Below are 221,473 nucleotides of genomic sequence, written 5' to 3'. Positions count from 1 at the left end.
TGCTCGCGCCGGTCGCGGCTGCGTTGCTGCTTGAGCTTGAGTGTCGTCCCCGAAGCCACGGTGGTCTCCAAGAGCGTTTTCGCGCGAAGTGGATACCGGTTCGCGCAAGGAAGACGCGTCAAAGCAAGAATCTCGTCCCATAAAAACAGTAAGGCAGCGAGATCGGAACACAAGCGCTATTGCGACGACATACAGCGTAAGTGCCGATCAGACCGGCGCATTGCGCCGTTCGTGGCTGCGGAACGCGTTGCGGGCAATGATCTGGCGCATGATCTCTGAGGTGCCGTCCAGAATGCGGACCACCCGCGTTTCCCGCCAGATGCGCTCGATCGGCAGGTCTCTTGAATAACCGGCACCGCCGAACAGCTGCATGGTCGTGTCGGCGACGCGCTGCACCATGTCGGCGCCGGTATATTTGGAGAGCGCTGCCGCGGCGGTGCGGGCGGCGGCATCGCCCTGGTCGTAACGCCAAGCTGCCTCATAGGCGACAAGCCGCGCGGCATGCAGCGAACTCGCCATGTCGGCGATCTGCCACTCGATGCCCTGATGGTCGCGCAGCTTGCGTCCGAACGTCTCGCGCTCCGAGACATGGTCGAGAGCGTAGTCCAGCAGCTGGCTCGCCGCGCCGACGCAATAGGCGCCCCAATGGGTGCGCCCGGCATCTAGGCACCGCATCGCGATGGCGAATCCTTCGCCCTCCTGTCCCAGCAGATTCTCGCGCGGCACACGGCAATCCTCGAAGATCACTTCGGCGTGCTCCGAGCCGCGTCCGGCAGCCATCTCGACCAGGCGGCCGATGGCAAGGCCCGGCGTCTTTGCGTCGACGACAAAGGCCGCGATGCCCCTGGCGCCGGCGGAGGGATCGAGCGTGGCGAACACCGTGAAGACGCCGGCCGCGGGCGCATTGGTGATATAGGTCTTGCGGCCGTCGAGCACGTAATGATCGCCGTCCCGCCGCGCCCGGGTCTGGATCCGGGCGGCATCGGATCCGGCATTCGGTTCGGTCAGCGCGAACGCGCCGATCACCCGTCCGCTGGCGAGTTCCGGCAGCCATCGGTCGCGAACCGCCGGCTGCGCGTAGAGCTCGATTGCCTTTGAGCCGATGTGAACGTTGACCCCGCTCAGATAGTAGAAGGCGGTGTGGGCCTTCGCGAGCTCCTCGATCGCGATGCAGCTGCCCAGCATCGAGAGCCCGAGGCCGCCGAATTGCTTCGGCGTGTTGGTGCCGAACAATCCCATCCTGCGCAGGCCGGCCATGGCGCTGTCCGGCACCTTGCCGGTTGCCTCGATCGCGACATCGTGCGGCTGCAGCTCGCTGCGCACGAATTCACGCACCCGGCCTTGCAGAACGCGGAGGTCGTCGGGAAGCTCAAAATGCATGGCGCACCAAAAGTCGAATAATCTTCGAAAAATGTTGCGCCGCCTCCCGGCAGATGTCAAGGTTTTGCGGAAGTTCCGGAGAACACGGGATGCTCGCAGGCTTGATGCAGCAGGTCCCGCTCACCCTCAATCTGGTGAGAGAACGGGTCGCGGATCTCTATCCGGACAAGACGGTGATGACGCGGTATTGCGACCGCATCCATGTCATCAGCTATGCGGAGCTGCTCGGCCGCGCGGGCCAGCTCGCCAACTTCCTCGCCGAGATCTGCGTCGAGCGCGGCATGCGCGTTGCCACGCTGGCCTGGAACTCGCGCCGTCACCTCGAGCTTTATGTCGCCGTGCCCTGCATGGGCGCGGTGCTGCACACCATCAATGCGCGCCTGCACGCGCCGGACATCGCAAGACTGCTCGCCCATGCCGAGGATCGGGTGCTGTTCGTCGATCGTTCGATCTGGCGAACCGTCGGGACGGAGATCGAGTTGCGCAACGCGTTTGGAGCTCACTAAACGCTTCGATCCGGCTTCCGACCATCGCATCTTCCGCCGCAACTTTGTCCACTTGTTACGGGACAAAACCACGAGTTGTGGACTGGCGACCTGTCGCTTTGGGGAGAAGATCATGCCACGTTCGTTTCAATCCAATTATTCCGTTCGGCTCTTCCTCGGCCTCGCCGCAGCCCTCATGATCGGGCTTGCCTCGCCGGTATCAGCACAACAGGCCACCGGCGCCGCGCTGGCCCGCGTGCTCGTGCTCGGTACCGGCGGCACCATCGCGGGGCAGGCCAGCGCACGCGCCGGCAACGCCTATGACTCAGGCAAGGTCAGTGCGGCCAACCTGGTCGCGGCGATCCCGGGCATCGACAAGCTCGCCCAGATGTCGGCCGAGCAGATCTCGTCGATCGGCTCGCAGGACATGAACGACAACGTGTGGTTCGACCTCGTCAAGCGCATCCACGCGGCCATTGACAACAAGGAGGTCGACGGCGTCGTCATCACCCATGGCACCGACACGATGGAGGAGACCGCGTTCTTCCTGCAAAACGTGCTCGACACCGACGTCCCGATCGTGCTGGTCGGATCGATGCGGCCCTCGACCGCGATCGGCGCCGACGGTCCGGCCAATCTCTACGAGGCGATGCGGGTCGCCTCGGCCCCGGAATCCCGCGGCCGCGGCGTGCTCGTGGTGCTCAACGACACCATCCATGCCGCGCGCTGGGTGCAGAAGACCAACACCACCAGCGTCGAGACGTTCCGCTCGCCCGAAGCCGGCCCGGTCGGCTATGTCGACACCGGCCCGCTGCGCTTCCTGCAGCCGGCCGCTCCAGCCAGGGGTACCAAGCTGAAATTGCCGGATGCGCCGCCCTTGCCGCGGGTCGACATCATCTATTCGCACGCCAACATGGACGCCGCTGAGGTCGAGGATGCGGTCAAGCGCGGCGCCAAGGGCATCGTGCTGGCCGGCGTCGGCGACGGCAATTCATCGAAGGGCGCGATCGATGCGCTGGCCGCCGCGGCGAAGCAGGGCGTCGTGGTGGTGCGTTCGACCCGGGTCGGCTCAGGCTTCGTGAACCGCAACGTCGAGGTCGAGGACGACAAGCTCGGCTTCGCGGTCTCGCTCGATCTCAACCCGCAGAAGGCGCGGGTATTGCTCGAGCTGCTGATCGCGAACGGCATCACCGAGCCGTCGGCGGTTCAACAGGCGTTCGCGCGGTAGACCACCGGTTTTGAGGCGCCTGGCTTCACCTGCGCGGCCTTGTTCGCCGCGAGCAGCAGGGCGCGCGCCTCCGCGATGCGCGACATCACGGTGGTGACGGGAATGCTGGCGACTTCGGCGATCTCCTTGTAGGACAGATCGATCAAGTCGCGCAGCGCGATGACTTCGCGGAGCAGGGCGGGCAGATCGTCGATCAGTTGCCGGATTGTTGCGCTGTCGCGCCGTTCTGGCGCTACATTCTCGCCGCCTAGTTCTTGGCCGAGTTTCTCCTGGCAAACGGCTTTGAGGATCGCGAGCAGCCACGGCCTGATGGCCGGGCCGCGAACGCCGTCGAACCGGCGCAGTGCGCGCAGATAGCATTCCTGCACGGCCAGTTCGGCGTCCGCCTCGCTTCGCATCAGCACCTGGGCGAACGCATAGGCATCGTCGAGACACGGCAATGCCGCGTCGCGAAACTGCTGCGCCGTTTTATTCCCGGCTTTCGCACTTCGCATCATAGGGTTGCATCTCGTGAATAGCTTTACCGGCAATCGGCGGAGTGGTATCAGGCTCCGCGCCGGAGTCGTGGACCGTCGCGCCAAGCGTAGGGACAGGAACGACGTGCGCACACGACATGCGCGCGGCGGGCAGCAAGCGATCGATCGTGTCAGCCCTGATCGATCGAGCGTCGGAGCGCGGATCATGTCCGAGACACAGGTGCCCAACCGGTTCTCGATCTTCCATCATGGGCTGGCGAAAGGGCCGGCCTATGAGGCATGGCGCGAAGGGATTTGCCGCGGCTTCTGCCGGCTCGACGTCGGACCGACCGACGACAACCGCATCGATTGCCACAACGAGTTCACGTTGCTGCATACGGTCGCCATCGCGACGCCGCGCGGCGGCTCGGCCCGCTTCGCCCGCACCCGCGCGCTTTTGAATGACGGCTGCGACGATCTTGTCCTGATCTTTGCGACGCGCGGCACGGTGCAGGTCACGCAGGCAGGCAAGGCGATCGAGCTTCAGCGCGGCCAGATGTGCCTCACCGAAATGAATATCGTCGGCACCGCCGATCTCACCCGGTCGGGCAGCTTTACGACGACGCGGTTTCCGCGGCGCCTGCTGCTCCAGATCGCGCCCTCGGCGGAGACGCAGCTGGCGCGGGCACTCGGGCGCGAGCCGGCCCTGGGCGCGATGATCGAGCGCTATTCCGTGCTCTGCACCGAGCTTGCCGGCGATCTGGACGTGCCCGGCCAGCGGGCAGCGGCGCACCATCTCGCCGACCTGGTGGGTCTCGTTCTCGGCAGCAGCGCCGAGACAAAGCAGCTGTCGGCACGCGACGGCGTGGCGAAGGCGCGGCTCGATCTGATGAAGGCCGATGTTCTCAAAAATCTCGACAACGGTAAGCTCACGATCGAAGCCATAGCAAGGGCGAATGCGCTGAGCACCCGCCAGGCGCAGCGCCTGTTCGCGTCCGCAGGGACGACGTTCTCGGAGTTCGTCCTCGAGCAGCGCCTGCTGCTGGCGCGCCGGCTGCTGCTGCACGAAGAGGGCGCCGGCCGCAAGGTCAGCGACATCGCCTATACGGTCGGCTTCAACGACCTCTCTTATTTCCATCGCGCGTTCCGCCGGAAGTTCGGCGTAGCACCGGCGGAGATGCAGATGGAACTGGGGCGGCGGCATTGAATGCCGCATGTCGCTGACGTAGATCAGGAGACCAGCTTCATCGCAATGAGGGCGCTGCCAATGCCTCTGTGGACCTGCGAACAGTGCGGCGCGCAATATCCTGAAACCGCGGCGCCACCGTCGGCTTGCCTGATCTGCGAGGATGAGCGGCAATATGTGAACTGGAAAGGGCAGGCGTGGCTGACGCGCGAGGAGCTCGCAGAGCGGCACAGACTGGTCTGGCGCGACGATCTCGGCCTCGTCGGGATCGCGCTCGAGCCGTCTTTTGCGATCGGGCAGCGCGCGCTGCTGGTGCCGGACCGCGGCGGCTGCGTGATGTGGGACTGCGTGCCGCTGGCAACCGCCGAGGCGATCGCGCATGTCAGATCGCTCGGCGGGCTGAAGGCAATCGCGATCTCGCATCCGCATTATTATGGCGCGGTCGCCGACTGGAGCGCGGCGTTCGACAATGCCCCGGTCTATCTGCACGGCGACGATGCACAATGGGTGACGCGGCCTTATCCGTCGATCGTGCCGTGGCAGGGGGACAGCCATCGCATCTCCGACGACATCCTGCTGGTGCGCGGCGGCGGGCATTTTGCCGGCGCCACCATGCTGCATTGGCGCAACGGCGCCGACGGGCGCGGCGCGCTTCTGACCGGGGATATCGCGATGGTGGCGATGGACCGCCGCTCGGTCAGCTTCATGTATTCCTACCCGAACTATATCCCGCTCAATGCATCGGCGGTCCGCCGCGTCGCGCGGGTGGTCGAGCCGCTGGCCTATGATCGGATCTACGGCGCCTGGTGGGGCAAGAACATCGCCTCCGACGCCAGGGCGGCGTTCGACCGCTCGGTGCAGCGCTATATTGCGGCGATCGCGGACTGACGGTTCCGGCCGCTTTTGGCAACCTTGCCACGCGGCGCGATCGCGCTATATCAGGGCTTTCCCGCCCCTTACCGATTGTCCGAGTTTCCGCATGACCACAACTGCCGCTGCCGAATCCCAGCCGTTCCAGGCCGAGGTTGCCGAATTGCTGCACCTGATGGTGCATTCGGTCTATTCCGAGACCGATATCTTCCTGCGCGAGTTGATCTCGAACGCGTCGGATGCCTGCGACAAGCTGCGCTACGAGGCGATCGCCAATCCGTCCCTGATCACGGACGGCACGCCGCCGGAGATCAGGATCGTCCCGAACAAGGCGGCCAACACGCTTGCCGTGGTTGATACCGGCATCGGCATGGAGCGCCAGGAGCTGATCGACAATCTCGGCACCATCGCGCGCTCCGGCACCAGATCGTTCCTGTCGAAGCTCACCGAGGCCAAGGACGGCGCCAACCTGATCGGCCAGTTCGGCGTCGGCTTCTATGCCGCCTTCATGGTCGCCGAAAAGATCGTCGTCACCAGCCGCCGCGCCGGCTCGGACGAGGTGTGGGGGTGGACGTCGGAAGGCGGCAGCGGCTTCGAGATCGCACCGGCGGGCGAAGAGGCCGCCCAGCGTGTCGCGCGCGGCACCGAGATCGTGCTGCATCTGAAGAAGGACGCCGCCAAGTATCTCGAGGCCTACGAGATCGAGCGCATCGTCCGCGAATATTCCGACAACATCCAGTTTCCGATCCTGCTGGTGCCGGAAGAGGGCGAGCCGCGCCAGATCAACTCGGCGAGCGCGCTGTGGCAGCGCTCGAAATCCGAGCTCAAGCCGGAGGATTACGCCCAGGCCTACAAGCAGATCGCCGGCGCGTTCGACGAGCCGGCGATGACGCTGCATTACCGTGCCGAGGGCCGGCAGTCCTACGCCGTGCTGCTGTTCGCGCCGTCGCAAAAGCCGTTCGACCTGTTCCAGGTCGAGCGCAAGGGTAAGGTCAAGCTCTACGTCCGCCGCGTCTTCATCGCCGACGATGCCGAGCTGCTGCCGGCTTACTTGCGCTTCATCCGCGGCGTGATCGACAGTGAGGATCTGCCGCTCAACATCTCGCGCGAGATGCTGCAGAACAATCCGCAACTCGCGCAGATCCGCAAGGCCGTCACCGGCCGCGTGATCGGCGAGTTGGAGACGCTCGGCGAGAAGGAGCCGGAGACCTTCGCAAAGATCTGGGACGCGTTCGGCCCGGTGATCAAGGAAGGCCTGTGGGAGGATTTCGAGCGCCGCGACAAGCTGCTGGCACTCGCGTGCTTCACCACGACGTCGGGCGAGAACCGCTCGCTGAAGCAGGTTGTCGACGACTTCAAGCCGAACCAGACCGAGATCTATTATCTGGTCGGCGACAGCGTCGAGCGGCTGAAGTCGAACCCGAAGCTGGAATCGGCGCGCGCCCGCGGCATCGAGGTGCTGCTCCTGACCGATCCGGTCGATGCGTTCTGGACCTCGGCGCCGCTCGATTTCGGCGGCAAGCCGCTGAAGTCGCTGAGCCAGGGCGATGTCGATTTCGGCCTGATCCCGCTTGCCGACGACAAGGACGACAAGAAGGACGAACCCGCGGCCGACGCGGCGACCACGATCGCCGTGATCAAGGACGCGCTCGGCGAGCGCGTCTCCGACGTCCGGGCTTCGCAGCGGCTGACCGCGAGCGCGTCGTGCCTCGTTGCCGGCGGCGATGCGCGCGACCGCGCGCTGGAGCGGCTGCTCGCCCAGCAGAACCGCGGCGCGATCACAAAGCCGGTGCTCGAGATCAATTTGCGCCACCCGCTGGTCGCGGCGCTCGCGACCGATACCGCGCAGGCGAAGGACCTGTCGCTGCTGCTGTTCGAGCAGGCGCAGATCCTCGACGGCGAGATGCCCGACGACCCCGCCGCGTTCGCTGGGCGCATGAACCAGCTCGTGCTGCGCGGATTGGGGAAGTAGAGCGCGAACTCTGAACCCGTCATCCTGAGCCCGTAGCCCGGATGGAGCGAAGCGCAATCCGGGACAGGTCCATCCGTGGATAGCGCGGCCCCGGATTTCGCTTCGCTTCATCCGGGCTACGCATTCCTAAAACTGGCAGGCTGACTGCGCCGCCCAGGCGCTTGACAGGCCGCGCCTCATTGATGTTATGTTATAACATAACATCAAGCGAATGCCCCATGTCCCGCCGCCGCCGATCCCTCCAGCAACTGTTTGATCTCGATGCAAAAACTCCCCGTCACCATCTTGTCCGGCTTCCTCGGGGCTGGAAAGACCACTTTGCTGAACCACGTCCTGAACAACCGCCGCGGTCTGAAGGTTGCGGTGATTGTGAACGACATGAGCGAGGTGAACATCGACGCCGACCTCGTTCGCGATGGCGGTGCGAACCTGTCCCGGACTGACGAAAAACTGGTCGAGATGAGCAATGGCTGCATCTGCTGCACCCTGCGCGACGATCTGCTGAAGGAGGTGCGCGCGCTCGCCGAGAGCGGCCGTTTCGATTATCTCCTGATCGAATCGACCGGCATTTCCGAGCCGCTGCCGGTCGCCGCGACTTTCGAGTTTCGCGATGAAGATGGCCAGAGCCTCTCCGACATCGCGCGGCTCGACACCATGGTCACGGTGGTCGACGCCGCCAATCTCCTGAAAGACTACGCCTCGACCGATTTCCTCAGCCAGCGCGGCGAAGCGCTCGACGGCGACAAGCGCACGCTGGTCGATCTACTGGTCGAGCAGATCGAGTTCGCCGATGTCGTGGTGCTGAACAAGATCGATGCCGCGACGCAGGCAGAGCGCGAGGCCGCCCGCACCATCGTGCGTGCGCTCAATCCCGACGCCGACCTGGTCGAGGCGAATTTCGCAAAGGTCCCGTTCGACCGCGTGCTCGACACCGGCCGCTTCGACCACGAGCGCGCGCAGCAGCATCCGCTCTGGCACAAAGAGCTCTATGGCTTTGCCGGGCACGTGCCGGAGACCGAGGAATACGGCATCACGAGCTTCGTCTACCGCGCGCGGCGCCCGTTCGATCCGCTGCGCTTCCACGCCTTCCTGCGCGAGAGCTGGCAAGGCGTGATCCGCGCCAAGGGCCACTTCTGGATCGCGACGCGCCCGGATTGGTGCGGCGAGCTGAGCCAGGCCGGCGCCATCGTCCGCACCGAAGGGCTCGGTTCGTGGTGGGCCGCGATCCCGCGCGAGCGCTGGCCGGATCATCCGGACTGGCGGCTGATGATGCAGCGGAGCTGGAACGATCTCTACGGCGATCGCCGGCAGGAGCTGGTCTTCATCGGCTCCGGCACGAACGAGGACGACATCCGCCGCAGGCTCGATGCCTGCCTCGTCACCGGCAGACCGGGCATGGACCCGCAGGCCTGGGCCGGGCTGCGCGATCCGTTTCCGCCGTGGAGCAGGGCAGGCGAGGCGGCGTGAGACAGTCACCGTAGCCCGGATGGAGCGGAGCGCAATCCGGGGTCTCCCGCCGCTTGAGAGGTTCCCGGATTTCGCTGCGCTCCATCCGGGCTACGCTTCTAAAACCGGTCCCAACCCGGGCCGTATCTGCTAGAGAATCCCGCATCAGGGCGGAAACGGCGCGGCGTTGCGATGGCTGGCGGCAGCGATATCTTCTACGGCGGCATTCCGGTGTTTCGCGGCTTCGCACGGCTGATGGACCCCGCGCTGTATGCGCCGTTGCCGGATGACTGGACGGTCGGCGTCGCCGATATCGTGGAATCGACCAAGGCGATCGCGGCGCAGCGCTACAAGGCGGTCAACATGGCCGGCGCCGCGGTGGTCGCCGCCGTCACCAATGCGCTGGAGGGCCGCGAATTCCCCTTCGTGTTCGGCGGCGACGGTGCGAGTTTTGCGGTCGCGCCCGCCGATCTCGACAAGGCACGCGAGGCGCTGGCGGCGACCGCGCGCTGGGTGCACGACGACCTCGATCTGGTGCTGCGGGTGGCGCTGGTGCCGATGGCGGCGATCCGCGCCGCGGGCGCCGATGTCCGCGTAGCGCGCTTCGGGCCGTCGGCCAATCTGTCCTATGCGATGTTCTCAGGCGGCGGTCTTGCTTACGCCGATGCCGCGATGAAGCGCGCCGAGTTCGCGGTCGATCCGGCGCCTCAGGGCACGCAACCCGATTTGTCCGGCCTGTCCTGCCGCTTCGAGGTGATGCCGTCCGCGCGCGGCGTCATTATGTCGGTGCTGGTGCTGCCGGCGAAGAACGCCGATCCCGCGTCCTTCCGCAAGGTGATCGAGGATATCGTCGTCCGCGTCGAGAAGAGTCCCGATGCCGGACGGCCGGTGCCCGCCAGCGGACCGCCGCTGCACTGGCCGCCGCAGGGAATGGAGTACGAGGCGCGCGCACGGCGCCGCGGCCCGCTCGCGCTGCGGCGCGCCGCGGTGCTCACATTCGCGCTGTGGGCCTATACGCTGATGCGGTTCAACATCCCAGTCGGCAAGTTCGCGCCGAAACGTTATCTGCAGCAGGTCGTCGAGAATTCAGACTTCCGCAAGTTCGACGACGGCCTGCGCATGATCCTGGATTGCACGCCGGAGCTCGCTTCCGACATCGAGCAGCGCCTCGCCGCCGCCGCGGCGCAGGGCATCGTGCGTTATGGCCTGCACGAGCAGGATGCCGCGATGATGACCTGCTTCACCCCGTCGGTGATGCGCGCCGACCACGTCCACTTCATCGACGGCGCCCGCGGCGGCTACGCCTCGGCCGCGACGGTGCTGAAGGCGCGCGCGGTGTAGCAATTTTTCTCACCTCTCCCCGCTCGTTTGCGGGGAGAGGTCGGACGCCACGCCTCGCGTGGCTTCCGGGTGAGGGCAGGCAATGAGTGGCCGCAAGGAGATATTCATCCGACTCGCGAGATCGACGGTGAGCTGACTACAATTCAGATATGGCTACGCGGATAGAGCCCCTCACCCCAACCCTCTCCCCGCAAGAGCGGGGCGAGGGAGCACGGTCCCGTCGCGGTTGCCGCTCGGCTCAGAATTACCGCCCCACCCGCGTCCAGGTCTCGCCGCCGCACAGCGCGCCGACGCAGCCTTCGACGCGCAGCGTACTCTCGCCGGTCACCGAGATGCTGCTCGCATAGGTGCCGCCGTCGTCGGCGTTGTAGATCTGGCCCGACCATTTGCCCGCGGCAACCGGATGCATGCCGGAAAACAGCGGCAGCCCGATGATCGGCCGGCTGGACAGCGACGGATTCGGATTCTTGTTGTCGAGCTGGGGCTTGCCGGTCATCGGATCGATCGGGTCGCGCAGGCTCACCACCACGCCACAGATGCCGCCGCCGCATTTGCTGATCTTGACGCGGGCATCGCCGGCCTGGGTCTGCCAAACGCCGACCGGCTCAGGCGCGCCTTGCGTATGCGCGGCGGGCACGGCAAGCGCCGTCGCAATGATTGCGATCATGAATTCGAATCTGCAGGCCATGGCTCATTCCCCCAGAGCATGATCCGGAAAAGTGCGAAGCGGTTTTCCGAAAAGATCATGATCAAACAAAGAGCTAAAGCGCGATGACGATTCGACCCAATCTCATCGCGCTTTAGTGGTCGGCCTGCATAACAAGTCGAAGAATTTCTGCAATGTCATATTCGCGCGATCAGGTGAGCGCGCTCCCAAAAAAAATCTGGTGCCTGTTTCAGGAGCAGTCATGCTCAGGCAACGCTCCGGTGCGAGGGCGCTGCGTCGTATTTATTTCCAGCGGGTCAGCCGGATCGAAATGATGGTGGCCAGGCCGAACGCCACCATCGCACCGCCGACCAGCGCAAACAGCGTCCACGCCGGGGCGCTCACGGTAGCGAGCCACCAGCCACCGATGCCGACCAGCAGCAGGCGGATGGTGCCGGCCAGCACCGGTCCGCCGACCTTGGCCGCGCCCTGCGAGGAGAAATAGAGACAGACGCCGACGCCGAAGAAGCCGAAGCCCGGGCCGGCCAGCGCGAAATAGGACGAAGCCGCGGCGGTCACGCCGGGATCGGTGGTGAACAGCGCAATCCACAGCGTCGGCTTGAGCGCGACCACAAGTCCGACGAAGCCAACGACAAGTCCGGCGACGGTGCCGGCGGTCCACGCCACCTTGCGGGCGCGCGTCACGAGTCCCGCGCCGATCGCCATGCCGACCATCGGCACCGAGGCGACGCCGACCGCGAACGCGATCGGGATCAGCAAAAACTCCAACCGCGAGCCCATGCCGTAACCGGCCAGCGTCTCGGTGCCGAAGCTGGCCAGGATCTTGGTGAAGATCAGGATGGTCAGCACGCTCTGCAGCGGCGACAGGCAGGAGATCGCGCCGACCTTGAGAATGTCGAGGAACATCGCGCGCTGGAAGCTGAAGGCGGCGAAGTCGAGTTTCAACCGGCTGCGGCCAGAGGCGAGATACCAGGCGAGGAAGATCGCACCACACGTGAAGGCCGTGAGCTGTCCGGCGGCGACGCCGCGCATGCCGAGACCGGGCATGCCGAACAACCCGAGACCCAGCACGCCGCCGACCGCGATCTGGATCATCGAGACCGTGATCAGAGTCATCGAGGGAATCCGCATGTCGCCGGTGCCGCGCACCACGGAGGCGAGCGTGTTGACCAGCCAGATCGAGATCGCGCCGGAGAACAGCACCTGCGAGTAATGCATCGACTGCTCGAGCACGCCGCCATGTCCGCCGAGCAGCGCATAGAAGTTTCGGCCGAAGCCCAGCATCATCACGGTGAAGAACAGTCCGGCGCATCCGCCGATGATCGCCGCATGCAGCGCCAGATCGGCGGCGCGGTCGCGGTCGCCGGCGCCGAGCGCGCGGCTGATCGCCGACGAGACGCCGCCGCCCATCGCGCCGGCCGACATCATCTGCGTCAGCATCGCGAACGGAAACACCAGCGCAATGCCGGCCAGCGGCTCGGTGCCGAGCCGGCCGATGTAAGAGGTCTCGGCCACCGCGACCAGCGTCGAGCCGAACATGGCGATGGTGTTCGGGATCGCGAGGCGAAGCAGCGTCGGCAGGATCGGCGCGGTCAGCAGGTCATTGACCGGCGTGGCGGGCGTGGCCGGCTGCACGTCGTCGATCGAGGCATCAATGGTCATGCGTCACGGCTCACTTCGCAAGCGGGAGAGGGGCGCACTGCAATCCAACGCCAGTGAACCGGGCTCGCAATCAATAAATGATGATCGACATGTTACGATGTTGCACCGATCATCGCCACCGCCGCCGATGCAGGGGTCACCACGGCAGGCCGCATAGGTCGATCTTGCCCTGGCGCGGCGCGCGGACGATGTCGTTGACGAACGGCGCCATCGCCTCAAAGCGGATCTCCCCGGAAGGCTGTTCGCAATAGACTTCGCCGCTGAAGGGATGCCAGCCGCGCGCTTGGTAGAACGCGAAATTGTGCGGCTCGCAGAATAAGATTGCAAATTTCACCGCGTCGTTGGCACGAATGGTGTGCACGGCGGCATCTAACGCCAGTGACGCATAGCCGCGCCGCCGGCAGTCCGCACGGGTCGAGACTCCGCCGATGCCGCCGACATGCACCTTGTGGCCATTCCAGGTGATGGTCCGGAAATAGATACCGACATGGCAGGCCAGCCCGCTGTCGTCGGGCGCATCGAGCAGTACGCGCAAATCCGCGTGGGCCCATTTGATGTCCGCCCAGACCGGCTTCTCGGCGGCATCCGGGCTCCAGACCGCCTGGAGCAGCGGCTCGGCGCGCCGCCACGACGCATCTCCGTTGAGAATGTCGATTTCGATGCTCATCGTCTGGGTCCTTGGTCTTGGTTCGGGCTGTGCCGATCTGTCATGGGCGATCCGAAAATGCGGTGTTTCTCCGCCATGGAACCTTCTATAAGGGGGGCCCGTTAAGTGTAGTCTCCCACCCTCTGTTGGACATTACCCCATGACCTTCACGCTACCCGATCTGCCCTACGCCCACGACGCCCTTGCTCCCTACATGTCCAAGGAAACGCTGGAGTTTCACCACGACAAGCATCACCAAGCCTACGTCACCAACGGCAACAACGCGATCAAGGGGACCGAATTCGAAGGCAAGTCCCTCGAGGAGATCGTGAAGGGTTCGTTCGGCAAGAACGCGGCCGTCTTCAACAATGCCGGTCAGCACTACAACCACATCCATTTCTGGAAGTGGATGAAGCCGAATGGCGGCGGAAGCAAGCTGCCCGGCCGGCTCGAGAAGAAAATCAACGAGGACCTCGGCGGCTTCGACAAGTTCAAGGCCGACTTCGCCGCTGCCGGCGCCGGTCAGTTCGGCTCCGGCTGGGCCTGGCTGCAGGTCAAGGGCGGCAAGCTCGAGGTCGCCAAGACTCCGAACGGCGAGAACCCGCTGGTCCACGGCGCGGTGCCGATCCTCGGCGTCGACGTCTGGGAGCACTCCTACTACATCGACTACCGCAACCGCCGTCCGGACTATCTGAAGGCGTTCGTCGAAAACCTCGTCAACTGGGACTATGTCGACGAGCTGTTCGGCAAGGCCGGCTAAGCGCGGCTTCGACCGTCGCATATTTCTTCACCCTCCCCTGAAAGGGGAGGGTCGTTTCGCATGCAGCGAAGCGAAATGCGAAACGGGGAGGGTCATCTCTCAGCACGAGCAGTCTCTCAATGGAGAGACTGTGACCCCGCCCCGCCGCTCATTTCATTCGCGTCGACCCTCCCCTTTCAGGGGTGGGTGATTTGAGTGTGCGGCAAGATGCGCCCTCACTCGACACACACCAGCGGGGGCATTGGTGGGTAACGCGGCAAGCTATCTCCTCGTCTTCTTCGGCGGCGGTCTCGGCGCGACGTTGCGCCAGGTGATCAACGTCACCTGCGCGCGCTGCATCGGCACCGCGTTTCCTTACGGCACCTTCATCATCAACATCACGGGCTCGACCGTGATGGGCCTGATCGCCGGCTATCTCGCCTTCAAGGGCGACGCCTCGCAGCCCTGGCGGCTATTTTTGATGACCGGCATCCTCGGCGGCTACACCACCTTCTCCGCCTTCTCGCTCGACACCGCACTGCTCTATGAGCGCGGCGAGCTCGGCCTTGCGGTGCTGTATGTCGCGGGCTCGGTGGCTCTCTCGATCGCCGGCCTGTTCGTCGGGCTCGCGATCGTGCGGCATTTGACGTGAGATGCGCTCGGTCGTCATGCCTCGCGGGCGCTCTCGCGCGCGCGTGCCGCAGGCAAGGCTTTTTACCTTTTGCACGGGGCCCCATGGGTGCGATCGGGACCCGGCTTTCCCTGCGCCTTTTGATCAAGGGAGGGCGGAATGAGATGCAAAGCTCGGACAAATCATGTCGGGAGAATGTGGATGTGTAACTCATAGACCGCGCCACACACGCAATGTCGTCCCGGCGAAGGCCGGGACCCATTACCCCAAATCTCAATTGTTGCGCGCGCTGGCCACAATCCCGTTCATGATTGAGTGCGGTGGTCATGGGTCCCGGCCTTCGCCGGGACGACGTGGGGAGGGTCTCGCCACCTTCCATCCCGCGGAAACTGTTCATCTGTGGAACCCGCCAACCTCCCCGGCCGGCGGCATTTCCCGCCTCCAAATTTCCCTTTGGTAACCTCGCCTTAACCATGATTAGCGTTTGGTTAGGGTCGGAATGACGCGTGAAAAGCCCTCGTTTTGACATGTTGGCAGGGGAAGCAGGGCCCGGCTTTGGACGGGCCCCCCATGCGACAGATGTAAGAGGCTCTCGCGCAGTTTTGCCGCGCCGGGCGCGCGGCCGTGGAAGGGGTGCCGATTGGCGGCCCGCCGAATTGGGACACTTGCGTTGAGAGGATATTGCCGATGAATCCCGCCGACGTGGCTCAGTCAACTCTGCCACTGGCATCGAGCGACGTGTCGCTGATCGCGCTGTTCTGGCAGGCCCATTGGGTCGTCAAATGCGTGATGTTGGGACTTCTGTCCTGCTCGGTGTGGGTCTGGGCGATCGCAATCGACAAGATCCTGCTCTACGCCCGCACCAAGCGGGCCATGGACAAGTTCGAGCAGGCGTTCTGGTCCGGCCAGTCGATCGAGGAACTCTACCGCGCGCTGTCGGCCAAGCCGACCCAGTCGATGGCGGCCTGTTTCGTCGCGGCGATGCGGGAGTGGAAGCGCTCCTTCGAGAGCCAGTCGCGGTCCTTTGCCGGCCTGCAGGCGCGGATCGAGAAGGTCATGAACGTCTCGATCGCCCGGGAGGTGGAGCGGCTGGAACGCCGGCTGCTGGTGCTCGCCACCGTGGGCTCGGCCGGTCCCTTTGTCGGCCTGTTCGGCACCGTTTGGGGCATCATGTCGAGCTTCCAGTCGATCGCGGCCTCGAAAAACACCTCCTTGGCGGTGGTGGCGCCCGGTATCGCGGAAGCGCTGTTTGCCACCGCAATCGGCCTGATTGCCGCAATTCCGGCGACTATTTTCTACAATAAGTTCACTTCGGAGGTGAACCGGCAGGCCGCGCGCCTGGAGGGGTTCGCCGACGAGTTCTCCGCCATCCTGTCCCGTCAGATCGACGAGCGGGGTTGAGTTAGATGATGGTCACTTTTGCGGGTGTGCGATCATGGCGATGAGCATGGCAGGGTCCGGCGGTGGCAGACGCCGCCGCGGCGGGCGCAAGCCGGTCATGGCCGAGATCAACGTCACGCCGATGGTCGACGTGATGCTGGTGCTGCTGATCATCTTCATGGTGGCGGCGCCGCTGATGACGTCGAACATCGACATCGACCTGCCGGTGGCGAGCGGCGGCAAGTCGATCTCGTCGAACCAGCCGCCGCTGACCCTGTCGGTCAAGCGCACCGGTGGCGGCTGCAACTCGAATGTCGAGCTCTATCTGGGTGACGCGCCGGTCACGGCCGCCGATTTTCCGGCCAAGATCAAGGCGATCGGTGACGCCCGGTCGGATGCCGAAAAAGTGGTCTATCTGCGTGGCGACAAGGACGTCTGTTACACGGATATGATGAAACTGCTCGGGGAGGTCCGGGCCGCGGGATTCAAGGCGAATATCGTCATCATCCCGGAAGGCGGATAACCACCATGCCAAGGCACGGGGAAGCCTGATTTGAAGGTCAAGGTCGACAAGACTCTGGCGGCATCGATTGTCCTGCACGTCCTCGTGATCGGGTGGGGCCTCGTGTCGTGGTCGACCAAGGCGTACGTGATGCCCGAAGAGGAATCGGTTGCCGTCGACGTGATCTCGCCCGACCAACTCTCGCATGTCATGGCCGGTCAGAAGGACGGCAAGAAGGAGAATCCCAAGCCACTGGTCGACAAGGTCGCCGAAGCCAAGCCGGTCGACGACACCGTCGGTAAGGTCGAGGAGAAAAAGCCCCCGGTCGTGACCGACACCGCGCCGCAGCCGGCGCCGAAGGTGGAGAAACCGGAAGACAAGAAGCCGGATCCGCCGAAGAAGGTCGAGAACAAGCCGAAGGAAGAGCCGAAGCCGGTCGAGAAGAAACCCGATCCGGTGAAACCCGACCCGATCGCGGAAGCGATCAAGAAGGAAGAGAAGAAGCCGCCGCCGAAGCCGGTGCAGCAGGCCGCCAAGCCGCCGCCGGAGCAGAAGCCGAAGGATCGCGTGTTCGACCAGAGCAAGATCGCAGCCCTGCTCGACAAGCGTGACCCGACGCGGGCCGCGGCGACCGGCGATACGCTCAATGCCAATGCGGCGCTCGGCACCGCGAAGGGCAAGGCTGCCGACAATTCAGCGACCTGGGGCGCGATGTTCCGGCAGCAGGTCGAGCGCTGCTGGAAGAAGCCTTACGGTGGAATAGAGGCACAGATGGCAGAAGCCGTGTTCTCCATCCATTTGAAGCGCGACGGCACGCTGGAAGGCATGCCGGTCGTGGTAGGAAACGCGAAGACGCCTTATCTTCGGGTGTATCAGGAGAGCGGCTTGCGCGCGATCATCGAGTGCCAGCCCTATCGATTGCCTCCAGCATTCTTTGAGGAGTGGCAGTTCTTCGAGCCGGCCTTCACCGAGAGGCAGAGCTGAAATTGCACGCTACCGTTTACGAGCATGAGTTCGAACGATGATTGACAAGACCCGCTTGCCTCACACGCTATTCCGTCCGAGCCGCCGGCAGATCCTGGCCGGAATGGCGTCCGCCGGCGCGATGCTGGGCGGTCTCACTGGCCCCGCATCCGCCCAGAAGCGGATCACCATCACCGAGGGCGAGTTCGCGCCGGTGCCGATCGCGATCCCGAACTTCGCCGCCGGCACGCCTGGCGACGCCGAAGTCGGCGTCGGCGTCACGCAGGTGATCACCAACAACCTGAAGCGCAGCGGATTGTTCGCGCCGATCGATCAGGCCGCCTATCTCGAGAAGCAGATCAATATCGACGCGGCGCCGAACTTCAACAACTGGAAGAGCATCAACGCGCAGGCGCTGGTGACCGGCCGCATGACGCGCCAGGGCAACGGGCGAGTGAAGGCGGAATTCCGGCTCTGGGACGTCAACACCGGCCAGCAGCTCGCCGGTCAGCAGTACGACACCTCGGCCGAATACTGGCGGCGGATCGCGCACATCATCTCCGACCAGATCTATGAGCGCATGACCGGCGAGAAGGGTTATTTCGATACCCGCGTCGTGTTCGTCGACGAGAGTGGCTCGGCGGATCGCCGCGTCAAGCGCCTCGCGCTGATGGACCAGGACGGCGCCAATGTGCGCTACCTGACCCGCGGTTCGGACCTCGTGCTGACGCCGCGCTTCTCGCCGTCGACCCAGGAAATCACCTACATGGAATTCGGGCAGGGCGACCCGCGCGTCTATCTGCTCAACATCGAGACCGGCCAGCGCGAGATCGTCGGCAACTTCCCGGGCATGTCGTTCTCGCCGCGCTTCTCGCCCGACGGCCAGCGCGTCATCATGAGCCTGCAGCAGGGCGGCAACTCCAACCTGTTCGTGATGGATCTGCGCTCGAAGTCGATGACGCGGCTGACCGACACGCCGGCAATCGACACCTCGCCGTCCTACGCGCCCGACGGTACGCGGCTGTGCTTCGAATCCGATCGCGGCGGCAAGCCGCAGATCTACGTGATGCCGGCAACCGGCGGCGGTGCACAGCGCATCTCGTTCGGCGACGGCACCTATTCGACGCCGGTTTGGTCGCCGCGCGGCGACTACATCGCCTTCACCAAGCAGGGCGGCGGGCAGTTCGCGATCGGCATCATGAAACCCGACGGCTCGGGCGAGCGCATCCTGACCTCGGGCTTCCACAATGAAGGCCCGACGTTTGCGCCGAACGGGCGCGTCGTGATGTTCTTCCGCGATCCGGGCGGCAACAGCGGCCCGTCGCTGTTCACCATCGACGTCTCCGGCCGCAACGAGCTGCGGGTACCGACCCCGGGCTTTGCCTCCGACCCGGCCTGGTCACCGCTGTTGTCGTGAGCTGGGTGCAGAGCTGCTCCGGGAACCTCGGCGGCAGTCGCGGCTTCTCACCTAGCGCACTGAATTTCATGGTGAATTCCGGCCGTCGTCCTAGCGCGGCAAGGACTTGCTAACGATGTTCGCTCAGAAAGACTTCACCTGCGATCAGTAAGAGTGCGAGCTGAAAAGGACGCGCGCTCTCACAATGCAGTTTGCAAGTCAGACGGGTGAACCGGACCGGTCGATGTCGCCGACGATTTCCGCGGCGCTGGTCGATTCCCTGTTCATGAACCCAGCGCCCATGATCTTCGGCGCCTTCGGCCCCGCCATTGCGGGCGCCGTGATTGCGGCTGTGACGAGCAATCTGTTGTGCTGGCTGTGCGTGCCGCTGTTCATCGTGGTGGGGCTGGCGCGCGCGCTGCAGATGTACCGCTACCAGCAGCGCAATTCCCGGCTCACCGTCGAAGAGTCCGTGACCTGGGAGAAGCGCTACCGGATCGGCACCATCGCCTACGGCATCTCGCTCGGCATCTGGGGCGTCACCGTGCTCCTCACGACCAATGATGCCGCCGCGCACATGCTGTGCGTGACCACGGTGGTCGCCTACACCTCGGCGGGGGTAGGGCGGACCTTCGGCCGGCCGCAGATCTTCCACCTGCATCTGTTGATGTCGATCGGTCCCTTGATCCTGGCGCTGATGTATGTCGGCGGCCCCTATCACATCGCCCTTGCGCTGCTCAGCCTGGTGTTCTTCAGCGCCATCCGGCACCTGACCTCCAGCCTGCAGCGCATCTACGTCAACGCCTGGATCGCCAAGGAGCGCGAGGCCGCGCTGGCGGGCCAGTTCGATACCGCGCTGAACAACATGCCGCACGGCCTGTGCATGTTCAGCGCCGACGGCCGCGTTGCGGTGATGAACCACCGCTTCATCGAGATGATGCAGCTGTCGGACGATTTCGTGCAGCGCGGCGCCAGCGCGACCGATATCTGCAACGCCTGCGTCCTGTCCGGCTCGATCTCGGCCGCGGCCGCACAGCAGATCCTCTATGAGATCGAGAGCTCGCAGCGCGGCGATATCGTCACCAGCGACCCCGACCCAACCAAGAACCGCTCGCTCGACTGGACCTTCCAGCCGATGGCCGGCGGTGGCACGGTGGTGCTGGTCGAGGACATCACCGAGCGCAAGGACGCCGAGGCCCGGATCAGCCACCTCGCGCGCTACGACGAACTGACCGCGTTGCCCAACCGCGTCAATTTCCGCGACGAAATCGGCCGGCTGCTCGCCATGCAGCACGGCGATCATCGCTCCGCATTGCTGTTCGTCGACCTCGACCAGTTCAAGCAGGTCAACGATACGCTCGGCCATCCCTGCGGCGACCAGCTGCTCTGCGCGGTCGCCGAGCGGCTGCGCGAGATGCTGCGGCCGGAGGATTTCGTGGCGCGGTTCGGCGGCGACGAGTTCGTGGTGTTCCAGCAGAACATCCACTCGCACGAGGACGCTGCGGCGCTGGCTCGGCGCATCGTCGACCGCCTCAGCGAGCGCTACAAGATCGACAACCATCTGGTCGAGATCGGCGCCAGCGTCGGCATCGCGATGACCGCGCCCGGCGTCGGCGCCGACACGCTGCTGAAGAACGCCGACATGGCGCTCTACCGCGCCAAGGCCGACGGCCGCGGCACCTTCTGCTTCTTCCGCGACGAGATGGCGCAAACCGTCGAGGCCCGCCGCATCCTCGAGCTCGACCTGCGCAAGGCGCTCGCCAACGAGGAATTCGAGCTGTTCTATCAGCCGCTGATCAACCTGAAGTCCGGCAAGGTGAGCACCTGCGAGGCGCTGCTACGCTGGAACCATCCGGCGCGCGGTACGGTCTCTCCGGTCGACATCATTCCCGTTGCCGAGGACATGGGCCTGATCGTCGATCTCGGCCGCTGGATCCTTCGCAAGGCCTGCATGGAATGCATGAAGTGGCCCGAGGCGGTCAGCGTCGCGGTCAACTTCTCGCCGCAGCAGTTCCATCAGCGCGACGTGCTGAGCGAGGTTCGCTACGCGCTCGAGGTCTCCGGCCTGCCGGCGCACCGGCTCGAGATCGAGATCACCGAATCCTCGCTGCTGCACAACACCGAGCTGACCCACGACTTGCTGTCCCAGTTGCGCTCGCTCGGCGTGCGGATCTCGCTGGACGATTTCGGCACCGGCTACTCGTCGCTCAGCTACCTGCACAATTTCCCGCTGCAGAAGGTCAAGATCGACCGGTCCTTCCTCGAAGGAATCGACAGCGACCGTCCGCTGACCTTGCTGCGCGGGGTAGCGCGGCTGTCGGCGGATCTCGGTATGTCGGTCGTGGTCGAGGGCATCGAGACCAATGAGCAGCTCGAACTGATCAGCGCCGATGGCGCGGTGACCGAAGCACAGGGATACCTGTTCAGCCGGCCGGTTCCCTCCGTCCGCATCCGCCAGCTGCTCAATGCCTCGCACGGCCGGCGGACCGACGAGCAGCTGCACGTGGTTCCCTCGCGCTCGATCGCTTGAGCCCGGCGCAATACCCTCAATCGATAGTTGTGAGAGCCTTCGGCTGCACCATTCGTAGTGTACCCTTGCGGCGAGAGGTTAACTGTATTGCCTCGATTGCTTTGACGGAAATTAAGAAGCTGTTAATCTTTTGGCCGCGCGTTGAAGTTGTTGCGTTGTTCAGGGAGTACCAAATGAGGTCCGCGGCCGAAGCCATCAAGCCCGCGACAGGAAGGCTTGCGGACCCTCTGGATCAAGTCGATTACCGCCTCGCTCAGACCCCGGAACAGAAAGACGAGATCTACCGGCTTCGCTATCGCGCCTATCTGCGCGAAGGCGCGATCCGGCCCTCGGCGGACGAGCGGGTCGTCGATCAGTTCGATGATGCGCCGAATGCCTGGGTGTTCGGTGTCTATCTGCAGGGCGAACTCTGCAGCTCGATCCGCATCACCGTGGTGACGCCGGAGTGGCGAACCTCGCCGACGCTCGAGGTGTTCGGCGACGTGCTGCTGCCGAAGCTTGATCAGGGTCTGGTCTTCATCGACTCGACGCGCTTCGTCGCGGATCCCGAAAAGGCCCGGAACGTTCCGGAACTGCCCTATGTCACCGTGCGCCTCGGCTCGACCGCGGGCGTGCACTTCAACGCCGATTACGGCCTGGCGCCGGTCCGGCCCGAGCACATGGCGTTCTACCGGCGTGTGTTCCTGCACGAGACCTGGTCGGAGCCGCGGCTCTATCCCGGGCTGGTGAAGCCGGTCGGCTTGATGGCGTCGCATTTGCCGACGGTGCGGGAACGCGTGCTGGCCCGCTATCCCTTCCTGCGCTCCAGCGCCTTCGAGCGGCGCATGCTGTTCGACCGCGAAGGCCAGTTGCAGCCCGACGGCTTCGTGCAGCCGTTCGAGCGCGCTTCGATCGTGCCAAATCCCTGAGGGAATCGGCCATTCTCATCGAGTCAGTGTCGATCGACTGTTGCGCGCAGGCCAAATTGTCCTGCAAAAGCGGCCGGTTCCCGCGAACCTTGCCTTCCCTTCACCATCGCGCCACATTTGCCACCCATTAACCATCGGGGGCGCTTTTCGCCATTGCCTGGCATTTGATGGGGTTCAGCAAGGTCTCGTCAAGGTTGACGGAACGTTCGCTTAACCATCGCCCTGTAGACCGATTGGGTAGTACGAAGAGCGCGAGCGTGGAGGCTCCGGGAATGAATTATCTCCAGGGTATGAAGCTGGTTGCGGTTCTGGCGGTGGCGCTGTCGATGGGTGCCTGTGCCAACAAGAACCCGTTGGACGCCAATGGCGCGATTGGGGGCGCCGCGACCCCGGGCAGCCAGCAGGATTTCGTGGTCAATGTCGGCGACCGCGTGTTCTTTGAGAGCGATCAGACCGATCTCAGCCCGCAGGCGACGGCGACCCTCGACAAGCAGGCGCAGTGGCTGCAGACCTATAACCGTTACTCCTTCACCATCGAAGGTCATGCCGACGAGCGCGGCACGCGCGAATACAACATCGCGCTCGGTGCCCGGCGTGCCCAGTCGGTCCGCGCTTACCTCGCCTCGCGCGGCATCGATCCGAGCCGCATGCGCACCATTTCCTACGGCAAGGAGCGTCCGGTCGCGGTCTGTAACGACATCTCCTGCTGGTCGCAGAATCGTCGTGCCGTCACCGTGCTGAACGCCAGCTCCTGACGCGATCCTGAATGAGTGTTTTCAAGCCGGCGCCTTCGGGCGCCGGTTTTGTTTTTGCCGCATGAAGGCCCGGCCCGCCGTCATCAAGATGAACGAAGCTGCGCGCAATTGGCCGCTTGCTTGTTCCAGCGTCCGTACTAAACCGGTATCCCGCGACGCTGTCCCGGATTTGAAGTGCCAGTCACAATTCCGGCGTACTCCGTCTTTCAATGTCGCTCGCTTTTCACGTCGATCTCGTCGTCAGGGCAAAATGTCATCCAGGATTCATTTTCTTTCCTCCGCCGCGGCGATCGCGGCGTTGCTCGCCGTTTCCGCGCCAGTGTTTGCCCAATCCGACGATTCCGATGCTGAAATGCGGATCGAGCGGCTCGAAAACCAGCTGCGGCAGCTGACCGGCCAGAACGAGGAACTGCAATACCGTAACCGCCAGCTCGAGGAGCGGCTGCGGCAGCTTGGCGGGCAACCGCCCGGCCCAGCTGGACAGGCTCCGGCGGGCCAACCCGTTGCGGCGGCGCCACCGGCGCAGCAACCGCAGGCCTACCCGCAAGCGCAGCCGGGCTACGCCCAGCCCCAGCAAGGCTACGGCCAGCCGCAGCAAGGATATGGCAGGCCGCCGCAGGGCGGCTATGACCAGCAGCAGCAGATCGCGGCGCCTGCGCCGATCGCGCAGGAGCCGGCGCCGGCGGCTTCCGGCCGCCGCGGCCGCGGCGATGCCTTCGATCCGAACCAGAACCCGAATGCCCCAGGGGCGCCGCGCGCACTTGGCGGCGGCGGGATGCCGATGCCCAGTGAGGCGGCGGTTGGTGCGCCCGGCGGCCGTGGCGCAGGCGAGCCGCTCAATCTCGGCAACACCAGCCCGCAGCGTGCGCCCGGCGCGAGCGCAGCCCTGACCACGCTGCCGCCGTCGGCGACGTCGAAGGACGAGTTCGACCTCGGCATCGGCTATATGCAGCGCAAGGACTATGCGCTCGCCGAAGAGACGATGAAGAACTTCGGCCAGAAGTATCCGAACGATCCCCTGGTGGCGGACTCGCAATACTGGCTTGGCGAAAGCTATTTCCAGCGCCAGCAATATCGCGATGCTGCGGAGACCTTCCTCGGCGTGACCACCAAGTTCGACAAGTCCGCGAAGGCGCCCGACGCCCTGCTGCGGCTCGGCCAGTCGCTGGCGGCGCTGAAGGAGAAGGAAGCGGCCTGCGCCGCGTTCGGCGAGATCACGCGGAAGTACCCGCGCGCGTCCGGCGGGGTCAAGGCTGCGGTTGACCGCGAGCAGAAGCGCGTGAAGTGCTAAACCAGATGCGGGAAGGCCGCTTCCGGCCTCTCCGCCAGCAGCTGGTTTTGCGATGCCCGACGATCAATCCGCCATCCCGGCAAGGGACGCCAAGCGCCTGTTCGCAGGCCTTGCGGGCGCGCCGGCGCTCCTGCTTGCGGTGTCCGGCGGTCCCGATTCAGTCGCGCTGATGTGGCTCGCCGCGCGCTGGCGCCGCGCGCTCGCGCAGGGACCGCGGCTGGTGGCGGTCACGGTCGATCACGGCCTGCGTCCTGAAGCGGCTCGCGAGGCGCGCGACGTCAAGCGGCTGGCGCGAAGTCTCGAGCTGCCGCATCACACGTTGCGTTGGACTGGACCAAAGCCTGGAACCGGCGTGCCGGCAGCGGCGCGCGCGGCCCGCTATCGACTGCTCGCGCAGGCCGCACGCAAGCATGGCGCCACGCATATTTTGACCGCGCACACCCGTGACGATCAGGCCGAGACGCTGTTGATGCGGATGCTGCGCGGCAGCGGCGTTGCGGGCCTCTCGGCAATGGCGCGCGAGACCGAGCGCGACGGCGTCTTGCTGACACGGCCGCTGCTCGACATCTCCAAGGCCCAGCTGATCGCGACGCTGCAGAAGGCGCGCATCGGCTTTGCCGACGATCCGACCAACCGCGATCGGTCCTTCACGCGTCCACGGTTGCGCGCGCTGATGCCGATGCTCGCGGCGGAGGGCGGCGACGCGCGGAACCTGGCGCGGCTTGCCGCGCGGATCGCGCGCGCCAACGCCGCCCTGGAGGTGCTGGTCGACGACGCCGAGCACTATCTTGCGTTGAAGAGCGAGGATAACTCCGGCGCGGGCTTCGATTCTGCGCTGTTCGCAGTAATGCCCGAGGAAATCCGCGTCCGTCTGCTCAAGCGCGCCATCGACCGCGTCGGACATGAGGGCCCGGCCGAGCTCGGCAAGGTCGAAACCCTGCTCGCCGCGATGGACGAGGCCTTGGATGGGACTTTGGGAAAACGCGAATCCAGGCTGAAACAGACCCTTGCCGGAGCGGTCATCAGCATCGCCGCCGGCCGGATCAGGATCGGCCCGGCACCGCCCCGCCGGGGGCGCTCCCGCTGAGCCGGGTTCGATTGTTTCAATCGCTGTCATAATCGGGCAAAGAGGCTTAACCACCCCGGAAAAACACCGGATTCAGCGCCATTTTTTGACCGGGAATCGCGCTAGGATGCGGTAAATAGTCGTGCGTGGTTCCCTTGGCATCTACCCCAGCGGCACCTAAATTGTATGCCATCGACGGGATGGATTCCCTGGGGATTCCCACAGAGCCTGCCCAAGGATAGAGAGAGGCCGCGATCCGCGCGACCACGAAGGAAGACCATGAACGCCAATCTGCGGAATTTCGCCCTCTGGGTCATCATTGTCCTGCTGTTGCTGGCGTTGTTCACGCTTTTCCAGAATCCTGGCCAGCGCTCGTCGTCCTCGGACATCTCGTTCTCGCAGCTTCTCACTGAGGTCGATCAGGGCCATGTCCGCGACGTCGTGATCCAGGGGCCGGAGATTCACGGCACCTTCAACAACGGCACGAGCTTCCAGACCTACGCGCCGAGCGATCCGACGCTCGTGAAGCGCCTCTTTGACGCCAAGGTGCAGATCACCGCGAAGGCGCCCGGCGATAACGTGCCGTGGTTCGTCTCGCTGCTCGTCTCCTGGTTGCCGTTCATCGCGCTGATCGGCGTGTGGATATTCCTGTCGCGGCAGATGCAGGGCGGCGCCGGCAAGGCGATGGGCTTCGGCAAGTCGCGCGCCAAGATGCTGACCGAGGCGCATGGCCGCGTCACCTTCGAGGACGTCGCTGGTGTCGACGAGGCCAAGCAGGACCTGCAGGAGATCGTCGAATTCCTCCGCGACCCCGGCAAATTCCAGCGGCTCGGCGGACGGATTCCGCGCGGCGTGTTGCTGGTCGGCCCTCCCGGCACCGGCAAGACGCTGATTGCGCGCGCGGTCGCGGGCGAAGCCAACGTGCCGTTCTTCACCATCTCCGGTTCTGACTTCGTCGAGATGTTCGTCGGCGTCGGCGCGAGCCGCGTCCGCGACATGTTCGAGCAGGCCAAGAAGAACGCGCCCTGCATCATCTTCATCGACGAAATCGACGCGGTCGGCCGTCATCGCGGCGCCGGCCTCGGCGGCGGCAACGACGAGCGCGAGCAGACGCTGAACCAGCTGCTGGTCGAGATGGACGGCTTCGAGGCCAATGAGGGCGTGATCCTGATCGCGGCGACCAACCGTCCCGACGTGCTCGATCCCGCGCTGCTGCGTCCCGGCCGCTTCGACCGCCAGGTCGTGGTGCCGAACCCGGACGTCGTCGGCCGCGAGCAGATCCTCAAGGTTCACGTCCGCAAGGTGCCGCTGGCGCCGGATATCAACCTCAAGACCATCGCGCGCGGCACCCCGGGCTTCTCGGGCGCCGACCTGATGAACCTCGTCAACGAGGCTGCGCTGACCGCCGCCCGCCGCAACAAGCGGATGGTGACGCAGGCCGAGTTCGAAGAGGCCAAGGACAAGGTGATGATGGGCGCCGAGCGCAAGTCGCTCGTGATGACCGAGGAAGAGAAGCTGCTGACGGCCTATCACGAGGGCGGCCACGCCATCGTCGGCCTCAACGTCGTCGCGACCGATCCGATCCACAAGGCGACCATCATTCCGCGCGGCCGTGCGCTGGGCATGGTGATGCAGCTGCCGGAGCGCGACAAGCTGTCGATGTCGCTCGAGCAGATGACTTCGCGCCTTGCCATCATGATGGGTGGCCGCGTCGCCGAAGAGTTGATCTTCGGCCGCGAGAAGGTGACCTCGGGCGCCGCCTCCGACATCGAGCAGGCGACCCGCCTTGCCCGCATGATGGTGACGCGCTGGGGCCTCTCGGAAGAGCTCGGCACCGTCTCCTACGGCGAGAACCAGGACGAGGTGTTCCTCGGCATGTCGGTCTCGCGCACGCAGAATGCGTCCGAGGCTACCGTCCAGAAAATCGACTCCGAGATCAGGCGTCTGGTCGAGGAAGGCTACAACGAGGCGACCAAGATCCTCACCGAGAAGCGCGAGGATCTCGAGGCGCTCGCCAAGGGCCTGCTCGAGTTCGAGACGCTGACCGGCGACGAGATCATCGACCTCTTGAAGGGCAAGAAGCCCAACCGGGAGTCGGTGCTGGAGCCGTCGACGCCGCGCGCATCCGCCGTGCCGCCAGCCGGCAAGCCGCGCCCGCGTCCCGATCCGGACACCGGCATGGAGCCGCAGCCGCAGGCGTAAGCCTCGCCCGCGATGGCCGGCACTTCCGTCAGACCAGTTGTGCAAAAGCTCGGCCTCAAGCCGGGCTTTTGTATTTTTGTCGACGGGTTGTCCGTTCCCTACGGCGACGTTGTTGGCGAACTGCCCGCCGATGTGCTGGTGGCGAAGACCGCACGGGCACCGCTCGATGTCGTGCACCTGTTCGCCGCCAAGGCCGAGGGGCTTGCGGCCAAGCTGCGGCGTTATCGTCAGGCGATCGCCCCTGACGGCATGATCTGGGTATCGTGGCCGAAGAAGAGTTCGCGCGTCGCGACCGACCTTACGGAGAGACAGGTCCGCGAAACCGGCCTCGCGAACGGCCTGGTCGACGTCAAGGTTTGTGCGGTCGATGACGTCTGGTCGGGACTGAAATTCGTGATCCCCGCCAAGGACCGCGGCAAGCGCTGAGATCGCGCCTTTCGAATATCCGTGGCCTCCGCTGCAACACCGTGGCATCCTCGCGCCAAGCCGTCAAACGGCACGGCCGCGTTGTCTGAAGGCGCGGCAAGAAAAGGGGAGGGGAGGCCGATGCGCAAGGCATTCGGCGCGCTTGGCGCCATTTCGTTCCTGCTGCTGCCCACGTCTTCCATCGCCGCCGAGATGCGCGGCGTCACATCAACCGAAATCAGGATCGGCCAGACCATGCCCTATAGCGGGCCGGTGTCGGCGTTCGGCGCGCTCGGCAAGGGCGAGGCCGGCTATTTCAGGATGCTGAACGAGCGCGGCGGCATCAATGGCCGCAAGATCAACTTCATCTCGCTGGACGATTCCTACGCGCCGCCGAAGACGGTGGAGCAGACGCGCAGCCTCGTCGAGAGCGACGAGGTCGCGCTGATCTTCTCCTCGATCGGCACCGCGCACAATACCGCGATCGCAAAATACCTGCAGGGCAAGAACACCCCGCAGCTGTTCCTGGCCTCCGGCGCCTCGAAATTCGGCGACATCACGCAATTCCCGCAGGCAACAATGGGCGTGCAGGCGCCGTTCCGCTACGAGGCACGGCTCTATGCGCGCTATGCGCTGGCGAAGAATCCGAATGCAAGGTTCGCCGTCATCTCGCAGAACGACGACTACGGCCGCGACTATCTCGCCGGCCTCAAGGACGTGCTCGGCGAGAAGTATGAGTCTCTGGTCACGGTTGCGACCTATGAGATCACGGACCCGACGATCGACTCCCAGATCGTCAAGCTGAAGGCCACCAATGCCGACGTCTTCGTGATCGCGGCGACGCCGAAATTCGCGGCGCAGTCGATCCGCAAGGCCTTTGAGATCGGCTGGCGGCCGATGACTTTCCTGTCCAACACAGCGGTGTGGATCTCGACCGTAATGCAGCCAGCCGGCGTCGAAGCCGGCACCGGCATCATCTCCACGGCCTATGTGAAGGATCCGGACGACCCGGCATGGAGCGACGATCCCGGCATGAAGGGCTGGCGCGAGTTCATGACCAGATACGTGCCGGAAGGCGATCAGCACGACACCAATTACGTCAACGCCTACAACAGCGCGATGGCGCTGGAGGCGGTGCTCAAGGCCTGCGGCGACGATCTCTCGACCGAGAACATCCTGCGTCAGGCATTCGCGATCAAGGGCCTGGAATTGCCGATGCTGCTGCCGGGCATCAAGGTCAACACCTCGCCGGCCGACCACGTGCCGGTCGATCAGATGCAGCTGATGCGCTTCAACGGCAAGACCTGGGATCGCTTCGGCGAGCTTCAGACAGGGAATTGAGGGTGGGGCTGATCGCGCTTGAACTGTGAGCGCCGGGGATCAAACCCGTCATCCTGAGGAGCCGCGCAGCGGCGTCTCGAAGGATCGACGGCCCGACTGGTGGCCGATTCATCCTTCGAGGCTCGCCCAGCGGCGCAATTGCGCCGCAAGGCTCGCACCTCAGGATGACGGGACGACGATGCGATTTTGGACTTGTGCGGCGTCGGTTAGTTCGTGCTCTGACCCGCCGCCGCCGCGCCGGTTTTCGTCTCGTCCGAGCGCACATGGATCACGGCGATGTCGTCCTTGTACACCCGCTTCCAGCCCTTCAGATGATCCAGCGCGTTGCCGGCGGGAGAGTCCGAGCTCAGCAGCGTGGCATCGATCCGGTATTTGTCGAGCAGGCCCAGCAGCCGGCCGACGTCGCGGGCATCGAGCGCATCGTAATAGTCGAGCACGAATTGCTCGCCATAGAGCTCGGCGCGGCCGTCGATGAACACCTTCATGTCGCGGCTGACCATGTAGCCGCCGAACGGCGCGGTGCTGAACACGCGTTGCGCCTTGTGCTGCTGCAGCACGTCGACCGCGGCAACGGGCGAGAACATCGGGAGGAATTTGAACTGATGCTGCGCGACGAACATCGCCGTCGTCACCCATGCGCCGATCACCATCGCGATCACAGCCAGGATCGTGACGACGGGAAATGCGCGCGTTTCTTCGAAGCGGGCGGCGGTGGCGCCTGCCGTTCCCCATTGCTCGGCGATCGGCTTGGCGAGCACCAGCGGAGCGATGAACGCGAATACCTCGATGTTGCGGACATGGCTCAGCGCCATCCAGATCAGCCCGAGCAGCAGCAGGATCCGCGGCACCGACAGCGTCAGCCTGCGATAGCAGATCAGGCCGATCAGGCCGAGCAGCGTGGCTTCGAAGAAGCTGGGCTTGCTGAAATCCGCCGGCTTCCATTCCCCGATCAGCGTCAGCAATTTGCCGAGGCTGAGGATCTTGGTCGCGCCCAGCAGGCTGTTCCAGCCATAGGGCGTCAGGCAGCTCGCGGCCAGCGCGGCGAGGCCGAACAGGCCCCATCGCACGACAAGCTGGCGGCGGCGGCCGGGCTCCGCGTTCCACACCGCCTCCAGTCCGATCGGTCCGATCAGCGCCAGCCCGAGAACGAAGCCGCCATGCAGATTGGCCCACAGCGTCATCAGCGGCAGCAGCCACCATGACGGTGAAGTGCGGCGATCCGCGGCCGCGAGCAGGCCGCCGATGAACGCCAGCAGCACCGGCAGCGCCAGCACATGCGGCCGCGCCAAGAAGTGGATCGTCGACAACAGCAGCGCCAGCGCCGCGATCAGAAGCGCGCGCGCCGGATCGAAATACGGGCTCAACAGATGCAGGAAGATCGCGAACGTCGCGCCGATCGCCATCGACGACAGGATCACCGGCCCGGCCCAATCGCCGCCGTATACGAGCGCGTACACCACCTGCGACAGCCACGAGCTCGAGATCCAGGGCTCGCCGAAACGGGTGAACGAGAACACGTCCGATGTCGGCATCGCGCCGTGTTCGAGGATCCACTGTCCGACCCGGATCTGCCACATCGTGTCGGAATCGCGCAGCAGGATTTCGCCGGCCGAGAGATAAAACAGATAGGCGCCCACGGCGGCGCACAGCGGCACCAGTCCTCGCGCCGCGCTACGGCTGCTCACGCTGCTGGTGATGGAGAGTGACATGCGCTTTCTTGCTTGTTTCGGCCGGGGCATCCAGAGCCAACGCCACCGCGTGACGCCAGCGCGCACTCGACCACGGCTTCCGATAAATTCGGGTAAATGCCGCAGCGATATCGCGCGCGTGCGCAAGATCAGATACCTCGATTTCGAGCGATCGCCTTAGCCGGCGATTTACCATCGCGGCCCTGATCCGGCCGGGAGCGGCCGGAGCGTCGCCGGCTCAATCAGAGGTGGTACCAGAGGTTGCAAAAAATCCTTACAATTCCAGCTTGTCATTCAGTCTGAATAGTTGTTCACTTCTTCAGGCGATTGCGGGATCAATCGCTCAAAACGTTGAAGACTCGTGTGTTCTGCCGGTGGGCGCCGGCCGGGGCGCACGGCGGGGGGACGGAACGCCATGGTTTACCGGCGAACTCATCAGGTCGTGAAACGGCTGGCCGCGCGGCGCAGCGCCATCCTGTCGGCTGCGCGGGACGCGGCGGCGGCGGGCGGCATGGCGGCGGTCCAGATCGCACCCGTCGCGGTGCGGGCCAATGTCGCGGCCGGAACAGTCTACCGCTATTTCCCGTCGAAGGCCGAGCTGATCTCGGAATTGATCACTGAAGTCTCGCGCGACGAGCTCACGGCGATCCGGCGTGCCGCCGATGCCGCGCCAGGGCCGTCATCGGCGCTTGCCGCCGCGGTGACGACGATCGCGGTCCACGTGCTGTCGCAGCGCAAGCTCGCCTGGGGCATTTTGGCCGAGCCGGTCGACGTCGACGTCACCGCCTCGCGCCTCGCCAGCCGCCGCGATATTTCCGGCGAGCTGGCCATGCGCATCGATGCCGCGGTGCGCGCCGGCCACCTGCCGGCGCAGGACACGGCGCTGGCCGCCACTGCCTTGCTCGGCGCGCTGCATGAAGCGCTGGTCGGCCCGCTGGCGCCGGCCAATCTCGACGATCCGATCAAGCTGCGTGACGCGGTGCAGACCGTGACGCTGCTAGCGCTGCGCGCGGTCGGCGTGATGGACGCACGCGCGCGGGGCCTCGTGGTGCAGGCGACGACTCCGGCGAAGGCGCTGGTCGGCGCCTGAGGCCAGCGCGCGCGAAGAACAGTTCTGTCGCAATGGCGTTGTAGTTTTGCGGGCTGGGCTCAACCACCTCACGGAGCAACGCATGACGACGACCCATGGCTCGGCCAAATGGCAGGGCGGCATCAAGGACGGCAAGGGCGCGATCTCGACCAAGAGCGGCGCGCTCTCGGATTACCCCTACGGCTTCGCCAGCCGTTTCGAGGGCAAGCCCGGTTCGAACCCGGAGGAGCTGATCGGCGCGGCGCACGCCGCCTGCTTCACGATGGCGCTGTCGCTGATCCTGGGCGAAGCCAAGCTCACGGCGGAGCATATGGAGACCAAGGCCGATGTGACCCTGGAGAAGGTCGCCGACGGCTTCGCCATCACCGCGGTGCACTTGACGCTGTCGGCGAAGATCCCGGGCGCCGACAATGCGACGTTCCAGGAACTGGCCGGCAAGGCGAAGGCCGGATGTCCGGTGTCGAAGCTGCTCAACACCAAGATCACGCTCGACGCGTCGTTGCAGGGCTGATCGCGGCGCGGCGGGTTAGAGCGTTTTCGAGCGAAATAGGCACCGGTTCGTGTGAAGAAGACGCGTCAAACTGGAATCTAGAGCTGCGCGTCGCCCTTCGGGCCGACCGAGGCGATGCGCAGCATGTTGGTGGTGCCGGGCGCGCGCAGCGGAACGCCGGCAACGATGATGACGCGCTGGCCGGCCTTGGCAAAACCGTCGCGGAACGCAATCGAGCCGGCGCGGTCGACCATGTCGTCGAGATCGTGAGCGTCCTCGGCGACCACGCAATGCACCCCCCACACCACCGACAGCTTGCGGCCGGTGACGAGGTTCGGCGTGATCGCGACCACCGGCACCTTGGGGCGCTCGCGCGCCACGCGGATCGCGGTCGAACCTGATGACGTCCAGCAGATGATCGCCGACAGGTCGAGCGTCTCGGCGATCTGCCGCGCGGCGTCGGCAATGGCGTCACCCACCGTCGCTTCGGGATCGACGCGCTGCGCGTTGATCACGTTGCGATAGGTCGGGTCGCGCTCGACCTCCTCGCCGATGCGGTTCATGGTGGAGACTGCCTCCACCGGGAATTTGCCGGCGGCGGATTCCGCCGACAGCATGATGGCGTCGGCGCCTTCGTAGACGGCGGTGGCGACGTCGGAGACTTCGGCGCGCGTCGGCACCGGCGCCTGGATCATCGATTCCAGCATCTGGGTAGCGACCACCACCGGCCTGCCGGCGCGGCGCGCCATCCGGATCATCTGCTTCTGCAGGCTCGGCACCCGCTCCAGCGGCAGTTCGACGCCGAGATCGCCGCGCGCCACCATCAGCGCGTCCGACGCTTCGATGATGTCGGCAAGGCGGTCGATCGCCTGCGGCTTCTCGATCTTGGCCATCACGGCGGCGCGGCCGCGGATCATCTTCTTGGCCTCGATCACGTCCTCGGCACGTTGCACGAAGGACAGCGCGACCCAGTCGATCCCCTCCGGCAGCGCGGCTTCCAGGTCGGCGCGGTCCTTTGCGGTCATCGCCGACACCGGCAGATCGGTATCGGGCAGGCTGACGCCCTTGCGGTCCGACATCTTGCCGCCGATCACGACGCGCGTGACTGCGCGCTCGGGCGAGGTTTCCTCGGCGATCAGCCGCACCTTGCCGTCGTCGAGCAACAGCGCATGGCCCGGGCGGAGCGCCGCGAGGATCTCCGGATGCGGAAGCTGGACGCGGCTGTTGTCACCCGGCGTCTTGTCGGAATCCAGAATGAAGCTCTGGCCGTTCTTGAGCTGGGTCGAGCCTTCCGCGAACGAGCCAAGCCGCAGCTTCGGCCCTTGCAGGTCGACCAGGATGCCGATCGGCCGGCCGTAGCTCGATTCGACATTGCGGATGGTCTTGACCAGCTCCCGCATCTTGTCGTGCGGGGTATGGCTCATGTTGATGCGGAAGACGTCGGCGCCCGCCTCGAACAGCTTGCGGATCATCGCGCTGTCTGAGGAGGCCGGGCCGAGCGTTGCGAGGATCTTGATTCGACGCAGTCGTCTCATGGTTTGTTTCCGGGTGGTGCGGCTGGCGGCAGACCAGACGCGCCCGGAGGCGCTGCGCCCGGCGGCGGGTTGGGCAGGCCCGGCATCGCCCCGGGACTTCCTGGACCCACGCCGCCCGGCATTCCCGGTACTTTCTGCGGCTGTTGTTCGTTGGCTTCGGTCAGCTGGACGGTCCATGCACGCTGCTCGCCGGTGTCGACCTCGAAGAAGCCGGTGCGGTCGAACCCGCGCGCCAGGCAATTTTCGGTGCCCTTGATGGTGAATTCCTTGTCGCGCGAGCACATGAAGGCCTGGCCGGACCATTCGCCGCCGCGATCATAGTCGAGAGCGTAGATGTAGTAATAGCGCGCCACAAGGTTGCCGCGCAGCAAGGTCTCGCAGGTGCGCGACGACACGTTCCACCAGCCCTCGGTGGTCCAGCCCTCGGCGTCCTTGTAGCCGAGCGCGATGCCGACGCGGCTCGAGGTGTTGTTGCAGAGCCGGAAATCGGCCGCCGCCGGGCTCGTCCACAGGCAGGCCGCGACCAGCGCCAGCACCGGCAGGAGGCCGGCCAACGTCAGACGGATATTGCGGGGAGCTGAGGCGAGGGAATCTGTTGGGCTCATGCAGCGAAGCTATATCAAATCATGGACGATTTCGCGTGCCCGGCCGGCACTGTCAACGGGCAGGCGCCCGTCTGCGACGCTGTCGGACTATGGCCGGGGTGGCCGGACGGGTCCGTTTTGCGCGCCGATATGGCAAAATCTGTGACAATTCCCGATTGCCAAAAATATCATAGCGACATGGTCTCCTTGGGCCGCTGGCGCGCTGCCGCCTGATCCCGCCCTCTGGCGCGCGATCGCATGAAAAGGGTCAACCCCGGGCGCCCTTTCCAGTGCCGAGACCCGTAAATGTTACCAGACGGGGCGCCCCCCAAAGCCCCGCTGGGTCGCCATGCTTCCAATCCCACGACCAACGGTAGGCTCGCGCCGCGCGGACCCGCGAGGGATTGATAATTTGCCAGCCGCCGGTCACGGCGCTTTGATCGCGGCATGCCACGCCGCCGCTACACGAAATGGTCAGGTCGCTACCCGCCGGGCAGCCCGGCCGACTGGATTGCTGACGGCCATGCCACCTGTAACGTCCGGTGCCACGGGTGCAGCCGCATGGTCGATATCCGCCTCGACATGCTGCCTCAAGACCGGCCATGGACCCGCGTGGGCTGGTGCCTTGTCTGCAAGGAGTGCGGCGCTGCTGGCGCGGTGAACATCGTGCCGAACTGGCATGACATGATCGGACACGCGGTTCCGTTCTCGCCGGGGTGGAGATCATGAAATTCTGTACCCGGTGCGACAATGGCCGGTGGGTTTGTGAGACCCACCCAGATCGGCCATTCTTCGGCGATCGGGCGTGCGCTTGCGGCGGTGCTGGCGCACCTTGCCCGTCCTGCAATGGGAGCGACCTCACCGATCCGGAAGACTTGCCGGAGATGCCGGAGGACTTCGTACCCGACGCGCGGCTAAAAAAATGATAGACCGTGGCTGGGAGCGCGCCTTCGACGATCCGATCCTGCTCCCCGCCGGCACCAAGCTGATCACGCTGCGCGACGCCGCCACCTACATCACCAAGCTGCCGAAGCGCGAGCACGATGCGCCGGAATGGCAGGCCGCGATCGAGGCGCTGATGCTGGTAGCGCGCGGTGGCCCGACGATGCTGGCGCGTATCGGCGTGATGCGGGCGCTCAACCGAGGCAACGCTAACAAGGAGCCGCGCAGAAAAGTCGCGCGACGATATAGGATCGTTCGATGAAGCCAGACAGCCTTCCGGCAAAGATACTACACGGGCTGATTGCGGCGCTGCTCCTTTGGGCGATGGCCGACTTGATCTTGTCGCGCTTTCTCCGCTAACACCATGGCTGTTTCCGAGGGCATCTGCCGGCGCTGCATACGTAAGGATGCGCCAGCCCCTCGTTGATCAGAATTCGGCCGACATCGTGTCCACCGACGGCAAGTGAGCCGCACAGTCGTCCGTAGTTGCATCGCGGCGTCCCTTCGTCACCGGGTCTGCATTCGCAAGAGACGCGACGAAGATCGGCATTGCCGCTCAGGATCAACTGGCGCAATCGCTCGGTCGCCTTCTCCGCAAGTTTTCCTTCCTGCTCGCACCGCGCCAGGTCGCCCTTCTCAGGTGTGTCGAAGCCGGCCAACCGATAGAGTTGTCCCTGGTGCCTGACAGTGTCGCCATCGACCACTACGATCTCCGCGGTCACAGGCGGACGCAATGGATCGGGCGCGTGGGCGACCTGCGGACCCGTTCGCGTCATATAGAAGTACGCCATGACCGGCGCAATCGCCGCAAGGATCAGCCACACGGGCCACACCGCTGGTGGCCCTTTCTGCGGCTTCTTCTCAGGGCGGCGGAAGGGAATGACGGCCATAGTGCTGGTCACGATACCGGAGGGCTTCATTGCGCACCCGCCCGGGTTGCGGACAGATTGTCGCATCCGCCCGCAAGGGAGATCGGGCGGGCATAGGTGGTTCTCGACGTCATTTTCTCTTGCTCGCCGAAGCCTTTCGGCTGGCATCGATGATGACGATTTCGGAGGCCCGCTCGCCTGCCTGAAGGCGCTCATCACGGATGCGCCTGATCTCATTCAGCTTATTGCCCAGATCACCGTAGTCGATGACGACAAACACACCAAAATCGGTTTGTGAGGCGGTCTTGTAGAATTCCAATTGCTTCTCGTAACCGTGCACGACCGTGCCGCTCGATCGTTTCATCTCAACCAATACGCGAGCCTGATAGCCGCTTGAGAATTTGAAATCGATCGGTCCTCCGCCCATGTTGGCCTCGGGCGAGATATCCAAATCGTTCGCTTTGCAAAATGCATCTGCGATCGCGTAGTAAATAAGTTGCGACGCGCGTTCCTTCTTGGGCTTGCCACCGACCCAAAGCTCCTCCCACAAATTGCCCGCCTCAACGTGACGCTTGAACTGGGCGATTGTATCTTTGACCACGCGCATTATCTCGTTGGGGCCGAGTTTCAAATTATATGGCGTTGCCTGCTTGAGGCCCGCAAAGCCGTCCGAGACGATAGCCTTGAGCTTATAGTATCCGAGCGCATCTAGGTTCGGATCGTAATTGCTGACATTCTCCTTTACAGCCGCCAAGAAGAAGTTGAAGTCGGCCGGTGAACCCAAGGCGGCACTACGAAGTGCATGCTTTCGGTCGGCGACGGTGGGTCTAACAATTCCGCCCAGAAACCGGTTTACTCGGTCACGTATGCGCGTGTTTTCCATCGCAGCGCGCTCAATATCCGACCAATCGTTGGCGATGGGCAATTCACGGACGATATCCTCGGGAACTAGGACGATCGGCGCTGGGCGACCTCTCGCGTTAACGAACTTTGGCAACTGGTGCCTTGTGCAGACATCGAACGAAAACAGCGGAACGCCATTCGCCTGACAAAAAGCTTCCGTGATCGCCGCCAGCTCCTCGATGATGACCGTCGTTGTCATGTCGCTGATGGTGTCGGGACCCACATCCTCCTCAAAGAAGCCCATTAGCGAGATCATCTCGGGATCGCTCGCGCCCAGAGTGATGATCTCCTTGCTCGTGCGGAGGATAGCTTCACGAATATCCTCAGGCCGGGAGTTGCCTGATCGGCCGCTTCCGCCATATCCCAGCCCATTCTCAGGTGGCTCGCTCAGGTCAAGTTGGCGCCGTGCCGCCTTCCAAGCCGCGTCGTTCTCTGCCTTCGAGATGTTGAGCATGCGCACCAGTATCTCGAAGTGCTGCCGAAACCGGCCAATGGCCGTCGTATTGATCATCTCGTTGCCGGACTTCTCCAGCAGCACCGGATCAATGAACAACGGCATGTCAACGTCGAGGAAAGGGTCGATCAGCCCAGCCGCCGCCAGGGCTTGTGACGATACTCCGAAATAGGCTGAAAACAGGGTTGGGTTCTGGACGCGAGCCATGACAATGAATGTAACTCGCGTGCAGATTGAACACTAACGGTGACACTAGATTAGTGTGGATAAACACTTTGAGCTGCGCGGCATATCAGCGGGCGGCTATGTCGAGGCCGGCGGTTTCGTGACTTTGTGAGGAACGCAAAAGCCCGGCCATCAATCATGATGGCCGGGCGGGGGGGGGGGGGAATATGAACTCGATGAACACCGCGTATATGCTGCGGTGCGACGCAGACTTCCATTCCGGATGAATACGGGTGCCCGGGCTCGCCCTAATGAGGCGCGGCCCTAGCTCAGGTTGCTAGGGCCGCTGGTGAGCCCAAGGCGCGGTACACCCCCTGCGCTCGGCTTCAATAGAGCCGAAAAGCTCAAGGTTGCATAGCGTGAGTTTTTCGCGAAGGGACTTCTCGCGCTGTTGGCGCGCCGCGACTTTCGCCCTTGGCGCTAGTCCAAAGTCGTGTGAGTTGGTTACGCGCAAAGGTTGCGAGCGGTGACGTTATTCGCTTAGTAGCTTACTCTTTTTCCAAGCACCGCTGAGGCGAGCAAACGTTCCGATGTCGATTTATCTTGAAGGTTTGGCAGTTCAATTTTTTCGCGGGATCGGACCTGCAAAGCAGGAGTTGGGTCCGTTCAAGGACTTCAACTTCTTTATCGGCGCAAATAACGCTGGTAAATCCACGATTTTGGATTTGATCCACCGCTACCTGAGCAAGAAGAAGAAAGAACCTCAAATCGTCGGTACGGTTGACGCATATGCAGGGGCGAAGACAGGTACGTTCTATTTCGCTGTCGGCCTATCGGTACAGACGTTCACAGATGAGGTGATTGCTCAGTTCGGCCTGACCACTAAGTCCCGCGGTTTCAACGATCACTCGGTTCGTACTTTCCACCAATCCATCAAGCGCGTCTGCCAAGCAATGGCTGACGATGAACTCATCTGGGTGCAAAATGATCGGCGAAGTGGCGATCCCATTGAGCCTGCGATACTGGATCGGGCCAAGCGCGCTTTAGACCTTGGCCCGTGGCAATCCTTGTGGAATGCATTTACCGGGAGCGGCGGTGGTGGGATTGACCAGCATTGGGTGCCCGAGACGCTCAAGCTCTTTTTCGATGCCCAACCTCAAAGGCTTCCTGCCGTGCGGTTCATTCCAACCCATCGGCAGGTTGGTGAAGCAGCGGACGCCTTCAATGACTTTAGCGGGAGGGGGCTTATCGGCCGACTGGCCGAATTACAAAGTCCCGATCATGATAAGCGAGAGGACTTCCGGCTGTTTGAGCGGATCAATTCGTTTCTACAGACCGTCACGGGCCGAAAAGAAGCAAGAATTGAGATACCGCATCATCGAAAGCACGTGCTGGTCCACATGGACAACAAGGTGTTGCCGCTATCAAGCCTAGGAACAGGTATTCACGAGGTGGTCCTAATTGCCGCCTTCTGTACGATCAGTCAAAACGAAATCGTTTGCATTGAGGAACCGGAAAGTCATTTGCATCCGCTGCTACAGCGGAAACTCATCTCGTACCTGCAATCGAACACCTCCAATCAGTACTTCGTGGCAACACATTCGCCGAGTTTCATTGATACGCCGGGCGCGGCCATATTTCACGTCACGAACGACGGCGTTCAAACTCAGATCAAGGAAAGCATTCTGCGGAAGGAGCGGTTTGCGATCTGCTCGGACTTGGGCGTGCGCGCATCAGACATCGTACAGTCGAACTTCGTGATCTGGGTGGAGGGACCGTCTGATCGCATCTACCTAAGACACTGGATTGCCAGCGTCGCCCCTGAATTACAGGAGAGTATTCATTACTCCATCATGTTCTACGGCGGCCGGTTGCTAAGCCATCTATCGGCGACGGACGAGGAGGTCACCGAGTTCATTCGATTGCGATCTCTCAATCAGAATTTGTGCGTCATCATCGACAGCGATAAATCGAACGCCGGCTCGCCGATCAACGACACAAAGGCCAGGATTGTTGCCGAGCTTGAGGACACGCGCAGTAAGGTGTGGGTCACCAAAGGGAGAGAGATCGAGAACTATATCCCGCACGATGCCCTGCAAGCTGCTGTCGGAGAGGTCTATTCCGCCAAGTATCATTCCGCCGTGTCAGCTAGCCCATATGGACACGCTCTACACTTTAGGTCGCGCTCCTCGTCGGGCACTGGCCCCGACAAAGTAGTTAGGGACATAGACAAGGTGCGGGTTGCAAAGATCGTAGCGAGCAGGCCTGCCGAGCTAGATATTCTTGATCTTAGGGAGAACGTAACGGATTTGGTGGCCCTCATCCGCGCCGCGAACGCCTAAAAGGTACTTTGGGGCCTGCCAGAACTTTGCGGGTACGCGGCACCGCCGGCCTTCTGCGTATTTTCCGAAGCCGTCTCCGGGTTTTGCTTCATGAGCAGTCGGACCGGAAACCCACGCGGCTTCAATTGGTTCGCCGGCCCAGCCGCGTGTAGTATCCGCCCGGATGACGGAAAGGAGGCGGCGGAATGCTTGTGAATGACGATCTCGAACGATGCTGGCGGCTTTGGCTGCGGCTATCGCACAGCGACCGCATCCGGTTTGGCGCGCGGACGCGAAAAGTTCGCGGCAAGGAGCGGCTGGCGATGAAGGAGCGGGCGGCGCTGGAAGCCAAGCAGGTTACGCAAATGCGGGACTTGAGTTTGACCGAGGCGGACCTCGCCGGCGCTGTCGGATCGATCGCAGCGCGGCGGCCATAAACGGTCACTGGTGCTGTGTAAATCATAGCCCCGGTCTCCGACAGCGGCCGGCCGAGAAAACGCGGGTAAACAGGTTTACCGGGCCGGCAAAAGGCTCGCCGGGCCGAGGTCTGATCCGGATGCGCAAACGCCAGCTTTGACGGCCATGCGGAAGTCTTACGATACGCGAGGGCATTGCCGCTGGTGATTTACAGCAGACTTTGTGACGCATCGTAGCGGTGGCCGATATCAGTTACCGCAATCGATAAACTTTGATCCGCCCGGCAGGCAGCTTTTTCAGAGTTGTCCGGTATGGCAAGGCAAAGGATCATGTCCATGTACTTCCTTACTGCCTGTCTGATCGTGTTGGTCTTGAGTGCCGTGGTATCGTTTCGTCGATCCAAGTCTTTGTCGCGAAACTTTCAAGGGCGGCTCGCGGCGATTTGGCCCTCGCTCTGCGCGGGAATTTGTGCGCTGGGGCTGATCGGATTTGATCGTGTTCGGGACAAGCAAGAATTTGGCCCCGACGCAACGATATATCTCTTCATGCTTATCGGTGCCTTCGCTGCCGGTTGGTTTGTTGGGGCCTTTGCCGAAAGCTACGTGCAGAACGAGCGCGAAAATGCGTCTCCCTAAATCACTTGCGCCATTAGCTCCAATTTTCGTGTTGTGGCTGCTCCTTCTGGCTGAGGTAATGTGTGCCGTCTTCGCGGAAAGCGTCTTCTTCGCTGGGAGATTTACACCACTTCATTGGGTCAACTACCGGGACGAACCCACGCTGTTCGTCTTCGTTTTCGCGACTTCTCTTGTGGGGACCGTCTTCTTAGGTTGGCTTCTCCTTGGCCTCATACCAAAGAGCGCCTAGCGATATGCTCAAACTAAATCGCATTGTCGGTCTCGTCTTTCTAGCAGCGCTCGCTTACGGCCTGCTCCAGGCTTACGGGTTGCTGCCGGAAGGCTCACCCCGGCTGTTTCCTCAACGTAGCGACGCGCCAGCGGCTTAAGATAGATGCCCCGCATCCGAATGCCCGCTTCTGGGGGCCCAATTCAGACCTCCGCTGATGTTCGCCATCGCGTCGCTGTCAGAGGCACAGCGGACATCCTGAGCGTTTGCGCTTTGTGGTGGTGAGGCCGCTCCCGGCGGATGGGCGGCAGCATAGGATCGCCCACCCGCCGGGCCGCGCCGCCATGCCGATGCTGCGGCGGCGCATCGGGGAGGTTGGGTTCAAACGTGGCGAACGACATCGGCCTGCCCATCGTCCTCGCGCGGCGCAGGCGGCGACGCGGGCGCCCACTCGATACCGAGAAGCGCGAGCACACTGACATCGAGGCGATGATCGACTGACAAGCCCTGCTTCTGCGCGTGATCGATCAACGCGATTTCTTCGCGCGCGGTCGCCAGCATGTCCCGCTCGATTTCGGTCTCCCTCTCCCGGCGCTGCTCGGCCATCAATGCCTCGTCATCGTCGGCGCACTCGTCGATCAGCGTATCGAGCTTTTGAACGATCTCGGCCTCGAACAACCAAGCAAGCAGAGCGATGGTATTTGGCTGGGGCTCGGTAAACCCGATCGTGCCTGGCGCAGCGTTGAAAATTTGCACCTGATTGGTCTGGGTCGGAAACGAGATCGGAGCGGCGTTCTCGACGGCGCCGGACATGTCGGGCGCACCTTGCGTGGCGAGCGCCTCGATCTCACGCCGCATCGCGGCCTTCACAATCGACGACGGATGCGGTGCGCATCGCGTCCGCTGCAAGTCGGCTTCAAGCTCGCGCAGCCGGCGGCGACGCCCTTCGATCGCGTCGAGGATATTTCCCTTGAAGCTCGGCACCTCGATCTCGACCATCGCGCCGATGGTCCCGCTCGGCCGCTTGGCGATCGCCGCCTCGATGTTTTGAAGCAATCGACCGAGGAGCGTGCTCTCTGCATCTCGCGGCGCTCGCGCGGCAAGCAGCCGGTCGAGATCGGCGCTCGCCCGGTCCAGACGCTTCTGCTCGGTTTGCACGCGAATGTCTTCTGCATCGAGACCGCCGCCGCCGACTGCGCGCGGCTTTTGCAATTCCGCGATGCGAGCCTTGACCTTGAAGATTTCGATGCGCACCGCTTGCTCGCCCTCGAAGCTGCTGACGTACAGCGCTGAGAGTTCTTCGCGCCGCAGCCGCATTTGCTCGACCTTCTCGCGCGCTTCGTTCGGCAGAATATCCATCGGATCGCCGATGTTCATCGCCATCATGCCGGGCGACAATGGGCCGGCGACAATGTTGCTGGCATCGCCTGTCGGAAAGCCGGCCTCGTTCTTGAACTGCGGCCTGCCGCCAAAGCCAAAATTCTGATGCTGATTGCTGTTCGCCATGACGCGCTCTTGCTGATGATCGACGGTGTGATCGGACCACGTTTCGTTTGGAGCGAAAACGGGTAGCTCGCTCCAAAGATCGGGCGTTCTGCTGCGGGCGTCGCCGCGAACCCTGACATGTCGGATCGCGCGATAGCGGCCGACATGACGGCCGTCCGGTTCATGCAGGTAGCGGAGTTGGCCGGCAAATCTAACAAGTTGTTAGATTTGGAAATCCCGGTCAGCGGCCTCTATCTCCTCGCTGCGCCATCGACGCCCGAGGAAGCCCAGCAAGAAATCATCGCGCGTGCCGAGAGTGGCGAAACGCTCTCGGTCGCCTACGTGGGGATCATCAACGAGGCCAGCGCAGGCAACACGCCGCTCGGAAAGACCCGCAGAAACTACGGCCCTTTTTTCGCTGGCGATGTCGCCGTCGAGCATGCTCTCGCGCTCGTCGAGCAGATGGATGCACATCAACCGCGCAAGATATTATTGATCAACCACGCGCTTGGCGCACGTCCGCCGCGCATTTTCAGGGCGATCCAGATCAGTTGCCGCTTCCGATCGCGGTGCCTGCATGTTGCGTCGGCCTTCGTCCTCACCCATTCCGACGTGCTGTAGCGGCTGAGCGCGCTGGCGATCTCACCGGCCACCGCCCACCGGCTTCGGCCGTGATAGAACGCCGTCAACTCGCGGATCGCGGCGTCGCTCGCCCGGAGCGCCGCCTTCGTTTCCGGGCTGCGCTCGCCCGGCCGGGTGCGCAGCGCGTCACGAAGTTCGGCGACCTCGGTGGCCGTGAGCGAGTTGAGATCGAGCCGAACCGTCATGATCCTACAGCCCGTCGTCAGGAGCGCCGTCGTAGGCGATTTGCGCGACGCGCTGCGCAAAGTCGCCGCGCGCGAGCCGCTGGCGCACCTCCTTGACGTGATCCGGCAATCGCAGCAGCGAGCCGACGTGCCAGAGACTGGGTTCGGCGATAGCATCCAGAATTTCGGCGATCGACGGCCGGAAGCGCGCGGTGCGACGCAGGTTGCGAAATGCGATAGCCAGCCGCAGACGTGAGACAGGCGGATCAGTCGTTGCGACCTCGGCCGCTGCGATCTCGATAAAGTCCCCCAAATCGACGTCCTTCGCGCCGAAGGCCAGCAGCAGCACGCCGATTTGCTGTTTGATCTCGGTGACCGTCGCAACAGCGACGGTCGGTTTCAGCGCGGCGTACAGGCGCCGGAATTCTTCGTTCGCGAGCATGACCTCGGCCTCGGCAAGCTGATCCCGCACGTAGCTTTCCCGGTTGCGATCCGCCGGCTCTGTCAGGATGCTCCCCAGCCGATCGCTGACCCAATGCGGCTTCTGCCGCGCGAACGTGCCTTGCGCCATGGCGATCACCTCGACGCTGACCGCCGTGTTGCGATCGCGCGTGCTCGCGCCGGATTTAACGATCTCGTTCATTGTCCGTCTCCTTCGTCAAAATTGCCGAGCAGGCCGCTTTGCCGTTTGATCCGCTCGGCGGGTGTCTCGGGACGCGCTGCCGGCTCGTCGAGCCAGCATTGTTTGCTGAGCCACGTGGCCGGATGCTTGGTGAATTTGGGTTCTTGCCCGTTGCGCTCGTCGGCGTATCGCCGGGCGGCGACCAGCAGTTCGTCTGGCGTCGCTTCGCCGGCACGAATGATCCGCGCATAGGCTTTCTCGGCGGCGCCTCTCGCGACGTGTCGCGGATAGGCGGCATAGAATTCCTCGAAGCCTTCGCCGTGCTGGTGACCGTTTGCGGGACGTTGACGCGGTTTCCGTGCTGAGCGATCACCATGATCAACATGGCGGAGACGATCACTCTCGCGCGCGTGCGCGCGTTGGGTAGTTCCCTTGGGTAGTTCTATGGGTAGTTCATTGGGTAGTTCTGTAGGACGCTGGCGTCCGGGTTTTTGGACGCGCGCGTCCGGGTTTCTGCCACGCGCGTCCGGGTTTTCTTGCCGCGTGCGTCCGGGTTTTTGATCGGATAACCGGACGCTGGCATCCGGGTTTTCGCACCCATTACCGGACGCTGGCGTCCGGGTTTTCAGGATCGGACGATAAACGTTCGGCCGGTGCCGACCGCCTGAGACGGCGACATCGAGATGACCTCGGGCGGCAAGCTCGGTCACGTTCCGGCGCACCGCGCGGTCGGTGATCCCAAGCGCGTTTGCGATGGTCTCTTGCGTCGGCCAAGCGTCACCGCTGCGCTGGTTGACGTGCTGCGCCACGATAGTGGCGACGTGAAGCGCCATCGGAGGCAACGAGCGATCGACGGCAACCTGCCGGAGCCAGAGGAACAGGCCACGCGCGTATCCGGGCTTCTCGGCGCCGCTCTCGAATGCTTCGGCGGTGGTGTGCGTCATTGCGGCGGTCCCCTTCTTGCGAAGGTGGGACCGGCGCGCTATTTTCGGGGTCTCGATGATTGCCCCGACCTGCGCCGGTCGGTTTTGGACGCCGCCCTTCGCCGGGGTGGCGTCCCTTCCCCAAGCAGCACCGCCGCCGGTCCCGCCTGAGTTTCGGCCTCATGGACGAGGCCTGTCGCGCCGCCCGTAGGCGACGGGTCTTCTATGCATTCACCTCGGCGGCCGCAGGCCGGCGCGGCTTCGGGCGCGGTCCGCGCAGCAGGCGCTTGACCTCGGCGTCCCATTTCCTTTTCGGCACCAGCAGAAACCGCCCGTGCTTCTCGACCGGTATCTGCTTGGTTTCCGTCGCGGCGCGGTAGCTTTGCGCGCGGCTAAGACCGATGTGCGCTCCGGCGTCCTCGATCCTGTAGAAGAACTTTTGGCGGATCAGGCGGCTGACGACTTTGGTCGGCATTCGAGACCTCCTCAAACGAATTCGGACTACCCTAGAAATAGGATATCAACTACCCTATACTAGAGGCCTAGGATCGTCTCGCGTCATATCGTTCGATCTCAGGAAGCTTCAAGCCCGATGGCACCTCGATCAAAAAAGCAGAAAGCTATCCCGGCGTTCAAACGCGGGCGCGAGTTCAAGGTGATACTCCCGCCGGATATTTCGGAGCGGATCGAGAAGCAGGCGAAGGACGAAGGCAAGCCGCAGAGCCGGATCATCATCAACGATTTGGCCCGAATTCCTGACCTTGAGCACCAGCGCGCTCTCGCGGAGAGCGTCGAGGATATGCGGGTGCTGCTCGCGCGCTATTCCGAGGAGATCATCGCGACCCAACTCACCGAGCCTTTGCTGAGCGCCGTCGATGACATTCTCGAGGTCAACAGCCAGGCCGAACTGCGGGTGAAGCTCGACAAGCTGCGCGTTTTGCGCGCCAACATGAAACTCCTGATGAAGGGAAGGAAGTGATGAAGGATCGCATCAACCGCCCGCCACCACGATAGGGGCGCTTGCCACTGCGACTGTTGCGGTGACGGGCGCCCCGGAAACGCAAGCATCGGGAAATCAGTCATGGCGATCTCCAATGTAGTAGCCCTGAAAGAGGTGGTCTCGCGGCACGAAACCGAGCCGCTCGATACGGTCGCGAACGCAATCAACATCAAGCTGCGGCTTGCCGACAAATCGGACATCGTCGCCGAAGATCACCGGCTTGCCGCCGGCCAGATGTTGGTCTCGTTGCGTAAGCGCGTCGAGGACGAGGGGCTGAACTGGTGGAAATGGGCCAACGGTCGGATCGACCGTAGCCGCCGCGATATCGAGAAGCTCATGCGGATCGCGAAGGCCGACGACCCGGAGGCTGCCGCCGAGGAAGCGGCGCAGAAAAATCGCGCACATCAAGCAAAGCACAGAGCAAAAAAATCGACCGGGGCAACTGCGGCTTACGTAAGCCGCACCGAACCCAGGGCCGGGACCGCGACGATCTGTCAGAACAACCGCAAACTATGGCGCTTCATCGACGACTATTGCGAGCGCACCGAGGCGTGGTTCACCGAGCATCAATCGGCCATCTCGGCCGAGGGCAAGACATGGCTGTTGCGCGGTCTGCATTCCGGCGCCGACAGGCTCATGCGGTTGGCCCAATCGCTGGATGGCCGCTAACTGCCAGCGCCGGCAAATCAGCGGGCAAATCGGAGCGAACAGGCCCCGGAGGGGCCGACCCCGACGCAAAAAGCGTCGGTTTTACCGTAAGATGCTGGGATCATTGCACTTTTTACGATTTCCCGGCATGTCCGACGAGTTTAGTAATGCGTCGCCGCCGCCTATCTTCCCGAAAATCCGAAGGGGAAAAGCGGCCGGGCACCATCCGGCCTCTTGATCCCGACGACCCGCGCAACCCGAACCACCCGAGCCAAGAAAAGCGATGGCTCGAACTGGCGGCAGAGCTAGGGCGGGCGGCAGCGGACCAAGATTGGGATCGATTGCACAACCGAACGGACGGGCGAGAAGATGGGAAAGCAAAAGACGGCGGTCATCTACGCAAGGTTTAGCAGCGACTTGCAACGAGACCGCTCGATCGACGATCAGGTGACGCTTTGCGAGCAAATTGCGCGGCGAGAGGGATACAAGGTCATCGAGGTATTCAGTGATCGCGCCAAGTCCGGCGCGAGTATGTTTGAGCGCGACGGCCTGCTGGCGCTGATGACCGCCGCGAAGAAGCGCGCGTTTGATGTTGTGATTTCCGAAAGTCTCAGCCGCCTGTCGCGCGATCCGGAAGATACCGCCGCGATCTTCAAGCGCCTTCGCTTCAACGACATCACGATCTTTGACCAGAACGGCGCGGTCACTGACATCCACGCCAGCATCGGCGGCATCGTCAATTCGATGTTTCTCAAAAATCTGGCCGACAATGTTCGCCGCCATCACAGTGGCCGCGCCCGCGAAGGAAAATTCCCGGGCGCGCTAACCTATGGTTATCGGTGCATCCCCGGCAAGCCGGGAGAGCGCGAGATCGACGCGGCGCAGGCCGCGATCGTGCGGCGCATTTTCGCCGAGTATGCGGATGGCAAACCCGCGCGCCAGATTGCGGCCGATCTAACCCGTGAGGGCGTCCCATCACCGAGCGGCGGCAAGCACTGGAACCACCAAACTTTCGTCGGCGGAATGAGGGGGCGGCGCGGGATGCTCGGCAACCGTCTCTACGCTGGCGAGATCGTTTGGAATTCGAACCGGACCATCCGCAATCCGGAAACCGGAAAGCGGACGCAGCGGAAGGCAAATCCGGACGATCAAATCGTCACGGCCGCCCCGCATTTGAGGATCATCGACGAAGCGACATGGGATCGCGTTCACGCGCTTTGCGATCAGCGCGCCAGCAAGTTTGGACATGACCGGCGGGCAGGGGTGCGGCGCGGCCAATACAAGGACCATCTCCTGTCCGGCATGCTTTGCTGCGGCGCTTGCGGCGGCAACATGCGGGTCTATCAGGTTACGGCCAAGAGCGGCGGCCGGGTGGCTTGCGCCGCCGCAATCCAGAAGGGCACCTGCACGCACCGCAAAAGCTACTACCTTTCCGGCTTGGAGGCGGCAGTGCTGGACGGCATGAAGGCCAATCTCGCAAATCCGAAGGTCCTGATCGAATATGTCCGGGCCTATCACGCGCGGTGGGCCGAGCGACAGCGGGAGATTTCGACGGACCGGGCAGCAGCCCAAAAACAGCTTAGCAAGCTGACGGTACAGATTGACCGTTACGTGACCGCAATCGGCGAAAGCGACGAGCCCGTCAAGGCGATGATGGAGCGGCTTAACAAACTGGAAGCGGAGCGGGCGGCGTTGGAGGCAAGGCTTGAGGCGGCGGCGGCCGAGGGCAACGTCATTGCCCTGCATCCGACTGCCATCGACAGGCTCGCTTCAAATGTCGAGGTCATGCATGCCGCCCTGAGCAAGGCGGCTGGGATCGGCGCCGACGCGACCAAATCGGCCCGGTATCGGGGCGCCTTCCGTAACCTGTTTGATCGGTTCATGGTCAATCCCACCCCGCGCCGGCATGCCTATGAGGTGACGCCAATAGCTAGGTTGGGGGTGATTTTGGGTGTCGATCTATTCCCCAAGGTCCGGAGCGCCAAAGAAATGTTGGCTGAGCAAGGGGTTAATATGCCGCTTGTGGCAAATGAGACAATTCCCACCTGATATCAATATGGTGAGCGCGACACACGGGATCACGATCATGAGCATTGACGACAAAACCAGAACGGAACTCGAGGCCGCGGTCTTCCGGCGTCTCGTCAGTCACCTGCGCAACCGCACCGATGTGCAAAACATCGACCTGATGAACCTCGCCGGCTTCTGCCGCAACTGCCTGTCCAACTGGATGAAGGAAGAGGCCGACGCCAAGGGCCTTGCGGTGAGCAAGGACGAGAGCCGTGAGGCGGTCTACGGCATGCCGTATGAGGAATGGAAGGCGAAGTATCAGGGCAGCGCGACGCCGGAGCAGCTCGCGGCGATGAAGAAAGCCCAAAGCGGGCATTAAGCCGAGCAACGTCATTCCGGGATGGTGCGTTAGCACCAGACCCGGAATCTCGAGATTCCGGGTTCGATGCTGCCGCATCGCCCCGGAATGACGTTTATACCTGAAAGACCAGCATCTCCTGTGGGCGCGCTGTGGATGAGCGCGATGTTTCCTTGACGGAACGCGCGCCAAAATCGAGGGTCGCCCGCAGCAAGCGGTGCGCAAGGCGCGTATTCGCGTAACATTTTGATACCTGTTCAGGAGTGCGCGATGGCCACCACGTCTGCCGCCGTCAAGGAAGAGCCCGCAACGCGATTTGCCAAGGACCAGCTCAAGTCCATCATCGAGCGCATCGAGCGGCTGGAAGAAGAGAAGAAGACGATCTCGGACGACATCCGCGACGTCTATGCCGAGAGCAAGGGCAACGGCTTCGACGTCAAGGCGCTGCGCGCCATCATCCGTCTGCGCAAGCAGGATCCGAACGAGCGCCAGGAGCAGGAGACCATCCTGGAGACCTACATGCAGGCTTTGGGGATGCTCTGAGGCGGCCGGCGGCCCACTCTCTGCCGGGCGTTCGCCAAGGGCGCCCCCAAAGGCGTCCTCCAAGGCGCGCCCCTCAAAGGCTCAGGTCAAAGCTGCTGGAAGGCCTCCTGTCGAGGCTTGGGTGAAATCCCGGGATTTGCTACACTGCCGGCGAGGCAACCGGGCAGATCGTTCAGATGGACGTGCCAGGACCAGAGCGCCGGCTCGCTGCGGTCCTCGCCGCCGACATGGTCGGCTATAGCCGCCTGATGGAGGCTGACGAGACGGGCACCCTTGCGCGCCTCAAAACCCATCGCATCGAGCTGATCGATCCGGCCATCGCCAAGAATCGCGGCCGCATCATCAAGACCACTGGCGACGGCCTGCTGGTTGAATTTCATAGCGTCGTCGATGCGGTGCTGTGCGCGGCCGAGGTCCAGAGCCGGATGGCGAAGCGCAACGCCGACGTCGCACCGGCGCGGTGGATGCAGTTTCGCATCGGCATCAATCTTGGCGACGTGATCGTTGACGGTGCCGATATCTTCGGCGACGGCGTCAACGTCGCGTCCCGCCTGGAGACGCTGGCCGAGCCCGGCGGCATCTGCATTTCCGGCGCGGTCCGCGATCAGGTCGGCGATCGCCTGGAAGATCTGAGCTTCGAGGATCTCGGCGACCAGACCGTCAAGAACATCGCGCGCCCGATCCGGGTTTTTCGCGTTCATCTCGAATCCGGTGCCAGGCCCGTTCCGGAGCACCCGAGCGCGGTGGCCGCCCCTGTCGTCGCCAAGAAGCCCTCCATCGCCGTGCTGCCGCTCGTCAACATGAGCGGCGATCCCGAGCAGGAATTCTTCGCCGACGGGCTCACCGAGGACATCATCACCGAGCTGTCGCGCTTCCACGATCTGCTGGTGATCTCGCGCAACTCGAGCTTCGTGTACAAGGGCAAGGCCGTGAAGGTGCAGGACGTCGCGAAGGAATTCGCCGTCGACTATGTGCTGGAAGGCAGCGTGCGGAAGGCGGGCGGCCGGATCCGCGTCACCGTGCAGCTGATCGACGCCGTGGCCGACCGGCACGTCTGGGCCGAACGCTACGACCGCGAGCTTGCCGACATCTTCGCGATCCAGGACGAGATGACGCGCGCGATCGTGGCGACCTTGCCGGGGCGCGTCGAGGCTGCCGCGCATGACCGCGTCAAGCGCAAGCCGACCGACAACATGGCGGCCTATGAATGCGTGCTTGCCGCCAAGGTGCTGCATCATCGCTCGGCACGGGACGACAACGCGGAGGCGCAGCGCTTGCTCGAGCGGGCCATCGTGCTTGACCCAAACTATGCCCATGCCCACGCCTGGCGGGCCTGCGTGCTCGGCCAGACCTGGGTCTACAACTGGTGCACCGACCGCGACGCGACCATGGCGCAGGTCGCCGCAGAGCTCGAGATCGCGCTCAAGCTCGACGACAATGACAGTGACGTGCACCGGATCCTCGCCGCGCTGAACCTTAACCGCGACGACCACGACAAGGCGGCCTTCCACCAGGAGCGCGCGCTCGCGCTGAACCCGAACTACGACCTCGTGGTCGTGCAGCAGGGCGAGCTCCTGACCTGGCTCGGGCGGCCCGAGGAGGGCATCGACTGGATCAAGCGGGCGATGCGCCTCAATCCGTTCCATCCGGAGCGCTTCTGGAGCCATCTCGGCCGGGCCTGCTATTGCGCCGAGAAATACGCCGACGCCGTCGAGGCGTTCTCGCGCATCACGCGCCCCGACCACACCCATCATGCCTTCCTCGCGGCGACCTTCGCGCAGATGGGCAACACGGTGGCGGCCTCTGCCCACGCCGCCGAGGTGCTGAAGCGCGAGCCGAGCTTCTCGGTTGCCACGCATCTGACAACGCAGCGCTACAAGTGCGAGCCCGATCGGTCGCGTTACGAGGCCGGCCTGCTCAAGGCAGGGCTGCCGGCCTGAAGGGGCGGAAAGCTATCTTGTCGGCAGAAGCGCGGCTCAGCGCAGCGAGGCGGTGCGGAGCACGAAGGACTGGGTCGTCAGGAGGGCGGTCGCCGAGCCCGAGAAGCGGTCGCAGGTCATGCCCATCATCGGATCTTCCGAGAAGGTCATGACGACGGCGGCCTGCGGCTTCACGAAATGAGCCCGCATCATGGTCATGTCGGTGTCGCCAAGCACCGTGGTCAGCATGGCATTGCTGGCGCTCGGCGCCAGCATCACCACGCGCATCCAGATATCGTTGCCCTTGGCGGCCGAGATCCGCGCGGAGGTGGTGATCACGCCCTGGCTCGGTGCGCCCTTGGCAACGACGGTGTTGATTTCGGTGCTAGGACCCGCGGCATTGCGCGTCGGGCGCACGTTGCGCGGGATCGGCGCGGTCGCTGCGACGATGTTGGCGCGATCGACCGGTGACGCCGCGGGCGCATAGGCCAGCGCCTTGTTGAAGTTTTCGGTCGTCGTGCTGGCTGTGGTCTGCGGATCGCTACCGCCGACCGCCTCACGGGCCTTCAGCGCGGCTATCTGCGCCGCCGACGCCTGCTTCGGCGCCTCACCCTCGTCACCCCAGAAGCCGCGGGCATTGATGATGTCGGCAGGCGATTGCGGCGCGGTGTTCTCGGCCACCTGCACCACTTGCACCGCGGGCTTCGCCTTCGGCATCGGAACGAGTTGGGCGTCGGCGGCGGCGAGCTGGATGGCGGCGGCGAACTGCGGCTTGGCGCGCGGCAGCGGAACCGGATCGGCGGCTTTGGCGGGCGCGGCGGCGGCCACCACGGTGTTGGCGGCGGGCTTGTCGTTCACGCTGGCCGCGCCTTCGTCTTCATCGTCACTCGACTTGCCGCCACCGAACAGCTTCGCGAACAGGCTCGGCTTGCCGATGGTCGCGGCATCGTCACCATTGCCGCGGCGCTCGATATCGGCCTTGGCAAGCTCATAGCCCTTGAGCGGCGTGCCGTCGGTCGGGACATGGACGGTGCGGCCGTCGGGGAACACCCTGACCAGCTGATCGCGGGTCATGCGCGGCCAGTGGCGGATGCTGCCGGTGTCGAGATGGACGAACGGCGAGCCCGAGGTCGGATAGAAGCCGACGCCGCCGCGCTGCAGGCGGAGGCCGGCGTAGCGGATCTGCTCCAGCGGCACGCCCGGGATGAAGAAGTCCATCGCATGCCCCAGCATGTGCTGGCTGTGGCGCGCAACGCCCGAGGAGCGGCGGCGGAGCATGGCGTTGGTGGCAGGGGCGCGATAGGCGGAGATGATCTGGATCGGCTGCTTGCCGCCGACGTCGTTATAGACGTCCCACAGGATGTCGAAGAGGTGACGGTCCATCACCGTTTCATCCTGGGAACGCCAGTCGCGCAGGAAGTGGTTGAGCTGCTTCAGCGCGCCTTCGTCGTAGCGGCCCTCGCGCTTGAAGGTGACGGTGAGGTCTTCGCCGGAATGGGTGTGGTGGAAGGAGAGGGTGCGGGTCTGGTTCAGCGCGGTGGCATCGTGCACCGATCCTGCGCCCGCCAACAGCAATAGCGCAGTCAGGCCGACTTGGTATCCGGCCTTAGGCAACGACAGCGGATTGCAGCGGCGTGCGAAGACAGCCAGCACTATGAGCCCACCCAGTCGACGAGCGTTCGGTCGGCATCTTTCGCAGACCCCCTGCGGAAGACGGTGAACGCTTTCTTAAAGCGGGAGGGTTAACCGAGGTTTACCGACCCGCCCCCAAGTTAGGCTTAACTAACTGGGCGACTGTGGCAAAAGATAGCCCTGCTCCCCGGCCGAGACCCGAAATGGTTAACGTAAACGATCTCGCCTTTTGAGCGAGATCGTTGATTTTGCTTCAAAATTTATCCCAATCGGGCCGAAATGCAGATCAGCGGGTGATCACCCGGCGCTGCTGCTGGGCCTGCCCACGACGGATCGGCTGCGGCTCCGGCTGTCCGAATCCCCCGAACAGGCGCTCGAAGAAGTTTGGTCCGGAGGAGCCAAAGCCGTTGTCGCCGGCGACATTGACGCCGGCGGGCAGGCTGCTGCTCGGCGGACGCGAGTAGCTCGGCTGGGCGTGCGCCACTACCGTCTCGAGATCCTTGCCGCGGCCGTTCCTGAGCAGCGACAGCATGGCGGCGTCGCGGCCGTAAACGTCCCTGCGCAATTGCAGCTTGCCGGCATCGTCCACGAACGCGGTCTGGTAGGTGATGTTTACCGGGATCGGCGTCGGGAATTTCAGGTCGACCTCGCTCGAACCGTACATGCTGCGGATCCGCTCCGGCGTGTAGTGCTGGTTCGGCTCGGTAATGTTGAGCAGGACGGCGGCGTACTGATCGGGATTCTGCACGCGCATGCAGCCGTGGCTGAAAGCGCGCTCGTCCTTCGCGAACAGGTACTTGTCCGGCGTGTCGTGCTGATAGACCAGGAACTTGTTCGGGAAGTTGAAGCGAATGCGGCCGAGCGCGTTGGCTTCACCCGGCGGCTGCGAAATGTGGATCGAGCCGTCGCGGTTGCGCTCGAGCCTGAGGCCCATGCGCTGCAGCACCGTCGGATCCTGCTGCAGGGCCGGCAGATATTCGTTGTAGATGATCGACGGCGGCACGTTCCAGGTCGGATTGACCGTGATGTACTTCATCGTCTCGGTCAGAAGCGGCGTGGCATGCTGGCCGGGCTTCCCGGTGACGACGCGGGTGGTCCAGACCGGCGCGCCGTTCTGCATCACCTTCAGCGTGTAGTCCGGGATGTTGAGGATCACATAGGCATTGCCGACACTGGCGGCGCCGAGCTGGCGCGGCAGCCAGCGCCAGCGCTCCATGTTGACGATCACGGTGTCGATCTGCCGGTCGCGCTTCGGATTGTTCAGCGCCTTGACCGTGCGCTCGTCGAGAACGCCGGTCGGCTTGAGGTCGACGCTGCTCTGGAATTTCTCCACCGCCCGCGCGACCGTCGCGTCATACTTGGTGCTGTCGGCATCCTCGGTGATGCCGAGCTTGTTGCGCAGGTCCGGCACGCGCGGATCGTCCATCTCGACCGCAGCCTGCTTCTTGCGCGCCGGCAAATATTTCAGCGTCGGACCGTCCGCGATCGTGATGACCGGACCGTCGCCCTGGCCGCGCAGCTCGGCGAGCTTCTTCTTCAGCTCCTTGTAGAGCTTCTGCGGCGGGTTGTAGCCGTCGAGCGCGGCGGAGGCGTCCTTGGCGGAGGTCACATTGGCGAACACTTCCGCCGGATCGATCGGGTGTTCCGGATAGAGAATGTCCGCCGACACCTGCGACCAGTGCATGCGGCCGCTCTGGGCCTGGCGGGCGTAGTCCAGCATGCTGGCGGCGAGCTTCAGCTCGGCGTCGGCCAGCGCGTCCGGCGAGGTCGCCGCGGCGAAATCCGGCACCGGATAGTCTGATGCATCGAGGCCGTCGGCGGCCGCATCCTTCAGGCGGGCGATGACGCCCTTGCCGGCGTCGGTCAGCTTGCCGGCCTTGGTGAACACCGGCGCGTATTCGCGAGCCGAATAGAACTTCTCGGCCGCTGCGCGCTCGTTCTTGCGGTCAAAGCTACGCAGCGACTTGCTGGCGAGCAGTTCGCGCAGCTTGTCGGCAACCGGCTGATCCTCGGCAGCAACGTTGCTTGCCGCCTTCGCCGGTTCGCCCGCCGGCGCTGCGGCGGTCGCGGGAGCAGGAGCTGTGGCCGGCGCCGCTGCCGTTGCAGGCGCGGGGCTTGCGACAGGCGCGGTGGCCGTTGCAGGGGCGGGGGTGGCCGCCGCCGGCGCGACGGCGGTATCGGTCTTTGGCGCGTCGGCGGGCTTGGTCGCCGGCGCGGTTACGGCATCGGCAGGCTTCGGCTCGACGGCCTTTGCAGTCGCGCTCGGCTCTGCCGGCTTGGCGTCGACCGGTTTTGTCTCAGCAGGCTTGGCTTCGGTGGCATGCACATCCGCTGGCTTCACGTCGGCCGGCTTGGCTGCATCGGGCAGCGCGGCGGTGGTGTCGGCCTTGAAATCGCTTGCGGTGGGGGGCGGCACGTTGGCCGGTTCGGGGCGCGGGATCGCCGCGTCGATCGCGAGTTCCGAGGCGCTGGAGTGCGGCGTGTCCTGCGCGAAGGCCGCGGTCGCGGACACCGTGAGGAAGGTTGCCGCGACGGCCATCAATACGCGGTCAAATCCTCGACGGTTGTTCGAACAGTCACGCATCGTCACACCCCCTGGGTGAAACTGCCCCTCATCAAACTGGAACAGTTCAAATCAGAATTTGGTTTCATAGCTTGCGCGAAGCGCCGGCCTCTCGATCGACTCGCACGCCTGCACACAACGAACGCAGACGATACCTTTGCCCCTCTCATGCAGCCAGCGCCATGCGGGGCAACTCACGACAAACTGACCTCGAAGCAGCTGATTTCACTCCGGGCTGTGCGTTTTTGCCACGCGGCACAGCCTTTGTCTGTCACCGCCACGACACGGTTCAAAAGGTTCCCTGGTGCGGCCCTGTCGGCCTCGAGGGCTAAGTGGCGTCGCTTGCGCGCGCGCCGGCCGCAGCTTCGTCGAGCTTGCGGTAGAGCGTCGAGCGGCCGATCTTGAGGCGGCGCGCGACCTCCGACATCTGTCCGCGATAATGCGAAATCGCGAAGCGGATGATCTCGTTCTCGAGATCTTCCAGGGGGCGCACCTCGCCCGCGGCATTGAGCATGGAAAGGCCGCCGGCGGTGGGCAGGGAGGTGACAACCGGTATTTCATTACCGGAGATCATGGCGGGGGCCGTGGAAGGCGACACCACCAGCGGCTCGCCCTGCAGCGATTTGCCGTCCGGCGCCGGATGCGCCGTTCCTTGCGGGAAATCGGCGAGCCCGAGCTGGTTGCCATCGCTCATCACCACGGCGCGATACACCGTGTTCTCGAGCTGGCGGATGTTGCCCGGCCAATCGAGCTGCGAGAGGTGGGCCATCGCCTCGCCGCTGATGCCGGTGAGGTTGCGGTTCTCCTCGGCGCAGAATCGCGCCAGGAAATGCCGCAGCAGATGCGGGATGTCTTCGCGCCGCTGTCGCAGCGCCGGAATGGTCAGCGGCAGCACGTGCAGGCGATAGAACAGGTCCTCACGGAACTGGCCGCCTTTCACGAGATCGAGCAGCTTGCGGTTGGTCGCCGAGATGATGCGAACATCGACCTTGACCGGCTTGCGGCCGCCGACCGCCTCGACGGTGCCTTCCTGCAGGGCGCGCAGCAATTTCACCTGCGTGGCCAGCGGCAATTCACCGACCTCGTCGAGGAACAGCGTGCCGCCATGCGCTTCGACGAACTTGCCCTGATGGCGCTCGGTGGCGCCGGTGAAGGCGCCCTTCTCGTGGCCGAACAGGATCGATTCGACGAGATTGTCCGGGATCGCGCCGCAATTCACCGCAACGAACGGCCTGGCCTTGCGCTCGCTGCTGCCGTGAATGGCGCGCGCGAACAGTTCCTTGCCGACGCCGGATTCGCCCTCGATCAGCACCGGGATCGTCGAGGACGCGGCCTTTTGCGCGGTGCGCAGCACCCCGGCCATCGCCTCGCTGCGGGTGATGATGTCGGAGAAGGTCAGCCGGCCCTCGCGGCTGTGGCGGATCCGCTGCAATTCGCCCTTAAGCGCCGAGGCGTTGAGGGCGTTGCGCAGGGAAACCTGCAGTCGCTCGAAGCCGACCGGCTTGACGACGAAATCCTGGGCACCGGCGCGCATCGCCGACACGACATTGTCGATGCCGCCATGCGCGGTCTGCACGATGACCGGGACGGTCAAACCAGCTTCACGAATTTTTGCGAGGACTCCGAGACCGTCGAGGCCCGGCATCACGAGGTCGAGCACGACGGCGTCAATCGCCTGCGTCTCGGATGCGGTCAGGGCCGCGATCGCCGCGTCGCCACTGTCCACGACGAGGGGCTCATAGCCGCACTTCTGCACCATGTTTTCAACCAAACGGCGCTGTACTGCGTCGTCATCGGCGATCAAAATGGTGGCAGCCATGGTTTTCCCCGCACGCTACGTTTATTTGTCTCGAATCGGGGCAATGTCGCCGATGCCGATTAACGCACTCTTAAATGTTGCAAACCCGCATTCATTCCGCCGCCGCCGACATCTTTCCGACTGAACTAAGGTTACGAACAAGATGACCTCGCGCTCCAAAACTGCATCCAACAAGTCTGCCCTCGGCAAGGCCGCTCTCCGCAAGGAAGCCGCGTTGCGCAAGACGGCCGCGCAACGCAAATCGTCCGCGGGCGGCCCGGCCGCGAAAAAGGCAGCCAGCAAGACCGGCAAGCTTCCGGAATGGAATCTGGCAGATCTCTACTCCGGTATCGATGCGCCTGAGGTCGCACGCGACTTGCAGAAAATGGACGCAGATTGCGTCGCGTTTGAGACCGACTACAAGGGCAAGCTTGCCGAAAATACCGCCAAGGAAGGCGGCGGAAGGTGGCTGGCCGAGGCGATCAGGCGCTATGAGGCGATCGACGATTTGGCTGGCCGTCTCGGCTCTTACGCCGGCCTGGTCCATGCCGGCGACAGCGTCGATCCCGCGATCTCGAAATTCTACGGCGATGTCTCCGAGCGGCTGACCGCCGCGTCGGTGCATCTGTTGTTCTTCTCGCTCGAGCTCAATCGCGTCGACGATGATGTGATCGAGCGCGCGATGGCCGAACCCGAGCTCGGCCATTACCGGCCATGGATCGAGGATCTGCGCAAGGACAAGCCGTACCAGCTCGAGGATCGCGTCGAGCAGCTGTTCCACGAAAAGGCGCAAAGCGGCTACGCGGCCTGGAACCGGCTGTTCGACCAGACCATCTCCGGTCTGCGTTTCAAGATTGGCGGCAAGGAGCTCGCGATCGAGCCGACGCTGAACCTGCTGCAGGACAAGGCGGGGGACAAGCGCAAGGCTGCCGCGCAGGCGCTCGCCAAGACCTTCAAGGACAATGAGCGCAGCTTCGCGCTGATCACCAACACGCTCGCCAAGGACAAGGAAATCTCCGACCGCTGGCGCGGCTTCCAGGATGTCGCGGACTCCCGCCATCTCAACAACCGCGTCGAGCGCGAGGTGGTCGATGCGCTGGTCGCCTCGGTGCGCGCGGCCTATCCGAAGCTGTCGCACCGCTATTACGCGCTGAAGGCCGGCTGGTTCAAAAAGAAGAAGCTGCCGCACTGGGACCGTAACGCCCCGCTGCCGTTCGCGGCGACCGGCACCATCGCCTGGCCCGAGGCGCGCAACATGGTGCTGTCGGCCTATAGCGGCTTCTCGCCCAGGATGGCCGAGATCGCGGAGCGCTTCTTCAGCGATCGCTGGATCGATGCGCCGGTCCGTCCCGGCAAGGCGCCCGGTGCGTTCTCGCATCCGACCACGCCGTCGGCGCATCCCTATGTGCTGATGAACTATCAGGGCAAGCCGCGCGACGTGATGACGCTGGCGCACGAGCTCGGTCATGGCGTCCATCAGGTGCTGGCGGCGAAGAACGGCGCGCTGATGGCGCCGACGCCGCTGACGCTGGCGGAAACCGCAAGCGTGTTCGGCGAGATGCTGACCTTCAAGCGGCTATTGTCCCAGACCAGGAACGCCAAGCAGCGCCAGGCGCTGCTCGCGGGCAAGGTCGAGGACATGATCAATACCGTGGTGCGGCAGATCGCGTTCTATTCATTCGAGCGCGCGGTTCATACCGAGCGCAAGAACGGCGAACTCACCGCCGAGCGGATCGGCCAGATCTGGCTCAGCGTGCAGGGCGAGAGCCTGGGGCCGGCGATCGAGATCAAGCCGGGCTACGAGACGTTCTGGATGTACATTCCGCACTTCATCCACTCGCCGTTCTACGTCTATGCCTATGCGTTCGGCGATTGCCTCGTGAACTCGCTCTATGCGGTTTACGAGCACGCGTCCGAAGGGTTTGCCGAGCGCTATCTCGACATGCTCGCCGCCGGCGGCACCAAGCACTATTCCGAGCTGCTGCGGCCGTTCGGGCTCGATGCCAAGGACCCCAAATTCTGGGACGGCGGCCTGTCCGTCATCGCCGGCATGATCGACGAGCTGGAGGCGATGGGCTGAGGCCCATCGGCGTTCCGGCCGGGCCGGGCGGCAGCCGGTCCCGTGCCAGTTTCGTTCGGCGTTTTTTTGCGCCTGACGGCATGATCGTTCCATGATGCCTGCGTTTGGGAGGCCAATCCTGCCGAGGGGCTGCCGCGGCGTCGTCGCTCGAACGTGGATCGGGGACGATTTGCGCTTCAAATCGCCCGATCGGGACCGCGCCGTTGCCCTGCCTATCCGTTTGCGGTAATGGCTCGCGGAGGAACGCGAATTTCTGACTGGGGACAGCGATGGCAGACCATAGCGAAGTGGCCTACACGACCGCCGACGGCAACGATTACGTGGCGCATGAGCAGACCTATGAAGGGTTTCTCATGCTGGTCAAATGGGGCACCATCAGCGTCGCCATCATTCTCGCCTTGATGGCCTATTTCCTGGTCTGATCCTTAGATCGGCTAGCGGCGCCGCCGTCCCGCGGCGGTGCCGGAATTTCCTGTCGAAACCCGGATGTAAAAACCGGGTATCCAAATCTGGCGAAAATAACGCTAGTTTGAAGACGCGTGCGCCGCTCGCGCCGCCGGAGGGCCCATGAAGATTGCCGTTGCCAAGGAAATTGATCCGTCCGAGCCGCGGGTTGCGGCCTCGCCCGATACCGTGAAGAAGTTCAAGGCACTCGGCGCCGAGGTCGCGGTCGAGCCGGGCGCGGGCATCAAGTCGGGCCTTCCCGATTCGGAGTTCACCGCGGTTGGCGCCACCGTCAGCGCGGACGCGCTCAAGGACGCCGACATCATCATCAAGGTGAAGCGGCCGGAAGCCTCCGAACTTTCCAAATACAAGCGCGGCGCGCTGGTCATCGCGATCATGGATCCCTACGGCAACGAGGCCGCCCTGAAGGCGATGGCCGATGCCGGCGTGTCCGCCTTCGCGATGGAATTGATGCCGCGCATCACCCGCGCGCAGGTGATGGACGTCTTGTCCTCGCAGGCTAACCTCGCCGGCTACCGCGCCGTGATCGAGGGCGCCGAGGCCTTTGGCCGCGCCTTCCCGATGATGATGACCGCCGCCGGCACCGTTCCGGCCGCCAAGGTGTTCGTGATGGGCGTCGGCGTCGCCGGCCTGCAGGCGATCGCGACCGCGCGGCGGCTCGGCGCCGTCGTCACCGCGACCGACGTGCGCCCGGCCACCAAGGAACAGGTCGAATCGCTCGGCGCGAAATTCCTCGCCGTCGAGGATGAGGAATTCAAGAACGCGCAGACCGCCGGCGGCTACGCCAAGGAAATGTCCAAGGAGTACCAGGCCAAGCAGGCCGCGCTGACCGCCGAGCACATCAAGAAGCAGGACATCGTGATCACGACCGCGCTGATCCCGGGCCGTCCGGCACCAATGCTCGTCACCGGCGAGATGGTGAAATCGATGAAGCCCGGCTCGGTGCTGGTCGATCTCGCGGTCGAGCGCGGCGGCAATGTCGAGGGCGCGAGGCCCGGCGAAGTGGTCGAGACCGATGGCATCAAGATCGTCGGCTACACCAACGTTGCCGGCCGCGTCGCGGCGTCGGCCTCGAGCCTCTACGCGCGCAATTTGTTCTCGTTCATCGAGACGATGGTCGACAAGGCCAACAAGGCGCTCGCGGTCAATTGGGACGACGAACTGGTGAAGGCCACCGCGCTGACCAAGGACGGCGCCGTCATCCATCCCAACTTCCAGCCGAAGTAAGGAGAGAAGCCATGGAGCATCTCGCGCAGGCCGTCGATCCGTTCGTGTTCCGGCTGTCGATTTTCGTCCTCGCCGTGTTTGTCGGCTATTTCGTGGTTTGGTCGGTGACCCCGGCGCTGCATACGCCGCTGATGAGCGTGACCAACGCGATCTCCTCGGTGATCGTGGTCGGCGCGCTGCTCGCGGTCGGTGTCGGCATGGTCTCGAGCGGTTCGGGCTGGGCCCGCGGCTTCGGCTTCGTCGCGCTGATCTTCGCCTGCGTGAACATCTTCGGCGGCTTCCTGGTCACCCAGCGCATGCTCGCGATGTACAAGAAGAAAGCCAAGTGAGCGGCAATCACCTCGGGGTGATGAGGATTTTGGGGGACCTGAGATGAGCGCCAATCTCTCTGCACTGTTGTACCTCGTGGCGGGGGTGCTGTTCATCCTGTCGCTGCGCGGCCTGTCGAGCCCGGCGTCGTCGCGCCAGGGCAACATGTTCGGCATGATCGGCATGGCGATCGCCGTCGGCACGACGCTGGCGAGCCATCCGCCGGCCGACGGCGTGGCCTGGGTGCTGGTCATCCTCGCGGTCGCGATCGGCGGCGGCATCGGCGCCGTCATCGCGCGCCGGGTGCCGATGACCTCGATGCCCGAGCTCGTCGCCGCATTCCACTCGCTGGTCGGCATGGCCGCGGTGCTGGTCGCCGCCGGTGCGTTCTATGCGCCCGAGGCGTTCGACATCGGCACGCCCGGCCACATTCATCCGCAGAGCCTGGTCGAGATGTCGCTCGGCGTCGCGATCGGCGCGCTGACCTTCACCGGTTCGGTGATCGCGTTCCTGAAGCTGTCGGCACGGATGAGCGGCGCGCCGATCATCCTGCCGTTCCGCCACGTCATCAACATCGTGCTGGCGCTGGCGCTGGTGTTCTTCATCGTCGGCCTCGTGATGAGCGGCAGCGCGCTCGACTTCTGGCTGATTACCATCATCGCGCTGGCGCTCGGCGTGCTGATGATCATCCCGATCGGCGGCGCCGACATGCCGGTCGTGATCTCGATGCTGAACTCCTACTCCGGTTGGGCCGCGGCCGGCATCGGCTTCACGCTGGGCAATTCGGCGCTGATCATCACCGGTGCGCTGGTCGGCTCCTCCGGCGCGATCCTGTCCTACATCATGTGCCACGCGATGAACCGCTCGTTCATCTCGGTGATCCTCGGCGGCTTCGGCGGCGAGACTGCCGCAGCCGGCGGCGGCTCGGGAGAGCAGAAGCCCGCCAAGCTCGGCTCGGCGGATGACGCCGCCTTCATCATGAAGAACGCCTCCAAGGTCATCATTGTGCCCGGCTACGGCATGGCGGTGGCGCAGGCCCAGCACGCGCTGCGCGAGATGGCCGACATCTTGAAGAAGGAAGGCGTCGAGGTGAAATACGCCATTCACCCGGTCGCGGGCCGCATGCCCGGCCACATGAACGTGCTGCTGGCCGAGGCCAACGTGCCCTATGACGAGGTGTTCGAGCTCGAGGACATCAACTCGGAGTTCGCCCAGGCCGACATCGCCTTCGTGATCGGCGCCAACGACGTCACCAACCCGGCGGCGGAAGAGGACAAGACCTCGCCGATCTACGGCATGCCGGTGCTGCAGGTCTGGAAGGCCGGCACCGTGATGTTCATCAAGCGCTCGCTCGCCTCGGGCTATGCCGGCATCGACAACCCGCTGTTCTACCGCGACAACACCATGATGTTGCTCGGCGACGCCAAGAAGGTCACCGAGAACATCGTCAAGGCGATGTAAGGCGGTAGCGATGGCGTTGAACCGGGAGTGGCATCGAGCGCATCGCATGCCGCCCCGGGCGACGCGCGAGCAACGCATCAAGTGGCACATCGCGCATGCGGCGGCGTGCGCGTGCCGAGCGGTCCCCGACAGCGTCAAGGCGGACGTCGAGAAGCTGCTCAAGCTCCGCGGCAAGACATAGCCGCGGCCACCGCTGATGGCGCTGGCACTCGCAATCCTGAAATGGTTCCTGATCGCCGCGGTCGTCGTCTATCTCGGCGGGCTCGCGGTGCTGTACGTCAAGCAGCGCGAGCTGCTGTTTCCGATCCCGCCGGTCGGACGGACTGCGCCGGCAGCCGCGGGCCTTCCCGAAGCGGAAGAGCATGTCCTGACCACCGGCGACGGCGAGAAGGTCATCGTCTGGCACGTGCCGGCGAAGCCGGGCCGGCCGGTCGTGCTGTTCTTTCATGGCAATGGCGATTTCCTTGCCGGGCGCGTGGCGCGCTTCAAGGCCATCACGGCCGACGGCACCGGGCTGGTGGCGCTGTCCTTTCGGGGTTACGCAGGGTCGAGCGGGTCTCCGAGCGAGCAGGGACTGCTGCAGGACGCCGCGGCGGCCTACGCCTTCACCACCGCGCGCTGCCGCGCCGAGCAGATCGTGGCCTGGGGTTTCTCGCTCGGCAGCGGCGTTGCGGTCGCGCTCGCCGCCGAACATCCCCTCGGCAAGCTGATCCTGGAGGCGCCCTACACATCAACGGCTGACGTCGCCGGCGCGCATTTCTGGTATGTGCCGGTCAGCCTCCTGATGCGCGATCAATTCCACTCCGACCGGCTCATCGCGCAGGTCAAGGCGCCGCTCCTGATCATGCATGGCACCGACGATCCGGTGATCCCGATTCGCTTCGGCGAGCGCCTGTTCGATCTCGCCCATGAGCCCAAGCAATTCGTGCGACTGCCCGGTGGCGGGCACGACAATCTCGACGATTTCGGTGCGATGGCGACGGCGCGGCGGTTTATCGGCGCCGCAAGAGGCTGACGGCGGCGATTGTCTGTCGCATAATCGCGCCACCGAAGTGAGGGGACCCCACGATGAGTGCACACGGACCGATGCCGCGGTCGGCCTGGCTGTATCCCGTTCTGGCGGTGCTGTTGTTTGCCGCGGTCACGGCCACCGGTTACAGCTTCGCGCCATCGGCCGGGGGCTGGGTGTTTGCGGCGGTGCTGCTGGTCATTCTGTTCGGCACCGTGTTCGCGGCGGTCCACCATGCCGAGATGATAGCCGAGCGGATCGGCGAGCCGTTCGGCACATTGCTGCTGACGCTCGCGGTGACGATCATCGAGGTGGCGCTGATCTCGACCATCATGCTGGGCGAAACGCCGGCGCCGACCCTGGCCCGCGACACGGTGTTTGCGGTGGTGATGATCGTCTGCAACGGTCTGGTCGGGCTCTGCATCTTCATCGGCGGCCTGCGCTACAAGGAGCAGGATTTCCAGATCACCGGGGCGAACCTTTACCTCAGCGTGCTGTTCGTGCTCGCGACCATCACGCTCGATATGCCCAATTTCACGCTGACCTCTCCGGGCCCGGTGTTTTCCACGGCCCAGCTCGCCGTGGTCAGCGTCGTGACCGTGCTGCTCTATGCGGTGTTCCTCTACACCCAGACCATCCGTCACCGCGATTATTTCGTCAGCGGCGCCAATGAGGCAGCGGCGCATGGCGAGGTGATGTCGGACCGCATGACGGCGATCAGCGTTGCACTGCTGCTGGTCTCGCTGCTGGCGGTGGTGCTGCTGGCGAAGAAATTCTCGCTGGTGGTCGATGTCGTCACCGTCAAGATCGGCGCGCCGCCGGCCTTTGCCGGCCTGGTGGTGGCGGCCCTGATCCTGTTGCCGGAGAGCGTTGCCGCTGTGTCGGCGGCGCGCAAGAACGACCTGCAGAAGAGCATCAACCTCGCGCTCGGCTCGTCGATCGCCACCATCGGGCTCACGGTTCCCGCGGTGGCGGTAGCCGCCTATGCGCTCGACAAGCAATTGGTGCTCGGGCTCAGCAACCAGCATATGCTGATCCTGCTGCTCACCTTCATGGTCAGCATGCTCACCTTCGGAACCGGCCGCACCAACATCCTGTTCGGGCTGGTTCACATGGTGGTGTTCGCCGTGTTCGTGTTCATGGTTTTCGTGCCGTAGAGCATGATCCGCTTAAAAAAATTGGAGAAAATGACGATGCTCAGTGCCAAATCGGATGTGCAGGTGGATACGGCGGAAGTCCGGGTGACCGAATGGCGCCTCGCGCCGGGCAGCGCCACCGGCCACCACACCCATGAGATGGACTATGTCATCGTTCCGATCACGGCGGGCGAGATGACGATCGTGGCGCCGAACGGCGAGCGCTCGAAGGCGCAGCTCGGAGCCGGCAAATCCTATTTCCGCAAGGCCGGGGTCCAGCACGACGTGCTCAACGAGACGGCCAGCGAGATCGTGTTCCTCGAGGTCGAACTCAAGCCCTGACGCGGCGCGAGAACCAAGCAAGGAACCCTGCACCCGCCGAATGGCAGGTCCGAGCCGGCGCGGCTGTGGAAATTCATAACCCGTTAACGGCTGCGCGATGATCTAGCAGGCGGATGCGGCCTGCGCAGGGGACGCCTCCGGCTGAAACCAAAGCGACACCAAAGGTGACGTCGGAACGGGGGTTTGCCACCGATCCGACGCAGTTGATCCCTGAATGTGCCTCAAAGTTCCAGCATGTAGTAGCGGGGTGGGGAGTGGCAGGTCATGCTGAGTTACCTGAAGAAATTCGTGATGGACATCTTACCCTCGGTGGCAGCGACCATCATCGGGGCGTACATCGTTAATCACTACATCGTGGCCAAGCCGGAAGCACCGGCAGCCGCAGCCGTGACCGCCGCAGTCAATCCCAAGGCAGATCCGAAAGCCGCCGCCAAGCCCGCCACCGTCGTCAGCAGCCTCCCCGAAGCCGGCGTGAAGGCCAAGGGCATGTCCGAGCGTACGCTGATCGAGCGGTCGGCGTCCGAGAAGGCCACCGTCACCGAGAAGCCTGCCGAGAAATCGGCCGACCCCAAATCGGCCGACGCAAAGCCTGACGTGCCGGCCGATACCGCCAGCATCCCGGCCGACACCCGCCATCATCCGGCGGCGCCGAAGGCCGTCGCGAAGGTCGCGCCCGCCGCGCCGCAGCCGGCCGCGCCCGCGACGTCAGCCGCACCGGTCGAGGCTGCTGTGACGCCTGAGGAAAGCCGCGACGCCAACGACCTCGCGCGCGCCGCCATCGAGCGGCTGCGCAAGGAGCGTCCGCAGGAGGCAGCGCGGTCCCAGGATGCCATGCGCACCGATCTCGCTCGCCTGCCTGAGGCGCAGCGTCAGGCAGCCACATCGGCGATCCGGCCGTTGCCGCCGCCGATCATGGTGTCGAGCCCGTCCACTGACAATGTCGATCAATCCTCGCAGCCGCGTCCGCCCTATGCCGGCGGCGGCCAGGACTCCAACCGGCTGACGCCGCCGGCCGACATTCCGGTCCCGGTGGTGCAGGCCCCGCTCGACCTGCGCGCCGAGGCGATCATGCCGGCGCAGAAGAACGAGCGCACGTCGGTGACCGACGACATGTTCTCCGGCATGAAGTCGATGTTCCACGCCGTCCTGCCGAAGTAGCCGCAGCGCCGCTCGATCGTTCCTGACGGGTTGTCTTCACGCCAATCGCTAGCCGCCGGTGCGCGCCAGCCCGCTGCGCGCATTGCCGTCGCCTGGCCGCAGCGCGAGCGCGCGGTTGTAGGACGCCGCCGCCTTGGCCTTGTCGCCGAGCCGCTCATAGACCTGGCCGCGCGTGCTCCACGCCGCAACATTGCCGGGATCGGCCTGCACCGCCTCGTCGAGATCGCTGGCGGCCTGCTTGGCCTTGTCGAGCGCGAGGTAGCTGGTGGCACGGCCGACCAGGGGCTCGGCCTTCTGCGGCGACAGCCCGCTGGCTGCCGTGAAATCGTCGATCGCCTGCTGATGCTGTCCGCGGACCTGATAGATCAGGGCGCGGCCGTAGAGCGCCTGGATGTTGTAAGGGTCGGCCGCCAGCGCCTGTTCGAACTCCGCCATCGCCTCGTCGAGCTTGCCGGAGCGCGCCAGCACCTGAGCACGCGTGGTGTGATCCTTGGCGCTGTTGACGTCTTGCGGGGTGATGGTGTCGGCGGCGGGCTTGTCGGCGGTGGCAGCGGGCTTCGGCTTGTCGTCCGAGGAGCCCCATGAACCGAGGTCGAAGGAGCAGCCGCCGAGCGGCAGGCCGAGAACCACTGCAATGATGACGAGATGCGGCGCGCAACGGCGGTGCGCGGGTCCTGGAAAGAGCGGGCGGGATACCGGATCAGCCGTCATGCAAAATGCTCTTGCCGGTCGCTTTGCATGGGTACCCCGGAACGCGGCGTGCTTCAAAACGACAACGCGGGCCCGTGGCCCGCGCTGTTAGACTTCCATACAGGCAAAACGGTTCAGCGAGGGCCGCGACCGGCGCCTGCACCGCCCGGACGGCCGCCGCGGTCGCCACCGGGGCCAGCGCCGAACACTGGCTTCGGCTTCATCGGCAGCAGGCCTTCGCGCTGCAGCTTCTTGCGCGCCAGCTTGCGTGCGCGGCGCACGGCTTCGGCCTTTTCGCGGGCCTTCTTCTCAGACGGCTTTTCGTAATGACCGCGGAGCTTCATCTCGCGGAAAATGCCCTCGCGCTGCATCTTCTTCTTCAGCGCCTTCAGGGCTTGGTCGACATTGTTATCGCGGACGAGAACCTGCACGCGGCATCCTCTTTTGAATTGATCGGTTCGGAATTCTGGCGAGGTGAAGGGGCGGCAAAAGGCCTGCCTCTTAACCCTAGGCGCGCGCATGTATCAGACAAACGCGCAGATGTCCACCGGTCGAGTGACTTTCGGGCCTAGTAAAGCCACGAAATAGGGCGAAAATGCCATTGTGCGGCCCCGATTTGGGTGGTTTGGCGCCCAGATGAGGGCCGCTCCCGGCGTTTTGGATAACCCGGACATTGGAAATAGGGGAGATGCGAGATGGAGATGAAGAAATACGCTGCCGAGGCCATCGGTACGTTCTGGCTCACATTCGCTGGTTGCGGCAGCGCGGTGATCGCGGCCGGCTTTCCGCAGGTCGGGATCGGCCTGGTCGGCGTGTCACTGGCCTTCGGGCTGAGCGTGGTGACCATGGCCTATGCGATCGGCCATATCTCGGGTTGCCACCTCAACCCGGCGGTGACCGTCGGGCTCGCCGCGGGTGGGCGTTTCCCGGGCGGCCAGGTGCTGCCCTACATCATCGCGCAGGTTGTGGGCGCGATCATCGCGGCCTGGCTGCTCTATGTGATCGCGAGCGGCGCGCCCGGCTTCGATGTCAGCAAGGGCTTTGCCTCCAACGGCTATGACGCGCATTCACCCGGCCAGTACAACATGGTGGTGTGCTTCATCACCGAGGTGGTGATGACCATGATGTTCCTGTTCATCATCATGGGATCGACCCATGGCAAGGCGCCCGCCGGCTTCGCACCGCTCGCCATCGGCCTCGCGCTGGTGATGATCCACCTCGTCAGCATTCCCGTCACCAACACTTCGGTGAATCCGGCGCGCAGCACCGGGCCGGCGCTGTTCGTCGGCGGCTGGGCGCTGGGACAGCTCTGGCTGTTCTGGGTCGCACCGCTGATCGGCGCCGCGCTCGGCGGCGTGATCTATCGCTGGCTCAGCGACGAACCGACCGGCATCGTCGCCGGCGCGAAGACGGCGTGATCGGCGAGAGCGTTTTCGAGCGAAGTGGACGCCGGTTCGCGTGAAGAAAACGCGTAAGCAAAAATCCAGAATATCGGTTCTGATTGAATCAGAACCGATGCTCTAATGGATCGTGGTTGCCACGATCCCATTTCCATCGATGCGACGAAGGCGGCTATGGGCCGCGTGTGGAATTATCCCTTGCGGGCCGGCGTCACTTCGGTGACGTGCCCCATCTTGCGGCCGGGGCGCGGCGTGCCCTTGCCGTACAGATGCACCGTGGCGCCGGGAACGGTGAGCCACTGCTCGTAGCTCAGGATGTCGTCGCCGATCAGGTTGGTCATGACGACCTCGCCGTGGCGCACCGGCTTGCCCAGCGGCCAGCCGGCGATCGCGCGGATGTGCTGCTCGAACTGTGAGATCGAGGCGCCGTCGAGCGTCCAGTGACCGGAATTGTGCACGCGCGGCGCGATCTCATTGACCAGCACCGTCGCCTTGCTGCCGTTGCCGGGCACCGCGAACATCTCCACCGCGAGCACGCCGACATAATCGAGCGCCGAGGCGATCTTTTCGGCGATCGCGCGCGCCTGTATGGCAAGCTCATCGGGGATTGCGGCCGGCGCGCGGGAAATTTTCAGGATGTGGTCACGATGCTCGTTCTCGGTGACGTCGAAGCATTCGACTTCGCCTGAAGCGGAGCGGGCCGCGATCACCGAGATCTCGCGCTCGAACGGCACGAAGGCCTCGAGGATGGCCGACTTGGTGCCGAGGTCCTCCCAGACCTGCTCGAGATCGTCGCCGTCGCGGATGATGGCCTGGCCCTTGCCGTCATAGCCGAAGCGGCGGGTCTTGATCACCGCTGGCAGGCCGATGCGTTCGATTGCCGTGCGCAGCGTGTCGACCGAGGACACGTCGGCGTAGTCGGCGGTGCCGATGCCGAGCTTGCTGATGAAATCCTTCTCGATCAGCCGGTCCTGCGTGGTCTCCAGGATTTTGTAGGCCGGCAGCACCGGGCGCCGCGCGGCGAGCACCATCGCGGTCGCGGCCGGGACATTCTCGAATTCATAGGTGACGACGTCGACGTCGTTGGCGAACAGTTCGAGCGCCTCGACGTCGGCATATTCCGCGCAGGTCGCGTTCTGCACCACGTCGAACGCCGGGGAGTCCGGATCCGGCGAAAACACCTGGCAGCGGAGCCCGAGGCGCGCCGCGGCCATCGCCAGCATCCGGCCCAATTGTCCGCCGCCGAGGATTCCAATGGTGTCGCCCGGCTTCAGCTTCACTGCGTTCGAAGCCGTCACGCCGCGCCCTCCGGATGCTCGTTGACCGCGTCGGTCTGCTGCTTGCGCCAGGCCGCAAGGCGGGCCGACAGAGCCGGATCGTTGAGTGCGAGCACGCTCGCCGCGAGCAATGCGGCATTGATCGCGCCGGCCTTGCCGATCGCCAGCGTCCCGACCGGGACGCCGGCCGGCATCTGCACGATCGAATAGAGCGAATCGACGCCCGACAGCGCCTTCGACTCGACGGGAACCCCGAACACCGGAAGCTCGGTCAGCGCGGCCGTCATGCCCGGCAAATGGGCGGCGCCGCCGGCGCCGGCAATGATCACCTTGTGGCCGGCTGCCTTGGCGCCCTTGGCAAAGGCATAGAGCCGATCCGGGGTGCGGTGGGCCGAAACGATGCGCGTTTCGCAGGCCACACCGAGCGCAGCCAGCGTCTCGGCGGCATGGCGCATGGTTTCCCAGTCGGACTGACTTCCCATGATGATGGCGATCGGAGCGGTCATCTCTTCAATTCTGTGCAGGAATCCAAAAGCATAGGCCGATTATAGGGACGGCCCGGGCGTCATCCAAGGCGTGGCAAGGGAGTTAGAATGGACTATCCTGTCTTGGTGAATCCCGGCAAGCCTTCATAAGCAGGCCTCAACAAGGATGCGCATGAAGAAGAAGACGACGTCGGCCGCCTCCGGGGCCGCGAAACGACGGAAAGGCGCGCCCGCCGCGCGCAAATCCAGGCCGGGCAAGACTGCAGCCAAGCGGGCTGGCACCAAACGGGCTGGAACCGGAGCTTCCACGCGAGGCGCGGTCGCATCCGGCGACAAATCGACCATCCGCAGCTTGCGGGCGCAGCTGGCGCGGGCGCAGGCCCGGATCGAGGAGCTGCAGGCCTCCGCCGAGACCGACTTCCTGCTCGACATCTTCAACCGGCGCGGATTCGAGCGCGAGCTCGCCCGTTCGCTCTCCTTCATCAAGCGCTATCAGGCCTCCGGTGCGCTGATCGTGCTCGACGTCGATCGCCTCAAGCCGATCAACGATGCCTTCGGCCACGCGGCGGGCGACGAGGTGCTGAAGGCGATCGTTGCCGCGATATCGGATCAGGTGCGCGCTTCCGATGTGATCGGCCGTCTCGGCGGTGACGAGTTCGCCGTGCTGCTGTGGAATCTCAGCGAGATCGATGCCCGCGCCAAGGCGGCTGCGCTGGAAGAGGCGATCGATCGGTTGACCTTCATGTTTCGTAACAGCCAGGTCACCGCAGGCGCCTCCGCGGGCGTTGCTATCCTCACCGCGCACTCGGATATCGATCGCGTGCTCGATGAGGCCGACCGTGCGATGTATGTGCGCAAGGCCCAGCGGCGCCACGAATCCCGAGAATTATAGCGCGCTCAAATCCTCCGGCACATTGCCGTAGGCACGCAACAGTTTGGCATCGCCGAATTCGCCGATCGCAGGATCGCCGGTGCGGCTGAACGCGACGGCGCCGATGCTGCCGGGCATCCGCGACATGGTCTCCGCGCGGCGCAGCGCGACCGCCGAGCTCTGGCATTCCTCGGCATTGCCGGCGACCGGCGTGCCGTCGTCATCCTGCATGAAGGGCAGTGCCACGTAATAGGTTACATCGGCCATCGCTGTGCTCCCTGAAGATCAGGCCAAGGATCAGGCCAAGGATCAGGCGGCGTCGCTCGCCGCCCGGGTCTGCGCCGGCACGCAGCCGGCGGTGATCGCGGCCTGCAATTCCTCAAGCTCGGCTTCCAGATATTCGTTGGCCATGATCAGCGCCTTGATGGTGCTGCGCAGGTTGCCGTCGCACATCGCGATCGCCTGATCGCAGGCCTTCTCGTAGCGGCTGTTGTCGGGCAGGGAAGGCGGTGCGGACATGGCGAAACTCCCTCTGATGGCTGGCGGCTGGGCTGGCATGTTCTCTTTTTGTTCATGCGGAGTCAAGCGCCGGGAAACCGCCTTCCGTCCGTTGCCGCGAACGTGAAGCCGGCGAGGCGCTGTGGATGACGGGGAAAACCGTCGCCCGGTCTGAACCGGAAGCGCCGAAGCGCGAAGGCCCGCGCCGCGGCACGCGTCAGGCAATGATGTCGGGCGTGATCTGGTCTTCGATAAAGGCGATGCGATCGCGCAGTTGCAGCTTCCGCTTCTTCAAGCGCTGCAGCATCAAGAGATCCGGCGCCGGCGACTGATGCAGCGCGTCGATCGCGGCATCGAGGTCGCGGTGCTCTTGTTGCAGCCGCGCGAGTTCGGCGATTAGTTCGCGCTCATCCTGATCGTTCATGGTTGTGTATTAACTGATAAGCACGATAAGGTTGTTGCGGCTGAAGTCGCCGCTCGCCGGAATATCCTCCTTGAACGCGCGCCGCGCAAGCCGGACCGGTTCCATAGTCACGATTGGTTACAGATAAACCGAAATGAGTGCGTGCGGCATTTCGCGTCCCCCATCGACAGCGCCGTCCACTCGTGTACACTCGGCGGTCCGGATCGAACCTGAGGTTTAACGCACCGAGGAGTGTTCGCAATGGCAATACAGGCCCATCTCATTGAGCTGGAGCGTAAACACAAAATACTCGAGAACGAACTGCACGAAGCGCTCGTTCACCCCTCTGTAGACGACCTGCATATTTGCGAGCTGAAGCGCCGCAAGTTGATGGTCAAGGATCAAATCGAGCGGTTGAGACTGTCCGCCGACGACACGGTCCACTAGACCGCCCCCCTGCAAATTAGCAAATAGCCTGGCCTTTCACCGAGGGATGAACGCCCAAGCGCGCGCGCATCCCCCGGGAGGCCTTACTGTATTTGCTCAGAGTTCCGCCAACGCGCCGACATGGTCGGCGACCGCGAGCGATGACGTCAGTCCGGGCGATTCGATGCCGAACAGGTTGATCAGGCCCGCGACGCCGTGATCGGCCGGCCCCTGGATCAGGAAGTCCTGGGTCGCCACCGCCGGCGGCACGATCTTGGGGCGGATTCCCGAATAGCTCGGCATCAGCGCGCCGTCCGGCAGGGCCGGCCAGTATTTCCGGATCGCCGGATAGAACCGCTCGGCCCGATCGGGGTCGACGGCGTAATCGATGTGATCGATCCATTGGACGTCGGGCCCGAACCTCGCCTGACCGGCCATGTCGAGCGTCAGGTGCACGCCGAGCCCGCCGGGTTCCGGCACCGGATAGATCAGCCGCGAGAACGGCGCCTTGGCGCTGCAACTGAAATAATTGCCCTTGGCCAAATAGGCCGTTGGAATCAATTCGATCGGCATGCCCTCGACGTTGCGCGCGACTGCCGTCGCGCCGAGTCCGGCGGCATTGACCAGGATATCGCAGGCCAGTGTCATCGGCGCCGCGCCGCCGGCCTCGATCTCGAAGCCGTCGGCGGTGGCCCTGGCGTGGAGCAGCGGCGTATGGAAGGCGAACGCCGCCCCGGCCGCCTCGGCGTCACCGCGCAGCGCCAGCATGTAAGCATGGCTGTCGATGATCCCGGTCGAGGGAGACAGCAGCGCCGCGTCGCAATTCAGCGCCGGCTCCAGGGCGCGTGCCGCCTCGCCGGACAACAGCTGCATGTCGTCGACGCCGTTGGCCTCGGCATGCGCGCGGATCGACTGCAGCTTCTCGGTCTCCGCAGGGGTGGTGGCCACGATCAGCTTGCCGCAATTCTTGTGCGGGATGCCGTGCTCGGCGCAGTAGCGGTAGAGCGCCCGCTTGCCGCTGACGCACATCCGCGCCATCAGGCTGCCGGCGCGGTAGTAGATGCCGGCGTGGATCACCTCGCTGTTTCGCGACGAGGTCACCGTGCCGATTCCCTCGGCCTCCTCGAGCACAATCACTTCGCGGCCGGCCTGTGCCAGCCGCCGCGCCACGGCGAGGCCGATCACCCCCGCACCGACGATCACGCAATCAACCCTGTCCATCTCGTCCTTCAGGTCCGAAAATTTCCGCCCGGCCACGCCATGACCGTTGCCGCCAACATCGTTCAGCCCGATCCGGTCGCTTTGGGCAAGTGCTTATTAGGCAAGTGCTTGGGCCATCTCAAAAAGTTGGGAAGCCATGCCCTGTTAGTGGAGCATTAATCATGTCAGGGCAATTGCCATAAATTAAGTCAGCATTTTCCGGTTGCATCAGTACGCGTTTACCCGATCCAAACCGCCGGAGCCGGACACTCGCCCCCGGAAATCCGCGGGTGATCGATGGCTGGCAGGAAGGTGCAGGCGGGCGGGAAGAATTCGATTCCGGCAAGGGCCGTGCTCTGCCTGATCGCCGCCGTCGCGCCGTGCGCTGCAGCCCGGGCCGGCACCGGTGCGTTCGCGCCGTCGAGCTATCTGGGCAGCCTCGATCCCGGCCTGGTCTGGGAGCTCCTGATCGGCAGCGTGGTGGTCGCGTCCTTTTTCGGCGCGGTCGGGCTGTGGATCCTCTCGGCGCTGCGCAAGGCCAAGCGCGCGCAATTGCGGCGCAACGCCTTCGTCTCGTCGGCACTCAACCATTTGAACCAGGGCGTGGTGATGACCGATGCGCAGGAGCGCATCGTGTTCTGCAACGACCGCTATCTCGACATCTACGGCCTGTCGCGCGCCGACATCAGGCGCAACATGACCGGCGTCGAGCTGCTGGAACTGCGCCGCGACCGCGGCGTGCTCGACCTCAGCGCCGAGGATTTCTTCGCCAGGGCCGCGGCGCCCGAGGGACTGGTTACCGAGCTGCCCGGGGGCAGGTCGGTGCTGGTGAAGTATTTTCCGCTGCCGAACGGCGGCTCGGTCGCGACCCATCTCGATTGCACCGACCAGCGCAAGCTGTCGCGCAAGCTCGCCTCGACCACACAATTCCTGGAATCGGTGCTCGACAACGTTCCGGTCTGCGTCGCGGCCAAGAACATCGAGGACGGCCGCTACATCTTCGCCAACCGCGCATTCGAGCGCTTCTCGCGCTTCTCGCGCGATCACATCGTGGGCAAGCGCGCCGACGAGATCTTCCGCCCCGAGACCGCCGCCAGCATCGACACCGCCGACCGCGCGGCGCTGAACGCGGCGGAAGGCTATCACCGCAGCGAATTCTTCGTCGAACGTGGTTCGGACAAGAGGATCCTCGCCTCCAACCGCGTGATCGCCCGCAACGAGGCCGGCGAGCCGGAATTCCTGATCGCGCTGTTTGAGGACGTCACCGATCGCCGCTCGCTGTCGCGCGAGCTCGAGAACAACAAGAAATTCCTCGAGCTCGTGGTCGACAACATCCCGGTCTCGCTGATCGTGCAGCGGGTCAGCGACGGCCGCTACCTCCTGGCCAACCGCAGCGCCGAGACGATCCTCAATCGCCGCCGCGAGGACGCCGCCGGCCTGACCGCGTCCGACATCTTCAATGCGCGTGAAGCCAAGCTGATTATCGCCCGCGACGAGGCCGCGATCAGGAAGCGCAGTATGATCGCCGAGGAGCATCCGATCTCGACCAAGGACGGCCTGCGGCTGTTCCTGACCCGCCGCATGACCGTGCTCGACGATGTCGGCGAGCCGCAATATCTGATCAAGACCCACGAGGACGTCACCGACCGGCGCCAGACCGAGTCGCGCATGGCGCACATGGCCTATCATGACGGCCTGACCGATCTGCCGAACCGCGCCGCCTTCCTGCAGGCGCTGACCCAGATGATCGAGGCCTGCGACGGCACCGACGAGGAGTTCGCCGTGCTCTGCGTCGACCTCGACGGGTTGAAGGAGATCAACGACGTCTACGGCCATGCGATGGGCGACAAGGTGCTGGTCGAGGTCGCGCAGCGTCTGCAGGCCGTGGCGCGCGGCGGCGTGGTCGCGCGGCTCTCTGGCGACGAATTCGGCCTCATCATCGACGGCAAGCAGCCGGTCGCCGGCATCGCGCTGGCCGAGCAGGCCGCCGAGGCGCTCGGGCAGGATTTCCTGATCGACGGCAAGTCGGTGCGAACCGGCCTCACCACAGGGATCGCGGTGTTCCCGGACAACGGATCCGACGCGGCCTCGCTGCTGGCCAATTCCGGCGCGGCGCTGTTTCGCGCCAAGGCGAAGTCGCGCGGCACGATCTCGATCTTCGAACCGGAGATGGACCAGCAGATCCGCGATCGCCGCGTGCTGCACCAGGAGCTGTCGGTCGCGATCAAGAATGGCGAATTGTCGCTCTACTACCAGCCGCAGGCCGCCGCGGGCGGCAGCGTAGCGGCCAGCCAGATCATCGGCTTCGAGGCGCTGGCGCGGTGGCACCATCCGGTGCGCGGCTTCGTGCCGCCCGGCGACTTCATTCCGCTCGCGGAAGAAAGCGGCCTGATCGTTGAAATGGGCGAATGGATCCTGCGCGAAGCCTGCCGGGAGGCGGCCTCCTGGGCGATCCCGCTGCAGGTCGCGGTGAACCTGTCGCCGGCGCAATTCACCCATGGCGACCTCGTCGGCCTCGTGCATTCGATCCTGCTCGAGACCGGGCTCACGCCGGACCGGCTCGAGCTCGAAATCACCGAGGGCGTGCTGATCGAGGATTTCGACCGCGGCCTGTCGCTGCTGCGGCGGCTGAAGGCGCTCGGTGTCCGCATCTCGATGGACGATTTCGGCAGCGGCTATTCCTCGCTGAGCTATCTGCAGGCGTTTCCGTTCGACAAGATCAAGATCGACCGCGCCTTCGTCATCAATCTCGGCCGCAACCCGCAATCGGCCGCGATCGTGCGCGCGGTGATCGATCTCGGCCACGGCCTTGAAATGTCGATCGTCGCCGAAGGCGTCGAGACCGAGGCGCAGCTCGACTTCCTCGCCGAAGAGGGCTGCGACGCGGTGCAGGGCTATCTGATCGGCAGGCCGGCTCCGATCGGTCAATTCGCCGCGCTGGTCGGTGGCGACCAGCTTGCCGAAACCGTGCGCAGAGCCGGGTAATTTGGCCTGAATGGTCGGGCTGGCACGGCCGGCTGTGCTTGCCATCCGCTGCATGCCCGGCTACATCTCGGCCCACCACTTCATTTCAGCCGAGAAAGGAGGGCCGCGTCGTGGCGAGATACACCGATCCCCACCTCAAGCGTGGCCCCGTCAACGCCCTGCAGATGCGTTTGCAGGGCTGACCGGAAACTCGCGCTAAATCCTTCCTGGTCTGCCCTTCGTGGCCGTGCAGCGTCGAACGTTTGAGCGTTCGCGCCTGCACATCAATCCCTCGCCGCGCTTCGACATGCACATCCGATGATGGCTGGACGCCTCGGGATGTTGCGATTGCCGGCAAGACCAGAGAATTGATCGTGACCCTCATCAATGTCCGTAATCTCGGCGTGACGCTGAACGCGCCGCTGTTTTCCGAACTGAATTTTGTCGTTAATGCCGGCGACCGGATCGGCCTCGTGGCCGCCAACGGCCGTGGCAAGTCCACGCTGCTGCGCTGTATCGCAGATGCGATGGAGCCTAACGAAGGCGATATCACCCGCGCGCGGGGACTGACCGTTGGCCATGTCGAGCAGGATGCGCCGCCAAGACTGCTGGATACGCCGTTCCATGCCGCCGTGCTCGAGGCGCTTCCCGGCGAGCAGCGCGCCAGCGAGGGCTGGCGGGTCGACGTCGCCTTGCAGTCGCTCGAGGTGCCGGAGGAGCTGTGGACGAGACCGCTGAAGCAGCTGAGCGGCGGATGGCTGCGGCTTGCGGTGCTCGCCCGCGTGCTGGTGACCGAGCCCGATGTGCTGCTGCTCGATGAGCCGACCAACCATCTCGACCTCGCCAAGATCGGCCGGCTTGAGGCCTGGCTGAACGCACTGCCGCGCGAGATGCCGGTGGTGATCGCAAGCCATGATCGCGCCTTCCTCGATGCGACGACCAACCGGACGCTGTTCCTGCGCCCGGAGCGGTCGCAGCTGTTCTCGCTGCCCTATACCGCGGCGCGCACCGCGCTCGACGAATTCGATGCCTCGGACGAGCGGCGCTATCAGCGCGACATGAAGGCCGCGCGGCAGCTCCGGCAGCAGGCCGCGAAGCTCAACAACCTCGGCATCAATTCCGGCAGCGACCTTCTGCTGTCGAAGACCAGGCAGTTGAAGCAGCGCGCCGAGAAGCTCGAGGAGACGGCGAAGCCCGCGCATCTGGAACGCTCGGCCGGAACGATCCGGCTCGCCAACCGCGACACCCATGCCAAGGTCCTGATCATGCTGGACAATGCCGGGATCGCCACACCTGACGGCCGGCTGTTGTTCAGGACCGGCCAGCAGTTCATCTGCAAGGGCGACCGGATTGCGCTGCTCGGGCCGAATGGCGCCGGCAAGACCCGCTTCGTCGCGGCGCTGCGGCTGGCGATCGAGAATGCCGCAGCGGCACCGGCCGAGATCCGGGCCACCGAGTCATTGGTGCTTGGCTATTGCGACCAGGCGCTGGCCGATCTCGCCGATAGCGACACGCCGATGCGCATGCTGACGCGGCGCTTCGAGGTCGGCGATCAGCGGGCGCGCGGCCTGCTCGCCGGCGCCGGGCTCTCGATCGAGATGCAGGGCCGTCCGATCGGGCGGCTGTCGGGCGGGCAGAAGGCCCGCCTCGGCATGCTGGTGCTGCGGTTCACCCAGCCGAACTTCTATCTGCTCGACGAGCCGACCAACCACCTCGACATCGAGGGCCAGGAGGCGCTGGAGGACGAGTTGATGGAACGGCAGGCCAGCTGCCTCCTGGTGTCGCACGACCGCCAGTTCGTGCGCACGGTGGCCAACCGGTTCTGGGTGATCGAAGGCAGGAAGCTGATCGAGGTCGACGGACCGGAACAGTTCTTTGCCGCGGCCGGTACGGACTAGCGCGTGATGGAGTCAGATTGGATAGCCGTCGCGAAGACGGTGTGCCTCTCCCGCTTGCGGGGCCGTCGCAGGAGGAGCGCTGCCAAAATATCGAAAACAACCCCATGCAAAGTAGCCGGGGCGGCCGGCGTTCGAGCAGGCTACTTGACACGTCGGGCAACTCAGGGGCATTATTCCAATATTCCGAAATCATGCAAGCGTGCGCTCGCCCCCAGCAAGCGGGAAGGTGAGTGTGTCGTGATTCACCCAGACATCATGCAGTTCAGCGCCGCGCCTTGACGCATTTTTCGTGCGAACCCGTCTTTTGTTCGCATGAAAATGCGATAGGCGTTGCGCATGGCGGACTACGACGTCGCGATCATCGGCGGTGGCCTGAACGGCACGAGCATTGCCCGTGATGCCGCCGGCCGCGGCCTGCGCGTGATCCTGCTGGAGCAGGGCGATCTCGGTTCCGGCGCATCGCAGGCTTCGCCGCGGTTGGTCCATGGCGATCTGGCCGGACTGGAACGGCGGGAGTTCTTCCGCGTCCGCAGGGCGCTGAGGGAACGCGACGTGTTGCTGCGCATCGCGCCGCATCTGGTGCGGCCGGTGCGCTTTGTGATCCCTGCTCATGCCGAGGAGCGGCCGCCGTGGCAGCTGCGGTCGTTGCTGCTGCTCTATGAGCGGCTGACTTCGCGCAGCGGTCTGCCGCGCTCGGCGACGCTCGATGTCACCCACCATCCCGTCGGCAATGCGCTGAAGCGGCCGTTCGGAACCGCGTTCGAATATTCCGACTGCGTCGTCGACGATTCCCGGCTCGTCGTGCTCACCGCCGTCGACGCCGCGGCGCGCGGCGCCGATATCCGCACCGGCGCGCGCGTGACTCGGGCCGAGCGCGGCGAGACCTGGCGGCTAGTCGCGATCGACCGCGGCTACCGGCGGGTGATCACGGCGCGGGCGCTGGTCAGCGCGACCGGCGCGTGGACCGCCTCGGTCGCCGACATCGTGCTGCGGGTGCCCGCGCCGCAGCTTGCGACCGTGCAGATCAGCCAGATCGTGGTGCGCCGCCTGTTCGACTGCGACAACGTCTATGTGTTTCAGAACCCTGACGGCCGGTTGATCTTCGCCAGTTCCTACGAGCGCGACTTCACCCTGATCGGCAGCGTCAGTCATCCCTTCAAGGGTGATCCGGCGGTTGTCGCAATTGGTGTGCGCGAGGAGGCCTATCTCTGCGACGCCGCCAATCGCTACTTTCGCGAGCAGATCGCTCCGGTCGATGTGCTGCGGACCGTCTCCGGTGCCAATTCCGTGCTCGTGCCCGCGCGCCGGCACATGAGCGATGGCGCAGCGCTGCTCGATGTCAGGCGCGGCAAGGCGCCGCTGCTCACGATCTTCGGCGGCGACGTCACCACCGCGCGGCGCCGCGCCGAGCGGGCAGTGTCGGAGTTCACGCGGTTCTATCCGATGACGCCGCGCTGGACCGCAACGGCGCCGCTGCCGGGCGGCGAGTTCGCCTGGCAGCGCTTCGAGACCGAGGTCGACATCGCCCGCGACCGCTGGCGCTTCCTCGGCGAGGCGCCGGCGCGGCGGCTGGTGGCTGCCTATGGGCTGAATGTGAAGGACATTTTGGGAGACGCCAAAGAGAAGGCCGATCTCGGCCCGGCCTTCGGTCCCGAACTGACCGGCGCCGAGGTGGGTTACCTCATGCGCAAGGAATGGGCGCGCTTTGCTGACGATATCCTGTGGCGCCGCTCCAAGCTCGGGCTGACCATGCCGCAAGCCGCTCGCGACGCGCTTGCGGCATTCATGGCGAAGATGGATTGAGCTCGCTTCAAACCTCCCCTTGAAAAGGGGAGGTCGCTTTGCTCGTAGAGCAAAGCGGGTGGGGATTCTGCCTCCATGACAACCGGTGTCGTTCGTGGCCGACCCCCATCCCGACCTTCCCCCTTTCAGGCAGGGGTGTCCGGGGAATGATTCACTGTGTCGCGGTGCATGCTCGGCAGGACCGAGGCAAATCGGTCTTTTCTGGTTGTCGAGACACAGAGGGCCGAGCATGCGATATCGCGGTAGCATTTTTGGAAGGCTGCTTGAACCGATCAATCGACGGCAGTTTCAGACGGTTGTGGATCGTCTGGACGGGGATGCCTACGACAAGTCGTTCAGGAGCTGGGATCATCTGGTGGCGCTGATCTATGCCCAGCTTAGCGGCAACAGCAGTCTGCGCGGGGTGGTGACTGGCTTCAACGCCAATTCGCAGCATCACTATCACTTGGGAACCGGCAAGCTGTCGCGCTCGACGTTGTCCGATGCCAATGCCCGCCGTCCGATCGGCATTTTCGCGCAAACCTTTGCGGCGCTGTCGGCGATGGCGCGTCGCCAGCTGCGGAGTGAAGGCATGGAGATGGTGCGTCTGATCGACGCCAGTCCGATCCCGCTCGGCAAGGTCTGCAGTTGGGCGACGTGGAACGGCCGCATCCGCGGCATGAAGCTGCATGTCGTCTACGACCCAAGGAGCGATGTCCCGACCTGCGTCGAGATGACGGCCGCGAACGTCAATGACATCGAGATCGGCCGACAGACCCCAATCCAGCCCGCCACCACCTATGTGTTTGACAAGGGCTATTGCCGTTTCGACTGGTGGCAGAAGATCAATGATAGCAAGGCTTTCTTCGTTACCCGGGCGAAGACGAGCATCCGTCTTCGCTCGCTCAGGCATCGCGCCATCCGCAAGCGTAACGGGGATGGCTTCGAAATCCTTGCCGATGACGAGGTGAAGCTCACCAGCAAGGGCGATTCGCGCCTTCCAATCCCGCTCCGCCGCATCAAGATCAGACGCGAGAAAGGCGGCAAGATCACACTCCTGACCAACGACCTTGCCCGTAGCGCCGTCGAGATCGCCGCCCTCTACAAGAGCCGATGGCAAATCGAGCTGCTGTTCCGCTGGATCAAGCAGCATCTCGATATTCGCAAGTTCCTCGGCGCCAACGACAACGCGATCCGCCTTCAGGTGCTCGCTGCGATGATTGCCTACCTGCTGCTGCGCATCGCCGCTCACACCAACTGCATCAAAATGCTCCCGCTCAGGTTCGCCGAACTCGTCGGCCAGCTCCTGCTCACGCGTCGATCCCTCGCTGCCATCGACAAACCTCCGCCCATCAACCCCAGCCGTCGGAAATCAACCATCTCACCTGACCAGATGGAGCTCCGCTATGCCTGAATTTCCCCGGACACCCCTGCCTTTCAGGGGGAAGGAGGAGAGCTCCAGCAGCGGCTATTGCCGGGCCGCCTCCTGTGACCAGGCGAGGTCGCGCCGGGACGGACGGCGATGCAGCCGCTCCGAGATCAGGCTCGTTGCCTGCCGGCCCTGGCCGGCGCGCAGGCACGCGACGATGAAGGTATCCTCCCACAATTCGCGTTGCGCATGGCTGCCGCCGATCCGCACCAGTTCGGGCATCAGCGGCGCAAGGATCCGCACGGCGTCGTGGTGATCGCCGGCGGCGAAGGCCGCGATCCCGCGGCCGAGCCCGATCGCCGCGGGGCCGGGCGCCAATCTGCCGTCGGCGTCGCGCGTGGCCATCTCGACCAGCCGCGCCTCGAGCGCGTCGTTGTTCGTCGTCGCTGCGACCAGCGCGTGGTGCACGTCGGCGAAATGTGCGCCGGCCTTCGGGAAGTAGCCGTTGCCATAGGCGGCGACATCCTTCCAGTGCTGCTCGAGACCGGTCTTGCCGGCGACCGTCAGCCGCCAGAGCAGCGAGGCCGTGTCGGTGAAGATATTGAGCGGCGGATAGGGGCGGCCCGCCGGCTTGATGTGCTGCTCGTAAATGTCGAGCGCGCTGTCGGCGTCGCCTTCCTCGATCGCGATCAAGGCGAGGTGCCAGGCGAGATGGCCCTGCAGGAAGCTGGTGCGATCATTCGCCGGCAGCCAGGCGGAGAGGAAGCTGCGGCCTTCCGCCGCGTCGCCCTGCTCGAACAACGCATGCGCGATGGCGTGCGCGGCGCCGGCGTTCTCCGGCTTCAGCGCATAGCCGCGCTCGGTGATGGCGCGGCCGGACACGACATCGCCGGCCTCGGTCTTCGACCAGCCGAGATAGGTGAGGAACCACCAATCGTCGCCATAGACGCCGGCGTAACGTTCGCAGACGGCAAGCCGTGCGGGTCATGATCGGGCCGGCCGGAGAACGCATAGAGGCCGAAGGCGCCGAGCAACAGCGACAGCACCTGCGCATCACGCGGATATTCGGTGAGATGCCGTTCGGCTTCCGTCACCGCCTTCCTGGGCTGGCTCTCGATCACGGACGCCAAGATCTCGATGTGCTGGCGCTCGCGCGGGCTTGCGGCCGCGGCCAGCTGCCGTGCATCGGCCGCCTTGGCGCGGGCCTTGGCGCCTTCCATGTTGAGCTGGTGCACGCGGGCACGGCCGATATGGGCCAATGCGAAATCGGGGTCCTCGGCGATCGCCGCCTCGAACGCCGCATCGGCGCCGTGCAGCGCCGCCAGCATGCGATCGACGCCGTCGACATAGTAGGCGGCGGCGCGGTCCGAGCTCGTCGTCAGCGGCAGGCCGTAGCGGTCGTGAATCATCGGTTGCCCCTCGAATTGGCTGCGAAGTCTAGCAGAGGCGTGGACGCCGACAATATTGCGGGAGATGTCCGTGAGGCGGTTGAGCCGGTGGCGATCCGCCGCTAGCTTGCCGCCAGAATCGGACCTTACGGGAAATCGGGGCTGACGGACGTGACATCGGGCGAAGCGAGTGCGGAGGCGGCAAGGCCGTTGCCTGAACCGGCCGTCTCGGACATGCCGCTGCTGCGGATCGAGGGTGTCGCCAAGTCGTTCGGCAATTTCCGCGCGGTCGACAAGCTCTCGCTCGATATCCGCGCCGGCGAGTTCTTCGCGCTGCTCGGCCCGAGCGGCTGCGGCAAGACCACGCTGCTGCGCATGCTCGCCGGCTTCGAGACGCCGGACGAGGGCCGCATCCTGCTTGGCGGCAGCGACATTGCCCAGGTGCTGCCGCATGAGCGGCCCGTCAACATGATGTTCCAGAACTACGCGCTGTTCCCGCATCTGTCGGTGCGCGACAACATTGCCTTCGGTCTGAAGCGTGCCGGCATGGCGCGCGGCGATATCGCGGCCCGCGTCGCCGAGATGGTGGCGCTCGTCAAGCTTGAGGGGATGGAGAAGCGCAAGCCCGACCAGCTCTCCGGCGGACAGCGGCAGCGCGTCGCGCTGGCGCGCTCGCTGGCGCGGCGCCCGCAGGTGCTGCTGCTCGACGAGCCGCTCGCCGCGCTCGACAAGAAGCTGCGCGAGAGCACGCAGGCCGAATTGATGGAGCTGCAGCGCCGGCTCGGCATGACCTTCATCATCGTCACCCACGACCAGGAGGAGGCGATGACGATGGCCGGCCGCATCGGGGTGATGGATGCCGGCCGTCTGGTTCAGGTCGCAACCCCGCGCAATCTCTACGAGGCGCCGGCCTCGCGCTGGATCGCCGAGTTCGTCGGCGATATCAATCTGTTCAACGGCGAGGTCACGTCCCGCGAGAATGGGCGCCTGACGGTCGCGACCGCTGATGCAGGTAGGCTGGCGGTCAGCGAGCTGTGGCCGCCGGTGACCAAGCAGGTCGTCGCCGTCGCGATCCGCCCCGAGAAGGTGAAGCTGTCGCGCCGCGCGCCGGCAATGGACGGAGGCGCGTCGCAGGCGATCAACCGGCTGGAGGGCGTCGTCACCGACGTCAACTATCTCGGCGGCGTGACCAGCTATCGGGTGAAGCTGGAGACGGGCGCGGTGGTGCGCGCGTCGATGGCCAATACCGCGCGGCTCGACGTCGATGCCTATCTCGCCGGCCAGCGCGTGGTGGCATGGTTCACCGCCGACGATTGCCTGGTGCTCGAGCAATGAGCGCGCGCCGCATCTTCGCCCGGCCGGCGCGGCTCGCCGCGATCGCGCCCTATCTGTGGATGGTGCTGTTCTTCCTGGTGCCGTTCGGCTTCGTGCTGAAGATCAGCCTGTCGCAGACCGCGATCGCGCAGCCGCCCTATACGCCGGTGTTCGATATCACCGAGGGCCGCGCCGCGCTGGCCGCGGCGTTCGCGCAATTGTCGTTCGACAATTTCCGCCTGCTGATATCGGACAATCTCTACATCCTGTCCTATCTGCGCAGCCTCGTCGTCGCGGTGACCGCGACGCTGATCCTGCTCCTGATCGGCTATCCCATAGCCTACGGCATGGCGCGATTGCCGCAGCGTTGGCAGGGCGTGGCGATGATGCTGGTCATCGTGCCGTTCTGGACCTCGTTCCTGATCCGCATCTATGCCTGGATCAATATCCTGCAGCATGACGGCCTGCTCAACCAGGTTCTGCTGGCGCTGCACATCGTGTCCGCGCCGGTGGTCTGGCTGTCGACGGACAGCGCGATGTATCTCGGCATCGTCTATTCCTATCTGCCGTTCATGATCCTGCCGCTCTATGCGACGCTCTCCAGGATGGACGCGTCGCTGCTGGAGGCCGCGGGCGATCTCGGCGCCTCGCCGTTGCAGGCGTTCTGGCTGGTGACATTCCCGCTGTCGCTGCCCGGCGTCGGCGCCGGCGCGCTGCTCTGCTTCATTCCTGTTGTCGGCGAGTTTGTGATCCCCGACCTGCTCGCCGGCTCCAACTCGCTGATGATCGGGCAGACGCTGTGGCTAGAGTTCTTCACCAACAAGGACTGGCCGGTCGCATCGGCCGCCGCGGTCGCCTTGTTGCTGCTGCTGGTGCCGCCGCTCGTGCTCTACGACCGCCTGCAGCGGCGTCAGCTCGAGGCGAACCGCTGATGGCGCGCACCATCACCAGGCTCACCCGCTTCAACATGACGTCGCTGGCGCTCGGGCTGGCCTTCCTCTATCTGCCGATCGTCATCCTCGTGATCTACTCGTTCAACGCCTCGCGGCTGGTGACGGTGTGGGGCGGCTGGTCGCTGCGCTGGTACCGCGAGTTCTTTGGCGACCGCGCCATGCTGGAGGCGGCGTGGATGAGCCTGTCGGTCGCCGCGGTGTCGGCGACGCTGGCGACACTGCTGGGCACGCTGGCGGCGGTCGGGCTGGCGCGCGGCGAGCGGTTCCGGGGGCGGGCGCTGTTCTCCGGCATGCTGTATTCGCCGCTGGTCATGCCGGAGGTGATCTCCGGCCTGTCGCTGCTGCTCCTGTTCGTGGCGCTCAATGCCGAGCGCGGCTTCTGGACCGTGACGATCGCCCACACCACGCTGACGATGTGCTTCGTCACGGTCGTGGTGCAGTCGCGCCTCGCCACGCTCGACCGCAGCCTGGAGGAGGCCGCGATGGACCTCGGCTGCGATCCGGTGCGAGCGTTCCTCCTGGTGACGCTGCCGCTGATCGTGCCGGCGATCGTCGCCGGCTGGATGCTGGCCTTTACGCTGTCGCTCGACGACGTCGTGATCGCGAGCTTCACCACCGGCCCGGGCTCGGCGACGCTGCCGATCCGGATCTATTCCGAGGTCCGGCTCGGCGTGAAACCCGAGATCAACGCGATCTGCACGCTGGTGATCGCGCTGATCGCCGTGATCATCGTGATCGCCTCGTTCGCCTCGAAACTGTCGAGCGCGCGCGGCGAGAGCGCCGCGCCGCTGTAATTTCCGTCATTCCGGGGCGATGTGAAACATCGAACCCGGAATCTCGAGATTCCGGGTCTGGTGCTAGCGCACCATCCCGGAATGACAGCGCGTCACGACTTGACGGCGCCGGCGGTCAATCCGCCCACCATGTAGCGCTTGAAGGCGTAATAGACCGCGGCCGGCGGCAGCGCGTAGATGAAGCCGGTGGTCATCAGGAGCTCCCACGGCGAGTCGTCCGCGGCGAGGAAGTTGCCGAGCGCGACCGGCAGCGTGATGTCGGTGTCCTTCGACAACAGCAGGAAGGCGTAGAGATATTCGTTCCACGCGAGCAGTATCGCATAGGTCCCGACCGCGACCAGCGACGGCATCATCAAGGGCACATAGACCAGGCGGAACAGCTGCAGCGTGGTGGCGCCGTCCATCGTCGCGGCTTCATCCAGCTCGACCGGCAGCTTGTCGGAGGCCTGCTTCAGGACCCAGATCGCGTAGGGCGCCGCGATCGTCACCATCGCCAGGATCAGCGACCAGTGATTGTTCAAGAGGCCATAGGTGCCCATGGTGCGGTACATCGGCACGGCGAGGAACGCGGCCGGGATGAAATAGGTGAACAGCGCCAGATTCATGACGGCGCGGCCGCCCGGCACGCGCAGCCGCGAGATCGAGAACGCGGCGGCGGTGGCGACGAACAGCGTCAGCGCGCCGACCGCGAGCGCGATCACGGTCGAATTCCAGAACTGGATCCAGAAGTCGCGCAGGAAGTAGTGCTGCTGATTGAACACGATCTCGAAATTGTGCAGCGTCGGATGCGTCGGCCACAGCTTGCCGGAGAACGCGTCCTCCTTGGGCGAGATCGCGAACACGAACATGTGGTAGATCGGGATCATGGTCCAGATGAAGACCGGGATGCCGATCAGGAGCAGCTTGGCTTCGGTGCCGACTTCGCGGAGGGTGGGCAGCTTCATCGCGACAACCGTTTCATCATGTAATAGACCAGCGGCAGCACGAACGGCATCGCGCAGACGATCGAGGCCATCGCCAGCGAGAGCTGGTCGAGGCGCAGATAGCGGATGCCGAGGGTCGACAGCACGTGGGTGAGGTCGGCGGGCCCGCCGCCGGTGAGCAAATAGACGCTGTTGAAGTCGCCGAGCGTCCAGATCATCGAGAGCAGCGTGCACGTGACGTAGAGCGTCTGCATCGACGGCCAGGTGATGTAGCGGAATTTCTGCCACCAATTGGCGCCGTCGACGTCGGAGGCCTCGTACAGATCGTGCGAGATGGCGAGCCGCCCGGTCAAAAGGATCAGCGTCCAGAACGGCAGCGACTTCCAGATGTGGACACCGATCGCCATTGCGAGCGCGACCGCCGGATCGTTCAGCCAGTTCGGGCCGTCATCGCCGGTGAACTTGAAGATCAGCTGGTTGACCACGCCCCATTCCGGATTGAGCATGAAGCGCACCGACAGGATGGTCGGGATCGACGGCACCGCCCAGGGCAGGATGAAGATGACGGACAGCCATCTGATCCAGGGCCGCTGCTGGGCGAAGAAGCCGGACAGGAACAGCGCGATCAGCATCTTGATGTTGATGCCGATGACCAGGAAGATCAGCGTGTTGATCGCCGCGCGCGCGAAGATCGGGTCGTGATAGAGCGCGACATAGCTCGCCGGATGGCGCGCCAGCCACAGGCCGTAGCCAACCGGATAGACCACGAAGGCGAGGAAGACGAGCAGATAGGGCGCGAGCAGCACGATGCCCCAGACCTGCGGCGGCGACAGCCGCGCCGACAACGGCGGCGAGGGAGCATCGGATGCGGAGAGTGTGATCGCCATTCGGTTACTCTAAGATGTCGCCTACGTCGTCGATGTCGCCTACGTCGTCGTCCCGGCGAAGGCCGGGACCCATAACCACAGGGCCCGGCCGTTGCCAGAAAGCCGTCGACCGGCCTGCTCCCAAATTACTGCCTCGGCGTATGGGTCCCGGCTTTCGCCGGGACGACGCGGAGCAAGTGTCGGCAGTGCCGGTCATCGTCGATGTTACCCCGCGACCTGCTTGATGCGGGCGATCAGTTCGTCGACGGCCTTGTCCACCGGCACCTTCTCGCTGACGACGCGGTTCATGGCCTTGGCCCAGACGTTCTCGTTGTTGAGGATGGTGAACTTCCAGTTCTTGGTAAAGTCGAACGGCGCAGTGCCGCCGGTGAACTGGGTCCAGACCGCCTTGCGATGCCGGTCGGCCTGCCAGAACGGGCTCGCCTGGCTGGCCTTGGTCACCGGGAACCAGCGGCCGAGCGCACCCTCGATATAGGGCCGCACGTTGTCTTCCTCGAGCAGGAAACTGATGAACTGCTTGGCCTCGGCCTTGTTCTTGGCATTGGCGAAGATCAGCCCGGTCTTGACGTCGGAGCGGTAGCGGATGGTCGATCCGTCCGGCGCCTTCGGGAAGGACGCCGTGATGATGTCCTGTTCATAGGCCTGCTTGCCGGCGGCGCGCTGCGCATCGGTCAGCGCCGGGTTGGTGGAATCCTCGAACCACTTCGCCGCGATCGAGATCGTGAAATTGTGGGTCATCACGATCGTCTTGTTGTGGAAGGCGACGTTGTTGTCCGGGTCCTTCCAGGTCGTCGAGGAGGGCGGCGTGCAGCCCTTGATGTAGGTGTCGGTGTAATCCTTCAGCGCGTGGATCAGGCCGTCGCGCACCTTGGGATCGTCGACCAGGAGCTTGCCGTCGTCGTCGACCAGCTTGATGTGGTAGGCGTCCATGAAGGTGTAGAACGACTGGAACGAGTCGGTGGATTCCACGCCCATCGGCTGGCCGACTGCATAGATGCGCTGGCCGGTGGCCTTGCGGATCGCGGGCTGCACCTTGTCGCACCAGAACGTCCAGTAACCGTTCCAGTCGTTCGGGATGTCACTCTGCTTGAAGCCGGCCTTCTCCAGCATGTCCTTCCAGATCTGGACGTGCATGCTCTGCTGCTTCAGCGGGAAGCCGTAATAGGACCGCTTCTTGGCGACATCGTCATAGAGCTTCGACGCTTCCAGCGTGTTCGGCGCAAACCGATCCTGGATCGGTGTCATGACGTCCGAGAGGTCCTCGAGCTTGCCCTCGTAGGCCCACTTGCCCTGGGCCTGCACGTCGTAGGTGTCGGAATAGGCGACGTCGGGCACGGTGCCGGAATCGAGCGCGGCGACCGTCTTCGGAATCATGTCCTGGATCGCGTATTGCGACAATTCGACCTTGATGCCGGTCTTGGCCTCGAATTTCTTGATCGTCTCGAGCAGCGCGTCGTCTTCGGATTTGTAAAATCCCTTGCCCCACCAGACGGTAATCGTTTTGCCCTGGGCCAGAGCGGGTGCAGTTGCGGCGAACAGGCCGACCGCGGCGACCGCAATTGATAGCGCACCGATAACCTTGGATCTCACGTTGTTCTCCCTCATGAGGCCGGCTTTTTAACCGGTTGGAGAAAACACTAGCGCATGCCCGTGACCCGATAAAGATGTCGCGCCGCCGACTTGTGTAGGGGTTTGCGGCGAGCGCGTGGATCGGTCCCGGTGCATCGATGCGCAAAGTGAATGGATTCAGTTCGACTTCGCATTCTCGGCCGACGCCGCCGGTGCGCCGCCGGGCGCGCCTGCCGCAGCATCGGGCGCCGCCGCGGGCCGTGCGGCTCCTCCGCCGGTGAAGCGCTCGATCACCGAGCGCACCGCGTCGCGGGTCTTGCGATCCTTCACCGCATCGAGCAGCGGGGCGGAGGCCGGCGAGCGGCGGATCAGGCTTTCCGGATCGGGGAAGATCAGCGGATCGTCCCACGGCCCCTGGATCACGAAGGGCAGATCGAAACCGTTGCCGCCGGCCGATGCCGAGGTCAGGCTGGCGACGCCCTTGAGATCGTATTCGCGCGACGGCACCGAGGCCGTGCCGGTCAGCGTGATCTTCGCGGTGGGGCTTTCGACATGAATGTCGTCAGCGGTCGCGACGCCGTCGGCGAATTTCACCGAGATGCTGAGATTGTCGTAGGGCGTCGAGCCGGAGCGGAAATTGCCGCCGCCGGACAGCGGCCGCTTCTCCAGCCGCTTCAACAGCTGCTCGACATTGAAGCCCGCGATCGCGCCGTCATGCCCGTTCAGCGTCGCGGTGCCGTCGAGCGACGACGCGAGCCCGAACGGGCTCGAGCCCGAGGCGGTCAGCGAGACGTTGAGGTTGCCGCGGCCGGACAGCTTGTTGATGCCGAACAATTCGCCGGCGCAGGCCTGCAGATCGACATCGGTGAACTGGAATTGCGCCCTGACGTCGGCGACCGCATCCGAGCGCGCGATCGCGAACGAGCCCTTGGCGATGCCGCCATACATCTGCGCCTCGCCGACGCTGAGCGCCAGCGCGCCGCCGCGCAGATTGGCGCCGAACGCGGTGCGGCCGAGCTTGGACGGGCCGACCGTCACCTTGGCCGCCGACAGGCGCATGTCGAGATCGGTCGACGACAGCGAGGACAGGTCGAACAGCTGCCTGTTCCAGTCGCGCTGGCCGCTGGCCAGCAGGCGGAACGTCGAGATGTAAGGCGTGAAATCGAGATTGCCGGCGGCAAGCGTCGCCTGCAGCGTCTGCCGGCCGTTATTGGCGTAGGTCATCACGCCCTCGGCGACGTTGCCGTCGAGCTCGACATTGACATTGGTGAGCGCGACCGAGCCGCCGACCACATTGGCGCGGGCCTTCAGCGCGAAGCGGCCGAAGCCGCCACCGCCGCCGGGCGGGGCCTGTCCCATCCAGCGCAACGCGTTGCGCAGCGACGGTGAGTCCATGGTGGCGACGCCTTCCATCATCAGGCTGGTGCGGTTGGCGACGGTTCCGTCGAAAGCAACTTTCAGCGGCGCGCTGGCGAGCCGTGCCTTCAGGCCGGAGCGGTCGCCCGACAGCAACGCGACGAAGTCGCTGGCGCTGATCGAGCCGTCGACGCGTTCGCCGCGCCAGTCGAACTGGCCGGTTGCGGCAAAGGAACGCGAGATCGAGGGCCAGGCCAGCGACAGGTCGATATCGCCGAGCTGCTCGGAGATGTTGTTGGTGCCGTCCTGGTAGTTCAGCTCGCCGTCCTGGATCCGGATTTCGGAGAACGACACCTGGTTCTCGGCGCCGGGCGTCATCGCCTTGGCGATGGTCTCGACGAACGGCGTCCAGTTGCTCTCGCCGGCGCCGTCGCGGACCACATGGATATGGGGACGGAGCATCATGACGTCGGCAATCTCGAACCGCCGCAGCAACAGCGGCAGCAGGCGCAGATTGGCGGTCAGCACGTCGACCTGCAGGGCGGGACCGATGGTATCGGCGCCCTTCAGCCCGACATTATGAAAGGAGACGTAGCTGCCCGGAAAAACCGAGACGTCGATCGGGCCGTTGACGACGAGTTCGAGCCCGGTCACGGCGCGGATCTGCGCCTCCACCGCGCGCTGCAGCGCGTCCCGGTTGAGGAACCACGACGTTCCGACCAGCCCGACCAGCGCCAGGCCGAAAAGCGCCGCGATCGGCATCCCCAGGCGCTTAATTCCTTGGGCCATCGTCAATGACATATCCGGGTCGGGTTGAATTTTGTCGGGTCGTCGTCGAACACAGCGGGCTCTCGCCGGAGGCCCCTGCCAACCCACGCAACTTGAAGGGTTTTCTTGTCGCTTTCAAGGCCATGTTGCTGCCGCGGGCCGCCGCCCGTCGCCGCACCGGGCCGTGATTGACGCATTGCGAAGATTTCGCCTAATAATCCGGTTTGCCACAGCCGTTCCGCGCCCTCCATCAGGTATTCGCTGCATGAACAAAGTTTATCCCGACGCCAAATCGGCACTCGATGGTCTCCTCAAGGACGGCATGATGATCATGTCGGGCGGCTTCGGCCTCTGCGGCATCGCCGAGACCCTGTCCGACGCGATCCGCGAGTCCGGCGTCAAGGGCCTCACCGTCGTCTCCAACAATGCCGGCGTCGACGGCATCGGCCTCAGCCGGCTGCTGGAGACCCGCCAGATCAAGAAGATGATCTCGTCCTATGTCGGCGAGAACAAGCTGTTCGCTCAGCAGTATCTCGCCGGCGAGCTCGAGCTCGAGTTCAACCCGCAGGGCACGCTGGCCGAGCGCATCCGCGCCGGCGGCGCCGGAATCCCGGCCTTCTACACCAAGACCGGCGTCGGCACGCTGATCGCCGAGGGCAAGGAAGTGAAGGAATTCGACGGCGAGAAGTACATCATGGAGCGCGGCCTGTTCGCCGACGTCGCCATCGTCCATGCCTGGAAGGGCGATACCGCCGGCAACCTGGTCTACCGCAAGACCGCGCGCAACTTTAACCCGATGATGGCCACCGCGGCGAAGGTCACCGTCGCCGAGGTCGAGCACCTGGTGCCGGCCGGCGAGATCGATCCGGACCACATCCACACCCCCGGCATCTTCGTCAAGCGCATCATCGAGGTCGGGACCGGCACGAAGCGGATCGAGTTCCGCAACACCCGACCGCGCCCCGCTGCCTAAAACCCATTTCTTCAGGAGAGCCTCATGGCCTGGACCCGTGAACAGATGGCCGCCCGCGCCGCCAAGGAGTTGCGCGACGGCTATTACGTCAATCTCGGCATCGGCATTCCGACGCTGGTTTCGAACTACATTCCCGACGGTATCGACGTCAGCCTGCAGAGCGAGAACGGCATGCTCGGCATGGGCCCGTTCCCCTATGAGGACGAGGTGGACGCCGACCTCATCAATGCCGGGAAGCAGACGGTGAGCGAGCTGCCCTCGACCAGCTATTTCTCGTCGGCCGATTCCTTCGGCATGGTGCGCGGCGGCCATATCGATCTGTCGATCCTCGGCGCCATGCAGGTGGCGCAGAACGGCGACCTCGCCAACTGGATGATCCCCGGCAAGATGGTGAAGGGCATGGGCGGCGCCATGGACCTCGTCGCCGGCGTCAAGCGCGTCGTGGTCGTGATGGAGCATTCCGCCAAGGACGGCCCGAAGCTGCTCAAGCAGTGCAACCTGCCGCTGACCGGCGAGCGCGTGGTCGACATGGTCGTCACGGATTTGGCGGTGTTCACCATCGACAAGCACGGCAAGGACGGCATGGCGCTGATCGAGCTCGCCGACGGCGTCACGCTCGACGAGGTCAAGGCCAAGACCGAGGCCGAATTCCGCGTCGCGCTGAAGAATACCTGAGATGATCGGCGCGGGACGATCCTCGATCCGTCCCGCACGATCCGACGACGCCGGCTTCATCGCCCGCACTGTTCTGGCCGCGCAGCGCGGCCAGTTGCCGCGCGGCTGGTTCGACATCGCGCTCGACCGGGGCGAGGCGGAATGCCTGGCGTTCATGACACGGCTCGCCGTGGCGCGGGTGCGGTCATGGTATCACGTCGCCCATTTCCTGATTGCTGAAGTCGATGGCGTGCCGGCTGCCGCGCTCTGCGCGATGCCGGCATCCGGAACCGTCGTCGCGGCACGTGCGGCGATCGAGGAAGTCGCAGCAGAGACCGGCATGGATGCCGATGCCATCGTCGCGCGCGGCGCCTATGCCCGCAACTGCTGGGTGCAAGGCGGCGAGGGCGACTGGCTGATCGAGCATGTCGCCCGACAAGCGTCCCATCGCAGCGGCGGCCTGGTGCAGGACTTGATCCGCCGCGCACTCGCCGACGGCAAGGCGGCCGGTTACACGCAGGCATCGATCTCGTTCCTGATCGGCAACGACGCGGCCGAACGCTGCTACGCCAGGGCCGGCTTCGCCTTCGCCGAAGAGAAGCGCGACGCCGCCTTCGAGGCGATGACCGGCGCGCCTGGCTTTCGCAGATTTGCGCGGGCGATGTGAGTGGGGCGCACGGCGACCGGCCCGCATATACATCTGTCGTCCCGGCCTAGTGCGCAATTGCGCACGGGGGCCGGGACCCATACGCCGCGGCGGATGTTGCAGGCGGGACTCGTCGTTGCAATCGCGCATGACAATTCGCATCGGTGGTTATGGGTCCCGGCCTTCGCCGGGACGACGGTGAGTGTGCGGCACGGTCCGTAAGTCAACGCCCGCATTCTCGCGACATGGTTTGTCCGAGTTGACAGGTTTTTGCCGAGTTGCCCGTCGGGCAGCCACACAGCGCGTCACATTCGGCGCCCGCCGCCCGCTTGTCCGGTCGTCCATGCAATGGCAGAATTGCACCATGTTGTGCAAAATCGGACACGGCCATGCCACTCATCCGGATCTGGGTCTATGACGGCATCCTCGCTTCGGGCGTGGCGGGGATTGTCGACGTGTTCACCGCCGCCAACTCGGTGACGGCACGGCGGCCGCGACGTCGCAACGGCATGCCGTCACAGCTGCGGTGGCGCGTCGAATCATTGAATGGCCGGCCGGTCCAGACGGCGTCAGGCCAGGTCATCGGCGTCGATGGGCCGATCGGCGCGCGGTCTTCGGCAGACGCGGTGGTGATCCCGGGACCGTTCGTCGGCGATATCGAACGTTTCTTCGCGCGGCTCGATACCGTCGAGCCGCTGCTCGCGGCGCTGCGGCGGCAGCATGAGCGCGGCACCCTGCTCGCGTCCTATTGCACCGGCAGCTTCATCCTCGCCGAGGCCGGCCTGCTCGACGGCAGGGTTGCGACCACCCATTGGGCGAAGGGGCGGACATTCGCGATGCGCTACCCGGCGGTGGATCTGCGCGTCGCCGAGATCCTCACCGAGCAGAACCGCATTGTCTGCTCCGGCGCGGTGACCACCTCGCTCAATCTCGCGCTTCGGCTGGTCGAGAAGTTCGCCGGTGCCGATGTCGCCGCCGAGACCGGCAAGCTGATGCTGATCGACAGCAATCGCATCTCGCAGGCCCCCTATGTCAGCCGCACGTCCGACACGCAGCACTCCGATGCGCTGGTGGCGCGGGCGCAGAGTATGATGGAGAAGTCGCTGCAGCAGGGCTTCAGCCTTGCCAGGCTGGCCCGCGACCTTTCGGTCAGCGAGCGGACGTTGAACCGCCGCTTCAAGCTGGCGGTCGGCGAGGCGCCCTTGCAATATCTGCAAGCGCTGCGGGTGGACGTGGCCAAGCGCCTGATCGAAACCACGCGGCTGAAGCTCGACGCGGTCAGCGCGCGCGTCGGCTACAACGATCTGTCGACCTTCCGTCGGCTGTTCAAGCGTGAAACCGGGCTCTCGCCCCGCGAATACCAGCGCCGGTTCGTGCGCAAGGCTCCCGCCGCCTGAGAAGGCCGTGTCCGAATTTGCCCTGAAAATGGCGATACTGCCACTGCTGCCGGGAGTGCGCCGCGCATAGACCTCCTGCTGTCAACAACAGGAGGTCGCCTCAATGCCGATGATCGACGTGACAATTCCCGAAGGAGCCCTGAAGCCGGAGGCGGAAGCGCGGCTCATCAAGGAGCTCGGCGATATCCTGATCGGCCACGAGGGGTTCGATCCGGCGAACAAGGTTGCGCAAGGCGTCACCGTTGTCTTCCTGCATCGGCCGGCCGCCGTTTATGTGGCGGGCCGGCCGTCGCCATCGCCACGATTTCGCATCGTCCCGACGGTCCCCGAGGGCCAGTACACCGAAGCCTCGCGCGCGGCCTTGGTGAAGGACGTGACCGATGCCGTGGTGCGCGCTGCCGGCGGTTCGTTCGACGATGTGGCGCCGCAGGTCTGGGTGTTTCCGACCGAGATCCCCGACGGCCAGTGGGGCAGCCGTGGCGTCATTCGTCCGCTGCCGGACATCCAGGCCTTCATCGCCGGCGAGCACGAGCGCAAGGTCGGCGAGGCGCGTCTGGCGCGACGGCGGCGCGTCAAGGCGCTGGAGTTGCTTGCGGGCGCGCTCGACGCTGCCCGCAAGGGCGTCGACTGACGCGGGCACAACCATGACATCCGACACGCATTTCAGGCTCGCGGCGGTCCAGGCCGCCGCGGTGCCATTCGATCGCGACGCCTCGCTGGAGAAGGCCTGCCGCCTGATCGGCGAGGCCGGCGCCATGGGCGCGACGATCGCCGCCTTCGGCGAGACCTGGCTGCCCGGCTATCCCTTCTTCTGTCACGCGCCGACCGGGCCGAACACGTTTCGCGCGATGGCCGAATATCTCGACAACGCGGTCGAGATTCCCTCGCCCACGACCGATCGGCTCTGCGCCGCCGCCGAGGCCGCGGGACTGGATGTCGTGATCGGCGTCGCCGAACGTGATGCAGTGACCAAGGGCACGGTCTACTGCACGCTGCTGTTCATCGGCCGCGAGGGACGGCTGCTCGGCCGCCATCGCAAGCTGAAGCCCACCTTCAACGAGCGCTCGGTGTGGGCCGATGGCGACGCGGCGGGCCTGCGCGTGCATGAGCGGCCCTATGGCCGGATCAGCGGCCTCAATTGCTGGGAGCACAACACGATGCTGCCCGGCTATGCGCTGGCCGCGCAGGGAACGCAGATCCACGTCGCGGCGTGGCCGGGGCGGGAGCCCGCGGTGGCGCCACCGTCGCCGACGCCGCTCTGGCCGCGGCAGTTGTTGCTGTCGCGAGCGTTCGCCTCGCAAGCCGGCTGCTACGTCATCGCGGTCGGCGGCATGCGCTCGCACGAAATCACGCCGGAACGTTACCGCGAACTATCGACGATCGAGTACAGCGGTGACAGCGTCATCATCGATCCGCGCGGCGAGGTCATCGCCGGTCCGGCGCAGGGCGAGACCATCCTGATCGCGGACGGCTCGCGGGAGGCCGTGCTCGCCGCCAAGGCACTGTGCGATATCGGCGGCCATTATTCGCGCCCCGACCTGCTGCGGCTGATCGTGGATCGCAATCCGCAGGAGCGGGTCATCGACTGCGGCTTCGCCGGGCGGGTCACGCCGGAGATGTGGGAGTGACGCGACGGCGCGGGTAGCCCGCGCCGTCAAGCTTGTCGCGAGAAAGGTCGCTCCGCCTCACGAAGCTTCCTGCGGAATTGCGGATGGTGATTCCTCGCCCTTGAGCTCCTCGAGGCTGCGGTGCCGCGGCTCGATGCCGAGCGCCCATACGGTGATGATCTGCACGACGAGCAGTCCGATCATCAGGGCCATCACGCCGGCGACGCCGCGCGCTTCGAACAGCATCACGACCAGGAATGGTGTCACGATGGTGGCACCTCGACCGAGTGTGTTGACGATGCCGGATGCCCGCAGCCGCACCTCGGTCGGGAACAGTTCGGGAATATAGATGCCGAACAACAGCGCGACCAAGACATAGATCGGCACGGTCAGCGCGAAGCCGACGGCCGGCAGCAGGAACGGATCCGAGATCATCGGATAGATGACGCCGAGGATGATCGAGATCAGCGATGCGCCGATGATCGTGGGCTTGCGGCCCCAGCGGTCGGCGGTCAGGGCGCCGATCGCCGAGCCGATCGGCGCGCCAAGCGCCATCAGCAGCGAGTAGCCGAACGAGGTCGCGACGGACAGGCCCTGCTTGATGAAGAACACCGGCAGCCAGGTCACGAAACCGTAGAGCAGCGTATTGATGGTAATCAGGCATACCGCGCCGACGATCATGCGGGAGAGCAGCGGCGCGGTGAACAGCGTGGCGAGATCGGGCGACACCGGTGCCGGTGTTGCAGCCGCGGGGGCCGGCAAGGGTTGGCCCTGGGAAGCTTCCTTCTCGATCGCCTGCATCAGCGCCTCGGCCTCGGTGGTGCGTCCCACCGCCTCCAGCCAGCGCGGCGACTCCGGCAGCGACTTGCGCAGGTACCAGACGATCAAGGCGCCGACGCCGCCCAGCACGAACATCGCGCGCCAGCCGAATTGCGGGACGACGACCGATGCGACCAGCAGCGCGATGGGCAGGCCGGTCACGACGCAGACGGCGGTGAAGCCGAGCCACTTGCCGCGGCTCCGGGCCGGCACGAACTCGGTCATGGTGGAATAGCCGACAACATTTTCGGCGCCGAGACCGACGCCCATCACGAAACGGCAGGCAATCAGAAAGGCCATGTTTGGCGCAAACGCCGCCGCCAGGGACGCGATGCCGAACAGCAGCAGATTGAACTGGTAGGTGAAACGCCGTCCGTAACGGTCGCCGAGGAAGCCGGTGCCGAAAGATCCGAGCATCATGCCGACGAAGGTTGCGGAGATGAACGCGGCGTTTTGGGCGAGCGTCGAGAATCCGGTTTTCAGCGTCACGCCGAGCACGGTGCCGGCGATATAGATGTCGAAGCCGTCGAAGAACATTCCGATCCCGATCAGGATCATGATCCGGCGATGGAATGGTCCGATCGGTAGCCGATCGAGGCGGCTCCCGGCATTGACCGATGTCGACATATGCGCTCTCCCCTTGACTGTTTCCTCGGTGATGCGGCCCGCCATCTGTGGGCGATTTGCCGCTTTGCTCGACTGCGGCTAGTTCAACCGGCGCTGGCTGGCCGTGTCGCGGTACCAATCGAACGGCTGTTCGTGGGTCGCGACCATCACGCTCTTGGTGTTGAAATGGTCGTCGAAGCTCTCAGTGCCGCATTCCCGGCCGATGCCGGAATCGTCAACGCCGCCCCAGGGCGAGGCCGGATCGAGCCGGTGGTGGTCGTTGATCCAGACGATCCCGGCCTTGACCGCGGCGGCCACGCGATGCGCGCGCGCGACGTCGCGGGTGCGAATGGCGGCGGCGAGGCCAAAGGGCGAATCGTTGGCGAGCCGGAGCGCGTCGGCCTCGTCCTTGAAGGGGGTCACCGAGGTGAAGGGGCCGAACACCTCCTCCTGGAAGATCCGCATGTCGGATTTGACGTCGGCGAACACGGTCGGTTCGACGAAAAAGCCGTTGTCGTGGCCCGCGACCTTTGCGGCCACGCCGCCGGTGAGCAGCCGCGCGCCGTCTTCATGACCGTAGCGCGCATAGCTGAGAACGCGGTCGCGCTGGCGCGCCGAGATCACCGGCCCAAGCTGCGTGTTCGGATCGAACGGATCGCCAATGCGGATGGTGCGGGTCTTGGCCTGCAGCTTTTCGACGAACTCGTCGTAGATCGAGGCCTGCACGATATGGCGCGACGCGCAAACGCAGGTTTGGCCGGCGCCGATGAAAGCGCCGAACGCGGCGTAGTTGACGGCGCGGTCGACGTCGAAATCGTCGAATATCATCACCGGCGTCTTGCCGCCGAGCTCCATGGTCTGGTGCGCGAACACCTTCGCCGCGGCGCTGCCCGCGATGCGGCCGGCTTCGGTCCCGCCGGTCAGCACAAGCTTGTTGATGTCGCCATGCTCGGCGAGCATCTTGCCGGCGCTCTGGCCGAGGCCAAGCACGATGTTGAAGACGCCGGGAGGCAGTCCGGCCTCGCTGAATATCTGGGCGAGCTTCAGTGTCGTCAGCGGCGTGTATTCCGATGGCTTGACCACGGTGACGCACCCGGTCGCCAGCACGACGGCAAGCGACTTGCACAGGATCATGAGCGGGTGATTGAAGGGCGTGCAGTTGGCGACGATTCCGATCGGCGTGCGCAGGGTGTAGTTCAGATACGCGCCTTCGACCGGGATGACGGAATCGCGGCGCGACAGCGCCAGTCCGGCGAAGTAGCGGAAGAAATCCGGCAGGCGCGACAGCTGCGCGCGGGTTTCGTTGACCGGACGGCCGTTGTTCAACGTCTCCAGCCGGTACAGCGTGTCGAGATTGGCCTCGAACGCGTCGGCGAGCCTGTTGACGAGCCGGGCGCGCGCCCTCGTGTCCATCCCGCCCCACGCCTTGCCTTCGAATGCAGCGCGAGCGCTCTTCATCGCACGGTCGATATCCGCGGCGGTCGAATTCGGAATCCGGGCGATGACGTCGCCGGTCGCGGGATTGCGGACGTCGAGCATCTCGCCGTCTCCGGCCTCGACCTCGCGTCCGTCGATGAAGTTGCCGTGGATCTCGACGTCGATCGTCGCGGGCTTCGACGGAATGTTCATGATGACCTCTCTTCGACGATGACGGCGTTGCGCTTGAGTGCCGGCAGCACGCGCTTCTCGGTCGCCGCGATGTGAGCCTTGATGATGCGGGCCGCGGTGCGCGCCTCGCGCTGCTGCATGGCGTCGATCAATGCGACATGCTCGGCCACGAGCTTCGCCGGGTCGTGGCCTTTCAGATTGGAGACGCTGACGCGCACCAGCCGATCGGCCTGGCCGATCAGGTCGCAGAGCGTGGTCGCCATGCGGCGGTTGCCCGACGCGTGCGCCAGCGCCGAGTGGAAGCCGCGATTGTAGGTGATGAAGTCCTCATGGCTGCCGGAGAAGCGACGGAATTCATCGAGTGATTTCAGGATGCTGTCGGGCGCGCTCTCGATTGCTTCGGCGACGCAGGCCGGCTCGAGCGCAAGGCGGAAGCGCAGCAGATCGCGGGCGTCGGACAGCGAGATCGGATTGACCCGGTAACCCTGGCGGGGCTGCACCGTCACGAGGTGCTCGCGCTCGAGCCGCAGCAGGGCGTCCCGGACCGGCTGGCGGCTGACGGCGTAACGCTCCGCCAGATCCTGCTCTCGTATTTCATCACCGGGAGCAAACTGGCACGATAAAATATCAGATCGCAGGTTTTCGTAGATATTCTCGCGGAGAAGGATCATTTTTATTGGGCCTCCTGCCCAGTAAAATGCAGTTCGTGAAATATCACGTCAAGCTGAAATCCTTGAAATCCGAGTGATTTGATTTATCAATCGTCCGCAGGGGCGCTTCGGAGCCCAAATGCGCGAATTTCGGGCGCGATTTGAAAGAGAGCCACGATGGACAGGCTTTTGGCCAACCGCACAGTCAACGCAGCGCAGTCGGGCGAGGGGCCGCCGCTGGTCCTGTTTCACTCGCTGCTGTCGGATCGCGCGAGCTTCGATGCGATCGTGCCGGAACTTGCCCGGTCGTTTCGGACCATCGTGCCGGAACTGCCGGGATTCGGTCGGTCGAGCGCGGTCGAGGGTGGCCTTGCCGCGATTGCCGACCGGATGGCGGACGCGGTGCATGATGCGGCTGATGGCACGCCGGCCATCGTGCTCGGCAATGGTTATGGCGGGTTCGTCGCGCTGCAGATGGCGATCCGCCACCCGACGATCGCGAGCCGGCTGATCCTCGCCGACAGCGGTGCGGCGTTCTCCGAGCCGGGCCGCGAGGTGTTTCGCAACATGGCCAGGGTTTCACGCGAGAAGGGGCTCGCCGCGATCACCGATATTGCAATGCGCCGGCTGTTCGCACAGGATTTCCAGGCACAGCATCCCGCGCTGATGCAGGATCGCCGCGACGCATTCCTGCGCACCGATCTCAACGTGTTCTGCGCGGCCTGTGACGCGCTGGCGAGCCTCGATCTTCGTGCCGAACTACGCAGCGTGACGGTACCGACACTCGTTGTGGTCGGCGAATATGACGAGGCGACGCCGCCGCCGATGTCATACGAATTGGCAGGCGGCCTGCCGAGAGCGAAGCTCAGGGTCATTCCGGGATGTGCGCATGTCCCGCAACTGCAATCGCCAAAACTGTTCCTCGATACGATCGGCGATTTCCTGGCGATCAAGCATAACGCGCCCGCCTGAGGCACGCGCAAACGGCTGGATCGCGCCGCGGGTCACGCGGCGGCGTGCCGACAATTTGGGCAGAACGCCCAGCTAATGCCGTTTGACGCGACAGCATCTCTGCCTAGTCTGACCGGAGACGGAGATGAAACATGCGAGCGATCCTTGATCACTGCACCGGCGGTCGCAGGCGCAGCCTGCCGGCGGGCACGGATTTCATCGAGGAGGGAGGCAAGACCGGTCATCTGTTCGTGCTGCTCGAGGGCAAGGTGGAAGTCGTCAAGGGCGACAGCCTGGTCGCCGTCATCGACGAGCCCGGCGCGGTGTTCGGCGAGATGAGTGTGCTGCTCGACCGGGCGCACAGCGCCAAGGTGCGCACGGCCACTGATTGCGTCCTGTACGAGTTCGACGATGCGGCGTCGTTCCTGCGCCAGCAGCCGGCGGTGGCGCTGCTGATCGCGCAGCTGCTGGCGCAACGGCTTCATGTCGCCACGACCTATCTTGCCGACCTGATGCACCAATATGCCGATCACGGCACCCACCTGGCGATGGTCGGCGAGGTGCTGCAGAGCATGATCAACCTGCCGCCGATGCAGGTCGCGCCAGGCTCGGATCGGCAATCCGATCCAAGGATATGAGCCAGTCCGGCGCCTCGCGCACGGGAGCCGCCGGCCGCGACAGCGGCGCCTTGAGATCGATCATCTGCGCGTCGCCGGCGGCGAGCCAGAACGCCTTGTCCTGCGCGAGATCGAGCACGATGTAGACCGGAGGCCGGCCGGGCTGCAGGCCGGTGTTGAACACCCAGCTCGCTCCGATCCGGTCGAACCACGAGCCCATCTGGATGAACGGCGACTGATGCACATGGCCCGAGATCACCAGCGCCGGATGGTGGCGCTCGATCCAGCCGAGCAGCTCGGCGTCGCCGAAAAAGCGCTTGCCGCCCCAGCTGGTCGGCGAATCCGCCGGCGGGGCGTGATGGACCCAGACCCAGCGGCGGTGCGGCATCGCGGCCGCCGCGCGAAGCTGATCGTCGATCCGCGCCTTGACCAGCGGGCCGTCCCACCACGGGCACACCGTGAACAGCGTGTCGCCGATGGCCAGATTGTCGCCGTCGCAGGCGACGCCGAACTCCCTGATGCCGGCGACCCAGCGCGCGATCTTCTCGCCCTCCGGGTTGCGCTCGTCGAGGTCGTGATTGCCTGAACAGAAGATCACCCGCGTGAGATCGGCGAGCCGCGACAGGTATTTCGTGACGACGACGATCTGGGCGCGGAAATCGACCGCCGAGCCGAGGTTGAGCGCATCGCCGGCGAAGATCACGAGATCGAATTGCGGTGCCGCCGCCAGCAGCCAGTCGAACTGCGGCAACGAGTAATGCAGATCGGCGACGACAAGACAGCGCATCGGTGAAATCCGAATGCCCGGAAAACGGGCGGGGCCGCACGGCAATGAATTCAAACAAGCCAAATCGCAGCAAGATCTATGCCGCGCCGCGCGGATCCGACGCGACAGATGTTCGCAGTGTCCTGGAATCGGCCGGATCGCCGCTCACGCCCTTGCTGCGGCGTGGGCGAAGGTCACCTCGATCAGCGTGCCGGTGCGGCCGCCGGTCCTGATGTGGAATTTGGCGCGATTGGCTTCGACCAGCGCCTTGGTCAGCGACAGGCTGACGCCGCCGGAGCCGGCCTGATCGGAAGGCGTCGGGGCGCGGAACGGCTCCAGCGCCGCGGCGACCTCGTTGTCGTTGAGGCTCTGCCCGGTGTCGCGCACGCGGAGCATCACCTCGCCGAAATCCGACAGCGCGGTCGAGACGATCACCTGGCCGCCGGCATTGGCGAGATGGATCGAGTTGCCGATCAGGTTCAGCGTGATCTGGCGCAGCGCGCGGGCGTCGGCGACCACAGGCGGCAGCGTGTGGGCGAGCGAGGTGCGGATGATGATGCGCTCGCGGTTGGCCTGCGGCTGCATCACAGCGACGCAGCTCTCCACCATCTCGTTGAGATTCTGGCTGGCGAAGGCGAGGTCGAGCTTGCCGGTCTCGATCCGCGACAGGTCGAGCAAATCGTTGACGATCGCGATCACCCGCTCGCCGGAAGCGCGGATGTCCTTCATGTATTCGACATAGCGCTCATTGCCGAGCGCGCCGAAGCGTTCGCCGATCATCACCTCGGCGAAGCCGATGATGGCGTTGAGCGGCGTGCGCAGCTCGTGGCTGATCCGCGCCAGCATGTCGGACTTGGCGTTGGCGGCGCGTTCGGCGAGCCGCCGCGCCTCGCGCAATTCGCCCTCGCTCTTCTTGGTCTGCGAGAGATCACGGAATACCGCGAAGAAGTTCGGTCCGTCGGCGCGGGTGCGGCCCATCGTCACCGACAGCGGGATGATGCCGCCCTGGCGGACGCGGCCGAGCGTCTCGCGGCCATGGTCGAGCAGGCTGGCGACGCCGGCCGATTTCAGGCTGGCGAGATAGTCGAAGATGCCGTGCTGGCTTTCCGGCGCGAACAGATCGGCGAGCTTGCGGGTGACGAACTCGTCGCCGTCATAGCCGAACAGCGCCTCGGCGCTGCGGTTGCAGGAATGGATGTTGCCGTCGGCATCGAACATGATGATGCCTTCGGCCGCGGTGTCGAGGATCGCGCCGAGCTCTTCGGCGTCGGCCTGGCCGGCTTGCGGCTCAGCCGGCGCAAGCAGCGGCTCGGCGGCCGCCGCAGGCTCCGGCTCGGACAGCGCGGCGGCGATCGCGGCATCCTCGTCCAGCGTGCGCGAGAAGATCAGCGCCAGCGCGGAATCGTCGTCCCAGGTGATGGTGTGCAGCCGCGCCTCGGCGGACACCGACTGCGCGCCGTCCTCGGTGCTCTGGTTCGCGGAGATCGTCACCGGCGTGCCGGTGCCCGACGTGCTGCTCGCCTGCGAGACGCCGGGCTCGACAAAGAGCGCGTCGAGGCCGCCGGCGGCTTCCAGCGCGTGCAGGCTGTCATGGCCCATGCGCGAGAGGAAGGCGTGGTTGGCATAGAGCAGGCGGTCGAGCCGGTAGATCAGGATGCCGACCGGCAACAGATCGAGCAGCGCGCGGTCGCGGCGGGAATCTGCGCGCGGCGCCGGCTCCGCCGCAGCCAGCCAGCTGGCCTTTGGTGTTTCCGCCGCCGTCTCCAGCTGCGCGACCGTCTCCTGCGGCGCCGCCTCTGCTTGCTGCGGCGGTTCGCTTGCGGGCGGCGCGTCGGCGACCGGCTCGGCCGGCACGCTGTCGTCCGTTGTCGCGGCGAGGCCGGCCTCGTTCTCGAGCCGCGCCGACAATTGGCGGGCGAGCTCGTTGAAGGCGTTGTTCTCGACCGGCGTCAGCGACGGCGGCCGGGTGTCGCTGGCGGGACGGAACGGCACCACATTCGGTGGCGGGTCGTGACGCACTTCGTGCGTTTCCTCGTGCGTTTCCACGGCGTGATCCGGATCGGCTCGGTGTGAAGTCTCTGCGGCTGTCGGCTCGGTCAATTCCTCGGGTGGTGGTGCTGCGGTCGTGTCGGGCGGCGGCTCCGCGTGCGGCGGAGGATTGTCCTGTGGCGCGGCGGGCCCGGGCGGCGCAACGGTGCGCGGCACCGGTGCGACATCGGCCGACAGCGATTGTGGCGCGACCGTGCCGCTGAAGAACTCATAGCGGCGCAATGCGGCGAGTCGCGCAAGCCCGTCGAGGTCGCGACACACACCAAAGCCGCGATAGCCGGCGAAATTCCTGGCACGATCGAACACCGGCAGGCCGGACAGTTCGACCGGCAGCCGGCCGCCGCCGTCGACCGGCCAGTGCTGCGTGATGCCGCTCCAGGTGTCATGGCTGGCGAACGCCTGCATCACGCGGCCTTCGGGATCGAGGCCAAAACTCTCGGCGATATCGCTCCACAGCCGGCCGAAGCCCGCCGCGGTGTGCAGGCCGATCAGGCGGGTGAATTCATCGGAGCCGAGCGAGAAGCGGGCCTCATGGTCCATCTGCCACATGAAGCGCAGCGGATGGCGCCGCACCGGCAACGGCTCGTCGAGCCAGGATGGTGGTGGCACCGGCGCCAATGTCGCGGGCTCCGGCTCGGCGGCAGGCGGCGGCGCGGGCGCATCCGCGATCGCATAAGGCGAGGGGGCGGGATCGGCCGGGGGCGCCGATATTTCCGGCGCGTGCGTGCGTGCCGTCTCTGCGAGATCAGGCACGGACTCTTCGGCGTGCGTCTCCGTGGGCACTTCGATCAGCGCTTCCGACAGCGGCTCCTCGACGGCGGGGCTTTCGTCAGGCGTGGTGCCGAGAGGCGCAGGCTCGGCGGGCGTCGGCTCTGAATGCGTGAGTTCTGCCGACGCAAGCGGCGAGGCAAGAGGCGTAGGCTCCTCGATCTGCGCGCCGTCCGGCACTTCGATCAGTGCTTCCGACAGAGGTTCCTCGGCGGCAGCTGTTTCGTCTTGCGTGGTGTCGAGAGCTGCGGTCTCTACGTGCGCCGCCTCTGCTGCCGCGGCAGATGGAGCAGCATTCTCAGGTTCGGATTTGGCCGCGCTGACGATCGGCTCGATCGTGACGCGCTCTTCCATCTGCGGATCCAGCGCGTCGAACAGTGTGAAGGCGATCGGTGCTGCGCAGGCCGTCGCGGGCGCTTCGTCATGCGCAACGGCTTGTTCGATAACTGCAGGTGCTGGCGGCGGCTCTACGGCCATGGCCTCTTGCTGCGCTGGCGCTGGGGGAGCCTGTGCTTCGCGCGCCGGCGTCTCCGGCTCAACTGGCTCGGGCACGATCGGCGCCGCCGGCTTTGCGGCGAGATGCGGCGCCGGCTTGATCAACGCGACCAGCGCGCGATCGGCGGCGCGGCCGATCCGCTGCAGCACGACGCGGCCGATCGCAACGCTCGCCGCCGCGCGGCCCTGCGCCAGCGCCTCACCGCGCGCGGCATCGAGACCAGCTTCGGTGAGGTCGTGCAGGCCGGGCAGCGTACGCGCCGCCTCATTGGTTGCGACCAAAAGTCCGTCGCTGGTGAAGGCGGCGGCCGGACGCGGCAAGCCCTGCAGCAGCCGCTGCAGGCGTTCCGCGAGCGGCATGCCGCGGCCGGTCGCATTGAGCGCCGTCATCAGGATGCCGTGGCTGCCGTCCGGCAGGTCGATCCGGGCGCAGCCGCAGGTCGCGAGCATGCCGGGCGCAGCGCCGAAGCCGCGCAGCCGCTCCAGCCGGACCGCGCCATTGGCGTTCAGGCTGTGGCCGAGCCGCGCGACCTGGCGGCGGTGCGGATCGGCCGGGCCGAAGCCGCGCTTCGCCAGCTCGGCGCCGTTGGCGGCACCGAATACCTGCGCGCCGACCGGATTGGCCCAGAGAATCCGCGCGCCGTCGGCCGCCCACAGCCATGCCGGCAGGGCGCCCGTCGCATGATCCGCCAGCCTGACATCGCCGAGCGCCTGGATCTGGAATTCCGCGTCACTCATCACGCAAGATTTGACCGCATGGGTTTGGCTTTCTTCCTTAAGCTCAGCCGAAGGCCCGGCAGCCGCAGGACGACAGCCTTAACAGAAGGTTAGTATCGCAACTGGGGGGCGGCAGGTCCATGTCCGCAGCGAAACTGCCCCCGCCAAAGCCGGGATAACGTTAACTCGGCTGAACGATCCACAGCCGTTTGGCGTTGTCGGGTTAAAGAGAGGTTGCTGCGAGCCGCGCGATGCGGAACCAGGCGGCGCCGCGTCACACCTGCGATTGCAGTGCCACGATATATATTCTGCCGTCTATCTTGCCCTGGGCCCGCAGGGCCAAGCGGCGGGCCGATCAGCAAGCGAGGGAGAGCGACCATGAGCGACAACGGGCGTGACCATTTCGAGATCCCCAAGTTCGAGATTCCCAAGGATATGCGGTCGATGGCGGAGGCGAGTTTTGAGCAGGCGCGCAAGGCGTTCGAGCAATTCGTGACCAACGCCAAGGACACCGCCGGCAAGATCGAGGAGCGCAACGCCACGGTGCGCGCCGGCGCCAAGGATCTTTCGACCAAGGCGCTGTCCTATGCCGAAAAGAACGTGCAGTCGTCGCTGGACTACGCCGAGGCGCTGCTCAAGGCCAAGGACCTCAGCGACGTCATGCGGCTGCACAGCGAATATGTGCAGGGCCAGATGCGCTCGCTCGGCGAGCAGGCCAGCGAGATGGGCCAGGCCGTCAGCCGGGCCGCGATGGACGCGGTCAAGCCGAAGAACTGACGAGGCGCATTGGCCGCGGCCGACCCTGGCGCATTCAGCCTCGGTCGGCCGCGGTAATCTTTTGTTCCGTCAGATAAAAAATGTGGCGTCGCACGCGATCTTACGTTGCGTTGCACAAAATTGACATGATATGGGTGTTTATTAGGCGCGCCCGACGAAGGGCACTCCCGTGAATCAAGGCAGCGTGATCCATTTCAGCGCTCCCGGCCTGATGGGCTCCGGGACGTCCGCAATGGTCACATCTACTCACCCGTTGCGAAGGATTACACGTATGACCAACCCGTCCGATCCGTTTTCCGCCTCGATCATTCCGTTTGAAGTTCCCGAGCAGATGCGCGCGTTCGCCGAGAAGGGCGTTCTGCAGGCCCGCGACAGCTACGCCAAGTTCAAGGACGCTGCCGAGACCCACAACTCGACGGTCGAGGCCGTGTTCACCTCGGTGAGCAAGGGCGCCAGCGAGTATTCGGCCAAGCTGATCGAGTTCTTCAAGGCCAACACCACCTCCTCGCTCGACTTCGCCCAGGAGCTGTTCAGCGTGAAGTCGCCGACCGAAGCGGTCGAGCTGTGGACGTCGCACGCCCGCAAGCAGTTCGAGACCTACACTGCGCAGGCCAAGGAACTGGCCGAGCTCGGCCAGAAGGTCGCCAGCGAGACCGCCGAGCCGATCAAGGCCAGCGCCTCGAAGTTCTACAAGCCGGCCGCCTGATCGCTGCCGTTTGGGAGACCAGCGAAAGGCCCGGGCCGAAGCGGTCCGGGCCTTTTTGCTGGCCAGGGCCCCGTCAAGCGGCCCGACATAACAGCGGAAATCGGCGCGTTACGGCCTTGCCAAAGCGCGGCGTTGCACCTAGTTTCCGCCCGAAATCGCCGCCCCGCTTGAGCGGGCCGCGCGTCAGGATGCAGTTGTAGCTCAGTTGGTTAGAGCGCCTGTCTGTGGAACAGGAGGTCGGTGGTTCGAGCCCACCCAACTGTACCACCAAAATCAACTACTTAGCGGTTCCCGGTTCGTACAATCGCAGTTTAGGTAGCGATTTAGGTATCGAGCGGAGCAAGCCCTATTTCAGTAGATTCCAGTTGTTGCGATAGGCTGCAAATTTCTGATGGTAGCCGTATCCGCGATTGTCCTCGCGCGGCTCGCCCGAGAAACGAAGAACCCGAAACGTTGTGTCTGCATTGCGTGGCCGTCCGTTACGGCCAGGCTGCGCCACGTAGTGCGCGTGGTTTCCGGTTAAATGTTCGTGGACGATCGGCGTGGGCACGATATAGAACTCCGCACCCGTGATGCCCTTGGTCAGATCGCAGACGACGACCATATCGTCCTTTGACTGCATGTCACCGAACAGAATTCCGGTCTTCTTTTTGGCGGTCCATACAGCGTTGCCATCCGAGGCAGTCTTAACGCGAAGCCGGGTAGAGCGCCCTGTGCCATTCCAATAGCAGGCGACGTCGTAGTTCGGGTTTCCGCGGTCGGCCCAGTAGGCTTCGAAATCCTGTAGGAGCAAGGCGGCCATCACGAGATGTTCGCCCGCATTTCCTTTGCTTGAACTCACTCGGCTCCTCCAAAGCTATGCGCCCAGCCTCCCCGCTCAAGCGTCTCAGTTGAATCTGGACAGGGCGTCCGTCGTCTTCTCCGCATCGGACTAAACTCGTCTGCCGCGCGTCGAGTGATTCTGTTTTTTGGCGCTCGCAAGTACTCGTTGTCGTTCGGCTTCGAAGGTCTTAAGGCATTTGTATGTAAACATCTCGGTTTCAGGCATGCCGAGAGAATGCGTCTCGCGCTCGCGCAGCTCTTCCTTATGGAGATAGTCGATGAGATGTTGAACGCGCTCCAATCGAATCTTCACGCGCTCAACGCGTTCACCTCTCGTGAAGAAGTTGTATTCCTCCTTCGCTGCCTCGACCAAATAGTTGCTGACGCCTTCATCGTAGATTCCGCAGTCAGTGCAGATCAGGTCCAGATAGCTGAAATGAAATGCGAGCTCGTTCAACGTATACATGCCATAGTTTGTAACCTTGATCTGATCCACGGCTTCCGAGTACGAATCCATACGATTGTTCGCCTCCACAAAACCGTGCTTTAGGAGCAGGTCCAGATTCTTGACGAAGTCCTCCGCCATGTTGAAGGTTTCTGCAAAATAGCTGAGCAACTCGGCCACGGACACGTAGGCCGCATTAGACGCGTCCATGCTTTTCGCAAGCTTTCGAAGAATCCTTAACGCAGTGAAGTGAGACCCGTAGCGGTTATTTCTGATCTGATAAATATTTGGAATGTCACTGAGGCCCTCGTCATAGAAATAACGAGTCGGGATCATCACGGGCTTAATCACCTGGTGTATTTGTAGGGTCCAACTCCCCTTAGCGACCATCTCCTCCACATTTGTGTAGCCAGATAGGAGAAAGCTTCTGAACAAATCCAAAGAAAGACGAATGTTCCCGTGCGCGCATGCGCTCAAGAAGCTGTTGAGAGGTGACCTTTCCATCGAAAAGTCTTTGATGAGGATTCCAAGATAGGTCTGACTGTCTTTTAGTAGCCTTTCGTCTACCTCCCCCATTAGATTGACGCGTTGTCGATCGTTCGCCAGCAGTCCAATCACATATTGCAATCGTTTCTTGAAGACGTCGGCTGGCTTAGGGGAGCTTATGTGGAATCCAGAATTCTGAAAGGCATCCAGTAGCCCATGAATTTTGGAGTTGTGAAAGCGCTCCTCGCGCATAGATATCAGGGTGATGCAGCCGAGCTTCTTGGAGATCTCTTGGGCTGAGGAAAAGCAGAAGTCCTGAAGTGCTGAAGGGAATTGGTCAGTATTGTCGACGACTACGATGATGCCCTTGTCCTTCTTTGTCCAGTAGTCGACTAATCGAACAGCGCAGTAGGCGAGGTCTTGCTTCCAATCCGAAATCAGATCGTTGAGTTTGAGATTGTAAGCTTCGGACGATGGTGAAAGACCGTACAGTTCTTGCCGCTTTGCAATTGTGAAGCGGTCTGAAAAGAGACCTTCCAAAATTATAGAACGGTCGGCGGTAAGCAGCTTTTCGACGTCTAGTTGATCAACGAGGGTGCCCCAAATGGTATTGTGCACCACCGTCTGATCTTGAGGTGTGTTAAGCAAATCCACGATGGCGATGACTGAGTGCTCTTGTAGCCACCGAGGAGGCTTATGATACAAGAGTCGCTTTATGAAAGTGGACTTGCCGGACCCGGTCCCACCAAACAGAACAAGAACCTCCCCCTTCTTTCCCTTCTTGAGATTCTTGGTGAGCCTGCCGCCTAGCTGTCCCCCTTTACCCGTGACCTCTAATTGCTGAATTCCATACTCTTGGAAATAGGGGGAAAGAGAGTCTTGAATGAGCGAGCGCATGTCGTCAGACGTACTCAGATAGTCACGTTGTTGTACGTAGCACCTGTCCATGAATTCGGCGTCATCGTCACCAATAACGCCGAAGTAGTAGTTGACGATTGGCCTGAGAGCAGCGGCCAAGCGATTTGCTGTGATGGTGTGCGAATACGAAGGGATCTTGTCTTTGGGATAATAGATGCCGCGATCCTTCGGCGGCGCGCTGGTCAGCAGCGTGGGAAGCGAGGATCGTTCGGTGATTGCCACATATGAAAAATGGTTTACGGCCTTAGTATACTCGCTGTCGAAGAAAGAGAGGCTCCGTACGACGAAGGCTTGCAGGCTTTCCCAACGTTTGTGCTTTTCAAATGTCTTGAAGAAGATCCACTCGTGCCCGTTTGTTACGCAAGCATATTCGCACCCGGTATCAAAACAATACGTGCGGACCTGACTGATTGCTGTTCGAATGTTGGAATCGGAGAGAAGCTTCCCTAAAGAAATAAAGGTTGAAGTCTCGCTTGCCTTGTTGGGAATCGGCAAGTCAAAGTAGACACCTTCCTTCTTCGCTTCAACGAAGAGTAGATCCTCGCCGTTTGCCTTCTTTAGGATGTAGTCCGCGAACCCTGGATGGACGTATTCTTCCAACGCTACCCGATTCTTTGGCCACGCAAGCAGAGTGAAAAGAACGAAGTCTATAATCTTGAAGCGAGTTTCCGCTTCATTCTTTTCACGTAGGCCGGCTTCTGAAACAATACTCCGCAGGTTTTCAATCAAATCGATGCCTTCGGTTGCGCCTTCGCCGCTCGTACTCATAGCTATCCCCGTTCAGTGTAGGGATCAGTTTATCCGATTCTCCGCATAGTTGCTTCGGAGGCCTTATGCGCGCGGTAGAGGTCAGCCAATACCTTTTGCCCTTGGCGGAAATTAGCGGGTCGGATACGGCTCACTTGGTTAACGTGTCGCCAACTAAAAAAGAGGCGAACGGAAAATTGCAAGCGGTCTATGAATGCATTGGTGTTCTGAACAGCGTCAGCGCGAACCCCGATAAGGCGCCCAGAGGCATCTGAGCTCTAACGCCGATTGATCTTGTAAATGCCCGCCGTCGTCCAATGCTGGGGACATGGAGAACGACGGCGGGCCTACCTGCCGCGCCGGGCGGAAACCGGCCTCAGGCTGACGGGGTTGTTTCAATGAAGGTCGGACACTCGCCGTCTTGTCCGCCCCCGACCGCCGCTGTCGATAAAACGGCCGGGCGACTCCTCCGCGCGGTGGACTCAATGCGCGCGGAGGGAACGGTCATGCTGCATTTGCCTTGGATCGCGACGTCACGAGCCCAAGCAGCGCTCGAACGTCCACGTTTGCCCTGTGCTCGATCACGGTGCCTTCGCGAGCAGCAGCATCGATGTGCGCGCACTCGTATCTCTCGGCTTCAAAAAGCTCCGTTTTGATCTCGGCGAGACGTTGCTTCCGTTCGTCGGCATCCATCTGCCGACCTGACAGCGGCATCTCGTCAATCAACGCTTCAAGCCGATCCTGCAGCAGTTCGGGATTGACCCATGCCAAGATTGCTTCGGGAGGTATCAGCTTGTTCTCTCCGAAGGAGAGCTTGAATTTGTCGTGCTCGCTGACGAAGAGCGGCGTTCCATCCAAAGCAAGCTTTTGAACATAGAGCGCGGCCTGTCGCTTCATTTCCGCTTTCGTCGGAGATGCACGCTCCACGCGACCACGCTCCGAGATCAGTTCCATGATCCTGCTGCGCAGACGTTGCACGGCTTGCAGATGGCTCTCGTCCGTCTTCGCTTTGGACCGGATCGGCCGGGCATCTTCAAGATCGACGTTGGCGGGCAGTTGTTCCAGAAATCGCGCGACCTTGGCGTTGAGGTCCGCGAGTGCCCTGTGGCGATCCTGATAGTTGGGTTGCAATGCACGGAGCCGGACGATCTCGCGTTCGAGGACGGCTATTCTGTCCTGTGGCGCCGTGGCCAGCGAGCGATTAGTGTCATCAATCGCCTTTTGATTGTATGTCTTGATGGTCAAGGCCTGCTGCTCGGCATCTTTGAGCGTTGCGAGCTTGGTCTGCACTCGTGGGGGTAATACGTTCGGCATTGGTCACCTTCCTATGTAGTGAGGCCCGCCAAAACGACGGGCCTCGTTGTTCACTGCTTCCAGCTTTCCTCTAGGCGGTTATCTCGGCGGTCCAGTAGTTCATCGTGCGTAAGAGTGCACGGACGCGTGTCGTGTGACTGAGGTAGCTGACGCGCGTCGTGCGGCTGGGATCGCTGCTGGTCGATGATCAGAGGCGGCTTCCGCCAGGCATTGGTCAAATCAACATCACGCTGTTCACGGAGCCGTTCTCGTTCAGTGTTCGCGGAAGCATCAATGAAGCGGTAACCCGGTTGGTGGGCCGCAGCCTGCGGCGCGGAGCCTCTGGCTAGCGCCATTGCCTCGTCAAAGGTCAGCTGCTTGTCGTGATGCCCATAGAAGGCATCCTCGAAAGCCCTGCGCTGATCCGGGGGGAGCCTATCGACCTGGGCCTGTAGCTGCGGATCAGCCAGAGCGTAGCCCACCGTTGAGTCGGTACGATTGATGCTGACGACGTTCCTCTTCGCGAGATCGAGTGCTTGCCTGAAACCCTTTCGAGTCAGGTGGTCCTTGAATAATGTCAGCTGACTCGGAGTGAGTTTCGCGGCATCGAGCAACGCCGCTTGCTTGTGGTCCAGTTCCAAGCCGGGGAAGGCAATCTTGGCGTCGAACTGCTCGATCCTCCTCGCGGACTGTGCGGCTGCCATGGCGGTCATCAAGGCCGGATCGCCGTGATCCATAAATCTCATGTGGGTCCGAATGCTGTCGCCGTCTTGGAGAATATCGTTCGGACGTCGTACAGTCCGGCCATTGCGGTCGATGATCTCGTGGTCGTGAGTGGTAATCATGTTCAAAGGCCTCTCATTGCCATAAGGGTGCTTAATCTCTCTGCAGCGTAGCTGCGTTCCGATGGTCCTCCGACCCAAGAGAGGTCAGCGACATACCGATATTTGCGGACGCCCATCGATGTGAGCACACCCGCGCAGACGTTCGCGATATCGTCGTGCCCCCCGGGTCCGTGATCCACGGAGGGTTTTCCGGATCGAGCTGTCCGACGTTCAAGCCCGCACAGCTGCGTCATGAGTCTAGGATGGTCGAGGAGATCGCATTTCTTCGACATCATGAGCGGTAGAAATTCGGAGTAGATGGTGCTCTTAGGCTTGGCTGATGGTTCGTATTTGATCCCGTGCTCGAGGAACTGCTCTCGGGGCCACTCGCCAGCGTAACGGTCACCTTGGACTTCGCTGATACCGTAGGATTTGAGCAGGGCCGAATAGGTCTCGGTGACGGCTTTTGGCGAGAAGGGCGGCTTTGTCTCCCTAATCACATCTAAAACGGAAATTCCGTTTTCGACGTGCCCTACCGCAATAGCGTAGCTATCGGTGCCGCCGCCACCAGAGCAGTCGACGAATGCGTGATACTTGAATTGAGCGAGATAGGGCCGCTCCCGCTCGTCGCTGGTCACGGCATCAACGGCTTCGCGGGTAATGAAGGTCTCGACGTCGGAGCGAAACTCAGCGCCATACTCCGCCTGTGCGGAGATTGGGTCGTTCTCGTACTCTTTCGCGATCTCTTCCTCAGGCACGTTAGGGTTCATCACGAGCGTGGGGGCTTTCCACACCAGCGATGGATCGTGTTCCTTGCCGTAGTGCTCTCGATAGGCGTTGAACAAAACGCCCTTCTTCGCATATGGGCTGGAAGCCGCGAGAATCATGCTGTTGGGTATGGTGAGAAGGCCGGGTCGAAGTGCTCGGAGGATTTCTTCGTCCGGGGATGACGAGTCCTCAGTCGCAAAAAATGCCACCTCGTCGAGGAGAACAGCGACCAGCGTGAAGCCCCGGGTTGATTTGAACGACGCGGTCGCAACTTCGATGGTCACTGAATTGTTGAGATCAAAGCCTTCCTGCCATTCACGCTCTACCATCTGGGAGAGCAGCTTGACGCGCGTCAGCAGCGCTCGGATGTATCGGAGGATCGTGCGCGCCTGCTTGCGGTCTGTCGCGATCACGAACACCGTGCCGCGTTCGCCCGGCGTGAGATACTGTCGATATTCGTGGAAGCACGCCAAGAAGACTGCGCAGAGAGCGAGCACGAACGATTTGCCCGCCCGTCGTCCACAAATCAACCAGCCTTCCTTCGCTGGATCAGATGGAGGTTCGTTCCGGCCAGTACATTGCCGATAGATCGCCAGCTGCTCTGCCGTCATCGGCAAGGAAAAGAGTGCAGCTATGAAGGCAAACCAAGCCGTCCAAGTGCTTTGATCCTCGAACCACGGCTTGAATAGATGAGAATCGTTGACGCAGTCTAGTAGCGTTGGATGTGCATGGGCTGATCGTTTTCGAGGTGTGGCGGTGGTCTGGTTGTCGTCAAGCCGTTCGCGATGACGACGAGTGCCCATCAATCGTCATCCTCGTGATCTATAGTGAGCGCTTCACGCCGAGGCTTGGATTTGGAAGCCAGGTATTCATGCAAGCTCGGCGTTACATCGCGGGGGCGACGCTTCAAGCCGACGCTCTCTAGGAGCCTGCGCATGCTGTTCGCGAGCCGCTGATATGTTTCGAGCGCCGTTGGGCTCGCTTCCTCGACGGCGAACTTCGCTTCCATCTGTTCAAGCTGTACGATGATCGTGGCGGCTCGTCGCACGATGGCAAGTTCGGCCTCGGATGCAGTGGGGCCTAGTTCATCGGTGTGAATGCGCAGGACATCCCGGAAACGCAGCGCATAGCTTCTGCGCATGTCGAGCCCATCTGTCTTCAAGAACAGCTTGCGGCCGGACGTCACCGCCGAGCGTCTGACGCCGTTCTTCTTGAGGGCTGTCTTCGGTCTTGTTCCGTGCATGTGATCGCGCCGTATCGAATGCTTGCCTCTATTTGTTGTTCGATTAATGCCCAATGGGCTACCCAAGACTAGCCCGAAGTGGCGGGCCTTGTATTTCCTCCGGTTTTCGCCGGTGATTTCCAGTTCTGACCACCTGTTGCATCAGCAGGTGTTTGCAAATCAGCGACGATCGACGCGCGAACAAACAAAATAGATCAGGCGCTGCGTGCGCGGTTCTCCCCAAAAATCGGATGTATTCGATCTCGATCCTGTCGCGCGCAGACCGCTACATTGAGACTTCGCGCCGGACTTCATCTTGAACGCCTGCGACGATATCTTTTCAAGGCTGCAGGATCGACGAGGCGAATGTCGTCCCGCATGAGCATGCGGAGCACTCCCAACATGTGCGAACGTATGGTCGAAACTGTAACGGCTGTAACCGAGTAGCCTTCTCGTTTTAGAGTCTCGCAGATGTCGGCGTGTGACATCCCGTAATCGAGAACAAGGCGGCGTACTTTTTCCTTGATGTCGGCCTCGCTAAAATCTTCCTGAAATGTCCGTTTAATTACTGGTAAACCGAAATTAGACCGCGAGTGTGATTTAGGTCTCGCAATGCGTCGTGGAATTTCGGCCAGCGTTAGTTTTTCGCGCCGCTTTCGGCCTGGGCCCGCAAACTGATAGAGGCCTTCGTCGTCACGTGCTCCCATTTTCATCTTCCTTCCCATTGTCTGTCATGTATTCCGAGGCGATTTCCCGGGCAGCGGAGCGCCCCTGAGCGGCGCTCCGGCGTCTGGACGAGGTGCTGCCCCCTTTTGCGCGAGATTGCTTCATGCTGGGTCTCGTTCTTCATGGCCGAATTCGATGGAGCGTCCTTCAATCCGGATGTTTAGCGGTCTAGCCCCTTAAGCCGCTAAACAGCTAAACGTGTTCAGAGGCCTCTTTTCCCCCCTTTAGGGGGGAACGGGCCTAAACAATGGCTCACTCCTCGCGCTCTCGTGGCTCGTTCAGGATTTGCGAAACGCGCCCCCGAGTGATGTTGAGCTCTCTCGCGATGTCTGCTGCCTGCATTCCTTGATCTCTCAGTTCGAAGACACGGTCTCGGTTGCTCTTGGGGCCGGTTGCGGCTGACCAGACAGCCCGCTTTGTTTCCGTCGATAGCTGCAGGACGCGCGGAGCGGTTTCAGCACCGAAGAATCCGCGATGCTTCGTGAACTCAAGCTGTATGGTCGTGCAGTCATTGGAATCGGCGTTAGGTAGCGGGCTCAGGCCGATCATGGTGTCGAGCGTGTCCTCTCGCTTGGACGTGCCGCGAGGCTTATTATTTCGTCCTTCGTGATGCACGAAGATGATTGATCGCCCTTGGCTACGTAGCTTGAGTGCCCAGTTTTGAATGTTGATCCAAGACTCGGCTGCATTTTCCTCACCGCCGGAGCGCTGAAGGGTAGACAATGAGTCCAAGATGATCAGATCAATCCCTTGTTGACCGACGATTGCATCGATCTGGTCGCGACCTTCAGGGTCTCCCAAGTCAGGCATGAAGCGGCCACGCTGGTGGAAGATGTCCGGTGTGAGGATCAATAGGTCATCTTCGCAGCCGTCCCATTCAAAGTGTCGGAGCCTGTTTTGCAAAACTGAGGCAGGAAGTTCGCCGTCAACATAGAGCACGCGGCCTCTGGCATTAACTTTCCATTCGAGGAACATCTTGCCGGTCACGACCGCATGGGCAGCCGAGAGACAAAACCACGTCTTTGCGGCCCCGCGAGGGGCGTGAACCATGGCAAGCCCAGCCGTCGGTAGCCAAGGATGAAGCATGTTCGGACGCGGGGGAAAATCCATCTGGAGGAACTGCGACGTTGATACAGCGCCGATGATGTCGTACTGGCGTGCCTCTCGGATTTGCCTATTTAGAGCGTCGACGTCGGCGTCTGGCTCGCAAAGCTCATCGTTCCAGTCTCGCTTTTGGTCGCCGCGAGGATAGGGCAATGCCACACGCACAAGCCGTCCTTCGACCGATAGTCGGCGCGCAAGATCGTTGGCACCTTTGATTCCTGCTCGGCTTGGATCATTGTCAGCCGCGATGATGACCTCTGAACACTTTGGAACGCTGATTTTCCCAAGGTTGGTAGCATTGCAAGCGACAATCGCCCTAAGGCCGGTTATCCGCTCTACAGACAGAGCGGTCTCGATTCCTTCAGCGACGACGATTGGGTCACGTCGGTCGTATCGTTTGTGCAGACGAATGTTGCCACCCTTCACGCCGCCATAGGTCCGTTTAGGGTCATCAACGTCCAGTTTGGAATGGCCGTCCGAGGACAGCCATGTGACGTGAGCGCCGATAGCTTCGTCCTCTCGGACGATCTCGAAGACCATCGCCGGAAATCGTCGCCCAACTAACCGGCTGGATTTCAATTTCGGCAGGAACATCGTCGTTACGGGCAGCTCGATCTGACGACTGCGCGCATAGTTCTGCACGATTTGGCGTTGCTCGTCATCGAGATCAGGCCACGGAATGCTAGCGTCCAATATTTCTCGGAAGCTTACCTTTACTTCATCGCCAAGCCGCTCTCTTGTTTGGTGACCCGGCGAGCCGCGTGACGTGGTTGCGGCCGACCAGAGTCCATCGGCCACTAGGCGGTCTCTAACTGCTTCTTGCGTGCATCCAGCATGGCAACGCCATAACAGTTTCCCGTCCTTTATCGTCACCTGGAGGCTAGCGTTTGTGTCGTCATGAGCAGGGCAGTGAACGAGACCGTTCTTTTCGGGTCCGTACCGCTCGATAATGCGTAGTTTGCATTCATTCACGTTCTGGAATATATTGCGCACCTTAGGCAGCTCCCAGTTGCATAGGAAAATTGAACACAACAGCCTCGTGCGCTGACCCGCGCGGGGCTGTTTCTTTTCAGAGGCTTGATCTGTTGGCGTACTTTTCGACCAATGCTTCGAGGTCGTTGACGCGGAAGAAAAGCTTGCCGCTCCGCTGAGGGGCTTTGCTTGGGTTGAGGAAGACGGGCCGCAGCTCGCCGGCCTTAATCAGTCGGCGCAGGTGAGAAACGCTGATCCCACCAAGCATCGCTTGAGCTTGAGCCCGTGACACGAGAAGTTGCCCTTGAAGCGCAACAGGCTTGGTAGCGTTGATAGAGACGACGTGTGCTGACATAGCCCGATCCAAATCGCTGTGGGCTCGCCGTTCAGCGAACCTCATTGCGATGTGGATCAGAACCGGGCTTGTCTGATCGGACGGCAGAGTGCCCACGACGAGGCCTCTGACTCATTCCCCGGGACTACATCCTGCCCGGTGACGACGCGGTCCTCTAACCAACGAGAACACGGTCTCGCGGACGCCGCAGAGAAAGGATTGCAAATCGCTTCATTGCCGTCAATGGATTCTATTGAAGGCCCATTCGGGATGAATATCCGTCATTTCCCGCTGGGAGACAGCATGAGCGCTGTGCCCGTCACTTCCCCACATCCCCTAGGGAAGACATCCAAATCGCACAGGAACTGCTCCGCTGGGTTCCTACGCGCGTCGTGATCGTCCTATGGGGACGACGTTCGATGGGGCCGGGCTGGATGGCGTCCCTCGATCCGGGGAGAGGCCCACGACGTGCGCGATGTGCTCGGACAGACGGAGGAGAGCATCCGCGCGTTTTTCCATGAACGTCGAACGGATGTACGTTCGCTTGACGCCGGGGAGGGCATGTCCGATGACGACCTCTCCGGTCTGCATGTCCACGCCGATATCTTCTAATCGGGTTCGCGCTGTGCGTCGGAGATCGTGCAACGTCCAGCGTGGGATCGGACGCGGGAGGAGAGCAAGCAGTTCCTCTTTCCGCTGAGAGAACGAATTGAACGGCTTGAACTCGCCGTCATGCTCCACGCCGAAGACAAAGGGACAGCCCTTAATGCGGGGGAGGCCCTTGAGGATGTCCAGGGCGAGGGGAGGGAGGCGCAGGACCTGTCCGGTGCCCTTGGCTCCGTCCTCTTCGCGGATGGACCACGTGTCCCCGGTGATCTCAGACCACAGGGCAGTCGTCAGACATTGACGACGCTGCGCCGTAAGCAGGAGGAGCCGGACGATTGCGCCATACTGGCCGCCCATCTTCGTCGCTGCGTCCCAGACCATGCGGAGTTCAGCGTCATCAAGGACGCGTTCCCGGCCTCCGCGATCACTCTTGCGCCGTCGTTTCGGTCGATAGCGGACTGGGCTCGCGTAGTTCTTGATGACCCCCTCGTCTTCGACCCAAGCCATGACGGCACGAATTAGGCCGAACACGGTGTCAGCCTGTCGTGGCCCGTTTTCCTTCCGCATGTTGCGTCGGAGCTGCCCAGCGTCGTCTTGCTCCAGTTCCACGAACCGCTTTTGGCCGAGCACAGGGATGACGTAGCGCCTGTAGCAGCGTTCCACCTCTTTCCGAGTCCGGAACCCAGAAACGACCTCGGCGATGTATTTCTCGAGCACGTCAGCAAATGTGGCCGTGACCCACCACGCCTTGTCCTCTGACATGCCCTCGGTGGGGGATCGCTTCGCTGCAAGGTGGGCGTCACGGTCGAAGTCTCTGACGGCTTGGCGGGCGGCTTCGACATTGAACTTCTTCGCGTCCCATCGGCCGAGCTTGAGGGTCCGTGAATTGTCGTCGGCGTCCCTGTAACGGACTCGGAACGTCCGGGCTCCGCCATAACTGATGCGCAGGATGAGATCGGTGCAGCCCTGATCGAACCAATCCTCTTGAGGGAGCGCGGGCTTGTAACGGCTGATCCACGTGTCGCTGAGACGATGTTTCCGGCTCTCCTTCGGCTTCCGGCCGTCCGATGTCCTTTCGCTCAAAACGCGCTCCCCTGAGATCGATTTGGGTACCGTTTAGGTTGTGATCGACAGAAAAATCGATCTCCCCGATGATGCCCGATGATATCAGTTGAGTTGGTTTAGTTGAATATAAGTATATGAAAATGCTGTAGATTTTAGCGTTGACATCCCCGATGGTCGCCAATGATCCCTAATGGTCGAAAAGCAAGCCTCCCTGTGGAACAGGAGGTCGGTGGTTCGAGCCCACCCAACTGTACCATCCGCAAGATCACTCAGCGCGAAATCGCAAGATCAGACCATCGCAAGGTCGCTCGCCCTTATCGCCCGGCGTGTCATCGCGTCCGCTTGCACTTCTCTGTCCCGTCACCCAAACTGGCTGACACGACGCCTTAACGACGCCTAGTGACACCTTTGGGGGGATGCATGGGGATCGCCGGTTCAAGGAGTTTTTCGTTTGCGTTGATATCATCCGTCGCCCTTGCGGCGCTGCTGCTGCCGGGCCGAAGTGAGGCCTACACGCCGGATCAGCAGCAGGCCTGTACGCCGGATGCGTTCCGGCTTTGCAGCCCCGAGATTCCCGACGTCGATCGCATCACGGCCTGCATGATCAGGAACAAGGCGCAGCTCTCGCCGGCCTGCCGCGTATTCTTCCGCGCAGGTCCCGAGGCGAGCGAGCGCGTGGAGCGGCGGCCTGCCAAGCGGAAGGTCTCCAAATCGCACAAGGCGAAGAAGCCGGCCCACTGACCTGGCTCTCATCGCGCGCAGGCGAGGGTCTCTGATCGGGCGCGTTATCGTCACGCGAACCGGTGTCCGCCTTCACCTCGCCCCGCGTGCGGGGAGAGGCGTAGGCCGCCCTTGGCGGCCGTTCTCAAGAACGCCGAAGCGGAGCTTCGGCTATGACGCATCGCCAGATGCGTTCCGGGTGAGGGGGAGTCTCCGCAAACGCAGCTATCGCCGGATACGCGGAGGCCGCCCCTCACCCCAACCCTCTCCCCGTAAGAACGGGGAGAGGGAGCACAGCGCCGTCGCGGTCAATCCAATCGCTTCGCGCGAAAATGCGCGATAGATCGTTTGGCCGCGATTTCAAGTCGGTCATGCGCGACAGACTGACGCCTTGTGACGCTGTCACGCAGCATCATCTGTGGGGCTTGTGTGGTTTGCCAAATCTGTTCCGCCTGTGGAACGGATGGAGTAGGACGAGTGAGCGAATACTACAAGCAAGAGATCGATCGGCACTTCGCCTGGTTCGAAGCCAAGCTGCCGGATAAGCCGGCGCGCTTCGTCGCGTGGCTGCGCAAGCCGTCGTCGCGCTACGTGCGGATTCCGCTCGCGATCCTCCTGATCATCGGCGGCATCTTCAGCTTCCTGCCGGTGCTCGGACTCTGGATGCTGCCGCTCGGACTCCTTTTGTTCGCGCAAGACGTTCCGTTCCTGCAGAAACCCACTGCGCAATTGCTCGGCTGGATCGAGCGCAAGTGGATCGAGCGCGAGCGCGCGAAGGCTGCCGGAAAACGCTAGGCACCGAGTCAAATCAAACGCTTAGCGCTTCCATTTGCGGTTGCGTTATAAGTTCGGTGTGACTCAAAAAGCAAAACGCACCGGTAATCTTGGCCACTTTGCGGATTGCAAGAAATTTTTTCTTTCGCGAATCAGCGTGCTGATTCATTTTCGCCTCCTGGGGTCAATCTGGAGGCCAACGTATGAACGTGATTGTTTTCGCTTCGCGTAAGGGGGGCTCGGGAAAAAGTACCCTGGCTGCTCACCTCGCCGCGCAAGTGCACAAGGCAACGAAGCCCTGTCTGCTGATCGACGCCGATCCGCAGGGCTCGCTGACTCTCTGGCACAAGCTGCGCGGCACCAACGAGCCGGCGATCAAGACGGCAGTGAACTCGGTCAGCGGGATCATTGCCCAGGCCAAGCGTGACGGCATCGAGTGGGTGTTCATCGACACGCCGCCGAACCTCTCGGCCGTGGTCGACGACTCCATCAAGAACGCCACGATGGTGATCATTCCGGCGCGGCCCGGCGTGTTCGACGTCAACGCCGTGCAGGAAACCATCCAGACCTGCCGCTCGATGCGCAAGCCCTATGCCGTCGTGATCAACGGCGCGCCCGCGCAGCGTGACGGCGCCGAAAGCCGCATCGTCGCGATCGCGCGCGAGGCGCTGGCGAAATTCCGCGCACCGGTGTGGAGCGGCCAGATCACCAACCGCGCCGATCTTCTGATGGCGCTCGGCCAGGGCGAAGGCGCCCGCGAATATTATGCCGAAGGCCGCGCTGCCGCCGAGATCAATCGGCTGTGGGCCGCAATCGAACGCTCGATCAGGGCGATCCGCGGCACGGCGTCGGCGTCCGGTACGATGCACAAGCAGGCGGCGTAACAACGCCGTTTTGGTTTGAAATGGAAAGAACGCGCGGCTCCCGCGCGTTTTTTGTCGTCGAGAATATTGGAGTCATTCCGGGGCATGCGAAGCATGAGCCCGGAATCTCGAGATTCCGGATTCGATGCTCACGCATCGCTCCGGAATGACGGAGGGGATGCCCTCACGCCACCATCAGCAAATAAAACACGATCACCGGCGCCAGGGTCAGGATCACCGACCAGATGCCGACAGCCCATAAAATATCCTCGGTCGTAAAGCCCGGCTCGGCACCCGGCCTCACGGCAACAAAATTCCTGGAATTCACGACGCCCCCGCGTTGGTCTTGGCAATGCGGAAGGCTGTACGCGAGTGGTTTTAAAATCCCGGTTGGAATTTCGCGGGCATTTGCGCGCGGGTGCTACTTCGGATTAACCACAGCCCCGCGGTCGGTCGCGTTCGGCCGGGTGCCGTTCGCCTCAGTGCATTGCCCCGTCCCGATCGCGGATCGCGCCGAGATGCTCGTTGATCCGGAATACGATCAGGATGAACTCGGCGGCGATGCGCGAGAACACGATGCCGACGAAGACGCTCGCGATCGACGCGAGCAGCTGGATGAATCCGACGAACGGGCTGATCGCCATCGCCGTGAGGCTCCACAGGATGCCGGAGATCCCGAACAGCACGATGACCGCGATCACCAGCCAGTAGAACGTCTTGATGATCGTGGGCGTGATGAAGCGGTCCCACTGAAACAGATCCTGGAAATCGAACATCATGGTTCTCCCGGCCAGCCGAAATATGATTCGCGTCTCGTTCATCCTACTGCGTGACCGCCGGCGTGATCACTTCATCCCGGAAGCCTGCGCCGCAGGCGTCCGTCAGGACGAGGCCTTTTGCCGGGCCAATGGTTCGGGCGGCGCCAAAGCGCCTCCGCGACCAGAGGGATCGATAACGCAGAACCCCAAACCATCTCGCCTGCGCGAGCCCCGGACCGGGCGCCGGCAGTCCAGGGGCGAGCTATGCGAGTGGGCCGGTTGTGATTGCCGCAAATAACGGCCACAATCGGGCTTCCCTCCGGCATATCCTCACCCAATGACCACGCTGACCTTCGAAGACTTCAAGCCCGGCCGCTTCGGCACGTTCGGCCCGCGCCATGTTTCACGCGAGGAGATCCTCGCCTTTGCCGCCGAATTCGACCCGCAGCCGATGCATCTCGACGAGGAGGCGGCGAAGAAATCCATGCTCCGCGGCCTGTCGGGCTCGGGCTGGCATCTCGGCTCGCTGATGATGCGGATGCTGTTCGACGGCTTCATCGGCCGCACCGCCTCGCTCGGTTCGCCCGGGGTCAACGAGATGCGTTGGGTGGCGCCGCTGCGTCCGGGCGACGATTTGACGCTGGATGTCGACGTCGTCGAGGCGCGCGTCTCGAAGAGCCGGCCCGAGACCGGCATCGTCACTTTCAAGGGCACCATCCGCAACGCGCGCGGCGAGATGCTGTGCGAGATGGAGTCGCCGATCATCGTCAGCCGCCGCGACGGCGCGAGCGCATAGGAGAGGCCATGCGCTTTTTTGAAGATATCGAGATCGGCGCGCGGCGCGAGTTCGGCTCCTTCACCTTCACGCCCGAGGACATCAAGCGGTTCGCCGCGCAGTTCGATCCGCAGCGCTTCCATCTCGACGAGGAGGAGGGGCGCAACTCGCTGTTCGGCGGGCTCGCCGCATCGGGCTGGCATGTCGCCAGCGTCTGCATGAAGCTGCTCGTCGCCGACGGCAAGCGGCTCGCCGCGGGAGCCGCCGCGCGCGGTGAGGAGGTCGCGGTCTGGGGGCCCTCGCCGGGCTTTCGCGAACTGCGCTGGATCCGCCCGGTGCTGGCGGGCGATACCATCAGCTTCACCAACCAGGTCGAGACCAAGCGCACGTCCGAAAAGCGGCCCGAATGGGGCATCCTTCAGGCCCGCAACACCGGCGTCAATCAGCGCAATGAAGTGGTGTTCTCGTTCCTCGCCACCGCTTTCGTGCCGCGGCGGAATCCCGGTTCCTGATGTTGCCCGCGCGCCTCTGATGTTGCCCGGACGCCATGGTTAGCGAATGACTTCTGCTGCCGACGCAGTTGTGCGTTGCGTGGAACTCAGTTTTTGCTAACGCATTCTGAACCTTTGTCCCTGCCTTATGGTTTGAGGGCACGGACATCTGGCAAGAATGACTGGGGATACCATGGCAGATCGCAGCGCGCTGAAACTCGTCGGCATTATCTTCGCGACGGTAACGGTTGTGGTGATGCTGGCCACCGGAATGGTCGTGAAGGGCTTTGCCGACGGCAATTATTCCTTCGAGACCACCGCGAGCATCGACCGCTGATTGACCGTCTGTAACTCCCGGCGCTCGAGGGAGCGCAGGTGGCGTGCATTTGCGCTTTTCAATGTGATCTGTCGGCAGGCTGCGTCACATTTCTTCCAAGCTTCAGTCTAACGATTCCAGATCAGCACCATCACAACCGTCGCGGCTGCCAATATGCCGATGAAGCGGATCATGATCGTGCCGATGCCCTGCTGCGGCTGGCGCAGCGGAATCGGATCGGCGGCGTTGTCCGGCCGGACGCTCTGCATGACTGCATCTCCAAATGGATGCCGGCAGGGCGCGGTCCGGACGCGAATTCCGGATCGGACGCGGGCTCGACATCCGACGTTCAAATCGGCTTCTGCAAAAAATTGACGTCGCGGAGTTTTACACCGCGCTGAATAACGAATCGTTCCGCGCTGAATCAGGCCGCAAAGCGAAGCCGCCGCCCCCCGTTCAGGAGGCGGCGGCGGTCAGTTTGGGAAACTGAGCTGTATCAGCTGTTGCGCAGGCCGTCCGCGGCGCGCTTCCACTGCGAAACGTTGTCGGCGATCATGCGCGTCGACTTCATCGCGGCCTGGCTGAGCTGGGCATAGCCGGAAATCTCGCGCTGGACGCGCTGGCCCTCGGCATGCAGCAGGTCACGCAGGCTCTCGAGCTCGCCGATCAGCTTCTCGATCTCGGCGAGCGAGGTGCCGGCGACGCGCTGGATCAGCGAGTTGACGTTGCTGACGGTGGCATCGGTGTTGGTGTCGGTCGGCGCGGTCTCCGGGCTCGCCACCGGCCGGGCGCAGATAGGCGATATCGTTGCGCACGAAGTCGCGGATGCCGGCTTCGACTTCCGAGACGGCGGCGAGGTTGGTGTCGACCTCGGACGTCGTTTCGACTTCGGCTTCCTCGGTACGGTTGGTGGCGTTCATCGGCTTTCCCCTTGTTCGCAATGGCGAAGCGCGGCTTGTCCCCCGCACGACGAATTGATGAAGTTACGGACCTATCAGTGCCGCCGAATTTGACCGCATCTGGGCCAAGTTGCGGCAATGCCTGATCATTTAGCGCGATAGAGCTAACAGACCGTTCACCATGAGCGCTTGTAGCCGGCGCTGATGCTCTTGTTGGTGGTGCCTTGGGAGGTCTCGCCGACCGAGCCGGAGACGGTGACGCCGTCGAACAGCTTCTGCTCGGCGCCGATCCGGCGCAGCCATCGGTCGTCGGAGGTCGACAGCGTCTGGCCTGCCGTGATGCTGGTGCCGGTGTCGTTAACCGACAGGCTCGCCGACTGGTCGGTGTCGTAGCTGCGCGAGGGGTGGCTGATGATGCCGGGCACCGGGACCACGCCCTGCTGGATGAGGTTGTAGCCGTTCTGCAGCGTCAGCGAATATTGCTCCGACAGCGGCACCGACTTGCTCAAGGAGGTGCCGACCTTGCTCTGGTCGGCGGCGGGATCGACCCGCGCCTCGACCGAGGTCTTGTCCCAGATCGAGGCCACCCCGCCGGTCGAGATCGCGGCCCAGGCCGAGCCACCGGACTGCGGCAGGCTGCCGCCATTGGCGAGCCGCTCCGACAATTGCTCCGACGTCGTCATGGTGCCTTGCCTCGCGACCGTCATGTCGGCGCCGATGCGGGTGTCGAGGAATGGCGAGATCGACTGCTTGACCGACACCGCCGACGAGCCGTTGGCGTTGTTGTTGGTCGACCAGGATGGATCCTTGCCGGCGACGCTGGCGGGCCTCGCCGCACGCTTCGGCGCCAGCGTGGGCAGGCTCGTAGAATCGGTGTCGAGCTGGCTCCAGTCGAGCTTGCTCTCGTCGATGTCCTTCAGGATGTCGGCGTCATTGGCATTGGCCGCCGGCGGCTCCTCGTCGGCCGCAGCCTCGGCGTTCTCAGCTGCGCTATCCTGGGCGGCGGGAGCGATCTGCCACGGCGGGGTTTGCGCGCCGGCCGACAGCGCCATCGCCAGGCTGAAGCCGGCCGCCAGCACCGGCAGCTTTGCCCAGCCAAATCGTAATGTGAAAGTCATTCCCAGCCCGCAAATTCCAGAGCCGCAGCATGCATTGCCGTGGCGCAAAATTGTGGCATCGGCGCTCTGAAAGCAAGTGATCAACGCGTGATCGTCATGTCCGGGACAAACGCGCCGCGCGTTAGCGCGGCGCGTCCCGAGCGCGGCCGTTCGGGGCTGGCAAAACAGGCCGCCGCTGCCGGGGCGCCTGAACGCGAAGACGCGCTTCGCGCTTTAGCGCCCCGGACGTAACGAAGGCGTGAAATCGAAAAGCCGTCAGACCGCGATGCGCGGCAGATGGATCGGGTAGCCGACGGTCTGCTCGACGAGGTCGAAACTGTCGACCAGCATACGGAAGCTCGTCAGCTTGCCGGCCCTGAATTGCGCGAAATGCGCGATCCGGAGCGAGATCGGCTTGTTGGAGTCGAGTGCCGTCAGCGAATAGCGCAGCATCGAGGCTGCGGAATCCACGCCGAGCATGATCTGTTCCCGGTCGAAGCGGTGAACCCTGAGGTTCTCGCCGATCTGCCGGATCACCTCGAGCACGGCGGCCTTGCCGCGGCGCGCGCCGAAAAAGGAAAACAGGTCGATCGGCCCATAGATGGACCATTCGACCTCGTCGTCGAGCAGCGGCTCGATATCTGCAAGCTGGCGTTCGTTGATCGCGCGATGCAATGCGCGCGAAAAACGCCAGAGACTATGCTCTGTCATTTTGGCCTTGTCCTGAAACTGGATTTTCAAACGCAAGCGGATGGCAGGGGTCAGCGCCGACGCCTTGCCAGGTTGCTGCACATCGCTATTGCGGCCTGAAATAGTGCCGAACGGCAAAAACGCAAATGACTTTTTTGCAATGCACAATTGCGCCGAATTTTACCCGAATGTGACCGCCGACCTCTGGATTCCGGTTCTGACGCGTTTTCTTGAGGCGAACCGGCATCCACCCCGCATCACGTGCGGGGCAGGCTTCGCGCGAAAACGCTCCGGTCGCCGCAATTCAGCGGTCGCGCTGCCGCACCGGTTGCCGCTCGATCACGATCTCGGCGTCGCGGATCGCCACCACCGCGAACAGCAGCGCGCCGCCGATGCCGCCGATCGCGGCGCCGAGCGGCATGAAGGTGAAAAACACCAGCGTTCCGCTGTCGATACCCGAGGTTCTGGCCAATCCGATCCAGCTAAGGCCGGCTCCGATGCCGAAGGCGGCGCCGCCAAGGGCGCCCAGCGCCAGGCCAAGCACAGCGAGCAATGCGACTTTCATGGTGATTTCAGCCCCGACCGCAACAAGCCCGGTAATAAGTCAGCGCCGGGCTGTCGAGGTTCAACGCCGGCGTTGCGAATTTGCCTGCACGATGTCGTCGTGCCCGGTCAGCGCCGCCGCGACGTCGCGCTCCAGCACCTGCTGGACGAGGTCGAAGGTGTCGATGATCTCGCGGATCTCGGTGATCTTGCCGTCGCGCAGCGTGTAGAACACCGCCACATCGAACTGCACCACGCGGGCGTTGTTGCGCTTGCGGAAGAACACGCGCAGCTGCGCGGCGACTTTGTCGCCCTGGGTCACCACGATCGGCGCCTCGTAGCGCATGTCCGAATAGCGCTCGTGGATCGTGGTCCACATCTGGCGCAGCGCGGCCTTGCCGCGGTGCTGGCCCATATGCGGAAGAATGTCGATCGGGGCGTTGGCGAGAAAGGCGACGTCGTCGCTGCAGCGATCGAGCGCGCCCTCGATGCCGCCGGCATAGTAGACGTCGAGGAAGTTCAAGACGCGCTGCCGGTTCAAATCCTCGCCCATGATCGACTCCGCCGGTCCGACTCGCTCTGGCCCGGCATTGTGAACCGGAGCATTCCACAATCAAACAACATATGTTTGACGCGCGAGACGCGATTAGGTTCGGCAACCAGGGCGTGCATTGTGGCACAAAATGCATGCGGCGCGCCGGTTCGCGCAATGCGACGACGGGCGGCTGTCGCGGTGCAGGCGGCGGCTTATTCCGCGCTTGCGCCGTTTAAATCTTCGCGCCCGCGGCCTTGCCGCGGTGCCGCCGGCCCGTATGCTTCGCGGCGGAAGGCGACCGAACAGAGCCGCCCGATGGGGAGAGACCAATGAAGCGCATCACCCACTTCGCCGCGATCCTGTCGCTGCTGGCATGCCCGGCGATCCCGCCCGCCTTCGCACACACGCCGCAGCAGCCTGCCCACCAACTCTACAATGAAGGCGACCTCAAGCTCGAGAGCGGCGAGGCGATCAAGGATTTCTCGATCTCCTACGTCACCCACGGCACGCTGAACGCGAAGAGATCGAACGCCATCCTGATGGTGACCGCGATCTCGGGCAATCATCACCGGCTCGATTTCATGATCGGCCCCGGCAAGGCGCTCGACCCCGACAAGTATTTCATCGTCTGCACCGATGCGATCGGCAACGGGCTGACCACGTCGCCGAGCAATTCGAAGGCGCAGCCGCGGATGCAGTTCCCGAAATTCGCGATCCGCGACATGGTGGAATCGCAGTACCGGCTGATGAAGGAGAAGCTCGGTATCGACCATGTCGTCGCCGTGGTCGGCCCCTCGATGGGCGGCATGCAGGCGCTGCAATGGGGCGTCAGCCATCCGGACTTCATGGACGCGCTGGTTGCGATGGTGCCGCTTGCGAAGACGCCGGCCTGGTCGGTCGCGGTGATGGAGGCCTCGCGCAAGGCGATCATGAACGATCCGGCGTGGAAGGACGGCAATTACGAGGCGCCGCCGGAGAAGGGCCTCAAGCTGTTCCGCGATATCGTCGCGCTGCTCGCGGCGCGCACGCCCGACATGTATGCGGCGCAGTTCAAGTCCGGCCCCGACGTGCTGCCCTGGATGGCCGAGCAGGAGACTGCGCTGTGGAAGCTGTTCGACGCCAACGACTGGATCTACCAGAGCTGGGCCTATGACCGGCACGATGTCGGCACCACGGCCGGGTTCGGCGGCGAGACCGCGAAGGCGCTGGCTTCGATCAAGGCGAAGACGCTGATCCTCACCGGCACCAAGGACCTGCTCAATCCCGAATTCGAGCCGAACCAGATGGGCCAGAACATCGGAGGCGTGACCATCAAGACGATCAGCCCGGGCACCGTGACCGGCCACGCTTCGGCCGGCGGCTTCTTCCCGGCGGATGTCGAGTTTCTCAACCGCGAAACCGGGGTGTTCCTCGACGGCGTGACCGACGGCGGCAAGAAACTGGAGTGATCGGCTGAACCGGCCGCGCCTCGCAGACGTGGAGGCATGCGGCGGGCAGCTGTCCGCGAGTTAATGAAACCTCCGCCCGCGCCCCCGGTTGGTTCGGCGTGGGCGACGCATCCGCGATCAGGAGTTCCGTATGAGAAACACCATGCCGCTTGCCGTCGCCGCCCTGGTTGTCTCCAAATAAATCATGCGAGCGCGCACCGCGCGACGGTGAGCCGGCGTCGACGCCGGCCACGAGGCCTTGAGCTCCTCCGGGGCCGGCCGGTGAAATCGCGCCGGCTCGCTGTCGCGGTGCGTTCGACAACAGCTAATCCGACGGCGCCGCCTTGCCGGCGGCGCGGTCGATGGTGAACCGCTCGTCTTCCCGGAACCGGCGGTGCCGCTGCGCCGTTGATGCGGCAGCATTGCATTGGAGCCGCATCATGAAATCGATTGTTCTCGCGTCCGTCATTGCCGTCAGCGCGCTCGCCTTGGCGTCGCCTGCCGACGCCAAGGGTTGCATCAAGGGCGCGATCGTCGGCGGCGTCGCCGGTCATTATGCCGGCCATCACGGCATGCTCGGCGCCGCCGCCGGTTGCCTCTACGGCCGCCATCACGCCAAACAGCAGCGCCAGCAGCAACCGCAGTCACAGCCCGCGCAGCAGGAGAAGCTGTAGGGTCAGTTGTGAAGCCACGTTCCGGGAACGTGAAGCACGTTTCGGGAACGAAGTCTCGTTCCGGGAACGCCGTCCGCACCGGCCGCGTTGTCTCCATGCGTAACGGAGACGATGATGACGAAACCAAAGACAAAGACCATCCAGCCCGTTCCCGATGACAACAAGAGCCACAAGGGCCCCGGCAGCACCCCCAGCGTTCCCATCGACACCACCAAGGGCCATCGCGACGACGAGAAGCACAACATCCGCGAGCAGGCCGCGCACGGCAATCTGACCCAGAACACCAGCAACAAGCGATCGGGTTAGGGGGCCACACTCTCGGTGTCGTCCTGGCGAAAGCCAGGACCCATAGCCACCCAATTCAGTAATGAGCGGGATCGCGGCGCAATGTCGCGCAGCAATAGAGATATGGGGTAATGGGTCCTGGCTTTCGCCAGGACGACGATGAAAATCCGATTCACGGTCAAACAGCTTGTTCGGTGTCATCACCTTGCCTGCGGGTGATCCAGTATTCCAGAGACATCCGTGCGTGAGCCGAGAGGCCGCGGCTTCTTCCGGACGTCGTCCCTGCGAAAGCAGGGACCCATACCCCGCGGCAATTGTAGTGAACGGGACTCGTCGTTCCACCGTCGTTCACGATGATCGTCCGTGGTTATGGGTCCCTGCTTTCGCAGGGACGACACCGAATATGTGGTTCGGCCGGTGAGTCATACCTCCGCATTCTCGCGACATGATCTGCCCGAGCTTTGCGCTTCCCTTGCGCGCCGTTCCCGATCGGCCTTATCTGCGAGCATGCAGATCAAGGACGAACGCCCCGAAGACGCCGCCGCGATCAGCCGCATCACGGCGGCAGCATTCGCAACAGCGCCGCACAGCAGCGGCACCGAAGCCCGCATCGTCGAGGCGCTGCGCCAGGCTGACGCGCTGACGATTTCTCTGGTCGCTGTATCCGACGACGGCAGCATCTTCGGCCACGTCGCGTTCTCGCCGGTCCGGATCGAAGGTGTAGTAGGACGTTGGTATGGGCTTGGCCCGGCCTCGGTCGCACCCGACCTGCAACGGCAGGGCACCGGCGGCGCGCTGATCCGCGCGGGACTTGCTCGCCTCGCGGCGATGAATGCTGACGGCTGCGTCCTGCTCGGCGATCCCGCCTATTACAGCCGCTTCGGCTTTGTCAGCGATCCCGCGCTGACCTATGGCGGCGAGCCCAGCCCGTACTTTCAGCGGCTGGTGCTGAAGGGCGATCCGCCGAAGGGGGATGTGAAGTACCATGCGGCGTTCGATGTGACGTGATCAGGTACCGCCTCAAGACGACGTGGCTTACGGCAGAGTCATTTCCTCGATCCGTGCCGGCACCGCGCCAAAATCGCTGAACCGGGCCCAGTTCGGCCGTATCCGCACATAGCCGATGTTCGGCCATGTCTCGCGCTCCGGCCCGTCGGGCCACGCCGCGAAATACACCTGCTTGCAGGCGATGAGCTCCGCGCCGCTCGGGAAGTCTGCGACGCCCTCGACCTGCGCGGTCTGCTCGGCGTCCCAGCCGATCACCAGCGCCGCGCGCGGATCGGCGCGGAGGTTCTGGTATTTGCGCGAGGTGGTAAGCGTGTCGAAGATGATCTCAAGATCGTCGCTGACCGCGATCCCGACGACCGCCGCCTGGGGCGCGCCATTGTGAACCGTGCTGACCACCGCGAGCCGATGCATCCGCAGGAAGGCGAGCAGCTCGGCGCGCGTCATGATCTACCTTTTCTTCCACCCGCCCCGCTTGCCCGGCGCGCCGCCGCTCGACCGCGGCGACGGGCCGAACTCCGGCCCCGACTGCCGCGAGTCGGTCGGCTGGATGATGCGGCTCGTGGTGCCGAACGGCTTTGCGGGCAGCGCGCCGCTGGGGCGGAAGGGCAGCGATTCCGGGCCGTGCATCTCGTCGAGATCGGGCTTGTGGATGCGTGAGCCGGACTTGCCGCCGCGGCTCGCCTTGAGCGAGGTCTGCGCCGACTTGTTCTTCAATGCGCTGACCGGCAGGTTGGCGGCATCGCCGTATTTTCTTGTGCCGGCATAGGCGCCGGCCTGCTTCTGCACGTTGCGCTGCTTGGCGGTGGGGTCGTCGACCACGGCCATCTCGGTGGCGCGCAGCCGCTTGACCTCGTCGCGCAGTCGCGCGGCCTCCTCGAAGTTCAAATCGGCCGCGGCCTCGCGCATCCGCGTTTCGAGATCGCTCAGCACGGCCTCGAAATTATGCCCGATACTGATGACGTCGTCGGCGATGCCGCCGTCGCCGATCTCGACCAGCACGTGGTCGCGCTCGTAGACGGAGTTGAGGATGTCGCCGATCGACTTCTTCACGCTCTCCGGCGTGATGCCGTTGGCCTCGTTGTACTCGACCTGCTTCTCGCGGCGCCGCGTGGTCTCGGCCATCGCGCGCTCCATCGAGCCGGTCATGCTGTCGGCATAGAGGATCACCTTGCCGTCGACGTTGCGCGCGGCACGGCCGATGGTCTGGATCAGCGAGGTTTCGCTGCGCAGAAAGCCTTCCTTGTCGGCATCGAGGATCGCGACCAGCGCGCATTCGGGAATGTCGAGGCCCTCGCGCAACAGGTTGATGCCGACCAGCGCGTCGAACGCACCAAGGCGAAGATCCCGGATGATCTCGATGCGCTCGATGGTGTCGATATCCGAGTGCATGTAGCGGACGCGGATGCCCTGCTCATGCAGATATTCGGTGAGGTCCTCCGCCATGCGCTTGGTGAGCACCGTGATCAGCGAGCGATAGCCGGCCGCCGCGGTGGCGCGCACCTCGCCGACGAGATCGTCGACCTGGGTGCGGGCAGGGCGGATGTCGACCGGCGGGTCGATGAGGCCGGTCGGACGGATCACCTGCTCGACGAACACGCCGCCGCTTTCGTTCAGCTCCCAGCCGCTCGGCGTCGCCGACACCGCCACCGTCTGCGGTCGCATCATGTCCCACTCCTCGAAGCGGAGCGGCCGGTTGTCCATGCAGGAGGGCAGGCGGAAGCCGTATTCGGCGAGCGTCGCCTTGCGGCGGAAGTCGCCGCGGAACATGGCGCCGATCTGCGGCACGGTGACGTGGCTCTCGTCGGCGAAGATCAGCGCGTTGTCCGGTACATATTCGAACAGCGTCGGCGGCGGTTCGCCGGGGCGGCGCCCGGTGAGATAGCGCGAATAGTTCTCGATGCCGGCGCAGCTTCCGGTCGCCTCCATCATCTCGAGATCGAAGGTGGTGCGCTGCTCGAGTCGCTGTGCCTCCAAGAGGCGGCCCTGGTCGTTGAGCTGGTCGAGGCGCTGCTTCAACTCCGATTTGATCGACTTGATCGCCTGCACCAGCGTCGGGCGCGGCGTCACATAGTGCGAGTTGGCGTACATCTTGATGAATTCGAGCTCGTCCTGCTTGTGGCCGGTGAGCGGATCGAACTCCTCGATGGTTTCGATGGTGTCGCCGAACAGGTTCACCCGCCAGGCGCGGTCCTCATAGTGCGCCGGGAAGATGTCGATGACGTCGCCGCGGACGCGGAAGGTGCCGCGGGTGAAGTCGGCCTGGGTGCGCTTGTACTGGAGAGCAACGAGGTCGGCGATGAGCTGCCGCTGATCGATGCGCTCGCCCTTCTTCAAGGCGAAGGTCATCGCGGTGTAGGTCTCGACCGAGCCGATACCGTAGATGCAGGACACGGAAGCGACGATGATGACGTCGTCGCGCTCGAGCAGCGCGCGCGTCGCCGAGTGGCGCATGCGGTCGATCTGCTCGTTGATCGAGGAATCCTTCTCGATATAGGTGTCGGTGCGCGGGACGTAGGCTTCCGGCTGGTAGTAGTCGTAATAGCTGACGAAATACTCGACGGCGTTGTCGGGGAAGAAGTTCTTGAACTCGCCATAGAGCTGGGCGGCCAGTGTCTTGTTCGGCGCCAGGATCAGCGCCGGGCGCTGCGTCGCCTCGATCACCTTGGCCATGGTGTAGGTCTTGCCCGACCCGGTGACGCCGAGCAGCACCTGGGTGCGGTCGTTGCGGTCGATGCCCTCGACCAACTCGGCGATCGCGGTCGGCTGGTCGCCCTTCGGCTGATAGTCGGACTTGATCTCGAAGCGCACGCCGCCTTCGGATTTCTCCGGGCGCGGCGGGCGGTGCGGGGTCCACACCCGCATCGAGCCGTCGTCCTTGCGGAACTCCGGGCGGCCGTCGCGGATCAGGTTCTCCAGCGCGTCGGCGGTCGCCTTGACGCCGAGCGCCTCCATCTTGCTGCGCGGCGGCCGCGCCAGGGCCTCGTCGTCGTCCTCGGCGGTCGGCAGACCGAGCTGCCGCGCCAGTTCCGGATCGAGCGTCGGAATGGTGGCCGAGGTTCCGTAATTGGCCTGCGGGGCCTCCTCGAGCCCGGAAGCATCGCGCTTCGCGACGCCCTCGCTGGTCTCTCGCGTCGACGCCCGCGCGCGATGCGCAGCGGCCTCGCCGCCGGCGCGGCGGTCCCAGGAATTGTCCGGCGGCGGCTGCAGGCCGGTGCCCGAACCCATGCCGGCATCGCCGCGGTTGATCGCCGGATTGAGCAATTCGGCAAGCGCGGGCCCGATCGGGAGGACCTCGGGCCGGTGTGCTTTGGATTTGGGGGTTTTGCCGGGCTTTTTCGGAGTGTTCGGTGTCTTCGCCATGCCCCGAATATGGGACGAGTCCGGCAGCGAGAAAAGGGTAAACGACGGCTAGATAGCTGCACGGGCGAGGCTGCTGACAGCAGGGTGTCAGCAGGGGGCGCCGTCGCGGAGTTCAGGCCCGCGGCAGGTCGACGATGTCGAGATGGATCCCGCCGCAGCCGTCGCAGCGCATGGTCCAGTATTCGGCGGCGCGGCCGGGGATCACGCGCAGCAGCGAAAGCGATGCGGCGCATTCCGGGCAGCTGGTGCGGACCTGCGCCGGCCAGACCGGATCCGGCTCGCATTGCGGGACGGCAACCACGACGTTACCGGTCACGCCGACGCTTCGGCCGCCGGCATTGTCATGCCATAGCGTTGCGGGAACCGGTCGATAGCCCGCTTCGCGTCGGCGATCGCCGCATCCGGATCGGACCACGCAAAGCCGATGTCGAGCGTCGGAAACAGCATGCCATCGATGACGACCGGCCTTTGATCGACCCGTTGAACCCTGGCGTGCCATTGCCCCTTCCCCACTTCGAACGACTTGATCTCAAAACCGCTGTAAATCATGTGCGACCTCGAAACGCCCTTCTCATAGGAAGCACGAGCGCGTTGCGCCAAATGTGAAGCAGTTCACAACTCGCCGGGTTTATTTCCGCGCAGCAAAGGAACCCGGAGCCTTGAGCGCGTGGAGATGGTCGAATAGCGGCTGCGACGGCGGTGCGCTCCCTCTCCCGCTTGCGGGGGAGGGTTGGGGTGGGGGCTCTCTCCACGAGTCACAGTGTGGAGAGAGCCCCCACCCGTATCGCATCTTCGATACGATACGACCTCCCCCGCAAGCGGGAGAGGTGCAGCGACGTACAACGAGCACACCGCTCATCCGGAGAAGCATGAACCGAGCGGGACCAATCTGTTCGACGCCCAACAGGCGACTGCCATGTTGCGCCACATGATCGAGGGAATGCCGCCAGCCGGCAATCTTTAGCGTTTGTGCCTGCGGCGTCGCCATGCCCGGCGGCGCGGCCATCCTGCTAAGCCCGCGACGCTTCGGCGTTCGCGGGCTTTCTTGTGTCGCACCGACAGCAGGCCGGCCGCGCGACCGGCCGAACCCGCGCAAACCGGCGTTTCGCGTAGTCGATGAGCGGGGATTCGATCGCGCGCCAGCTGATCTCGGCAAGGACGCAGACGATCGGAAGCGCGATGAGACCCGACCATGCACCAAAATCGAGGGACAGGAAGATGTTCAGCACGATCAGGTGGAAGAGATAGAGCGCATAGCAGCGGCGCCCGGGCCAGATGAACGGCTTGAGCAACACCGTCTTCTGTACGTTGATCCCGGCCCACACGATGACGCCGCAGGCGAACGCCGATATCCCGAGGAAGGAGAACGGTCCAAACGCCGCCGCATAGGTCAAATCGCAAAGCATCGGCACGCAGGCGAGCGCTGCCCACACTAGAGGGGAGCGGCAGTAGCCGCGCACAAAGCACGCCAGCAGAACGCCGCCGAACAGCTCGTCGAGCCGGCAGGGCAGCAAGAACTCCCAGGAGAGGTCGGGCAGGTGCGCGTGGAACAGCCAGCGACAGACCGGGGCGATCAGCACGCCGCACCAGAGGACGCGGACCAGCCATTCCCGCGGCAGCGACCAGATCAGGAGCGGCAGGATCAGGTAAAACTGCTCCTCGATCGCGAGTGTCCAGCTGACGAATGTCGGCTCGGTCATGGGATAACCGAACTGCAACCACGGCACGGCCTGCAGGAAGAACAGGTAATAGCCCCAGTGATCGGGCGTCGCGATCAACAGCAGCAGCCAGTACAGCGGCAGGATCCGGAACGCGCGCCGGCCATAGAACGACGAGAAGTAACCGCGCTGTTCGCGGCTATCGAGCAGGATGCCGCCGATCAAAAAGCCGCTGACGACGAAGAACAGGTCGACGCCCAGCATGCCGTACTTGAATTCGAAGTAGTGGCGGGCAATGACCGCCGAGATCGCGAGGCCCCTTAGCGCATCGAGCGATTCGGAGCGTGGCCCGGCAGAATCCTCCTCCGGGCGCGGACCAGCAATTGGACCCATGCTCAACCTGATATCAATTTCAATATGCGGCCACCCGTTGAGGTGGTTTGCAATCCTTACAGTCGTCCGGTTTCGTTGACAACTGAAGCGAGCAACGACCTTTCGTCTAGGGTTACCGGCCGCGGCAGCCTCGGGCTGCTCGATATTGCCCGGTCTTCCGCCTCCCGCTAGCCGCGGCCGGCGATGTGGTCGGCGAGCACCGCGGCATCGTCGCCGACGACGCCTGACAGGAACGAGGATTTCATCTTCGACAGCCATTGCAGGCCGAGGAAATAGAGGCCCGGCACGTCGGAGACGCCGTGGCGATGTCGCGGCGCCCCGTCGGCATCCAGCACCGGTATGTCGATCCAGTTCAGATCGAGACCGTAGCCGGTGGCCCAGATCACGCTCCTGATCCGCGCGGCGCGGAGGTCGATCGCATTGAGCGGCGCGGTGAGGCACGGCGGATCGGGCAAACGGAGGCGCGCCAAGGGATCTTCGGGATGATCGAGGCCGCGCGCCGCGACGAAGTCGTCGACGATCCCGAGGAACGTCGCGTAATAGGCGTCGCCATTGGCGATGTTGGCGGCGAGATCGGGCGCGATCTCGAGCACGCCGTCGCGCGCCGCCGTCACGCGGCCGAGCAGGGTCACGCCGCCGGCGGCGAAGCGGCGGAAATCGACGGTGTGGCCGCCATGGGCGCCGGAAATCACCGGCAGCAGCCGCGACGGGCCGCGCTGCTCGACCGGCGTCCGGTCGATGCCCATCTCGGCCAGCCACCAGATCAGGTCGCGGCCGCGATAGCGGCGCGGCAGGCGGTTGTGACGTCCGACCGAGAGGAAGACATCACGGCCGGCGCGCATCAGCTCTTCGGCGATCTGCGCGCCCGAGGCGCCGGCACCGACCACCAGCACTGCGCCGTCAGGCAATTGCGCCGGATTCTTGTAGCCGGCGGCATCGACCTGGAACAGGCCGGGGTGATCGCGCAGGAGGTCCGGCCGCAGCGGCCGTTGATAGGGGCCCGTGGCGATGACAACACTGCGGGCGACGATGCTGCCGCCGGCAAATTCGGCGAGGAAACCGCCGGCGTCGCGGCGCAACTTCGTGACCGCGACGCCGCAGCGGATCGGCGGCGCGATGAACGCGGCGTAGTCCTCGATGAAGGCGATGATGGCAGCGGTGTCCGAGAAGCCGTCGGGATCGCTGTGCGGAAACGCAAATTCCGGTAGCCGCACCGACCAGTTCGGAAACTGGAACATGAGGCCGTCCCAGCGTTCGCTGCGCCAGCGCTCGGCGATGCGACCCCGCTCCAGCACCAGATGGGCGATGCCGCGCTGCTTCAGCCGATGGCTCATGGTGAGCCCGGCCTGGCCGCCGCCGATCACCAGCGTATCGACGGTCTCGTCAGGCACTGCGCGATCCCTTGCGGCGGGCCGCGGGCTCCGCCGCGGCGCGGATGATCCAGCGCCGGAACGCGGCGAAATCGCGCTGTTCGGCGTGGAAGCCGCGATAGACCAGATACCAGCGCATGCCCTTCGGCACGCTGAGCGCAAACGGCGCCACCAGCCGGCCGGCGGCGAGATCGTCGTCGATATAGGGCCGGATGCCCATCGCGATGCCGAGCCCGTCGCTAGCTGCCTGCAGCGCCTGGCCGTAAAACTGGAATTCCGGCCCGCGCGCGGTCAGGCGCGGCACGCCCGCGGCCTTCAGCCAGGACGGCCAGTCGTCGGGCGAATGCGCGACGCGGATCAGGCTCGGGCCCTTGAGGTCGGCGGGGCGCTTCAGGGTGTTGGCGAGCCGCGCCGTGCACACCGGCATCAGGTCGGCGGCAAACAGCGGCTCGGCGACGAGGCCCGGCCACTGGCCGTCGCCGAGCTGGATGCCGCAGCTCCAGTCGTCGGCGAAAGGCACCGCCATGCCGCCGGTCGTGATCCGCACCTCGATGTCGGGCTCCGCTTTGCGGAACTCGGCAAGGTGCGGGATCATCCATTTCAGCGCAAAGGTCGGTCCGACGCCGACGGTCAGCACCCGCGCGCTCGCGGATGCCGTGACCTGCGCGGTGAGGCTCGCCAGCGCGTCGAAGATCGGCGTCAGCCCGCCCTGATAGGCGCGGCCCGCCGGAGTGGTGACGAGGCGGTTGGCCTTGCGCTCGAACAGCGCGACGCCGAGCCGCTCCTCGAGCAGATGCACCATCCGGCTGATCGCGGCGGCCGAGACATTGAGCTCGCTGCCCGCCGCCGCGAAGCTGCCGGTCCGCGCCGCCGCTTCGAACGCCTTGATGCCGTTGAGGAAGAGCAGTCGCCGCATGAACCCTCAGGAAAACTGATGCAAGGTCAAGATAACTCAGTTTGCCGGAAGAGGCCAAGCGGCGCAGAAATACCGGAGACAGTGAATCCCTGCTGACCCCGGCGAGGACCACATGACAGAGACCACAGACGCCCTGGTGCTCGATCTTGTCGAGTGGCTGGCGCGCGAGCCGCGGCCTTATGCCGAGGTGCTCGAGGTCTGGCGCACCTCATGCCCGCGGCTGACGATCTGGGAGGACGCCGTCGATCGCGGCTACGTCGCGCGCCGACCTTCGGTCGAGGGCATGCGGGTAATGGTGACGGAAAGCGGCGAGACATTCTTGCGCGCGCACGGGCGGATGCTTTGAGGCCGTGATTGGTCCGATCCGCCTGTCGAACTGCTTTCTTCACCTCCCCCGCAAGCGGGAGAGGGAGGGCACTGCCGTTGCGGCACTAGCGTCCCGGTTCGGCGAGCCGTGGCCGGATGATCTCGACCATCCGGTCGGCCGACGTCCCCGGCGGAAAGAAGCCAAGATAATTGCCCTCGCGGTCCATCAGATAGATGTAGGCAGTGTGATCGACGGTGTAGTCGCCGGCATCCTTCAGCGGCACCCGCGCGAAGTAGACCTTGTAGGCATCAGCGAGCTTGCGGATCGCATCCAGCTTGCCGGTCAGTCCGATCAGGCGCGGGTGGAACATCGGCACGTAGTCTGCGAGATGCGCCGCGGTGTCACGCTCGGGATCGACCGTGATGAAGATCGGTTGCACCTGATCGCTGTCGCGGCCGAGCTTGTCGAGCGCCAGGGCGATCGCCTGCAGATCGGTAGGGCAGATGTCGGGGCAGGTGGTGAAGCCGAAATAGATCAGCATCAGCTTGCCGCGAAACTCCTTGTCGGTGCGTTCATGGCCGGCCTGATCGGTCAGCGCGAACGGGCCGCCGACCGGCTCCCTGTTCCACATCAGGATGTCCATGATCTCGGCGGCCGAGCGCGCCGATTGCGGCGGCGCATCGGCGGCCAGCACCGGCGCCAGCGTCAGCCACAGGCCGGCGCCGGCGAATGCCAGGCCCGCGCCAGCGAATGCAATGACGCGCTGGATCGGCGCGATCATATGCCGAAGGAGAGGCGGCTGCCCGTCGTCGTGACCAGCACCTTGTCGCCCATCTGCGCGGTCGCCTCCTGCACGAAGTTGAGCCCGGAGCAATGCATCGGGATCAGCACGTCGGGGTCGAGCTTCTTGATCTCGGCGACGACCTCGGTGAGGTAGTCCTTCGGCGCCGGTCCGAGATGGAAGCCGCCGACGATGGCGTGCACCTTCTGGATGCCGGAGACCTCCTGTGCCTGCTTCACCGAATTGACGATGCCGACATGGCCGCAGGACGAGATCACGACGAGGCCGAAGTCCCGCACGTTGAAGCAGGTGGCGTGCTCATGGATGTGCTCGTCGGGCACGATCTTGCCGTCCATCTCGGCCGGCAGATAGTGACTGTCATTGCAGCCGAGCCCGTCCTTGATGCCGAACTCGACCCAGGTCTGCGGCAGCACACGCTCGATGCTGCGGCGGGTGATCTTGCCGGTGGTGAAGGCATGGCCCGCGATCACGGTCGGGGTCTCGCACAGCACCGTGGTGACGCGCTGCGCCGCGAGCTGGCGGCGGTCGAGCGTGCCGAAATCGTTGAACTGGCCCTTGGTCGGCGTTGCGCTGACGCGGTGGCAGAAATTGTCCTCGCCGCCAGCATAGAGCTTCACGTCGGCCGGTAGCTTGTCGCGGAACTTGTCGAGGAAGCCGTTGAGGCCGCCGAAATGATCGTAATGCCCGTGGCTCACGATCAGGCCGTCGAGCTTCGCCGGATCGACGCCGACCAGCGCCATGTTGTTGAGCAGCACCTCCGGCGTGTAGCCGTAGTCGAGCATCAGCGTGCGCTGTGCGCCCTTGGCTTCCGACTCCAGCCACAGCGACAGGCCCCATTCATTGTGCAGCGACTTCTGGTAGTCGGCGGAACGCGGCGGCGGCGCGATGGTGACGCCACCCGACTGCTTCGGCTTGAAGAACAAATCGAAGCTGGAATCGACCAGCACGCGGATCGAGAGCTTGTCGACGGTCGGCACCTCGATCGGTGCGGCGCTCGCGATCTCGACGCAGGAGAAGGCGCCCGCGGCTGCTGCGCCGGCGATCGCCGCCGAGCCTTTCAGGAAATCACGTCGTGCCAAATCCCGTGTCATCGCAATCCCCCGTGTTCTGAAAACTTTTCAATACCAAACACGTTGAGCCTAGGAGCAATCGGGACGCGGCTCAATCGGGCACTTGCGCTGGCCGCAGATCACATTCGCGCGCGGTGCAATGCGCGCGCCATTGACTTGGGTGCGGTTATGCGCCCAAGTCAATGCATTCGCATCTTTCTCGCCGATGCGCGGCATCGGCAGTCCCTGGCAATGCAGGATCACGCCCATGATCGACCTTCACTACTGGTCCACGCCGAACGGTCACAAGGTAACGATGTTCCTTGAGGAGACCGGATTGGAGTACAGGATTTTCCCGGTGAACATCGGCAAAGGCGATCAGTTCAAGCCGGAGTTTTTGCAGATCGCGCCGAACAACCGCATCCCCGCAATTCTCGATCACGCGCCGAAGGGCGGCGGCAAGCCGCTACAGCTGTTCGAGTCCGGCGCGATCCTGCTCTATCTCGCCGAGAAGACCGGACAATTCCTGCCGGCCGATATCCATGGCCGCTATGACGCGATCCAGTGGACGTTCTGGCAGATGGGCGGGCTCGGGCCGATGGCCGGGCAGAACCACCATTTCCGCAACTACGCCGTCGAGAAGCTGCCTTACGCGATCGACCGCTACGTCAACGAGACCAACCGGCTCTACGGCGTGCTCAACAAGCGGCTCGCCGACCGCGAATTCGTCGCCGGCGACTACTCGATCGCCGACATGGCGAGCTATCCGTGGGTCGTGCCCTACAAGAACCAGGGCCAGGAGATCGACGATTTCCCGCATCTGAAGCGCTGGTTGGAGACGATCGGCAAGCGCCCGGCGACCGTGCGCGCCTATGCCAAGGCGAAGGAGGTCAATCCGAATTTCGGCCAGCCCGCGATCCGCACCGAGGAAGAGCGCAAGCTCTTGTTCGGGCAGACCGCGGCCGTGGTGCGGTAGGGCGAACTCCTCCGTCATTGCGAGGAGCGAAGCGACGAAGCAATCCATCTTTCCGCGTATGCGGGTCGATGGATTGCTTCGCTTCGCTCGCAATGACGGATGTAGCACTCGCGGGTTTTTAAGCCCCGACATACCTCGCCGGCCGCCGTTCCTTCCACGCCGCGAGCCCCTCGGCGAGATCGCGGCCCGGCACCAGCGCGGCGAACTGCTCGCTCTCGACCAAAAGGCCCTCGGCAATCGGCATGTTGAGCCCGCGCGTCACCGCGGTGATGGTGCCGGCGACGGATCCGGGCGAATGCCTGGTGATCCGGCCGGCGAGTTCGCGCGCGGCCGTCTGCAGCTGATCATGCGGCACGACCTGATTGACCAGCCCGATCTCGCGCGCGTGCTCGGGCGGGAACGGATCGCCCGCCAGCAGCAATTCAAGTCCGCGCTTGCGTCCCGCTAGTCGCGGCAGCCGCTGCGTGCCGCCGAAGGTCGGGGGCATGCCGAGCTTGATCTCGGGCTTTGCAAATAGCGCACGGTCGCTGGCGATCGCGAGGTGCACCGCCTCGGTGATCTCGCAGCCGCCGCCGAAGGCGAGCCCGTTGATTGCGGCGATCACGGGCTTCTTGAATGCCTCGAGCCGCGCGGTCATGGCCTGGCCGCGGCGGACGAAGTCGCGCACCGCGACGGCGGAGCCCTGCTTGACGCTCTCGGAAAACTCCTTGATGTCGGCGCCGGCCGAGAAGGCGCGCTCGCCGGCCCCGGTCAAAATCACGGCGCGCACCTCAGCGTCGCCCTCGATGCGGTCGAGCGCGGCCATCAGCTGATCGATCAGTGCATAATTCAGCGCGTTGAGTTGCTCCGGACGATTCAGGGTGATCAGGGCGATCCCGTCGGTGATATCGAGCAGGATGGGTTCGGGCATGATGCAGTCTCCAGCAATTGTGTGTCGAGCCGAATGTAGGGCCAGACGCAATTTGTGTATATTCACTGGTTAGTATACATACGCAGAATGCCCAGACCTTCCGAGCCCACCCGCGAGCGCATCGTCCAGGCGGCAAGCGCGCTGTTCTACAATGAAGGGATCCGCCGCGTCAGCGTCGACGAGGTCGCGGCCAAGGCCGGCCTGACCAAGCGCACGCTGTACTATCACTTCAAGAGCAAGGACGATCTGGTCGCCGCCTATCTCGCCGCGCGCGACCAGCCCAATCTCGCGCTGTTCCGAAAGTGGTTCGCGGAGGCCGAGGGCGGCCTGGCGGTGAAGGTCGAGGCGATCTTCAAGAACCTCGCGCGCTCGGCGCGGCATCCGAAGTGGAAGGGCTGCGGCTTCCTGCGCACCTCCGCGGAGCTCGCCAACATGCCCGGGCATCCCGCGATCCGGATCGGTGCCGCGCACAAGAAGAAGTTCGAGGATTGGCTGCGCGCGACCTTCGCGGAGCAGGGCATCGCCGATCCGCTCAAACTGGCGCGGCAGATCCTCTTGCTGCTGGACGGATCGTTCGCCGTGGTGCTGCTGCATCGCGACCCGAGCTACATGGAGACCGCCGGCGAGGCCGCGCGCACACTGATCGAGACGGCGCTGGGGAAGCAGGGCGTAAGCGGGGTTAGGACATGACGAGAGTAGGTTGAATGGTAGTCGCGAAGGCGGTGCGCTCCCTGCCCCGCAAGCGGGAGAGGTGCAGCAGCCTGCGGCGAGACCGTCTCGCAATGACGGCTAAAGCGCGCCGCGCTCCTGCAGCAGCGCCAGCACGGCGTTGAGGTCCGGCAACACGGCTGCGCATTTCGCGCGGGTCTCGTCGGTCGGCGGCGCCATGTCCGGCACCATCAGCGTGATCGCGCCGGCGGCGTGGGCGGCCGCCACGCCGTGGTTGGAGTCTTCCACCGCAATGCAGGCTGCCGGCGTCACGCCGAGCCGCGCGGCGGCCTTGAGATAGAGCTCGGGATCCGGCTTGCCCTGCGCGACATCGTCAAGCGTCAGCAGCGTGTCGAAGCGCGCGCGGATGCCGGCGAGGGTGAGGTTGCGTTCGGCCGAACGGCGCGATGACGAGGTGACGATCGCCATCGGGCGCTCCGCAAGCGCGAGCGCATCGAGCAGAGCGAGCGTGCCTGATTTGAGCGGCAGGCCCGACCGCATCATCCGATCGCGATGTTCGAGGAAGGCCAGGTTGACCGCCTCCAGCGGAAACGTCGCGCCGTAATGATCGCGCAGCATCGCCTCGCAGACCGGGCCGGGAAGGCCGACCATGGAATGGCACAGCGCGACGACGTCGTCGGTGTAGCCGCACACGTTCAGCGCCGCGACCAGGCTGTCGAAGTAGACCTTCTCGGTGTCGAGCAGCGTGCCGTCCATGTCGAGCAGGACGGCGTCGACGGTCCAGCGTGCCTTCACGTGGCGCTCACCGCTGCTTGCTGTTCCGCGAGCTTCCGCAAGCATGCGGGGCACAGGCAGTCGCCGCCGTCGGTCGGCATCGGCAGGCGGAAGCTCTCGTCGGAACACCAGCACGACCCCGTGAGCGAGCAGGAAAATTCGCTGCCGCATGCCGTGCAGGCAAGCCGGCGCGGAGATGCTGGTTGGGAACGATCGTTTGACGAGAGGTCCATTCTAACCGCGATTTAATGCGCGAATTAATCTCGGGTTCATCCCGGACCGCGCTATGATGCCAGGCAACTGATATAGCCGGGATAGGCCGCCAAGGAAATCGTCAAGGGAATTCTGATGGCCCGTGATTCGCAAGCCGCGCTGGTTGCCCTCAACCGGTTTGGATTCGGCGCCCGCGGCGGGGCGTCCGGCGACTTCATCAACGCGGCCTCCGATCCGCGCGGTTTCGTGCTGGCGGAACTGGCGCGTCCGAACGGCGCGCTGCTCGAAGTGCCGGGCCTGCTCTCGACACCCGAACTCGGCAAGCAGGTGTTCGATTATCAGTTCGAGATCCAGCAGGCGCGCAATGCTGCGAAGGCCGCGCAGCAGGGCGCGAGCGAGACATCGCCGCAGGGGCCGGACACGAAGTCGCCGCAGCGGCGCAATCTGTCGCTGTCCACTGCCGCCAAGGAGATCGCCGGAAAAGATCCGACAATGCAGGCGCAGGGCGCCGATGGCGCCAACGCGGCGATGACGCCGTCGGCTCCGATGCAGCCTCCGACGATGCAGACGGTGCCCGGTCCCCCCAAGCCGCCGGCGGAACCGCTCAACATCATCCAGAAGACGTTCCGCGCCGAGGCGCTGGCGCGCCTGCAGCGCGGCGTGGTCGCCGATTGCGGCTTCGTCGAGCGGCTCGTGGTGTTCTGGTCCAACCACTTCTGCATCTCCGCCAACAAGGGCGCGCTGGCGCGGATGTGGGCCGGCTCGTTCGAGCGCGAGGCGATCCGTCCGCATGTGCTCGGCCGTTTCCCGGACATGCTGAAGGCCGTCGAGCAGCATCCGGCGATGCTGTTCTTTCTCGACAATCAGCAATCGCTCGGCCCGGAGTCGCGCGCTGGCATCAACCGCAATCGCGGCCTGAACGAGAACCTCGCGCGCGAGATCATGGAGCTGCATACGCTCGGCGTCGGCGGCGGCTACACCCAGGACGACGTGACGTCGCTGGCGCGCGTCATCACCGGCTGGACCTTTGCCGGCCGCCGTGGCCAGCTCGGCACCCCCGGCAGCTTCGTGTTCAATGCCAATGCGCACCAGCCCGGACCGCAGCGGGTGCTCGGCAAGACCTACGCGCAGGCCGGCGTCGCGCAGGGCGAGGCGGTGCTGTCGGACATCGCGCGGCATCCCTCGACCGCAAAATTCATTGCGACCAAACTCGCGCGCCACTTCGTCGCCGACGATCCGCCGCCGGCGCTGGTGGCGAGGCTGCAGGATATGTTCACGAAAACGGACGGCGATCTCCGGGCGCTGGCCACCGCGCTCGTTCAGTCCAGCGAGGCCTGGCAGGCGCCACTGACAAAGATGCGTTCGCCTTACGAGTTCCTGGTCGCTTCCGGCCGCCTGCTGGCGCGCAATCCCGAGGATCCGGGCCGCTATCTCAACGGCCTCAACGTACTCGGCCAGCCCTTGTGGTCGCCGGCCGGGCCGAACGGTTTTCCGGACACCGCCGCGGCCTGGGCGGCACCTGAAGGCGTCAAGCTCAGGCTCGACATCTCGGCGCAAGTCGCCTCCCAGCTCGCCGACCGGTTCGACCCGCGCGACCTGCTCGAGCTCATTGCCGCCGATGCCGCCTCGCTCGAGACGCGGCGCACCATCGAGCGCGCGGAATCGCGGCAGCAGGCGCTGGCGCTGCTGTTGATGTCGCCCGAGTTCCAGAGGAGATGACGATGGGATGCTCCGAGAGCCTGATGCTGCAGGCGACGTCGCGGCGCGCGCTGCTGCTCGGCGGCGCCTCGTTTGCGGCCTGGGCCTATTTGCCGAAATTCGCGCGCGCCGCCGATGGCCGCGACCCGCGCTTCGTCACCATCATCCTGCGCGGCGCGCTCGACGGCCTTGCCACGGTCGCCCCGGTCGGCGACCCCGACTATGCCGGCCTGCACGGCGCGATCGCGCTGCGCCCCGATGGCCCGAACGCGGCGGTGATGCTGGATCAGTTCTTCGGCCTGCATCCGGCGATGCCGGAATTTTCGCGGATGTATCGCGCCAAGCAGGCCGCGGTGGTTCATGCGGTGGCGACCTCGTATCGCGATCGCTCGCATTTCGATGGCCAGGATGTGCTGGAGAGCGGCTTCCCCGGTCCGGGCCGCGTGCAGTCCGGCTGGCTCAACCGCGCGCTCGAAGCCTTGCCGAAAGGCGAGCGGGTGACGAGCGCGCTCGCGGTCGGCCCGACCACGCCGCTGGTGCTGCGCGGCGCGGCGCCAACCGTGGGGTGGGCCCCGACCGCGCTGCCGCAAGCCGCCGACGACACCGCGATGCGCCTGCTCGATCTCTATCAGCACCGCGATCCGGCGCTGGCGAGCGCGCTGACGCAAGGCGTGCAGCTCGAGAAGCAGGCGCAGGGCGATGAGATGAAGCCGAAGCCCGGGGCGGGCGGCGTGGCGGCGATGCGCCTCGTGGCGCGCGGCGCCGCGAAACTGATGGCGGCCGATGACGGCCCGCGGATCGGCGCGCTCGCCTTCGACGGCTGGGACACCCACGCCAATGAAGGCGGGCCGGTCGGCCGCCTCGCGCAGCTGCTCGGCGGCCTCGACGGCGCGCTGGCGGAATTCCAGAGCGGCCTCGGCGCGCGCTGGCGCGACACCGTGATCGTGGTCGCGACCGAGTTCGGCCGCACCGCGCGCATCAACGGCACCGAGGGCACCGACCACGGCACCGGCACCATCGCGCTGCTCGCCGGCGGCGCGGTGAATGGCGGCCGCATGATCACCGACTGGCCCGGCCTCAAGCCCGCCAATCTCTACCAGGCCCGCGACCTCGCCCCGACCACCGACCTGCGCGCTGTGATCAAGGGCGTGCTGCACGACCTGTTCGGCCTCGGCGAGCGCGTGCTGGCCGATGCCGTGTTTCCGGACAGCGCCCCGGTAAAGCCGATGAAGGGGCTGGTGGCTTGACTTCCTCAACCTCTCCCCGCTCTTTGCGGGGAGAGGTCGGAAGCGACGCATCGCGTTGCTTCCGGGTGAGGGGCAGGGCAATGCGTGGCCGCAAGGAAACACCTATCCGACTCGCGAGAGGGCTGCGCGCCAATCAAACGGACGCGGAGACCGTGCTTTGGAATCGCATCCGCAATCGCCAGATTGATGGCCATAAGTTCGCACGGCAGGTGCCGGTCGGGAGTTACATTTGCGACTTCGTCTGCCGCGAGCGACGGCTCGTGATCGAAGTGGATGGCGGTCAGCACGCGGACTCAGCTGCAGACGTGGTCCGGGACCGGTATCTCACCGGGGAGGGCTATCGCGTGCTTCGCTTCTGGAACAACGATGTGCTCGGCAACGTCGAGGGTGTGTTGATTACAATTCAGACTGAGTTGCGCGGATAGATGCCCCTCACCCCAACCCTCTCCCCGTGAAGGACGGGGAGAGGGAGCGGAGAGAGTGCCGTTCGCTTCACGCCTTCGTTATCCCATCGATCTCCGCCATCTCCTCCGCGGAGAGCTTCCAGCTGATCGCCTTGACGTTCTGCTCGATCTGCTCGGGACGCGTCGCCCCGGCGATGACGCTTGCGACTTGCGGGCGGGCGGCGAGCCAGGAGAAGGCGAGCTCGAGCATGGAGTGGCCGCACTCCCTGGCAAACGCCTGCAGCTTCTCGACGATGTCCTCGTTGCGCGGCGTGACGTAGCGATCCTTCAACGCCGGCGCCTTGGCGAAGCGGGTATCGGCGGGTGCAGCGGCGCCGCGCTGGTACTTGCCGGTCAAGAGGCCGCTGGCGAGCGGGAAGAACGGCAGCAGGCCGAGATTGTATTGCTGCGTCGCCGGCAGCAGGTCCTTCTCGATGTCGCGCACCAGGAGGCTGTATTCGTCCTGGCAGGACACGAAGCGGTTCACGTTCATCTGGCGCGCGACGTACTCGGCTTCGGCGATCCGCCAGGCCGGGAAGTTGGAGTTGCCGATGTAGCGCACCTTGCCCTGGCGGACGAGATCGTCGAGCGCGCGCAGCGTCTCGTCGATCGGGGTGAGCGGATCGTAGTCGTGCTGCTGGTAGAGATCGATATAGTCGGTCTTCAGGCGAGTGAGGCTCGCTTCGACTGCGGACATGATGTAGCGCCGCGAGGCGCCCTGCTTGGTGCCGTCGGTCGCCATCGGCTTGGAGAATTTGGTGGCGAGCACGATGTCCTTGCGGCGGTCGCCCAGCACGGTGCCGAGCACGGTCTCCGAGCCGCCCATGCCGGCATAGATGTCGGCGGTGTCGAACAGCGTGATGCCGAGATCGATCGCCTTGTGGATCACCTTGCGCGAGGTCTCGAGGTCGGTGCGCTGGCCGAAATTGTTGCAGCCGAGGCCGACCGCGGACACGCGCAGCCCGGAGCCGCCGAGATTACGAATTTCCATGAGACAATCCTGTGGGATAGGCGAGGGGTGCCGCGTATTGTGACAAGCACACTAGGGCCCGGCAAGGTGCCGTCCTACCGCCGATCACGCATGACGATGTCGCAAAATGAGATGCCGCAAAAAAAGCGGTCCCGGTCAGACGCGGCGACTGACGGGGACCGCTTGGCGAAGATCTGAGACGGGGGGCCTGATCTGCGCGAGCGGAAGCCTAGCCGGGCTTTGTAACGTGCCGGTGACACCTCTGTTCAATCCACAGGCCGCGAAGATCCGCTCAGACAATCTTGCGATAGATGACGAAGCCCGGCTTGTCTGCGACCTTGTCATAAAGCTGCATCGCGGTGTGGTTGGTCTCATGCGTCTGCCAGTAGACGCGTGGCGATCCCGCGAGCTTGGCCTGCGCGTAAACCCCGTTGATCAACGCGCGGCCAACGCCCTTGCCGCGTGCGGCTTCGCTGGTGAACAGATCCTGCAAATAGCAGGTTGGCGCGATCGCCGTGGTCGAGCGGTGAAACAGATAATGCGTCAGCCCGAGCAATCTGCCGCCGGCGTCGGCGACCAGCGCGTGCACCGGCTCATAGGCATCGAAGAAGCGTTCCCACGTCATCGCGGTGATCTCGGGCGCGAGCGCGGTCGGCCCGGATCGCTCATAGAAGGCATTGTAGCCGTCCCACAGAGGAAGCCACTGGGCGTAGTCGTCGCGGGTGACGAAGCGGATGGTGACGTCGTCGGCCATGGAGGATTCCTGGATGATCCTGCGTTGCGGGCGATGTCTCCCGCACCGCTCGCAAGGTTCTACCGTCGCTATCTCGCAGGATCAATTGCGGACGAGGTCGCGCCTCACTCGGCGGCGCGCAGCAGCCGCGCCAGACGGCGCTCGCGCCCGGCGCGCTGGGCCCGATATTCATCGGCCTTGGCGGGATCGTCGGTGTGCCGCACGAGGTCGGTGACCGGCGTGTAGCTCAGCATGCGGCCGCCGTCCGGCAGTGCGGTGCAGCTGAAGCGCAGCACCTGGCCGTCGGCGAGGTTGAGATTGATCGGCGTGGAGTCGCCGGCGCGCATCATCGCGATGCGCTCGGCGATGAATGCGCTCAGCTCGTCTTCCGGCAGTTCAAAGGCGCCGGTGTCGCGGCCGTGATACATCAGCGCGACGAAGGGCGGCTTGCTCTCGGCCTGCGCATCCGACAGCGCGAAATAGTCGCGGAAGGCGCGGTTGATGAATTCGGCGCGGGTGTCGGCGTCGAGCAGCACGATGCCGATGTCGACCTGGTCGAGCGCGGCTGCGAGCCGCTCCGCGGTGGCGTGATGCTGCTGGTCCGCGGCAAAGGCGTCGATCCATTTCTGCCGTAGCATTCCGGTGATCACGGCGGTGCCGGCCGCGGTCGCCGCCAGCATCAGCATCCGCGCGACGTCGGCGGTGTCGTAACCGGGCAGCGCGCGATGATTGAGGAAGAACAGCGCCGAGGCGGCCACCGCGATCGCGGCGGAGATCAGCCCGGAGGTGATGCCGCTGATCGAGCTCGCAAGCGCCACGATGCAGACGAACAGCGGCGCGGGATTGGGGACGGCGACAACGAGGCGATCGAGCAGGAAGGCGGCGGATGCCGTGATCGCCGTCAGGGCCGGACCTGAAATTGCACGCCAGTCGAACCGCATGCGCGTTCTCGCTATCTATCAAACGAACGATAAAGCCGCAGTTTGACGACAGGGCCGCAACCGCGCCGGCATTTCCGTCCCGATCGTTAAGCGGGCGTTGCGGGGGCCGAACCAGCTTTCGCTGCTTTCAAATCAAATGATATGCAGACCGGCACGGAACCCGGTTCCGTGCCTGCGGGTTACCGCGTGCTTTGCTTGCAAGAGGACATTCGATGCCCGCCATTTCGCCGTCGCTGCTGCCGATCCTGATGCTGTTCGCCTCGAACGTCTTCATGACCTTCGCCTGGTACGGCCATCTCAAGTTCAAGGATCACTCGCTCCCCATCGTCATCATGGTGAGCTGGGGCATCGCCTTCTTCGAGTACTGGCTGGCAGTGCCGGCCAATCGCTGGGGCAGCGCGGTCTACTCGGCGGCGCAGCTCAAGACCATGCAGGAGGTGATCACACTGGTCGTGTTCGCCGCCTTCTCGGTGTTGTACCTGAAGGAGCCGCTGGGCTGGAATCACGCGCTCGGATTTGCCTTCATCGCCGCCGGCGCGTTTCTGATCTTCCACAAATGGGGCTAGAGCATCTTCGGTTCTGATTGAATCAGAACCGAAGCTCTAGATGCTTGTTTTGACGCGTTTTCTTCACGCGAACCGGTTTCCACTTCGCTCGAAAACGCTCTAACGCGCTTTGCGCCTGAGCTAGTGGTGCGGGGCCGGCTTGGCGGCCGGCGTCGTGACATGCGCGGGGCGTGCGTGGTCTTCGCCTTGCGTGCCGGTCACGATCAAGAGCGATGCCGCCAGCAGGATCGCCGCGGACAACGTCACGGTCACCAGTCCGACGGGGGTCTTCATCATGTCGCGCCGCTGTCTCTCCCGCGCCTTGCCGCGGATCAGGTGCTAACCGGAAATTGCTTGATTACGCCGGGATCGCCGTTGCCATGGTGATGTTGCTCGACAGCACCGTCACGGCGACGACCAGGCACAACGTCAGCGCGCCAAGCGCGAGCGACGCGGCGATCGCGTTCGTCAGCCGGGATGATGCCACCGGGGCAGGGCGGCTATCGAAGCCTGCCGTGCCGGACCACCGTTTCATGGTCTAAATCCCTCAGGCCGCGAGCGAATCACTCGCGACATCCGCGCGAATCTGCCGGTTGTCACCGGCAACATTGCGGCGGTGGCGCCGTCCAAAAATGGCTAAAATACGGCGGCGGCGCGGGTTTTGCCCGTTATTTGGGCAGTTTCCCCGTTATTCCCTGGATTCACACCCGGCCGTTCAGACGCCGGCCGCGAGGCGAGGCTCAGGCTCGGCCTCGGTACCAGGCTGCCAGTCCATCGAGACAAATCCGGGGGTCTGCTCGACCCGCTTGAGCCATGCGCGGATCGACGGAAAGGTCGCCAGGTCGAAGTCGCAGCGGTCGGCGACGTGGGTGTAGCCGTAGAGGGCGATGTCGGCGACGGTGAGCTGTCCGGCGGCGAAATAGGTGTGCTCCTTGAGGTGATTTTCCATCACCTGCAGCGCCGCATAGCCGCGCTCCATCCAGTCCTCCAGCGCGTGCGTCTGCAGGTCGCGTCCGCCCTTGACCAGCGACAGCCAGAAATAGGCGGCGCCGATGTTCGGCTCCAGCGCGTGCTGCTCGAAGAACATCCACTGCAGCGCCTCGGCGCGCTCGATCCGCGACTCCGGCGCCAGCGGCGTGCCGATCGCGACGTACCAGAGGATGGCATTGGACTCGGCGAGATGGCGGCCCTCGGCGACCTCGAGCAGCGGCACCTGGCCGCTCGGATTCTTGGCCAGGAATTCCGGCGTGCGGCTCTCGCCGCGCAGGATGTCGATCTCGATCGCCTCGTACGGCGTGTTCAGCACGGCAAGCGCCAGCCGGACCTTGTAGCTGTTGCCGGAGCGCTGCATCGAATAGAGCTTGTACATTGCGTCGTGGTTCACTCGGTCAGGGAGACGGTACGCTTAAAAATTGCGCGGCCTGTCACACCGCAACGCCGCTAAACAATGATGCTGACGGGGGTGCGTCGCAAGCCCTGCAGTGTGGAAAAAGTCGAAACGTCTACTGCACTGCACACGTGCAGAACGATTCCATCCACACGGCAGAACAACTCGGATCACGCCTGCGCGACGCTCTGCACGGTGCCGGTCGATCGCCAAGGTCGCGACCATGGCCGGCGCGCTGAAATTCACAAACCTTAACGCGCCATCCTTGGCGGCACGACGCGCCGGTCTGCGTTGACGACCCGCCGTTAGCGCTGTCAGGCAGGTTGCCGCGCGGCATTGTCCTCGGAGCAATCCGCGCTGGCGCATGCCGCCGAAGGGCCCTCCGGCAAGACCGGAGCGGGCTTGCCGGATATGAGTCATCCGGTGCCGGAACTTGCGGAAAATTGCGCGCGCCGCGAGCCATGCGGGAAAGTTTTCGTGCTTTACCGCCAAGCTTCTTGCGGTGCAGCGGCGACAGGCCTAGGGTGCCGCGATCCCATTCAAATCAAGTCGTGGCCCTACGGCTCACGACGTTTGCCAGGAGATGATAATGGCCTTCCTGTCCGCTGCGCTCGACCGTGTGAAGCCGTCCGCGACGATCGCGGTCACGGACAAAGCACGCGCGCTGAAAGCCGCGGGCCGCAACGTCATCGGCCTCGGCGCCGGCGAGCCTGACTTCGACACGCCCGCCAACATCAAGCTCGCAGCGATCCACGCGATCGAGGCCGGCAAGACCAAGTACACCGATGTCGGCGGCATTCCGGAGCTCAAGGAAGCCATCATCAACAAATTCGCGCGCGAGAACGGCCTGACCTACAAGCCGAACCAGGTCATCGTCGGCACCGGCGGCAAGCAGGTGCTCTACAACGCGCTGATGGCGACCATCAATCCGGGCGATGAGGTGATCATCCCGGCGCCGTACTGGGTCAGCTATCCCGAGATGGTGGCGCTCGCCGGCGGCGAGTCGGTGCCGGTGGTGTGCCCGGCCTCGACCGGCTTCAAGCTGCGTCCGGAAGATCTCGAGAAGGCGATCACGCCGAAGACCAAGTGGGTGATCCTTTGCTCGCCGTCGAACCCGACCGGCTCGGCCTATACGAAGAGCGAGCTCAAGGCGATCACCGACGTGCTGGTCAAGCATCCGCATGTCTGGGTGATGACCGACGACATGTACGAGCACCTCGTCTATGACGACTTCGTCTTCACCACGGCGGCGCAGGTCGAGCCGAGCCTGTACGACCGCACGCTGACCGTGAACGGCGTGTCGAAGGCCTACTGCATGACCGGCTGGCGCATCGGCTATGCCGGCGGCCCGGCGCAGCTGATCAAGGCGATGGCGACGATCCAGTCGCAGTCGACCTCGAACCCGTCGTCGATCGCGCAATGGGCGTCGGTCGAGGCGCTCAACGGTCCGCAGGACTTCATCGCCGCGAACAACAAGGTGTTCAAGGAACGTCGCGACCTCGTGGTGTCGATGCTCAACCAGGCGAGCGGCATCGAGTGCCCGCGGCCGGAAGGTGCGTTCTACGTCTATCCGTCCTGCGCCGGCACGATCGGCAAGAAGGCGCCGTCGGGCAAGCTGATCGACAACGACGAGGCGTTCGTCACCGAATTGCTCGAGAGCGAAGGCGTCGCCGTGGTGCAGGGATCGGCATTCGGGCTCGGCCCCGCGTTCCGCATCTCCTACGCCACCAAGACTTCCGATCTCGAGGATGCCTGCAAGCGCATCCAGCGCTTCTGCGGTAATCTGCGGTAGTTCGATCCGAAATCAAGAAACGCTCCCGCACCTGGTGCGGGAGCGTTTTTGTTTGTGTGCTGAAATCGCGCCGGTAGATTCGACGAGTCAAATCACATCCTGCTCACCTCACGCGCGTGTGTGCGAACATCGATGCCACACGCGGGAAGTTTTTACGGCGTCTTTGCGCGCTGCCTTGTTTTGGACACGAGCCTTCCTTCCTGTCCGCCGCGCAAATTCAGTTCACCTTGCGGAGACAGTTCAATGCGACTTTCGACCCTCACCCTTGCAGCGCTTGCGTTGCTGGCGCCGTTCGCCACCGCCAACGCGGCGCCTCAGGTTCAAGCCGGGGTCCTGCAATGCCAGGGCGGCGAGAATGTCGGCTTCGTTGTCGGCTCTGTCGCGCGCCTCGAATGCGTGTTTCAGAGCGGCGGCCGTCGGCCGGAGCCCTATGTTGCGACCGTGAAGCGGATCGGCGTCGACCTCGGCGTCACCGCGACGACCCAGCTCGCCTGGGCCGTGAGCGCGCCGACCACCCAGCTCCCGCGCGGTGCGCTGGCCGGCAGCTACGGCGGCGTCGGCGTCAACGCCTCGGTCGGCCTCGGTGCCGGCGGTAACTTCCTGTTCGGCGGCCCGAACAATGCCTACGCACTGCAGCCGGTCAGCGTGCAGGGCCAGACCGGCCTCAACGTTGCGGCCGGCATCGCCGGGATCGATCTCGAGCCGGTCGTCTACGGCGGTCCGCGCCGTCATCATCGTCACCACCGTCATCATCACCACCACTAGATTTGTCTTAACGCGTTTTCTTCACGCGAACCGGTATCCACTTCGCTCGAAAACGCTCTAATCTGGTCGGTGTCCGATCAAAGAGGCCCGCGAAAGCGGGCCTCTTTTTTGTTGTCTGTTGTTTGCTGTCCGTTGCTCGATCAATCGGCAGACGCTGAGGAACATAGCAGCGCCGCAACATCTCCTGACAATCGGTGGCCGGGCACCGCAAATTCTGGCTGGACGTTCGATGTTGTGGCATAGGATGCGAACGGCGCCGCAGACACGGCGCCGTTCGGTTCTCTGCTCGCGTCATGCCTCTCAGCCGGAGACTTCCCAACATGCGTCGCTTCACTCGCCTCGCCGGTGCTGCCATTGCCACGCTGACCGCAATCGTTGGCGCCAGCGCCCAACAGCCGATCCAGCGCGTGCAGGTCGGCGTCCTTGAATGCCGCGGCGGCGCGAGCGTTGGCTTCATCGTCGGTTCCGTGACCCATCTCGGTTGCGTGCTGCGCGCCAATGGTCTGCCTGAGGATCGCTACATCGCGACCATCCAGAAGGTCGGCATCGATCTCGGCATCACCCAGGAATCGGCGCTGGCCTGGGGCGTCTATGCGCCGGTGGAGCGGCTCGGGCCGGGTGCGCTCTCCGGCAACTATGCCGGCGCGCAGGGCAGTGCGACGCTCGGTGTCGGCGTCGGCGGTAACGTGCTGGTCGGCGGCTCCGACAACACGATCGCCCTACAGCCGCTCAGCGTGCAGGGCCAGGTCGGCATCAACATCGCCGCCGGCCTCGAAAGCCTGGAGCTGCGTCCGGGCCGCTAACGCGCGTCCGTGCGGTTGATCAGCTTGCCGAAGAAGCCGCTTGCTTCTTCGGCAACGATCCCGGGCGCCTCGGCGTGAACATAGTGCCCGCTCTCGACGAACCTGATCGAAGGTTCGCTCCAATAGTCTCCCAACCTGTCCGACCATTCGGGCGCGATCAACGGATCGCGGCGGCCCCAGAGAAAGCGCGACGGCACGTCGATGCGCGGCTGCGCCGGCAGCTTGCCTTCCAGCCAGAGCCGACGATTGGGCGCGGACGAGAGATACCAGTCGAAGCCGCCCTGGATGTTGCCCGGCTTCATGAAGTTGTCGACATAGGCTTCCAGCAGGTCGCCGAACACCGCGGGATCGTCGCCCGACCAGTGGTCGAGGAAATGCCGGAAGTAGAGCCGGCATGACTCGCGCGAGCTTCCGACCAATTGCGCGGCCCATGGCAGTTGCTGGAAGTATTGATACCAGACCTCGATCAGGTGGCCGGGCTGGCCGTAGCGATGGCCGAGGCCCGGATAGGGCGTGCAGAGATAGAGCGTGCCGATCAGCCGTTGCGGCTGTCGATGCGACATCGCCTGCATGACATAGGCGCCGAGATCGCCGCCGATCACGCCGAAGCGGTCATGACCTAGCGCGTCCATGACGGCAAACATGTCCAGCGCGTGGCGCTCCGCGGTGGCGGACGCATCGGGCCCCGGTGTCGGCTTGCCGGTGTCGCCGCAGCCGCGCAAGTCCGGCGCGATCAGTTCAAAACTGTCGCCGAGGCGCAGCATCAGCGGGCGCCACACCAGCCAGAACTCCGGCCAGCCGTGAAGCAGGAGCAGCGGCGGCCCTTTGCCGAAGCGCGCGATGTTGACGCGCAGGCCGCCGATATCGATCTTCTGTTGCGTGATGCCTGCCGCGGCTGCTTCCGCGAAGGCTTTTTCCAGCGCCGTCATGGGGACTCCCTGTGCTTTGCCGCAGGCTGTCCGCGTTCGCGCGTCCGGTCCAATACTCGTTCGATACGGTTGCAGAGCTATTGCGTATGACTGACGGTACCCGCCGCCGTGCTATACCGACGGCATGGAATTGCGACATCTCAGATATTTCGTGGCGCTCGGCGAGGAATTGAATTTCACCCGCGCGGCCGAGCGGCTGCACATCGCGCAACCGCCGCTGAGCCAGCAGATCCGTCAGCTCGAGGACGAACTCGGCGTGACGTTGCTGCAGCGGAATAGCCGTCCTGTCAGGCTCACCGAGGCGGGCGAGTTGCTGCTTGCGCGCGCCCGCTCCCTGCTCGCAAATTTTGAGGCCACGGTTGCGGACACGCGGCGCGTCGGGCGCGGCCAAGCCGGCAAGCTCGCGATCGGATTCGTCGGCTCCGCGATGTTCGCCGGTCTGCCCGATATCATAGGCAGCTATCGCGACGCCTGTCCCGACGTCGAGCTCGTGCTTGACGAGATGCTGGCGGCCGAGATTGCCGAAGCGCTGCGGCGACGCCGGATCGATGTCGGCTTCGCACGCCCGGCGCTATTGCCGGAGGCGGGTCTTGCCCAGCGCCTGATCCTGGAGGAGCCCTATGTCGCGGCGTTGCCGCGCGCGCATCCGCTTGCCGAGAGGGACGACATTGCGCTTGCCGAATTGTCCGATGATGCCTTCGTGCTCTATCCGGCGCGGCCGGCGCCATCGGTCACCGGCCTGATCGTCGCCGCGTGCCAGGCCGCCGGATTCACGCCGCGACTCGCGCAGGAGGTACTGCATCTGCAAACTGCGATTGGCCTGATCGCCGCCGGCGTCGGTGTATCGCTCGTCCCGGAGGCCGCGGCACGCGCGCAGACCGGTCGCGGCGTGGCGTATGTCCGCTTGGCCGCGCCGGCGGTGACGGCGCCGCTCACGATTGCGTGGCGTGAAGAAGATGTCTCGCCCGCCGTGCAGCGTCTGCTCGACCTTGCGACACGCTGGCGCGAGATTTCTCCGGGACTTGCGCGAAGGAACTGACGCAGCGGATGCAATTGTCCGGACGATGGCTCGGAATTGCAAACCTCCGCGACGCCGCACCGCAGCGACGTTTTCCCGCTTGCCAAATGTCAAACGCAGGCAGAGCATAAACGGTCGCCGACCCAATCATGGGCCGAGCTCCAAAACGAGGAGGCGGCAATGGGACAAGACGTCAGAAGTCCCCGAGGTCCACGGTGCATCGCATTGGTGGGCCCTTTCCAAAGCGGTAAAACCACACTTCTGGAAGCGATCCTGGCGCGCACTGGCGCCATTAAAACTGCCGGCAGCGTCGATGCCGGAACCTCCGTCGGCGATGCCAGCCCCGAGGCGCGTCAGCACAAGATGGGCGTAGGCCTGACCGCCGCCACCACCACCTTTATGGGGGACAGCTACACCTTTATCGATTGTCCCGGCTCGATCGAATTCGCGCACGATATGCGTGCAGCGTTGCCGGCAGTCGATGCCGCGGTCGTGGTCTGCGAAGCCGACGAGAAAAAGCTGCCGCAGCTGCAGATCATCCTGCGCGAGCTCGAGGAGCTCGGAATTCCCCGTTTTCTGTTCCTGAACAAGATCGACCGCGCCAACAAGCGCGTCCGCGAGACGCTTGCGACGCTGCAGCCGGCGTCGCGCGTGCCGCTGGTGCTGCGCCAGATCCCGATCTGGAACGGCGATCTGATCGAAGGCTTTGTCGATCTCGCACTGGAGCGCGCCTTCGTCTATCGCGAGCACAAGCCGTCGGAGGTAATGGCGCTCGAGGGCGGCAATCTCGATCGCGAGAAGGAAGCGCGCTTCTCGATGCTGGAGAAGCTTGCCGACCACGACGACGCGCTGATGGAGCAGTTGCTGGAGGATATCCAGCCGCCGCGCGATGCCGTGTTCGACGATCTCGCCCGCGAACTGCGCGAAGGGCAGATCTGTCCGGTGCTGCTCGGCGCTGCGAGCCGCGAGAACGGCGTGCTGCGCCTGATGAAGGCGCTGCGCCATGAGGCGCCCGGCGTCGCCGAGAGCGCCAATCGGCTCGGCATCAAGGATCAGAAGGATGCGCTGGCCTACGTGTTCAAGACCGTGCACTTGCAGCACGGCGGCAAGCTGTCGCTGGCGCGCGTGCTTGCGGGCCGGCTCGACGACGGCGCGACGCTGCAATCCTCAAGCGGCGAGAGCGGACGCGTCTCAGGCATCCTCGCGGTCTCGGGCGGGCATGACAGCAAGCGGCCGCAGGCCGAGGCCGGCGACACCGTTGCGCTCGGCAAGCTCGATGCGATCAAGACCGGGGATACGGTCTCGGGCGGCAAGACCGCGCCGGCCTCGCTGGTCAAGGTCGAGCCGGCCGCGGCCGTGCTGTCGATCTCGATTGCCGCGACCGACCGCAAGGACGACGTCAAGCTCGGCCAGGCGCTGCTGCGGCTGAACGAGGAAGATCCCTCGCTGACGATGATCCAGAACCCGCGCACCCACGACACCGTGCTGTGGGGGCAGGGCGAGATGCATCTGCGCGTGGCGCAGGAGCGGCTGAAGGACCGCTACGGCGTCAACGTCAAATCGCATCCGCCGGCGATCGGCTACCAGGAGACCATCCGCAAGCCGATCACCCAGCGGGGCCGGCACAAGAAGCAGTCCGGCGGCCACGGCCAGTTCGGCGACGTCGTGCTCGACATCAAGCCGAAGCCGCGTGGTTCCGGCTTCGAATTCCACGAGAAAGTGGTCGGCGGCGCGGTGCCGCGCAACTATATCGGCGCGGTGGAAGAGGGCGTCGTTGACGCGCTGGCGCGCGGCCCGCTCGGCTTCCCCGTGATCGACGTCGACGTCACGCTGACCGACGGTTCTTATCACAGCGTCGACTCGTCCGATCTCGCGTTCCGTACCGCGGCGCGGATCGGGGTCAGCGAGGGGTTGCCGCAGTGCCAGCCAGTGCTACTGGAGCCGATCCACATGGTCGAGATCGTCTGCCCGACCGACGCCACCGCCAAGATCAACGCGATCCTGTCGGCGCGCCGCGGCCAGATCCTCGGCTTCGACACCCGCGACGGCTGGATCGGCTGGGATTGCGTCCGCGCCACGATGCCGGAATCCGAGATCGGCGACCTGATCGTCGAGCTGCGCTCCGCCACCGCCGGCGCCGGCACCTTCACCCGCCAGTTCGACCGCATGGCCGAAGTGACGGGCCGCGCCGCCGACCAGATCATCGCCGCGCATCGCGACGCGGCGTGATCGAATTGTCATTCCGGGATGGTCCGAAGGACCAGACCCGGAATCTCGAGATTCCGGGTTCGATGCTGTCGCATCGCCCCGGAATGACGGGCCAAGATAGCGCCCGTGATTCCCTTCCTATGACGCAGTTTCCACCGTCATGCTTGAATCCCGCCGTAACCTGGCGCTGGCCTGCGCGCTCAGCGCGATGGCCGGCTATGTCGACGGCATCGGCTATCTGCATCTCGGCGGGCTGTTCGTCTCCTTCATGAGCGGCAACTCGACGCGGCTTGGCGTGACGCTGGCCGAGGGGCATTGGCAGCATGCCCTGGAAGCGCTGGAACTGATCGTGCTGTTCGTCGCCGGCGCCGCAGCCGGCAGCCTGATCGTGCTCAGCGCGCTGGCCCATCGCCAGCCCCTGCTCCTGCTCGTCGAGGCGTGGCTGCTCACGGCGGCGGCGGTGGCCTATGCCTATGGTCTGTCGAACGCCGCGGTCGCCGCCATCGTGCTGGCGATGGGGCTCGAGAACGCCGTATTCCAGCTCGAAGGCGGCGCCGGGCTCGGCCTCACCTACGTCACCGGGGCGCTGGTGAAGGCCGGCCAGCTGATCGCCGCCGCGCTCACCGGCGGTGCGGGCTGGGCCTGGCTGCCGAACCTGCTGCTGTGGGCGGCGCTGGTCGCGGGCGCGCTCGCCGGCGCGCTGGCCTATGGCTGGATCAACCTCGCGGCGATCTGGTTTGCCGCGGCCGCCGCGTTCGCCCTCAGCGCGCTGGTTGCCGCAACCGCGAAGCGGACGGATTGACAGCGCGCCCGCCTTGGCCGATGTCACCATCATGACGTCCTCAAGCAAAACCCGCGCCGCGTGCCTGATCGGCTGGCCCGCCGCGCATTCCCGCTCGCCGTTGATCCATCATTACTGGCTGCGCACGCTCGGCATCGAGGGCGGCTATGTGATCGAGGCGGTGCCGCCGGAGGATTTCAAGGATTTCCTGTTTCGCCTGTCGCTGCGCGGCTTCGTCGGCGCCAACGTCACCATTCCGCACAAGGAGCGCGCGCTGGCGCTGTCGGCACCGGATGAGCGCGCCCGTGCCGTCGGCGCCGCCAACACGCTGTGGTTCGCCGATGGCGAGCTGCGCTCGACCAACACCGATGTCGAAGGCTTCATCAACAATCTCGACGCCTGCGCGCCCGGCTGGGACAAGACGGAGGACGCGCTGGTGCTCGGCGCCGGCGGCGCGGCCCGTGCGGTGGTGTTCGGCCTGATCGAGCGCGGCATCGCGCGCGTGCATCTGGTCAACCGCAGCATCGATCGCGCCCGCGCGCTGGCCGGGCAATTCGGCGCGCGGGTTCATCCCGCGACCTGGGACAAGGTTGATGGGCTGCTGCCGCGCGCCGGCCTGCTGGTGAATACCACCTCGCTCGGCATGCATGGTCAGCCCGCGCTCGAGGTCGATGTCGGCCTGCTGCCGCAGGGCGCGGTTGTCTCCGACCTCGTCTATGTGCCGCTGGTGACGCCGCTGCTTGCGGCGGCAGAGGCGCGTGGTCTGAAGACCGCCGATGGACTCGGCATGCTGCTGCACCAGGCGGTGCGCGGTTTCGAATTGTGGTTCGGGCGGCGTCCGCAGGTCACGCCGGAACTGCGTGCGCTTGTTGAAGCCGATCTCACAAAGACTTGAGGCCTGGAATAGCATCTCCGGAACGGGGTCTGGTGTTAGTCCCCCCGCGTTCCCTCCCGGAGATCAGTCATGCCTGCCAGCCGCTCTCATCTCATTCGGCCGTTCATCGCGCTTGCGATGGTGACGGTGTCCACGCTCTACGCGCTCGCGCAGCAGCCGCCGACGCCGACCCGGGTGCGGGGAACCGTCGAGAGCGTCGACGGCGACACGCTCGCGGTGAAGTCGCGCAGCGGCGAGGACGTCAAGCTGCACATGGCAGGCAACATGGTGGTGCTCGGTCTCACCAAGGTCGCGCTGTCCGACATCAAGGTCGGTTCCTTCATCGGCACGACCACCGTGCCCGGCCCCGACGGCACGCCGAAGGCGGTCGAGGTGCATGTCTTCCCGGAGAACATGCGCGGCACCGGCGAAGGCTCGCGGCCCTACGATCTGAAGCCGAACAGCAGCATGACCAATGCGACCGTCGCGCAATCCGTCGTGAGCAATGACGGCCACACATTGCTGGTCAAATACAAGGACGGCGAGAAAAAGGTGGAGGTCGCACCCGATACGCCGGTCGTGACCTATGTTCCCGGCGACAAGGCGGACCTGAAGGCCGGCGCCAAGGTCATCGCTTTCATGAAGAAACTGCCGGACGGCTCGCTTGAGACCGATCGCGTCAGCGTCGGCCGCGACGGGCTTACGCCGCCGATGTGACGCGCAGCGTGTAGCCCGGATGGAGCGGAGCGAAATCCGGGAATCTTCCCAGGAAGGCGGTCCCCGGATTGCACTCCGCTCCATCCGGGCTACGGCACAACATGCAAACGCATCACCTGTCCGTTATCGCAGTAACGGCCCCCTCATCCGGTCCGTAGTTGTTGAACGGTCACCTTTCCCGCGAACGGGAGGTAGCCGCACGGAATACCTTCAACTCCCCGGTGTTCCCTGATTCGCCAGCCAAACCCATGAGGGACACCATGCCGAAATCGACGCTGTTCGCCGCATTGCTTCTTGTTGCCTTTGCCTCGGCTGCATCCGCGCAGCAGCCGCCGGCGGTGCGCATCCGCGGCACCATCGAGGCCGTCGACGGCGCCATGCTGTCGATCAAGTCGCGCGACGGCGCCGACATGAAGGTGCGGACCACCGACAACGTCGCGGTGTTCGGCGTCGCCAAGACCGATCTGTCGGAGATCAAGCCCGGTTCCTATATCGGCGTCACCGCGATGCCCGAACCCGACGGAACGCAGAAGGCGATCGCGGTTCACATCTTCCCGGAGAACCAGCGCGGCGCCGCCGAGGGCTTCCGCCCGTGGGACCTGCGCGCCAACTCGACCATGACCAACGCCACCGTCGCCGAGACCGTGAAGGGCACCGACGGCCAGAACATCACGGTGAAGTACAAGGACGGCGAGAAGAAAGTCGTGGTGCCGCCGGACACCCCGGTCGTCACCTTCGTCGCCGGCGACAAGTCGGAGCTGAAGCCGGGCGCCAAGATCATCATCTTCGGTGCGCTGAAGAAGGACGACGGCACGCTGGAAGCCAACCGCGTCAATGTCGGCCGCGACGGGATTGCGCCGCCGATGTGAGGCGAAGCGCGACCTCTCTCAACACGTCGTCCCGGCGAAAGCCGGGACCCATAGCCACCGATGACGATTGTTGAGAAGAGCTGTGGCCACAGCCGTGTTCTAGTCTCGCACGGCTGTGGTTATGGGTCCCGGCTTTCGCCCATAGGCGCTAAAATAGGATTTGCGCCTTGGATTCGCTTGTGATTCCAAGATGGAATGGCACACGAATCGCTTGTGAACAAAGATTGGGCGCGCGTTGTCGCCCGACTTGGCGGAGCCGAGGCTCTGAACATTAGCGCGCGCAAGACGAAGGCGTTTGTCCGTCCGCGGGAGATCAGCAATGCGGTCGACTTGCTGCGCCTGATCTTGGCTTATTGCCTTGGTGAGAAAGGGCTGCGGTTGACGGCGGCATGGGCCACGTCGGTTGGGCTTGTCGATATCTCCAACGTGGCTCTGTTGTATCGCTTACGTCAGTGCGGAGATTGGCTGGCAATCTTGGTCGAGCAGGCGCTTGCCGCCGCGGCGCCGAAGGCGAGCCGCGGTCGTCTGATCCGTATTGTTGACGCCACGACGGTCCCCAAGGCTGGGACGAGCGGCAGGAACAAGAACGCAGTGTGGCGTATCCATAGCGCGTTCGATCTTCCGCAGGAGCGCTTTGGTCACTTCGAACTGACCGATCAGCGAGCGGGCGAGACGCTGGATCGGATACCGGCGGTTGCCGGTGAGATCCGTCTTGCCGATCGCGCCTATCTGCAACCGGAGCGCATGGCGCATCTCGTCGATGCCGATGCGGACTTCGTGATCCGGGCCGGCTGGAAGAGCGCGCGCTGGCTCGATGCCGAAGGTAATCTTGTTGACCTCACTGCCGAACTGCGCAACGCCTCGGCGCGTGGCCTGATCGATCGGCCGATTTGGATAAAGCGCAAGTCAGGTGCGCCGCCGCTCGCAGTGCGTCTGGTTGCCGCGAAGAAGCCGGCGCAAGCTGCTGCGGCTGCGCGACGCAAGGCGCGCCGGACTGCACAAAAGGGAGGTCATCAGCTCTCCAGGCAAACACTTGACGCCGCAGATTGGGTGATCCTGGTGACCTCACTCAGGCCAGAGGACTTCACGACTGCAGATATCCTCGCCCTCTATCGGCTGCGATGGCGCATTGAGCTCGGCTTCAAGCGGCTGAAAAGCCTGATTGGCCTGAAGGGACCTCCCGGAACCGACGAGCGGTCCGCCAGACCCCATATCCTCGCTCATCTGCTGATCATTCTATTGCTCGAGCCGCTCGTCGACGAACTCGAAGACTCTCCCCGCTTGGCCGACGCCGCCTGACCCACCCAGTGACGTGGCGTCTGCTGCGCCAGCTCGTAGCTTCGCTACGGCAAGCGATCATTCCACAGCCCGCAATCGCTCTACTCTGCAGAGCCAGTCACGCTCTCCGGCGACATCTACGCGAGCCACCCAGACATAAGCGCCACTATCAGACTATGATCAAACTATCTTAGCGCCTATGGGCTTGCGCCGGGACGACGACTGTGGGCCGGATGGCGATTGCCTCACACCGCCAGCACGTGATCGTCGATCTCGGCGATGGTGTTGACGCCGCACAGTCCCATCGTGGTGGTGAGCTCCTTGCCCAGGATATCGATCGCCTTGGCGACGCCTTCCTGGCCGCCGGCGCCGAGGCCATAGGCATAGGCGCGGCCGATCATGCAGGACTTCGCGCCGAGCGCCAGCGCCCGCATCACGTCCATGCCGGTGCGGATGCCGCCGTCGAACATGATCTCGAGCTTCGAGCCGACCTCATCGACGATCTCCGGCAGCACCTCGATCGAGGACGGCGCGCCGTCGAGCTGGCGGCCGCCATGGTTGGAGACCACGATCGCCTGCGCGCCGGTCTTGGCGGCAAGCTCGGCGTCCTCGACGTCGAGAATCCCTTTGAGGATCAGCTTGCCCGGCCAGATGCTGCGGATCCAGTCGATGTCCTTCCAGTTCAGCGAGGTGTCGAACTGCGAGGCGGTCCATTCCGACAGTTTCGTCAGATCCTCGGTGCCTTTGACGTGGCCGGCAATGTTGCCGAAGGTACGGCGCTTGCCTTGCAGCACGCCTGACACCCAGGCGGGCTTGGTCGCGAAGTCGATCAGCTTCGACAGCGACCATTCCGGTGGCACCGTCATGCCGTTCTTGATGTCCTGGTGGCGCTGGCCGATCACCTGCAGGTCGACGGTCAACACCAGCGCCGAGCATTTCGCGGCGATCGCGCGCTCGATCAGCGACTTGATGAAGCCGCGGTCCTTCATGACGTAGAGCTGGAACCAGAACGGCTTGTCGACGGCGGCCGCGATGTCCTCGATCGAGCAGATCGACATCGTGCTCTGGGTGAAGGGAATGCCGGCCGCCTGCGCGGCACGACAGGCATAGATCTCGCCGTCGCCATGCTGCATGCCGAGCAGGCCGACCGGCGCCAGGATCAGCGGCATCGCGGCCGGCTCGCCGAGGATCGTGGTCGCCAGGGTGCGCTTGGACACATCGACCAGGATGCGCTGGCGGAACTTGATCTGCTGCAGATCTTCCGAATTCGCGCGCAGCGTATCCTCGGTGTAGGAGCCGCGGTCCGCATAATCGAAAAACGCCTTCGGCACCCGGCGCTTGTGCAGCTGGCGCAGATCTTCGATGCAGGTAATGTGCTTCATGGACGGTCCCGGCCCTTCTTCTGTATCGCAAGTTCGATGTCGCGAGCCTTGTTTAGGCAGCAAGTCTTGCGGGTGTTCGATCTTGCCGTCATCTAGCATGGATGGGGGAGCTGCCAAATCGAAGACGGATGGGAGAGCGCGATGACCCAATCAGGCTCCAAACCGAAAGCAAAAGCAGACGAGAACACCGAGAAGCGCCGGCTCGACGAGGCCCTGGAGGAGGGGCTGGAGGAGACGTTTCCCGGTTCCGACCCCGTCAATGTCACCCAGCCGGCCCCTACCAAGGGTGACCAGCACGTCAAGCGCACCGGCAAAGGGTAGGGACGACGTTCGTTCCCTAGGTTGCCGAAAGAGTAATAATGTTATATCTTTCAGTGCCTTAATGTAGAGGCACGGGGTTTAGCCCCGGTAATGATTCATCATATTTTTTGAAGTCCTTTTAGCGCCTGGCAGTCTATAAGGCCGATGCACGCTAGACTGGTAGGCGTTCAGGACTCTCTCGCCGGGTGGTTCGAGAGGTCCGTGTTGGGGGTTACATGAGCCGCAAATATTTCGGGACCGATGGAATTCGGGGCCGCGCCAATGGACTGATCACGCCGGAGCTCGCGCTCAAGGTGGGGCAGGCCGCGGGATTGGTGTTTCAGCGTGGCGATCATCGCCATCGCGTCGTGATCGGCAAGGACACGCGGCTGTCCGGCTACATGATCGAATACGCGATGGTCGCGGGCTTCACCTCGGTCGGTATGGACGTGCTGCTGGTCGGCCCGATGCCGACCCCGGCGATCGCGATGCTCACCAAGTCGATGCGCGCCGATCTCGGCGTCATGATCTCGGCGTCGCATAATCTGTTCGAAGACAACGGCATCAAGCTGTTCGGCCCGCAGGGCTTCAAGCTGTCCGACGATGTCGAGAAGCAGATCGAGCAGCTGCTCGACGAATCGCTCGACCGCCGCCTGGCGCAGAGCGCGAGCCTCGGCCGTGCCCGCCGCATCGACGGCGTCCATGACCGCTACATCGAATTCGCCAAGCGCACGCTGCCGCGCGATCTCTCGCTCGACGGCCTGCGCGTCGTGGTCGATTGCGCCAATGGCGCCGCCTACAAGGTGGTGCCGGAAGCGCTGTGGGAGCTCGGTGCCGACGTGGTGCCGATCGGGGTCGAACCCGACGGCTTCAACATCAACAAGGAATGCGGCTCCACCTCGCCGGAAGCGCTATCGCGGAAGGTGCGCGAGATGCGCGCCGACATCGGCATAGCGCTCGACGGCGATGCCGATCGCGTCATCCTGGTCGACGAGCGCGGCCACATCGTCGACGGCGACCAGCTGCTCGCGGTGATAGCGCAGAGCTGGAAGGAGGAGGGGCGCCTCGCCAAGCCCGGCATCGTCACGACCGTGATGTCCAATCTCGGGCTGGAGCGCTTCCTGCAGGGCCTCGGGCTGCAGATGGTCCGCACGCCGGTCGGCGACCGCTATGTGCTCGAGCAGATGCTGAGCGGCGGCTACAATCTAGGCGGCGAGCCGTCGGGCCATATCATCATGTCGGACTATTCGACGACCGGCGACGGTTTCGTCGCGGCACTTCAGGTGCTGGCCGTGGTGCAGAAGCTGCGCCGCCCGGTGTCGGAGATTTGCCGGCGTTTCGACCCGTTGCCGCAAATCCTGAAGAACGTGCGCTATCGCAGCGGCAAGCCGCTCGACGACGCCGAGGTCAAGTCCGCGATCACCGACGGCGAGAAGCGCCTCAACGGCCATGGCCGTCTGTTGATCCGCCCCTCCGGCACCGAGCCGGTGATCCGCGTCATGGGCGAGGGCGACGATCGTATCCTGGTGGAAGAGGTCGTCGACAACATCGTCAGCGCACTCGGCCACGCCGCCGCGGCTTAAGCCCCGTCCGGCCTCGTCAGCTCGTGATCCTGAGGAGCGCGCCCTTGCGCGCGTCTCGAAGGATGCACGGCCCATTGTCGCAATGTGGCGAGCGCCGGGCCGTGGACCCTTCGAGACGCGCTGAGCCTGTCATCGGGCCGCGCTTTGCGCGGACCCGTTGGCGCTCCTCAGGGTGACGGGGATAGAGTTTGGCCGCCGGCTGGCCACACAGCGCATCGCTGCCATCGGCTAACGCAACTGGTTTGCCTCACCTCCGCGTCGTACGACACGGAGGTATTTTTGCGAATCTGTCCGGGAATGCTGCATTGAACAAACCCGTCGTGAGCAAACAGGCGCTGGGCGAGCCGGTGCCGGTGCCGGAGTTGACGGCCGCGAAGGTCGCCGCCGCTGCGGGACCGGCCTATGTCGTGCTTGCCGGCATCAGCTTCTCGCACTTCCTCAACGACACGATGCAGTCGCTGATCGCTTCGGTCTATCCGATCCTGAAGGACAATTACGCGCTCGACTTCGCGCAGATCGGCATGATCACGCTGGCGTTCCAGTTCACGGCGTCGCTGCTGCAGCCGCTGATCGGGCATTTCACCGACAAGAAGGCGCAGCCGTTCTCGCTTGCGATCGGCATGGGCTTCACCTTTTTCGGTCTGTTGCTGCTCAGCGTTGCGCACACCTATGCTGTCATCCTGATCGCGGCTTCGCTGGTCGGCCTCGGCTCCGCAGTGTTCCACCCGGAATCGTCGCGCATCGCGCGGCTGGCGTCAGGCGGACGTTACGGCTTCGCGCAATCGGTGTTCCAGCTCGGCGGCAGTTTCGGCACCTCGATGGGACCGGTGCTCGCAGCACTGATCGTGGTGCCGTTCGGCCAGCCCTCGATCGCCTGGTTCTCCTCGATCGCGTTCCTTGCCATCGTGATCCTCTGGCGCATCGGCGTCTGGTACAAGCCGCAGATATCGGGCAAGAAGACGGCCGCCATCGCGCGGCATCCCGACCATCCGGATCAGCGGCGCGTGAAGATCGCGCTCATCGTGCTGGTCGCGCTGCTGTTCTCCAAGCAGCTCTATGTCTCGAGCCTGTCGAGCTATTACATCTTCTATCTGATCGACCGGTTCGGCGTCTCGACGCAGGCGGCGCAGCTCTATCTGTTCGTCTTCCTTGCCGCCAATGCCGCGGGCGCATTCATCGGCGGTCCGCTCGGCGACCGCTTCGGCCGCAAATACGTGATCTGGTTCTCGATCCTCGGCGCGCTGCCGTTCACGCTGGCGCTGCCCTATGCCGGCCTGTTCGCCAGCGCCGTGCTGACGGTGGTGATCGGTTTGATCATCTCGTCGGCGACGTCGGCGATCATCGTGTTCGCGCAGGAATTGATGCCGCATCGCTTCGGCATGATCTCTGGCGTGTTCTTCGGCGTCGCCTTCGGGATCGGCGGTCTCGGCGCCGCCGTGCTCGGCAAGCTCGCCGACCACACCTCGATCGCCTTCGTCTATCAGCTGTGCGCCTTCCTGCCGGCGATCGGCCTGCTCGCGGTGTTCCTGCCGAGGATGCCGCAGGCCGTGCGCTGAACGCTCGGCCGCGGACGCGACGCCCGCGTTAAGCATTCGCTAACACACCCGGCTCGCGTGCCTTGCGAACGGCGCGGATGCGTCAACGCTTCATTAGCACTTGTGGCGGGATCGCGATGTTTCGTCGCCAACCTGCGTCATTTATGGACCCATAAGCGACAGCCGCAGAGAAAGGTGAGAGAAAATCAACCTTAAAAATTAGGGTTAAGTGCCGCTTAAACATTTCCTGCCATCGTCCGGGCCGTGAGTTTCAGACGTGGGGCTTTCGTGTCGCCTCACTTGGCCCAAAAGGACGAAGCCAATGCGTAGCGTAAAGACCCTGATTGCCGCCGGTGCGGCATCTCTGTTGTCCTCGGCGGCGTTCGCCGCCGACATGCCCATCATGCCGCCGCCTCCGATGGCGTATGCTCCTCCGCCGGTCCAGGATTTCGGCGGCTGGTATCTGCGCGGCGACATCGGCATGACCAACACCCAGGCCAAGCTGCACGTCAACGCCTACGACACACTGCCGGCCGGCACCGCCTTCAACCAGTATGGCCACGGCTTCGACGGCGGCGTGCTCTACGGCATCGGCGTCGGCTATCAGTTCAACAGCTGGTTCCGCGCCGACATCACCGGTGAGTATCGCTCGAAGGTGAGCTTCAATGGCACCGATTTCTTCACGTTCCCCGGGCCCAGCCCGCTGAGCGACGCCTATCATGGCGGCATCCAGAGCTGGGTTGGCCTCGTCAACGTCTACGCTGATCTCGGCACCTGGGGCTGTTTGACCCCGTTCATCGGTGCCGGTGTCGGTGCCGCGACGATCAAGACCTCGGCCTTCTCCGACGTCGCGACGTTCCCGAGCGGGTCGGGCCTCACCAGCTCCTTCATCGCCGATGGCGCCACCAAGACCAACTTCGCCTGGGCGCTGCATGCTGGTGTCGCCTACAAGGTCACCAACAACTTCACGGTTGAACTGGCCTATCGCTACCTCGACATGGGCACTGCCGCCCACGGCCAAGGTCACTTCTTCGACGGCACGCCGGCCGGTCCCTCGAGCTTCCAGTACCGCGACATCACCTCGCAGGACGTGAAGCTCGGCGTGCGCTTCAACTTGCCGTGCTGCGACGTGCCGCCGCCGCCTCCGCCGCCGCTGATCCGCAAGGGTTAATTTCGGGCCTTCACGGTTAACGATTGCAACGGCGCGGGACCATCCCGCGCCGTTTTTCTTTGCCGCGTCATGTCGCGAACTTGCCGCGTCATGTCGCGCACTTCTGCAACTTGCGTGCTCGAAAACGGGCGGCGACAACGATTGGTTAAGGTTAACAGGCGATGATCAAACGCGAAATCGGTGCGGTGGATGGAGCGTTGCAATGCGTAGGTTGGTGCTGGCGGCGATGATGATTGGAACGGTGACCGGCGCGCAGGCTGCCGACCTGCCGGACTTTCCGATCCTGCGCGGCTCCTATGTCGATGCACCGAGCAGGAGCGGAAACTGGGAAGGATGGTACGTCGGCGGCCAGATCGGCTATTCCTCCGGCGACATCGATTTCAGCCACGCGCCAAGCGCGATGACCTCCTTCATGCTGCGCGAGAGCGTTCTGGCCGACCCGGTTTCGGGTTGGGCCCTGCTGCCGAAGAACCATGCGCAGAGCAACGGGTTCGGCGCGTTCGTCGGCCGCAACTGGCAATGGGACGACGTCGTGCTCGGCGTCGAGGCCAACTACAATTACCTGAACGGCCTCGAAAGTTCGGCGGGCGACTCGATGACGCGGCAGATCGTGAATCCCAAGGGCGAGACTCCTCCGAGCGGGCACACCTACACCTACAACACCACGTTGTCGGGGAGCGCCGCCTTGCAGGTCAAGGATGTCACGACCTTCCGCGGACGCGCCGGATGGGCGGCAGGCAACTTCCTGCCTTACATGTTCGGCGGTGTTGCGGTGGGACGCATGTCCGTGTCGCGTTCGGCGACGGTGTCGTTTGACAAGTACGATGCCTGGGCCGAGACCCAGACGGTCGGCAACAACACCGTTACAATTCAGCATAACGACTACCTGGGCTCAGGCAGCGCCGCCCAGACGGAGCAGCGGGTGAACAACTATGCGGTCGGCTGGACCGCGGGCCTCGGGCTTGAATATTGCGTGGTCGGCGGGTTGTTTCTCCGCGGCGAGTGGGAATATGTGCGCTTCGCGGCGGTCAAGAATATCGCCGTCGACATGAACAGCTTCCGGGTCGGCGCCGGCTACAAGTTCTGATCGCCGCTGCCGTAGCCGGCGACGGTTGACAGACCGGGGAGCGACTGCTGCTCTGTCGCCACACGGTGCGGAGCGCGATCACATGAAAATCTACGGCGACGCCAATTCAGGCAACTGCCTGAAGGTGAAATGGGTGTGCGACAGGCTGGCGCTGCCGTACACATGGGTCGAGATCGACACCATGAAGGGCGGCAGCCGGACCGCGGAATTCCTCAAGCGAAACGGCTGGGGCCAAGTGCCGACGATGGAGCTGGATGACGGCCGCACGCTGGCACAATCCAACGCCATCATCCGCTATCTCGCGCGCGGCAGCGACCTGATCCCGAGCGATCCCTATCGCGCGGCGCAGATGGATGCCTGGATGTTCTGGGAGCAGAACAGCCACGAGCCTTATGTGGCCGTCTGCCGCTTTCAGGCCGTGTATCTCGGCAAGGCCATCTCGGAGATCGATCCGAATCTCATCAAGCGCGGCTATGTCGCGCTCGATCATCTGGAGCGGCATCTTGCGGGGACGCAATTTTTGGTCGGAGACGCGTTCTCGCTCGCCGACGTCTCGCTGCTCGCCTATACCCGTGTCGCGGAGGATGGCGGCCTCGAACTCGCGCGCTATCCCGTGATCCGTCGCTGGATCGCCGATGCCGAGCGCGTGCTCGCGCTGCCGCCGGTCCGCTGACCTCAGAGCCTGACTGAAAAATGGGTGAGTGATCTCAGTGGGGTGTGATTCCATCGGATTTGCAAAGATTCGAGGGAGAGCACGATGCCCTGGACCAAGATCACTCGGGAGCAATATCGGCGGGACGATCTGCGTTATGCAAGCGATATGACCGATGCGGAGTGGGCGCTGATCAGACGCCTGTTGCCGCGAGCGAACCGGCGCGGCCGGCCGCGTAAGACGGAGCTGCGTCGTGTGATCGAAGCGATCCTCTATATCGTTTCGACCGGCTGCCAGTGGCGGGCGTTGCCGCAGGAGTTCCCGCCCTATTCGACGGTGCAGGGCTATTTTTATAGATGGCGGGATACAGGCCGGTGGCAGAGGATTGTCAGCGTGCTTGTCCGACGGGCGCGAAAAAAGCTTGGACGGACACCGAAGCCGACGGCAGCCGTGATCGACAGTCAAAGTGCGCCGACCACCCAAGCTGGTGGACCGCGCGGCTACGATGCAGGCAAGCGCATCTACGGCCGCAAGCGGCACATTGTGACGGATACCAATGGCCTCCTCCTCGGGGTTCATGTTCATCCCGCCAACGTTCAGGACTGCCATGGCGCCGTACCGCTGCTGAAGAACGTGCGGATGAACTTCCCCCGGCTGCGCCACGTCTTTGCCGACCGGGTCTACCGCGGAAATCAACTCCTCGACGCGCTCTCAGACTGCGGTCCATGGACTGTCGAGATCGTCGAGCGGCCTCAAGGCGTCAAAGGCTTCCAGCTTCTGCCGAGGCGGTGGGTGGTTGAACGCACATTCGCTTGATTCGGCAGATGCCGCCGCCTCGCCAAGGACTTCGAGGCGACGGTGGCAACCGAAGCTGCCTGGCTGCTGATTGCACACATCAGGCTCCTGACCCGCAGACTCGCGGCTGCAGCTAAGGTTGGGTGATTTATGAGTCAGACTCTCAGGTGAATGCCGCCATGACTGAAGCTTCATCCATCACGATCCGCCGCGCTCGCCGCGAAGACGTCGCCGCCATCGTCGGCATGCTTGCGGACGATCCGCTCGGCAGTGCGCGCGAGCGGATCGAGGATCCGCTGCCGCAAAGCTATTACGAGGCCTTCGCGCGGGTCGAGCGCGATCCCAATTTGCAGCTCGTCGTCGCCGTCGACGGGGACGGCGTCGTCGTCGGCTGTCTGCAACTCGCGGTTCTGCCGGGCATCAGCTCGCAGGGCGGCTCGCGCGGCCTGCTCGAGGACGTTCGCGTCGCAAAGCATTGCCGCAGCCGCGGCATCGGCGAGAAGCTCGTGCAGTGGGCGGTCACGGAGGCGCGCGCGAGAGGTTGCATGCTCGTCGAGCTGCTGACGCATCAGACGCGGGTCGATGCGCAGCGCTTCTATGAACGGCTCGGGTTCGCGCGCAGCCATGTCGGGATGACGATTCGCTTTTGAATCGCGTGCAATAAGTTGTGCCATCTACCCGCCAATACCTGCAGCAGCGGATAGTCTGCGATCCGGTTAACAGCCAATAAACTAAGCCGGTCTCCGTGATTTTACGGACCGGAACGAGTCCGGTATGTCGGACGTCTCCCACGGGGCGGCGGGCAACTGGGGATTGGAATGTCGGATTATTCGATCGTGCGGGTCGGCAACGAATACATCGTGCAGGCCGGCGAGAAGCGCATTCTGAAAGTATCGAGCCGGCGCAGGGCAGTTAAGATCATGACTCTGGCGGCAGATTTGCTCGATCAGGAGACGATCCAGCAGGTCGAGGACGCCCCATCAATCAGCCGTGATGCCCGGATTGTTCCAGACGAGTCCGAACTTTCTTGACGTTTGGGTACCTTTCCACTATCCCCGACCGCGGGAAACCTCTCCCCACCGAGAGGCAGCTATCTGGAAGGGTAGATTATGACTGCAGCGAAGCCCGCTTCGCGGCCTGAAGTGCCGCATTTTTCCTCCGGCCCCTGTGCCAAGCGCCCCGGCTGGAACCCCAACAATCTCAAGGACGCCGCCCTCGGCCGCTCGCATCGCGCGAAAGTCGGCAAGGCCAAGCTCAAGCTCGCGATCGAACTGACGCGCGAGGTGCTTGAGGTGCCCGCCGATTACAAGATCGGCATCGTGCCGGCGTCGGACACCGGCGCGGTCGAGATGGCGCTGTGGTCGCTGCTCGGCGCGCGGCCCGTCACCACGCTCGCCTGGGAATCCTTCGGCGAGGGCTGGGTCAGCGATATCGTCAAGGAATTGAAGCTGAAGGACGTCACCAAGCTCAACGCGGCTTATGGTGAAATCCCCGATCTCTCCAAGGTCGATCCGAAGTCGGATATCGTCTTCACATGGAACGGCACCACCTCGGGTGTGCGCGTTCCGAACGCTGACTGGATCAGCGCGGATCGCGAAGGCCTGACGATTTGCGACGCGACCTCGGCCGCCTTCGCGCAGCCGCTCGATTTCGCCAAGCTCGATGTCGTCACCTTCTCCTGGCAGAAGGCGCTCGGCGGTGAAGCTGCGCACGGGATGCTGATCCTGTCGCCGCGCGCGGTGGAACGGCTCGAGACCTACAAGCCGGCCTGGCCGCTGCCGAAGATCTTCCGCCTCACCAAGGGCGGCAAGCTCAACCAGGGAATCTTCGAAGGCGAGACCATCAACACGCCGTCGATGCTCTGCGTCGAGGACTATCTCGATGCGTTGAACTGGGCGAAGTCGATCGGCGGCCTGAAGGCGCTGATCGCCCGCGCCGATGCCAACACCAAGGCGCTCGCCGACTGGAAGGCGAAGACGCCGTGGATCGACTTCCTGGCCAAGGATCCGGCGATCCGCTCCAACACCTCGGTGTGCCTGAAGTTCACCGATCCCGCGATCACCTCGCTTCCATCAGACGCACAGGCCGACTTCTGCAAGAAGCTGGTCGCGCTGGTGGAGAAGGAGAACGCCGGCTTCGACTTCGCGTATTACCGCGATGCGCCGGCGGGTCTGCGGATCTGGTGCGGCGCCACCGTCGAAGCCAAGGATGTCGAGCTGCTGACGCAGTGGATCGACTGGGCGTTTGCCGAGACCAAAGCAGCGTTGCCCAAGGCGGCATAAGTTTTTCTCTTGTCACCTCTTCCCGTTCTTACGGGGAGAGGTCGGATCGCTCGGCAGCGCAATTGCGCGCCTGAGCGATCCGGGTGAGGGGCCCTTTCGGCTTGTTCCTCGCTCGTGGCTGCCCTCACCCCAACCCTCTCCCCGCAAGAGCGGGGAGAGGGAGAAGTGATCAGAGACTTCACCAGATCGGTCCAGGAGACCCGCCCGCGGCAGGGCAAAGGAACAATCGAGATGACAAAACCCAAAGTTCTGATTTCCGACGCGCTGTCTCCCGCCGCCGTCCAGATCTTCAAGGATCGCGGCGTCGAGGTCGACTTCCAGCCCAACCTCGGCAAAGACAAGGAAAAGCTCGCCGAGATCATCGGCAATTACGACGGTCTCGCGATCCGCTCGGCCACCAAGGCGACCGCCAAGCTCATCGAGAAGGCGACCAGGCTCAAGGTGATCGGCCGCGCCGGCATCGGCGTCGACAATGTCGAGATTCCGGCCGCGACCGCCAAGGGCATCATCGTGATGAATACGCCGTTCGGCAATTCGATCACGACCGCCGAGCATGCCATCACCCTGATGCTGGCGCTGGCGCGCGAGATCCCGCAGGCCGACGCCTCGACCCAGGCCGGCAAGTGGGAGAAGAACCGCTTCATGGGCGTCGAGATCACCGCCAAGACCCTCGGCGTGATCGGCTGCGGCAATATCGGCACGATCGTCGCCGACCGCGCGCTCGGCCTGCGCATGAAGGTGATCGCGTTCGATCCGTTCCTGTCGCCGGAGCGCGCCAAGGACATCGGCGTCGAGAAGGTCGAGCTCGACGATCTCTTGAAGCGCGCCGATTTCATCACGCTGCACACGCCGCTGACCGAGAAGACCCGCAACGTGATCGATGCGGCCGCGATCGCCAAGATGAAGAAGGGCGTGCGCATCATCAACTGCGCGCGCGGCGGCCTGGTCGACGAGCAGGCGCTGGTCGACGCGCTGAATTCCAAGCATGTCGCGGGCGCGGCCTTCGACGTGTTCGTCGAGGAGCCGGCGACCTCGAACGTGCTGTTCGGCCATCCCAACGTGATCTGCACCCCGCATCTCGGCGCCTCCACCACCGAAGCGCAGGAAAATGTCGCGCTGCAGGTCGCCGAGCAGATGTCGGACTATCTGTTGTCGGGCGCGATTTCCAACGCGGTCAACTTCCCCTCGATCACCGCGGAAGAGGCGCCGAAGCTGAAGCCGTTCATCGAGCTTGCCGAGAAGCTCGGCTCGTTCGCCGGCCAGCTCACCGAGAGCGGCATCCTCAAGACTGAGATCACCTATGAGGGCCACGTCGCCGAGATGAAGATCAAGGCGATCACCTCGGCGGTGCTGTCGGGCCTGCTGCGGCCGATGCTGGGCGAGGTCAACGTGGTCTCGGCGCCGGTCGTCGCCAAGGAGCGCGGCATGGTGGTGGACGAGGTCGTCCGCGCCGCACAGAGCGACTATGAAAGCCTGATCACGGTCACCGTCACCACCGAGCGCCAGGAGCGTTCGGTATCCGGCACCGTTTACGCCGACGGCAAGCCGCGCCTCGTCGACATCAAGGGCATCCGCGTCGACGCCGAGTTCGGCAAGTCGATGATCTACGTGACCAACGAGGACAAGCCGGGCTTCATCGGCGCGTTCGCGAGCCTCTTGGGTGATGCGAAAATCAATATCGCGACCTTCCATCTCGGCCGCGTCAAGCAAGGCGGCGATGCCATTGCGCTGGTCGAGGTCGACGGCGCGGTGCCGGCGGAGCTGCTCGCCAAGGTACAGACACTGCCGCAGGTGAAGCAGGCCAAGGCGCTGACGTTCTGAGCCGCTGACGTTTCAAAGGCGCTGGCGTTTCAAACGCTGTTTGAGCGGTCCTCGTCATCGCCCGGAACGCCCGGCATGACGGAAGGAAGATACCGCTCAAGCAGTCCATATTCCGATCTGCGGAACATGACGCCGTCTCCGGTCCCGGAGGCGGCGTTTGTCGTTCCGGGGCGTCCGGTATTGCTGTTGCGCCCGCCGAAAAATGTGTACGAACGGGCCACGACGCGCCACAATGACCGTCATCTCAGAGGGAGAAAACAATGCGTGAAGCCGTAATCGTTTCCTACGCGCGCACCGGCCTGGCAAAGTCCGGCCGTGGCGGATTCAACATCACCCCGCCGATGTCGCTCGCCGCGCACGCCATCAAGCACGCGGTCGACCGCGCCGGCGTCGACAAGGAATATGTCGAGGATTGCTATCTCGGCAATTGCGCGCATGGCGCGCCGAACATCGGCCGCCAGGCGGCGCTGCTCGCCGGCCTGCCGAAGTCGACCGCGGGCGTCTCCGTGAACCGCTTCTGCTCGTCGGGCCTGCAGACCATCGCGATGGCCGCCAACTCGATCCGTTCCGACGGCTCCGATTGCATCGTCGCCGGCGGCGTCGAGAGCATCTCGATTCCCGGCGGCGGCTCGCCGAAGGAATCGATCGATCCCGAGCTGCTCAAGACCGCGCCCGACATCTTCATGGCGATGATCGATACCGCCGACATCGTCGCCGAGCGCTACAAGCTCAGCCGCGAATACCAGGACGAGTATTCGCTGGAGTCGCAGCGCCGCATGGCCGCCGCGCAGCAGGCCAACAAGTTCAAGGACGAAATCGTCCCGATGAAGACGAAGATGAAGGTGGTCGACAAGGCGACCAAGGCCGAGTCGATCGTCGACTACGTGGTCGATCGCGACGAGTGCAACCGCCCCGAGACCACGCTGGAGGGCCTCGCCAAGCTCGAGCCGGTCAAGGGCCCGGGCAAGTTCATCACCGCCGGCAATGCCAGCCAGCTCTCCGATGGCGCCGCCGCCGTGGTGCTGATGGAGGCCAAGGACGCCGAGAAGCGCGGCCTCAATCCGCTCGGCCGCTTCGTGGCCTGGGCCTCGGCCGGCTGCGAGCCCGACGAGATGGGCATCGGTCCGGTCTTTGCGGTGCCGAAGCTCCTGAAGCGCCACGGCCTGAAGATCGACGACATCGATCTCTGGGAGCTCAACGAGGCGTTCGCCAGCCAGTGCCTCTATTCGCGCGACCAGCTCGGTATCGATCCCGAGAAGTATAACGTCAATGGCGGCTCGATCGCGATCGGCCATCCCTTCGGCATGACCGGCGCCCGGCTCACCGGCCACCTGCTGCAGGAAGGACGTCGCCGCAAGGCCAAGTGGGGCGTCGTGACCATGTGCATCGGCGGTGGCCAGGGCGGCGCCGGCCTGTTCGAGATCTACAGCTAAGCGCGATCGACACTGATCGTGTGCGAACGAGCGGCCCGGCGGCAACGCCGGGCCGCTTTTCTGTTGGAGCCGGCTAGCTCGCCGCTGAGCCGAGCGCGCGCTCGTCAAACTCGAGCGAGGCAATCAATTCGAGCGTCTGCCGGAGATCGGCGGCCTGCCTTGCGCCGAAGGCGGACTCGAAACGCTCCTGCGCCTTGAGCCATGCGGCCTGTGAGTCCTCGAGCATGGCTTCGCCGCGCTTGGTGAGCCGCACCAGCCGGCTGCGCCGGTCGTTCTTGTCGACGGTGATGGTCAACAGACCGTCGCGCTCGAGCGGCTTGAGGTTGTGGTTGAGCGCGGTGCGGTCGAGCACCAGGGCTGCGGCAAGCTCGCCCATCGTCGGCGCTCCCGACCGCCTGACATAGACCAGAATCGCCCGTTGCGTGCCGCGCAGGCCGGATGCCGCAAGGACCTGATCGTAGAGCTGCGACACTCGCCGCGTCGCCTTACGCAACGCCGTGAGATTACACCGGCTGGGTTCCGTTTTCGCCATCGCTGCCTCCGATAGACTTGACAAATACATGCATATGCACCTAATGGCAATAGATGCATATGCACGTATTTTGGAGGGTGTGATGTCGGAGGTAGAGGCGGAGACCATCGATCTGGTCGTCGAACCTGATGCGCGGCCGCGGTCCGGCGTCGCCACCGCAAACCCGCGCCAGGTGCTTGCGATCGTGTCGGTCGGAATTTGCCTCGCCAATCTCGATTTGTTCATCGTCAATGTCGGGCTGCCGAACATCGCGCAGGAATTTCGCGGCGCCTCGCTTGAGGATCTGTCCTGGATCCTCAATGCCTATGCCATTGCCTACGCGGCGTTGCTGGTGTTCTTCGGCCGGCTCGCCGAACGCCACAGCCGCAATCTCAGCTTCCTGCTCGGCGTCGCGCTGTTCACGGCCGCGTCGGCCGCATGTGCGCTGGCGTCCAGTGTCGAGTTCCTGGTCGTCTCCCGCGTGGCGCAGGCGGCCGGTGCGGCATTGATGACGCCGACCTCGATCGGCCTGCTGCTGGCGTCTTTTCCGCCCGAGCAGCGCGCCGGCGCGGTGCGCACCTGGACGGCGATCGGCGGCCTTGCCGCCGCACTGGGCCCGCTCGCGGGAGGCGCGCTGGTCACCTTCGACTGGCGCTGGATCTTCATCGTCAATGTCCCGATCGGCGTCGTCGCGCTGATCATCGGCTGGTTGAAATTGCCCGAAGTGCCCGGTCACAACGTGCCGCGTCCGAGTTCATGGGCGGCGCTGTTGGTGACCTCCGGTATCGGTGCGCTGACATTTGCGATCGTGAAGGCGAACGATTGGGGATGGAGTTCGCGCGGCGTCGTGCTTGGCTTTGCCGTCGCGACCGTCTCGCTCGCCGCCTTCGCTTGGCATTGCCTCAGATCGAGGAATCCCTTCGTCGATCCTGCACTGTTCGCGGTCAGGCCGTTCACCGGCGCGTCGTTGGTGATGGCGCCTTATTCGGCGGCCTTCGGCGCCATGCTGCTGTCCTGCACCTTGTGGGAGCAGACGGTATGGGGCTGGTCGGCGTTGAAGACCGGCCTTGCAATCGCCCCCGGTCCGCTGATGGTGCCGATCACCTCGCTGCTGTTTGCCGGCCGGCTGATTGCGCGGTTTGGCGCCGCGGCCGTCGTCTCCGCCGGAATCCTGCTGTTCGCGGCCGGCCTCGCGATCTGGGCGACGCTGCTCGGGGCCGAACCCAATGCGCCTGCCGTCGTCGCGGGCGTGATGCTGATCGGTATCGGCGTCGGGCTGACCTTTCCGACCCTGATGGGCGTCGGCGCCGGCGCGCTGCCGCCGTCGTCGTTTGCCACCGGCTCCGGCGTCATCAACATGATCCGGCAGGCGGCGCTGGCGATCGGCGTCGCGATCTTCGTCGCGATCCTTGCAACGCCGGTCTCGATGACCGAGCGGATCGCGGCGTTTCAGCGCGGCTGGTGGATCATGATCGCGATCACCTTGGCCGGCTTCGTGCCGAATTATCTGTTCATCCGGCGCAAGGCGGAGCGCTAGCGCCGAAAGACATCGCTGCGCCATGCGGCAGCCGCGGCGGCGCCATCGTCGCGCCGCAGGGAAACCTCAATCGAACCAGTCCCTTCCTCGCTGCGTCTCACCACGAGAAACGGCGCGCAGTCGAGCCCGGCGCGCCGTTCGTCTCGCGCGCGATGCGGCGTTTTTTTCCGGAGGGATGTCATGTGTAGGATTGCGAATTATCTTGTGACCACCAGCCTGGTGCTGGCGGGTGCGCTGGTTGCCGGGCCGCTGCAAGCGGCCAATCTCGATGCGGCCTCGCAGGTCGATGCCGTGACCGTCTATCCCGATGGCGCGAGCGTCACCCGCGTCATCACGCTGGATCTGCCTGCCGGCGACAACACCCTCATCGCCAGGGATTTCCCGATCGGGCTCGATCCGTCCTCGCTGCGGGTCGAAGGCGAGGGCGAAGCGAAGCTCACGATAGGCGCGATCGACACCAAGCTGCCGGGGCCGCTGCTGCCGCAAAATCTCTCCGAGATCGACAAGCGCATCGAGGCGCTTGACGATCAGCGCGCCGATTTGCAGGGACTGATCAGCGCGGCCGAGGCGCGGCGCAAATTTGCCGAGCGGTTTGCCGAGGCGTCACCCGCGGGCCTCGGCGAAAAGGGCGAGGCGCGTCCGCTGAGCGAGTGGCGCGCGGCGTTCTCGGCGGTGGCCGACGAGGTCGCAACCGCCGACAGCGCGATCCGTGACGCCGAGCGCAAGATCCGCGTGATCGACCGCGATCTTGCGCAGATCGCAGCCGATCGCACCAGCAAGCCGCCGAGCAAGGTCGAGGTGCGGATCGATGTCGCCTCGCAAGCGGCGACCAAGGTGACCTTGCGGGTCACCTATGCGGTTCCCAACGCCCGCTGGACGGCGCTCTATGACGCCCGGCTCGACACCGGCGCCAAAGACCGCAAGCCCGCGATCGAACTGGTCCGTCGTGCCGAGATCACCCAGTCGACCGGCGAGGACTGGTCGAACGTGGCGCTCGTCGTCTCCACCGTGCGGGTCGCGCGCGGCGGCAATGCGCCCGACCTCCGCTCGCTGATCGTGCAATATCCGCAGCCGCCGCGACCGCTGGCGAAGCTTTCGGGAGAGGCCAGCATGCGGGCGCGCGAGGCGCTGGCACCCGCGCCGGCCGCCGACGCGGTTCAGCAATTCCGCTTTGGTGGGGGGCGCATGGACGAACTGGAAGCCACCGCCGAGGTCGGCGCCTTCCAGGCCACCTTCAAGATTCCCGGCCGCGTCAGCGTTGCCGCCAATGAGGGCGCCAAGAGCCTGCGCATCTCGACGGCGACGATCACCCCTGATCTCGCGGTTCGCGCCGTTCCGGTGATCGACCCGACCGCGTTCCTGGAAGCGAGCTTCGTGCAGGCCGACGATGCGCCGTTGCTGCCGGGGCAAATCTCGATCTACCGCGACGGTATCTTTGTCGGCCGCAGCCGGATGGCCACGGCCGCCAAGGACGAGACCGTGCGGCTCGGCTTCGGCGCCGACGACAAGGTCAAGATCGAACGCACGGTGGTGAAGCGCAACGAGGGCTCCGCCGGCCTGATCGTGACCACGTCGAAGACCGACGAGCGCGCCTTCAAGACCACGGTGCGCAACGGCCACGACTTCCCGATCAAGGTCGCGGTCCAGGATCAGCTCCCGGTCAGCGAGAACGACGATATCGTGGTGGAGATGCTGCCGTCGTCGACGCCGGCGACGACCACCAATCTGCGCGACAAGCGCGGCGTGCTGGAATGGGCGTTCGAGGCCAAGGCCGGCGAAGTCCGTGACATCAATTTCGCCTGGCGGATGCGCTGGCCCAAGGACAAGGGCGTCGTGATGGTGCCGGCGGGCTAGAGCCCGTGCCGGGGCTGTAGCGTTGTTGCTTGACGCGTTTTCTTCACACGAACCGGAACCCACTTCGCTTGAAAACGCTTTGAGGACCTGCGTCATCTGCCGATGACAACCCTCCCGATCTCGGGCATCACTTTGCCAAAGGCAACAAAGCCTGAGATCGGGAGGATCCATGAGCTACCAGCACATCATCGTCGATGATCCGCGTCCGCGCGTCCGCCGCATCACGCTGAACCGCCCCGAAAAGCGCAACGCGCTGAACAATCGCCTGCGCGGCGAGATCTTCGAGGTGCTGGAGCAGGCCGACCGCGATCCCGAAATTTCGATCTCGATCCTGCGTGGCGCGGGACCCTGCTTCTCGGCGGGCTACGATCTCTCCGCCGACAACCGCGTCGACCAGCCCTATCACTCGGCATCCGGGCCCGGCCAGTGGTCGCGCCATGTCGTCGAGGGCTGGTTCTCGATCTGGGATCTCGCAAAGCCCGTGATCGCGCAGGTGCACGGCTATTGCCTCGCCGGCGGCACCGAGCTCGCGACCGCCTGCGACGTGGTCTACGTCGCCGACGACGCCCAGATCGGCTATCCGCCGGTGCGGCTGATGAGCCCGCCCGACATGCAGTATCACCCGTGGCTGGTCGGCATGCGTCGCGCGATGGAATTGATGTTGACGGGCGACGCGATGTCGGGCCGCGAGGCCGCCGAATGGGGCTATGCGACCCGGTCGTTTCCGCTCGCCGAGTTGGAGGCGAAGACGCTGGATTTCGCCGAGCGCGCGGCCAAGGTGCCGATCGAGCTGCAGCAGCTCAACAAGCGCAGCGTCCACCGCGCGATGGAAATCATGGGCGCCCGCGCCGCGATGCGGGCCGGCACCGAGATCCAGGCGCTGGCCTTCACGACCGAGGCCAGCAAGGCCTACATGGCGGGCTTCCGCCGCGACGGCGGCAGCGTGAAGGCCCAGCTCGACCAGCGCGACACGACGTTCGGAGATTACCGGACGAAGAAGGAGTGACGATCACGCAAGCCGCGCGCTGAGCTGTATCGCCGTCAGCCTGAGGAGGCCGCAAAGCGGCCGTCTCGAAGGGCGGCGGCCCGGCTGTCTCCATGCGGCTGCATCGGGGCCGTGCATCCTTCGAGGCTCGCCCAGCGGCGCGATTGCGCCGCTGGCTCGCACCTCCAGCGACAAAGGCGAAGCCTTTGCGCGGGGATGACGGAATGGCCGTCGTGCCGGGATGAGCATCACGCTATCCGCATATTCGCTGTCATGTCCCGCCTTGAGCGGGGCATCCAGTACGCCGCGGCCTGTCCGTTGAGCTCGGGCGCCTCTGGAATACTAGGTCGCCCGGTCGAGCCGGGCGACGACACTGTTGTGGGTGGCGAGCACCGCCTCACTTCGCCTTCAGGAAGTCGCCGACCTCGAGCAGTACGAACTCGTCGTCATCGGCCTTGTTCGGGTCGCGGCTCGAGGAGAACGGCAGGTTGTTGTCGTTGCCGACGATGATGTGGGTCTCGTCGACCCGGTCGACATTCTCGATGGTGAAGAACGGGAAGGTGTAGACGCCGTCGTTGAGCGGCTTGCGGGCCTTCTTGTTGGGATCGCGGATCTTCATCAGGTCGATATAGGCGATCTTGCGCACGGGCTTGCCGACATTGGCGTCGGACAGCTCGATCTTGTAGACGCGCTTGAACTTGGCGAGGTCAGGGAAACAGTTCTCGCCGCGCTGGCCTTGCGGGCAGGCCTTGTCGGCGGTGCCTTCGCCATTGTCGCGTTCGATGACGAGGCCCTGGGCCGGATCGATCATGTTGAAGTCGCCGATCGCATTGCCGTTCTGCTCGAACACATACAGCCAGTAGCGTCCGGTGAACTTCTCCGCCGCGACGTCGAATTCCAGGATGCGTGAGGCCTCCTTGCCGTCGACCTTCTCCCAATCCTTCTTGTCGGCATCCCACAGCGGCCCCTCGAGCAGGCCGTAAAGGAACTTGCCGTCCTTGGAGGAAGCAAAACCTTCATAGCCCTTGGAGCGGCGCAGGTTGACGTTGGTGTAGCTGGCGCCGGGCGCGCCGGGCGACTGCACCGCCCAGTGATCCGGCGAACGCACCGGCTTGCCGTCGGCGACGGTCTCGAACACGGCGAGGATCTTGCCGGTCTTGTCGGCCTTGAGGATGTAGGGCCCGAATTCATCGCCGATCCAGAAAATGTCGTTGATGATCTGGAAGCCCTCGGTGTCGAAATCGGCACCGGTCAAATAGCGCTTGGCGGTGTCCTCGTGGACGATGCGGAACGGCACCTTCCTGTCGGGATCGTGCAGGAACACGGTCTCCTGACGCTCGATCTTGCCGCTCGCCCAGTCGATCTTGTGCCGGTTCAGGTACAGCATCGAGTCCGCCGAGTTGTAGCGCGAGCCCATGCCGTTGTCGGTGATCACCCAGAACGAGCCGTCGGGCATCACCTTGATGCCGGAATGGCCCTGCAGCGGCTGGCCCTTGAACGGCAGCGACACGCCGGTCGGCCGCTCGTACGATTTGCCCATCACGGTGCCGATGGCGTCGACGCGCTTGCCGGTGGTGTATTTGCCCGAGGTCTTCAGATCATCAGGGGCGTCGGCGGGCGCGTCGATGAAGCTCTCCGCCGGCATCACGGCGTGTCCCGCCAGCGTCGCCGGGAATTCGCCCTCACCCTGCGCGAATGCCGATGTGGCGAGCAGGATCGAGGCGACGGAGCAGAGCAGGGACAGGCGCATGGTTGATCTCCCAAAGGATAAACGATGCGGTGTTCTCCGAGCCGCCTGTTACAGCCACCTGACAGTTTTGTGAACCGCGGATGTTGCGGCGGGATAAGGCTTGCGGCGTTACGTCGCCTTGCCCGCCGGCTGCATCGTCTGCGGCAGCAGGAACGGCACGCCACCTCCGGTATAGGCGATCGCAGCGTCGATCTCGAAGATCTCGCGCAGCGTCTCGGCCTTCATCGCCGCCGTACGGTCGCCGTCGACGGCAAGCCGGCCGCGGTGCAGCAGCAGGATGCGGTCGGCGAACCGCATCGCGAGGTTGAGGTCGTGCAGGATCGCGATCACCGCGGTGCCGCGGGCGGCGCGCCGCCGGGCCGTTTCGACCAGGTCGATCTGGTGCCGCAGATCGAGGCTCGAGGTCGGCTCGTCCAGCAGCAACAGTCCCGGTCCATGCAGCGCTTCGCCGCAGGCGAGCTGCACCAGCACGCGGGCGAAATGCGCCCGCTGCTGCTCGCCGCCGGACAGTGTCGGCAATTGCCTGAAACGGAAACGCGCGAGCCCGACCTCGTCGAGCGCCGCCTCAACCAGCGCCCGCGCCACGGCACGCGGGCTTTCGCCGGCGCCCATGCTGACGATTTCCTCGACGGTGAACGGGAAGGTGACGCTGACGTGCTGCGACAGCATCGCGCGGTGCTGCGCCAGCGCGCGTGGTCCGTAAGTTTGCAGGTCGCGCTGCCTCAGCCTGATCGCCCCGCGCGACGGACGCAGGTCGCCCGACAGCATCCGCAGCAGAGTCGATTTGCCGGCGCCGTTGGGACCGACGATCGCGACCATCTCGCCGGCGCCGATCTGCAGCGACACCGCATCGACCAGATCAGTGCCGCCGACCGTCATCGATACCGACTGTGCTTCGAGCAGGGCCGTCATAGCGACACCAGCCCGCGCTGCCGCAGCAGCATGGCGAGGAAGAACGGCGCGCCGATCGCTGCCGTCAGGATGCCGATCGGCATTTCCGCAGGTGCCACGATGGTGCGCGCCACGGTGTCGGCGCCGACCAGGAGGATGGCACCGAGCAGTGCGGACGCCGGCAGCAGGAGCCGATGCGCGGGCCCGATCACCAGCCGCAACAGATGCGGCACCACGATGCCGACGAAGCCGACCACGCCGCAGACCGAGACCGCGACGCCGGTCATCGCCGACACCAGCACGATCGAGATCCGCTTCAGCCGTTCGACGTCGACGCCGCTGTGGAACGCCTCGGCCTCGCCGAGCACCAGCACGTCGAGCCCGCGCGCGATCGAGAGGCAGGCGACCAGCGCGACCGCCAGCACCGGCGCCAGCGCCGTGAGCTTGCTCCAGGTCGCACCGCTGAGCGAGCCGAGCAGCCAGAAGGTGATGTCGCGAAGCTGGCGATCGTCGGCGACGAACACCAGAAGGCCGATGCCGGCATTGGCGATCGCGGCGATCGCAAGCCCGGCCAGCAGGAAGATCGCAATCGATGTCCGGCCGCCGCGGCTGGCGATGCCGTAAAGCACGATGGTCGTGATCAGCGAGCCGGCAAAGGCCGCGATCGGCAGCAGCTGGTGTTGCAGGAAGCGCAGGCTTTCGCCGAGATGGCTGTCAGTGAACACGATCGCCGCCGCCGCGGCAAACGCGCCGCCGGAGGAGACGCCGACAAGCGCGGGGTCGGCGAGGGGATTGCGGAACAGGCCCTGCATGATCGAGCCTGATAAGGCAAGGAGTCCGCCGACCATCGCCGCCGCTGCGATCCGCGGGATGCGGATCGACCACACCACGAGCTGGTCGCGTGCGAGCAGCGGGTTGGCGACACGATCAGCCCATAGCCCGAGCGCTGCCGGAAGCCGCGCCATTGGAATGCCGGCGGCCCCGACCGTCAGGGCGACCAGGGCGGTGCCTGCGAGCGCCGCAAGCAGGCAGAGCAGGGTGAGTGTCGCGGCCGGCCGCAGCGACATGCCGGCGCGCCGTCGTTTCGCACGCCGGCGGCGTTCGGCCAGCACGCTCATTGCCGGCAATTCGCGGTCAGCGCTGCCGGCCTGAAGTTATCGGCCTCCGGCGCCAGCGCCGGATAAAGCTTGACCGAGAGGTCGCGTGCCGCGGCCGCGGTCCGCGGCCCGAAGCCGAGCAGATAAAGGCCTTCCATCGAGATGAAGGCCTTGTTGGCCGCGACCGGCGTCAGCGCGAAGGCCGGATGCGCGAACACGGCCTCCGACGTCAGCGAGTCCTTGCCGCGATCGATCGACAGCACGACATCCGGTTTCGCCGCCACGATGGCCTCGTCATTGACCGGCTTGTAGCCGTCGTAACCGTCGATGGCGTTGACGCCGCCGGCAAGCCGGATGATCTCGTCGGCCGCGGTCTTGTGGCCCGCCGCCATCGCCCGGCCGTTCAACAGCGACATCACGAACATCACGCGCACCGGCTTGGTCACCCGAGCACGCAGCGCGCGCAGTTGCGCGAGATCGCTCTCCACCGCCGTGGTCAGGCAGGCGGCGCGCGGATCGGCGCCCATGGCGTGGCCTACCAGTCTGATCTTCTCGACCAGCCCGGCCTCCGAGAACGTCTCCGGCACCAGCACCAGCGGCACCTTGGCCGCCTCGAGCACGTCCATGGTCTCCTTCGGTCCTGAGCCCTGCACCGCGAGCACCAGCGACGGGTGCAGGCCAAGCACGCCCTCCGGCGACAGCTGGCGCATGTAGCCGACGTCGGGCTTCTCGCGCAGCGCAGCCGGCGGGTAGAGGCTGGTCGCATCGACGCCGGCGATGCGGTCCTCGAAGCCGAGGGCATAGAGGATCTCGGTGATCGCGCCGCCGATCGAGACGATCCGCGACGGATTGTCGATCACGACGTCGCGGTCGCGTGCGTCATGCACGGTGATGCCCTCGGCCGTCGCGGCTTCGATCGGCAGCAGACAGGAGAAGGCGAGCAAAGCGAGCGTGCGACAAATTGTCATCGGGGCCGTCACTTGGTGAGGATCAGCTTGTTCTGCGAGGTCAGCCGCAACCGGTAATGTTCTTCGCCGTGCATGATGATGATCTCGCGCTCCGCAGCGAACAGGTCGCGGCTGTCGAGACGATTACCGCGCATGATCAGTGTTTTGGCCGCGCCGGATGCAGGCTCGGTGTGGTTTCCGGCTGCGCCGATATTGTCTCCGGAAGCTGCGGACATATTGTGGTGCTGCGCCTGCGAAAATTTTCAAATGGTGTTTGCTTGTATAAGCGGGCGAAGGCGCATTCCAACGGCCGCACTTTACAATCGATATAAACAGCGCCGCCGCATTCTTGACCGTTTTGTTGCCGGCTCGTAACCAATCCTCACGCGATGCAAGCGGTGGCTTGATCGCGATGTAGCCAGCAAGCCGCTCGTCAGAGAGCGCACGCCAGCCAAACCAGAAAAGCGATGATCAGGCTGGGGCTAGAATGGCTGACGGGGCTAGGGTTTCGCGCGCCTTGATTTTGAGCGCGGCGGTGTTCTCATTTGCGGCAGCACTGCCGGAACGCGGCTTCGCGCAGACCGCCGATCCGTCGGCTGCGCGTCCGGCGACCGAACGGCCGAAGCAGGCCAAGCGGAAGCCGAAGTCGGTGGCCGAAGCTCAGGCGGCGGCCTCGCCGACGATGAATGCGCGGGCGCAGATCGGCGCGGTGCCGGTGCAATCGCTCGACACCATCACGGCGGTGGCCTCCAAGACCGAGGAGCGCGCGATCGATGCGCTGGCGCCGGTCAGCTCCGTCACGCTGGAGAAGATCCAGGGCCTGCAGCCGAACCGGCTCTCGGACATATTCTACAACGTGCCCGGTGTCTCGGTTCAGGAGCGCGGCGACGATCCGGCAACCGTCATCAACATCCGCGGCTTGCAGGATTTCGGCCGTGTCGCTGTTGTCGTCGACGGCGCGCGGCAGAACTATCAGCGCACCGGCCACAACGCCAACGGCTCGTTCTTCCTCGATCCCGAATTGATCGGCGGCGTCGACGTGGTGCGCGGCCCGACCGCGAACATCTATGGCTCCGGCGCGATCGGCGGCGTGGTCTCATTCCGCACCAAGGACATCGACGACGTGGTGCGTCCCGGCGAGCGCTGGGGTGTCGACATGTCGGGCTCCTACGGCACCAACAAGGACCGCGGCATGGGCTCGGTGTTCGGCGGCGTACGCGTCGATCCGAATGTCGATGTGTTCGGCGGCGCGGTTTATCGCACCCAGGGCAATTACAAGGACGGCGCGGGCACCGAGATCGGCAACACCGGCAACGATATCGCGGCCGGCCTGATGAAGGTGACGTTCCGCCCGGCCGAAGGCCACGAGTTCAAGATCGGCGGCATCTTCCAGGACTACCAGTACAATATCGGTCAGCCGAACCGCGGCCCGACCACGACGGCGGCGCCGCTGGCGGCAATCGCGGGCTCCTCGGTCTACGCTTCCGACGCGAAGAACTACACGGGCACCTTGAGCTGGCGATATTCCAAGCCCGACGACATGCTGTTCGACTGGAATATCTCGGTCTACGGCAACCGCACCGACAACGACCAGGTCAAGACCTACAACAACCGCATCACCACCGGCGGCGGGGTCTGCACGCTCGCCAATCCCGGCAACAACATCTCCGGCTGCGTCGGCGACAAGCGCGGCTATTTGCTGGATACGGTTGGTGTCGACGTCAACAACACCTCGCGCTTCAATTTCGGCGACTGGCGCAACGCCGTGACCTACGGCTTCGATGCCTTCCGTGACGATGTCGAGACCTTCGATTCGCGCGGCAATTCCAACATCACGACGCCGGGCGGCCAGCGCACGGTGTCCGGCGGCTTCGTGCAGCTGAAGCAGAACTATTCGACCTGGCTCGAACTGATCAGCGCTGTCCGCTACGACCATTACGAACTCAATTCGATCAACACCACGACCAGCGGCGACCGGCTGTCGCCGAAGATCACGCTCGGCGTCACGCCGGTTGCCGGCTTCACGCCCTATGCGAGCTATGCCGAAGGCTATCGCGCGCCGTCCATCACCGAGACGCTGATCGCGGGTGGCCACGCCACCGGCGGCGGGCCGGCGCTGTTCAACTGCCCTGACGGCACCAGCGGCCTGTTCTGCTTCCTGCCCAATGCAGCGCTGCGGCCGGAGGTCGGCAAGAACAAGGAAGTCGGCATCAACCTGAAATATGACGGCATCTTCACCGCGAGCGACTCGTTCCGCGGCAAGGTCAACGTGTTCCGTAACGACGTCGACGGCTATATCGACCTCGTCGCCTCGGCGCCGACCCTGACGCCGTTCGGACGGTTCAGCCAGTTCTACCAGTACCAGAACATCGCCCACGCCCGCATCGAGGGCTTCGAGCTCGAGACGATGTATGACGCGGGCGACTGGTTCGTCGGCGTCGCCGGCCATCTGATGCGCGGCCGGAACACCCAGACCAATGTCGGGCTCGCCACCATCACGCCGCGCAAGGTGACGACCACGGGCGGCGTCCGCCTGCTCGACCGCTCGCTGATCGTTGCCGCGCAATGGTCCTCGTTCGGCGCCAACAACGACCTGCCGGCGGGCTATCTGCCCTCGACCGGCTACGAGCTCGTCAACCTCTATCTGACCTGGAACGCCACCAAGGACATCACCTTCACGGCATCGGTCGACAACCTCTTGAACCAGTACTACCGGCCTTATGCGATCCCCGGCTCCTCGACCGACGGCACGACGCAGAACGACGTGCTGTTCTCGAGCCCCGGTCCGGGCACCGTTTACAAGGCCGGACTCAGGATTCACCTAGGTGGAGCGTAACGCGAGACGCCGATCATTCCATCCAGGTTGCTCCGGCCGCGCTGGTGCCCCCAGCGCGGCCTTGGCGTATTCCTTGGCGCGTTCATGTTATTAACGAGATCAACCGGCAGGATCCAGGCATCCGCCGTCAAACAGGAGAGAGCTTTCATGTTCATCGCAATGAATCGGTTCCAGGTGATCAAGGGCAAGGAGCAGGCGTTCGAGACTATCTGGAAGACGCGCGAATCCTATCTCGGCGATCTGCCTGGATTCATCGAATTTCATCTGGTGAAGGGTCCCGAGGCCGAGGATCACACGCTCTACGCGACCCACACGGTGTGGGCCAGCAAGGCGGCGTTCGAGGACTGGACCAAATCCGATGCGTTCCGCCGCGCCCATTCGCGCGCCGGCAACGAAACCGGCGGCAGCCTCTATCTCGGCCATCCCAAATTCGAGGGTTTTGAGGTGCTGATCACCGAGCGCGCGAAGAGCCCGGCGTGACGGAGGCGGCGGTGCAGAACGCGGAGCTTGCGGGATTGAAGGCCCATATGGCCGACAATCCCGGCGCTGTGATCGAGGACGTCGCGCGTGAGCGCAAGGTGACGCCGCGCGCGGTGCTCGAGGCGCTCCCCGAGAGCATGGTGCGGATCGGCGCTGGTGAATTTGCCGCCGCGATGCAGGACATCGCGGAGTGGGGCGAGGTGACGCTGATCGTGCACACCGATGACGCGATCTTCGAGTTCACCGGCGCCATTCCGAACGGCGAGGTCGGCCGCGGCTATTTCAACCTGATGCAACCGAAGGGGCTGCATGGCCACCTGAGGCACGAGCGCTGCGCGGCGATCGCCTTCGTCGAGCGGCCCTTCATGGGCAAGGTGTCGGCGTTCATCGCCTTCATCAATCGCGACGGCGGCATCATGTTCAAGGTGTTCGTCGGCCGCGACGAGACGCGCGCGCTGCGCGGCGACCAGCTGGCGCGCTTTCACGCGCTGGCGGACCGCCTCGCACCGAACGCGGGCTGAAGATTTCTTCTCCCTCTCCCCGCTTGCGGGGAGAGGGTCGGGGGTGAGGGGACCCTCCGGGCACCGTGCTCGTGGAGAGTCCCCCTCACCCGGCTCGCATCTTGCGATGCGATCCGACCTCTCCCCGCAGGCGGGGCGAGGTGAGATGCGGTTGGAGGTGAGTATGCTAATTCGCACGTTTGGCAGAAGTAGCCAGCTATCAATCGTCGTCCAGTTGATTGCCGTCGTGACTGCATCTCTCCCAAGAAGTAGCCTTGCCGCATCCGACGCCGCACTGCTGCCGCGCAACCTCTCGCCCTGGGGCATGTTCGAAAGCGCCGACATCGTCGTGAAGGCGGTGATGGTTGGGCTCGCCTTCGCCTCGCTCGTCACCTGGACGATCTGGCTCGCCAAGACCGTCGAGATCCGCCGCAAGACCGCGCTCGCCCGGCAGCGGATCGGCCTCCTTGAGCGCGACACCCAGCTTGCCGAGGTCGAGCAGGCGAGCCGCGACGGCAGCGATGCGGTAGCGCAGATCGTGCAATCGGCCTCGCGCGAGGCTGCGCTGTCCGGCGGGATGTTCGACGACGGCTTCAAGGAGCGCATCGCGCTGCGGCTGGAGCGGGTCGAGGCGGCGATGTCGCGGCAGATCGCGCGCGGCACCGGCGTATTGGCGACGATCGGCGCCACCGCGCCGTTCGTCGGCCTGTTCGGCACGGTATGGGGCATCATGAACGCCTTCATCGGCATCTCCGAGGCCCACACCACCAATCTCGCGGTGGTCGCGCCCGGCATCGCCGAGGCGCTGCTTGCGACCGCGCTCGGCCTGGTCGCCGCGATCCCGGCGGTCGTGATCTACAATCACCTGACCCGTTCGATCGCGTCCTACCGCGCATTGCTCGGCGACGCCTCCGCCATGGTGATGCTGCTGGTCAGCCGCGAGGGCGATCGCAGCCTGTTCCGGCTGGCACGCGCTGCGGAGTAGGCGATGGGCGTCAAGCTCGGATCCAGCGGCGCGTTCAGGCGTCGCGGCGATGACGATCTGGTCGAGGCGCACGAGATCAACGTCACGCCGTTCATCGACGTGATGCTGGTGCTGCTCATCATCTTCATGGTGGCGGCGCCGCTCGCGACCGTCGATCTCGGCGTCGATCTGCCGGCCTCGACCGCCGAGCCGCAGCCGCGGCCGGACAAGCCGGTGTTCGTCACCGTGAAGTCCGATCTCTCCGTCGCGGTCGGCGAGGATGTGATCGCGCGCGAGACGCTGACGTCGACGCTCGATGGCGCCACACAAGGCAGGAAGGACGAGCGCATCTTCCTGCGTGCCGACAAGGTAGTCAGCTATGGCGATCTGATGGAGGTGATGAACCTGCTGCGCAACGCCGGCTATCTCAAGATCGCGCTGGTCGGCCTCGACGGGCGTAGCTGATCCATGAATGCGTACGCGCTTCATGATGCGGGCGACGAGATCTGGCTGAAGCGCTGGGGCCTGTCGGTGGCTGCGATCCTGGCGGCGCATGCGGCAGTGCTCGCGGTTGGCATGAGCTGGGTCTCGGCGCCGCCGCCGGGCGTTGCGGTGCCGGCGGTGCTGGTCGACCTGACGCCGATCACCTCGGCGCCGGAGATTTCGGAAACCGACCTGCCGCCGGGCCCGGCGATGCAGGAGGCCGACGCGTCGCCGCCGGAGCCCGCCGCCGCGCGGCCCGTGCCGCAGGAGATTGCGCCGACGCCGATGCAGGAGAAGCCCGACGTCGTCGCGCCACCGGAACGGAAGCCGCAGATCACGCCGCCGCAACCCGAGCCCGCGAAAGTCGTTCCGGAGAGGAAGGTCGAACCGGTCAAGCCGAAGGTGGTTCGTCGGGACGAAAAGCAGCCGTCCGAGGCAACGCCGGCACCGCGCACCAGCGCGCCGAGCCGTGCCGAACGGCAGGCGCCGGCTGCGTCCGCGATCAGCGCCGGCGCGGCCGCGTCAGCCATCGCGGCCTATAACGCCCGCGTCCGCGCGCATCTGTTGCGCTTCCATTCCTATCCCGCAGGCGGCAACGGCCAGCGCGGGGTGGTCCGCCTGGTGTTCACGCTCGGCCGCGGCGGGCAGGTGCTGTCGAGCCATCTCGGCGGCTCCTCCGGCAATCCGACCTTCGACGCGCGCGCGCTGGCGATGGTGCGCCAGGCCCAGCCGTTTCCGGCGTTTCCGTCCGAGATCACGCAGGGCTCGATGGGTTTTTCCGTGCCGGTCGCGTTTGTGCCGCGGTAGTGCGCGACCTCATTGAGAGAGGCCGCACATCTATTCCCGTCATCCTGAGGTGCGAGCCTTGCGGCGCACTTGCGCCGCTGGGCGAGCCTCGAAGGATGCACGGCCCGGCTGCTGGCCGTCGATCCTTCGAGACGCGCTTCGCGCTCCTCAGGATGACGGGGATAGATTGAGTTCGCTTCAATACGCCGGAAGCTCCGTTACTCCTTCACCGCCCCCGTCAGCGACGACACGTAGTAGTCGACGAACAGCGAGTAGAACAGCGCGACCGGCAGCGAGCCGAGCAGCGAGCCGGCCATCAGCGCGCCCCACTGGTAGACGTCGCCGGTGACGAGCTCGGTCAGGATCGCGACAGGCACCGTCTTGTTGGCGCCGCTCTGGATGAAGGCGAGCGCGTAGATGAACTCGTTCCAGGACAGCGTGAAGGAGAAGATGCCGGCCGAGATCAGGCCGGGCACCGCGAGCGGCAGCGTGATCCGCCACAGGATCTGCAATCGCGTCGCGCCGTCGACCAGCGCGCATTCCTCGAGCTCGTAGGGGATCGACTTGAAATAGCCGATCAACAGCCAGGTACAGAACGGCACCAGGAAGGTCGGATAGACCAGGATCAGCGCCAGCGGCGAGTCGAACAGGCCGAACTGCACGATCACGGTGGCGAGCGGAATGAACAGGATCGACGGCGGCACCAGATAGGCGAGGTAGATGCCGAGGCCGACATAGGGACTGCCGCGGAAGCGCAGCCGCTCGATCGCGTAGGCGGCGAGCGTCGAGGCGAACAGCGACAGGAAGGTCGAGCCGATCGCGACCAGCATGGTGGTCTTCAGCCAGCGCGGATACGCCGTGTCGAACAACAGATGCTTGATATGCGCGAGCGTCGGCGAGGTGATCCAGAACGGATTGTGCTCCTTGTAGTTCAGGAGCTCGGCGTTCGGTTTGAACGAGGTGACCGCCATCCAGTAGAACGGAAACAGCAGGATCAGGATGAAGCAGGCGAGCGGCAGATAGATCATCACCACGCGCCGGGCGCGGGAGTCCCACGCCATCGTATCGGGCGTGGCGCTGGCGACGTTGGAGGATTGGGCTGCAACGTCAGTCATTGGCTTCTCCCTGCTGCCATTTGCGGCGCGCGAGGCCGAAGTAGCTGAACAATGTTGCGAACACCAGGAACGGGATCATCGAGACGGCGATCGCGGCACCCTCTCCGAGCTCGCCGCCGGCGATGCCGCGCTGGAACGCCAGTGTCGCGAGCAGATGGGTCGAGTTGACCGGGCCGCCGCGGGTGATGGCGTAGACCAGCTGGAAGTCGGTGAAGGTGAAGATGATCGAGAACGTCATCACGATCGCCAGGATCGGCATCATCATCGGGAAGGTGATGTAGCGGAAGCGCTGCCAGGAGGTGGCGCCGTCGAGCATCGCCGCCTCGTAGAGCGAGGGCGAGATGGTCTGCAGCCCCGCCAGCAGCGAGATCGCGACGAACGGGATGCCGCGCCAGATATTGGCGGCGATCAGCGAGAACCGCGCCGGCCAGGGCGAGCCGAGGAAGTCGACATTGCTGTCGCGCCAGTGCAGCACGTCGACCAGGAGATAGGAGATGATCGAGAACTGCGGATCGTAGATCCACCAGAACGCCAGCGCGGAGAGCACCGTCGGCACGATCCACGGCAGCAGCACGATGGCGCGGATCAGGCTCTTGAACGGGAAATGGTTGTTGAGCAGCAGCGCCAGCCAGAAGCCGAGCGCGAACTTTCCGAAGGTTGCAACCGCGGTGTAGAAGATCGAATAGAACACCGCGTTCCACCACAAGGGATCCTTGAGCAGATACTGGAAGTTCTCAAGTCCGATGTAGATGCCGCGCTGGCCGATCGTGGTGTCGGTGAAGGCAAGCCAGATGCCGAGGCCCAGCGGATAGGTGAGGAACACCAGCAGCAGGCCGATCGCAGGCGCAAGGCACATCACGATCAGGAACGGCTTGTAGTCGAACAGGCGCGCGAGCCAACCCGGCTGGTGCAGCGCCGCGCCGCGTGAGGGGAGGGTGGTGACAGACATCAGGTTCTTGTCTCGGTCCGACTTCCAGGGTCATTCCGGGATGGTGCGTTAGCACCAGACCCGGAATCTCGAGATTCCGGGTTCGACGCTACGCATCGCCCCGGAATGACAGCGGCTTGAGTCGATCTTACCGGCCCTGCCGCCGGAAGTACCGCTTGGCGCGCTGCTCGGCCTCCGCGGCCGCTGCCTCGGGCGTTGCGGCGTCGGTCGCGACTGAGGCGCACATCTGCACCAGCACATAGTCGGCGTTGACGGCGCCGGTCGCGGTCGAGATCGGCCCTTTGTAGCCGTTGTAATAGGGGCTCCTCATCGTGTCCTTGAAGATCGCGACCTTGGGGTCGCTCGACCACACCGCCGCGTCGGCATAGGCCGCCAGCGGCTGCGACCAGTAACCGGAGTTGGCGTTGAGCCACGGCTCGTACTGTTCGTGCTCGAGCATGAACTGCAGGAACGCCTTCGCTGCGTTGGGATACTTGCTGTGCTTGAACACCATTGCGTTCAAGGTCAGGCCGGACATCGGAGAGGTGGGGGCCAGCCCCTTGATCAGGAACTGATGCGCGGTGTCGTCGGCGATCGCCTTGGTTGCGGGATCGTTCTTCAGCGAGAAATACAGCGAGACGCCGTTTGCGGTCAGGCCGATCTCCTGCGACGAGTAGGCGCGGTTGTTGGAAACGTCGTTCCAGGACGGCGTGCCGGCGATGAAGGTCGGATAGAGCTCCTTCAGATATTTCAGCGCCGCGATGGTCTCCTTGCTGTTGATGATGATGTTGCCTTCCTCATCGAGCAGCGCGGCGTTGTGCGACCACAACAGCCAGTTGGCGAAGCCGTTGCCGTCGCCGACTGCGTTGCCGAGTGCGAAGCCCGCGGGCTTGCCGGCCGCCTTCAGCTTCTTGCAGAGTTCGAGGAAGCCGGCGTGGTCCTCCGGCACCTTGTCGAAGCCGGCGGCGTTGACCAGCGACTTGCGGTAGACCAGCGGGCCGCCCGAGGCGCCGAACGGCAGGCCGACCCAGCTCTTCGACTTCGAGCGCATGCCGTATCGGCGCGCCAGCGTGAGCCATCCGCCATAGCGCTTGTCGAGATAGTCGGCGACATCGGTCAGCTCGATCAGCTTGTCGATATAGATGTGCGGCGCGTCGCCGAAGCCGATGATGATGTCGGGCCCGGCGCCGGAGTTCGAGGTCACGGCGGTCTGCTGGTTGATGTCCTCCCAGCCGACGAAGTCGACCTTGATGTCGACACCGGTCTTGTCGGTGAATTTCTTGGCGTTGGCGCGGAACACGTCCTCGTCGGCCTGGACGAAGCGTACCGGCCGCAGCATGCGCAAGGTGGCGTCCTTTTCGATCGGCAGCGACGGCGCCGCCACGTCGGCTGCCTTCACCTTCGACGCCTCCTGCGCCGAGGCGCCGGTGACCGCCAGCGCCGCCGCGGAAGCCCCCAGCGCCAGCGCGTCGCGACGCGTGATCTCGTACTTCATGTCGTTCGCACTCCCGTTCTTATTGTTTCGTTGTTTTTTCCTTCCCGGCGTTTGGCCGCCGGTGAAGGTGTCTTGGTCTCGGCGCCTGCCGCGCAAAGGGCCCGCAAGAGACGGGCCCCGCACGAAAAACGCATTCCCGCCCTAGCTGTTCGGACCGCGATCCATGCTGACGGGCTGCCAGCGGCGCAACGCGGTGTTTTGCAGCACCGACGGGTTGACGCAGCTTACCGGCCACATGCCTTGCAGCACTAGTGACAATTCGTAGCCCACCCGGCGCTTGCGCGCCTCGTCAAAACGTGCCGACGCCGAGGCGACATGGGCGGTCAAGGTAACATTGTCCATCCCGAGCATCGGATTGTTGTGCGACGGAGGCTCCTTTTCCAGCACGTCGAGCGCGGCGTGGGCGATCCAGCCCTCCTGCAGCGCCTTGATCAGCGATTCCTCGTCGACCGTGGCGCCGCGGCCGGTGTTGATGAAGATCGCCGACTTTTTCATCTGGCGAAAATGCTTCTCGGTCAGCATGTGGTGCACTTCGGGCCGCGCCGGGGCGTGCATCGAGACGAAATCCGACTGCGACAGCACCTCCGACAGCGTCGAGGGGACCACGCCGTGGTCGTACATCAGGGTTTCATGGATGAAGGGATCGTAGGCCACCATCCTGAGGCCGAACGGCGCGGCGCGCTTGGCGACGGCGCGGGCGACCCGGCCGAACGAGATGAAGCCGAGCGTCTGGCCCATCAGCCGCGGAATCTTCAAAAGCGCCGGACGGCCCTCGGCCCAGCGGCCGGTGCGCACCATCTTGTCCTGCTCGATCAGGCGGCGGAAGCCGGCGAGCAGCAGCATCATGGCATGGTCGGCGACCTCCTCGATGAAGGTGTCGGGAATGTTGGTGACGGGGATGCCGCGCGCGGTCGCGGCCTTGACGTCGACCGAGTCGACGCCGACGCTGCCGAGCGTGATCACCTTGCAGTTCTCGAGCGCGTCGATGACCGCCTTGGTGATCGGCATGCCCTTGGCGTAGATCGCGTCCGCGGTGCGTGCCGCCGCAATGAATTCGGCCTCGTTGGCCGGCGCCTCGACGATCTCGGCGCCGATCGGATCGAGCGCCTCGCGCTCATAATCGTAGCCGCCGCCGGCGACCGTGAAGCTCGCGCCCTTCGGCGTGACCACCCTGAATTTCGACATTGTCTGCTCCCGATGTGAGTCTGCTGTTCTTGCTTCTTGCTGGTTTGCTTCTTGATCTTGATTCTTCTTGCTTCTTGGAGCGCGGCTGGGTCGCCGCCTTCCCATGCTTGTACGCGAGCCGCGCTGTTCTCTCCACAATTGCCGGTTGGTCCGCGGCCTGATTCTCCGGGCTTCTACGGGGAACCTCCGTAACCATCAGGTAAAGGGTCTCACATTACGGTGCGCGGAATCAATCCGCCAATCGCGTCGCGTTCCCCGCCTCTTCTGGAGACCCCCGTGAAGCTGTCAAATCTGAAGATCACCCCCAAGCTCGGCATTCTGGTGGGGGTGACCCTCCTTGGCCTGTGCACGGCCGGCATCCTCGCCGGTCACCTGATGCAGCGGGAGATGCTGAATGCGCGCATCGACCAGGCCAAGGCCATCGTCGAGATGGCGAAGAGCATGGCGGCGGGCCTGAAGAAGGATGTCGATGCCGGCAAGCTGACCAGGGAAGCGGCAGTGGCCGAGTTCGGCAAGCGTGCCAACACCCTGACCTACGACAACGGCGCCGGCTATCTGTTCGGCACCGACTACAGCGGCATCACGGTGCTGGCGCCCGATCCGAAGCAGGTCGGAACCAATCGCATGGACGTCGTGACCAATGGTCGCAAGCTCTCGCAGGAACTGATGGACGGCGTGAAGACCAAGGGCGAGATCCTGCTGTTCTATGATTATGTGAAGCCCGGCCAGGAGACGCCGATCCGCAAGCTCGGCTACGCCGTCTCGGTCCCCGGCTTCGATATGTATCTCGGCACCGGCGCCTATCTCGACGATATCGATGCCAAGATGCGGCCGATTGCCTGGCTGCTCGGCCTCGCGATCCTCGGCATCGGCATCGTTTCCGGCTCGGTCGCCTGGTTGATCGGCCGCAGCATCTCCCGTCCGCTCAACCTGCTCGGCGCCCGCATGCGCGACATCGCCGACGGCAAGCTCGACGGTGACATCCCCGGCGTCGGCCGCGGTGACGAGGTCGGCGGAATGGCGGCCACGGTTCAGGTCTTCAAGGACAACGCGGTTCGCATCCGCGGCCTGGAACAGGCCGAGGCTGAGACCAAAGCACGCGCGGAGGCCGAGCGCCGTGGTGCGATGGAGAATATCGCCAACGATTTCGAGCGCAGCGTGAACGGCATCGTCCGCACGGTGGCCTCCGCTGCCGCCGGCATGCAGACCACGGCGCAGTCGATGACCGCGACCGCAAGCGACGCCAGCGCGCGGGCCGCGACCGTCGGCGCTGCGTCCGACGGCGCCTCCAACAATGTCGGCACCGTCGCCGCTGCCGCCGAGGAGCTCTCCAGCTCGGTTGCGGAGATCTCCCGCCAGGTGGCGCGCTCCAGCGAGGTCGCGAGCAAGGCGGTGGCCGATGCCGAGCGCACCAACGCGACCGTGCAGGCGCTCTCCACCGGCGCCGAGAAGATCGGCGAGGTGGTCAAGCTGATTCACTCGATCGCGGCTCAAACCAACCTGCTCGCGCTCAACGCCACCATCGAGGCGGCGCGCGCCGGCGAATCCGGCCGCGGTTTCGCAGTGGTTGCCTCTGAAGTGAAGGCGCTGGCCAACCAGACCGCGAAGGCGACCGAGGAGATCTCGGCGCAGGTCGCCGCGATGCAGGCATCCACCGGCGAGGCCGTGACCTCGATCGGCGGCATCACCGCGACCATCGCGCAGATGAGCGAGATCACCGCCTCGATCTCGACCGCGATCGACCAGCAGGGCGATGCGACGCGCGAGATCGCGCGCAACATCCAGCAGGTCGCGGCCGGCTCGAGCGAGATCTCCGCCCATATCGGCGGCGTCACATCGGCGGCCGCCGCCACCGGCACCGCGGCCGGCGACGTGCTGTCGAATGCCCGCGAGCTCGACACGCAATCGGGCATGCTGCGCAACGCGGTCGACGAGTTCCTGCAGAAGGTGCGCGCGGCGTAAGGCGATCGCGTAGGGTGGGTATGCTACGCTATTCCACCCAACGTTTCCGTATCCCCGTCATCCTGAGGAGCGCGCTCCCGCGCGCGTCTCGAAGGATGCACGGCTACCAGCGGGGCCGTCGATCCTTCGAGACGGCCGCGCTGCGGCCTCCTCAGGATGACGGAATTGGCAGACGTCCGCCCAGCGTCGTTCTCGCCTACTGCTTCTCGATTCCGGCGTCGGCGATCAGCTTTTCCCACAGCACGAGCTGCTCCTTGAGGAACGCCTCGAACTCCTCGGGCGTGCCGGAGAATGCCTCCATGCCGCGCTCGGCGAGCTGGCTCTTGATGTCCGGCCGCTCGATGATCTTGCGGATCTCCGCATTCAGCCTGACGACGACGTCCTTCGGCATGTTGGCGGGGCCGAGATAGCCCTGCCAGGAGGTGATATCGAAGCCCTTCACGGTGTCGTCCATCGTCGGCAGGTCCGGCAGCAGCGCCGACTTCCGCTTGGTGGTGACGGCGAGCGGCTTCAGCACCTTGGCGTTGACGTGCGGCAGCCCGGTTGGCACGTCGATGAACATCATCGAGATGCGGCCGGCGATGACGTCGGTCAGTGCCGGCGGTGAGCTCTTGTAGGGTACATGCAGCAGGTCGATGCCGGCGAGGCGCGCGAAGGTCGCGCCGGAGACGCTCGCCGACGACGAGCCGCTGGCGTAGCTGTACTTGCCCGGCTCCTTCTTGGCGAGCGCGATCAGCTCGGCGACCGAGTTCGCCGGGATGTCCGGATGGATCACCAGCATGAAGGGCAGGTCGCCGGTGCGCGCGATCGGCGTGAAATCCTTGATCGGATCGTAGTTCATGGTCTTGAGCAGATACGGATTGGCCGAGTGCGTCGTGTTCGTGGTGACGAACAGCGTGTAGCCGTCGGGGGCGGAGCGGGCGACATAGTTCGCCGCGATCGAGCCGTTGGCGCCGGCCCGGTTGTCGATCACCATGCCGACGCCGAGCGCAACGCCGAGCTCCTTGGAGATCAGCCGCGTCGTGGTGTCGGTGCCGCTGCCGGCGGCAAACGGCAGCACCAGTGTGATGTTGCGGGTGGGATAGGTCTGTGCAAGTGCCGTTCCGGATATCGCCGCAAGCGCGGCGGCGGCTGCGGCCGCCAGGCAGCAGTATCGTCTCAATCCCATCACCATGTCGTCGTCCCCCGCGCGGACCCTGAACAGGCCCATTGCGGCCGAAGCTAGCCCGGCCGCCATGGCTGCGGAAGCCGTGCCGGGAGCAGCCTTTCGCCGCATGGCTGCTCCCGGGCCTCGCAGGGGCGCGCTGCCAAAAATATCGAAAACAACCCCATGCAAAGGGGCCGGTGGCGGCCGGCGCTCGACCAGGCAGCTTGACACGTCGGGCAAATCAGCGTCATATTTCTAATATTCCGAAAGTCGGCCGTGCGTTACGATCCCGCCGGAAAGACCTGCGCGACGTGAAACGCCTTGGTGGTGATGAGCCACCGGCCGTCGATCCGATGAAACACCAGATGATCGATGAAGCCGGTTTGGCCGGCCCTGACGCGTACCTTGGCGATGGCCAGATCGGACGCGGTCTGGTCGATGCTGATGATGGCCTCCTCGCGCGGCGATTTCATCGACGCCGGCGAGGGACGGCTGCGGATGAAGTCGCGGAATTCCGCGGCCGACCGCACCGTGTGCTTGCCGTCCCGGATGCCGTGCACGATGCAGGCATCGGAGAAGACCTCGCGGAACCGGCTATCGTCGACGTCGTACATCAGGTTGAAATATCCATCGATCGCGGACGCGATGGCCTCGATGTCGATCATAGCAAAATCTCCTTGATGGATGATGTGGCGGTGGCCGCACCGGATCGAACCGGTGATCTGCGCCGACAGTGGCCGATATGGCGGCGGAGTGCTACGACTGGGCGGTCATCTCTTGGATGACTGAGAGGCATCGGCATGGACGAAGTTGACGGCCGGCTGGTTGGCGGCCTGGTGGTCCTCGCGGCGCTGGCGGATGCGCGCAGTTTTGGCCGGGCCGCCGAACGGCTCGGCATGACGCAATCCGGGGTCAGCAAGGCGATCGCCAAGCTCGAGGCGCGCCTCGATGCCAGGCTGGTTCACCGCACGAGCCGCGCCGTCGAGCTCACCGAGGAAGGACGCGCGCTGTGCGAGCGGGTTGCTGCGCATCTGGCCGGGATCGGCGAAGCGGCGGCGGAGACCTCGAAATCGCGCGATGCGGTCCGCGGCAGGTTGCGGGTCAATGTCGACCCGCTGTTCTCCCGCATGGTGCTGTCGCCGAAGCTGAGCGAGTTCCTGCTGCAGAATCCAGGCATGGAGCTGCGTATCGAGACCCGCGACCGGATCGCGGATCTGGTCAGCGACGGTTTTGATCTGGCGGTGCGTTTCGGCGAGCCGGTGCCATCGGCGCTGATTGCGCGCCGCGTGCTCGATGCGCGCGTGCTCACCGTGGCCTCGCCGATCTATCTCGAACGACACGGCCGGCCGCTTGATCCGCGGGAGCTGGCAAGCCGCGACCATCAGTGCATCCATGCAATCGATGCGGCGACCGGGCGTCCCTTCGATTGGGAGTTTCGGCGCGGCAACGAGGTCGTGCCGGTCGCGGTCAACGGGCGGCTCACCGTAACCGATTCAGGAACCAAGCTCGGCGCTTGCCTGGCCGGCTTCGGCATCGCGCAGGTGATCGATCTCGGCCTCGACGATCACCTGAGGAGCGGCGCGCTGCTCGAGCTGTTTCCGGACTGGCCCGACGAGCGTTTTCCGCTCTACGTCTACTACGCCTCGCGCAATCACGTGCCGGCGAAGGTGAGGCGGTTCATCGACTTCATCACGGACACGCTGGCGGCAAAGTCACATTCGCCACGCAAATCCGCCGGCTTGCGCAAGGTCAGCTAGCCGTATGCTCGGCGTCAGCTAGCGTTTCGCGGATCCTTGCCGCGAGGCGATGATGACGCCGGCGAGCACCAGCGCGTAGCCGATCAGATGGAACGGCGCGAGCGTCTCGCCGAGCAGCAGGATCGCCATCGCCGAGCCGAACACCGGCACCAGATGGAAGAACGGCGCGGCGCGGTTCGGGCCGATCAGCGCGACGCCGCGGTTGAAGAACAGATAGGCGAGCGTGGACGGGAAGATCAGCACATAGGCGAGCGTTGCGCCGGTCAGCAAGTCGAACTTCAGCGTCACGCCGTTGGCGAACTCCCAGGCCGCCACCGGCAGCAGCATCAGCGCACCGCAGCAGGTGGTGAACGAGATCAGCGAGAGCTGATGGATCTTCGGTCGCCGCGGGATCAGCGCCGAATAGAGCCCGAACGACACCAGCGAGGCGCCGAACATGATGTCGCCACGGTTGAAGCTGATGCCGGCGAGCGCGGAGAAGTCGCCGCGCAGGATGATGGTCAGCACGCCGGCCAGCGAGATCGCGATGCCGGCCAGCTGCGCCGGCGTCAGCCGCACGCCGAACAGGATCAGTGACCACAGCGCCACGAACAGCGGCCCCGCCGACTGGATCAAGAGCGCGTTGAGCGCCTCGGTATACTGCATCGCCCAGTAGGAGATCGCGTTGTTGAAGGCGAAGCCGACCGCGGACAGCAGCAGCATCAGCGGCAGGGCGCCGCGCAGCTTCGGCCAGTCCTGCTTCAGATGCGGCCAGGCGAACGGCAACAGGATCAGGAAGACGCCGAACCAGCGGATCGTGGTCAGCGTGACCGGCGGCACATGGCTGCCGACATGCCGCGCCAGCACGATGTTGGCGGCCCAGAACAGCGACGTCAGGCTGAGCAGCAGATAGGGCTGGTTATTGAGCCAGTTGAGCGGCGAGCGGCGTGGCGTTGTGGCAGGTGCGGGCAAAGCGCGAAGGTCGGTCATTATTTGATGGATGTTGTGCCCGAATCCGGCACGGCGACAAGACGAAAGTGCGGATTGGAGCCATGCGTGGTCACACCGGTTGTTGTTCGCAGCGCTACGGCAGCTCAATTCCGTCATCCTGAGAGTCTGACTCATAAATCACCCAACCTTAGCTGCAGCCGCGAGTCTGCGGGTCAGGAGCCTGATGTGTGCAATCAGCAGCCAGGCAGCTTCGGTTGCCACCGTCGCCTCGAAGTCCTTGGCGAGGCGGCGGCATCTGCCGAACCAAGCGAATGTGCGTTCAACCACCCACCGCCTCGGCAGAAGCTGGAAGCCTTTGACGCCTTGAGGCCGCTCGACGATCTCGACAGTCCATGGACCGCAGTCTGAGAGCGCGTCGAGGAGTTGATTTCCGCGGTAGACCCGGTCGGCAAAGACGTGGCGCAGCCGGGGGAAGTTCATCCGCACGTTCTTCAGCAGCGGTACGGCGCCATGGCAGTCCTGAACGTTGGCCGGATGAACATGAACCCCGAGGAGGAGGCCATTGGTATCCGTCACAATGTGCCGCTTGCGGCCGTAGATGCGCTTGCCTGCATCGTAGCCGCGCGGTCCGCCAGCTTGCGTGGTTGGCGCACTTTGACTGTCGATCACGGCTGCCGTCGGCTTCGGTGTCCGTCCAAGCTTTTTTCGCGCCCGTCGGACAAGCACGCTGACAATCCTCTGCCACCGGCCTGTATCCCGCCATCTATAAAAATAGCCCTGCACCGTCGAATAGGGCGGGAACTCCTGCGGCAACGCCCGCCACTGGCAGCCGGTCGAAACGATATAGAGGATCGCTTCGATCACACGACGCAGCTCCGTCTTACGCGGCCGGCCGCGCCGGTTCGCTCGCGGCAACAGGCGTCTGATCAGCGCCCACTCCGCATCGGTCATATCGCTTGCATAACGCAGATCGTCCCGCCGATATTGCTCCCGAGTGATCTTGGTCCAGGGCATCGTGCTCTCCCTCGAATCTTTGCAAATCCGATGGAATCACACCCCACTGAGATCACTCACCCATTTTTCAGTCAGGCTCTGAGGAGCGCGGAGCGCGTCTCGAAGGATGCGCGGCCCGGCTGTGGCCGATTCATCCTTCGAGGCTCGCTCCGCTCGCACCTCAGGATGACCGGGATGGGTCTTCGTCGGCCCGCCGCCTATTTCTGCGGCCCCGACAGCGAGATGTCGCGCTCGGCGCGAAACACGTTGCTGTAGAGATTGGCGATCCATTGCCGTCCGCTCGAGGTGATGTTGAGGTAGCGGATCGCCTTCTGCACATGCGGCGCGACGCTGTCCCAGTAGAACCGCGGATAGCGCTCGACGAGATCGGCCGGCGAATCGTAGCCGAGCTGGCGGTTCAGTCCGGCCTCCTCGAATTCGATGTACAGCGCGTTGGCCTTGCGGATGTAGTGGGGGTCGCCGAGCTGGCCGATCAAATCGGCGGCCCGCAGCAGGGTGGCCTCTTCGCCGAAATCCTCATCGTCATCAGGGGCGCTCAGCGGAAAGCGGGTGCCTTCGATGGCACGCACAATGCGCTCCTTGTCGAGCAGGGTGACGCCCTTGAGCCGCTCCATCACGAAGATCTTGGAGCGGTCGACGTGGTAGGACATTAGTGCCGCATCCGACGAGCCGCGCGGCAGGATGATCTTGCGGCCGTCGGCCTCGACCAGATAGCCGTCCTGGCCGTCGGCCTCGAACAGCCCGCGCACATAGCCGATGTCATGGGTGAGGCAGGCGATGATGACATGGGCATAGTCTTCGGCGCTCATATGCGAGTGCAGCGCGCGGCCGCGCAGGATGTCGTGGCCGGCCAGCGTCACCAGCATGGTGTGCTCGACATTGTGATAGAGCGCGTCGCTGTTGCCGATGCATTCGAGCGCGATCCGGGCGATCGAGGGCACCATTTCCACCAGCTGGGTCTGCGAAGAGCCGAACCGGCGCTGCATGTACTCGCCGAGGAACTTGCCGAGCGCGTCGGCCGCTAGTTCTGGAAGGGTCATCACGGCCTTGACCTCCGAGAGCTGACCTGAGCTTACGGCTCGGCGGTATTTCAGGCTAGTCCCGCGATGTGACATAATCGTTGCGGCCGGACCGATGTGGCGGGAGTGACGGGCTTTGGGCGGGGGCGGGTGATGGGTGTCGATCTCTTGAACGTCAAAGGCTTGAACGAGCTGGACCGCGAGGCGCCGGTCGTGATGGTCAATCTGATGCGGTTTCGCGCGCGGTCGCTCGACGGCGAGGGCTCGGGCTGGGATGCCTATTTGCGCTACAGCGCGCTCACCGTCCCGATGATCAAGGCGCGCGGCGGCACGCTGCTGTGGACCGGCAGCGCCGAGACTGTCGCGCTGGGCGAGCCGGCCGGCCAGCGCTGGGATTATCTCGCGCTGGTCTACTACCCGAGCGTCGCCGCCTTCATCGACATGATGACCTCGGCCGACTACGAAGACCGCTGCGACCCGCATCGCCGCAACGGCTGCGAGGAGCACGTCATCATTGCGACGCGCGAGGCCTACAGCAAGTTCAAGCCTTCGTAGCACCGTCACCCTGAGGAGGCCGCAACGCGGCCGTCTCAAGGGTCGACGGCCCGGCTGGGGCCGATTCATCCTTCGAGACGCCGCTTCGCGGCTCCTCAGGATGACGGGTTGATTAGCGGTGCCAGCGCCGCGTGGCAGGCGCTCTGCACGACACGGCAGACATCATCGCTCGACCGCCCCCCGCTCAGCGACGCGAAGGTCGGATAGCTCGTCAGTGCGAAGATCAGGTCGACGGCGTCGCTGCGGGCCTGCTGTGATGCGCTCTTGCCCGCGATGCGGTCGATCAATGCGGTGACGCCGCGGCGGCGGCGCTCGTTGCGCTCGCGCACGGCCTCGGCGAATTCGGGATCGGTCGCCATCGCGTCATGCAGCCGGCCGACCGCGGAATCCCGGCTCCAGAATCCGCAGAAGATCTCCACCATCCGGTCGAGCGCGGCGCGCGGATCGGCCATCGTCATGGCGTCGGCGAGCTGGTGCAGCCCGCCATGGCGCGCGATCTCGTCGAACACCGCCTCGAGCAGCCCGCGCCGCGAGCCGAACTGGTTGTAGACCGTCAGCCGGGTCACGCCGGCCGCTTTCGCCACCGTATCCAGCGAGAAGCGCGCGATGCTCTCGTCGCGCAATGTGCGCGAGGCGGCCTCGATCACGCGCTCGCGCGTCTCGGCGGCGGCGGCGCTGCGCGCCGGGCTCACATAGCTGCGCGGCGGCATCGGTTTGCCTTGCTTTCGTCAGATTGACTATACATTATGTATATCTAATTTCAATGCCCATCCGGAGCGACATCATGCAGACCGCCCTCATTATAGCGCTGTCCCTTCACGTCCTGTCATCGGTGTTTTGGGCCGGCTCAAGCTTCACCCTGGCGCGCACCGGCGGCCTCGGCGGCGAAAAGCTGCTGTTTCCGCAAATCGGCGCCGCGACGGTCGCGATCGTGACCGGCGGCACGCTCTGGCGCCTGGTCCACGAAGGCTCGTTCGGGCTGTCGGAGCAGATTCTGGCGGGCGGCGCGATCGCGGCGCTGGCCGCGATCGCCGTGCAGGTCATCGTCGGCGGCGGCGCGGTCCGGCAACTGCGCAGCAGCGCGGGCGATACCTCAGCCGCGCGCTCGCGCCTGGCGGTCGCCCAGCGCATCGCCGCCGGGCTGCTCGCGATCACCGCGCTGTGCATGGGCGCGGCGCGCTATGCGTGAGCCTGGAGCCTTTCCCGTTCCGATAGAATCGCAACGGGGCTCTAAAGCGCGATGAGATTGGGTTGAATCATCATCGCGCTTTAGCTCCTTGTTTGAGCATGATCTTTTCGGAAAACCGCTTCGCACTTTTCCGGATCATGCTTTGGACTCTTGTTGTGACGCGTTTTCTTCATGCGAACCGGTATCCACTTCGCTCGAAAACGCTCTAGAACTTCCGCACCAGGTCCGGGGTGATCTCTTTCAGGCTGCGGATGCCGAGCAGCGCGAGGTCGCGGTCGATCTCGGCATGCAGCAGCGAGATCGCGCGCGCCACGCCGGCCTCGCCGGCGACCACGGCGGCATAGAGGAACGGCCGGCCGACCCAGACGAAGTCCGCGCCGAGCGCCAGCGCCTTGATCACGTCGGTGCCGCGGCGGATGCCGCCATCGACCATCACGGTCATGTTGCCCTTCTGCGCCGCGATCTCCGGCAGCGTGCGCAAGCCGGAGACGGTGTAGTCGAGCTGGCGACCGCCATGGTTGGAGACCATGACGCCGTCGCAGCCATGCTCGCGCGCCAGCCGGGCGTCTTCCGGCGCGATCAGTCCCTTCACCACGAGCTTGCCGGGCCAGCGCTTGCGGATCAGCTCGACATGCTTCCAGGCCAGCTGGTCGCGGCTGCCGATGTTGCGCATCAAATTCTTGGACAGCACCGGCGGGCCCTGCTTAGCGTCCATGTTCTCGAAATGCGGCATGCCGTGGTTGAACACGGTGCGCGCCCAGGTGTTGAGCAGCCAGTCGGGATGGGTGATGGTGTCCCAGAACACCCGCGGCGTGATCTCGAGCGGCACCTGGAAGCCGTTGCGGATATTGTTCTCGCGGTTGGGCGGCACCGGCACGTCGGCGGTGACGACGAAGGTGTCGTAGCCGGCGGCGGCGACGCGGTCGACCAGCGGCTCGATCCGCTCGGGAAGGCCGGCGAGATAGGCCTGATACCAGGCCGAAGGATTGGCGGCGCGAACGTCCTCCAGCGTGATCAGCGAGGAGGCCGACAGGATCATCGGAACGTTGGCGGCGGCCGCGGCGCGCGTCAGCACGATGTCGCCGCGATAGGCGCACAGCGCGGACGAGCCCATCGGCGGAATGCCGAACGGCGAGGCGTAGGTCTTGCCGAACAGCGTCGCGGTCTGGTCGCGGCCGGAGACGTCCTGCAGCACCCGCGGCACGAAGCCGTATTCCTCGAACGCCCGGCGATTGTCGGTGCGGGCCATATCGGTCTCGGCGCCGCCGGAGATGTAGCCGTAGAGGAATTTCGGCAGCAGCCGGCGCGCCTGCGGCTCGAAATCGTGGAGCGTGAGATAGCGCCGCAGATGCCGCGGTACGGCGGGTGCTGCGCGGTTGACGGTTACGGGAGGCGGAGAGGGGGCTGCGGTCCGGTCGTGCACGTTGAGCGTTTCCGTTGTTCTTGGTTCTTGGTCGGAAGGCCAGACTAGAGCATGATCCGGAAAAGTGGATACCGGTTTTCCCTCGCGACAAACGCGGAACGCGTTTGCGCGGAGATCATGCTCAAACAAAGAGATGAGATCATGATGCGATTCCATGCAAACGCATCATGATCTAGCGCCTGCCGGCGGGCCCGACAAATTTCTCGTTGAACTTGTTGACGGACTGGCTGACGTCGCTGAGCGTCTTGCGGGTCTCGGCGATCATGGCGCTGGATTTCTTGTCGAAGCTCTGGATCAGCTCGCGCAGCGAGATCACGGTCGGCAGCAGCTCGCCGCCATATTTGTCGCTGCCGAAGCTTTTCAGGAACTTGTCGGCCGAGTTCATCTTGGCGTCGACCGCGCTGATGCCGTCGTCGGCGGCGTCGATGAAGCCGGCGATCAGCTCGCCATTGCCGGACAGCGAATTGGTGAAGTTCTCGAGCCCGAGCAGCGAGTCCTTGATGTCGGCCTCGTTCTCGCTGATGACGCGGTCGACATTGCGCAGCGCGACCCGCAGCTTCTCCTGGATCCCCATCGTGCCTTCGGCGTCGGCCGTCAGTTCGGGAATGCCGTCGGCGCCGAGCGTCGGCGGCGGCGCATCGTCGGTGCCGCCGGTGAAGGAGATCGAGGCGATCCCGGTCAGGCCCTGGAATTCGAGGCCGGCCTGGGTATCCTTCTTGATCGGGGCGTTGCCTTCGATCCGCGTCATCGCCACCACGCGGTGCCGGTCGAGCCTGATCGAGACCACCTCGCCGATCCGCACGCCGGCGAAGTTGACGCTGCCGCCGCGGCGCAGGCCGGAGGCCGAGCCCTCGAAGATGACGCGGAACGGCACCATCCGCTTGATGCCGGCATAGCGCTGATAGCCCAGCCAGCCGCCGAGCGAGCCGGCGACCAGGGCCAGCGTCAGGGTGCCGATCAAGAGATTGCTGGCGCGCGCCATGCGTAAAACCCGTCTGCGAAGCAGACCTGAAGAGATAGCGGATTTGCCGCCGATAGTCACCGCGGGCTTTCCTTACCTCGCCCCGCTTGCGGGGTCGAGACGAGCGAAGCTCGCTCTTAGAGGTCGGATCGCATGCAGCGCAGCGGAATGCGGTCCGGGTGAGGGGAGTCTCCGCGCATTCGTCTCTCGCCGTCCTCGCGGAGCGAGCCCCTCACCCCAACCCTCTCCCCGTAAGAACGGGGAGAGGGAGAGGAGAATTACGCGCTCTGCTTCCGCGACGCCGCGAACACGCCGGCCAGCACCAGCGCGAAGCCGATGAAGTGGAAGGCCTGCGGATGCTCGCCGATGAACACGATCGACATGATGGTGCCGAACACCGGAACCATGTGGAAGAACGGCGCGGCGCGGTTGGCGCCGATCAGCTGCACACCGCGGTTAAAGCACAGATAGGCCAGTGTCGAGGGGAACACCGCGACATAGAACAGCGACAGCAGATTGTTGATCGTGAGCTGCATCACCGGGCGCGCGCCGAGTTCCCAGATGTAGAGCGGGATCAGGACCAGCGCGCCGCAGCCGAAGGTGAAGGCGGCGACCGACAGGCCGTGGATCTTGGGCCGCTTCAGGGTCAGCACCGAATACAGCGCGAAGATCACCAATGCGACGATGAAGATCAGATCGCCCTTGTTGAACTCGATCTTCGACAGCGTCGTGAGATCACCGTGCAGCAGGATCACCAGCACGCCGGCGAGCGACAGCAGCACGCCGAACAATTGCGCCAGCGTCAGCCGTGCGCCGAGCAGGATCAGCGACCACAGCGCGACCACCAGCGGTGCCGCGGATTGCAGCAGCAGCGTGTTGAGCGCCTGGGTGTGCTCCAGCGCCCAGTATTGCAGCGTATTGAAGGCGCTGATGCCGGTGATCGACATCAGCACCATGATGCCGAGATTGTTGCGGATCACGGGCCAGTCGCGGACGAGGTGCTTCCAGGCAAACGGCAGGATGATCAGGAATGCCGCCGACCAGCGCAGGAACGACAGCGTCACCGGCGGAATGTGGCCGGCGGCGAGGCGGCCGACGATCGCATTGCCGGCCCAGCATGTCGCGGTGATGCAGAGCAGCAGATAGGGCTGGTTGGCGATCCAGGAGCCGGCCGCAGGCGTTGATGTGGTGGAATCGGAGGCAGACATGAAGAGGGCCCGGGTTCACGACGCCGCGGCCTGCCCGGCTGGCACCGCCGGGCCGGTATGGATCTCCCCGGCTCGGATCACAGACACGGATTTCGTCATTCCATCAATGGGGATAGACGCATCGCGACCATGCGCGAAGTGCCCTTCCGTCATTCCGGGGCGCGACGAAGTCGCGAACCCGGAATCCAGAGGTCGTGGATCGAGATTCCGGGTTCTCGCTTCGCGAGCCCCGGAATGACACTGAGTGAATCACACGTCAGAGACATACCACCTAGCCGGTCTCCGGCGGCGTGGTCTGGCGCTTGACGATCTGCTCGGCGAGCTCGATCAGGATCCGCTTGGTGTCGGGGTCCTGCACGTCGCGAAACACCCGCAGCATGCGCAGTTCGAGCAGGGACTGCAGCGACTCCGCCGTCTGGCCGGCTTGCGTCGGCGCTGCCGTGACCGGCCGGCGATTGAGGATGTCGGCGGCGATTCCGAGCATCTCGGCTACGGTCGCCAGGCGACCGGTATCGATCTTCACCGTGCCGTCGACGCCGTTCTTTTGCAGAGAGGCGCCGGCGCACAGGATCTCGGCGAGATCCGCCTGCGACAGCCCGATGGCGCGCCAGCGCGCCTGCACCAATTGGTCGATTTGGTCGTCCTGTGATGTGCTCATGATGCGTTCAGACCATCTCCAGCTAGGTCCGTGGACAGCATTTCCGCTACAAAAGTTGGTAGCAAATGAACCGGCGGTTCGTCGCGATGGGACTTCTACGGATCATGCGGCTGGACAACGGGTCCTGCCGTACCGGGCAACGTGCAGGATGATCCGCGCCTCGACGCCGGCCGGGCAGTCGCGCCGGACGAGCACCGGAGTGGGCACCCTGGTCCGGGATGCTCGCATCAGCGTCATCCGGCCACGGCCCTTATTATCAAGACCGTGCGCGAATGCAATCAGGGCGCGACAGGGGAGATGAACCCAACCCGGATGAGTGACCGCGCCACAGATCGCGGTGCTTGGTCCTGGCAGGGCGATGCGGTCGGCATGGCGGCAGCTCCGGGAGCGCCGCCATGGCTGCGCGGCGCCGCTCACAAATCGATGATTCCGAGCGCGATGCTCTTGGCCACCCCATGGGTCTTGTTGGATGCCTCGAGCTTCCGCAGCGCCTGCTTGATGAAGCCTTCCACCGTCTCCGGCGAAATGCCGAGGATCTGCGCGGTGTCGGCCACGGTCTTGCCGCGCGCCGCCCAGGCGATCACTTCCTTTTCCCGGCCGGTGAGCTTGATGGTTTCGGCGGCGTCCGCGGGCTTGAGGATGGTCGGCGCGTTGCGCTGGTCGCGGTTGACGATGTCCATCGCCCGCTGCACCCAATAGATCATCAACAGATGCAGTTCATGGCGATGGCAGACGAACAGCTTGTCGAAGTCGCGCGGCTCGTCTTCCCAGAAGAACACCGTCGAGCTCGAATGCACCGCGCCGAGCCGGTCGCGATAGTGGAAGGGAACGACGAAGCCGTCCTTGAATCCGAACTCCCGGGCGGCATCCATCGTCTTGACCTCGGGCGGTCGCTTGCGTCCGCTTCGCTCCGGCAGCTTCAGGCTGCTCCAGCTGAACGGCGTGTTGGTGCGTCGTGACCGCGCCAGCGCCGGATCGGCATGAACGAACTCGTTCTGCACATACGCCCGCTTCCAGGCGTCGGGAAATGTGCCGATATGATAGGGCAGATCAAGGTCGGGCCGGCCGGCATCGACAAAGGCAAAGCCCGAGAAGCCGTAATTCTGGACAACGCGATGCAATGACGAGCTGAGCTCGTCGATGGTATCCGACGCCTCGATGGTCGAAATCGCGTCTACCAGGCCCATTGACGAAAACCCCCGGTTTTAGGGGGTACCACAGTTAACCCCTTTTGTTCCAGATGTTCCCGCATTTGGAGGAAGGGACAAATGCTTCATTCATTGGACGGCTACCACGCCCTCATTACCAGGGAAGAGCTTGATCCGGCGCATGTCGGGGCGATGTTGCGGCTGCGCAAGCGCCTGTTCGTCGACCATTGCGGCTGGCTCCTGACCACGGTCGGGGATGTCGAACGCGATCAGTTCGACTGCTGGTATACCGAGCACTGCCTGTTGTTCTCCGGCGTCGAGCTCGTCGGCGGCTTCCGGGCTATCCGCACCGATTATCCCTATCTCACCAAGTCGGTCTTCCCGCAGCTTGCGCTGCGTCGCTTTCCGACCAGCCGCGACGCGTGGGAGATCAGCCGTTTCGGCGTGCTGCCGAACGTCGCGAGGTCGCAGGCCGCACGCGTGAACTACGCGCTGATGTTCCGCTTCGCCGAGCTGCGCGGAGCGAAGGCGCTCGTCGCGCTGGCCGACCTCTCCTATGAGCGTTTTCTCACCCGGATGGACATCCGCACCCGCCGCTACGGCCCGCCGCAGGTGATCGGCAATGATCGCATGGGCCGCCCGCTGACGGCGCTCGCCGGAGAAATTCCGCTCGGTCTCGCCGCCAATCCCGGCCTGACCAAATTCCTCGACCTTGGACGGCAATTGGAGATCCACGATGCTTCACATGTTCTCGGACGTTCGAGCATTCCAGCGTGATCCGCTGCGTCTGCTGCTGACGCGCGGCAACGAGTCCGCGCTGGGGCTGGTGCCGTTGCAGCTCGGTCCCGCGCCGGTGTTCCTGGTGAACGATCCGGATCTGCTGCGCCCGATCCTCAAGGCGCCGGAGACCGACATCGGAAAGGGCAAGCTGATCAAGAAGCTGACGCCGGTGCTCGGCCGCAGCTCGCTGATGCTGAGCGGCGAGGAGCACAAGCGGCGCCGAGCGGTGCTGCAGAAGCACATGGCCAAGGGCAGCGTCGAGAAATTCCTGCCGCATATGTGCGCCGAGATCCGCGCGGTCGGCGCCAGCCTGGCGCGGCTCGGATCGTTCGATCCGCACCATGTCACCGCGATGCTGGCGCTGCGGACGATCTGCGTCGCGATCTTCGGCTCCCAGGTGATGTCGTCCGGCGACGAGGAAGCCCTGGTTCAGGCGGTGGGCGCGATCGAGGACGATCTGGCGGAAGAGATGTTCCGCGCGTTGCCGTTCGGTCCGGTGGCCTGGTATCGGCGGCGCAAGAACCGGGTCTGTGCCAAGCTTGCGATGTCGACGGTGGTGCAACGTCTGCGCCGCAAGGCCGGCTCGAGCAGTGCGCTGCGCGATCTCGAGGCGCTCGGCCTGACCGATCGCGATCTCGAGGATGAGATCCTGACATTGCTGCTGGCCGGCCATCACACCACGGGTTCGACTGCGGCGTGGATGTTCTACCAGATGGCCGCCGATCCCGCCCTGATGGACGAGATTGCCGACGAGGCGGCGGAGTGCCTCGGCGACGACGGCGAGCTGCGGCTCGAGGCGGTGAAGCGCGCCAATCTGAGCGCGACGTTGGTCAAGGAGGTCTGCCGGCTCTACCCCAGCGCCTGGTGGTTCTCGCGCGAGGTGATGCAGCCGGTGACGATCGGCGGGCGCGATCTCAAGGTCGGCACCTCGCTGTTGATCTGCCCCTGGCAGCTGCAGCGCGATCCCCGGCATTTCGAGGATCCGGACCGCTTCCTGCTGACGCGGCGCTACAACACCGACGCCTACATCCCGTTCGGCGCCGGTCCGCGCGCCTGCGCCGGGATGGGGGTTGCGATGCTCGAGCTGCAACTGCTCGCGCTCGAGATCGCCGCGGCCTATCGCTTCACCGGCGTCAGCCCGAATCCGGCGCCATGGCCGAAAGCCTCGGTGACGCTGATTCCCCCGCCGATGACCATCGACATCGAAATCCGCGAGATGCGCCCGCGCATCCCGCATCTCGGCGACGAAGCCGGGCATCTGCCGTACATCCCAACCGTGGGTGCGGCGTCCATCAGCACACTACAATCGGTATCCCAATGACAACTCAGCTAACAACGGCCGGCGCCGGGCAAAGGGCCATGGATCAAGTGCAAGTGCGCAGTTTGCGCGACGTCATCGCTGTCTTGATCGAGCAGCGCAGCATCGTGAGGGCGGCCGGCGCAAGCTTCGCCGCGCATCTGCTCGACCTCGCGATCATGCAGCTGCGGCTCAACGTCAACGATATTACGGCCGAGGAATTATCCGGTCTGTCCGACTTCGTCGGCGCGGAGTTCATGAGGGACAAATCCTCGCATTGATCGCGGCGGCCGGTCTTCGGATCAGTCTCGCGCAGGATCGGTCTCGCGCAGGCTCAGCCTTGCGTAGGATCAGTCCTGCGTCGCCACCAGCGCCTTCATCGTGGCGCCGGCGGCAAGCGCGGCGTCGTTCGGATCGATCTCGATCTGCAGGCCGCGCTGGCCGCCATTGACGAAGACCGTGACGTGGGTGAGGGCGGTCTCGTCGATCGCGGTCGGCACCTTCTTCTTCTGGCCGAACGGGCTGATGCCGCCGACATGATAGCCGGTCAGCCGCTCGGCATCGGCCGGGCGCATCATCCTGGCCGACTTGCCGCCGAGGGCGGCGGCAAGCTTCTTCATGCTGACCTCGCAGTCGGACGGCACCACGGCGCAGACCGGCTTGCCGTCGACCTCCGCCATCAGCGTCTTGAGCATGCGATTCGGGTCGACGCCGAGCGCCTCGGCCGCCTGCAGCCCGATGCTCTCGGCGCTGGAATCGTAGACATAGGTGTGAAGCTTGAAGGCAATGCCGAGCTTGCGCAGCGCCATCGTCGCTTGGGTGGAATTGGGCATGGACCCTGCCGGTTAATCTAGGTGAATGATCGCCGTAATAGGAGCTGCGATCAATCCACAGCAGGTCCGGCGTCACGTTGCCGTAACATTAAATTCCCGCCAGCCCGGTGCGGCCGGGCGCAGCATGGAATTTAATGGGGATATCAAAGGGTTGTAGGTCGTCTAAAAGGCGTAAACGAGCCCCTTCTTGCTTGCGCAGCCGAGCCGCTTCCTTTATCCGGTAGGCGCCTTGCGTGCGCGCGGCCGGGCGCCGCGATTTAGGCTGGGCATATCAATGCAGGTCGCTGTGGGCGGACGCGTTTTCGCCGCGATCATGGTCTGAAACACCTGAAGGGAACATCTTCGCAATGGCCAATGTTGTCGTCGTCGGCGCCCAATGGGGTGACGAAGGGAAGGGCAAGATCGTCGACTGGCTGTCGGAACAGGCCGACATCGTCGTGCGCTTCCAGGGCGGCCACAATGCCGGCCATACGCTCGTGATCAATGGCGAGACCTACAAGCTGGCGCTGCTGCCCTCCGGCGTGCTGCGCCCGAACAAGCTCGCGGTGATCGGCAATGGCGTGGTGTTCGATCCGCAGGCCTTCCTCGACGAAGTCGCCAAGCTGAAGGGGCAGGGCGTGGCGGTCGGACCGGACAATCTGCGGATCGCCGAGAACGTCACGCTGATCCTGCCGCTGCATCGCGAGCTCGACGCCTTGCGCGAATCGTCCAACGCCATCACCTCGATCGGCACGACCCGCCGCGGCATCGGCCCGGCCTATGAGGACAAGGTCGGCCGCCGCGCCATCCGCCTGATGGACCTCGCCGACCTCGACACCCTGCCGCACAAGATCGAACGCCTGCTGGCGCATCACAATGCGCTGCGCCGCGGCCTCAACCTCGCGGAGATCGACGGCAAGAGCATCCTGAGCGAGCTGTCAGCGATGGCGCCGAAGCTATTGCCCTATGCCGAGACGGTGTGGCGGCTGCTGGACCTCAAGCGCCGCGAGGGCAAGCGCATCCTGTTCGAGGGCGCGCAGGGCGCGCTGCTCGACGTCGACCACGGCACCTATCCCTATGTGACGTCGTCCAACACAGTGGCGGCGCAGGCCGCGACCGGCACCGGCCTCGGCCCGGGCGCGGTCGGCTATGTGCTGGGCATCTGCAAGGCCTACACCACCCGGGTCGGCCAGGGTCCGTTCCCGACCGAGCTGAACGACGAGGTCGGCGAGGAAATCGGCCGTCGCGGCAAGGAATTCGGCGTCAATACCGGGCGCAAGCGCCGGGTCGGCTGGTTCGATGCCATGCTGGTGCGACAGACTGTCCGCACCTGCGGAATTGCCGGGCTGGCGCTGACCAAGCTCGATATTCTGGACGGGTTCGACAGCATCAAGGTCTGCATCGGCTACAAGCTCGACGGCAAGGAGATCGACCATCTGCCGGCGGGCGAGGGCGCGCAGGCCCGGGTCGAGCCGATCTATGAGATCATCGAGGGCTGGAAACAGCCGACCGCCAATGCGCGGTCCTGGGCGGACCTGCCGGCCCAGGCCATCAAGTACGTTCGCCGGGTCGAGGAACTGGTGGGGTGTCCGATCGCCCTGCTGTCCACCAGCCCGGAGCGTGAAGATACTATTCTGGTACAGAATCCGTTCGAGGCTTAACGGGATATTACCTATATCCCTCCAATTGTGTGGAAATGGCTGACTACTACCCGCTGATCGCCCGTGCCATCGCCGGATTGGACCCCAACGCCCCCGGCGAAGCCCGCCGTGCGCTGTATGCGCGGGCGCGAACGGCGTTGATCCAGCAGCTCCGCGGCGTGCAGCCGCCGCTCTCCGAGTCCGAGATCACCCGCGAACGGCTGTCGCTGGAAGAGGCGGTTCGCAAGGTCGAGTCCGAGGCCGCGCAGCGCGCCCGCGAGGCCTCGCGCCCCGGCGGTGCTGCCGCCGCTGTCCGCGGCAGCCGCGCCAATGCCCGGCCGCCCGAGGCCAGTCCCGCCGACACTGCCGCGCGCCCGCGGCCCCCGGCCGACCCCCGTCCGCCGCGCAATCTGCGCCCCGACACACCGCTGCCGGCCCCGCCGCGGCCGCAGAACCCGCCGGTCCCGCCCGAGACCCAGGCGCCGCCGGCCCGGCCGGGCCCGCCCCGCCGCGGTCCGGAAGGTGCGCCGCCGCCGGTGCCGCCGGCCGCGCCGGGCGTGCGCGGCTTCCGCGACATCACCGCCGATGCCGACGATCTCGGCCGTGCCGCGGCGCAAGCCAGCCGCAACGCGCGCAAGACCTACGCCAACGTGCCGTCGCCCTCGCCGGAATTCGATCGGCTCGAGCCGAGCCTTGAGAATCGCGGCGGCGATCCCGAGGCGCCGTATTCCTACGACGAGTCG

General features: G+C 64.5%; 220 protein-coding genes, 1 tRNA gene and 2 pseudogenes (2 of these 223 cut by a window edge). 125 read left to right on the top strand and 98 right to left on the bottom strand.

Features of this window, described 5'->3' with window-relative positions:
* Both ACVW1B_RS30195 and ACVW1B_RS30190 read right to left on the bottom strand, forming a co-directional pair.
* On the bottom strand, positions 1 to 59 hold the beginning of the coding sequence (locus ACVW1B_RS30195) for a TetR/AcrR family transcriptional regulator (RefSeq protein WP_168858399.1). It extends 556 nt beyond the left edge of the window; the window shows 59 of its 615 coding nt (coding positions 1–59); its start codon is at positions 57 to 59; its stop codon lies beyond the left edge, outside the window.
* Positions 60 to 207: 148 nt separating this feature from the next.
* Positions 208 to 1,380 (bottom strand): acyl-CoA dehydrogenase family protein, encoded by a 1,173-nt coding sequence (locus ACVW1B_RS30190; RefSeq protein WP_253606759.1) that lies wholly within the window; start codon positions 1,378 to 1,380, stop codon positions 208 to 210.
* 89 nt (positions 1,381 to 1,469) lie between these two features.
* Between ACVW1B_RS30190 and ACVW1B_RS30185 the strand changes: the two genes are divergently transcribed.
* Positions 1,470 to 1,886 carry an AMP-binding protein gene (locus ACVW1B_RS30185; protein WP_305884494.1) on the top strand — a complete coding sequence of 139 codons (417 nt, stop codon included), beginning with the start codon at positions 1,470 to 1,472 and terminating at the stop codon, positions 1,884 to 1,886.
* A 112-nt stretch (positions 1,887 to 1,998) separates the two neighbouring features.
* Positions 1,999 to 3,093: an asparaginase gene (locus ACVW1B_RS30180; RefSeq protein WP_253606761.1), complete on the top strand. Its 1,095-nt coding sequence runs from the start codon at positions 1,999 to 2,001 to the stop codon at positions 3,091 to 3,093.
* Here ACVW1B_RS30180 and ACVW1B_RS30175 read toward each other — a convergent pair.
* Complete coding sequence (locus tag ACVW1B_RS30175) at positions 3,072 to 3,590, bottom strand: sigma factor-like helix-turn-helix DNA-binding protein (RefSeq protein ID WP_253609880.1); 519 nt, start codon at positions 3,588 to 3,590, stop codon at positions 3,072 to 3,074. The genes ACVW1B_RS30180 and ACVW1B_RS30175 overlap by 22 nt on opposite strands.
* Positions 3,591 to 3,774: 184 nt before the next feature.
* Here ACVW1B_RS30175 and ACVW1B_RS30170 point away from each other — a divergent pair, with 184 nt between their 5' ends.
* From ACVW1B_RS30170 to ACVW1B_RS30150, 5 genes are all read left to right on the top strand, one after another.
* Positions 3,775 to 4,755, top strand: a complete 981-nt coding sequence (locus ACVW1B_RS30170) for an AraC family transcriptional regulator (protein ID WP_253606763.1) — start codon at positions 3,775 to 3,777, stop codon at positions 4,753 to 4,755.
* A 60-nt stretch (positions 4,756 to 4,815) separates the two neighbouring features.
* Positions 4,816 to 5,622, top strand: a complete 807-nt coding sequence (locus ACVW1B_RS30165) for an MBL fold metallo-hydrolase (RefSeq protein ID WP_253606765.1) — start codon at positions 4,816 to 4,818, stop codon at positions 5,620 to 5,622.
* Between the two features lie 91 nt (positions 5,623 to 5,713).
* Positions 5,714 to 7,576: a molecular chaperone HtpG gene (htpG, locus tag ACVW1B_RS30160; protein WP_253606767.1), complete on the top strand. Its 1,863-nt coding sequence runs from the start codon at positions 5,714 to 5,716 to the stop codon at positions 7,574 to 7,576.
* Positions 7,577 to 7,837: 261 nt separating this feature from the next.
* Positions 7,838 to 9,043, top strand: coding sequence for a zinc metallochaperone GTPase ZigA (gene zigA / locus ACVW1B_RS30155; RefSeq protein ID WP_253606770.1), 1,206 nt, complete (start codon positions 7,838 to 7,840; stop codon positions 9,041 to 9,043).
* 171 nt (positions 9,044 to 9,214) lie between these two features.
* The gene (locus tag ACVW1B_RS30150) at positions 9,215 to 10,363 is read left to right on the top strand and encodes a DUF3095 domain-containing protein (protein WP_253606772.1); all 1,149 of its coding nucleotides are present in this window, start codon (positions 9,215 to 9,217) and stop codon (positions 10,361 to 10,363) included.
* Positions 10,364 to 10,607: 244 nt separating this feature from the next.
* Here the strand turns inward: ACVW1B_RS30150 and ACVW1B_RS30145 are convergent, their stop codons facing one another.
* From ACVW1B_RS30145 to ACVW1B_RS30135, 3 genes are all read right to left on the bottom strand, one after another.
* Positions 10,608 to 11,051 carry a DUF2147 domain-containing protein gene (locus ACVW1B_RS30145; protein ID WP_253606774.1) on the bottom strand — a complete coding sequence of 148 codons (444 nt, stop codon included), beginning with the start codon at positions 11,049 to 11,051 and terminating at the stop codon, positions 10,608 to 10,610.
* A gap of 261 nt (positions 11,052 to 11,312) precedes the next feature.
* Positions 11,313 to 12,692 carry an MATE family efflux transporter gene (locus tag ACVW1B_RS30140; RefSeq protein ID WP_253606775.1) on the bottom strand — a complete coding sequence of 460 codons (1,380 nt, stop codon included), beginning with the start codon at positions 12,690 to 12,692 and terminating at the stop codon, positions 11,313 to 11,315.
* 136 nt (positions 12,693 to 12,828) lie between these two features.
* Positions 12,829 to 13,359, bottom strand: a complete 531-nt coding sequence (locus ACVW1B_RS30135; RefSeq protein ID WP_253606777.1) for a GNAT family N-acetyltransferase — start codon at positions 13,357 to 13,359, stop codon at positions 12,829 to 12,831.
* 139 nt (positions 13,360 to 13,498) lie between these two features.
* On the opposite strand from ACVW1B_RS30135, the gene ACVW1B_RS30130 reads away from it, so the two are divergent.
* The 14 genes from ACVW1B_RS30130 (at position 13,499) to ACVW1B_RS30065 (ending at position 29,447) form a co-directional block, all read left to right on the top strand.
* Positions 13,499 to 14,098 (top strand): superoxide dismutase, encoded by a 600-nt coding sequence (locus ACVW1B_RS30130; protein WP_016846956.1) that lies wholly within the window; start codon positions 13,499 to 13,501, stop codon positions 14,096 to 14,098.
* A 244-nt stretch (positions 14,099 to 14,342) separates the two neighbouring features.
* Positions 14,343 to 14,729, top strand: coding sequence for a fluoride efflux transporter CrcB (gene crcB, locus ACVW1B_RS30125; RefSeq protein ID WP_253606780.1), 387 nt, complete (start codon positions 14,343 to 14,345; stop codon positions 14,727 to 14,729).
* Positions 14,730 to 15,395: 666 nt separating this feature from the next.
* A complete protein-coding gene (tolQ, locus tag ACVW1B_RS30120) occupies positions 15,396 to 16,109 on the top strand; it encodes a protein TolQ (RefSeq protein ID WP_016846954.1) in 714 nt (237 codons plus the stop codon).
* Positions 16,110 to 16,143: 34 nt separating this feature from the next.
* A complete protein-coding gene (locus tag ACVW1B_RS30115; protein ID WP_016846953.1) occupies positions 16,144 to 16,611 on the top strand; it encodes a biopolymer transporter ExbD in 468 nt (155 codons plus the stop codon).
* Positions 16,612 to 16,641: 30 nt separating this feature from the next.
* Positions 16,642 to 17,574, top strand: a complete 933-nt coding sequence (locus ACVW1B_RS30110) for a cell envelope integrity protein TolA (RefSeq protein ID WP_092080736.1) — start codon at positions 16,642 to 16,644, stop codon at positions 17,572 to 17,574.
* A gap of 37 nt (positions 17,575 to 17,611) precedes the next feature.
* On the top strand, positions 17,612 to 18,970 hold the full coding sequence (gene tolB / locus ACVW1B_RS30105; protein ID WP_092080739.1) for a Tol-Pal system beta propeller repeat protein TolB: 1,359 nt from the start codon (positions 17,612 to 17,614) through the stop codon (positions 18,968 to 18,970).
* A gap of 184 nt (positions 18,971 to 19,154) precedes the next feature.
* Positions 19,155 to 21,479: a putative bifunctional diguanylate cyclase/phosphodiesterase gene (locus ACVW1B_RS30100; RefSeq protein ID WP_076828017.1), complete on the top strand. Its 2,325-nt coding sequence runs from the start codon at positions 19,155 to 19,157 to the stop codon at positions 21,477 to 21,479.
* A 173-nt stretch (positions 21,480 to 21,652) separates the two neighbouring features.
* Complete coding sequence (locus ACVW1B_RS30095; protein WP_057018120.1) at positions 21,653 to 22,387, top strand: N-acyl amino acid synthase FeeM domain-containing protein; 735 nt, start codon at positions 21,653 to 21,655, stop codon at positions 22,385 to 22,387.
* A 272-nt stretch (positions 22,388 to 22,659) separates the two neighbouring features.
* Positions 22,660 to 23,142 (top strand): peptidoglycan-associated lipoprotein Pal, encoded by a 483-nt coding sequence (gene pal, locus ACVW1B_RS30090; protein ID WP_016846948.1) that lies wholly within the window; start codon positions 22,660 to 22,662, stop codon positions 23,140 to 23,142.
* Positions 23,143 to 23,392: 250 nt separating this feature from the next.
* The gene (gene ybgF / locus ACVW1B_RS30085; RefSeq protein ID WP_253606786.1) at positions 23,393 to 24,433 is read left to right on the top strand and encodes a tol-pal system protein YbgF; all 1,041 of its coding nucleotides are present in this window, start codon (positions 23,393 to 23,395) and stop codon (positions 24,431 to 24,433) included.
* Between the two features lie 52 nt (positions 24,434 to 24,485).
* Positions 24,486 to 25,520, top strand: coding sequence for a tRNA lysidine(34) synthetase TilS (gene tilS, locus ACVW1B_RS30080; RefSeq protein ID WP_456822678.1), 1,035 nt, complete (start codon positions 24,486 to 24,488; stop codon positions 25,518 to 25,520).
* 258 nt (positions 25,521 to 25,778) lie between these two features.
* Positions 25,779 to 27,701 carry an ATP-dependent zinc metalloprotease FtsH gene (gene ftsH / locus ACVW1B_RS30075; protein ID WP_057018122.1) on the top strand — a complete coding sequence of 641 codons (1,923 nt, stop codon included), beginning with the start codon at positions 25,779 to 25,781 and terminating at the stop codon, positions 27,699 to 27,701.
* A gap of 39 nt (positions 27,702 to 27,740) precedes the next feature.
* Positions 27,741 to 28,127, top strand: coding sequence for a DUF3052 domain-containing protein (locus ACVW1B_RS30070; RefSeq protein WP_456822677.1), 387 nt, complete (start codon positions 27,741 to 27,743; stop codon positions 28,125 to 28,127).
* 120 nt (positions 28,128 to 28,247) lie between these two features.
* The gene (locus ACVW1B_RS30065; RefSeq protein WP_456822676.1) at positions 28,248 to 29,447 is read left to right on the top strand and encodes an ABC transporter substrate-binding protein; all 1,200 of its coding nucleotides are present in this window, start codon (positions 28,248 to 28,250) and stop codon (positions 29,445 to 29,447) included.
* 206 nt (positions 29,448 to 29,653) lie between these two features.
* On the opposite strand, the gene ACVW1B_RS30060 is transcribed toward ACVW1B_RS30065, so the two are convergent.
* A complete protein-coding gene (locus tag ACVW1B_RS30060; RefSeq protein ID WP_253606793.1) occupies positions 29,654 to 31,156 on the bottom strand; it encodes a hypothetical protein in 1,503 nt (500 codons plus the stop codon).
* 394 nt (positions 31,157 to 31,550) lie between these two features.
* Between ACVW1B_RS30060 and ACVW1B_RS30055 the strand changes: the two genes are divergently transcribed.
* Both ACVW1B_RS30055 and ACVW1B_RS30050 read left to right on the top strand, forming a co-directional pair.
* A complete protein-coding gene (locus ACVW1B_RS30055) occupies positions 31,551 to 32,225 on the top strand; it encodes a TetR/AcrR family transcriptional regulator (protein WP_026191806.1) in 675 nt (224 codons plus the stop codon).
* An 82-nt stretch (positions 32,226 to 32,307) separates the two neighbouring features.
* A complete protein-coding gene (locus ACVW1B_RS30050) occupies positions 32,308 to 32,736 on the top strand; it encodes an OsmC family protein (protein WP_016841620.1) in 429 nt (142 codons plus the stop codon).
* A gap of 77 nt (positions 32,737 to 32,813) precedes the next feature.
* Here ACVW1B_RS30050 and pyk read toward each other — a convergent pair whose 3' ends face one another.
* Both pyk and ACVW1B_RS30040 read right to left on the bottom strand, forming a co-directional pair.
* On the bottom strand, positions 32,814 to 34,250 hold the full coding sequence (gene pyk / locus ACVW1B_RS30045) for a pyruvate kinase (protein WP_225162447.1): 1,437 nt from the start codon (positions 34,248 to 34,250) through the stop codon (positions 32,814 to 32,816).
* A complete protein-coding gene (locus ACVW1B_RS30040; RefSeq protein WP_038377731.1) occupies positions 34,247 to 34,855 on the bottom strand; it encodes a DUF1036 domain-containing protein in 609 nt (202 codons plus the stop codon). Before ACVW1B_RS30040 ends, pyk begins: the two co-directional genes overlap by 4 nt.
* A 540-nt stretch (positions 34,856 to 35,395) precedes the next feature.
* Between ACVW1B_RS30040 and ACVW1B_RS30035 the strand changes: the two genes are divergently transcribed.
* Both ACVW1B_RS30035 and ACVW1B_RS30030 read left to right on the top strand, forming a co-directional pair.
* On the top strand, positions 35,396 to 35,563 hold the full coding sequence (locus tag ACVW1B_RS30035) for a hypothetical protein (protein WP_456822675.1): 168 nt from the start codon (positions 35,396 to 35,398) through the stop codon (positions 35,561 to 35,563).
* A gap of 193 nt (positions 35,564 to 35,756) precedes the next feature.
* Positions 35,757 to 36,038 (top strand): hypothetical protein, encoded by a 282-nt coding sequence (locus ACVW1B_RS30030; RefSeq protein WP_456822674.1) that lies wholly within the window; start codon positions 35,757 to 35,759, stop codon positions 36,036 to 36,038.
* A 94-nt stretch (positions 36,039 to 36,132) separates the two neighbouring features.
* Here ACVW1B_RS30030 and ACVW1B_RS30025 read toward each other — a convergent pair whose 3' ends face one another.
* Positions 36,133 to 36,696 (bottom strand): thermonuclease family protein, encoded by a 564-nt coding sequence (locus ACVW1B_RS30025; RefSeq protein ID WP_456822673.1) that lies wholly within the window; start codon positions 36,694 to 36,696, stop codon positions 36,133 to 36,135.
* A 79-nt stretch (positions 36,697 to 36,775) separates the two neighbouring features.
* Entirely contained in the window at positions 36,776 to 38,209 is a 1,434-nt protein-coding gene (locus ACVW1B_RS30020; protein ID WP_456822672.1) for a chromosomal replication initiator DnaA, read from the bottom strand.
* Positions 38,210 to 38,757: 548 nt separating this feature from the next.
* On the opposite strand from ACVW1B_RS30020, the gene ACVW1B_RS30015 reads away from it, so the two are divergent.
* Both ACVW1B_RS30015 and ACVW1B_RS30010 read left to right on the top strand, forming a co-directional pair.
* Positions 38,758 to 40,509 carry an ATP-dependent nuclease gene (locus ACVW1B_RS30015; protein WP_456822671.1) on the top strand — a complete coding sequence of 584 codons (1,752 nt, stop codon included), beginning with the start codon at positions 38,758 to 38,760 and terminating at the stop codon, positions 40,507 to 40,509.
* A 185-nt stretch (positions 40,510 to 40,694) separates the two neighbouring features.
* Positions 40,695 to 40,925: a hypothetical protein gene (locus tag ACVW1B_RS30010; protein ID WP_456822670.1), complete on the top strand. Its 231-nt coding sequence runs from the start codon at positions 40,695 to 40,697 to the stop codon at positions 40,923 to 40,925.
* A gap of 188 nt (positions 40,926 to 41,113) precedes the next feature.
* Here the strand turns inward: ACVW1B_RS30010 and ACVW1B_RS30005 are convergent, their stop codons facing one another.
* Positions 41,114 to 41,242, bottom strand: a complete 129-nt coding sequence (locus ACVW1B_RS30005) for a hypothetical protein (RefSeq protein WP_456822669.1) — start codon at positions 41,240 to 41,242, stop codon at positions 41,114 to 41,116.
* Between ACVW1B_RS30005 and ACVW1B_RS30000 the strand changes: the two genes are divergently transcribed.
* Positions 41,235 to 41,540 carry a hypothetical protein gene (locus tag ACVW1B_RS30000; protein ID WP_456822668.1) on the top strand — a complete coding sequence of 102 codons (306 nt, stop codon included), beginning with the start codon at positions 41,235 to 41,237 and terminating at the stop codon, positions 41,538 to 41,540. The two genes, ACVW1B_RS30005 and ACVW1B_RS30000, sit on opposite strands and share 8 nt — an antisense overlap.
* 589 nt (positions 41,541 to 42,129) lie before the next feature.
* On the opposite strand, the gene ACVW1B_RS29995 is transcribed toward ACVW1B_RS30000, so the two are convergent.
* Positions 42,130 to 43,107, bottom strand: a complete 978-nt coding sequence (locus tag ACVW1B_RS29995) for a hypothetical protein (RefSeq protein ID WP_456822667.1) — start codon at positions 43,105 to 43,107, stop codon at positions 42,130 to 42,132.
* Between ACVW1B_RS29995 and ACVW1B_RS29990 the strand changes: the two genes are divergently transcribed.
* Positions 43,066 to 43,320: a hypothetical protein gene (locus tag ACVW1B_RS29990; RefSeq protein ID WP_456822666.1), complete on the top strand. Its 255-nt coding sequence runs from the start codon at positions 43,066 to 43,068 to the stop codon at positions 43,318 to 43,320. The genes ACVW1B_RS29995 and ACVW1B_RS29990 overlap by 42 nt on opposite strands.
* Before the next feature lie 51 nt (positions 43,321 to 43,371).
* A complete protein-coding gene (locus ACVW1B_RS29985) occupies positions 43,372 to 43,854 on the top strand; it encodes a hypothetical protein (RefSeq protein ID WP_456822665.1) in 483 nt (160 codons plus the stop codon).
* A gap of 210 nt (positions 43,855 to 44,064) precedes the next feature.
* Here ACVW1B_RS29985 and ACVW1B_RS29980 read toward each other — a convergent pair whose 3' ends face one another.
* The 3 genes from ACVW1B_RS29980 to ACVW1B_RS29970 all read right to left on the bottom strand — a co-directional run bounded on the left by ACVW1B_RS29980 (position 44,065) and on the right by ACVW1B_RS29970 (position 46,059).
* Positions 44,065 to 44,682 carry a hypothetical protein gene (locus ACVW1B_RS29980; RefSeq protein WP_456822664.1) on the bottom strand — a complete coding sequence of 206 codons (618 nt, stop codon included), beginning with the start codon at positions 44,680 to 44,682 and terminating at the stop codon, positions 44,065 to 44,067.
* Positions 44,679 to 45,605: a helix-turn-helix domain-containing protein gene (locus tag ACVW1B_RS29975; protein ID WP_456822663.1), complete on the bottom strand. Its 927-nt coding sequence runs from the start codon at positions 45,603 to 45,605 to the stop codon at positions 44,679 to 44,681. Before ACVW1B_RS29975 ends, ACVW1B_RS29980 begins: the two co-directional genes overlap by 4 nt.
* Before the next feature lie 202 nt (positions 45,606 to 45,807).
* Positions 45,808 to 46,059: a hypothetical protein gene (locus tag ACVW1B_RS29970; protein WP_456822662.1), complete on the bottom strand. Its 252-nt coding sequence runs from the start codon at positions 46,057 to 46,059 to the stop codon at positions 45,808 to 45,810.
* 180 nt (positions 46,060 to 46,239) lie between these two features.
* Between ACVW1B_RS29970 and ACVW1B_RS29965 the strand changes: the two genes are divergently transcribed.
* The 6 genes from ACVW1B_RS29965 (at position 46,240) to ACVW1B_RS29940 (ending at position 52,083) form a co-directional block, all read left to right on the top strand.
* Positions 46,240 to 46,563 (top strand): hypothetical protein, encoded by a 324-nt coding sequence (locus tag ACVW1B_RS29965; protein WP_456822661.1) that lies wholly within the window; start codon positions 46,240 to 46,242, stop codon positions 46,561 to 46,563.
* A gap of 102 nt (positions 46,564 to 46,665) precedes the next feature.
* Entirely contained in the window at positions 46,666 to 47,253 is a 588-nt protein-coding gene (locus ACVW1B_RS29960) for a hypothetical protein (protein ID WP_456822660.1), read from the top strand.
* Positions 47,254 to 47,601: 348 nt separating this feature from the next.
* Positions 47,602 to 49,281, top strand: coding sequence for a recombinase family protein (locus ACVW1B_RS29955; RefSeq protein WP_456822659.1), 1,680 nt, complete (start codon positions 47,602 to 47,604; stop codon positions 49,279 to 49,281).
* A gap of 37 nt (positions 49,282 to 49,318) precedes the next feature.
* Complete coding sequence (locus tag ACVW1B_RS29950) at positions 49,319 to 49,621, top strand: DUF1244 domain-containing protein (protein WP_050422684.1); 303 nt, start codon at positions 49,319 to 49,321, stop codon at positions 49,619 to 49,621.
* Between the two features lie 249 nt (positions 49,622 to 49,870).
* Positions 49,871 to 50,143: a DUF2312 domain-containing protein gene (locus ACVW1B_RS29945; protein ID WP_016841616.1), complete on the top strand. Its 273-nt coding sequence runs from the start codon at positions 49,871 to 49,873 to the stop codon at positions 50,141 to 50,143.
* Between the two features lie 176 nt (positions 50,144 to 50,319).
* Positions 50,320 to 52,083 carry an adenylate/guanylate cyclase domain-containing protein gene (locus tag ACVW1B_RS29940; protein ID WP_092080760.1) on the top strand — a complete coding sequence of 588 codons (1,764 nt, stop codon included), beginning with the start codon at positions 50,320 to 50,322 and terminating at the stop codon, positions 52,081 to 52,083.
* A gap of 36 nt (positions 52,084 to 52,119) precedes the next feature.
* Here ACVW1B_RS29940 and ACVW1B_RS29935 read toward each other — a convergent pair whose 3' ends face one another.
* The 3 genes from ACVW1B_RS29935 to ACVW1B_RS29925 form a co-directional block, all read right to left on the bottom strand.
* Positions 52,120 to 53,715, bottom strand: coding sequence for a DUF882 domain-containing protein (locus ACVW1B_RS29935; protein ID WP_253606802.1), 1,596 nt, complete (start codon positions 53,713 to 53,715; stop codon positions 52,120 to 52,122).
* A 265-nt stretch (positions 53,716 to 53,980) separates the two neighbouring features.
* Positions 53,981 to 56,278 carry a L,D-transpeptidase scaffold domain-containing protein gene (locus ACVW1B_RS29930; RefSeq protein WP_456822658.1) on the bottom strand — a complete coding sequence of 766 codons (2,298 nt, stop codon included), beginning with the start codon at positions 56,276 to 56,278 and terminating at the stop codon, positions 53,981 to 53,983.
* Positions 56,279 to 56,585: 307 nt separating this feature from the next.
* Positions 56,586 to 58,076 (bottom strand): sigma-54-dependent transcriptional regulator, encoded by a 1,491-nt coding sequence (locus tag ACVW1B_RS29925; RefSeq protein ID WP_456822657.1) that lies wholly within the window; start codon positions 58,074 to 58,076, stop codon positions 56,586 to 56,588.
* Positions 58,077 to 58,218: 142 nt separating this feature from the next.
* Between ACVW1B_RS29925 and ACVW1B_RS29920 the strand changes: the two genes are divergently transcribed.
* The 10 genes from ACVW1B_RS29920 to ACVW1B_RS29875 all read left to right on the top strand — a co-directional run bounded on the left by ACVW1B_RS29920 (position 58,219) and on the right by ACVW1B_RS29875 (position 67,242).
* The gene (locus ACVW1B_RS29920) at positions 58,219 to 60,135 is read left to right on the top strand and encodes a M3 family oligoendopeptidase (protein ID WP_456822656.1); all 1,917 of its coding nucleotides are present in this window, start codon (positions 58,219 to 58,221) and stop codon (positions 60,133 to 60,135) included.
* Positions 60,136 to 60,404: 269 nt separating this feature from the next.
* Entirely contained in the window at positions 60,405 to 60,557 is a 153-nt protein-coding gene (locus ACVW1B_RS29915; RefSeq protein ID WP_092080774.1) for an aa3-type cytochrome c oxidase subunit IV, read from the top strand.
* A gap of 145 nt (positions 60,558 to 60,702) precedes the next feature.
* Positions 60,703 to 61,827, top strand: coding sequence for a Re/Si-specific NAD(P)(+) transhydrogenase subunit alpha (locus ACVW1B_RS29910; protein ID WP_456822655.1), 1,125 nt, complete (start codon positions 60,703 to 60,705; stop codon positions 61,825 to 61,827).
* 11 nt (positions 61,828 to 61,838) lie between these two features.
* Positions 61,839 to 62,156, top strand: coding sequence for a proton-translocating transhydrogenase family protein (locus ACVW1B_RS29905; protein ID WP_016841609.1), 318 nt, complete (start codon positions 61,839 to 61,841; stop codon positions 62,154 to 62,156).
* A gap of 43 nt (positions 62,157 to 62,199) precedes the next feature.
* On the top strand, positions 62,200 to 63,597 hold the full coding sequence (locus tag ACVW1B_RS29900) for an NAD(P)(+) transhydrogenase (Re/Si-specific) subunit beta (RefSeq protein ID WP_253638613.1): 1,398 nt from the start codon (positions 62,200 to 62,202) through the stop codon (positions 63,595 to 63,597).
* Between the two features lie 10 nt (positions 63,598 to 63,607).
* On the top strand, positions 63,608 to 63,778 hold the full coding sequence (locus ACVW1B_RS29895; protein ID WP_253606817.1) for a hypothetical protein: 171 nt from the start codon (positions 63,608 to 63,610) through the stop codon (positions 63,776 to 63,778).
* A gap of 15 nt (positions 63,779 to 63,793) precedes the next feature.
* Complete coding sequence (locus tag ACVW1B_RS29890; protein WP_253606819.1) at positions 63,794 to 64,612, top strand: alpha/beta hydrolase; 819 nt, start codon at positions 63,794 to 63,796, stop codon at positions 64,610 to 64,612.
* A 53-nt stretch (positions 64,613 to 64,665) separates the two neighbouring features.
* On the top strand, positions 64,666 to 65,763 hold the full coding sequence (locus tag ACVW1B_RS29885; protein ID WP_092080788.1) for a calcium:proton antiporter: 1,098 nt from the start codon (positions 64,666 to 64,668) through the stop codon (positions 65,761 to 65,763).
* Positions 65,764 to 65,799: 36 nt separating this feature from the next.
* A complete protein-coding gene (locus ACVW1B_RS29880; protein WP_028340624.1) occupies positions 65,800 to 66,084 on the top strand; it encodes a cupin domain-containing protein in 285 nt (94 codons plus the stop codon).
* A gap of 264 nt (positions 66,085 to 66,348) precedes the next feature.
* Entirely contained in the window at positions 66,349 to 67,242 is an 894-nt protein-coding gene (locus ACVW1B_RS29875) for a hypothetical protein (protein ID WP_456822654.1), read from the top strand.
* 48 nt (positions 67,243 to 67,290) lie between these two features.
* Here the strand turns inward: ACVW1B_RS29875 and ACVW1B_RS29870 are convergent, their stop codons facing one another.
* Both ACVW1B_RS29870 and rpsU read right to left on the bottom strand, forming a co-directional pair.
* The gene (locus ACVW1B_RS29870; RefSeq protein ID WP_456822653.1) at positions 67,291 to 67,953 is read right to left on the bottom strand and encodes a tetratricopeptide repeat protein; all 663 of its coding nucleotides are present in this window, start codon (positions 67,951 to 67,953) and stop codon (positions 67,291 to 67,293) included.
* Between the two features lie 113 nt (positions 67,954 to 68,066).
* Positions 68,067 to 68,363 carry a 30S ribosomal protein S21 gene (gene rpsU / locus ACVW1B_RS29865; protein WP_021078544.1) on the bottom strand — a complete coding sequence of 99 codons (297 nt, stop codon included), beginning with the start codon at positions 68,361 to 68,363 and terminating at the stop codon, positions 68,067 to 68,069.
* 264 nt (positions 68,364 to 68,627) lie between these two features.
* Between rpsU and aqpZ the strand changes: the two genes are divergently transcribed.
* Positions 68,628 to 69,350 (top strand): aquaporin Z, encoded by a 723-nt coding sequence (gene aqpZ, locus ACVW1B_RS29860; RefSeq protein WP_456822652.1) that lies wholly within the window; start codon positions 68,628 to 68,630, stop codon positions 69,348 to 69,350.
* A 173-nt stretch (positions 69,351 to 69,523) separates the two neighbouring features.
* On the opposite strand, the gene ACVW1B_RS29855 is transcribed toward aqpZ, so the two are convergent.
* Both ACVW1B_RS29855 and purE read right to left on the bottom strand, forming a co-directional pair.
* Complete coding sequence (locus ACVW1B_RS29855; RefSeq protein ID WP_456822651.1) at positions 69,524 to 70,630, bottom strand: 5-(carboxyamino)imidazole ribonucleotide synthase; 1,107 nt, start codon at positions 70,628 to 70,630, stop codon at positions 69,524 to 69,526.
* The gene (gene purE, locus ACVW1B_RS29850; RefSeq protein ID WP_028335999.1) at positions 70,627 to 71,115 is read right to left on the bottom strand and encodes a 5-(carboxyamino)imidazole ribonucleotide mutase; all 489 of its coding nucleotides are present in this window, start codon (positions 71,113 to 71,115) and stop codon (positions 70,627 to 70,629) included. The genes ACVW1B_RS29855 and purE overlap by 4 nt, the downstream gene beginning before the upstream one ends.
* A gap of 145 nt (positions 71,116 to 71,260) precedes the next feature.
* On the opposite strand from purE, the gene ACVW1B_RS29845 reads away from it, so the two are divergent.
* Positions 71,261 to 71,986 carry a GGDEF domain-containing protein gene (locus tag ACVW1B_RS29845; RefSeq protein ID WP_057019015.1) on the top strand — a complete coding sequence of 242 codons (726 nt, stop codon included), beginning with the start codon at positions 71,261 to 71,263 and terminating at the stop codon, positions 71,984 to 71,986.
* Here the strand turns inward: ACVW1B_RS29845 and ACVW1B_RS29840 are convergent.
* The 3 genes from ACVW1B_RS29840 to ACVW1B_RS29830 form a co-directional block, all read right to left on the bottom strand.
* A complete protein-coding gene (locus ACVW1B_RS29840; RefSeq protein ID WP_018268738.1) occupies positions 71,981 to 72,232 on the bottom strand; it encodes a hypothetical protein in 252 nt (83 codons plus the stop codon). The genes ACVW1B_RS29845 and ACVW1B_RS29840 overlap by 6 nt on opposite strands.
* A gap of 42 nt (positions 72,233 to 72,274) precedes the next feature.
* Complete coding sequence (locus ACVW1B_RS29835; protein WP_028336001.1) at positions 72,275 to 72,484, bottom strand: hypothetical protein; 210 nt, start codon at positions 72,482 to 72,484, stop codon at positions 72,275 to 72,277.
* Positions 72,485 to 72,680: 196 nt separating this feature from the next.
* Positions 72,681 to 72,887, bottom strand: a complete 207-nt coding sequence (locus ACVW1B_RS29830) for a YdcH family protein (RefSeq protein ID WP_016847372.1) — start codon at positions 72,885 to 72,887, stop codon at positions 72,681 to 72,683.
* Positions 72,888 to 73,127: 240 nt separating this feature from the next.
* Between ACVW1B_RS29830 and ACVW1B_RS29825 the strand changes: the two genes are divergently transcribed.
* Positions 73,128 to 73,313, top strand: a complete 186-nt coding sequence (locus tag ACVW1B_RS29825) for a YdcH family protein (RefSeq protein WP_016847370.1) — start codon at positions 73,128 to 73,130, stop codon at positions 73,311 to 73,313.
* Positions 73,314 to 73,409: 96 nt separating this feature from the next.
* On the opposite strand, the gene ACVW1B_RS29820 is transcribed toward ACVW1B_RS29825, so the two are convergent.
* Positions 73,410 to 74,513 carry an NAD(P)/FAD-dependent oxidoreductase gene (locus tag ACVW1B_RS29820; protein WP_456822650.1) on the bottom strand — a complete coding sequence of 368 codons (1,104 nt, stop codon included), beginning with the start codon at positions 74,511 to 74,513 and terminating at the stop codon, positions 73,410 to 73,412.
* 276 nt (positions 74,514 to 74,789) lie between these two features.
* Here ACVW1B_RS29820 and ACVW1B_RS29815 point away from each other — a divergent pair, with 276 nt between their 5' ends.
* From ACVW1B_RS29815 to ACVW1B_RS29800, 4 genes are all read left to right on the top strand, one after another.
* Positions 74,790 to 77,477: a sensor domain-containing protein gene (locus ACVW1B_RS29815; RefSeq protein ID WP_456822649.1), complete on the top strand. Its 2,688-nt coding sequence runs from the start codon at positions 74,790 to 74,792 to the stop codon at positions 77,475 to 77,477.
* A gap of 353 nt (positions 77,478 to 77,830) precedes the next feature.
* A complete protein-coding gene (locus ACVW1B_RS29810; protein ID WP_456822648.1) occupies positions 77,831 to 79,354 on the top strand; it encodes an ABC-F family ATP-binding cassette domain-containing protein in 1,524 nt (507 codons plus the stop codon).
* 336 nt (positions 79,355 to 79,690) lie between these two features.
* Positions 79,691 to 81,157, top strand: a complete 1,467-nt coding sequence (locus ACVW1B_RS29805; protein ID WP_456822647.1) for a glycerol-3-phosphate dehydrogenase — start codon at positions 79,691 to 79,693, stop codon at positions 81,155 to 81,157.
* A 229-nt stretch (positions 81,158 to 81,386) separates the two neighbouring features.
* Entirely contained in the window at positions 81,387 to 82,550 is a 1,164-nt protein-coding gene (locus ACVW1B_RS29800) for an IS4 family transposase (protein ID WP_057015126.1), read from the top strand.
* Positions 82,551 to 82,604: 54 nt separating this feature from the next.
* On the opposite strand, the gene ACVW1B_RS29795 is transcribed toward ACVW1B_RS29800, so the two are convergent.
* Both ACVW1B_RS29795 and ACVW1B_RS29790 read right to left on the bottom strand, forming a co-directional pair.
* Positions 82,605 to 83,387 carry a hypothetical protein gene (locus ACVW1B_RS29795; RefSeq protein ID WP_456822646.1) on the bottom strand — a complete coding sequence of 261 codons (783 nt, stop codon included), beginning with the start codon at positions 83,385 to 83,387 and terminating at the stop codon, positions 82,605 to 82,607.
* Positions 83,348 to 83,914, bottom strand: a complete 567-nt coding sequence (locus ACVW1B_RS29790; RefSeq protein ID WP_456778917.1) for a hypothetical protein — start codon at positions 83,912 to 83,914, stop codon at positions 83,348 to 83,350. Before ACVW1B_RS29790 ends, ACVW1B_RS29795 begins: the two co-directional genes overlap by 40 nt.
* A 213-nt stretch (positions 83,915 to 84,127) precedes the next feature.
* On the opposite strand from ACVW1B_RS29790, the gene ACVW1B_RS29785 reads away from it, so the two are divergent.
* From ACVW1B_RS29785 to ACVW1B_RS29775, 3 genes are read left to right on the top strand one after another with little or no spacing between them, the layout of a single operon-like run.
* Positions 84,128 to 85,228, top strand: coding sequence for an ABC transporter ATP-binding protein (locus ACVW1B_RS29785; RefSeq protein WP_456823078.1), 1,101 nt, complete (start codon positions 84,128 to 84,130; stop codon positions 85,226 to 85,228).
* On the top strand, positions 85,225 to 86,139 hold the full coding sequence (locus tag ACVW1B_RS29780) for an ABC transporter permease (RefSeq protein ID WP_456822645.1): 915 nt from the start codon (positions 85,225 to 85,227) through the stop codon (positions 86,137 to 86,139). The genes ACVW1B_RS29785 and ACVW1B_RS29780 overlap by 4 nt, the downstream gene beginning before the upstream one ends.
* Positions 86,139 to 86,954, top strand: a complete 816-nt coding sequence (locus tag ACVW1B_RS29775; RefSeq protein ID WP_456822644.1) for an ABC transporter permease — start codon at positions 86,139 to 86,141, stop codon at positions 86,952 to 86,954. Before ACVW1B_RS29780 ends, ACVW1B_RS29775 begins: the two co-directional genes overlap by 1 nt.
* A gap of 92 nt (positions 86,955 to 87,046) precedes the next feature.
* On the opposite strand, the gene ACVW1B_RS29770 is transcribed toward ACVW1B_RS29775, so the two are convergent.
* The 4 genes from ACVW1B_RS29770 to ACVW1B_RS29755 form a co-directional block, all read right to left on the bottom strand.
* Positions 87,047 to 87,898 carry a carbohydrate ABC transporter permease gene (locus tag ACVW1B_RS29770; RefSeq protein WP_456822643.1) on the bottom strand — a complete coding sequence of 284 codons (852 nt, stop codon included), beginning with the start codon at positions 87,896 to 87,898 and terminating at the stop codon, positions 87,047 to 87,049.
* Positions 87,895 to 88,764 carry a carbohydrate ABC transporter permease gene (locus ACVW1B_RS29765; RefSeq protein ID WP_456822642.1) on the bottom strand — a complete coding sequence of 290 codons (870 nt, stop codon included), beginning with the start codon at positions 88,762 to 88,764 and terminating at the stop codon, positions 87,895 to 87,897. Before ACVW1B_RS29765 ends, ACVW1B_RS29770 begins: the two co-directional genes overlap by 4 nt.
* A gap of 204 nt (positions 88,765 to 88,968) precedes the next feature.
* A complete protein-coding gene (locus ACVW1B_RS29760; protein WP_456792970.1) occupies positions 88,969 to 90,354 on the bottom strand; it encodes an ABC transporter substrate-binding protein in 1,386 nt (461 codons plus the stop codon).
* Between the two features lie 156 nt (positions 90,355 to 90,510).
* Positions 90,511 to 92,478, bottom strand: coding sequence for an AsmA family protein (locus tag ACVW1B_RS29755; RefSeq protein ID WP_456822641.1), 1,968 nt, complete (start codon positions 92,476 to 92,478; stop codon positions 90,511 to 90,513).
* Between the two features lie 244 nt (positions 92,479 to 92,722).
* Between ACVW1B_RS29755 and ACVW1B_RS29750 the strand changes: the two genes are divergently transcribed.
* From ACVW1B_RS29750 to ACVW1B_RS29725, 6 genes are all read left to right on the top strand, one after another.
* Positions 92,723 to 93,430, top strand: coding sequence for a CoA transferase subunit A (locus tag ACVW1B_RS29750; RefSeq protein ID WP_253606839.1), 708 nt, complete (start codon positions 92,723 to 92,725; stop codon positions 93,428 to 93,430).
* A 24-nt stretch (positions 93,431 to 93,454) separates the two neighbouring features.
* Positions 93,455 to 94,105, top strand: a complete 651-nt coding sequence (locus ACVW1B_RS29745) for a 3-oxoacid CoA-transferase subunit B (protein ID WP_018268725.1) — start codon at positions 93,455 to 93,457, stop codon at positions 94,103 to 94,105.
* A 1-nt stretch (position 94,106) separates the two neighbouring features.
* Positions 94,107 to 94,751 (top strand): N-acetyltransferase, encoded by a 645-nt coding sequence (locus ACVW1B_RS29740; RefSeq protein ID WP_253606841.1) that lies wholly within the window; start codon positions 94,107 to 94,109, stop codon positions 94,749 to 94,751.
* Positions 94,752 to 95,119: 368 nt separating this feature from the next.
* Positions 95,120 to 96,127, top strand: coding sequence for a GlxA family transcriptional regulator (locus ACVW1B_RS29735; protein WP_253606843.1), 1,008 nt, complete (start codon positions 95,120 to 95,122; stop codon positions 96,125 to 96,127).
* A 103-nt stretch (positions 96,128 to 96,230) separates the two neighbouring features.
* Complete coding sequence (locus tag ACVW1B_RS29730) at positions 96,231 to 96,758, top strand: tautomerase family protein (protein WP_253606845.1); 528 nt, start codon at positions 96,231 to 96,233, stop codon at positions 96,756 to 96,758.
* 13 nt (positions 96,759 to 96,771) lie between these two features.
* Positions 96,772 to 97,755, top strand: a complete 984-nt coding sequence (locus ACVW1B_RS29725) for a carbon-nitrogen hydrolase family protein (protein ID WP_253606846.1) — start codon at positions 96,772 to 96,774, stop codon at positions 97,753 to 97,755.
* A gap of 57 nt (positions 97,756 to 97,812) precedes the next feature.
* Here ACVW1B_RS29725 and ACVW1B_RS29720 read toward each other — a convergent pair whose 3' ends face one another.
* From ACVW1B_RS29720 to ACVW1B_RS29710, 3 genes are all read right to left on the bottom strand, one after another.
* Entirely contained in the window at positions 97,813 to 99,180 is a 1,368-nt protein-coding gene (locus ACVW1B_RS29720; protein WP_253606847.1) for an MFS transporter, read from the bottom strand.
* Between the two features lie 78 nt (positions 99,181 to 99,258).
* Entirely contained in the window at positions 99,259 to 100,788 is a 1,530-nt protein-coding gene (locus ACVW1B_RS29715) for an aldehyde dehydrogenase (RefSeq protein ID WP_229160527.1), read from the bottom strand.
* Positions 100,785 to 101,438 (bottom strand): GntR family transcriptional regulator, encoded by a 654-nt coding sequence (locus ACVW1B_RS29710; protein WP_080667160.1) that lies wholly within the window; start codon positions 101,436 to 101,438, stop codon positions 100,785 to 100,787. The genes ACVW1B_RS29715 and ACVW1B_RS29710 overlap by 4 nt, the downstream gene beginning before the upstream one ends.
* 156 nt (positions 101,439 to 101,594) lie before the next feature.
* Between ACVW1B_RS29710 and ACVW1B_RS29705 the strand changes: the two genes are divergently transcribed.
* Together ACVW1B_RS29705 and ACVW1B_RS29700 are read left to right on the top strand one after the other, a co-directional pair.
* Entirely contained in the window at positions 101,595 to 102,389 is a 795-nt protein-coding gene (locus ACVW1B_RS29705) for an alpha/beta fold hydrolase (RefSeq protein ID WP_456822640.1), read from the top strand.
* 131 nt (positions 102,390 to 102,520) lie between these two features.
* Positions 102,521 to 103,006: a Crp/Fnr family transcriptional regulator gene (locus ACVW1B_RS29700; protein ID WP_456822639.1), complete on the top strand. Its 486-nt coding sequence runs from the start codon at positions 102,521 to 102,523 to the stop codon at positions 103,004 to 103,006.
* On the opposite strand, the gene ACVW1B_RS29695 is transcribed toward ACVW1B_RS29700, so the two are convergent.
* Positions 102,945 to 103,772 carry a metallophosphoesterase family protein gene (locus ACVW1B_RS29695; protein ID WP_076829651.1) on the bottom strand — a complete coding sequence of 276 codons (828 nt, stop codon included), beginning with the start codon at positions 103,770 to 103,772 and terminating at the stop codon, positions 102,945 to 102,947. The two genes, ACVW1B_RS29700 and ACVW1B_RS29695, sit on opposite strands and share 62 nt — an antisense overlap.
* A 144-nt stretch (positions 103,773 to 103,916) precedes the next feature.
* Entirely contained in the window at positions 103,917 to 107,801 is a 3,885-nt protein-coding gene (locus ACVW1B_RS29690) for a PAS domain-containing protein (protein WP_456822638.1), read from the bottom strand.
* 357 nt (positions 107,802 to 108,158) lie between these two features.
* Here ACVW1B_RS29690 and ACVW1B_RS29685 point away from each other — a divergent pair, with 357 nt between their 5' ends.
* The 3 genes from ACVW1B_RS29685 (at position 108,159) to ACVW1B_RS29675 (ending at position 109,530) form a co-directional block, all read left to right on the top strand.
* Positions 108,159 to 108,557, top strand: a complete 399-nt coding sequence (locus ACVW1B_RS29685) for a phasin family protein (protein WP_253606851.1) — start codon at positions 108,159 to 108,161, stop codon at positions 108,555 to 108,557.
* Positions 108,558 to 108,828: 271 nt separating this feature from the next.
* Entirely contained in the window at positions 108,829 to 109,263 is a 435-nt protein-coding gene (locus ACVW1B_RS29680; protein WP_028336028.1) for a phasin, read from the top strand.
* A 190-nt stretch (positions 109,264 to 109,453) separates the two neighbouring features.
* Positions 109,454 to 109,530 (top strand) — tRNA-His (locus tag ACVW1B_RS29675).
* Positions 109,531 to 109,609: 79 nt separating this feature from the next.
* Here the strand turns inward: ACVW1B_RS29675 and ACVW1B_RS29670 are convergent.
* The 10 genes from ACVW1B_RS29670 to ACVW1B_RS29625 form a co-directional block, all read right to left on the bottom strand.
* Positions 109,610 to 110,104, bottom strand: coding sequence for a hypothetical protein (locus ACVW1B_RS29670; RefSeq protein ID WP_456822637.1), 495 nt, complete (start codon positions 110,102 to 110,104; stop codon positions 109,610 to 109,612).
* 90 nt (positions 110,105 to 110,194) lie between these two features.
* Complete coding sequence (locus ACVW1B_RS29665) at positions 110,195 to 112,702, bottom strand: hypothetical protein (RefSeq protein WP_456822636.1); 2,508 nt, start codon at positions 112,700 to 112,702, stop codon at positions 110,195 to 110,197.
* Positions 112,703 to 113,185: 483 nt separating this feature from the next.
* Positions 113,186 to 113,995 carry a hypothetical protein gene (locus ACVW1B_RS29660; RefSeq protein ID WP_456822635.1) on the bottom strand — a complete coding sequence of 270 codons (810 nt, stop codon included), beginning with the start codon at positions 113,993 to 113,995 and terminating at the stop codon, positions 113,186 to 113,188.
* Positions 113,996 to 114,045: 50 nt separating this feature from the next.
* Complete coding sequence (locus ACVW1B_RS29655) at positions 114,046 to 114,825, bottom strand: hypothetical protein (RefSeq protein ID WP_456822634.1); 780 nt, start codon at positions 114,823 to 114,825, stop codon at positions 114,046 to 114,048.
* Positions 114,822 to 116,369: a hypothetical protein gene (locus ACVW1B_RS29650; RefSeq protein WP_456822633.1), complete on the bottom strand. Its 1,548-nt coding sequence runs from the start codon at positions 116,367 to 116,369 to the stop codon at positions 114,822 to 114,824. Before ACVW1B_RS29650 ends, ACVW1B_RS29655 begins: the two co-directional genes overlap by 4 nt.
* Positions 116,369 to 116,809, bottom strand: a complete 441-nt coding sequence (locus ACVW1B_RS29645; protein WP_456822632.1) for a hypothetical protein — start codon at positions 116,807 to 116,809, stop codon at positions 116,369 to 116,371. The genes ACVW1B_RS29650 and ACVW1B_RS29645 overlap by 1 nt, the downstream gene beginning before the upstream one ends.
* A gap of 290 nt (positions 116,810 to 117,099) precedes the next feature.
* Positions 117,100 to 117,495: a hypothetical protein gene (locus ACVW1B_RS29640; RefSeq protein WP_456822631.1), complete on the bottom strand. Its 396-nt coding sequence runs from the start codon at positions 117,493 to 117,495 to the stop codon at positions 117,100 to 117,102.
* Positions 117,496 to 117,766: 271 nt separating this feature from the next.
* The gene (locus ACVW1B_RS29635; protein ID WP_456822630.1) at positions 117,767 to 119,416 is read right to left on the bottom strand and encodes an AAA family ATPase; all 1,650 of its coding nucleotides are present in this window, start codon (positions 119,414 to 119,416) and stop codon (positions 117,767 to 117,769) included.
* A gap of 271 nt (positions 119,417 to 119,687) precedes the next feature.
* A complete protein-coding gene (locus tag ACVW1B_RS29630) occupies positions 119,688 to 119,945 on the bottom strand; it encodes a helix-turn-helix domain-containing protein (RefSeq protein ID WP_456822629.1) in 258 nt (85 codons plus the stop codon).
* 360 nt (positions 119,946 to 120,305) lie between these two features.
* Complete coding sequence (locus tag ACVW1B_RS29625; protein WP_456822628.1) at positions 120,306 to 121,613, bottom strand: tyrosine-type recombinase/integrase; 1,308 nt, start codon at positions 121,611 to 121,613, stop codon at positions 120,306 to 120,308.
* Between the two features lie 438 nt (positions 121,614 to 122,051).
* Between ACVW1B_RS29625 and ACVW1B_RS29620 the strand changes: the two genes are divergently transcribed.
* From ACVW1B_RS29620 to ACVW1B_RS29610, 3 genes are all read left to right on the top strand, one after another.
* Positions 122,052 to 122,336, top strand: a complete 285-nt coding sequence (locus tag ACVW1B_RS29620; RefSeq protein WP_309145011.1) for a hypothetical protein — start codon at positions 122,052 to 122,054, stop codon at positions 122,334 to 122,336.
* A 456-nt stretch (positions 122,337 to 122,792) separates the two neighbouring features.
* Positions 122,793 to 123,110, top strand: coding sequence for a hypothetical protein (locus ACVW1B_RS29615; protein ID WP_253606853.1), 318 nt, complete (start codon positions 122,793 to 122,795; stop codon positions 123,108 to 123,110).
* Between the two features lie 182 nt (positions 123,111 to 123,292).
* The gene (locus ACVW1B_RS29610; RefSeq protein ID WP_253606854.1) at positions 123,293 to 123,973 is read left to right on the top strand and encodes a ParA family protein; all 681 of its coding nucleotides are present in this window, start codon (positions 123,293 to 123,295) and stop codon (positions 123,971 to 123,973) included.
* A 163-nt stretch (positions 123,974 to 124,136) separates the two neighbouring features.
* On the opposite strand, the gene ACVW1B_RS29605 is transcribed toward ACVW1B_RS29610, so the two are convergent.
* Together ACVW1B_RS29605 and ACVW1B_RS29600 are read right to left on the bottom strand one after the other, a co-directional pair.
* Positions 124,137 to 124,280, bottom strand: a complete 144-nt coding sequence (locus ACVW1B_RS29605; RefSeq protein ID WP_225648038.1) for a hypothetical protein — start codon at positions 124,278 to 124,280, stop codon at positions 124,137 to 124,139.
* 151 nt (positions 124,281 to 124,431) lie between these two features.
* A complete protein-coding gene (locus ACVW1B_RS29600; protein WP_028340592.1) occupies positions 124,432 to 124,728 on the bottom strand; it encodes a DUF4282 domain-containing protein in 297 nt (98 codons plus the stop codon).
* Positions 124,729 to 125,047: 319 nt separating this feature from the next.
* Here ACVW1B_RS29600 and ACVW1B_RS29595 point away from each other — a divergent pair, with 319 nt between their 5' ends.
* The 3 genes from ACVW1B_RS29595 to ACVW1B_RS29585 all read left to right on the top strand — a co-directional run bounded on the left by ACVW1B_RS29595 (position 125,048) and on the right by ACVW1B_RS29585 (position 126,313).
* Positions 125,048 to 125,506 (top strand): MaoC family dehydratase, encoded by a 459-nt coding sequence (locus ACVW1B_RS29595; RefSeq protein WP_057019033.1) that lies wholly within the window; start codon positions 125,048 to 125,050, stop codon positions 125,504 to 125,506.
* A gap of 8 nt (positions 125,507 to 125,514) precedes the next feature.
* Positions 125,515 to 125,997 (top strand): MaoC family dehydratase, encoded by a 483-nt coding sequence (locus ACVW1B_RS29590; RefSeq protein WP_456822627.1) that lies wholly within the window; start codon positions 125,515 to 125,517, stop codon positions 125,995 to 125,997.
* Positions 125,998 to 126,169: 172 nt separating this feature from the next.
* The gene (locus ACVW1B_RS29585; protein WP_016841369.1) at positions 126,170 to 126,313 is read left to right on the top strand and encodes a hypothetical protein; all 144 of its coding nucleotides are present in this window, start codon (positions 126,170 to 126,172) and stop codon (positions 126,311 to 126,313) included.
* Positions 126,314 to 126,420: 107 nt separating this feature from the next.
* Here ACVW1B_RS29585 and ACVW1B_RS29580 read toward each other — a convergent pair whose 3' ends face one another.
* On the bottom strand, positions 126,421 to 126,561 hold the full coding sequence (locus tag ACVW1B_RS29580) for a hypothetical protein (RefSeq protein ID WP_167350365.1): 141 nt from the start codon (positions 126,559 to 126,561) through the stop codon (positions 126,421 to 126,423).
* Between the two features lie 14 nt (positions 126,562 to 126,575).
* Between ACVW1B_RS29580 and ACVW1B_RS29575 the strand changes: the two genes are divergently transcribed.
* Entirely contained in the window at positions 126,576 to 126,782 is a 207-nt protein-coding gene (locus ACVW1B_RS29575) for a hypothetical protein (RefSeq protein WP_456822626.1), read from the top strand.
* Positions 126,783 to 126,788: 6 nt separating this feature from the next.
* On the opposite strand, the pseudogene ACVW1B_RS29570 reads toward ACVW1B_RS29575, so the two are convergent.
* From ACVW1B_RS29570 to ACVW1B_RS29550, 5 genes and pseudogenes are all read right to left on the bottom strand, one after another.
* Positions 126,789 to 127,212, bottom strand: a pseudogene (locus ACVW1B_RS29570) (hypothetical protein).
* 155 nt (positions 127,213 to 127,367) lie between these two features.
* Entirely contained in the window at positions 127,368 to 128,309 is a 942-nt protein-coding gene (locus tag ACVW1B_RS29565) for a hypothetical protein (protein WP_456822625.1), read from the bottom strand.
* Between the two features lie 255 nt (positions 128,310 to 128,564).
* The gene (locus ACVW1B_RS29560; protein ID WP_456822624.1) at positions 128,565 to 128,999 is read right to left on the bottom strand and encodes a nuclear transport factor 2 family protein; all 435 of its coding nucleotides are present in this window, start codon (positions 128,997 to 128,999) and stop codon (positions 128,565 to 128,567) included.
* Positions 129,000 to 129,282: 283 nt separating this feature from the next.
* Positions 129,283 to 129,543 (bottom strand): hypothetical protein, encoded by a 261-nt coding sequence (locus ACVW1B_RS29555; protein WP_137479000.1) that lies wholly within the window; start codon positions 129,541 to 129,543, stop codon positions 129,283 to 129,285.
* 60 nt (positions 129,544 to 129,603) lie between these two features.
* Entirely contained in the window at positions 129,604 to 130,074 is a 471-nt protein-coding gene (locus ACVW1B_RS29550; RefSeq protein ID WP_310882585.1) for a nuclear transport factor 2 family protein, read from the bottom strand.
* A gap of 311 nt (positions 130,075 to 130,385) precedes the next feature.
* Between ACVW1B_RS29550 and ACVW1B_RS29545 the strand changes: the two genes are divergently transcribed.
* From ACVW1B_RS29545 to ACVW1B_RS29530, 4 genes are all read left to right on the top strand, one after another.
* Positions 130,386 to 131,504: an alpha/beta fold hydrolase gene (locus ACVW1B_RS29545; protein WP_456822623.1), complete on the top strand. Its 1,119-nt coding sequence runs from the start codon at positions 130,386 to 130,388 to the stop codon at positions 131,502 to 131,504.
* 419 nt (positions 131,505 to 131,923) lie between these two features.
* Positions 131,924 to 132,157, top strand: a complete 234-nt coding sequence (locus ACVW1B_RS29540; protein ID WP_229191210.1) for a hypothetical protein — start codon at positions 131,924 to 131,926, stop codon at positions 132,155 to 132,157.
* Positions 132,158 to 132,271: 114 nt separating this feature from the next.
* Entirely contained in the window at positions 132,272 to 132,463 is a 192-nt protein-coding gene (locus ACVW1B_RS29535; RefSeq protein ID WP_172646835.1) for a hypothetical protein, read from the top strand.
* Between the two features lie 486 nt (positions 132,464 to 132,949).
* Positions 132,950 to 133,450, top strand: a complete 501-nt coding sequence (locus ACVW1B_RS29530; RefSeq protein WP_456779052.1) for a GNAT family N-acetyltransferase — start codon at positions 132,950 to 132,952, stop codon at positions 133,448 to 133,450.
* Between the two features lie 27 nt (positions 133,451 to 133,477).
* On the opposite strand, the gene ACVW1B_RS29525 is transcribed toward ACVW1B_RS29530, so the two are convergent.
* The 7 genes from ACVW1B_RS29525 to ACVW1B_RS29495 all read right to left on the bottom strand — a co-directional run bounded on the left by ACVW1B_RS29525 (position 133,478) and on the right by ACVW1B_RS29495 (position 141,147).
* Positions 133,478 to 133,894 (bottom strand): pyridoxamine 5'-phosphate oxidase family protein, encoded by a 417-nt coding sequence (locus ACVW1B_RS29525; protein WP_225162408.1) that lies wholly within the window; start codon positions 133,892 to 133,894, stop codon positions 133,478 to 133,480.
* 3 nt (positions 133,895 to 133,897) lie between these two features.
* Positions 133,898 to 136,810, bottom strand: coding sequence for an excinuclease ABC subunit UvrB (uvrB, locus tag ACVW1B_RS29520; protein ID WP_076829859.1), 2,913 nt, complete (start codon positions 136,808 to 136,810; stop codon positions 133,898 to 133,900).
* 112 nt (positions 136,811 to 136,922) lie between these two features.
* On the bottom strand, positions 136,923 to 137,126 hold the full coding sequence (locus ACVW1B_RS29515) for a hypothetical protein (protein ID WP_425249136.1): 204 nt from the start codon (positions 137,124 to 137,126) through the stop codon (positions 136,923 to 136,925).
* Complete coding sequence (locus ACVW1B_RS29510) at positions 137,123 to 137,410, bottom strand: hypothetical protein (protein ID WP_253606860.1); 288 nt, start codon at positions 137,408 to 137,410, stop codon at positions 137,123 to 137,125. Before ACVW1B_RS29510 ends, ACVW1B_RS29515 begins: the two co-directional genes overlap by 4 nt.
* Before the next feature lie 410 nt (positions 137,411 to 137,820).
* On the bottom strand, positions 137,821 to 138,861 hold the full coding sequence (locus ACVW1B_RS29505; protein ID WP_456822622.1) for an acyltransferase family protein: 1,041 nt from the start codon (positions 138,859 to 138,861) through the stop codon (positions 137,821 to 137,823).
* A 167-nt stretch (positions 138,862 to 139,028) separates the two neighbouring features.
* The gene (locus ACVW1B_RS29500) at positions 139,029 to 140,252 is read right to left on the bottom strand and encodes an NAD(P)-binding domain-containing protein (RefSeq protein ID WP_456822621.1); all 1,224 of its coding nucleotides are present in this window, start codon (positions 140,250 to 140,252) and stop codon (positions 139,029 to 139,031) included.
* The gene (locus ACVW1B_RS29495; RefSeq protein ID WP_069276582.1) at positions 140,245 to 141,147 is read right to left on the bottom strand and encodes a LysR substrate-binding domain-containing protein; all 903 of its coding nucleotides are present in this window, start codon (positions 141,145 to 141,147) and stop codon (positions 140,245 to 140,247) included. The genes ACVW1B_RS29500 and ACVW1B_RS29495 overlap by 8 nt, the downstream gene beginning before the upstream one ends.
* Positions 141,148 to 141,259: 112 nt before the next feature.
* On the opposite strand from ACVW1B_RS29495, the gene ACVW1B_RS29490 reads away from it, so the two are divergent.
* The gene (locus ACVW1B_RS29490; RefSeq protein WP_253606863.1) at positions 141,260 to 141,493 is read left to right on the top strand and encodes a hypothetical protein; all 234 of its coding nucleotides are present in this window, start codon (positions 141,260 to 141,262) and stop codon (positions 141,491 to 141,493) included.
* Between the two features lie 85 nt (positions 141,494 to 141,578).
* Here ACVW1B_RS29490 and ACVW1B_RS29485 read toward each other — a convergent pair whose 3' ends face one another.
* From ACVW1B_RS29485 to ACVW1B_RS29475, 3 genes are read right to left on the bottom strand one after another with little or no spacing between them, the layout of a single operon-like run.
* Positions 141,579 to 142,235 (bottom strand): SCO family protein, encoded by a 657-nt coding sequence (locus ACVW1B_RS29485; protein ID WP_253606864.1) that lies wholly within the window; start codon positions 142,233 to 142,235, stop codon positions 141,579 to 141,581.
* Positions 142,232 to 143,347, bottom strand: coding sequence for an MBL fold metallo-hydrolase (locus ACVW1B_RS29480; protein ID WP_456822620.1), 1,116 nt, complete (start codon positions 143,345 to 143,347; stop codon positions 142,232 to 142,234). Before ACVW1B_RS29480 ends, ACVW1B_RS29485 begins: the two co-directional genes overlap by 4 nt.
* A 48-nt stretch (positions 143,348 to 143,395) precedes the next feature.
* On the bottom strand, positions 143,396 to 143,575 hold the full coding sequence (locus ACVW1B_RS29475) for a hypothetical protein (RefSeq protein WP_253606866.1): 180 nt from the start codon (positions 143,573 to 143,575) through the stop codon (positions 143,396 to 143,398).
* Here ACVW1B_RS29475 and ACVW1B_RS29470 point away from each other — a divergent pair.
* Positions 143,574 to 144,281, top strand: coding sequence for a glutathione binding-like protein (locus ACVW1B_RS29470; RefSeq protein ID WP_253606867.1), 708 nt, complete (start codon positions 143,574 to 143,576; stop codon positions 144,279 to 144,281). The two genes, ACVW1B_RS29475 and ACVW1B_RS29470, sit on opposite strands and share 2 nt — an antisense overlap.
* 118 nt (positions 144,282 to 144,399) lie before the next feature.
* Here the strand turns inward: ACVW1B_RS29470 and ACVW1B_RS29465 are convergent, their stop codons facing one another.
* A complete protein-coding gene (locus tag ACVW1B_RS29465) occupies positions 144,400 to 145,191 on the bottom strand; it encodes a crotonase/enoyl-CoA hydratase family protein (protein WP_253606868.1) in 792 nt (263 codons plus the stop codon).
* 87 nt (positions 145,192 to 145,278) lie between these two features.
* Here ACVW1B_RS29465 and ACVW1B_RS29460 point away from each other — a divergent pair, with 87 nt between their 5' ends.
* The gene (locus tag ACVW1B_RS29460; RefSeq protein ID WP_253606869.1) at positions 145,279 to 145,881 is read left to right on the top strand and encodes a TetR/AcrR family transcriptional regulator; all 603 of its coding nucleotides are present in this window, start codon (positions 145,279 to 145,281) and stop codon (positions 145,879 to 145,881) included.
* Between the two features lie 99 nt (positions 145,882 to 145,980).
* Here ACVW1B_RS29460 and ACVW1B_RS29455 read toward each other — a convergent pair whose 3' ends face one another.
* Complete coding sequence (locus tag ACVW1B_RS29455) at positions 145,981 to 146,655, bottom strand: HAD family hydrolase (protein WP_253606870.1); 675 nt, start codon at positions 146,653 to 146,655, stop codon at positions 145,981 to 145,983.
* 327 nt (positions 146,656 to 146,982) lie between these two features.
* On the opposite strand from ACVW1B_RS29455, the gene ACVW1B_RS29450 reads away from it, so the two are divergent.
* From ACVW1B_RS29450 to ACVW1B_RS29440, 3 genes are all read left to right on the top strand, one after another.
* Positions 146,983 to 148,566: a DUF1800 domain-containing protein gene (locus ACVW1B_RS29450; RefSeq protein WP_253606872.1), complete on the top strand. Its 1,584-nt coding sequence runs from the start codon at positions 146,983 to 146,985 to the stop codon at positions 148,564 to 148,566.
* Positions 148,563 to 149,792: a DUF1501 domain-containing protein gene (locus ACVW1B_RS29445; RefSeq protein ID WP_253606873.1), complete on the top strand. Its 1,230-nt coding sequence runs from the start codon at positions 148,563 to 148,565 to the stop codon at positions 149,790 to 149,792. Before ACVW1B_RS29450 ends, ACVW1B_RS29445 begins: the two co-directional genes overlap by 4 nt.
* Before the next feature lie 80 nt (positions 149,793 to 149,872).
* The gene (locus ACVW1B_RS29440) at positions 149,873 to 150,217 is read left to right on the top strand and encodes an endonuclease domain-containing protein (protein WP_253606874.1); all 345 of its coding nucleotides are present in this window, start codon (positions 149,873 to 149,875) and stop codon (positions 150,215 to 150,217) included.
* A gap of 67 nt (positions 150,218 to 150,284) precedes the next feature.
* Here ACVW1B_RS29440 and ACVW1B_RS29435 read toward each other — a convergent pair whose 3' ends face one another.
* The 3 genes from ACVW1B_RS29435 to ACVW1B_RS29425 all read right to left on the bottom strand — a co-directional run bounded on the left by ACVW1B_RS29435 (position 150,285) and on the right by ACVW1B_RS29425 (position 152,879).
* On the bottom strand, positions 150,285 to 151,226 hold the full coding sequence (locus ACVW1B_RS29435) for an aldo/keto reductase (protein WP_253606875.1): 942 nt from the start codon (positions 151,224 to 151,226) through the stop codon (positions 150,285 to 150,287).
* 271 nt (positions 151,227 to 151,497) lie between these two features.
* Positions 151,498 to 151,959: a GNAT family N-acetyltransferase gene (locus tag ACVW1B_RS29430; RefSeq protein WP_076829882.1), complete on the bottom strand. Its 462-nt coding sequence runs from the start codon at positions 151,957 to 151,959 to the stop codon at positions 151,498 to 151,500.
* Positions 151,960 to 152,063: 104 nt separating this feature from the next.
* Positions 152,064 to 152,879, bottom strand: coding sequence for a PAS domain-containing protein (locus ACVW1B_RS29425; RefSeq protein ID WP_456822619.1), 816 nt, complete (start codon positions 152,877 to 152,879; stop codon positions 152,064 to 152,066).
* Between the two features lie 212 nt (positions 152,880 to 153,091).
* Between ACVW1B_RS29425 and ACVW1B_RS29420 the strand changes: the two genes are divergently transcribed.
* The gene (locus ACVW1B_RS29420) at positions 153,092 to 153,445 is read left to right on the top strand and encodes a DMT family protein (RefSeq protein ID WP_076829887.1); all 354 of its coding nucleotides are present in this window, start codon (positions 153,092 to 153,094) and stop codon (positions 153,443 to 153,445) included.
* Between the two features lie 120 nt (positions 153,446 to 153,565).
* Here ACVW1B_RS29420 and ACVW1B_RS29415 read toward each other — a convergent pair whose 3' ends face one another.
* The 3 genes from ACVW1B_RS29415 to ACVW1B_RS29405 form a co-directional block, all read right to left on the bottom strand.
* Complete coding sequence (locus ACVW1B_RS29415) at positions 153,566 to 153,721, bottom strand: hypothetical protein (RefSeq protein ID WP_162832398.1); 156 nt, start codon at positions 153,719 to 153,721, stop codon at positions 153,566 to 153,568.
* 61 nt (positions 153,722 to 153,782) lie between these two features.
* Positions 153,783 to 153,959 (bottom strand): hypothetical protein, encoded by a 177-nt coding sequence (locus ACVW1B_RS29410; RefSeq protein WP_456822618.1) that lies wholly within the window; start codon positions 153,957 to 153,959, stop codon positions 153,783 to 153,785.
* A gap of 180 nt (positions 153,960 to 154,139) precedes the next feature.
* Positions 154,140 to 154,793: a glutathione S-transferase family protein gene (locus ACVW1B_RS29405; protein ID WP_028336064.1), complete on the bottom strand. Its 654-nt coding sequence runs from the start codon at positions 154,791 to 154,793 to the stop codon at positions 154,140 to 154,142.
* Between the two features lie 607 nt (positions 154,794 to 155,400).
* Between ACVW1B_RS29405 and ACVW1B_RS29400 the strand changes: the two genes are divergently transcribed.
* The 3 genes from ACVW1B_RS29400 (at position 155,401) to ACVW1B_RS29390 (ending at position 158,171) form a co-directional block, all read left to right on the top strand.
* Positions 155,401 to 156,603, top strand: coding sequence for a pyridoxal phosphate-dependent aminotransferase (locus tag ACVW1B_RS29400; protein ID WP_028340563.1), 1,203 nt, complete (start codon positions 155,401 to 155,403; stop codon positions 156,601 to 156,603).
* A gap of 243 nt (positions 156,604 to 156,846) precedes the next feature.
* Positions 156,847 to 157,368 (top strand): DUF992 domain-containing protein, encoded by a 522-nt coding sequence (locus tag ACVW1B_RS29395; protein ID WP_456822617.1) that lies wholly within the window; start codon positions 156,847 to 156,849, stop codon positions 157,366 to 157,368.
* Between the two features lie 320 nt (positions 157,369 to 157,688).
* On the top strand, positions 157,689 to 158,171 hold the full coding sequence (locus tag ACVW1B_RS29390; protein ID WP_168859258.1) for a DUF992 domain-containing protein: 483 nt from the start codon (positions 157,689 to 157,691) through the stop codon (positions 158,169 to 158,171).
* Here the strand turns inward: ACVW1B_RS29390 and ACVW1B_RS29385 are convergent.
* The gene (locus ACVW1B_RS29385; protein ID WP_456822616.1) at positions 158,168 to 159,100 is read right to left on the bottom strand and encodes an alpha/beta fold hydrolase; all 933 of its coding nucleotides are present in this window, start codon (positions 159,098 to 159,100) and stop codon (positions 158,168 to 158,170) included. The two genes, ACVW1B_RS29390 and ACVW1B_RS29385, sit on opposite strands and share 4 nt — an antisense overlap.
* Before the next feature lie 124 nt (positions 159,101 to 159,224).
* Between ACVW1B_RS29385 and ACVW1B_RS29380 the strand changes: the two genes are divergently transcribed.
* From ACVW1B_RS29380 to ACVW1B_RS29350, 7 genes are all read left to right on the top strand, one after another.
* Entirely contained in the window at positions 159,225 to 160,139 is a 915-nt protein-coding gene (locus ACVW1B_RS29380; protein ID WP_253606877.1) for a LysR substrate-binding domain-containing protein, read from the top strand.
* 159 nt (positions 160,140 to 160,298) lie between these two features.
* A complete protein-coding gene (locus tag ACVW1B_RS29375; RefSeq protein WP_310883281.1) occupies positions 160,299 to 162,347 on the top strand; it encodes an elongation factor G in 2,049 nt (682 codons plus the stop codon).
* Between the two features lie 139 nt (positions 162,348 to 162,486).
* On the top strand, positions 162,487 to 163,128 hold the full coding sequence (locus ACVW1B_RS29370) for a YoaK family protein (RefSeq protein ID WP_253606879.1): 642 nt from the start codon (positions 162,487 to 162,489) through the stop codon (positions 163,126 to 163,128).
* Between the two features lie 31 nt (positions 163,129 to 163,159).
* Positions 163,160 to 164,002: a shikimate dehydrogenase gene (locus ACVW1B_RS29365; protein WP_456792936.1), complete on the top strand. Its 843-nt coding sequence runs from the start codon at positions 163,160 to 163,162 to the stop codon at positions 164,000 to 164,002.
* Positions 164,003 to 164,119: 117 nt separating this feature from the next.
* On the top strand, positions 164,120 to 164,698 hold the full coding sequence (locus ACVW1B_RS29360) for a hypothetical protein (protein WP_176937008.1): 579 nt from the start codon (positions 164,120 to 164,122) through the stop codon (positions 164,696 to 164,698).
* A gap of 260 nt (positions 164,699 to 164,958) precedes the next feature.
* Positions 164,959 to 165,567 (top strand): single stranded DNA-binding domain-containing protein, encoded by a 609-nt coding sequence (locus ACVW1B_RS29355; RefSeq protein WP_092085248.1) that lies wholly within the window; start codon positions 164,959 to 164,961, stop codon positions 165,565 to 165,567.
* 195 nt (positions 165,568 to 165,762) lie between these two features.
* Positions 165,763 to 166,866 (top strand): IS4 family transposase, encoded by a 1,104-nt coding sequence (locus tag ACVW1B_RS29350; protein WP_076824845.1) that lies wholly within the window; start codon positions 165,763 to 165,765, stop codon positions 166,864 to 166,866.
* 224 nt (positions 166,867 to 167,090) lie between these two features.
* On the opposite strand, the gene ACVW1B_RS29345 is transcribed toward ACVW1B_RS29350, so the two are convergent.
* The gene (locus tag ACVW1B_RS29345) at positions 167,091 to 168,227 is read right to left on the bottom strand and encodes an alpha-hydroxy acid oxidase (RefSeq protein ID WP_016846679.1); all 1,137 of its coding nucleotides are present in this window, start codon (positions 168,225 to 168,227) and stop codon (positions 167,091 to 167,093) included.
* Positions 168,228 to 168,368: 141 nt separating this feature from the next.
* On the opposite strand from ACVW1B_RS29345, the gene ACVW1B_RS29340 reads away from it, so the two are divergent.
* The 12 genes and pseudogenes from ACVW1B_RS29340 (at position 168,369) to ACVW1B_RS29285 (ending at position 180,886) form a co-directional block, all read left to right on the top strand.
* On the top strand, positions 168,369 to 168,548 hold the full coding sequence (locus ACVW1B_RS29340) for a hypothetical protein (RefSeq protein ID WP_310883277.1): 180 nt from the start codon (positions 168,369 to 168,371) through the stop codon (positions 168,546 to 168,548).
* Between the two features lie 215 nt (positions 168,549 to 168,763).
* The gene (glmM, locus tag ACVW1B_RS29335; RefSeq protein ID WP_016846677.1) at positions 168,764 to 170,110 is read left to right on the top strand and encodes a phosphoglucosamine mutase; all 1,347 of its coding nucleotides are present in this window, start codon (positions 168,764 to 168,766) and stop codon (positions 170,108 to 170,110) included.
* 305 nt (positions 170,111 to 170,415) lie between these two features.
* The gene (locus tag ACVW1B_RS29330) at positions 170,416 to 171,666 is read left to right on the top strand and encodes an MFS transporter (protein WP_456822615.1); all 1,251 of its coding nucleotides are present in this window, start codon (positions 170,416 to 170,418) and stop codon (positions 171,664 to 171,666) included.
* Positions 171,667 to 171,967: 301 nt separating this feature from the next.
* A complete protein-coding gene (locus tag ACVW1B_RS29325) occupies positions 171,968 to 172,816 on the top strand; it encodes an outer membrane protein (RefSeq protein WP_176937006.1) in 849 nt (282 codons plus the stop codon).
* 202 nt (positions 172,817 to 173,018) lie between these two features.
* On the top strand, positions 173,019 to 173,903 hold the full coding sequence (locus ACVW1B_RS29320; protein WP_229190707.1) for an outer membrane protein: 885 nt from the start codon (positions 173,019 to 173,021) through the stop codon (positions 173,901 to 173,903).
* Positions 173,904 to 173,985: 82 nt separating this feature from the next.
* Positions 173,986 to 174,576 (top strand): glutathione S-transferase family protein, encoded by a 591-nt coding sequence (locus ACVW1B_RS29315; protein ID WP_057017935.1) that lies wholly within the window; start codon positions 173,986 to 173,988, stop codon positions 174,574 to 174,576.
* A gap of 84 nt (positions 174,577 to 174,660) precedes the next feature.
* A pseudogene (locus ACVW1B_RS29310) lies at positions 174,661 to 175,497 on the top strand (IS5 family transposase).
* 32 nt (positions 175,498 to 175,529) lie between these two features.
* A complete protein-coding gene (locus ACVW1B_RS29305; RefSeq protein WP_057017936.1) occupies positions 175,530 to 176,000 on the top strand; it encodes a GNAT family N-acetyltransferase in 471 nt (156 codons plus the stop codon).
* 168 nt (positions 176,001 to 176,168) lie between these two features.
* A complete protein-coding gene (locus ACVW1B_RS29300) occupies positions 176,169 to 176,381 on the top strand; it encodes a hypothetical protein (protein ID WP_050382779.1) in 213 nt (70 codons plus the stop codon).
* A gap of 78 nt (positions 176,382 to 176,459) precedes the next feature.
* Positions 176,460 to 177,632, top strand: coding sequence for a phosphoserine transaminase (locus ACVW1B_RS29295; protein ID WP_057017938.1), 1,173 nt, complete (start codon positions 176,460 to 176,462; stop codon positions 177,630 to 177,632).
* A 231-nt stretch (positions 177,633 to 177,863) separates the two neighbouring features.
* On the top strand, positions 177,864 to 179,453 hold the full coding sequence (gene serA, locus ACVW1B_RS29290; protein ID WP_028333510.1) for a phosphoglycerate dehydrogenase: 1,590 nt from the start codon (positions 177,864 to 177,866) through the stop codon (positions 179,451 to 179,453).
* A 260-nt stretch (positions 179,454 to 179,713) separates the two neighbouring features.
* On the top strand, positions 179,714 to 180,886 hold the full coding sequence (locus ACVW1B_RS29285) for a thiolase family protein (protein WP_050382770.1): 1,173 nt from the start codon (positions 179,714 to 179,716) through the stop codon (positions 180,884 to 180,886).
* A 73-nt stretch (positions 180,887 to 180,959) separates the two neighbouring features.
* Here ACVW1B_RS29285 and ACVW1B_RS29280 read toward each other — a convergent pair whose 3' ends face one another.
* A complete protein-coding gene (locus ACVW1B_RS29280; protein ID WP_253606884.1) occupies positions 180,960 to 181,418 on the bottom strand; it encodes a MarR family winged helix-turn-helix transcriptional regulator in 459 nt (152 codons plus the stop codon).
* A gap of 82 nt (positions 181,419 to 181,500) precedes the next feature.
* Here ACVW1B_RS29280 and ACVW1B_RS29275 point away from each other — a divergent pair, with 82 nt between their 5' ends.
* From ACVW1B_RS29275 to ACVW1B_RS29265, 3 genes are all read left to right on the top strand, one after another.
* Positions 181,501 to 182,934 (top strand): MFS transporter, encoded by a 1,434-nt coding sequence (locus tag ACVW1B_RS29275; protein ID WP_253606885.1) that lies wholly within the window; start codon positions 181,501 to 181,503, stop codon positions 182,932 to 182,934.
* 180 nt (positions 182,935 to 183,114) lie between these two features.
* Positions 183,115 to 184,788 carry a mucoidy inhibitor MuiA family protein gene (locus ACVW1B_RS29270; protein WP_253606886.1) on the top strand — a complete coding sequence of 558 codons (1,674 nt, stop codon included), beginning with the start codon at positions 183,115 to 183,117 and terminating at the stop codon, positions 184,786 to 184,788.
* Positions 184,789 to 184,957: 169 nt separating this feature from the next.
* Positions 184,958 to 185,794, top strand: coding sequence for an enoyl-CoA hydratase-related protein (locus ACVW1B_RS29265; protein ID WP_253606887.1), 837 nt, complete (start codon positions 184,958 to 184,960; stop codon positions 185,792 to 185,794).
* Positions 185,795 to 186,170: 376 nt separating this feature from the next.
* Here ACVW1B_RS29265 and ACVW1B_RS29260 read toward each other — a convergent pair whose 3' ends face one another.
* The 5 genes from ACVW1B_RS29260 to hemP form a co-directional block, all read right to left on the bottom strand.
* The gene (locus tag ACVW1B_RS29260) at positions 186,171 to 187,523 is read right to left on the bottom strand and encodes an esterase-like activity of phytase family protein (protein WP_253606888.1); all 1,353 of its coding nucleotides are present in this window, start codon (positions 187,521 to 187,523) and stop codon (positions 186,171 to 186,173) included.
* Positions 187,524 to 187,631: 108 nt separating this feature from the next.
* Positions 187,632 to 188,435 (bottom strand): heme ABC transporter ATP-binding protein, encoded by an 804-nt coding sequence (locus ACVW1B_RS29255; RefSeq protein WP_253606889.1) that lies wholly within the window; start codon positions 188,433 to 188,435, stop codon positions 187,632 to 187,634.
* Entirely contained in the window at positions 188,432 to 189,532 is a 1,101-nt protein-coding gene (locus ACVW1B_RS29250; protein ID WP_253606890.1) for a FecCD family ABC transporter permease, read from the bottom strand. The genes ACVW1B_RS29255 and ACVW1B_RS29250 overlap by 4 nt, the downstream gene beginning before the upstream one ends.
* Positions 189,529 to 190,479, bottom strand: coding sequence for a heme/hemin ABC transporter substrate-binding protein (locus tag ACVW1B_RS29245; RefSeq protein ID WP_253606891.1), 951 nt, complete (start codon positions 190,477 to 190,479; stop codon positions 189,529 to 189,531). The genes ACVW1B_RS29250 and ACVW1B_RS29245 overlap by 4 nt, the downstream gene beginning before the upstream one ends.
* A gap of 8 nt (positions 190,480 to 190,487) precedes the next feature.
* Positions 190,488 to 190,694, bottom strand: coding sequence for a hemin uptake protein HemP (gene hemP, locus ACVW1B_RS29240; RefSeq protein ID WP_283068112.1), 207 nt, complete (start codon positions 190,692 to 190,694; stop codon positions 190,488 to 190,490).
* 251 nt (positions 190,695 to 190,945) lie between these two features.
* Here hemP and ACVW1B_RS29235 point away from each other — a divergent pair, with 251 nt between their 5' ends.
* The 6 genes from ACVW1B_RS29235 (at position 190,946) to ACVW1B_RS29210 (ending at position 196,528) form a co-directional block, all read left to right on the top strand.
* Positions 190,946 to 193,294 (top strand): TonB-dependent hemoglobin/transferrin/lactoferrin family receptor, encoded by a 2,349-nt coding sequence (locus tag ACVW1B_RS29235; protein ID WP_456822614.1) that lies wholly within the window; start codon positions 190,946 to 190,948, stop codon positions 193,292 to 193,294.
* Positions 193,295 to 193,441: 147 nt separating this feature from the next.
* The gene (locus ACVW1B_RS29230) at positions 193,442 to 193,774 is read left to right on the top strand and encodes an antibiotic biosynthesis monooxygenase family protein (RefSeq protein ID WP_456822613.1); all 333 of its coding nucleotides are present in this window, start codon (positions 193,442 to 193,444) and stop codon (positions 193,772 to 193,774) included.
* 47 nt (positions 193,775 to 193,821) lie between these two features.
* Positions 193,822 to 194,295 (top strand): heme utilization cystosolic carrier protein HutX, encoded by a 474-nt coding sequence (gene hutX / locus ACVW1B_RS29225; protein ID WP_456823077.1) that lies wholly within the window; start codon positions 193,822 to 193,824, stop codon positions 194,293 to 194,295.
* A 163-nt stretch (positions 194,296 to 194,458) separates the two neighbouring features.
* A complete protein-coding gene (gene exbB, locus ACVW1B_RS29220; RefSeq protein WP_456822612.1) occupies positions 194,459 to 195,259 on the top strand; it encodes a tonB-system energizer ExbB in 801 nt (266 codons plus the stop codon).
* 3 nt (positions 195,260 to 195,262) lie between these two features.
* A complete protein-coding gene (exbD, locus tag ACVW1B_RS29215; RefSeq protein WP_456822611.1) occupies positions 195,263 to 195,703 on the top strand; it encodes a TonB system transport protein ExbD in 441 nt (146 codons plus the stop codon).
* A gap of 3 nt (positions 195,704 to 195,706) precedes the next feature.
* Complete coding sequence (locus ACVW1B_RS29210) at positions 195,707 to 196,528, top strand: TonB family protein (protein ID WP_456822610.1); 822 nt, start codon at positions 195,707 to 195,709, stop codon at positions 196,526 to 196,528.
* 197 nt (positions 196,529 to 196,725) lie between these two features.
* Here ACVW1B_RS29210 and ACVW1B_RS29205 read toward each other — a convergent pair whose 3' ends face one another.
* The 4 genes from ACVW1B_RS29205 to ACVW1B_RS29190 form a co-directional block, all read right to left on the bottom strand.
* Entirely contained in the window at positions 196,726 to 197,568 is an 843-nt protein-coding gene (locus ACVW1B_RS29205) for a carbohydrate ABC transporter permease (RefSeq protein ID WP_016840579.1), read from the bottom strand.
* A gap of 46 nt (positions 197,569 to 197,614) precedes the next feature.
* Positions 197,615 to 198,571: a carbohydrate ABC transporter permease gene (locus tag ACVW1B_RS29200; RefSeq protein ID WP_137479049.1), complete on the bottom strand. Its 957-nt coding sequence runs from the start codon at positions 198,569 to 198,571 to the stop codon at positions 197,615 to 197,617.
* Between the two features lie 127 nt (positions 198,572 to 198,698).
* Positions 198,699 to 200,045: an ABC transporter substrate-binding protein gene (locus ACVW1B_RS29195; protein ID WP_456822609.1), complete on the bottom strand. Its 1,347-nt coding sequence runs from the start codon at positions 200,043 to 200,045 to the stop codon at positions 198,699 to 198,701.
* Between the two features lie 141 nt (positions 200,046 to 200,186).
* The gene (locus ACVW1B_RS29190) at positions 200,187 to 201,230 is read right to left on the bottom strand and encodes a C-terminal binding protein (RefSeq protein WP_456822608.1); all 1,044 of its coding nucleotides are present in this window, start codon (positions 201,228 to 201,230) and stop codon (positions 200,187 to 200,189) included.
* Positions 201,231 to 201,506: 276 nt separating this feature from the next.
* Between ACVW1B_RS29190 and ACVW1B_RS29185 the strand changes: the two genes are divergently transcribed.
* Entirely contained in the window at positions 201,507 to 203,192 is a 1,686-nt protein-coding gene (locus ACVW1B_RS29185; protein ID WP_456822607.1) for a methyl-accepting chemotaxis protein, read from the top strand.
* A 196-nt stretch (positions 203,193 to 203,388) separates the two neighbouring features.
* Here ACVW1B_RS29185 and ACVW1B_RS29180 read toward each other — a convergent pair whose 3' ends face one another.
* Both ACVW1B_RS29180 and ACVW1B_RS29175 read right to left on the bottom strand, forming a co-directional pair.
* The gene (locus ACVW1B_RS29180) at positions 203,389 to 204,366 is read right to left on the bottom strand and encodes a Bug family tripartite tricarboxylate transporter substrate binding protein (protein ID WP_253609884.1); all 978 of its coding nucleotides are present in this window, start codon (positions 204,364 to 204,366) and stop codon (positions 203,389 to 203,391) included.
* A gap of 254 nt (positions 204,367 to 204,620) precedes the next feature.
* The gene (locus tag ACVW1B_RS29175) at positions 204,621 to 205,004 is read right to left on the bottom strand and encodes a nuclear transport factor 2 family protein (RefSeq protein ID WP_253606898.1); all 384 of its coding nucleotides are present in this window, start codon (positions 205,002 to 205,004) and stop codon (positions 204,621 to 204,623) included.
* A gap of 135 nt (positions 205,005 to 205,139) precedes the next feature.
* Here ACVW1B_RS29175 and ACVW1B_RS29170 point away from each other — a divergent pair, with 135 nt between their 5' ends.
* Positions 205,140 to 206,096, top strand: a complete 957-nt coding sequence (locus ACVW1B_RS29170) for a LysR family transcriptional regulator (RefSeq protein ID WP_456822606.1) — start codon at positions 205,140 to 205,142, stop codon at positions 206,094 to 206,096.
* Between the two features lie 18 nt (positions 206,097 to 206,114).
* On the opposite strand, the gene ACVW1B_RS29165 is transcribed toward ACVW1B_RS29170, so the two are convergent.
* From ACVW1B_RS29165 to ACVW1B_RS29155, 3 genes are all read right to left on the bottom strand, one after another.
* Positions 206,115 to 207,065, bottom strand: a complete 951-nt coding sequence (locus ACVW1B_RS29165; RefSeq protein WP_456792923.1) for a DMT family transporter — start codon at positions 207,063 to 207,065, stop codon at positions 206,115 to 206,117.
* A 138-nt stretch (positions 207,066 to 207,203) separates the two neighbouring features.
* A complete protein-coding gene (locus ACVW1B_RS29160; RefSeq protein ID WP_253608194.1) occupies positions 207,204 to 208,040 on the bottom strand; it encodes an IS5 family transposase in 837 nt (278 codons plus the stop codon).
* A 197-nt stretch (positions 208,041 to 208,237) separates the two neighbouring features.
* A complete protein-coding gene (locus ACVW1B_RS29155) occupies positions 208,238 to 209,083 on the bottom strand; it encodes a metal-dependent phosphohydrolase (RefSeq protein WP_253606901.1) in 846 nt (281 codons plus the stop codon).
* A gap of 129 nt (positions 209,084 to 209,212) precedes the next feature.
* Between ACVW1B_RS29155 and ACVW1B_RS29150 the strand changes: the two genes are divergently transcribed.
* Positions 209,213 to 209,614: a DUF1330 domain-containing protein gene (locus ACVW1B_RS29150; RefSeq protein WP_253606902.1), complete on the top strand. Its 402-nt coding sequence runs from the start codon at positions 209,213 to 209,215 to the stop codon at positions 209,612 to 209,614.
* 95 nt (positions 209,615 to 209,709) lie between these two features.
* Here the strand turns inward: ACVW1B_RS29150 and ACVW1B_RS29145 are convergent, their stop codons facing one another.
* Positions 209,710 to 210,324 carry a TetR/AcrR family transcriptional regulator gene (locus ACVW1B_RS29145; protein ID WP_253606903.1) on the bottom strand — a complete coding sequence of 205 codons (615 nt, stop codon included), beginning with the start codon at positions 210,322 to 210,324 and terminating at the stop codon, positions 209,710 to 209,712.
* A gap of 74 nt (positions 210,325 to 210,398) precedes the next feature.
* Here ACVW1B_RS29145 and ACVW1B_RS29140 point away from each other — a divergent pair, with 74 nt between their 5' ends.
* Complete coding sequence (locus ACVW1B_RS29140; RefSeq protein WP_076830096.1) at positions 210,399 to 210,803, top strand: hypothetical protein; 405 nt, start codon at positions 210,399 to 210,401, stop codon at positions 210,801 to 210,803.
* 205 nt (positions 210,804 to 211,008) lie between these two features.
* Here the strand turns inward: ACVW1B_RS29140 and ACVW1B_RS29135 are convergent, their stop codons facing one another.
* From ACVW1B_RS29135 to ACVW1B_RS29115, 5 genes are all read right to left on the bottom strand, one after another.
* Complete coding sequence (locus ACVW1B_RS29135; RefSeq protein WP_253606904.1) at positions 211,009 to 212,226, bottom strand: alpha-hydroxy acid oxidase; 1,218 nt, start codon at positions 212,224 to 212,226, stop codon at positions 211,009 to 211,011.
* Between the two features lie 172 nt (positions 212,227 to 212,398).
* On the bottom strand, positions 212,399 to 213,208 hold the full coding sequence (locus tag ACVW1B_RS29130) for an MlaD family protein (RefSeq protein WP_225161409.1): 810 nt from the start codon (positions 213,206 to 213,208) through the stop codon (positions 212,399 to 212,401).
* Positions 213,209 to 213,465: 257 nt separating this feature from the next.
* Entirely contained in the window at positions 213,466 to 214,395 is a 930-nt protein-coding gene (locus ACVW1B_RS29125; RefSeq protein ID WP_028343500.1) for a DMT family transporter, read from the bottom strand.
* Positions 214,396 to 214,666: 271 nt separating this feature from the next.
* Positions 214,667 to 215,053 carry a hypothetical protein gene (locus ACVW1B_RS29120; protein ID WP_028343499.1) on the bottom strand — a complete coding sequence of 129 codons (387 nt, stop codon included), beginning with the start codon at positions 215,051 to 215,053 and terminating at the stop codon, positions 214,667 to 214,669.
* A 413-nt stretch (positions 215,054 to 215,466) separates the two neighbouring features.
* Positions 215,467 to 216,240, bottom strand: a complete 774-nt coding sequence (locus ACVW1B_RS29115) for a helix-turn-helix transcriptional regulator (protein WP_016842683.1) — start codon at positions 216,238 to 216,240, stop codon at positions 215,467 to 215,469.
* Positions 216,241 to 216,321: 81 nt separating this feature from the next.
* Here ACVW1B_RS29115 and ACVW1B_RS29110 point away from each other — a divergent pair, with 81 nt between their 5' ends.
* Genes ACVW1B_RS29110 through ACVW1B_RS29100 form a run of 3 tightly spaced genes read left to right on the top strand, consistent with a single transcriptional unit; the run spans position 216,322 to position 218,559 of the window.
* The gene (locus tag ACVW1B_RS29110) at positions 216,322 to 216,978 is read left to right on the top strand and encodes an acyl-homoserine-lactone synthase (RefSeq protein ID WP_168857556.1); all 657 of its coding nucleotides are present in this window, start codon (positions 216,322 to 216,324) and stop codon (positions 216,976 to 216,978) included.
* Positions 216,938 to 218,302, top strand: a complete 1,365-nt coding sequence (locus tag ACVW1B_RS29105; protein ID WP_456822605.1) for a cytochrome P450 — start codon at positions 216,938 to 216,940, stop codon at positions 218,300 to 218,302. The genes ACVW1B_RS29110 and ACVW1B_RS29105 overlap by 41 nt, the downstream gene beginning before the upstream one ends.
* 38 nt (positions 218,303 to 218,340) lie before the next feature.
* Positions 218,341 to 218,559: a hypothetical protein gene (locus ACVW1B_RS29100; RefSeq protein ID WP_016842680.1), complete on the top strand. Its 219-nt coding sequence runs from the start codon at positions 218,341 to 218,343 to the stop codon at positions 218,557 to 218,559.
* 69 nt (positions 218,560 to 218,628) lie between these two features.
* Here ACVW1B_RS29100 and ybaK read toward each other — a convergent pair whose 3' ends face one another.
* Positions 218,629 to 219,111: a Cys-tRNA(Pro) deacylase gene (ybaK, locus tag ACVW1B_RS29095; RefSeq protein ID WP_028333475.1), complete on the bottom strand. Its 483-nt coding sequence runs from the start codon at positions 219,109 to 219,111 to the stop codon at positions 218,629 to 218,631.
* 347 nt (positions 219,112 to 219,458) lie between these two features.
* Between ybaK and ACVW1B_RS29090 the strand changes: the two genes are divergently transcribed.
* A complete protein-coding gene (locus tag ACVW1B_RS29090) occupies positions 219,459 to 220,751 on the top strand; it encodes an adenylosuccinate synthase (RefSeq protein ID WP_456822604.1) in 1,293 nt (430 codons plus the stop codon).
* Positions 220,752 to 220,786: 35 nt separating this feature from the next.
* Positions 220,787 to 221,473, top strand: the start of a protein-coding gene (locus ACVW1B_RS29085) for a hypothetical protein (protein ID WP_253606908.1). It continues 867 nt past the right edge of the window; the window shows 687 of its 1,554 coding nt (coding positions 1–687); it begins with the start codon at positions 220,787 to 220,789; its stop codon lies off the right edge, out of view.

The sequence above is a fragment of the Bradyrhizobium sp. USDA 4502 genome (assembly GCF_054063355.1).
The sequence above is the reverse complement of the archived record's forward strand: the minus strand, read 5'-3'. Positions and strand labels throughout refer to the sequence as shown.

Excerpts from the sequence above, each read along its gene's own strand:
- ACVW1B_RS30190 (WP_253606759.1), bottom strand. The coding sequence starts at position 1,380 with ATGCATTTTGAGCTTCCCGACGACCTCCGCGTTCTGCAAGGCCGGGTG.
- ACVW1B_RS30185 (WP_305884494.1), top strand. The coding sequence starts at position 1,470 with ATGCTCGCAGGCTTGATGCAGCAGGTCCCGCTCACCCTCAATCTGGTG.
- ACVW1B_RS30180 (WP_253606761.1), top strand. The coding sequence starts at position 1,999 with ATGCCACGTTCGTTTCAATCCAATTATTCCGTTCGGCTCTTCCTCGGC.
- ACVW1B_RS30175 (WP_253609880.1), bottom strand. The coding sequence starts at position 3,590 with ATGATGCGAAGTGCGAAAGCCGGGAATAAAACGGCGCAGCAGTTTCGC.
- ACVW1B_RS30170 (WP_253606763.1), top strand. The coding sequence starts at position 3,775 with ATGTCCGAGACACAGGTGCCCAACCGGTTCTCGATCTTCCATCATGGG.
- ACVW1B_RS30165 (WP_253606765.1), top strand. The coding sequence starts at position 4,816 with ATGCCTCTGTGGACCTGCGAACAGTGCGGCGCGCAATATCCTGAAACC.
- htpG (WP_253606767.1), top strand. The coding sequence starts at position 5,714 with ATGACCACAACTGCCGCTGCCGAATCCCAGCCGTTCCAGGCCGAGGTT.
- zigA (WP_253606770.1), top strand. The coding sequence starts at position 7,838 with ATGCAAAAACTCCCCGTCACCATCTTGTCCGGCTTCCTCGGGGCTGGA.
- ACVW1B_RS30150 (WP_253606772.1), top strand. The coding sequence starts at position 9,215 with ATGGCTGGCGGCAGCGATATCTTCTACGGCGGCATTCCGGTGTTTCGC.
- ACVW1B_RS30145 (WP_253606774.1), bottom strand. The coding sequence starts at position 11,051 with ATGGCCTGCAGATTCGAATTCATGATCGCAATCATTGCGACGGCGCTT.
- ACVW1B_RS30140 (WP_253606775.1), bottom strand. The coding sequence starts at position 12,692 with ATGACCATTGATGCCTCGATCGACGACGTGCAGCCGGCCACGCCCGCC.
- ACVW1B_RS30135 (WP_253606777.1), bottom strand. The coding sequence starts at position 13,359 with ATGAGCATCGAAATCGACATTCTCAACGGAGATGCGTCGTGGCGGCGC.
- ACVW1B_RS30130 (WP_016846956.1), top strand. The coding sequence starts at position 13,499 with ATGACCTTCACGCTACCCGATCTGCCCTACGCCCACGACGCCCTTGCT.
- tolQ (WP_016846954.1), top strand. The coding sequence starts at position 15,396 with ATGAATCCCGCCGACGTGGCTCAGTCAACTCTGCCACTGGCATCGAGC.
- ACVW1B_RS30115 (WP_016846953.1), top strand. The coding sequence starts at position 16,144 with ATGGCGATGAGCATGGCAGGGTCCGGCGGTGGCAGACGCCGCCGCGGC.
- tolB (WP_092080739.1), top strand. The coding sequence starts at position 17,612 with ATGATTGACAAGACCCGCTTGCCTCACACGCTATTCCGTCCGAGCCGC.
- ACVW1B_RS30100 (WP_076828017.1), top strand. The coding sequence starts at position 19,155 with ATGCAGTTTGCAAGTCAGACGGGTGAACCGGACCGGTCGATGTCGCCG.
- ACVW1B_RS30095 (WP_057018120.1), top strand. The coding sequence starts at position 21,653 with ATGAGGTCCGCGGCCGAAGCCATCAAGCCCGCGACAGGAAGGCTTGCG.
- pal (WP_016846948.1), top strand. The coding sequence starts at position 22,660 with ATGAATTATCTCCAGGGTATGAAGCTGGTTGCGGTTCTGGCGGTGGCG.
- ybgF (WP_253606786.1), top strand. The coding sequence starts at position 23,393 with ATGTCATCCAGGATTCATTTTCTTTCCTCCGCCGCGGCGATCGCGGCG.
- tilS (WP_456822678.1), top strand. The coding sequence starts at position 24,486 with ATGCCCGACGATCAATCCGCCATCCCGGCAAGGGACGCCAAGCGCCTG.
- ftsH (WP_057018122.1), top strand. The coding sequence starts at position 25,779 with ATGAACGCCAATCTGCGGAATTTCGCCCTCTGGGTCATCATTGTCCTG.
- ACVW1B_RS30065 (WP_456822676.1), top strand. The coding sequence starts at position 28,248 with ATGCGCAAGGCATTCGGCGCGCTTGGCGCCATTTCGTTCCTGCTGCTG.
- ACVW1B_RS30060 (WP_253606793.1), bottom strand. The coding sequence starts at position 31,156 with ATGTCACTCTCCATCACCAGCAGCGTGAGCAGCCGTAGCGCGGCGCGA.
- ACVW1B_RS30055 (WP_026191806.1), top strand. The coding sequence starts at position 31,551 with ATGGTTTACCGGCGAACTCATCAGGTCGTGAAACGGCTGGCCGCGCGG.
- ACVW1B_RS30050 (WP_016841620.1), top strand. The coding sequence starts at position 32,308 with ATGACGACGACCCATGGCTCGGCCAAATGGCAGGGCGGCATCAAGGAC.
- pyk (WP_225162447.1), bottom strand. The coding sequence starts at position 34,250 with ATGAGACGACTGCGTCGAATCAAGATCCTCGCAACGCTCGGCCCGGCC.
- ACVW1B_RS30040 (WP_038377731.1), bottom strand. The coding sequence starts at position 34,855 with ATGAGCCCAACAGATTCCCTCGCCTCAGCTCCCCGCAATATCCGTCTG.
- ACVW1B_RS30035 (WP_456822675.1), top strand. The coding sequence starts at position 35,396 with ATGGTCGATATCCGCCTCGACATGCTGCCTCAAGACCGGCCATGGACC.
- ACVW1B_RS30030 (WP_456822674.1), top strand. The coding sequence starts at position 35,757 with ATGATAGACCGTGGCTGGGAGCGCGCCTTCGACGATCCGATCCTGCTC.
- ACVW1B_RS30025 (WP_456822673.1), bottom strand. The coding sequence starts at position 36,696 with ATGAAGCCCTCCGGTATCGTGACCAGCACTATGGCCGTCATTCCCTTC.
- ACVW1B_RS30020 (WP_456822672.1), bottom strand. The coding sequence starts at position 38,209 with ATGGCTCGCGTCCAGAACCCAACCCTGTTTTCAGCCTATTTCGGAGTA.
- ACVW1B_RS30015 (WP_456822671.1), top strand. The coding sequence starts at position 38,758 with ATGTCGATTTATCTTGAAGGTTTGGCAGTTCAATTTTTTCGCGGGATC.
- ACVW1B_RS30010 (WP_456822670.1), top strand. The coding sequence starts at position 40,695 with ATGCTTGTGAATGACGATCTCGAACGATGCTGGCGGCTTTGGCTGCGG.
- ACVW1B_RS30000 (WP_456822668.1), top strand. The coding sequence starts at position 41,235 with ATGTCCATGTACTTCCTTACTGCCTGTCTGATCGTGTTGGTCTTGAGT.
- ACVW1B_RS30005 (WP_456822669.1), bottom strand. The coding sequence starts at position 41,242 with ATGGACATGATCCTTTGCCTTGCCATACCGGACAACTCTGAAAAAGCT.
- ACVW1B_RS29995 (WP_456822667.1), bottom strand. The coding sequence starts at position 43,107 with ATGGATATTCTGCCGAACGAAGCGCGCGAGAAGGTCGAGCAAATGCGG.
- ACVW1B_RS29985 (WP_456822665.1), top strand. The coding sequence starts at position 43,372 with ATGTCGGATCGCGCGATAGCGGCCGACATGACGGCCGTCCGGTTCATG.
- ACVW1B_RS29980 (WP_456822664.1), bottom strand. The coding sequence starts at position 44,682 with ATGAACGAGATCGTTAAATCCGGCGCGAGCACGCGCGATCGCAACACG.
- ACVW1B_RS29975 (WP_456822663.1), bottom strand. The coding sequence starts at position 45,605 with ATGACGCACACCACCGCCGAAGCATTCGAGAGCGGCGCCGAGAAGCCC.
- ACVW1B_RS29970 (WP_456822662.1), bottom strand. The coding sequence starts at position 46,059 with ATGCCGACCAAAGTCGTCAGCCGCCTGATCCGCCAAAAGTTCTTCTAC.
- ACVW1B_RS29960 (WP_456822660.1), top strand. The coding sequence starts at position 46,666 with ATGGCGATCTCCAATGTAGTAGCCCTGAAAGAGGTGGTCTCGCGGCAC.
- ACVW1B_RS29955 (WP_456822659.1), top strand. The coding sequence starts at position 47,602 with ATGGGAAAGCAAAAGACGGCGGTCATCTACGCAAGGTTTAGCAGCGAC.
- ACVW1B_RS29950 (WP_050422684.1), top strand. The coding sequence starts at position 49,319 with ATGAGCATTGACGACAAAACCAGAACGGAACTCGAGGCCGCGGTCTTC.
- ACVW1B_RS29945 (WP_016841616.1), top strand. The coding sequence starts at position 49,871 with ATGGCCACCACGTCTGCCGCCGTCAAGGAAGAGCCCGCAACGCGATTT.
- ACVW1B_RS29940 (WP_092080760.1), top strand. The coding sequence starts at position 50,320 with ATGGACGTGCCAGGACCAGAGCGCCGGCTCGCTGCGGTCCTCGCCGCC.
- ACVW1B_RS29930 (WP_456822658.1), bottom strand. The coding sequence starts at position 56,278 with ATGCGTGACTGTTCGAACAACCGTCGAGGATTTGACCGCGTATTGATG.
- ACVW1B_RS29925 (WP_456822657.1), bottom strand. The coding sequence starts at position 58,076 with ATGGCTGCCACCATTTTGATCGCCGATGACGACGCAGTACAGCGCCGT.
- ACVW1B_RS29920 (WP_456822656.1), top strand. The coding sequence starts at position 58,219 with ATGACCTCGCGCTCCAAAACTGCATCCAACAAGTCTGCCCTCGGCAAG.
- ACVW1B_RS29915 (WP_092080774.1), top strand. The coding sequence starts at position 60,405 with ATGGCAGACCATAGCGAAGTGGCCTACACGACCGCCGACGGCAACGAT.
- ACVW1B_RS29910 (WP_456822655.1), top strand. The coding sequence starts at position 60,703 with ATGAAGATTGCCGTTGCCAAGGAAATTGATCCGTCCGAGCCGCGGGTT.
- ACVW1B_RS29905 (WP_016841609.1), top strand. The coding sequence starts at position 61,839 with ATGGAGCATCTCGCGCAGGCCGTCGATCCGTTCGTGTTCCGGCTGTCG.
- ACVW1B_RS29900 (WP_253638613.1), top strand. The coding sequence starts at position 62,200 with ATGAGCGCCAATCTCTCTGCACTGTTGTACCTCGTGGCGGGGGTGCTG.
- ACVW1B_RS29895 (WP_253606817.1), top strand. The coding sequence starts at position 63,608 with ATGGCGTTGAACCGGGAGTGGCATCGAGCGCATCGCATGCCGCCCCGG.
- ACVW1B_RS29890 (WP_253606819.1), top strand. The coding sequence starts at position 63,794 with ATGGCGCTGGCACTCGCAATCCTGAAATGGTTCCTGATCGCCGCGGTC.
- ACVW1B_RS29885 (WP_092080788.1), top strand. The coding sequence starts at position 64,666 with ATGAGTGCACACGGACCGATGCCGCGGTCGGCCTGGCTGTATCCCGTT.
- ACVW1B_RS29880 (WP_028340624.1), top strand. The coding sequence starts at position 65,800 with ATGCTCAGTGCCAAATCGGATGTGCAGGTGGATACGGCGGAAGTCCGG.
- ACVW1B_RS29875 (WP_456822654.1), top strand. The coding sequence starts at position 66,349 with ATGCTGAGTTACCTGAAGAAATTCGTGATGGACATCTTACCCTCGGTG.
- ACVW1B_RS29870 (WP_456822653.1), bottom strand. The coding sequence starts at position 67,953 with ATGACGGCTGATCCGGTATCCCGCCCGCTCTTTCCAGGACCCGCGCAC.
- aqpZ (WP_456822652.1), top strand. The coding sequence starts at position 68,628 with ATGGAGATGAAGAAATACGCTGCCGAGGCCATCGGTACGTTCTGGCTC.
- purE (WP_028335999.1), bottom strand. The coding sequence starts at position 71,115 with ATGACCGCTCCGATCGCCATCATCATGGGAAGTCAGTCCGACTGGGAA.
- ACVW1B_RS29845 (WP_057019015.1), top strand. The coding sequence starts at position 71,261 with ATGCGCATGAAGAAGAAGACGACGTCGGCCGCCTCCGGGGCCGCGAAA.
- ACVW1B_RS29840 (WP_018268738.1), bottom strand. The coding sequence starts at position 72,232 with ATGGCCGATGTAACCTATTACGTGGCACTGCCCTTCATGCAGGATGAC.
- ACVW1B_RS29835 (WP_028336001.1), bottom strand. The coding sequence starts at position 72,484 with ATGTCCGCACCGCCTTCCCTGCCCGACAACAGCCGCTACGAGAAGGCC.
- ACVW1B_RS29830 (WP_016847372.1), bottom strand. The coding sequence starts at position 72,887 with ATGAACGATCAGGATGAGCGCGAACTAATCGCCGAACTCGCGCGGCTG.
- ACVW1B_RS29825 (WP_016847370.1), top strand. The coding sequence starts at position 73,128 with ATGGCAATACAGGCCCATCTCATTGAGCTGGAGCGTAAACACAAAATA.
- ACVW1B_RS29820 (WP_456822650.1), bottom strand. The coding sequence starts at position 74,513 with ATGGACAGGGTTGATTGCGTGATCGTCGGTGCGGGGGTGATCGGCCTC.
- ACVW1B_RS29815 (WP_456822649.1), top strand. The coding sequence starts at position 74,790 with ATGGCTGGCAGGAAGGTGCAGGCGGGCGGGAAGAATTCGATTCCGGCA.
- ACVW1B_RS29805 (WP_456822647.1), top strand. The coding sequence starts at position 79,691 with ATGGCGGACTACGACGTCGCGATCATCGGCGGTGGCCTGAACGGCACG.
- ACVW1B_RS29800 (WP_057015126.1), top strand. The coding sequence starts at position 81,387 with ATGCGATATCGCGGTAGCATTTTTGGAAGGCTGCTTGAACCGATCAAT.
- ACVW1B_RS29790 (WP_456778917.1), bottom strand. The coding sequence starts at position 83,914 with ATGATTCACGACCGCTACGGCCTGCCGCTGACGACGAGCTCGGACCGC.
- ACVW1B_RS29785 (WP_456823078.1), top strand. The coding sequence starts at position 84,128 with ATGCCGCTGCTGCGGATCGAGGGTGTCGCCAAGTCGTTCGGCAATTTC.
- ACVW1B_RS29780 (WP_456822645.1), top strand. The coding sequence starts at position 85,225 with ATGAGCGCGCGCCGCATCTTCGCCCGGCCGGCGCGGCTCGCCGCGATC.
- ACVW1B_RS29775 (WP_456822644.1), top strand. The coding sequence starts at position 86,139 with ATGGCGCGCACCATCACCAGGCTCACCCGCTTCAACATGACGTCGCTG.
- ACVW1B_RS29770 (WP_456822643.1), bottom strand. The coding sequence starts at position 87,898 with ATGAAGCTGCCCACCCTCCGCGAAGTCGGCACCGAAGCCAAGCTGCTC.
- ACVW1B_RS29765 (WP_456822642.1), bottom strand. The coding sequence starts at position 88,764 with ATGGCGATCACACTCTCCGCATCCGATGCTCCCTCGCCGCCGTTGTCG.
- ACVW1B_RS29755 (WP_456822641.1), bottom strand. The coding sequence starts at position 92,478 with ATGGCCCAAGGAATTAAGCGCCTGGGGATGCCGATCGCGGCGCTTTTC.
- ACVW1B_RS29750 (WP_253606839.1), top strand. The coding sequence starts at position 92,723 with ATGAACAAAGTTTATCCCGACGCCAAATCGGCACTCGATGGTCTCCTC.
- ACVW1B_RS29745 (WP_018268725.1), top strand. The coding sequence starts at position 93,455 with ATGGCCTGGACCCGTGAACAGATGGCCGCCCGCGCCGCCAAGGAGTTG.
- ACVW1B_RS29740 (WP_253606841.1), top strand. The coding sequence starts at position 94,107 with ATGATCGGCGCGGGACGATCCTCGATCCGTCCCGCACGATCCGACGAC.
- ACVW1B_RS29735 (WP_253606843.1), top strand. The coding sequence starts at position 95,120 with ATGCCACTCATCCGGATCTGGGTCTATGACGGCATCCTCGCTTCGGGC.
- ACVW1B_RS29730 (WP_253606845.1), top strand. The coding sequence starts at position 96,231 with ATGCCGATGATCGACGTGACAATTCCCGAAGGAGCCCTGAAGCCGGAG.
- ACVW1B_RS29725 (WP_253606846.1), top strand. The coding sequence starts at position 96,772 with ATGACATCCGACACGCATTTCAGGCTCGCGGCGGTCCAGGCCGCCGCG.
- ACVW1B_RS29720 (WP_253606847.1), bottom strand. The coding sequence starts at position 99,180 with ATGTCGACATCGGTCAATGCCGGGAGCCGCCTCGATCGGCTACCGATC.
- ACVW1B_RS29715 (WP_229160527.1), bottom strand. The coding sequence starts at position 100,788 with ATGAACATTCCGTCGAAGCCCGCGACGATCGACGTCGAGATCCACGGC.
- ACVW1B_RS29710 (WP_080667160.1), bottom strand. The coding sequence starts at position 101,438 with ATGATCCTTCTCCGCGAGAATATCTACGAAAACCTGCGATCTGATATT.
- ACVW1B_RS29705 (WP_456822640.1), top strand. The coding sequence starts at position 101,595 with ATGGACAGGCTTTTGGCCAACCGCACAGTCAACGCAGCGCAGTCGGGC.
- ACVW1B_RS29700 (WP_456822639.1), top strand. The coding sequence starts at position 102,521 with ATGCGAGCGATCCTTGATCACTGCACCGGCGGTCGCAGGCGCAGCCTG.
- ACVW1B_RS29695 (WP_076829651.1), bottom strand. The coding sequence starts at position 103,772 with ATGCGCTGTCTTGTCGTCGCCGATCTGCATTACTCGTTGCCGCAGTTC.
- ACVW1B_RS29690 (WP_456822638.1), bottom strand. The coding sequence starts at position 107,801 with ATGAGTGACGCGGAATTCCAGATCCAGGCGCTCGGCGATGTCAGGCTG.
- ACVW1B_RS29685 (WP_253606851.1), top strand. The coding sequence starts at position 108,159 with ATGAGCGACAACGGGCGTGACCATTTCGAGATCCCCAAGTTCGAGATT.
- ACVW1B_RS29680 (WP_028336028.1), top strand. The coding sequence starts at position 108,829 with ATGACCAACCCGTCCGATCCGTTTTCCGCCTCGATCATTCCGTTTGAA.
- ACVW1B_RS29665 (WP_456822636.1), bottom strand. The coding sequence starts at position 112,702 with ATGAGTACGAGCGGCGAAGGCGCAACCGAAGGCATCGATTTGATTGAA.
- ACVW1B_RS29660 (WP_456822635.1), bottom strand. The coding sequence starts at position 113,995 with ATGCCGAACGTATTACCCCCACGAGTGCAGACCAAGCTCGCAACGCTC.
- ACVW1B_RS29650 (WP_456822633.1), bottom strand. The coding sequence starts at position 116,369 with ATGGGCACTCGTCGTCATCGCGAACGGCTTGACGACAACCAGACCACC.
- ACVW1B_RS29645 (WP_456822632.1), bottom strand. The coding sequence starts at position 116,809 with ATGCACGGAACAAGACCGAAGACAGCCCTCAAGAAGAACGGCGTCAGA.
- ACVW1B_RS29640 (WP_456822631.1), bottom strand. The coding sequence starts at position 117,495 with ATGGGAGCACGTGACGACGAAGGCCTCTATCAGTTTGCGGGCCCAGGC.
- ACVW1B_RS29630 (WP_456822629.1), bottom strand. The coding sequence starts at position 119,945 with ATGTCAGCACACGTCGTCTCTATCAACGCTACCAAGCCTGTTGCGCTT.
- ACVW1B_RS29610 (WP_253606854.1), top strand. The coding sequence starts at position 123,293 with ATGAACGTGATTGTTTTCGCTTCGCGTAAGGGGGGCTCGGGAAAAAGT.
- ACVW1B_RS29600 (WP_028340592.1), bottom strand. The coding sequence starts at position 124,728 with ATGTTCGATTTCCAGGATCTGTTTCAGTGGGACCGCTTCATCACGCCC.
- ACVW1B_RS29595 (WP_057019033.1), top strand. The coding sequence starts at position 125,048 with ATGACCACGCTGACCTTCGAAGACTTCAAGCCCGGCCGCTTCGGCACG.
- ACVW1B_RS29590 (WP_456822627.1), top strand. The coding sequence starts at position 125,515 with ATGCGCTTTTTTGAAGATATCGAGATCGGCGCGCGGCGCGAGTTCGGC.
- ACVW1B_RS29585 (WP_016841369.1), top strand. The coding sequence starts at position 126,170 with ATGGCAGATCGCAGCGCGCTGAAACTCGTCGGCATTATCTTCGCGACG.
- ACVW1B_RS29580 (WP_167350365.1), bottom strand. The coding sequence starts at position 126,561 with ATGCAGAGCGTCCGGCCGGACAACGCCGCCGATCCGATTCCGCTGCGC.
- ACVW1B_RS29575 (WP_456822626.1), top strand. The coding sequence starts at position 126,576 with ATGGATGCCGGCAGGGCGCGGTCCGGACGCGAATTCCGGATCGGACGC.
- ACVW1B_RS29565 (WP_456822625.1), bottom strand. The coding sequence starts at position 128,309 with ATGACTTTCACATTACGATTTGGCTGGGCAAAGCTGCCGGTGCTGGCG.
- ACVW1B_RS29560 (WP_456822624.1), bottom strand. The coding sequence starts at position 128,999 with ATGACAGAGCATAGTCTCTGGCGTTTTTCGCGCGCATTGCATCGCGCG.
- ACVW1B_RS29555 (WP_137479000.1), bottom strand. The coding sequence starts at position 129,543 with ATGAAAGTCGCATTGCTCGCTGTGCTTGGCCTGGCGCTGGGCGCCCTT.
- ACVW1B_RS29550 (WP_310882585.1), bottom strand. The coding sequence starts at position 130,074 with ATGGGCGAGGATTTGAACCGGCAGCGCGTCTTGAACTTCCTCGACGTC.
- ACVW1B_RS29545 (WP_456822623.1), top strand. The coding sequence starts at position 130,386 with ATGAAGCGCATCACCCACTTCGCCGCGATCCTGTCGCTGCTGGCATGC.
- ACVW1B_RS29540 (WP_229191210.1), top strand. The coding sequence starts at position 131,924 with ATGAAATCGATTGTTCTCGCGTCCGTCATTGCCGTCAGCGCGCTCGCC.
- ACVW1B_RS29535 (WP_172646835.1), top strand. The coding sequence starts at position 132,272 with ATGACGAAACCAAAGACAAAGACCATCCAGCCCGTTCCCGATGACAAC.
- ACVW1B_RS29530 (WP_456779052.1), top strand. The coding sequence starts at position 132,950 with ATGCAGATCAAGGACGAACGCCCCGAAGACGCCGCCGCGATCAGCCGC.
- ACVW1B_RS29525 (WP_225162408.1), bottom strand. The coding sequence starts at position 133,894 with ATGACGCGCGCCGAGCTGCTCGCCTTCCTGCGGATGCATCGGCTCGCG.
- uvrB (WP_076829859.1), bottom strand. The coding sequence starts at position 136,810 with ATGGCGAAGACACCGAACACTCCGAAAAAGCCCGGCAAAACCCCCAAA.
- ACVW1B_RS29505 (WP_456822622.1), bottom strand. The coding sequence starts at position 138,861 with ATGGGTCCAATTGCTGGTCCGCGCCCGGAGGAGGATTCTGCCGGGCCA.
- ACVW1B_RS29495 (WP_069276582.1), bottom strand. The coding sequence starts at position 141,147 with ATGCGGCGACTGCTCTTCCTCAACGGCATCAAGGCGTTCGAAGCGGCG.
- ACVW1B_RS29490 (WP_253606863.1), top strand. The coding sequence starts at position 141,260 with ATGACAGAGACCACAGACGCCCTGGTGCTCGATCTTGTCGAGTGGCTG.
- ACVW1B_RS29485 (WP_253606864.1), bottom strand. The coding sequence starts at position 142,235 with ATGATCGCGCCGATCCAGCGCGTCATTGCATTCGCTGGCGCGGGCCTG.
- ACVW1B_RS29480 (WP_456822620.1), bottom strand. The coding sequence starts at position 143,347 with ATGACACGGGATTTGGCACGACGTGATTTCCTGAAAGGCTCGGCGGCG.
- ACVW1B_RS29470 (WP_253606867.1), top strand. The coding sequence starts at position 143,574 with ATGATCGACCTTCACTACTGGTCCACGCCGAACGGTCACAAGGTAACG.
- ACVW1B_RS29475 (WP_253606866.1), bottom strand. The coding sequence starts at position 143,575 with ATGGGCGTGATCCTGCATTGCCAGGGACTGCCGATGCCGCGCATCGGC.
- ACVW1B_RS29465 (WP_253606868.1), bottom strand. The coding sequence starts at position 145,191 with ATGCCCGAACCCATCCTGCTCGATATCACCGACGGGATCGCCCTGATC.
- ACVW1B_RS29460 (WP_253606869.1), top strand. The coding sequence starts at position 145,279 with ATGCCCAGACCTTCCGAGCCCACCCGCGAGCGCATCGTCCAGGCGGCA.
- ACVW1B_RS29450 (WP_253606872.1), top strand. The coding sequence starts at position 146,983 with ATGGCCCGTGATTCGCAAGCCGCGCTGGTTGCCCTCAACCGGTTTGGA.
- ACVW1B_RS29445 (WP_253606873.1), top strand. The coding sequence starts at position 148,563 with ATGACGATGGGATGCTCCGAGAGCCTGATGCTGCAGGCGACGTCGCGG.
- ACVW1B_RS29440 (WP_253606874.1), top strand. The coding sequence starts at position 149,873 with ATGCGTGGCCGCAAGGAAACACCTATCCGACTCGCGAGAGGGCTGCGC.
- ACVW1B_RS29435 (WP_253606875.1), bottom strand. The coding sequence starts at position 151,226 with ATGGAAATTCGTAATCTCGGCGGCTCCGGGCTGCGCGTGTCCGCGGTC.
- ACVW1B_RS29430 (WP_076829882.1), bottom strand. The coding sequence starts at position 151,959 with ATGGCCGACGACGTCACCATCCGCTTCGTCACCCGCGACGACTACGCC.
- ACVW1B_RS29425 (WP_456822619.1), bottom strand. The coding sequence starts at position 152,879 with ATGCGGTTCGACTGGCGTGCAATTTCAGGTCCGGCCCTGACGGCGATC.
- ACVW1B_RS29420 (WP_076829887.1), top strand. The coding sequence starts at position 153,092 with ATGCCCGCCATTTCGCCGTCGCTGCTGCCGATCCTGATGCTGTTCGCC.
- ACVW1B_RS29415 (WP_162832398.1), bottom strand. The coding sequence starts at position 153,721 with ATGATGAAGACCCCCGTCGGACTGGTGACCGTGACGTTGTCCGCGGCG.
- ACVW1B_RS29410 (WP_456822618.1), bottom strand. The coding sequence starts at position 153,959 with ATGAAACGGTGGTCCGGCACGGCAGGCTTCGATAGCCGCCCTGCCCCG.
- ACVW1B_RS29405 (WP_028336064.1), bottom strand. The coding sequence starts at position 154,793 with ATGTACAAGCTCTATTCGATGCAGCGCTCCGGCAACAGCTACAAGGTC.
- ACVW1B_RS29400 (WP_028340563.1), top strand. The coding sequence starts at position 155,401 with ATGGCCTTCCTGTCCGCTGCGCTCGACCGTGTGAAGCCGTCCGCGACG.
- ACVW1B_RS29395 (WP_456822617.1), top strand. The coding sequence starts at position 156,847 with ATGCGACTTTCGACCCTCACCCTTGCAGCGCTTGCGTTGCTGGCGCCG.
- ACVW1B_RS29390 (WP_168859258.1), top strand. The coding sequence starts at position 157,689 with ATGCGTCGCTTCACTCGCCTCGCCGGTGCTGCCATTGCCACGCTGACC.
- ACVW1B_RS29385 (WP_456822616.1), bottom strand. The coding sequence starts at position 159,100 with ATGACGGCGCTGGAAAAAGCCTTCGCGGAAGCAGCCGCGGCAGGCATC.
- ACVW1B_RS29380 (WP_253606877.1), top strand. The coding sequence starts at position 159,225 with ATGGAATTGCGACATCTCAGATATTTCGTGGCGCTCGGCGAGGAATTG.
- ACVW1B_RS29375 (WP_310883281.1), top strand. The coding sequence starts at position 160,299 with ATGGGACAAGACGTCAGAAGTCCCCGAGGTCCACGGTGCATCGCATTG.
- ACVW1B_RS29370 (WP_253606879.1), top strand. The coding sequence starts at position 162,487 with ATGCTTGAATCCCGCCGTAACCTGGCGCTGGCCTGCGCGCTCAGCGCG.
- ACVW1B_RS29365 (WP_456792936.1), top strand. The coding sequence starts at position 163,160 with ATGACGTCCTCAAGCAAAACCCGCGCCGCGTGCCTGATCGGCTGGCCC.
- ACVW1B_RS29360 (WP_176937008.1), top strand. The coding sequence starts at position 164,120 with ATGGTGACGGTGTCCACGCTCTACGCGCTCGCGCAGCAGCCGCCGACG.
- ACVW1B_RS29355 (WP_092085248.1), top strand. The coding sequence starts at position 164,959 with ATGCCGAAATCGACGCTGTTCGCCGCATTGCTTCTTGTTGCCTTTGCC.
- ACVW1B_RS29350 (WP_076824845.1), top strand. The coding sequence starts at position 165,763 with ATGGCACACGAATCGCTTGTGAACAAAGATTGGGCGCGCGTTGTCGCC.
- ACVW1B_RS29345 (WP_016846679.1), bottom strand. The coding sequence starts at position 168,227 with ATGAAGCACATTACCTGCATCGAAGATCTGCGCCAGCTGCACAAGCGC.
- ACVW1B_RS29340 (WP_310883277.1), top strand. The coding sequence starts at position 168,369 with ATGACCCAATCAGGCTCCAAACCGAAAGCAAAAGCAGACGAGAACACC.
- glmM (WP_016846677.1), top strand. The coding sequence starts at position 168,764 with ATGAGCCGCAAATATTTCGGGACCGATGGAATTCGGGGCCGCGCCAAT.
- ACVW1B_RS29325 (WP_176937006.1), top strand. The coding sequence starts at position 171,968 with ATGCGTAGCGTAAAGACCCTGATTGCCGCCGGTGCGGCATCTCTGTTG.
- ACVW1B_RS29320 (WP_229190707.1), top strand. The coding sequence starts at position 173,019 with ATGCGTAGGTTGGTGCTGGCGGCGATGATGATTGGAACGGTGACCGGC.
- ACVW1B_RS29315 (WP_057017935.1), top strand. The coding sequence starts at position 173,986 with ATGAAAATCTACGGCGACGCCAATTCAGGCAACTGCCTGAAGGTGAAA.
- ACVW1B_RS29305 (WP_057017936.1), top strand. The coding sequence starts at position 175,530 with ATGACTGAAGCTTCATCCATCACGATCCGCCGCGCTCGCCGCGAAGAC.
- ACVW1B_RS29300 (WP_050382779.1), top strand. The coding sequence starts at position 176,169 with ATGTCGGATTATTCGATCGTGCGGGTCGGCAACGAATACATCGTGCAG.
- ACVW1B_RS29295 (WP_057017938.1), top strand. The coding sequence starts at position 176,460 with ATGACTGCAGCGAAGCCCGCTTCGCGGCCTGAAGTGCCGCATTTTTCC.
- serA (WP_028333510.1), top strand. The coding sequence starts at position 177,864 with ATGACAAAACCCAAAGTTCTGATTTCCGACGCGCTGTCTCCCGCCGCC.
- ACVW1B_RS29285 (WP_050382770.1), top strand. The coding sequence starts at position 179,714 with ATGCGTGAAGCCGTAATCGTTTCCTACGCGCGCACCGGCCTGGCAAAG.
- ACVW1B_RS29280 (WP_253606884.1), bottom strand. The coding sequence starts at position 181,418 with ATGGCGAAAACGGAACCCAGCCGGTGTAATCTCACGGCGTTGCGTAAG.
- ACVW1B_RS29275 (WP_253606885.1), top strand. The coding sequence starts at position 181,501 with ATGTCGGAGGTAGAGGCGGAGACCATCGATCTGGTCGTCGAACCTGAT.
- ACVW1B_RS29270 (WP_253606886.1), top strand. The coding sequence starts at position 183,115 with ATGTGTAGGATTGCGAATTATCTTGTGACCACCAGCCTGGTGCTGGCG.
- ACVW1B_RS29265 (WP_253606887.1), top strand. The coding sequence starts at position 184,958 with ATGAGCTACCAGCACATCATCGTCGATGATCCGCGTCCGCGCGTCCGC.
- ACVW1B_RS29260 (WP_253606888.1), bottom strand. The coding sequence starts at position 187,523 with ATGCGCCTGTCCCTGCTCTGCTCCGTCGCCTCGATCCTGCTCGCCACA.
- ACVW1B_RS29255 (WP_253606889.1), bottom strand. The coding sequence starts at position 188,435 with ATGACGGCCCTGCTCGAAGCACAGTCGGTATCGATGACGGTCGGCGGC.
- ACVW1B_RS29250 (WP_253606890.1), bottom strand. The coding sequence starts at position 189,532 with ATGAGCGTGCTGGCCGAACGCCGCCGGCGTGCGAAACGACGGCGCGCC.
- ACVW1B_RS29245 (WP_253606891.1), bottom strand. The coding sequence starts at position 190,479 with ATGACAATTTGTCGCACGCTCGCTTTGCTCGCCTTCTCCTGTCTGCTG.
- hemP (WP_283068112.1), bottom strand. The coding sequence starts at position 190,694 with ATGTCCGCAGCTTCCGGAGACAATATCGGCGCAGCCGGAAACCACACC.
- ACVW1B_RS29235 (WP_456822614.1), top strand. The coding sequence starts at position 190,946 with ATGGCTGACGGGGCTAGGGTTTCGCGCGCCTTGATTTTGAGCGCGGCG.
- ACVW1B_RS29230 (WP_456822613.1), top strand. The coding sequence starts at position 193,442 with ATGTTCATCGCAATGAATCGGTTCCAGGTGATCAAGGGCAAGGAGCAG.
- hutX (WP_456823077.1), top strand. The coding sequence starts at position 193,822 with ATGGCCGACAATCCCGGCGCTGTGATCGAGGACGTCGCGCGTGAGCGC.
- exbB (WP_456822612.1), top strand. The coding sequence starts at position 194,459 with ATGCTAATTCGCACGTTTGGCAGAAGTAGCCAGCTATCAATCGTCGTC.
- exbD (WP_456822611.1), top strand. The coding sequence starts at position 195,263 with ATGGGCGTCAAGCTCGGATCCAGCGGCGCGTTCAGGCGTCGCGGCGAT.
- ACVW1B_RS29210 (WP_456822610.1), top strand. The coding sequence starts at position 195,707 with ATGAATGCGTACGCGCTTCATGATGCGGGCGACGAGATCTGGCTGAAG.
- ACVW1B_RS29205 (WP_016840579.1), bottom strand. The coding sequence starts at position 197,568 with ATGGCGTGGGACTCCCGCGCCCGGCGCGTGGTGATGATCTATCTGCCG.
- ACVW1B_RS29200 (WP_137479049.1), bottom strand. The coding sequence starts at position 198,571 with ATGTCTGTCACCACCCTCCCCTCACGCGGCGCGGCGCTGCACCAGCCG.
- ACVW1B_RS29195 (WP_456822609.1), bottom strand. The coding sequence starts at position 200,045 with ATGAAGTACGAGATCACGCGTCGCGACGCGCTGGCGCTGGGGGCTTCC.
- ACVW1B_RS29190 (WP_456822608.1), bottom strand. The coding sequence starts at position 201,230 with ATGTCGAAATTCAGGGTGGTCACGCCGAAGGGCGCGAGCTTCACGGTC.
- ACVW1B_RS29180 (WP_253609884.1), bottom strand. The coding sequence starts at position 204,366 with ATGGTGATGGGATTGAGACGATACTGCTGCCTGGCGGCCGCAGCCGCC.
- ACVW1B_RS29175 (WP_253606898.1), bottom strand. The coding sequence starts at position 205,004 with ATGATCGACATCGAGGCCATCGCGTCCGCGATCGATGGATATTTCAAC.
- ACVW1B_RS29170 (WP_456822606.1), top strand. The coding sequence starts at position 205,140 with ATGGACGAAGTTGACGGCCGGCTGGTTGGCGGCCTGGTGGTCCTCGCG.
- ACVW1B_RS29165 (WP_456792923.1), bottom strand. The coding sequence starts at position 207,065 with ATGACCGACCTTCGCGCTTTGCCCGCACCTGCCACAACGCCACGCCGC.
- ACVW1B_RS29160 (WP_253608194.1), bottom strand. The coding sequence starts at position 208,040 with ATGCCCTGGACCAAGATCACTCGGGAGCAATATCGGCGGGACGATCTG.
- ACVW1B_RS29150 (WP_253606902.1), top strand. The coding sequence starts at position 209,213 with ATGGGTGTCGATCTCTTGAACGTCAAAGGCTTGAACGAGCTGGACCGC.
- ACVW1B_RS29145 (WP_253606903.1), bottom strand. The coding sequence starts at position 210,324 with ATGCCGCCGCGCAGCTATGTGAGCCCGGCGCGCAGCGCCGCCGCCGCC.
- ACVW1B_RS29140 (WP_076830096.1), top strand. The coding sequence starts at position 210,399 with ATGCAGACCGCCCTCATTATAGCGCTGTCCCTTCACGTCCTGTCATCG.
- ACVW1B_RS29130 (WP_225161409.1), bottom strand. The coding sequence starts at position 213,208 with ATGGCGCGCGCCAGCAATCTCTTGATCGGCACCCTGACGCTGGCCCTG.
- ACVW1B_RS29125 (WP_028343500.1), bottom strand. The coding sequence starts at position 214,395 with ATGTCTGCCTCCGATTCCACCACATCAACGCCTGCGGCCGGCTCCTGG.
- ACVW1B_RS29120 (WP_028343499.1), bottom strand. The coding sequence starts at position 215,053 with ATGAGCACATCACAGGACGACCAAATCGACCAATTGGTGCAGGCGCGC.
- ACVW1B_RS29115 (WP_016842683.1), bottom strand. The coding sequence starts at position 216,240 with ATGGGCCTGGTAGACGCGATTTCGACCATCGAGGCGTCGGATACCATC.
- ACVW1B_RS29110 (WP_168857556.1), top strand. The coding sequence starts at position 216,322 with ATGCTTCATTCATTGGACGGCTACCACGCCCTCATTACCAGGGAAGAG.
- ACVW1B_RS29105 (WP_456822605.1), top strand. The coding sequence starts at position 216,938 with ATGCTTCACATGTTCTCGGACGTTCGAGCATTCCAGCGTGATCCGCTG.
- ACVW1B_RS29100 (WP_016842680.1), top strand. The coding sequence starts at position 218,341 with ATGGATCAAGTGCAAGTGCGCAGTTTGCGCGACGTCATCGCTGTCTTG.
- ybaK (WP_028333475.1), bottom strand. The coding sequence starts at position 219,111 with ATGCCCAATTCCACCCAAGCGACGATGGCGCTGCGCAAGCTCGGCATT.
- ACVW1B_RS29090 (WP_456822604.1), top strand. The coding sequence starts at position 219,459 with ATGGCCAATGTTGTCGTCGTCGGCGCCCAATGGGGTGACGAAGGGAAG.